Here is a 226400-nt window from a genome sequence, read left to right as displayed (position 1 = left end):
CGTCCGGGTCGACGCTGGCGCTCGGCGCGCTGCTCGACGGCCTGCCCGAGCAGGCGGCGATCGGGATCGGGCTCGCGGCGGGCGGCTCGGTGGGCGCCGCGCTCGTCGCCGCGGTGTTCCTCTCCAACGTCCCCGAGTCGCTCGCCTCCGCCGACGCGATGAAGAAGGCGGGCCGCCCCGCCTCGCACGTCCTGCGGCTGTGGGCGCTCGTCGTCCTCGTCACGACGCTGGCCTCCGGCGTCGGGTACCTCGCGCTGGGCGACGCCTCCGGGGACGTCAACGCGCTCATCCTCGGCATCGCGGCGGGCGCGGTGCTCGTGATGCTGACCGACGCGATGATCCCCGAGGCCGTCCAGCACGGCGGGCGCACCGTCGGGCTCGTGACGTGCCTCGGCTTCGCGCTGGCCGTCCTGATCTCGCAAGCGGAGTGACCGCACCGCCCGGTCTGCGAACCTCCGCGGCGTGCAGAACGGCCTCGAACGACGCGACCTCGTGCGCCTCGGCGTGCTCGTCCTCGTGCTGCTCGTGGTGTCCGGCGCGGTCGCGCTCAGCTCGGGCGGCGGTGGCAGCAACAGCAGCAGCGCGTCGGGTCCCGATCGCGGCGAGTCGACCGGCGTGCTGACGTCGGTCACGCAGGACGGGCTCGTCCTCAAGCCCGTCGACGGAGGGCCGGAGGAGCGCTTCGTCGTCCGCGCGGTCGACGTCCGAAGGCTCGACCTGTTCCACCTGACGCAGCACGCCGAGCAGGGCCTGCCCACCAGGATCTCGTGGGCGATGGACCAGGGGAGGAAGATCGCGCTGACCGCGATCGACGCCCCCGTCACGAGCTGACCGATGGCCGAGCTGCCGACGCAGCTGTGCGTGCTCCTGCTCCCCGCCCGAGTCGAGGAGCTGGGCGAGCGCCGCGCCGAGGTCGAGGCGCTCCTGCGCTGGCCGCGCGTCATCGCGATCGAGCCGGGCAAGCTGCCCCAGCTCGACGACCGCCGCTTCCTGCGCGGCCAGGGCCGCCGGCTGCTGAAGCGCCTGCCGGGGCGACCCGCCGTGATCGTCGTCTTCGACCGCCGCCAGCGCCCGCTGGCCGAGGAGCTGCAGCGGCGCACCGAGCGCAGCGAGGTGTGGGAGGCCGGCCACGAGCTGCCGCTCGCCGAGCGGCTGCCCGGCCGCGGCTTCACGCCCGAGGACTAGCCGGCGCGCAGCAGGGTCCAGATGCGGCCGAGCAGCTCGGCGCTCGACCGGTCGCCCGAGACGCGCGTGGCGAAGCCGGGGATGCCCGGCCGGATCACGATGCCGCGGCCGAAGCGCGTCGCGACGATGACCTTGCGCCCGTCGGGCGTGACCGCCGACGACAGCTCGCGCGCCTCGCCGCCGATGCGCTCCGTCGGCTCCCACTCCTTGACCTGCGGGAACTGGCCGGGGCCGCCGGCGAAGAGCTGGAGGCGCTCGTCGTCCTCGAAGATCGTGAGGTCGACCGCGCGCTTCTGGACCGGCTCGAGCCGCGCGCCGAAGAGGTCGTCGCGCGCCGCCGGGGTGGGGTCGAACAGCCGCGTGGCGTCCTGGCGGACCTTGCGCCGCAGCGAGCCGGTTCCGAAGGACGCCACCACGCCGCCGCGCGCGACGAACGAGCGCAGCGCGCTCCGCACGTCCTCGGGCAGCCAGACGGTGTCGCCCGCGAGCAGCACGCCCTTGTGCCCCTCGAGCTTCGGGCCGCGCCCGGCCGCGAGCGCCGCGTCGGTCGTGAGGTCGTACCGATGCCCCTCGCGGTCCAGCGCGGCGAGCAGCGGGCCCTCGTTCTGCGTCACGCCCTGCGGGAGGCCGCTGCCGGCGTAGACGCGCTCGAGGCGCACCGGCGCGCCGAGGTCGAGCAGGTTCGGCAGCCCGTCGCCGTCGTCGTCGACCGCGTTGCGCCCCTGCCACGTCGAGGCGGGCAGGACGACGAGGACGCGCTCGTCGCCCTTGCCGTCGACGGCGATGGGAACGGTGGTCTTGCGCAGCGCGGTGTTCGCCTCGAACAGGAACAGGCCGCTCTTGCCGTTCGGCGCCTGCACGTGGAACGGGCCGCCGCGCGTGCGCCGGCCGCGCCGGGCGGGCGCGCCGCCGACGCGCCGCAGGACCCAGCGCCACGGCTGCGTCCGCGCGTCGACGCCGACCTCGATGTCCTTGCCAGCCGCCACCGGGTACACGGGCGGCTGCGCGGCGAGGTAGCGGACGGTGATCCCGCCCGGACCGCGGGAGCGCACGCGCGGCTTGAGACCCAGCTGGAGCCCCGGCACCGAGGTCCCGATGTTCCCCGCCCGGTCGCGCGACGAGATGACCGCGACGAACGTGCCGGGCGCGACGCGCTTGCCGCGGCGCACGCCCGACCAGCGCGCGGTCCCGATGCTGTCGTCGCCGAGCTCGTCGCCGTCGATGTTGACGCCGGTCACGCGGCGCACCTGCGGGCTCGTCCGCCAGATGTCGACCTCGGGCCTCACCCCCGGCGCCTGGAAGCGGATCGTCACCGGCTTGCCGTCGGGCCGCGGCAGCAGCTCCGGGCCGGGGCCGGTCTCCGGCCCGATCTCGAGCACCTTCGGCACCGGCGGCGTCGTGTCGAGGAGCACCCCGCGCGGCGCCGTGACCGACCGGCCGGCACGGCGCAGGACGATCCGCGCGAAGTACTCGCCGTCGGCCACCCGGCGGCCGTCGTCGCCCCGGCCGTCCCACTTCAGCCGCACGCGGCCGTTGCGCGCGACCCGGCGGTCCTCGGCGAGCGTCCGCACCTCGTCGCCCTCGGCGTCGAGCATCGTGACCCGGACCTCGTCCTTGCGCTTGACGCTGAACGACAGGTAGGCCCGCTCGAACCGGCCGTCGCGGTTGGGCGAGAAGAACGTGTTCCCGCGGATGTCCGACACGACCGGCGGCGTGCTCTTCAGGTCCTGCGCGACGAAGAACGCGGCGATGGTGGCGAGCACGAGCGCGCCGAAGACCGCGCCGGCGAACCGCGTCACAGCCGGATCAGCTCGCCGTTGGGGACCGTCCACTCGTGGTAGGTGTCCAGCCCGCGGATGTGGGTGTGCGCGAGGGCGCAGCGGATGACGCCGCGGTGGCAGACGACGAGCGCCGGCAGGTCGCCCGCCTGCGTGATGTCGACGAGCGCGGCGATGACGCGCTTCTGCTGCTGCGGCAGCGACTCGCCGCCGGGGAACCGCCACTCCTCGCCGGCGCGGCCGAACGCCGCCCAGCCCTCGGGGTCCTCCCGCGCGATGTCGTCCTTGAGGCGCCCCTCCCAGTCGCCGACGTCGACCTCCTTCAGGCGGTCGTCGAGGCGCGGCTCCAGCCCCAGCTCGGCGCCGACGATCTCCGCCGTCTCGCGCGCCCGGCTGAGCGGGCTCGCGTAGAGCGCGACGAGCCCCTCGCCCTTCGCGATCTCGGCGAGGGCGCGCGCCTGCTCGCGGCCGGTGTCGTTGAGCGGGACGTCCTTCTGGCCCTGGAAGCGGCGGTCCTTGTTGTCCGCGGTCTCGCCGTGGCGAGCCAGGAGGATCACGCGTGCTTCTCCATGGTGTCGCTGCGCAGCCCGAGCCGCATCGTCTCGAGCGGCAGCACGTCGTTCGGCGGGATGTTCCCCAGGTTGACGTCGGCGCCGAAGCGCTTGATCAGCACGACCTGCTGGTCCTTCTGCGGCGCCTCGAAGATGATGTTCGCGGGGTCGACCGCGTGGGCGATCTCGTCGATGAGCCCCTGCCGCAGCTCGCCGTCGGGGCGCGCGATGCCCGCCGTGCCGGTCTCGCGGCCCTCGCAGATGACCTTCCACGCGCCGGCGGCCAGCTCGGCCTCGATCTGCTCGACCCACACGTACGGGGCCATGATCTTCGTGTCGTCCTTCGAGCCGACCTCGCTGAGGACGATGAACCCGTCGCCCGCGAGCCGCTTGATGAGCGCGCGCTTCTCGACGGGGTCGAGGTCGATCGTCCCGTCGGAGACCTCGACGTGCTGCAGGCCGAGCGAGCGGATCCACTCGACGAGCTGGTCGACGCGGCGCTGCTGGATCGCGAGCTCGGTGACCGTGCCGCCGAGGACGACCGGCACGCCGTGCTCGCGGTAGCGGGCGAGCTTCGGCTCGAGGTTGCCGGTCGCGAGCGCGGTCCCGAAGCCGAGCTTGACGATGTCGACCGACTCGCCCGCGACCTCCATGAGCGCGTCGATCTCGGCGACCGCGAGCCCGCGGTCCATCAGGTGCGTGATCCCCTGCTCCCGCGGCTTGGACGACCGCGCGGGGAGGTCGAGCGGGACCCCGGCCAAGCCGGGCTACCCCTGCGTCGACTGCGAGGACTGGTTCTGGTCCGCGCCGACCGTGACGACGACGCGGGCCGTGTCGCCCGCCTCGACGCGCGTGTTCTGGTCGATCGGCGCGACGGCGTCGGTCCCGACGCCGATGACCCGCGCGACCGTCCGCGCCTCCGCGCTGGCGCCCTCGACGTAGCTGACGACGGTCGCGGACCGGTTCTGCACGGACGCGGTCTTGACGAGCGCCTGCGGGACCGTGAAGCCGCTGGAGCGCAGCTTCTCCGCGGTGGTCGCGGCGAGGCCGTTGACCGTCGTGCCGTTCAGCACGGCGACGGTCGTGTCCTTCCGCGAGACGGGCTCCTTCTGCTTCTCGCTGCCGGCGGGCGGCGTGACGACGTTCGTGCTCGGCGTCGTGCTGCTCGCGGCGCCCTCGTCGTCGCCACCGCCGCCGAGCGCGAGCGCGAGGACGACGCCGATGACGAGCACGCCCAGGGCGATGCCCGCGATGACGAACGGGGTGCGGCTGCGCCGCCCGCCGCCGTCGGCCCCGACGCGGCCGGGCGGAAGGGTGGCGGACGCCGATCGGGCGCCGAGCGGAGCGGCGGCGCGGGGGCGGCCGGCGACGGTGCGCGGCGGCACGGTGCCGCCCGCGGCCTGCGCGCGGGACATGCCGGCGCCTGCGGTCCCACCTGCCGCCGCGGCGGCGGCCGCGGGTGCGCCGACGGGCGGCCGGGGCACGCCGGTCCTCTCGGCGTCGGGCTCCTCGGCGGCGCCGTCCGGCGCCGCGGGTGCGGCGGGTGCTGCGGCAGCGCCGTCGGGCGTCGCCGCGCCCTCCTCGGCGGGCTTCGCCTCGCCGGGCTGGGCCGTGGTGGGCTGCTCGCCGTTCGCGGGCGCCTCGACCTTCGTGGCGTCGGCGGGCGCCTGCTCGCCCTGCTGCTGCTCGCCCGGCTGGGCGGTCGTGGCGGCGGCCTGCGCGCCGGCGGCACCGGCCGCTGCGGCGGCGGCGGGCGCGACCCCGGAGGCTGCCGGGGCCGGTGTCGGTGCTCCCTGGCCGTTCGCGCCGGCGGCGCGGGCGGCGGCGGTCTGCGGCTGGCCGCCGCGCGGCGGCGGCGGGGTGCGGGGCGGCAGCGTGCCGGTCGACGCGCGGCGCGCGGCGTCGGCGCTGACGCGCTGCTCGAGCTCGGCGGCGCGCTCCGGCGCACGGCCGGCCCACTCGCGCAGGCGCTTGACCTCGCGCGCTTGCGCGAAGTACAGGAGCGACAGCACGGCGAGGCCGAGGACCGAAGCGGCACCGGCGTAGCCGCCGTAGTCCTTGATGAAGTCGAGGAGCTCAGACACGACGAGAAGGGAGCGAGTCTAGGGAGCCGTGCGTACGGCAGGCCCCTGGTGCACATCCGCCAGCTCCGCGACCCGCCGCGCCAGGGTGGCCGCATCCCCCTCCAACACGAGCAGGCCGATGTCGTCGAACATCGCGTCGACCGACCCCGGATCCAGCGCCTGGCGCTCCGCACGGAGGACGCCGCGGGCCGGCGTGGGCTGCGGCCGCTCGTACGGGTTGAACAGCTCCTCGTGCAGCTTCTCGCCCGGGCGGCGGCCGACCTCCTCGATGGCGATGTCGTCGCCCGGCCGCAGGCCCGACAGCTCGATCATGTCCTTCGCAAGCTGCTCGATCGACACCGCCTCGCCCATGTCGAGCACGAAGATCTCGCCGCCCTGGCCCAGCGAGCCCGTGCGGATGATGAGCTGCACCGCCTCCGGGATCGTCATGAAGTACCGGGTCATCCGCCGGTCGGTGATGGTCACCGGGCCGCCCTTGGCGATCTGACGGCGGAAGATCGGGACGACCGAGCCGGAGGAGCCGAGGACGTTGCCGAAGCGGACCGTCGCGAAGCGCGTCTCGGGGAACCGGCCGGACTCGGCCTCCACCGCGAACTCGGCGAGCGCCTTCGACGCGCCCATCACGGTCGCCGGCGCCACCGCCTTGTCGGTGGAGACGAGCACGAACGTCCGCACGCCGGTCTGCCCGGCCACGCGGGCCATGAGCCGCGTCGCGAGCGCGTTGTTGCGCACCGCTTCGACCGGGTTGATCTCCATCAGCCCGACGTGCTTGTAGGCAGCCGCGTGGAAGACGACGGTCGGCTTGTGCTCGAGGAACACCTCGCGGATGCGCTCCTCCTCCTTGCAGTCCGCGAGGACCGCCGCGATGACGGAGGGGTGGACGTGCCGGTCGTCCTCGAGCTCGCGCTGGATCTTGAAGAGGTTGTCCTCGGCGTGGTCCACGAGGATCAGCCGCCGCGGCGCGACGCGCGCGATCTGGCGGCAGAGCTCGGAGCCGATCGAGCCGCCCGCGCCGGTGACGAGCACGACCTCGCCGTTGAGGTAGGCGCCGACGCGGTCGACCTCCATGACCACGGGCTCGCGGCCCAGGAGGTCCTCGATCTGGACGTCGCGGACCTGGCGGACGAAGCCCTTGCTCGTCTGCAGCAGCTCGAAGACCGTCGGCAGCGTCCGGACGGGGATCTGGCGCTCGCGACAAGCGCGGGCGACGCGCGCGCGCAGGATGCCGGGCGCCGACGGGATCGCGATGATCACCTCGTCGGGCTCGGCCTCGTCGAGCACGCGTGGCAACGACGTGTCGGTGTCGCCCAGGACCTTGACGCCCTCGAGGCGCAGGCCGCGCAGGCGCGGGTCGTCGTCGACGAAGCCGACGGGCGTCAGGCCGAGGTGCGGGTTGCGGAGGATCTCGCGCAGGACGAGGCGGCCGCCGTCGCCGGCGCCGACGATCAGCACGCCGCGGGCGTTGCGGCGCGGGCGGAAGCCGCGCAGGCGACGCTCGTGGAACGCGACCGTGGACAGCCGGGCGGCCGCCGTGAGCGCCAGCGTCAGGAGGAAGAACAGGACCTGGACGCCGGTCGGGAGGCCGACGCCGACGTTGCCCTCCGCGGTCGCCCGCTGGACGGGGTTGATGACCGCGACGTACGCGTTCAGCGCGAAGGTCGAGACGACGACCGCCGAGAGCAGGGCCCCGAGATCGCGCAGGCTCGAGTAGCGCCACCACTTCTGGTAGAGCCGGAAGACCACGAAGACGGCGAGCGTGGCGACGACGGCCGGGATCCACGTCGACTCGTACAGCCGCTCGTACCGAGGCGGGAACACGTCGTCGAACCGCAGGCGGTAGGCGAGGAAGTACGCAAGGGCGACCAGGGCCCCGTCGACCGCGAGCTGGGGCAGCGAGTGGCGGTGGAGGGGCATGGCCGCGGAGCTCCTTATCCGTCGGCGCACCCGCCCCATACTACGCTGGGCGGCCGTGTTGACGGTCATCGCGTCGATCACCGATCCGCTCGTCGAGTTCGCGACGAACGTCGTCGGCGACCTCGGGTTGCCGGGCGTCTTCGTCCTCATGGTGCTCGAGAGCGCGTGCATCCCGATCCCGAGCGAGGCGACGATGCTGTTCGCCGGGTTCAACGTCTCCGAGGGCGAGTACTCGCTGATCGCGGTGACGCTGGTGGGGTCGTTCGCGAACCTCGTCGGGTCCTGGATCGCCTACGCCGTGGGCTACTACGGGCGCGTCGACGTGCTCGAGAAGCACGGCAAGAAGCTGCACATCAAGCCGAGCCACCTGCGCAGCGCGGACCGCTGGTTCGAGCGCCACGGCGACGCCACGGTCTTCTTCACGCGCATGCTGCCGATCATCCGCACGTTCATCTCGCTGCCGGCGGGCGTCGCGCGGATGCCGTTCTGGCGCTTCACGATCTTCACGTTCCTCGGCTGCCTGCCCTGGGTCTTCCTTCTGACCTTCATCGGCATGCAGGTCGGCGAGAACTGGGAGGACTGGAAGGACTCCCTGCACTACGTCGACTACGCGGTCGCGGCGATGATCGTCCTCGGCGTCGCGTGGCTCGTCATCCGGAACCGGCGCAACCGCGGCAGCGGCTCCGAGCCCGCCGCCGATGCCGTCGGCAGCTAGCGCCTTCGCCCTCGGCCTCCTCCACGGGCCGGCCGAGCTGCTGCCGGTCTCCTCGTCCGCGCACGTCGCACTCGCCCTCCGCGCCCTCGGCGAGCCGCCCTCGAAGGAGCTCGAGGTGGCGCTGCACGCGGGAACCCTCCTCGCCCTCGGCCCCGTCCGCCCGTCGCGGTTCCTCGTCGCGGCCACGATCCCGCCCGCCGTCGCCGGAGCCGTGCTGGAGAGGCCGATCGAGGAGCGCCTCGGCGGCCCGAAGACGGTCGCGGCCGGCCTCGTCGCCGGAGGGATCGCGATGGCCCTCGCCGACCGGCGGGCGGAGAGGAGACCGCGGAGCGGCCGGAGAGCGGGGCGCGGGGCAGGCGGAGAGAGGGTCTCCCCACGCGACGGCTGGCTCTTCGGCGCCGCGCAGGCGGCGGCCCTCTGGCCCGGCGTGTCGAGGCTCGGCGCGACGCTGACGGTCGCGAGAGCGATCGGTCTCGGGCGCGAAGAGGCGCGCGAGGTGTCGATCCGCGCCGGGATCCCCGTCCTGGCGGGAGCGACCGTGCTGAAGAGCGCCCGCGTCATCGCCGGCCGCCGCGCGCCGGAGACGCTGCTGTGGGGTGCGTTCGGCTCCTTCCTCTCGACTCTCGTCGTGCGGCGGAGGGTGCGCACGGGTCGTCTGTGGCCGTTCGCGCTCTACCGCGCCGCTCTGGCCGGTACGGTCCTGGCCGTGTTCCGCGACGCCGAGAACCGTGGCTGACGCCGAGGCCTACGCCGCCGCGGGCGTCTCGCTGTCGGAGTCCGATCGGGCGGTCGCCGCGATCGTCGACGCGCTGCGCGGCATCGAGGTGCCGAAGCGGACCGTCGACCTGCCGGGCCACTACGCGAGCGTCCTGAAGGTCAGCGACACGCTCGGCATCGCGTTCGCCACCGACGGGGTCGGGTCGAAGCTCGTCGTCGCCGAGGAGACCGGCCGGCTGGACACGGTCGGGATCGACTGCGTCGCGATGAACGTCAACGACGTCATCTGCGTCGGCGCAGAGCCGATCGCGCTCGTGGACTACCTCGCCGTCGAGCAGCCGGACGCCACGCGCCTCGAGGCGATCGCGCGCGGGATCGCCCGCGGCGCCCAGGACGCGAACGTCGAGGTGCCGGGCGGCGAGCTCGCGGTGCTGCCCGAGCTCATCAAGGGCCACCCGTCGCCGCACGGCTTCGACCTCTGCGCCTCGGTCATCGGGACCGTCGAGCTGGATGCGATCGTCACCGGCAAGGACGTGACGCCCGGCGACGCGCTCATCGGGATGCCATCCAGCGGGCTGCACTCCAACGGCTACACCCTCGCCCGCCGCGCGCTCGCGAGCCTGGACTACGACGACCGCCCGCCGGAGCTCGGCGGCCAGTCCGTCGCCGACGTGCTGCTCGAGCCGACCGTCATCTACGTCCGCGCGGTGCTCGAGCTGCTGCGGTCCGGCCTCGACGTGCACGGCCTGGCGCACATCACCGGCGGCGGCGTCGACAACCTCAAGCGCCTGCGCGACGACGTGGACTACGTCGTCGAGGACGCGCTCCCCGTCCCGCCCGTGTTCGGCCTCGTCCAGCGCCTCGGCGAGGTCGACGACGACGAGATGAAGCGCGTCTTCAACATGGGCTGCGGCTTCGTCTGCGTCGTCCCCGAGCGGCAGGCCGACGAGGCGACGGCCCTGCTCGCGGCGCGGCACCCCGGCTCACGCCGGATCGGGACCGTCGCCTAGCTAGGCGACGTCGTCGCCGGTCCCGTAGACGCCCAGCACCTCGGCGAGGGCGACGGGCCGCACGACGGAGCCGTCGACCGCCCGCAGCTCGGCGCGGACGCGGCCGCCGTCCTCGGGCAGGTCGAAGCGCAGCTCGTGCCCCTGGGCGAGCAGCGCGTCGTACACGCGGCTCGCGGCATCCAGCTCGGCGAGGACCTCCTCCGGGACCGGATCAGGGCGGCGGTTCGCCCGGTACTCGGCGAGGTCGATGACGTTGTCGGCGGCGGCCACGTTCGCATCATCGTCGGCCATCCCCGCCGCTTGAAACGAGAGGCCGACCCGGAGGCCGAGTGTCGTACTCCACAGAACTGGGGTCCCCAGAACTGGGGATGGACGCTCTGGACACCTGGCCGACTTCCGTCCGAACCGGATGTTGGAGCCGCCCTCCCTGCCGATAGGGCCCTCGGCGGTTCCCCCGTCGCCCTCCGGTCCCCCACCAAGGAGCATCCGTCGTGTCCCCCACGTCGTCGGCCACACGCGGCCGCATCTCGCCCGAGGAGTCGCTTGCGCTCTGGCGGGAGTACCAGGCGAGCGGCGATCGCAAGCTGCGCGACCGCATCGTGCTCACCTTCGCCCCGCTGGTGAAGTACATCGTCTACAAGAAGGTGCGCGAGATGCCGGCGCGCTGCGACGTGGAGGACTTCATGTCCTGCGGGCTCGAGGCGCTCATCCAGAGCGTGGACCGCTACGACCCGGAGAAGGGCGCGACGCTCGAGCAGTACATCTGGACCCGCGTCCACGGCGCCGTGCTCGACGAGCTGCGCCGCCAGGACTGGGCCCCGCGGTCGGTCCGCCGGTGGGAGCGCGACATGCACAAGGCCGCCGAGGAGTTCGTCGTCCTGCACAAGCGCCGCCCGACGCGCGAGGAGCTCGCCGACGCGCTCGGCGTCTCCGTCGCGGAGCTGCGCCGCCGCCAGGACGAGGTCGAGCAGTCCGACCTGACGTCGCTCAACGCGCTCGTGCTCGCCCACGACGAGACCACGATCGAGCGCGTCGACACGCTGGCGTCCGACGACGACCGCACCGACCCCGAGCAGGCCGCCGCCGTGACCGAGGCGAAGGAGAAGTTCCGCCGCGCGTTCGCGCAGCTGCCGCGCCGCGAGCGCGAGGTCGCCGTGCTGCTCTACGTCAAGAACCTGACGCTTGCCGAGATCGGCGAGATCGTCGGCGTCTCCGAGAGCCGCGTCTGCCAGATCCACAGCCAGACGAAGCGCACGCTGCGCTCGCTGCTGCAGGACGACGAGACGCTCTTCCGGCTCGTCGCCTAGCCGGTCGTCCGGCCCGTAAAGCAACGTCGCGCGTGTCCGATGACCTGAGCAGGCGAGCCTGATGTCCGACGTCCTCTCCAACGACCAGGTCGCGGCCCTCGTGCAGGCCGCGCAGTCCGGTGCCCTTCCGGAGCGCGCGGCCTCGCGTCAGCGACGGTCGCGGCGCGTGCGGACCGTCGACTTCACACGCCCGACCAAGTTCACCAAGGACCAGCAGCGCCGGCTCGAGCTCGCGCACGACACGTTCTGCCAGACGGCGTCGACGCGCCTGTCGGCCGAGCTGCGCGTGCCGATGAAGCTCGAGGTCATCGACGTCGGCCAGCTCACCTGGACCAACGCGCTGGCCGAGGTGCCGAACCCGTCCGTCTCGGCGATCATCGAGCTCGCCCCGCACGGGACGAGGATGCTGATGACCGTCGAGCTGCCGCTCGTGCTCTCGCTCGTCGAGCGCCTCCTCGGCGGCCCGGTCGGGCGCCGCGTCCCGTCGCGCAAGCTGTCGGACATCGACCGCGCGCTCGCGGGCCACGTCATCGAGCGGCTGCTCGAGCAGCTCTCGGTCACCTGGAGCGACCTGGCCGAGTCGACCCTGCACCTGCGCGACCTCGAGATGCAGCCCGAGACGGTGCAGCTCGCCCCGCTGAGCGAGCCGACGCTGTGCCTGTCGATGGAGGCGCGGCTGGACCGCGACTCGTCGACGATCTCGCTGCTCATCCCCTACCGCTCGGTCGAGCCCGTCGCCGCCCGCCTCGGCGCCGACATCTACGACGACGAGATCCACGACACCGACGCGACCGAGCGCATGCACACCGCGATCGCCGGCGTCGACGTCCAGCTGCGCGCCGAGGTCGCCGCGATCGACCTCGCCGCCGATGACGTGCTGACCCTGCAGCCCGGCGACCTGCTGCGCTTCGGGCGCCGCGCGTCGGAGGGCGTCACGGTCTACGCCGACGACACGCCGGTCTACGCCGCCCAGCCCGGCCGGCACGGCAACCGCCGCGCCGTCCAGGTGACCCACCGGCTCGGGGAGGGCCGATGAGCGAGACCGAACGCGCGCTCCACGAGCTCGCGACCTCGACCGCCGAGGCGCTGGCCGGCGTGCTCGAGACGTTCCTGCCCGGCGGCGTGGGCATCGCGCAGCCGGAGATCGTGCCCGCCGGCACCCCCGCCGCGGCCGCCGTGGAGGTGCCCGCGATCGCTGCGGAGGTGGCGTACACCGACGGCGCGAGCGGCGGCAACTGGTTCGTCGCCCCGGTCACCGCCGTTCGCAAGCTCGCGCAGGCGATGATGGGCATGGACCCGGTCGGGGGCGAGGGCCCGCTCGACGGCATGGAACGCTCGGCCTTCGTCGACGCCATGCACCAGATGATGGCCGCGGCGGCGAACGCCACCGGCCTGCTCCTGGGCGAGCCGGTCGACACCTCCAGCCCCGAGGTCCACGACCTGGCGAGCGCCGCGGACGCCGCAGGCATCGGCGACGGCGCTCCGCACGTCACGGCGGTGACCATCACCGTCGCCGGAGAGCCGTGCCGGCTCGTCCAGCTCATGCCGAAGGCCTTCGTCCTGAAGATGACGCGGGCGCTGGACGAACGCGCCGCCCAGGAGCTCGGAAGCCCCACCGAAGGCGACGGCGCCGGCTACGACGACGTGGAGGCCGGCCCGGACGAGATCCTGCGGGGCGTGCCTCTGCGGGTCTGCGCCGAGATCGGCCGGGCCACCATGCCCGTCGCCGACGCGGTGCAGCTGCCGCCCGGCGGGCTCGTGGAGCTCGACCGCGGAGCCGAGGAGCCGGTGGACGTCCTCGTGAACGGACGCCGCTTCGCGACGGGCCGGCTCGTCCTCGTCGACGACGAATGGGCCGTCCGGATCGAGCAGGTGCTCCTCGGAGCCGAGGACCTGCAGCCGGCGACGCCGGTCACGATCGAGCGAAGCTGAGGCGCGGCGCTCACCGAACGTCCGGACTTGGCGCGGCAGCGTCAAGTCCGGCGAAGATGGTCCCGATCTCCCTGACAAGAAGAGGAGATCGATGAGCCGACCGCAGAACGCACGGAAGCAGCAAGCGGCCGACCGAGGACAACCGCTCCTGGTCGAGGTGTCCATCCCTGTCGCCCTGGGACTGCTCGTCCTGGTGGCGTGCCTGGGGCTGGCCGTCGTCGCCGGAGCACGGACCGAGGGACCGGGGCGCTACGCCGCCATCCCGGTTGCGCTCGTCCTGACGGCCGGGCTCGGATGGTGGATCGCCTGGATCCTGCGCGACACCGCGCTCGCCCCGCTCGAGGGCGTCAAGAAGGGCCTGCGCCGCCTCGAGGAGGGCGACTTCGACGCGAAGATCGAGCCCAGCGGGGCGCGCGAGTTCCGAGACCTCGCGCAGAGCTTCAACCGCGCCGTGACGTTCCTGGGCCACCAGCGCGAGAACCTCAAGCAGCTCGCCGCCACGGACCCGACGACCGGTCTGGCCAACCACCGCAAGCTCTTCGAGCGCCTGCCGGCCGAGCTCGACCGCATCGAGAACGACGGCGGCAGCATCGTCGTCGTCGCGCTCGACCTCGACGGCTTCCGCCAGATCAACGAGGAGCGCGGCCACGCCCGCGGCGACGAGGTGCTCGCCGCCGTCGGCGCGGCGCTGAAGTCCGCGATCCCCGACGGCGGCCTCGTCGCGCGGCTCGGCAGCGACGACTTCATCCTGCTGCTGCGCGACGCCGACCAGGGCTACGCGCGGGAGCTCGTCGACCGTGCGCGCGAGAGCATCGCGCGGACGATGCCGGCCGACATCAAGCTGAGCGCGTCCGCCGGCTACGTCTGCTGCCCGTCCGACGTCCCGACCGACGCGGACCTCGTGCAGCTCGCCAGCGCCGCGCTGCGCGTGGCCAAGGACGAGGGCGGCAGCCGGACGCAGAAGTACGACGACGCCGCCGTCGAGGTCGCCCCGACCCAGCGCGCCGAGCGTCAGGAGATCGAGGACCTGCTCGCGCTCAGCGAGCCCGTCGTCCCGGCCTACCAGCCGATCGTCGACCTGCGCACCGGGCAGCTGCTCGGCTACGAGGCGCTGTCGCGCTTCCCCAACCACCCGGACCGCACGCCGGACGCGTTCTTCAACCAGGCCGCGCGCGTCGGCCTGGGCACGCAGCTCGAGTGCGTGGCGGTCGCCGCCGCGCTGCGCGCGAGCGACCGCCCGCCGGGGACGTACCTCTCGCTCAACCTCACGCCGACCGCGATCTCGTCGGCGCTCGTGCGCGCGAGCCTGCCGCAGGACCTGGCGAACATCGTCATCGAGCTCACCGAGCACGAGCTCGCCGCCGACGACGACCAGCTCGAGGTCGGCCTCGCCGACCTGCGCGGCCGCGGCGCGAAGATCGCCATCGACGACGCCGGCGCGGGCTACGCCGGGCTGCAGCAGGTCATGCGCGTGCAGCCCGACATCATCAAGCTCGACCGCAGCCTCGTCTCGGGCGTCGACAACGACCACGCCCGCGCGGCGCTCATCGAGTTCTTCGTCGTCTTCGCGCGCCGCATCGGCGCCGAGGTGTGCTGCGAGGGCATCGAGACGCCGAAGGAGCTCGTCGCGCTGTCGGCGCTCGGCGTCAAGCTCGGCCAGGGCTACCTGCTGGGCCGCCCCGCCTCGCCGTGGGCGCCCGTCGCCGAGCAGGCCGTCGCCGCCTTCAACGCGATCCGCCAGGTGCGGGCCGACGCGGTCGCGCGTCCGCCCGGCCCGGTCAACCGCCGCGTGAACCGCCCGGCCGTCGCACGCCGCTGAGGCCCGGCGGCAGCTCCGACGCGCCGGCGGCCGCCGCGTTCTCCTCGCGGACGGCGTCCCAGATCTCCTCGCGGTAGATCGTCACCGAGCGCGGCGCGTCGATCCCGAGGCGCACCGCGCCGCCGGCGATCTGGATCACCTGCACGCGGATGTCGTCGCCGATGACGATGGTCTCGCCGGGCTTGCGCGTCAGCTGGAGCACTCAGCCGGTCCCCTCGGGCATGAGCGGCGCGCGCAGCGGCGCGTCCGCCTCGTTGAGCACCTGATGCCCCTGGCCTCCGGCGATGAGCAGCGGCGCCTTGAGGTTCGCGAAGCACTCCTGCGGCGTCGGGCCGGCGACCACCACGACGAGCACCTCTGCCTGCGCGGGATCGGTGACGCCGATGCGCTCGGCGTCGTCGTCGCCGAGGTCGAGGGCGTAGTCGGGGAAGAACGTCCACGGGTGCGCGACGGGCACCGCGAGCGCGGGGTCGTCGACCGAGTGCAGCCACACGATCGCGTCGTCGGCCTCGCCGACGAGGGCGTACCGCGTGCCGCCGAGGCCGATGAGGCCCTGCGGGAACGTGATGACCGCTTCCTCGGCGACTTCGAGCGTGCCGAAGCGCGAGCTGTCGAAGGAGACGGCGGCCATGCGTCGCTGCACGATAGCCACTGCCCCGGCGCCGCCGCGGCTAGCGGAGGAAGTCGAGCAGCGAGTTCTGGACGATGTTGGCGCCGGCCCTCAGGCCCGCCTGCATCGCGTTCTGCTGGATCGTGAAGTCGATCATCGTCTTCGCGAAGTCCGCGTCCTCGGTCTCGGACAGCAGCTGCAGCGTCGTGCCCTCGTACTGCGAGAGCCGGTCGGCCGCGATCTCGAGCCGGTTCGCCGTGGCGCCCACCGTCGCGCGGACGGCGTTGAGGTCGTCGAGCGAGCCGTCGAGCAGGCCGAGGTCGTTGCGCAGCGCGGGGCCGTCGTCGCTCTCGAGGTGCGCGACCACGCCGCGCAGCACCGACAGGAGGCCCTCGTCGTCGTCGCCGATGGCCTCGCGTCCGTGGACGTTGATGTCCACCGTGACGCCCGGGCCGATCTGGCGGCCGATGCGCTCCTCGTCGCCGAAGTACGTGTCGTCGGCGCCCACCTTGTAGGGCGGCGTGTCGGTGGTCGTGCCACCGAAGACGTAGCGCCCGCCGTAGCTCGCGTTCGCCGCCGTCTTGATCGAGTCGATGATGCCGCGCAGCTCCTCCGCGATCGCCTCGCGGCCGGCGCCGGCGGAGTTGTCGTCGGCGCCCTGCACGACGAGCTCGCGGGCGCGCTGCAGCGCCGCGCTGATCGTCGACATGGCGGAGTCGGTGACGTCGGCCCAGCCCTGGCCCTCCGAGACGGTGCGCTGGTACTGCTGCGCGCCCTCCATCTCGGTGCGCAGCTGCAGCGCGCGGCCGACGGCGGCCGGGTCGTCGGACGGGCGGGTCAGCTCCTTGCCGGACGAGAGCTTCGCCTGCGTCCGGGCCAGGCGGGCGTTCGCGAGCGTGATGTCGCTGAGCATGTTGCGCGCCAGCGTCATGCTGGTGATGCGAGTGCCCATCTAGAGCCCCACCCTTCCGGTCCGGTTGATCAGGACGTCGAGCATCTCGTCGAGCGTCGACATCGTCCGCGCCGACGCCTGGTAGCCGCGCTGGAAGCGGATGAGGTTCGTCATCTCCTCGTCGAGCGAGACGCCCGCGGCCGACTGGCGGCGGTCCTCGACGGCGTCGACGAGCACCTGCGCGTTCGCCTGCTTGCGCTCGTTCTGCTTGACCTCGGCGCCCACGCGGGCGACGAACGCGTTGTACGCGCCATCGGCGGCACCGCCGCGCAGCGCGGCGATCTCGCGCGCGAGGTCGTTGGCGCCCGCCGTGCCGGCGCGGCTGGTCTGCACCGTCGCGACGGTGGCGATGACCGACAGGCCGGCCGCGCCCTTCGTCGCGTCGTACGCGAAGAACTCGGTGCCGCTCGGGCCCTGGGCGTGGATCGCGTTGACGCTGTCGGCGACCGACTTCGCGATCGTCGCCAGCTCGTTGCGGTACGAGTCGATGACGCCGCCCGGCGCCGAGAGGTTCATCAGCGCGCCGAGGCGGCCGCCGGGACTGACGAGCTCGTCCGGCTTCCACACGATGCGCGAGCCGGCGGGCGCGCCGTCGTCGACGAGCGGCTCGCCCTGGCCCCCGAACATCACGCGGATGCCGCCGTCGCCGAGGTCGACCGTCGAGACGTTGCCGTACTGCGACAGCCGGTCGAGCAGCGTGTCGCGCTGGTCCATCAGGTCGTTCGGCGTCTGGCCGGTGAGCACCGCGTCGCGGATCGCCGCGCCGACCTGCTCGAGCTCGACCGCGATCTGCGCGATGTCGCCGTACGTGCCCGCCACCGGGTCGTAGGCGGTCAGCGAGCTGAGCTCCGCGGACGCCTGCTGCTGCAGCATCGTGAGCTGGGAGTCGAGCTCGCCGAAGCCGGAGGCCAGCGTCTTGGCCTGCTCGATGAGGGCCTGGCGGGCCGGGACGCTGCTCGGGTCGTTCGCGACGTTCGACCACGCGCTCCAGAACTTGCCGAGCTGCGCGGCGAGGCCGCTGTCGCTCGGCTCGGCCAGCGCGAGGTCGACGCCCTCGAGGGAGCGGGCCATCGAGTCGGCGTCGCCGAGCACCGAGTTCTGCGCGCGGTACTGGACGTCGAGGAAGACGTCGCGCACGCGGCGGTAGTCCTCGACGTCGACGCCGGAGCCGAGCTGGGCGCCCGAGCCGTCCCAGCGCGCGCCGGCCGCGATGAACAACGGTGACGAGGCGGTGAGGACCGCCTCCTGGCGCGAGTAGCCCTGCGTGCTCGCGTTGGCCACGTTGTGGCCGGTGACGTCGAGCGAGCGCTGGTGGGCGAGGAGCCCGCGCAGCGAGGTCTGGAGCCCGAAGAAGGTGGAGACGGCCATGGCCTAGGCGGTGAGGTCGAGGAGACGGTGGGCGGTGGCGGCGCGCGGCGCGGTCCGGGAGGGAGTCGGTCCCACCCGCCCGGCCGGCGGGCGGTAGCCCGTGTCGGGCTCGCCGCCGACGAGACGGGTCAGATGCGAGAGGAACGAGAGCTCCTGACGCATCAGGGCGCGGTTGACGCCGTGCTCGCGCGCGACTTCGTTCAGCAGGCCGGTGAGCTCCGCCGAGCGGGCCGTCGCGGCCTGCGCCTCGGCCGGCGCCATGAGCGTCGTCAGGCGCTGGAGGGTCACCGCGCTCGCCGGCTGGCCGAGCGCCTGGCCGGCGCGGGTCAGCAGGTCGGTGCGCGCGGCCTCGAGCTGCGAGCGGCGGTCGACCTCGGCCTGGATGGCCGTGAGGATCGCCAGGACGGCGTCCACGTCCCGCGCGCGGATGGCGCGGCCCTGCTGCAGGATCAGGTCGAGCAGGTGACGCGCGGAGCCGAGCTGCGCGTCGAGGTGCGCGAGGACCGCGCGACCGAGGCCGTCGATCACTTGAGGCCCTCCTCGAGCTGCTTGGCGAGGCCGATGCCGCCGCCGGACATGAGCGCCTCGGTGAGCGCGTCCGGCAGCATCTGGCGGTACGTGCTCGTCGCGGCGGAGCTCGTCTCCGAGGCGGGCAGCGCGCTGTCGACGAGCTGCTTGGTCAGCTGGCCGAGCATCATCCGCTCGAAGCCCTCCGCCGCCTTCTGCGCGTCCTTCGACGGCTCGCTCTTCGCGGTGGAGGTCGCGGCGAGCGCGCCGGTGCCGATCGGGGCGACGCTCATCGCTTCACCTGGTTGGCGATCTCCATGAGCTGGTCCTGCGTCTGCAGGACCTTGGAGAGCATCGAGTAGTTGCGCTGCGCGTCCATGAGGTCGACCATCGCGTCGCTCATGTCGACGTTCGACATCTCCAGCGCGCCCTGCTGGAGCTTGGCCGTCGGCGCGTCCTGCAGCCCGCCGCTGGCGGTGGTCGGCAGCATCACGCTGTCGCCCGCGTCGAGCAGGCCGGCGGGCGCCGGGACGGTCTGCAGCTGGATCCGGCCGAGCGTGCGGCCGCCGCCCGAGACGGTGCCGTCGGGCGCGATCTCGAGGTTGGCGATCTCGACGTCGGCCGGGAGGGTGATCGGCGGCTCGAGGAGGTCGCCGGTCGCGGAGGTGAGCTGGCGGTTGCCGTTGACCTGCAGCGCACCCTGGCGGGTGAGGCCGATCTGGCCGTCCGCGCGGCGGACCGCGAGGTAGCCGTCGCCCTCGATGGCGACGTCGGTCGGCTGCTGCGTGATCTGGATGCTGCCCGCGACCTGCGAGCGGCCGGCCGAGGCGACCGCGGCGCCGGCGCCGGCGCGCACGCCGTTCCCGGTCACCTCGTTCTGGTAGGCCAGGTCGCGGAACGACAGGCGCTCGCGCTTGTAGCCCGCCGTGGAGACGTTCGCGACGTCGTTGGAGACAGCGTCGATGCGCTGCTGCTGCGCCGCCATGCCGGCGGCCGCCGAGTACAAGCCTTGGAGCACGTGGAAGATGGGGTTGTCGGGTGGAGCCAGGCCCCCGCTTCCTTGCGGTCCAGCCGTCGGGCTCCGGTGTCCCCCGGAAGATCGGCCGCGAGGGCGGCGACTTGAGGCCGGGCGGACGAGGAGTGGACGGACGTCGGCGGCGGCGTCAGCCGCGCAGCTGGCCGACGTCGTTCGACGCCTTCTGCAGCGTCTCGTCGATCGTGCGGATGACCCGCTGGCCCGCCTCGAAGGCGCGCATAGACACGATCATGTCGACCATCGCGCGGGCCGGGTCGGTGCCCGAGCCCTCGAGCACGCCGCTGCGGACGAGCCCCGGCGCGACCTGCCCGGTCGGCGTGCCGGTGAAGAAGCCCTCGCCCGCCTTCTGCGGGTTGGCGAGCTGGACGACCTGGAGGACGGAGGCCGGGATCGTCCCGTCGGGGCCGACCTGCACGGGGCCGCCCTCGCGGCCGAGCACCTGCTCGCCGGTGGCGGTGACGAGCGTGCCGTTCGCGTCGGCGGCGAAGCGGCCGTTGCGCGTGTACTGCACGCCGTTCGGGCCCTGCACCGCGAAGAAGCCCTCGCCGGCGATGCCGAAGTCGAGCGGCTCGTCGGTCGGCCGCAGCGCCTCGGGCGTCCAGTCGGTGACCTGGCGGTCGATCGCGGTGCCCATGCCGAGCGAGCCGATCGTCTGACCGGTCTTCGTGTTCTTGAGGAGCATCTCGTCGAACGTGCGCTGCGTCGCGCGGTCCGACTTGTAGCCCGGCGTCGAGGCGTTCGCGAGGTCGTTGGCCAGGAGGTCCTGGCGCACCTGCTCCGCGAGCATCCCGGAGGCGGCGATGTAGAGACCGCGGTCCATGCTCTGCCAGTCATCGGCTCCGCTGCGGCATCCTTGAACCATGGAGCCCATCCAGGTCAACGCAGTGCTGCTGCGCGGGCTGCTGCCCGACCTGGCGCTGACGACCGGGACGCGGCTGCTCGGCCGCGTGCTCGAGCGCCACGGCGACCACGGGCTGCTGAACCTCGCCGGCGCGGTGCTCGTCGCCGAGCTGCCGCCCGACGTCGAGGCGGGCGCGCGCCTGCGCCTCGCCGTGGCCGACGTCGGCGACAAGGTCGTGCTGCGGGTGCTCGGCGACGCGCCGCAGGCCGCGGCGGCGATGCCGCAGGCCGCGCCGCAGGCGCCGCCCGGCGTGTCGCTGCCGCTGCCCGGTGCGGTGGACGCGCAGGTGCGGATCGACGCCGAGGAGGAGGGCGGCGGGCCGCTCGGCGGCGCGACCAAGGCGGTCACGGTCCGCTACGAGTCGCCGGCGCTGGGCCGCGTGGACGTCCGGCTGGTGCTCGGGCCGCACGGGCTCGTCGCGGGCGTGGGCGCGCCGGCGGGCGTCGCGCTCGAGCTCGCGGGCGAGCACGCCGGCGAGCTGCGCAGCGCGCTGGCGGCCGCGATGGGGACCGCGGTCGACGTCCACGTCGGCCGGCGCGCTGACCGGGTGGACGTGCGTGCCTGACGAGCCCGCGCGCAAGGCGACCGCGCTGCGCTACGACGCCGCGGCGGGCGGCGCGCCGAAGGTGGCGGCGACGGGCCGAGGGCTGATCGCCGACCGGATCGTCGAGGAGGCCGAGAAGGCCGGCGTGCCGGTCCGGCGCGACGCCGCGCTGGCCGAGGCGCTCAACGCGATGCCCGTCGGGCACGAGGTCCCCGAGGAGCTCTGGGCAGCGGTCGCCGAGGCCCTCGCGTGGGCCTACCGGCTGGACGTGCGCGCGCGAGAGCGCGGGATCTGAACCCTCCCCTCCGCGCGCGGAGGGTCGGAAGATCGCGCGTTCTACGCCGGCACGGCCGCGAGCGCCTCGCGCACGCGGGTCCACGCGAACTGCTCGACGCTGACGTCGCCGTCGGGGCTGTAGGCCTCGACCGCGTCGACGAGCGCCTCGAGGCCCCTGGCCGCCGCGGCGTCGTCGGCCGCGCCGGCGTGGCGCACGAGGGGAGCGAGCGTGAACACCAGCCGGTCGCGCAGGCGGACGTCGCCGGTGCGCCGGTACGCCCGCACGAGCACGGCGGGCGACGCGAAGGGAAGCGTGGGATGGGGATCGAGCGAGGACATGAGGGGACGCGACCCGCATCGGCGCCCCTTCGGCCGCACCTCAACTTCCGTCCATCCACATCGAACGAACGTCGAGTCCTGTTTCGGCCGGCCGGCGCCTCAAGGAGGGGCGGGCGGCGCCGACGAACGGGATCGTGGCCCTCCGCTTCATCACCTCCCCCACCGTCGGCGACCCCGCGGCGACGACGAAGGCCGACCCCCTCGATCTCGCGCGGACCGCGCTCGGCGGCAACGACCTCGCCGGCTACCGCGCCGCCGCGGCCGCCACCGACGACCTCCCGGACGCCCACGCGCGCTACGTCGCCCGCCGCACGCTCGTCGAGCTCGGCCTCGCCCACCAGGCCTCCGGCGCGCAGGCCGCCGCCGCGCTGCACGCCGCCGCCGCGGTCGCGGTCGACGCGCTCGCCGACACGCCCGCCGAGCCGGTCCTCCTCAACTACGCCGGCGTCGCCCTCTACGAGCTCGGCGCGCTCAAGGGCGCCGAGGTGCTCTTCCGCGCCAGCCGCGACCTGCGCCCGCAGGACACGCAGGCCGCGACGAACCTGCGCCAGGCCAAGCGCGCTCGCAAGGCCGGCCGCCGCGTCCAGCTGCCGCCGGCGATCGCCCGCGACGTCGCCGCGCTCGAGGGCCGCGCGAAGGCGCTCGCCGCCCGCGCGCGTCCCGCCGCGCCCGGCACGATCTCGCTGTGCATGATCGTCAGGGACGAGGAGCACGTCCTCGAGCGCTGCCTCGCTTCCGCCGCGCCCGTCGTCGACGAGATCGTCGTCGTCGACACCGGCTCGACCGACGGCACCGTCGCGATCGCCGAGCACTTCGGCGCGACGGTCCTGACGCACGAGTGGAACGACGACTTCTCCGAGGCCCGCAACGTCGGCCTCGACGCGGCCACCAGCGACTGGATCCTGTTCCTCGACGCCGACGAGTGGCTCGAGGAGGACGCCGGGCGCAAGCTCGCCGACCTCACCTCGCGCACCTGGGTCGAGGCGTACCGCCTGCCGATCCACAACCGCCACGGGCACGAGGGCGACCAGCGGATCGCCGTCCACGAGGCGATGCGCCTCTTCCGCCGCCGCCCGGAGCGCCGCTTCCTCGGCCGCGTCCACGAGGGCGTCGAGCGCACGATCCCGACCGATGCCCCCGAGCGCGTCGACGTCGGCGACGTCCGCATCGACCACGACGGCTACCTCGAGCGCACGAAGGTCGCCAAGAACAAGGGCGACCGCAACCTCGCGCTGCTGCTGCGCCAGGTCGAGGAGGAGCCGGCGAGCGGCTTCGTCCGCTTCAACCTCGCGACCGAGCACGCCGCGCGCGGCGACCTGCGCGCCGCGGCCGACGAGTTCGAGCACGCGTGGAAGCTCGTCCGCGCCGGCGGCGACCCGCGCCGGCACCCGTTCACCCCGCCGCTGCTGGCGCGCCACGCCGACACGCTGCGCGGGCTCGAGCGCTTCGACGACGCCATCCGGATCGCCGAGGAGGGCCTCAAGCTCTTCCCGGACTTCACCGACCTCGTCTTCGTCCAGGCGCACGTCGCGCAGACGCGCGGGCAGGCCGAGCAGGCCGAGGCGCTGCTGCGCCGCTGCCTCGAGCTCGGCGACGCCCCCGCGCACTACGTCCGCGCCGTCGGCGCCGGCACGTACAGGGCGGCCATCCACCTCGCCGAGCTGCTGCGCCGCCGCGGCGAGGTCGCGACCGCAGAGCAGCTGCTGCGCCAGACCCTGGCCGACCACCCGCAGATCGTCGACGTCGCCGCCGCGCTGGCCGACACGATGCTCACCCGCGGCGCGGCCGCCGAGCAGGTCGTCAACGCCGTCGGCGAGCGCACCGGCGCGCTCGGCGCCGACGTCCGCTTCGCGCTCGCCGGGGCGTTCGACGGCGCCGGCCTCGCCGAGGCGGCCGAGGAGCAGCTGCGCGCCGTGCTCGCCGCCGACGCCGGGAACGACGCCGCGCGCGCCGCGCTGGCCGAGACGCTGCTCGCCCAGTCGCGCTTCGCCGAGGCCGCCGAGGCCGCCGCCGCGGTCGCCGACGACTCCGTCCTGGCGCCGCTGGCCGCCGTCACGCAGGCGTTCGCCGCGATCGTCGAGGCAGACGCCGGCGCCACCGCCGCGGCGATCGACCGCGCCGGCCGCACCGGCGCCCCCGAAGGCGAGGTCGCGCTGCTGCGCGCCTGGGCCGGCCGCGCCGGCCTGACCGATCCGGTCGCCGGCCTTGCGCTCGACACGCGCACGCTGCCGCGGCTGCTGACCTGCATCGAGGCGCTCCTGCGCGTCCAGGCGTTCGACGCGTTCGCCGCGCTGCTGCCGCTCGCCGGCGAGGTCGACGGGCTGCCCGCCCGCGAGCGCCACGAGCTGCTCGCCCGCATCTACCTGCGCCGCGGGTTCCTCGACTCGGCCGCCGAGGAGTGGGCCGCCGCCTGCGACGAGCAGGGCGCGCCCGACGCCCGCGCGCTCACGGGCCTCGCCCGGGTCGCCGCGGCCGGCGGGAACGCCGAGGACGCGCGCGTCTTCGCCGAGGGCGCGCTCGAGCTCGACCCGGGCGCCGAGCAGGCCGCGCAGCTCCTCGCGGCGCTGGCGGCGTAGACGGACGAACGTCGGATGGGCGAGCCCCCGCGCATCACCTTCGAGGTCCCACGTCCGAACAACGGACGTAGGACCATGCCCATCGAGCCCGTTCACAGCTCGCCCGCCGCACCGCCGGCGGCCCCGCCGACGCCCGACACGCTCCCGGTCAAGCGACCCGGGCCGGTCGACGTCGCGCCCACCGAGCAGAAGAGGAAGCCCGACGGGCACGAGCTCACCAACGAGGCACTGCGCGCCGTGCAGACCGCTGCGCGCGCCTACGAGGAGCTACGGCAGATCGACCGCGAGCTGCACTTCGACAAGACCGAGGTCGGAACGCTCAGCATCGAGGTCTACGACGGCAGCGGCCGGCTCATCCGCCGGATCCCGCCGACCGAGGCGCTCGGTCTCGCGATGAAGGAGACGTCGACGTGGCTGGCATGAGCCTCACCGGCATGGCGTCCGGGCTCGACACCGAGTCGATCATCACGCAGCTGATGGCCCTCGAGGCCAAGCCGAAGACGCTGATGCAGACCCAGCAGAAGCAGCTGACGGGTCGCAAGACGGCGTTCGAGGACGTCGCGCGCCAGCTCCGGGCGCTGACGACGGCGGTCCAGGACCTCAAGTCGACGCTCACCTGGGGCTCGGCGCAGAAGGTCACCTCCTCGGACGACACGAAGGTCTCCGCACGGGTCAGCGGCTCGGCCCCGGCCGGCACCGTGACGGTGAACGTCACGCAGCTCGCCCGCTCCGCGCAGAGCACCTACGCCTTCACGCCGAAGGACGGCGTCATGCACATCGAGACCGCCGACATCGACGGGGTCGACCCCGTCAAGGCGGTCGACGTCGACCTCACCGGCGTCACGACCCTGCAGGGCGTCGTCGACAAGATCAACGGCACGTCGAACGTCCCGGTGTTCGCCGGCATCGTCAACGGCAACCTCGTCCTCACCGGCAAGACCGCGGGCGAGGCGATCACGACGAAGTTCAAGAACGCGCCGCTGAACCCGGTCTCGACGGTCACCGCGCAGAACACGGCGTACACGATCAACGGCATCGCGCAGGAGCAGACGACCAAGAGCGTCGTCACCCCCGGCGGCCTGCCCGGCATCGAGCTGACGCTCAAGAGCGTCGGCACCTCGACGCTGACGATCACGCCGCCGAGCGCCGACACGGACAAGGTCAAGGAGAAGCTCAAGGCCTTCGTCACGGCGTACAACGCGTCGATCGACATCGTCCGGACGAAGCTGTCCGAGACGCCGGTCAAGTCGCCGACGACCGACGCGCAGTTCGCGACCGGCCAGCTGCGCAACGACTTCACCCTCTCGAAGCTCCAGTCCGACCTCCGCTCCGCCGTCGGTGGCGCCGACCTCACACCCGGCGTCCTCGACACCCTGGCCGAGCTCGGGATCGCGGTGCCGAAGGCGGCGTCCGACGGCAAGCCGACCGCCGATGCGCTCGCGGGCCACCTCGTCATCGACGACGCGAAGCTCACGGCCGCGCTGGCCAACCCCGATGCCGTCAAGAAGATGCTGGGCGGCAGCGGCGTCGACGGCCTGTCCCAGAAGCTCTCGGCGATCATCGATCCCGTCGGCAAGGCGTCGACCGGCTACCTCGCGCGCAGCCAGGCGGCGGCGGACGCGCAGAGCAAGGACTACGACGACCGCATCGCGGACCTCGACCGCCGGCTGGCCATCCGCGAGACGCGACTCCGGGCCCAGTTCACCGCGCTCGAGACCGCGCTCTCGCAGTCGCAGTCGCAGTCGTCGTGGGTCTCGTCCCAGCTCGGCACGCTGCCGAGCTGGTCGTGATCGACGGACGTCCGATCGGGCTAAGGCGAAACGCCGCAGACCCGATCACCTGAACGCAGTCGCCCTTGCTCCCCGGAGGTCCCCCCTTGGCCACGTACGCCGCTCCGCAGTCCTACCAAGCGAACGACGTCCTCACCGCCCCGCCCGGGCGGCTCGTCGTCCTGCTCTACGACGGGGCCACCCGGTTCCTCCGGCAGGCGGCGGTGGCGATGCGCCACAAGCAGATCGAGCGCAGCAACGGCTCGCTGCAGCGCGGCGAGGCGATCATCGCGGAGCTGCTGTCCACGCTGGACTACGAGAAGGGCGGCGAGATCGCGACGAGCCTGCGCGACCTCTACCACTTCTGCCAGCGCTACCTCAACGAGGCGCGCATCGAGCGCGACGCCGACAAGATCGACCGCGTCGTCGACCTGCTCAGCGAGCTGCGCGACGCATGGGCCCAGATCGACCCGTCGACCGCCGCCGCATGACGCCGGGCGACCCGTACGCGGCGCTCGTCGTCCTCGCCGAGCGCGAGCACGCGATGGTGCTCGACGAGCGCTACGACGAGCTCGCCGCGCTGGCCGCCGAGCGCGACTCCCTCGTGGCCTCGCTGCCCGCCCGGCCGGCGCCCTCGGCCCGCCCCGCGCTGGAGCGTGCGGCGGCGCTGCAGATGGCCACGACGGCCGCTCTCCACGCCGCGCTGCACCAGACGCGCGCCGAGCTCGGCTCCATGGGGAACCGCAGCCGCGCCGTGAAGGCCTACGCCGCCTTCTAGCTCGCTCTCAAGTTCGGCGTAGCGACGCCGATCTACCCGAGCGTCGCCCAGGGATCGGGCGGCGTGAACGGACATGGAGGTCCGGTCAACGACTTCACGTACCTCCATGCCCCTGTTCGACATCACGCACGTCGCCCTCGAGCGGGCCCTCAGCGGCGCATCGCTGCGCCAGAAGGCCCTCGCCGAGAACCTGGCGAACGCGAACGTCCCCGGCTACCAGCGCAAGGACGTCGACTTCCACGGGACGCTCGCGCGGGCCATGGGCGGCGGCGCCGACGCGCTGAAGCGCACCGGCTTCAGCGTCGAGCAGAGCTCCGACGGCGCCGTCCGCACCGACGGCGGGACCGTCGACACCGACCGCGAGGCCACCGCGCTCGCCCAGAACGGGCTCGAGTACGAGGCGCTCGTCTCGATCATGAAGACCCGCGACGCGATCCTGCGCTCCGCGATCGGCGGCCGGTGATGGGCCTCTTCGACGCGATCAACGCCTCGGGCTCGGGCCTCACCGCCGAGCGCCTCCGCATGGACGTCACGGCGGAGAACCTCGCCAACGCGAACTCGACGCGCGGCGCCGACGGCAACCCGTACCGCCGCAAGGAGGTCGTCCTCCAGCAGAGCGACTCCTCGAGCTTCGGCAACGTCCTCAACGCCGCGATGGGCGGCTCCTCGAACCGCCCGGACGGCGGCGTCCAGGTCGCCGGCATCGTCGAGGACCAGAGCGACTTCCGCCTCGTCTACGACCCGGGCCACCCCGACGCCGATGCGCAGGGCTACGTCCGGATGCCGAACGTCAACCCGGTCACGGAGATGGTCGACCTCATCTCGGCCCAGCGCGGCTACGAGGCGAACGTCACCGCCATCCAGGCGGCGAAGTCCATGTTCGGCAAGACCCTGGACATCCTCCGCTGATGCCGGTCGACGCGATCCTCGCGGCCGCCACCGGCCCGGAGTGGAACATCGCCGCGCCGCAGGTCGGCGCGCCCGACGGCGGCATCCCCATCGACGGCGGCGCCGGCGTCGACGGCGCCTCGGGCGTCAGCGGCGGCGGCGGCTTCGGCGGCGTCCTCTCCGACCAGCTCCAGAGCCTCCAGGGCCTCCAGGACGAGGCCGCGGCGCAGAGCCAGGCGCTCGCCACCGGCAAGGCCGAGGACGTCTCGCAGGTCGTGATGTCCGTCGAGCGCGCGCAGCTCGCGATGCAGCTCGCCGCCCAGCTCCGCGACAAGGGCGTCGAGTCCTTCCAGGAGATCTTCCGTACGCAGGTGTAGTCCCCCGCCAGGTTCCCGTTCCCCCGCCCTCCCCCGCAAGTGAGCCAACTCGTCCCCCTCCTCCGCGATTCCTCGCCCCGCGCGAAGATCGGTCTCGTCGCCGGCCTCGTCGGCACGCTCGTCGTGTTCGCCCTGCTCTTCAAGCTCGCCACCGCCCCGAGCTACGAGACGCTGCTGACCGGCGTCGATCCCGCGCAGGCGGGCAAGGTCACGTCCGCGCTCGACGAGCAGGGCGTCAAGTACGAGCTGCAGAACAACGGCACCGCCGTCGCCGTCCTGCCGGCCGACAGCGCGCGCGCCCGCATCGCGCTCGCCGAGCAGGGCCTGCCCGGGAAGGGCCAGCCCGGCTTCGAGCTCTTCGACAAGCAGAAGATGGGCACGAGCGACTTCCAGCAGCAGGTCAACTACCAGCGAGCGCTCGAGGGCGAGATCGCCTCCACGGTCGAGCAGGTCCAGGGCGTCTCCGGCGCCAAGGTCCAGCTCGTCCTGCCCGACGACCAGCTCTTCGCCGAGGACCGCAAGCCCGCCACCGCGGCCGTCCTGCTCAGCGGCGACTCGTCCGCGCTCGACCCCGGCTCGATCCGGGGCATGGCGCAGCTCGTCTCGTCGAGCGTCGAGGGCCTCGCGCTCGACAAGGTCACGATCACCGACGGCAGCGGCCAGCTGCTGTGGCCGAAGGACGGCCAGGACGGCACGAGCGTCGGCGCGACCACGAAGCTCGCGGCCGAGGGCAAGTACAACCAGGACCTCGAGGCGCGCCTCACCGCGCTGCTCGCCGGCACCGTCGGGGCCGACAAGGCCCGCGTGCAGGTCGCCTCGACGCTCAACGTCGACAAGGCGAGCGAGCGCAAGCTGACCTACGACCGCAAGGGCGTGGCGCTCAAGACCACGAAGGAGACCGAGAAGCTGCGCGGCGGCAGCGCCGGCGCGGCCGGCGGCGCCGCCGGCACCGCCTCGAACGTCCCCGGCTACACCGGCGGCGCGAGCGGCTCGGGCAACTCGAACTACAACCGCAAGTCGGGCTCCACCGAGTTCGGCGTCGGCCGCACCGTGCGCGACACGGAGTTCGCGCCGGGCTCGGTCGAGAAGCAGACCGTGGCCGTCGTGCTCGACCAGTCGGTCCCGCCGGCCGTCGCGACGCAGGTGCAGCAGGCCGTCGCCAGCGCGGCCGGCATCGACACGGCGCGCGGCGACAAGATCACCGTCTCGCGCGTGGCGTTCGCCAAGGCGCCGGTGGCGCCGAAGGCCTCCCCGGTCGACACGTTCGCCGGCCCGGCGAAGTACGTCGGCCTCGGGCTCGCGTCGCTGCTCTTCCTCTTCTTCGTGACCCGCGCCATCCGCAAGCGCGAGCGCGAGGCGCTCGGCGAGCCGGTGTGGCTGCGCGAGATCACGGCGCCGCAGCCGCTGGCCGCCCTCGAGGCCGCCGAGGCGAGCACCGCGGTGCTCGCGGCCCGCAAGCAGAACGACGTCAAGCGCCGCGCCGAGGAGCTCGCCTCGCGCGAGCCGCACAAGGTCGCCCAGCAGGTCCGCAGCTGGATGCAGGAGGAGGCGTGAGCGCGCTTCCCGCCGTCATCGGGCAGCAGCCCGGCGCCGAGCTCGTGCAGGTCGAGGAGCTCGACCCGCTCGCGGCGGCCGCCAGCCTGAACGGCCGGCAGAAGGCCGCGACGCTGCTCATCTCGCTCGGCCCCGAGGCCGCCGCCGACATCCTGCAGACGCTGCCGTCCGACGACATCGAGGCGATCTCGCTGGAGATGGCGAAGCTGCGCAGCGTCGACCCGGCGGAGAGCACCGCGGTGCTGACCGAGCTGGTCGCCACCGCGGACGCGATGGAGATGTACGCCGAGGGCGGCGTCGCCTTCGCGCGCGAAGCGCTGGAGCGCGCGCTCGGCCCCGAGGGCGCCGCGGAGATCATCGCCCGCCTGTCGGCGACGATGGAGCGCCGCCCGTTCGAGTTCCTGCGCAAGACGCCGCCGGAGCAGATCATCGCCTTCCTCTCGAACGAGTCGCCGCAGACCGTCGCGCTCGTCATCGCGAACTTGCACACGACGCTCGCGGCGCAGGTGCTGTCCGAGCTCGAGCCCGAGACCCAGGCCGACGTCGCCGCGCGCGTCGCGGGCATGGCGGAGCTGAGCCCGGAGGTCGTCGCCGTCGTCGAGCGCGTCATCAAGGCGAAGGTCTCGAGCGTCATGACGCAGGAGTACGCGGCGTCGGGCGGCGTGAAGTCGCTGGCCGAGATCCTCAACCACACGGATCGCCCGACCGAGCGCAACATCCTCGACCGGCTCGCCGAGACGAACGCCGATCTCGCCGAGCAGATCCGCCTCCTGCTCTTCACGTTCGAGGACATCGTCAAGCTCGACGACCGCCACGTGCAGCTCGTGCTCCGCGAGGTCGACCAGAAGGACCTCGCGCTCGCGCTGCGCGGCGTCCCGGGCGACGTCAAGGAGAAGGTGCTCCAGAACATGTCCCAGCGCGGCGCGGAGATGCTGCGCGAGGAGATGGAGTACCAGCCACCGCAGCGCCGCGTCGTCGTCGAGGAGGCGCAGGGCCGCATCGTGTCGATCATCCGTCGCCTCGAGGAGAGCGGGGAGCTCGTGCTCGGCCGCGCCGCGGGCGAGGACGAGGTCGTCTAGTGGCGAGCGCGACGTTCGAGTTCACGCCCCTCACGCCGGATCCGGACGCGTTGCCGGCCGCGCCGGGCGTGCGCCTGCAGCAGGCGGCCGACGTGCTCGAGACCGCACGCCGCGAGGCCGACGGGATCCGCGACGCCGCGCGGCAGGAGGGCTACACCGCCGGCTTCAACGCGGGCATGGCCGCGGCCGACGAGCGCGTCGCGCCGGCGATGGCCGCGCTGGAGGCCGCCGCGGCGGCGCTGGGCGAGGAGCGGCTGAAGGCCGCCGAGGTCGTCGAGCGCAGCGCGGTCGAGCTGGCGCTGGCGATCGCCGAGAAGGCGCTGGGCGCCGCGATCGAGGCGCGTCCCGAGCTGGTCATCGACGTCGTCCGCGGAGGGCTGCGGCGGCTCATCGAGCGCGACCGCGTCCTCGTGCTCGTCCACCCCGAGGACCTCGAGGTCGTCCGCTCCGCGGCACCCTCCCTGCAGGCGCAGCTCGGCGGCATCGGCGAGCTCGACGTGCAGGCCGAGCGGCGCGTCGGCCGCGGCGGCGCGATCGTGCACACCGCTGCCGGCGAGGTCGACGGGCGGCTGGAGACGCAGCTCGAGCGTGCCCGCGAGACGCTGCTGGAGGCGCTGAGCGAGGGCGACGCGTGAGCCTTGCGACGCTCGAGCACGCCACCGCCGCGCTGGAGAGCGCGGACCTGCACCAGCGCCACGGGCGCGTCCGCAACCTGATCGGCCTCGTCGTCGAGGCCACCGGCCTGCAGGCGCAGATCGGCGAGCTCTGCCACATCGAGGTCGGATCCCCCACCGGCCGCCGCGGCTCGCGCGAGCCCATCCCCGCCGAGGTCGTCGGCTTCCGCGACGGCGCGACGCTGCTCATGCCGCTCGGCGCCTTGGAGGGCATCGGGCCGGGGTCGTCGGTGACCGCCACCGGGCGCGAGCTGCGCGTCGAGGTCGGCGACGCCGCTCTCGGCCGCGTGCTGGACGGGCTCGGCCGGCCGATGGACGGCAAGGGCCCGCTGGAGAACACCGAGCGCCGCCCGACGACCGCCTCGCCGCCGGACCCGCTGTCGCGCCCGCGGATCACGGAGCGCATCACGCTCGGCGTCCGCGCGCTGGATGCGCTCGTCCCCTGCGGCCGCGGCCAGCGCCTCGGCATCTTCGCCGGCTCCGGCGTCGGCAAGTCGTCGCTGCTGGGCATGATCGCCCGCTCGACGTCGGCGACCGTCAACGTCATCGCCCTGGTCGGCGAGCGCGGCCGCGAGGTCCTCGAGTTCCTCGAGCGCGACCTCGGCGACGCGCTGCAGCACTCGGTCGTCATCTGCGCGACGTCCGACCAGCCGGCGCTCGTGCGCCTGAAGGCGGCGTTCACCGCGACCGCCGTCGCCGAGCACTTCCGCGACAGCGGCCACGACGTCGTCCTGATGATGGACTCGGTCACGCGCTTCGCGATGGCGCAGCGCGAGGTCGGCCTCGCGGTCGGCGAGCCGCCGACGACCCGCGGCTACACGCCGTCGGTGTTCGCGAAGCTCCCGGAGCTGCTCGAGCGCTCGGGTACCTCGCCGAACGGGTCGATCACCGCGCTCTACACCGTGCTCGTCGACGGCGACGACATGAACGAGCCGGTCGCCGACGCCGTCCGCTCCATCCTCGACGGCCACGTCGTCCTCACGCGCGAGCTCGCGCACAAGGCGCACTACCCGGCCATCGACGTGCTCCAGTCGATCTCGCGCCTGCAGTCGGAGATCCTCACGCCGGAGCTGCAGCGTGCCGGCCAGATCGTCCGCGAGCTCATGTCCGCGTACCGCGACAAGGAGGACCTGATCGCGATCGGCGCCTACCAGCACGGCACCGACCCGGTCGTCGACCAGGCGATCGCCCTCCGCGACGCGATCCAGTCCTTCCTCCGCCAGCGCGCCGAGGACGGCTCCTCCACCGGAGAGGCCGACCAGCTCCTCCTCCAGCTCGCCGGCGTCGCGGCCCCGCCCGCAACAACGGGTTCAGGCACCGTGCGTGCATCGGAGGGGTCTGACCCCATGCATGCGTCCGGTGACGGGCCCGAGCTCGCCGCGGTCCTCGAGCCCGACATGCCGTCCACGCCGAGCGCGATCCCGCCGCTCGGCCTGTCCCTGCCGAGCTGATGGCGCGCGACTTCAAGTTCCGCCTCGAGCCCGTCCGCCAGCTGCGCGAGCGCGCGGAGGACGGCGCGAAGGAGGACCTCGCCGCCGCGATGGCCGAGCGCCAGCGCGTCTCGTCGGCGCGCGCGGCCGCCGAGGACCGCCTGCTCGGGGCGCGCGACGCGAAGCGCGGTGCGGCCGGAGCGGCGATGAACGCCGCCGCGATGCTCGCGCACCAGGCCTTCCTCGAGCGCACCGAGCGCGAGGCGCAGGCCGCCGAGCTCGACCTCCAGCGCCAGGACGCCGAGGTCGGCGCCCGCCGCGCCGCGCTCGAGCACGCCGCCCGCGAGCGGCAGGTCCTCGAGAAGCTGCGCGACAAGCAGCAGCGCGCCCACCGCGACGCCGCCCAGCGCGCCGAGGCCGCGATGCTCGACGACCTCGCGACGAGCGGCCACCGCCGGAGGCAGCGCCCGTGAGCGTCGAGGCCATCGGCACGCGGATCGCGGAGATCCAGGCGAAGATGGACGCGCTGCTCGGCACGCCGGTAGCCGCGCCGCAGGGCTTCGACACGGCGCTCGCCTCCGCGTCCGCCGGCTCCGGCCTGACCGCCGGCGTCTCGGCGCCCGTCGCGACCGCGGCGTCGACGGGCGGCCCGTCCGGCTCCGTCCCCTTCAACGCCGAGATCGAGGCCGCCGCCGCGAGACACGGGCTCGACCCCGCGCTGCTCAAGGCGCTCATCAAGCAGGAGTCCGGCTTCAACCCGAACGCCCGCAGCAGCGCCGGCGCCATGGGCCTCACGCAGCTCATGCCCGCGACGGCCGCGTCGCTCGGCGTCACCAACCCGCTCGATCCCGCCCGGGCGATCGAGGGCGGCGCGAAGTACCTCAAGCAGCAGCTCGACCGCTTCGGCGGCGATCCGGCGAAGGCGCTGGCCGCGTACAACGCCGGCCCCGGCGCCGTCGAGCGCTTCGGCGGCGTCCCGCCCTACGGCGAGACGCAGGAGTACGTCCGCAAGGTCATGGGCTATGCGGAACAGCTGCGGGCGCAGGGCTCGACCGGAGCCGCGACCCTCTCGTCGCCGCTCGCGACGAGCCCGGCCCAGTTCGGGATCGTCTAGCCGGCCCACCAGTCGCGCTTGCCCTCGACGTCCTCACGCGGGGACTCGCCGAGGTTGGGCGCGCCGATGACGAGCATCTCGAGGCCCTCCGGCCCGGCCTCGTAGCCGCGCCACGTCCCGGGCGGGACGCGCACCGCGTCCCACGCCTTCAGCTCGACGATCTCGTCGTCGAGCTTCATCCGCCCGCTGCCGCCCAAGACCACGTACACCTCCTCCTGCTCACGGTGCGTGTGGCCGTAGGGGAAGCGGTAGCCGGGCGGGATGCGCTGGTAGCCGAGGCCGGATCGCTCGAGCCCGAGCGCCACGGTCGCCAACCGGAACTCGAGGTCCGGCGCGCCGTCGAAGTTGTGTCCGACGTCCTCCAGGTCCGCCTTGAGGTTCCTGAGCGTGAACGGCACGCCCGCGATCCTACGGTGCGCTAGCGGCGGCGAGTCGTCGACGAAGTCCGCTTCTTCGTCGACCGCTTCTTCTTCTTCGACGTCCTCTTCTTCTTCTTCGACGTCGCCTTCTTCTTCGTCGACGTCTTCTTCTTGGTGGACGAGGTCGTCTTCTTCGCGGACGAGGACGTCTTCTTCTTCGCCGTCGCCTTGACCACGCCGCCGAAGGCCTTCGGGATCGGCAGGCCGACCCTGACGACGCGGGCGTACGTGGGAGCGGCGGGCGCGGCGACCCGGAAGACGAGGACGAGCCGGGACTTGCCCTTCAGGGACCTCTTCTCGGCCTCGTCGAGGACGATCGGGAAGACGAGCGTCTTGCCCTTCTTGACGCGGGCGACGTTGACGCCGTGGCGGAGCTTGCCGCCGCGGAAGGAGCCGATGACGCCGCAGGCGCCCTTCGACTTCTTCGAGCAGCTGAAGGAGATGTTGAGCAGTCCGGCGGCGGAGATGCGCGCCTTGCTGATGCGGGCGGCGTACCGCGTCTTCGTGCTCGTCTTCGGCTTGGCGGTGCCGGGCTTCGGGGGCTCGGGGGCGCCGAAGGCGGCGCTCGGGGCCTCGGTCGCGCCGGCGATGTTCGAGGCGCGGACGATGACGCGCAGCGGCACCTTCAGCTTGCCGTTGGACACGTCCTCGGGCTTCAGGACGTAGCTGGACTTCTCGGCGTCCGGGATGTCCTCGCACTTGAGGCCCTTCTCGTCGCACGACTGCCAGCGCGTCTCGTACTTCAGCGGCGTCGAGCCGGACCACTTGCCGGGCGTCGAGAGCATCGTCACGCCCGCGCGCAGCGTCCCCTTGGCGGAGACCGTTGGCGGTGCGGTGCTCACGGGCGCGGCCGCGTCGATCGCCTCGGTCGTCGCGCTGACGGCGGTCGCCTTGCCGCCCGCGTTCGCCGCGGTGACGGAGATGCGGATGAACTTGCCGACGTCGGTCGTGGTCAGCGTGTACTTGTCGCGGCTGGCGCCGGTGATGCGCGTGCAGCTCGTCGCTCCGGGCTGCGTGCAGCGCTCCCACTGGTACGTGTAGGCGATCGGCGCGCTGCCGGTCCACGACCCGAGGCTGGCCTGCAGCGTCGCGCCGTCGCGTGCCGGGCCGCCCGTCACGACGGGGAGCGCCGTGCTCTCCGGCGTGACCGCGGGAACGGCCGTCGTCGGGGTGCTGTCGCTCGTGACCGTGCCGCCGACGTTCGCGGCGGTGACGAGCACGCGCACGCGCTTGCCCACGTCGCCCTCGGTCAGCCGGTACTCCTGGCCGTTCGCGCCCGGCACGTCGACGCACGCCGACGTGGTGGAGCCGACGCAGCGCTGCCACTGCGTCGTGACCTGCATCGGGGTACTGCCGCTGAAGGCGGGCGGAACCGACTTCAGCCGCGCGCCGACCTTCGCGGCGCCGTCGAGCATGGCGATCGTCGTGCGCGCACTCGAGCTCGGCGCCAGCGGCGCGACGACCGCCGTCGGCTCGGAGTCGGCGAAGATGGTCGTCGCCGAGTTGCGCGCGGTCACGCGGGCGCGGACGCGCTTGCCGACGTCGGCCGAGGAGAGCGTGTACGAGGTGGTCGTCGCATCCGGGATGACCGCGCAGTTCGCGCCGGCCGTGTCGCAGCGGACCCACGTCGTCGACAGCTGGATCGGCTGCGCGCCCTTCCACGTGCCCTGCAGCGCGGTGAGCTTCGAGCCGTCGCGCACGGCGCCCGTCACGGTGACGGTCGGCTGGGCGACGACGGACGGCGGCTCGGGCAGCACCGCGGGTGTCGGCTCGGAGGTCGCGACGCGGACGTCGACGGCGTTCGTCGCGGTGACCTTCACGACGACGCGCTTGCCGACGTCGTCCTTCGTCAGCCGGTACGCCGGGTAGTTCGCGCCGCTGATGTCGGTGCAGCTCAGCATGAGCTGATCGCAGCGCTGCCAGCGGTACGCGTAGTCGATCGGCATCGCGCCGGTCCACGTCCCGGAGCTCGCGGTCAGCAGCGTCGTGTCGGCGATCAGGCCGCCCGCGGTTATCTCCGGCGGCGCCCCCACCGTCGGCGGGTCGTCGGAGACGATCGGCGTCTGCGCCGACAGCACGGCGACCGACCCGACGGCGTTCTCCATCGTCACGCGCACACGCACGGTCCAGCCGTCGTCGTCCATCGTGAGCCGGTAGGAGACCTGCGTCGCGTCGGGGATGTCGATGCAGTTGTCGCCCGCGGTGTCGCAGCGCAGCCACTGGTAGGTCGCGTACAGGTCGGGCGTGCCGGCCCAGGTGCCCCTCGTCGCGGTGATGAGCTTCGTCACGGCGACCGGCCCGGTGATCTCCGGCGGCGTCAAGTTCACCGGCGCGCCGGCGCGGATCGGGTCGGTCGGCGCCGAGGTCACCGAGGAGGTGCCGCCGATGTTCGTCTGGAACACCTGGATGCGCAGCGTGAGGCCGACGTCCTCCGGGGCGAGCTGGTAGGTCGACGAGGTCTGGCCGTCGATCGCGCCGCAGTTCTCGCCCGCGGCGTCGCAGCGCCACCATTGGTACGCCGTCACGAACGGCACCAGGCCGATCCACTCGCCGTCGAGCGCGCGCAGCTCCGACCCGTCCTTCGTGTCGCCGAGGATCGACGGCGCCACGGTGTTCGCGGGCGGGTTCGTCAGAACGGTGCCGGTCGCCAGCGACGTCGCCGCCGTCGCGCCGGCGCCGTTGACGGCGGTGACGGTCGCGCGCACGGTGAAGCCGACCTGGTCGGTGGTGAGGCGGAAGGTCGACTCGGTCGCGCCGGGGATCGCGATGCACTGCGAGCCCGAGGTCTCGCAGCGCAGCCACTGGTACGCGAACGTCATCGGCGTCGAGCCAGTCCACGCGCCGTCGGTGACGGTCAGCACGCGGCCGTCCTTGAGGCCGGTGTTCGGCGAGACGGACGGCAGGATCGTGTTGACCGGCAGCGCCTCCTTGACGACGCCGGTCGCAGCGGAGGTCTTCGTGACGGTCCCGGAGCTGTTCGTCGCCGTGACGACGACGCGCATCGTGAAGCCGCGGTCGGCCCCGGAGAGGACGCGGGTGGCGCCGGTCGCGCCCGCGACCGCGGCGCAGCTGTTGCCGCCCGAGTCGCAGTGCTGCCACTGGTAGGTGAAGGCGAGCGGCCGCGTGCCGCCGAACCCGGAGGTGTCGGGCGCCAGCGTCTGGCCTTCGACCGCGGCGCCGGTGATCGTCAGCGAGCCCGGAGCGGTCGGCGGCGTCACGCCGATGATCGCCGTCGGATCGCTCGTCGCCGCACCGCCGCCCGCGACGTTGGTCGCGCCCACGCGCACGCGCACGCGTGAGCCCACGTCGAGCGAGGTCAGCGCGTACGACGCGCTCGTCGCGCCGGCGATCGAGACGCAGGTCAGCGTGACCGCGTCGCAACGCTCCCACTGGTAGGTGAGCGTGATCGGCGCGGTGCCCGACCACGTGCCGACCGCGGCCAGCGGCTGACCGTCGACCGCGTTGCCCGAGACGGTGATCCCGTTGTCGGCGCTCGGCGGCGCCGCGGCGACGGTCGCGGACGGGAGGCTCTGGACCTTCGTCGTGCCCTGGCCGTTCGCGGCGGTCAGCTCGAGCCGCACGGTGCGCCCCACGTCGGCGCTCGTCAGCTGGTAGGTCGGGTCGACGGCGCCGCTGATCGGCGAGCACTGCATGCCGTTCGTCCCGCAGCGAACCCACTGGCGGTTGTAGGTCAGCGGCGCGGTGCCGGCCCACGTGCCGAGGTTCGACGAGTAGACCTGCCCGTCGCGCACGAGCGGCGCGGTGATGTCGGGCAGGACGAGGTTGACGGGCGCGCCCGCGGTGATCGTCGCGGTCGGGTTCGACCAGGAGGACGTGTCGCCGCCGGCGTTCGTCGCCGTCACCGCGAGGCGGATCGTCATGCCGACGTCCTCGGGCTGGAGGCGGTAGCTCGTCTGCGTCGCGCCGTCGATCGTGGTGCAGGTGCTGCCGCTGCAGCGGTTCCACTGGTACGCGTACGTGATGACGGGCGTGCCCTTCCACGTGCCCGTGGTGCCCGAGAGGACCTGGCCCTCGCGGGTCGTGCCGCTCACCGCCGGGATGACCGTCGCACTCGGGAGCGCGGGCTGGATCACGGCGGTCTGCGGCGTGGTGAGGACGGTGCTGCCGTCGGGGTTCGTCGCCGTCGTCTCGACGCGGAAGGTGGAGCCGACGTCCGCCGCGGTGAGCACCAGCGTGGTCCCGGCGCTCGTCGTCGCGGCGCAGCTCGCGCCGGCCGAGTCGCACTTGTACCAGCGGCGCGTGTAGGAGATCGTCGGCGTGCCGGTCCAGGTGCCGGCCGAGACGACCAGCGTGCCGCCGTCGACGTTCGACCCGCTGATCGCCGGAGCGACGGTCGCGGTTGGCGGCGCCTTCGGGGCGATGACCGCCGTGACGACCGAGGTGCCGGTGGCCGAGCCCTTCTGGTTCGTGCCGGTGACGACGACGCGGATCGTGCCGCCGACGTCGGCCGCCTGCAGCGTGTAGGTCAGGTTGGTCGCGGCGGGGATGAGCGAGCAGTTCGCGCCGGAGCTGTCGCAGCGCTCCCACTGTCGCGTGTACGTGATGGGCGTCGTCCCGGTCCACGAGCCGACGACCGCGTTCGTGAGCGTCTGGCCCTCGCGCACCGTGCCCGTGATCGTGGGAGGGGACGAGTTCGCGGGCGCGACCGCGTCGACCACCGCCGTCGGCGCGCTCAGCACCGTCGTGGAGCCGTCCGTGTTCGACGCAGTCGTCGAGACGCGGATCGTCGAGCCGACGTCGGCGCTGGTCAGCGTGTACGCGGGCGAGGTGGCGGTGAGCGGGACGCAGTTCACCCCGTCGGCGTCGCAGCGCTGCCAGCGGCGGGTGTAGGCGATCGGCGTGACGCCCGTCCACGTGCCGTTGTCGACGGAGAGCGCCTGGGCGTCGCGGGCGAGGCCCGTGATCGCGGGCAGGACGGCGTTGACCGGCGGCGACTTCGGCGCCACGACCGGCGACGCCGCGGAGGTCGAGCTGGCGCTGCCGTCGACGTTCGTCGCGGTGACGATCACCCTGACCGTCCCACCGACCTCGGCATCGGTCAGCGTGTAGGTCGACCCGCTGGCGCCGAGGATCGTCGTGCAGTTCGAGACGCCGTCGACGTCGCAGCGCTCCCAGCGGCGGGTGTAGCCGATCGGCGCGGTGCCCGTCCAGGTGCCGTTCGTCGTGGTCAGCGTCTGCCCGGACCGGGCCGTGCCGCTGATCGCCGGCACCGCCGTCGCGGACGGCACGACGGCATGGGCGGTCGCCGCCGGCACCAGCAGGGCGGCGAGCGTGACGAGCAGCAGGATGGATCGCGGGGGCGCGAGGCGCATCGCATCCGTCATCGACCGGGATCCGGAGAACCTGCGCGCTCGCGTACGTGAGGCAGCCGAACATCGGACGAACGGCGGATCTCCGTCGAACGGACGTCCAGACGTGGACGGCTTCGCGTTCAAGCCGGCGGCCCGGGACCCGATCACTGGAGCCGAACCGCCATGACCACACGCATCGCTGCACCCACAGCGCCGACGGCCGCCACGGACTGGCCGCCCGGAGGCGCCCGCGGAGCTGCTCCACCCGGAGCATCCGCGTTCGCTCTGCTTCTCCAGAGCGATCGGGCCCGGACCGCCACTGCGGAAGGCCCTCGCAACGACTCGCCGCGCGACACGCACGGCGCCGACGTCCGCGACGTCGCTCGCCAGCGGGCGAACGACGGCAACGACCACGGCGCGCAGGTCCGCGAGGTCGCCCGCAAGGACCGCGGCGACGACGCCGTGCAGCAGCCGGCGGACGACGCCCCGGCGACGCCCGGGGCCGACGCCCCGGCGACCGAGCCGGCCGCGCCGGCCGAGCAGCCGCAGGCTCCCGCGGTCGACCCGGCGCTCTCGTCGCCCGTCGCCGCGACACCCGAGAACCTGACGCCGGCGCCGCTCAGCGACGCCGTGCCGCCCGTCGTGCCCGCGCAGGCCCCGGCCGAGGCGACCGCCGCGGCCACCGAGGTGCCCGCGCAGGCGCCGGCCGTCACCGCGACCGACGTCCCGGCGACGACCGCGACGGACGAGCAGCCGGCCACGCCGGCGCAGCCCGCCGCCGACGGCACCGACGTGCCCGCCGATCAGAACGCCGGCGCCGACGACGCCGCGACGCACACCAACAACGGCCGCCGCAGCGACGCCTGGGCCGACCGGCACGGCGACCGCCGCAACGACGTGACGCCCGCCACCCCGGCCACGCCGGGCAAGGACGGCACGCCCGCGACGCCCGCCACCCCGGCGAGCCCGGCGCTCGAGCATCGCGCCGAGCGCGCCGCCGCGCCGACCCCGGCCACCGCGCCGGCCGATGCGACCGCGTCCGCTCCGGCGGCGTCCGCCCCGGCGGCTCCGGCCACTCCGGCCGGCCCCGCCACCCCGGCGCACGCCGCCAACGGCACGACGCCGGCCACGCCCGCCGCTCCGGCCACTCCGGCCGCCGCTGCGCGCGCCGCGGTGCCGACGCAGCACGTGGTCCGCACCGTCGAGGCCGGCCTGCACGTCGCCGTCCGCGAGGGCGTCACGCGTGCGCGCCTGCACCTCAACCCCGCCGAGCTCGGCGCGGTCGAGCTGCACCTGCGCCATCACGCGGGCGGCCTGTCGGCCCGCCTGGTCGCCGAGTCCCCCGAGGCGCTCCAGGCCCTGCACACCCGGCTGGACGACCTGCGCAAGTCGCTCGAGGACGCGGGCATCAGCCTGCTCGGCCTCGACGTCGGGACGCGCGGCGAGGAGCAGCGCTCCTTCGCCCAGTCGGCGAACGGGTTCGGCGCGAGCCGCTCCAACCGCGGCAACGGCCGCTCGAACGGCTCCGGCGACGCCGACGAGGTGGTCGTCGAGGCCCCGGCCGTGCGCAGCCGTGTCCCGCTGCCGAACGGCGGCGGCGTCCTGGACGTGATCGCCTGATGTCGGCGATCAACCCCACGGACCTGCTGAACGCCACGGCGATCGGCAACGCCACGAGCCCGAAGAAGGCCTCGCCGGACCTCGGCAAGGACGACTTCCTCAAGCTCATGGTCGGCCAGCTCAAGAACCAGGACCCGCTCAACCCCATGGAGGACAAGGACTTCATGGGCCAGATGGCGCAGATGTCCTCGCTCGAGCAGCTGACCAACATGGCGAAGACGATGGAGTCCGAGCGGGCGTTCCAGCTCATCGGGCGCGACGTCACCTTCACGGATCCGAAGACCGGCGCCGTCGGCACCGGCACGGTGGCGAAGGTCGTCATCGAGGCCGGCAAGCCGACGCTCGTCGTCGGTGAGACCGAGGGGATCGACCCCTCGACCGTCACGGAGGTCAAGTAGTGACCCATCTCGTCGACCCGCTGCTCGTCCCCGGCGCCAAGGCGCCCGGAGCAGTCGAGCGTCCCGTCGCGCCGGCGTCCGCGCCGCGCACGCCGGGAGCGCCGGGGTTCGGCGACGTCCTCGCCGAGCGCACCGCCGGCGTCCAGTTCTCCGGTCACGCGTTGCAGCGCATCCAGCGCCGCAACATCGACCTCGGCCCCCAGACGCTCCTCCGCCTCCAGGAGGGCGTCAGCCGGGCCGCTGCCAAGGGCGGCCGCGAGTCCGTCGTCTTCGTCGACGGCACCGCGTTCGTCGTGTCAGTCCGCAACAAGACCGTCATCACGGCGGTCGATCCCGCGCACATGCGCGACCACGTCTTCACCAACATCGACAGCGCCGTCATCGCCTAGGGCGAGCGCGCGTAACCCGTCCCGACTTAAGGAGAGAACCCCCGTGCTCCGAGGCATGTACTCCGCGATCAGCGGTCTGAAGATGCACCAGGCGATGCTCGACGTCACCGCGAACGACATCGCCAACGTGAACACCATCGGCTACAAGGGCAGCCGCACGACGTTCACGGACCAGCTCGCCCAGCTCCAGAGCGCCCCCTCGGCGCCGGGCGTCGGCGGCGGCGGCCGCAACCCGGGCCAGATCGGCCTCGGCGTGCAGTTCGGCTCGATCGACAACCTCATGAGCGGCGGCGCGCTGCAGGCGACGAGCAACACGCTCGACCTCGCCGTGCAGGGCGACGGCTGGTTCCGCGTGACCACGACCGGCCCGGCCGACCTGACGTCGCCCGCGGGCGCGCCGGCGACGGCCGAGGGCTTCACCCGCGCGGGCAACTTCACCCGCAACTCGGCCGGCTTCCTGGTGACGCAGAGCGGCGCCTACCTGCTCGGCAAGGAGACCTCCGACGCCGGTGCGCCGGACGTCTACCTGATGATCCCGGACGGCGCGTCGAACATGACGATCGGCTCGAACGGCCAGGTCACCTACATCCCGGCGGGCGGCGGCGACCGCGTCACGGCCGGCTTCCTCACGCTGGCGAAGTTCGCCAACGAGGGCGGCCTCGAGCGCGCGTCGACGAACCTCTGGCGCGTCTCGCCGGCGTCGGGTCCCGAGACCCCCGTCGGCGGCGGCGTCCCCGGCACGGTCGGCCTCGGCGCCGTCGTCTCCGGCGTCGTCGAGATGTCGAACGTGGACCTCGCCACGGAGTTCACCGAGCTCATCTCCGCGCAGCGCGGCTTCCAGGCCAACTCGCGAGTGATCTCGACCGCGGACGAGATGCTCCAGGACCTGGTCAACCTGAAGCGGTAATCGTCCGATGATCGAGCTGCATCGCCTCGGGCGCGATCAGGCGCCGTTCCTCCTGAACCCCGACCTCATCGTGACCGTCGAGGCGACCCCCGACACCGTCGTGCACCTCACGACAGGCACGAACCTCGTCGTGGCCGAGCGTCCCGACGAGGTCATGGCCGAGGTCCGCCACTGGCGGCGCAGCCTGTTCCCCATCCACGCAACGTCCATCCCCACGTGATCACATGAAGGCCGTCTCAGCAGTCGGCATCGGGCTCGGCGTCGGAGCCATCATCCTGGCCATCTTCATGGAGGGCGGTTCCCCTGCATCCATGATCAACGTCCCGGCCGCGCTCATCGTGCTCGGTGGCACGCTCGGGGCCACGATGGCCTCCACGTCCATGGAGCAGATGAAGGCCATCCCGACGCTCTACAAGACCGCGATGAGCACCGAGCCGCCCGACTACCGGGCGGAGCTCGATCGCATCGTCTCGTTCGCCGAGAAGGCACGCCGCGAGGGCCTCCTCGCGCTCGACGCCGAGGTCGGCGAGATCGACGACGACTTCGTCCGCAAGGGCATGCAGCTCGTCGTCGACGGCACCGACCCGGATCTCGTCCGCGAGATCCTGGAGGCCGAGCTCGAGGGCATGTCGGAGCGGCACAGGAAGTCGGTCGCCCCGTTCGTGCAGGCCGGCGGCTTCGGCCCCACCCTCGGCGTGCTCGGCACCGTCGCGTCGCTCGTGCACGTGCTCGAGAACCTCGACAAGCCCGAGACGCTGGGCCACTCCATCGCGGGCGCGTTCATCGCGACGCTGTACGGCGTCGGCTCCGCCAACCTCTTCTACTACCCCGTCGCCAACCGGCTGAAGTTGCTCTCCCAGCAGGAGGAGCAGGTCAAGACGATGGTCCTCGAGGGCATCCTCGCCGTCCAGGCGGGCGAGAACCCGCGGCTCATCTCCGACCGCCTCATGACGTTCATCCCGCCCGCGGAGCGCGGCGGCTCGAGCGACGGCGCCGGCGCGGCCGCCGCCGAGGACGGCCCGGCGCTGGCGGAGGCCGCGTAGCGCCATGGCCTCGACCAAGGGAGGCAAGCCGAGCCGCCGTCGCAAGAAGGGCGGCCACGAGGAGGAGCACGTCGACGAGCGCTGGCTTCTGACCTACGCCGACATGATCACGCTGCTGATGGCCCTGTTCATCGTCATGTGGTCGATGTCCGTGGTCAACAGCGGCAAGTTCGACGCGCTCGCCGTCTCCCTGCGCGAGGCCTTCTCGGGCAAGATCCTTCCTGGCGGGGAGCAGATCATGCATCCCGGCCCGGCGCAGTCCAGCGCCGCCCGTCCGGCGGCCGAGCCGCCGATCCCGCAGATCAAGCCCGCGCAGGACACCGCGCAGGGCGACGGGACGCGGTCGGACGCCGCCGACAAGGAGGTCGAGGACCTCGAGAAGCTGAAGAAGGAGATCGACGCCTGGGCGGAGCAGCACGGGCTGTCGAAGGAGGTCCAGAGCGAGGTCGAGCGCCGCGGCCTGGTCGTGCGCGTGCTCACGGACCGCGTGCTGTTCGACTCGGGCAGCGCGGACCTCAAGTCATCGGCTGGACCTTTGCTGGACGCAGTGGCGAGGTTGCTCAAGACCCAGGTCCGGAACCCGATCACTGTCGAAGGCAACACCGACAACGTCCCGGTCAGCGGACGGTTCCCGACGAACTGGGAGCTCTCCACGGCCCGCGCCACCGCCGTCGTCCGAGATCTGATCGGGCGTGGCGTGTGGGCCGGCCGGCTGGCAGCCACGGGATACGCCGCCGAGCATCCGATCGCGACGAACGCGACGGACGCAGGCCGCCGGCGCAACCGGCGGGTCGAGCTCGTCGTACTGAGACAGCACCAGAACTGATGGCCATGGAGGCCGAGGCAGTGCCCCAGGAAGGGACCGACAAGTGAAGGGCAAGATGAAGTTCATCCTGCCTCTCGTGGCGCTCATCGTGCTGGGAGGGGTCTACAAGACCGTGCTCGCCAAGCCGCCGGCGAAGGTCAAGGCGAAGGTGGAGGGCCAGGTCTACGTCCTGCCCAAGGAGTTCCTCCTCAACCTGGCCGAGAACCGGTACGCCAAGCTCACGGTCGCCCTGGTCCTGCCCGAGCACGAGCCGATCGTGGCCGAGGCCGGCCACGCGGGCGCCGAGCCGCCCGAGGGCTTCGGCACCCTGCCCCAGGAGGCCATCGTCCGCGGGCTCGTCACCGACACCCTCACCGGCGTCAAGGCCGAGAAGCTCGTCGAGCCCGAGGGGCGCGAGCAGCTGAAGGAGAAGCTGCTCAGGAAGATCCAGAAGTACAGCGACGTCCACGCCGAGCACGTCCTCTTCACGGACGTGGCCGTTCAGTGACACGAGGAACCGACCATGCATGAGCACGAGGAGATCGAGCTGGCCCCGCTGGACGGCACCGTCGCCGGTGCCGGCATCGCGGACGCCGCCACCGACCTGACGCGGCTGCACGACGTCCCCGTCGAGCTGACCGTAGAGATCGGCCGGACGCGGATGACGATCGGGGAGACGCTGGCCCTCGGGCCCGGCGCGATCGTGTCGCTGAACCGGCTGGCCGGCGAGCCCGTCGACCTCCTCGTCAACGGCACGCCGATCGCTCGCGGCGAGGTCGTCGTCATCGACGAGGAGTTCGGCCTCCGCATCACCGAGGTCGGCGCGGGCATCGCCCGCGGGCTGGGCGATGCGATGGCTGCCTGAGCGGGCGGCCTAAAGAACCTCGAACACCCGTCGAACAACGGGGGGACTCCACGGAGTCGTCCCCCGCAATGAAGTGGTCCCCCGCCCACATCCTGCGCGCCGTCTCGGCGTGCCTGTTCGCGCTGCTCCTCGCCGCGCCGGTCGCGCTCGCCGCCTCGGGCACGACGACGGTGCCCGAGGACAAGACGCCGCTGAACCTCGACACGAGCGCGCCGGCCGAGCGCGCCGCCACGAGCGGCGGCGGTGGCGGCATCGCGCGGATGATCGTCGGCCTCGCCGTCGTCCTCGGCGTGATCTACGGCCTCTCGTGGGTGCTCAAGCAGGTGAAGGCCGCGAAGGAGGGCTCGTCGAGCGGGGCCGGCCTCGCGTCGATGGCCTCCCTGCCGCTCGGTCCCAACCGCTCCGTCCACCTCGTCCGGGTCGGCCACGAGCTCGTGCTGCTCGGCGTCGGCGAGAAGGGCGTCACGCCCATCCGCCGCTACGACGAGGTTGAGGCGCGCGCCGCCGGCCTCCTGGCGGACGACGATGACTCCCATGTGACGTCGACCGGAGGTCCGAGCTTGCGAGGACCGAAGGGCGAAACCAAGAGCGGAGCGGTCTCCTCAGGCCAGGGCCTCAATGCGATCGTCGATCACTTCCGCAAGCTGACGGTGCGGCGATGAACGGCGTCGACGGCGGCAACGCGGTCCAGATCCTCGTCCTGCTGGCGGGCGTCACGCTCGTCCCGGCGCTGCTCTTCACGGTCACCGGCTTCACCCGCATCCTCATCGTCCTGGGCTTCATCCGGTCGGGCCTCGGCACGCCGGCCGCGCCGCCGAACCAGGTGCTGGTCGGCATCGCGCTCTTCCTGACGATCTTCGTCATGGCGCCGACGTTCAACCAGATCAAGACCGACGCGTTCGAGCCCCTGCAGGACGGCAAGATCTCGCAGACCGTCGCGCTCAAGCGGGCCGAGGCGCCGCTGCGGACGTTCATGTTCAAGCAGACCGACCAGAAGGACCTCGCGCTCTTCGTCAAGCTCGGCAAGCTCGAGGACCCGAAGACGCGGGCGGACGTCCCGACCTACGTCCTCATCCCCGCGTTCATCATCAGCGAGCTGAAGACGGCGTTCCAGATCGGCTTCCTGATCTTCCTGCCGTTCCTGATCATCGACTTGGTCGTGTCGAGCGTCCTCATGTCCATGGGCATGATGATGCTCCCACCGGTCTTCATTTCGCTTCCGTTCAAGATCCTCCTGTTCGTCCTCGTGGACGGCTGGGCGCTCATCACGCAGTCCCTCGTCCAGTCCTTCGGGTCATGACGCGCGACACCGTCATCAGCCTCGTGGTGGGCGCGCTCGAGCTGGCGCTGAAGATCGGCCTGCCGATGCTCGCCGCCGGCCTCGTCGTCGGTCTCGCCGTGTCGATCTTCCAGGCCGTCACGCAGATCCAGGAGCAGACGCTCACCTTCATCCCGAAGATCCTCGCGACGGTCGCCGTGATCGTCGTCGCCGGGCCGTGGATGCTCGACCAGCTCGTCGTCTACGCGCACGACCTGTACGCGTCGATCCCGGAGCTGGCGGCGCCGTGAACCAGCTGAGCGGCGATCTGCTCGGCGACTTCGGCGCGCCGAACCTCGTGGGGTTCATCCTCGTGCTCGCGCGGCTCTCGCCGCTCTTCATCTTCGCGCCGCTGTTCTCGTCGCGGATGCTGTCGATGCGCGTGCGCGGCATCGTCCTCGTCGCGCTCGCCGTCGGCCTCACGCCGCTCGCGCTGGCGGACGGCAAGCCGCCGCTCGACGCGCTCGGCATCGGCCAGCTCGTCACGAAGGAGCTGCTCGTCGGCCTCGCCTTCGCGTTCACGATCGGGATGCTCATCTTCGCGCTGCAGGTCGCCGGCGGCATCCTCGACACGCTCATCGGCTTCTCGTTCGGCGCGTCGGTCGACCCGATCACCGGCAACCAGGGCGCCGCGGTCCTCAGCCAGCTCTACACGCTCGCGGGCGTGATGATCTTCATCGCGATCGGCGGCGACCAGCTCGTCATCCGCGGCGTCGCGGAGACCTACCAGCTCGTGCCGATGCTGGCCATGCCGGACATGAACCAGATGGTCGACGGCGTGCTCGGAGCGTTCGTCGCGCTCTTCGGCGCCGCGCTCGCCGTCGCCGCGCCGGTCGTGCTCGCGCTGATCCTCACCGACGCGGCGTTCGGCCTCGTCACGAAGGTGGTCCCGCAGCTCAACGTCTTCTCCGTCGGCCTGCCCGCCAAGGTGCTCGTCGGCACGTTCGTCATCACGGCCTCGCTGCCGTTCGTCGCCGGCTGGGTCGGCAACGAGCTCGAGAGCTCGGTCCGCACGGCGCTCGGGTCGCTGGGGGTGAGCTCGTGAGCCAGAGCAGCGGGGAGCGCACCGAGAAGGCGACACCCAAGCGCCGGGACGAGGCCCGCAAGAAGGGCCAGGTCGCGAAGTCGATGGACCTCAACGGGTCGATCGTGCTGTTCGCCGGCCTCGCCACGCTCGCCGCCACCGCACCGCTCTCGATGCGTCAGCTGCAGGCCTCGATGCAGGACGTCTTCGGCCTGATCGCCAACCCGAGCATCGTCGACGAGAACGGCCTCGCCGTGCTCTTCGGATCGCTCGGCAAGACGCTCGCCGTCGTCGCCGGGCCGGTCGCCGCCGCGTCGCTGTTCGCCGGCGTCGCCACGAGCCTCCTGCAGGTCAAGTGGAAGCCGTCCGCCCAGGCGATCAAGCCCGACCCCAAGAAGCTCAACCCGATCACCGGCGCGAAGAACCTCTTCGGCAAGCGCGCGCTGTTCGAGACGGGCAAGAGCGTCGCGAAGATGCTCGCGATCGCGGGCGTGCTCGCCATCGCGATCCTGCCCGACATGGACGAGCTCGCCGGGCTCGTCGGCATGCCGCCGGACGTGCTGCTGTCCGAGCTGGCCCACCGCGTCCTCGCGATCGGCTTCCGCGCCGCCGCCGCCTACTTCGTCATCGCCATCGCCGACTACGCGTACCAGCGCTGGTCGACCGAGAAGGAGCTGAAGATGACGAAGGAGGACGTCAAGCAGGAGTTCAAGAACCAGGAGCTGTCGCCCGAGGTCAAGGGCGCGATGAAGCGCCGCCAGATGGCCGCCGCCCGTGCCCGCATGATGGCCGACATCCCCGAGGCCGACGTCGTCGTCACCAACCCGACGCACTACTCGGTCGCCCTGCGCTACTCGTCCGACCACGCCGCGCCGATCGTCGTCGCCAAGGGCAAGGACCTCATCGCCTTCAAGATCCGCGAGATCGCCGCCGCCAACGGCGTGCCGGTCGTCCCGGACCCGCCGCTCGCCCGGTCGCTGCACGCGTCGGTCGAGGTCGGCCAGATGATCCCCGAGGAGCTCTACCAGGCCGTCGCCCAGCTTCTCGCCTACGTCTACCGCGTGGCCGGCCGCCGCCGCGCGCTCACCGCCGGAGCTCTCGCCGCATGAACGGGTTCGCGAACAAGCTGACGAAGCACACCGACCTGCTCGCCGCGGGCGGCGTCGTGCTGCTCGTCGTGATGATGGTCGTGCCGCTGCCGTCGGCGCTGCTCGACCTGTTCATCGCCATGAACATCGCCGCCGGCCTGGCGATCCTCACGACGACGCTCTACCTCCCGCGCGCGCTGGACTTCGCGGCGTTCCCGAGCCTCCTGCTCCTGACGACGCTCTTCCGCCTCGCGATCAACATCTCGGTCACGCGCCTGATCCTGCTCCACGGCGACGCCGGCCACATGGTCAAGTCGTTCGGCGAGTTCGTCGTCGGCGGCAACGTCGTCGTCGGCCTGATCATCTTCCTGATCCTCGTCGTCATCCAGTTCGTCGTCGTGACGAACGGCGCCGGCCGCGTGGCCGAGGTCGCCGCGCGCTTCACCCTCGACGCGATGCCGGGCAAGCAGATGGCGATCGACGCCGACCTGAACGCCGGGCAGATCAGCGACGAGGAGGCCCGCAAGCGCCGCGAGGAGATCGCGCGCGAGGCGGAGTTCTACGGCGCGATGGACGGTGCCTCGAAGTTCGTCAAGGGCGACGCGATCGCCGCCGTCGTCATCACGCTCATCAACCTCATCGGCGGCATCATCGTCGGCGTCGCCCAGCAGGGCATGTCGATGGGCGACGCGGCGCACACCTTCTCGCTGCTGACCGTCGGCGACGGCCTCGCCGCGCAGATCCCGGCGCTGCTGGTGTCCGTCGCGACCGGCATCATCGTCACGCGCTCGGCCTCCGAGCGCGACCTCGGCAACGACATCGCCGGACAGATCGCCAAGAACCGCAAGGCACCGATGATCGCGGGCGTCGTGCTCATCGCGTTCGCGCTCGTGCCGGGCCTCCCGAAGGTCCCGTTCCTGCTCGTCGGCGCGGGTCTCGTCGCGATCGCCTGGCAGCTGCGCAAGCGCGAGCAGGACCAGGCGGCCGCGGACCTCCAGCAGGCGGCCGATGCGAAGGCGCAGGCGGCCCGCGAGATGCCCGCTCCGCGCGACGCGGCGATCGACGCGCTGACCGTCGACCCGCTCGAGCTGGCGATCGGCTTCGGCCTCGTGCCGCTCGTCGACGCCTCGGCCGGCGGCTCCCTCCTGACCCGCGTCAGCGCCGTGCGCCGCCAGCTGGCCGGCGACCTCGGCGTCGTCGTCCCGCCCGTGCGCATCCACGACGAGCTGTCGCTGGAGTCGCACGAGTACGTCGTCCGCGTGCGCGGCACCGACGTCGCGTCCTCGCGCATCACGCCCGGCCACCAGCTCGCGATGGATCCCGGCGACGCGTTCGGCGACCTTCCCGGCGTCCCGACGATCGAGCCGGCCTTCGGCCTCCCCGCCGTGTGGATCCCGGAGAGCGGCCGGGCCGAGGCCGAGGCGCTCGGGTACACGGTGGTCGACGCCGAGTCGGTGATCGTGACCCACCTCACCGAGACGATCCGCCAGCACGCCGCCGATCTGCTCACCCGCCAGGAGACCCGACAGCTTCTCGACCAGCTCAAGGAGCACAATGCAGCCGTGGTCGAGGAGGTCGTCCCCGACGTGCTCACCGTGGGCGAGATCCAGCGCGTCCTCCAGGCGCTGCTGCGCGAGGGCGTCTCCGTCCGCGATCTCGGCCCGATCGTCGAGGCCGTCGGCGACAAGGCGCGTCTGACCCGCGACCCCGCCGTGCTCGCCGAGTACGCGCGCCAGGCGCTGTCGCGCCGGATCGTCGCCCCGTTCATCGACGCCGAGGGCACGCTGCGAGTGATCGCCATGGATCCGGGCATCGAGCGGGAGGTCGCCGACGCGATCGCCCAGACGCCGGACGGCGAGGTGCTCGCGCTCGATCCCTCGCGTGCCCACGCGCTCGTCGAGTCGCTGCAGGCGCAGGCCGAGAACGCCGCCGGCATGCGGCCGGTGGTCCTGTGCTCGAGCCGCGTGCGCCGCCACATTCGCCGTCTGATCGAGCAGGCGCTGCCGCAGCTGCCGGTGCTCGCCTACCAGGAGGCGCCGCCCGGGCTGCGCGTTGAGACCGTCGGCATCGTCGGCGCCGCGGAGGCGATGGCCGCGTGAGCGCCGACCGTCCCGAGGGAACCACCACGTACCGCGGGCGCAGCCTCGAGGAGGTCCTGCCGAAGATCCGCGAGGAGCTCGGCCGCGACGCCGTCATCGAGCGGCAGCGCACGGGCCTGGTCGGCGGCGTCGCCGGCTTCTTCCAGCGCGAGATGATCGAGGTCGACGCGCGTCCCGCCCGTCCCGGCGAGGCCGGCGTCTTCAGCGCTCTGGCCGAGGACGACGAGGCCGCGCTGCGCGCCGCCACCGCTCCGCTGCCGCCGGATCCCGACCGCGACGAGGGCTTCGCCGCGCCGGCGATGCGCCGGATCGCCGCGCAGAGCGAGCCGTTCGCCACGTTCCTGCAGGACGCCGAGCACGACGTCGCCGAGCAGGCGCCCGACGACGACTGGAACGCGTGGGCGTCCGACCTCGCCGAGGTGCCGCCGCCCGCCGCTTCCCAGCCGCCGGCCGCTCCCCAGCCCCCGTTCGTTCCCCAGTCCCCCTCCGCGCGTGCGGCCGCCGCCTACGGGCAGGCCGGTTCCCCCACGCCGCCGGAGGCCTACGAGCCGCCCGCCGCGCCCCCGGCTCCCGCCGTGCCGCAGCCGCCGGCCGCTCCCCTGCCGGCGCTCCGCGAGCCGCGCTTCACGCAGGACCCGAACTTCACCCGCCAGCCGCAGCTCGATGAGGCCGCCGAGGACCTGGTCCGCGCGCGCCCCGCGGCCGCTGCGGCGCTCGAGGCCAAGCTCGTCGCGCACGGGCTCTCGGGCGAGCTGGCGTCATCTTGCGTCGCCGAGGCGATCGCTCATGGCCTTCCGGTCGCTCCGCGGGGGAGCGGCCTGAAGCGCCAGATCCGAGCGGCACTCGCGCGGCGCATACCCGTCCAGAGCGGCTTCGGCGGCGCCGGCCGCACGATCGCGCTGATCGGCCCCGGCGGCTCGGGCAAGACCCGTGCCGCCGCCGGCCTCGCCGCGGCGTACGCGCACCGCTCCGACCTCCCGGTCGTGTGCCTGTCGCTGCGCCCGCGCGACGTCGGCGCCGAGCTCGCCGAGCTGCTCGACCCGCACGGCGTCGCGGTGCGGCCCGTCGACGGCGGCGCCGACGCGCGCACGATCGTCGGCACCCGCGCCGGCCAGGCTCTCGTGGTCATCGACACCCCGGCCGTCTCGGCGCGCAGCGCCGACGACGTCGCCTGGCTCGCGCGCGAGCTGCAGGCCGCCGGCGTGACGGAGACCCATCTCGTCCTCCCGGCGACGGTCGCGGGGGCCGTCGCCCGGGAGGCGCTTTCGGCGTTCGCGCCGCTCGCGCCGTCGGCGTTGCTCGTCACGCACGCCGACGACACCGACCACATCGGCGCCCTCGTCGATCTCGCCGTCACCGACGGCACGCCGCTGTCCTACGTCGTCGCGGGGACCGCGATCGGCGAGGGCATGACGTTCGCCGATCCGACCGCCCTCGCCGGGCGCATGCTGCCGTGATCCAGCACGTCGTCAAGGGCCAGCCCGCGCGCGTCGTGCTGATGCACCACGGCGACTGGGCCGGCCAGGTCTCCGCCGCTCTGGAGGACCGGCTCATCGTCGACACGCTGGTCCCGCTCCCGCCCGAGCTCGCGGGCGCTGCCGGCGACGTGACGATCACGACGCCGCGCGGGGTCCTCTGCGCGCCGTGCATCGTCCTCGGCGCCGACCGCTCCGGCACCATCGAGCTGTCCCTGGCCGGCGAGCATCACCTCGACCAGCGCCGCGCGCACGTCCGCGTGTCCGCGCGCGTCCCCGGGCTCGTCTCCACGCCCGGCCACGTCCTCCGGCCGCTGCACACCTACACGCTCGACGTCAGCGCGGGCGGCATCCTCGTCGCGGGCGCGGGGCCCGTCGAGGAGGGCACCGAGGCCGAGGTGACGATCAAGCTCCCCGACCGCGAGCCTCTGCGCGTGCTGGCGCACGTCAGGCGCCGCACGGCCGAGGGCCACGTCGCGCTCGCGTTCGACCGGATCGACCCGGTCGACCAAGAGGAGCTCGTGCGGTGGATCTTCGAGCGCCAGCGCATCGAGCTGCGCGAGGCGAAGGGCCGCGCGTGATGAGGAGGAACCGCTGATGGGCAAGGGCAAGAAGAACGCGGTCGAGCAGCCCCACAGCGCCTGGCCCCACGTCTCCGTGTCCGAGCACCCGCGTGCGCGGCAGTCGCTGCGCGCGCTCCGCGGGTGGGCCGGCCTCGCCACGTTCGTCCTCGTCGCGTTCCTCTCGCACCGCGCCGGCGTCGACGCCTTCGAGACCGGCGTCCGCGCGCTCGTGGCCGGCATCGTCATCTACGTCGCGGCCTGGGCGCTCGGCGTGTCGTTCTGGCGCCAGCTCGTGCTGGCCGAGGCGAAAGCCGAGGCGCAGCGCCGCCGTGCGGAGCGCGAGGCCCTGCTGCGCGCGCACCACGAGGAGGACGAGCGGCGGACTGAGGTCACCGCATGACCGACCCGATCCGCCCCCTCGACGTGAACCGCAAGACGATCGCCCCGATCGTCCCGGTCCGCCGGCGCCGTCACACCGACGACCGCGAGCCCGCGCCGTCGAGCGCGACCCCGAGCGCCGCGAGCGCCGGCCCGGCCCCACCGACGGCGACGAGCCGCTCGGCGACGGGCACATCGACGTCGTCGCCTGAGCGGTTCGGCTAGGCCGCGAGGGCGGTGATCGGCGAAGCGGTGGCCGCGTCGAGCGGCGTCAGCGTCGCGAGAGACGTCGCGTGGGCGCGGCGGGTGAGGAGGCCTCGGGCGGTCTCGGCGAGGTGGCGCTCGACGGCGCGGGCGCCGGGGGTCGCGAGGACCGCGACGTCGATGCCGGCGGCGGCGACGCCCGAGGCGTCGACCGCGTGCTCGAGGCGCGCGACCTCGTCGTCGGAGAGCGGGTCGGGCGCGTAGATCACGAGCGGCGCGTCGCCGAACGCGTCGGCGTAGCCCGCGACGAGGTCGGGCGTCCCGGCGAGCTCGTCGGCGAGGACGATGAGCGGGCGCGCGGCAACGGCGCCGAGCGCTCCCTTGGCCGTCTGCTCGGACGGCAGCTCGGGCAGCGGGCCGTCGGGCACGTCGGAGCGGCGGCGCAGCAGCCGCGCGACGACGGCGTCGAGCCAGCGCAGCGCCTCCTGGCGCGCGGGATCGGCCGCGATCGCGTGCGCGAAGTGCACGGCGGCCGCGTCGAGCGCCCCCGCGGCGGCGGCGGCGCGGCCGGCCTCGTGGTGGGAGATCGCCCGGTCGAGCGTCGCGGCGTCGCGATCGAGCAGCTCGTGCACCGGCTTGCCGGTCGCGTTGGCGAGCTGCAGCAGGTTCATGCAGAGCAGGTGCGATGCGTCGCGCAGGTCGATCGGCTCGACCTCGCCCGCCTGCAGCGACTCGATCGTCGCGCGCCGGAAGCGCAGGTCCTTCGCCAGCGCCCGCGCGTTGGCCTCCGGGTCCTCGCTCGCCCAGGCGTTCGCGCCGTGGATGCGATAGCGGAAGAGCGGCACGGCGACGTGGTCGATCGGCGCGACGCGTGCGGCGGCGACGGCGACCGCCCAGTCCTGCCACGGCGCGTCCTTCGGCATCGGGCAGATCGCGTCGAGCAGCGACGCCCGGACGACGAGCGTCCCGGTCTGAACGAAGTTCGCCGCGACGAGCCGGCCGAACGCCGACGTCGTGCGCGTCGGGAACAACCCGGTGCGGTTCCAGAGCGAGCCGTGGATCGGGCGGCCGTCGCCGTCCATCACCTCGAAGTCGCCGAACACGAGGCCGACCTCGGGGCGCTCGCGGAAGCGCTCGGCCTGCAGGCGCGTCTTGTGCGGCAGCCACTCGTCGTCGGCGTCGAGGAAGGCGAGCAGCTCGCCCGTCGCCTCGCGCATGCCGCGCTCGACCGCGACGACGACGCCCTGGTTCTCCTGGCGGATCGCCCGGATGCGATCGCCGTAGCGGGCGCAGACCTCCGGGGTCGCATCGGTCGAGCCGTCGTCGATGACGATGACCTCGAGCTTGCCGGCCGGGTAGTCCTGGGCGAGCGCGCTGTCGATCGCCGCGCCGAGGTAGGCAGCCATGTTGTACGCCGGGATGATGCAGCTGACCTTCGGAAGGTCGCCGTCGAGCTCGCCCGCCGGAACGGGGCGGGCGCCGGGGTCGCCGACCGGGTGCGCGGCGGCGACGAAGCCGTTGGCGTGGCGCTCGTCGACGGTCAGCACCGTGCCGCTCGGCAGGCGCACCTCGGAGAGGCCGAGCAGGTGCGTGCACACCGCCACCTCGCCGAGCGCCTTGAGCGCGAAGATCCGCCGCGGCATCTCGTCGGGCGCCTCGGCGATCAGCCGGAACGCGGCGTCGCAGTCCAGCCGCCCGGGCCACGTCACGGAGACGTCGAGCAGCTCGTTGATCGCCGCGAGATGCGTGCGCAGACCGGCCTCGGTCGTGCCCTTCAGCGCCTCCTCGTGCCAGATCGTCTCCGCGCCCCAGCGGTACGCGCGGATGAGCGCGTAGCCCGCGTCGGCCGCGCGCTCCTGCGGGATGCGGTGGCCGATCGCGGCGCCGGCGACGTAGCGGACGCGGCCGAGGCGGCGGCTCTGGATCTGCTGGCTGACGAGCGTCTCCTCGCCGCCGAGCCGGCGGCCGGCGCTCGCGCCGAAGCGGTCGTCGAAGCCGCCGACGGCCTCGAGCGCGCTGCGGCGGATCGCGTAGTTCGCGCCGTACGGGCTGTTCGGAGCGTCGAGGTCGAAGTCGGTGTCGACGAGCTGCAGCACGCTGAAGAAGCCGAGCGCGACGTGCGGGAACGCCGCGTGCTCGCTGCCCTGCGGCCAGAGACCGCTGATCGGGCCGCCCGCGACGGCGACGCCCGCGTCGCCGAACGCGTGCATGAGGTGGTCGAACCAGCCCGGCGCCGGGCGCGCGTCGTCGTCGAAGTAGACGAGGACGTCGTACCGGGCCTCCGCGGCGCCGGTGCGGCGGGCGCGCGACAGGCCGGGGACCGGCTCGCTGATCACGCGGACGCCGTCGCCATGACGCTCGCGCGCGGCGTGCGCGGCGGCGGCGGTGCCGTCGGTCGAGGCGTTGTCGACGACGAGGATCTCGCCGCCCGAGGCGAGCGCGCCGTCGGCGACGAGCGCGTCGATGCACGGCCCGATCTCGTCCTCGCGGTTCTGCGTGCAGAGCACGATCGACGCCGGCAGCGCGGCGGCCGGCCGACGCACGCGCGCCTCGGGCGCGACGGCGACGGGGCCCCAGCTGGCTGCCCGCTCGGCGAGCGTGACCTCCCAGAGGTCCTGCCCGCGGTCGTGCCACTCGGGGAGGAAGCGGAAGAGCTCGCGCGGCGCGGCGATGCAGTCGAGCGGCAGCGCGTCGGTGCCGCCCGGCGCGACCGAGCGGTCGCCGAGCAGGCGCAGCCCGGCGTGCGCGCCGGCGGACGTGACGACGGTCGGGCCGGCGATGCCCGCGCCGGCGCGGACGGCGGCGACGAGCGGGGCGACGAAGCCGGGCTCGGGAAGGGTGAGCGGGCCGAGGGCGATCGCCACGTCGGCGGTCGCGGCGGTCGCGGCCTCGGCGAGGGCGGCACGGCGGCCGACGCGAGCGGGGAGCGCGCGGACGACCACGTCGCCCTCGAGCCGGGCGAGAAGGGAACGCACCGGTGCGGAGGCGCAGTCGGCGGTGATGACGACCTCGGCGTCGTCGGGGAGGTCGGCGGCGACGAGCGCCTCGAGCTGGGCGCCGAGCGCTTCGACGTCGTCCTCGGCCACGAGGAGCAGCGCGACCGACGGGGTCACGGCGGGGGACACGTCCCCGCAATCGGCCGGGAGACGCCGCGCTTGAGGCGTCAGCCGGCGAGGCGCGGGTCGTCCGGCTCGTACACGGGCGTCGCGAGCGCGCGCGCGAGGCGGACGTCTCCGGGGCAGCCCGGGTGGAGCGGGACGTAGGCGGCGACTCCGTCGAGGAGGGGCGCGACCCCGCGCGCGTCCGTCTCGTGGAGGAGCACCTCGAGGTCGGCGCAGGCTTCGAGGTCCGCGCCGGCGCGCCCGGCGGCGGCCATGACGTGGGCCTCCATCTCCGCGCCGTCGCCGTCGAAGCGCGGGTCGGCGAGCAGCACGAGCGTCTTGTCCTCGCCCGCGCGCGTCGACGCCGCCCACGTGGCGAGCAGCTCGGCGAGCCGGTCGTCCCCGCGCCACGCCGGCACCGTGAGCACGCGGTGCGCGACCTTCCGCTCCCACGCGTACGGCGCGGCACCAGGCGCCGCCCAGCGCGGCTCGCGCCGCGCGAGCGCTTGGAGCCGCTCGGCGTACCGGTCCGCGATCGCCGGCCACGACAGCGCCAGCGCGGCCTCCCGTCCGACCGCTCCCCGCCGCGCGCGCTCCTCCGCGCCGGCCGCATCCGCCACGCGCAGCAGCTCGACGAGATGGACGGGATCGGGCTCGAGCATCCACGGCCGGTCGACCGTCTCGAGGCTGCCCGCCGCGCGCACGTCGAAGACGCGCCGCCCGCTGCGGATCCGCCACCCCGCGTCCTCGGGGCAGAACTCGTCGGTCGGCCCGCCCGCCGTCGTGATCACCGGCAGGCCGGACGCCATGGCCTCGAGCACCGGCATCGCGAAGCCCTCGCCGCGGTACGGGTGCACGAGGACGTCGCACGAGCGGAAGAGCGCGGCGTGCTCCTCCTCGTCGAGCTCGTCGGTGAGGTGCACGACGTGCGGGCCGGCTGGGTCGTCGACGGCGGCGCGCACGAGCTCACGGTCGACGTCGCTGTACTCCTTGACCACGACGTCCTTGATCACGAGCGTGACGTCGTCGCGGCCGGCGAACGCGGCGCGCGCGGCGGCGAGCAGCACGTCGATCCCCTTGCGCGGGATCGCGCCGCCGACGAAGAGCAGCCGCAACCCGTCCGGACCCGGCAGCTCCAGCCGCGGCCCGTCCGGCGTGAACCGCTCGGGGTCCACGCCGTTCGGGACGACGTGCACGCGGTCCTCGTCCACCCCTGCGGCCACGTACATCCGCGCGACGAACGCGCTGGGCACCCACACCTCGTCGAGGTCGTCACGCAGCGCGTCCGCCCACGCGACCGGGATCGCTCCGAACTCCCACGGAGCGATCAGCGCGACGCGCCCCTCCTCCGGCCGGCGCAGCACCGGCGGCCAGCTGTGGCGCACCTCGACGTCGACCGCCGAGGACGGAGCGGGATCGACCGCGGCGCCGTCGCGCTCCACCCGCTGCACCGCGATCGCCGACGGCAGCGCGGCGATGACGTGCTGGTTGATGATCGAGAGCGACGAGCGCCGCCCGTGGTCGCCGACCCAGCGCGCGGTCAGCTCACCATCGTCCTCGGGTACCGGCTCGAGCAGCTCGGCCGGCAGCCCCAGCGCGCACGCCTCCCGCCATGCCCGGGCGGACGCGACGCGACACGACGACGCGGTCCGCGCGATCGCGCCGCGCACCACCGGATCGCGCAGGGCCGAGACGTCGGAGCCGAGATCGACGACGGTCGGCAGCCCGCGCGCGCGGCGCGAGCCGAGGTCGTGCTGATCCGGCACCGCCACCGGCCGGATCATGGCGGATGGCCACGACTGGACGTTCGATCGAACCCTGGCGCGTAGGCCTCACCCGAACGCGGTCCCGGCCGACAACGGGCTTGTGAGGTGACAAGGAGTCGCCTCAGAGCCACCACACCCCCGACCGTCAAGGAGACGATCTCGTGGCCCTTCGCATCCAGAACAACGTCGAGGCGTTCAACTCGCACCGCAACCTGACGGCCACGTCGGCCAAGGCTGCGAAGGCGATGGAGAAGCTCTCGTCGGGCTACCGCATCAACCGCGCTGCGGACGACGCGGCCGGCCTTGCCATCTCGGAGAAGATGCGCGCGCAGATCTCGGGCATCGCCCAGAGCCAGCGCAACGCGCAGGACGGCGTCTCGCTCGTCCAGACCGCCGAGGGCGCGCTGACCGAGGTCCACTCGATGCTGAACCGCATCCGTGAGCTGAAGGTCCAGTACGACAACGGCACCCTCAACGCCGATGACAAGAGCGCCATCGCGTCCGAGGTCACCGAGCTCAACAACGAGATCTCCTCGGTGGGCACCAGCACGAAGTTCAACGGCAACGTCCTCCTGGGCGGCTCGACGTTCGACTTCGTCGTCGGCGCCGACGGCGAGACGATCGGCACGAGCGCGGTCACGCTCTCGACCGACGTCCCGACGATCTCGCTCGGCAGCGACTCGCTGACGACGATCGACGGCTACATCAAGAACGTCAGCACCGCTCGCGCGGGCCTCGGCGCGGTCCAGAACCGCCTCGAGCACCGCCTGGCGAACCTGGCGACCTACCAGGAGAACCTCACCGCCTCCGAGAGCCGCATCCGCGACGTGGACATGGCTGCCGAGATGGTCAACTTCTCCAAGCTGCAGATCCTGCAGCAGGCCGGCACGGCGATGCTCGCGCAGGCCAACCAGTCCTCGCAGGGCGTGCTGTCGCTGCTCCGCTAAGGACCAAGCTCAACCGCCGGAACGAGGGGGCGGCCCGAGTGGCCGCCCCTTCGCCGTTCTCTGGACGTTCGTCCGACCTCTCCGCGCCGGCCATAAACCGCCGGCGCGCCGGGTCGATGACGGGAGGCGAGGCGACAGGGAGTTGCCTCGATGGGAAACCAGTCCCCCCCGTAACCGTCAAGGAGACGAACCGCAATGGCCCTTCGTATTCAGAACAACGTCGAGGCGTTCAACTCGCACCGCAACCTGACCGCTACGTCGGCCAAGGCTGCGAAGGCGATGGAGAAGCTCTCGTCGGGCTACCGCATCAACCGCGCGGCGGACGACGCCGCGGGGCTGGCGATCTCGGAGAAGATGCGTGCGCAGATCTCGGGCCTCGGCCAGAGCCAGCGCAACGCGCAGGACGGCATCTCGCTCGTCCAGACCGCCGAGGGCGCCCTGACCGAGGTTCACTCGATGCTCAACCGCATCCGTGAGCTGAAGGTGCAGTACGACAACGGCACGCTCAACGCCGACGACAAGAGCGCGATCGCCTCCGAGGTGACCGAGCTCAACAACGAGATCACGTCGGTGGGCTCCTCGACCAAGTTCAACGGGAACGTCCTCCTGGGCGGCTCCACGTTCGACTTCGTCGTCGGGGCCGATGGCGAGACGATCGGGACGACGGCGTTCACGCTGTCCACCGACGTCCCGACCATCAGCGTCGGCAGCGACTCGCTGGCGACGATCGATGGCTACATCAAGAACGTGTCGACGGCTCGCGCGGGTCTCGGTGCGGTGCAGAACCGCCTCGAGCACCGGCTCGCCAACCTGGCCACCTACCAGGAGAACCTGACCGCTTCGGAGAGCCGCATCCGCGACGTGGACATGGCTGCCGAGATGGTCAACTTCTCCAAGCTGCAGATCCTGCAGCAGGCGGGCACGGCCATGCTGGCGCAGGCGAACCAGTCCTCGCAGGGCGTGCTCTCGCTGCTCCGGTAGCAGGCACCCTCCAGCGTTGGTTGCTTGAAGGGGCGGCTTCCGGGCCGCCCCTTCTTCGTTCTCAAGGCCGGCTGACGACGTCCGATGACCGGGTTGATGTCCGTCGAGTCCGTCATGGCCCGGGTCGCCGAGCTGCACAGCGCGTTCTCGCCCGCGCCGGCGAAGCCCGCGACGGCTCCGCAGACCGGCTGGGGAGCGACGTCGTCGACGGGCACGGTCCCGTCCTCGTTCGCCTCGATGCTCCAGGGCGCGAGCCCGATGGGCGCCACGGCGATGCCGTCCGGCAACGGCGCCGGCGCGCGCATCCTCCAGGCGGTCGCGCCCGAGGTCGGGGTCGCCGAGCAGCCGCCCGGCTCGAACGACTCGCCGCGCATCGCCGAGTACCGCTCGGCGACGGCGGGAGCGCCCGGTCCCGGCCCGTGGTGCGCGTACTTCGTCTCGTGGGCGGCGCGCCAGGCCGGCGTCCCGCTCGGCAACGCCGGGCAGGGCTTCGGGTCGGTCGACGCGGTCTACGCGTGGGCGCAGAGCGCCGGCAAGGCGATCCCCGCGGGAACCCAGCCGCCGCAGCCCGGCGACCTCATCGTCTGGGACGAGCACATCGGCGTCGTCCAGTCCGTCGGCCCCGACGGCTCGATCAACACGATCGAGGGCAACTCCTCCGACGCGGTCTCCCGCCGCACCTACGGTCCCGACGGCGGCGGCGCCATCGGGTTCGTGCGGCTCGGCTGATCTCAAGCGACGGCGCGCCCGTCCGACCACCGGGGCATGGCGTCCCCCATCACGGCGTCGCCGGCTTCCCCCGCCGGGCGCCTGCTCATCCCGCGCGTCATCCACCGGCTCTGGCTCGGCGACGCGCCGATGCCCGACGAGTACCGGCGCTTCGGCGAGACGTGGGCCGAGCAGCACCCCGGGTGGGAGATCAAGCTCTGGCGCGAGGAGGACCTCCCGCCGCTACGCAACCAGGCGCTCGTCGACGCCGCGACGACCCTGGCCGCCAAGGCGGACATCGTCCGCTACGAGCTGCTGCTCGCCCACGGCGGGCTGTACGTCGACACGGACTTCGAGTGCCTGCGCCCGATCGACTCGCTGCTCGCCGGCCACACCGCCGTCGTCGCCAGCGAGGACGGCGAGCTGCTGAGCATCGGCCTGATGGCCGCGATCCCCGGCCACCCGCTGTTCGAGGCGGTCGTCGAGGCCCTGCCGGCCAGCGTCGCCGGCGGCGGCGACGCCCCGCCGAACGAGGTCACCGGCCCCGTCTTCCTCACCTCGGTCGCGAGCGACCCCGCGCTGCGCGAGACGTTCGCGGTCCTCGGCCCGGACCTGGTCTACCCGTACCTGTGGAACGAGCCGTACCGGCGCGACGAGGCCTTCCCCGGCGCGTACGCCGTCCACCACTGGGCCGCGAGCTGGTCGGACGAGCGCCCCCGCGTCGCCCCGACGGCCTGGCGGCTCGTGCTGGCCACCGACTGGGAGGACCCGGCGACGGCGATGGCGCTGCTGAAGCCGTTCTCCGCGCTGTTCGGCGCCGGCGCACCGATCGAGCTCGTCTTCGCCGTCCCCCACGAGCCGTCCGCCGCGGACCTCGAGCACGTCCAGCGCCTGCTCGCCGCGCTGCAGCTCGACGCCGACGCGTGCGCCGAGATGGCGATCATGTCGTTCGCCGAGGTGCTCGAGGCGCCGTTCGACCACGCCGTCGTGCCGGTCGGCAGCCAGGAGCACCTGCTGCTCGAGGTCGGCGCCGCGGTCACGTGGCTGCACGACACGCAGCGCCTGCACGAGACGTACGGCCGGCCCGCCGTCGCCGACGCGCGCGGCTTCCTCGCCGGCACCGGCGACCACGGCGCGCTCGAGAGCCGGCTGCGCGCCTTCGCCTCCGTCACCGCCGAGCAGCCGCAGCCCCAGCCGGCCCCCGCGCCGGCCTCCGCGCCGGCTCCCGCTCCGGTCGCGCAGCACCGCGCCACCTACCTCGGCAACGACCGCCTGCTCGTCTCGACGAACTGGGGCGGCAAGCTCTTCATGGCCGCGTCCGATCTCAGCCTCACGCCCGAGGTCGTCCACCACGGGACGTACGAGGAGGGCTTCACGCGCTTCGTCGCCCGGACGCTGAAACCCGGCGACGTCGCCTTCGACGTCGGCGCGAACGTCGGCCTCTTCACGCTGCTGATGGGCACGGTGGTCGGGCCGTCCGGCCGCGTCGTGGCCTACGAGGCGGCCCCCGCGAACCTCGCCCTGCTGCGCGACACGATCGCGATGAACTACCAGGCCGGCTGGGTCGACGTGGTGCCCAAGGCGGCGGCGGCCGAGCAGGGCTCGCTGCCCTTCTTCCTCTCCACGCGCTTCCGCGGCAACGGGTCGCTGCTCGCTCATGACGCCGCCTACGAGGAGGCGTTCCTCGTCGACGGGGAAGAGCGGGTCGTCGTTCCCGCCGAGCCGCTCGACGTCCACCTGGGCCGCTTCGAGCGCATCGCCCTCGTGAAGATCGACGTCGAGGGCGGCGAGGAGCAGGTCCTGGCCGGCATGAGCGGCCTGCTGGCCTCCGGCACCGTCGATCGCGTCTGCTTCGAGCTCCTCCGCGACCGGATGGGCGACGACTACGCCGCGCTCGGCGATCGCCTGGCCCGTCTCGTGGCCGCCGGCTGGCGCGTCGGGTACCTCTCCGACGAGGGCGAAGCCGAGCCCATCGCCCTCGAGCCGCTGCTGGCGCACGGCAACTGGCCGCACGTGCTGCTCGAGCGGCCCGGCCTGCACGGCTGAGCCGACCGGACCGGGGCGTACCCTCGCCCCGGTGAACGGTCTGACGGCGGCGAAGGGGCTGCGCCGCTCGGTCGAGCAGGCGGGCGGGATGATGCGCATCAGCGTCACCGCGCTCGGCGACGCCTTCGGCCGCGGCAAGCTCACCGCGCGCGCGAAGACGGGGATCGAGCAGGTCCTCCTGCGCGCCGGCGTCTCGGTCGAACCCTCGCTCCCCCTGGCCCAACCGGGAGATTGGGTCACCCTCCGGGTGGCCGAAGACGTGGAGGGGGCGAGCCCCCTCGGTCCACGCGGAGGCCGCGGCGTGGGGGCGCAGCCCCCCGCTCAGCCGGCGCGGGGCGTCGACGGCCTCGGCTTCGCCCGTCTTCCGACCGCGGTCGCCGCGGCGCTGACCTTCGCGCTGCTCGCGCTGCCGGTCGCGGCGTTCCTCCTGCCCTCCGACGACCCGGCGCCCCAGCCCTCGATCACGCGCGCTGCGGCCACGATCACCGCGCCCGCGCCGAAGCCGCGGCCCTCGAAGATCGAGCGCGCTCGCGAGGCGCTCGCCGACGGCGAGTACTACGACGCCGTGCAGCTCGCCGCCTCCGTCGACCGCTCGCTCGCGCGGCCGATGCACCGCCGCGCGGCGGCCGCGTTGATGTTCGACGCCCAGCTCTCGATGGCCCGCGGGGACGCCGCCGAGGCCCTGCATCTCGCCCGCCGCGCCGCCCGCTACGGCCGCGCCGAGGGCATGCGGAAGCTGGTCGCGACGGCCAAGGCGCAGCTCGCTCGCCGCTCGCGCGCGGGTTGACCGATCGCAACCGCGCCGGGGGAGCAACAATAGGTCCGGTGAGCACGCCCGTCGGGACCAGCCTCAGCGGCCGCTACCGGCTCGACGAGTCGATCGGCCACGGCGGCATGTCGACGGTCTACCGCGCCTTCGACACGACCCTGGAGCGGCAGGTCGCGGTGAAGGTCATGCATCGCGAGATCGCGGGCAACCCCGACCAGCTCGAGCGCTTCCGCCGCGAGGCCCGCGCCGTCGCGCAGCTCAACCACCCCCACATCGTCCAGGTCATCGACGCCGGCGAGGAGAACGACCTCCCGTACATCGTCTTCGAGTACGTCGAGGGCGAGACGCTGAAGGAGCGCATCCGGCGCTTCGGCCGGCTCCCGATCCCCGAGGCGCTGGCGTACGCGATCGAGATCGCTCGCGCGCTGAGCGCAGCCCACGACCGCGGCATCGTCCACCGCGACGTCAAGCCGCAGAACGTCCTCGTCGACGAGGAGGGCTCGGCGAAGGTCACGGACTTCGGGATCGCCCGGACGCTCGACCAGGCGGGGCTGACCGCGGACGGCCGCGTCCTCGGCACGACCGACTACGTCTCGCCCGAGCAGGCCCTCGGCCACGCGGTCACCGGCCAGTCCGACATCTACTCGCTCGGCGTCGTGCTCTTCGAGATGCTCACCGGCGACGTCCCGTTCCACGGCGAGAACCAGGTCGCCGTCGCGATGAAGCACGTCCGCGACGAGCTGCCCGACATCGCGCTGCGCCGCCCCGAGGTCTCGAGCGCGCTGGCCGCCGTGCTCGACGCCGCGACCGCGAAGGACCTCGCCCGCCGCTACGACGACGCCCACGAGCTCATCCGCGACCTCGAGGACGTCCTCGCGATCGAGACCGCCCGCTCGGGCCACGTCACGGGCGAGGCGACGACGGTCCTCAGGACGCTTCCCTCCCCCACGCGCAAGCGGCTGCCGCTGCGCTTCCGCACCTCGACCCGCGCGCTCGTCGCGGCGCTCATCGTCGCCGCGGTGGTCGCCGTCGTCCTCGTCGCCGGCGCCGCCGACCGCGCGGAGAAGGGGACCGGGGGCGGGCGCAACGTCGGGCCGCCGCCGACGCCGCAGCTCGTGTCGCAGAGCCTGCGCGCGAACGCCGGCCACGACTACGACCCGCTCGGCGACAACGGCAGCGAGCACCCCGACGAGACGATCGCGCTCGTCGACAAGGACACCGGCACGACGTGGTCGACCGAGACCTACGCGGCCGGCGACCTCGGCAAGGCGGGCGTCGGCGTCTACATCGACGCGAAGCCGAGCCTCGCCGCCAAGGCGATCGAGGTCACCTCACGGACGAAGGACTACCGCGCCGTCATCTACGGCGCGACCGAGGGCCCGCCGAAGACGGTGCCGGACCCCGGCTGGAAGGAGCTCGCCGCCGAGCGGACCTTCGCCCGCAAGGAGAAGGTGACCCTGCCCGGCGACTCCTACCGCTACTTCCTCGTCTGGATCACGCAGCTGCCGCCCGACGAGCAGCAGGTCGAGATCAGCGAGATCCGGCTGTTCCATCAGAAGCGGTAGGAGCGCTCGCGCTCGAACCGCTCGACGGCGATCGCGCACAGGCGGTCGATCACCTCGGCGTACGGCCGCCCCGTCGCCTCCCACAGCTTCGCGTAGACGCTCGTCGCGGTGAAGCCGGGCATCGTGTTGACCTCGTTGAGCAGCACCTCGTCGCCGTCGACGAAGAAGTCGACGCGCGCCAGGCCGCTGCAGCCGGCCCGGTCGAACGCCTCGACGGCCAGCGTGCGGACGCGGTCGCGGGCGGCCGGGGAGATGCGCGCGGGCACCTCGAGCTCCATCCCGCCCGGCGTGTACTTCGCCTCGTAGTCGTACCAGCCGCCGCCGACCACGACGATCTCGCCGGGCTCCGACGCCTCGTCGCCGAGCACCGAGCACTCGACCTCCAGCCCGCTCGAATGCGCCTCGACGATGACGCGCGGGTCGTGCTCGCGGGCGACGCGGACCGCCTCGTCGAAGTCGTCCGCCGAGTCGACGCGGACGATCCCGACCGACGAGCCGAGCCGCGCCGGCTTGACCCAGCACGGGAAGCCGCGCGGGCCGTCCTCGGGGCGGCCGTAGTCGACCTGCGGGACACCGGCGCGCGCCATCAGGTCCTTCAGCAGCAGCTTGTCCATGCACACCGCGCTCGCCGCCACGCCCGATCCGACGTACGGGACGTCGATCAGCTCGAGCAGGCCCTGCACCGTGCCGTCCTCGCCGAACGGGCCGTGCAGCGCAGGGAACACGACGTCGGAGCCGAGCAGCCCGCGACCCGGGTGCAGCACGAGCTCCTCGCCCTCGTGCCACCAGGTCCCGTCGCGCTCGAGGCGCACGTCGAGGACGTCGTGGCCCGCTTCCGCGAGTCCCTCGCGCACCGACGCGCCGGAGGCGAGCGAGACGTCGTGCTCCGACGACCGCCCGCCCGAGAGTACGGCGATCCTCATGCGCCGGTCCCGTCCGTGGTCGTCCCGCCGGTCTCGCCGTCGTCGGGCGTCGTCGGCGTCGTGGGCGTGGTCGGCGTCGTGTCGGTGTCCGGCTCCGGGTTCAGCTGCGAGTCGTCGAAGCGCCCGACGGAGACGACGACGCGCTTGCCGCGCTCGAGCTTCGACCCGCCGCGCGGCGTCTGCGACAGGACCTTGCCGTCGTCGCTCGGCTTGTCGGTCGGCTCGTCCTGCACGTCGATCTCGAGGCCGGCGGACGACAGGGCGGCGACAGCCTCGGACTCGTCGCGGCCGGTGACGTCCGGCACCGTGACGGTCTTCGGCTCCTTCGCGACGGTCAGCGCGACGGCGGAGCCCTTGTCCACCTGCTCCCCGGGCGCCGGGTCCTGCGACAGCACGGTGCCGGGATCCTCGTCCTCGTTCTCCTCGCGCGTGACGTCCGCGGTCAGCCCTGCCTTCTCGAGCACGTCGCGGGCGTCTTCGATGTCCATGCCGGTGAGGTCGGGCACCTCGACCTGCTCGGGCCCGCTCGAGACGACGAGCTGGACGACGGCGCCGACGCGCGCCTCTGATCCGATCGACGGCGACGTGCGGATGACCTTGTCCTCCGGGACGTTCTGGCTGGCCTGCTCGCGTTCGGTGACGCGGAACCCGGCCTTGCGCAATCGCGCACGCGCGTCGCGGCGGTCCTGGCCGGCCACGTCGGGCACGGTCCGCGTCCCCGGCCCATCGGAGACGGTGAGCGACACCTCGTCGCCCTCCTCCAGCCGTGTGCCGGGGTCCGGGTCCTGGCCGACGACCCGGTCGCGCGGCGCCGAGTTCTGGATCCGCTCGACGACCGGCTTGAACCCGTCGTCGCGCAGGCGGCGTGCCGCGGCGGCGACGTCCGCGCCGACGACGTTCGGCACGGGCTTCGTCTGGTTGCTCGCGAGCAGCAGCACCGCGGCGACCGCGGCGCCGGCCACGAGCACGGCGAGCAGCGCCCACAGCCACCAGCGCGACCCGCGCTCGAGCGGCACCGGCTCCTCGGCGATCGGCACGAAGGCGGTCGTCGCCGAGCCCTCGGGCAGCACGCCCATCCGGGCGGCCTCGAGGTCGGCGATCATCTCGTCGGCGTCGGCGTAGCGGTGCTCGGGCTCCTTCGCGAGCGCGCGCAGCACGACCGCCTCGAGCTCCGGCGTGACGGCCGGGTTGAGCGAGCCGGGCGGCACCGGCGGCTCGGACACCTGCTTGAGCGCGATCGTCACCGCGCTGTCGCCGTCGAACGGCACCTGTCCGGTGAGCAGCTCGTAGAGGACGATGCCGACCGAGTAGATGTCGGACTGCGCGCTGACCGGGTAGCCCTGCGCCTGCTCGGGCGAGAGGTAGTGCGCGGTGCCCATGATCGAGCCGGTCTCCGTCATGTCCGACGCGCCCGCGCGGGCGATCCCGAAGTCGGCGACCTTCGCCCGCGCCTCGGCGTCGAGCATGACGTTGTGCGGCTTGATGTCGCGGTGCACGATGCCGCGGCGGTGCGCGTAGCGCGCTGCGCGCAGGATCTGGATCGTGAGGTCGATCGCGCGGTCGGCGGCCAGCGGCGCCTCGCGGTCGATGAGGTCCTTGAGCGACTCGCCCTCGAGGAACTCCATCGCGATGTAGTACGTCCCGTCCCACTCGCCGCGGTCGTAGACCTGCACGACGTTCGGGTGCTGCAGGCCGGCGGCGGCCGACGCCTCGCGGCGGAAGCGCTCGACGAAGTCGGCGTCCTCGGCGAAGCGCTCGTGCAGCAGCTTGAGCGCGACCTTGCGGCCGAGCTGGAGGTCCTCCGCGCACCACACGTCGGCCATCGCGCCCGAGCCGAGGCGCGAGACGAGCTTGTAGCGGCCGTCGACGACGGTGTCGGCGGCGATCATCCGAGCAGCTCCTCGAGCACGCGCTTGGCGATCGGCGCGGCGACCTCGCCGCCCGTCCCGGTCGAGCGCTCGATGTTCACGGCGATGGCGTACTTCGGGTTCTCGCGCGGCGCGAAGCCGATGAACCACGGCGTGTTGATGCCGCGCGCGATGTCGATCTCGGCGGTGCCCGTCTTGCCCGCGACGGAGACGCCCGACAGCGCTGCCGCGGTGCCCGTGCCTTCCTTGACGACGTTGGCCATCATGTCGCCCACCTGCTTCGCCGTCTCGGGCTTCATCACCTCCGAGAGCTCCTCCGGTTCGGACGAGTCGACGGTGCGGCCGTCGCGGTCGACGACGCGGGTGGTGAGCCGCGGCTTCATGAGCGTGCCGTCGTTCGCGACCGCCGAGGCGACCATCGCCATCTGCAGCGGCGTGGCCAGCAGACCGCCCTGGCCGATCGCCACGCGGCCGAGGTCGACCAGGTCGCTCGTCACCTTCGTGAAGCCGCGCCGGCCGCGGACGAGGACGCCGCTGCGCGCCCGCTCGCCCGACGGCAGGTCGATCTCGACCCGGTCGAAGAACCCGAAGCGCTCCATGTACTGCTCCATCGTGTCGCGCCCGACCTTGACGCCGACCTGCGCCCACACGGTGTTCACGGAGTTCGTCAGGGCGGTCGTCAAGGGGATGGTCCCGAACTGCTCGTTGCCGAAGTTGGACAGCGGCGCGCCCGAGATCGTCTGCGGCGACTTGCCGTCGACCGTCGAGTCCGGCGTGAACTTCCCGCTGTCGATCGCCGCCGTCGCGGTCACCACCTTGAACGTCGAGCCCGGCGGGTACTGCCCGAGCGTCACGCGGTTGAGCGCCGAGCCGTTGGAGAGCACCTTCGTGTCACGCGCGTCGCGCAGCTGGTTCGGGTCGAACGACGGGTTGCTGGCGAGGACCTTGACGCGCCCGGTCGACGGGTCGAGCGCGACGACCGACCCGCGCTGGCCGCCGAGCGCCTCGTAGGCGACGCGCTGGGCGTCGGGATCGAGCGACGTCCGCACGTCGTCGCCGACGGGGTCCTTGCCGCTGAGCTGGTCGATGATCGACCCGACGTCGTCGCGCGCGCCGGTCAGGTCGTCGTTCTTGGACTGCTCCAGGCCCGACCGGCCGACCGTCGTGAACGAGTAGCCGATGGCGTGGGCGAAGAGGCTCCCGGTCGGGTAGCGGCGCGAGTACGTCTCGAGCTGCCCCTTCACGGAGCGGGCGAGCACCGTGCCGTCGGCCGCGCGGATCGTGCCGCGGCGGATGCGCTGCTGCTCGAGCAGCTCGCGCCGGTTGAGCGCGTTGTCGCGCAGCCCCTCCGCCTCGAAGACCGTCCAGCGCGACGTGAACGCGATGAGCAGCGTGAAGAGGACGATGACGACGGCGAAGAGCTTGAGGATCGACCCGTTCACTGCGGAGCTCTCGCGCGATTGGAGACGGTGAGGAGCAGCGCGAGCAGGATGAAGTTCGCGACGATCGACGAGCCGCCGTAGGAGACGAACGGCAGCGTCACGCCGGTGAGCGGGATCACCTTCGTCACGCCGCCGACGATCACGAAGACCTGCAGCGCGAAGACCGCGGTCAGCCCGGTCGCGAGCAGCTTGGAGAACGAGTCCTGCGCGAGCATCGCGGTCTTGAACCCGCGCTCGACGATGAAGAGGTAGATGCCGATCAGCGCGGCGGCGCCGAAGAGGCCGAGCTCGTTCGTGATGAGCGCGTAGATGAGGTCGGTCTCGGCCGCGGGCAGGATCCGCCCGCCGCCGGGCAGGTTGAGCAGCGCCTGGCCGAACCCGGTGCCGAACAACCCGCCGTCGGCCTGCGCGAAGAGCGACTGCGCGAGCTGGTAGCTGCCGCCCGACGCCTTCTCGTAGAGCTGCTGGTCGAACGGGTGCTGCCACGCGTCGATGCGGTCCGCGACGTGCCCGACGGTGCTCGAGAAGAACCACGCGCCGGCGGCGAACATCGCGAGGCCGACCGCGACGAAAGACACCCGGTTCGTCGCGACGTAGACGAGCGCGAGGAACCCGCCGAAGAACATGAGCGACGAGCCGAGGTCGCGGATGAACACGAGCAGCACCATCGACGCGCCCCACACGACGAGCAGCGGCCCGAGGTGCTTGAGGCGCACGCCCTCCATGAGCACGAGCCGCGTGTCGCGCAGGTAGCTCGCGAGGAAGACGATCATCGCGATCTTCGCCAGCTCGGCCGGCTGGAAGGTCACGGGCCCGAGCTTCACCCCCAGGTACGCGCCGTTGACCTGCGCGCCGATCCCCGGCAGGCGCGGCAGCAGCAGCAGGCCGATGCCGACGAGCGCGATCGTGTAGCGGTACTGCTCGAGCGGCCGGTAGTCGCGCAGGAAGACGATCGTCGCCGCGAAGACGACGAGCCCGACGACGAACCACGTCGCCTGGTCGCGCGCGAGGTCCTCGTCGATCCGGTAGATCATCACGATCCCGAACGAGGCGAGGATCGCCACCAGCGGGAACAGGTACGGGTCCGCGTACGGCAGCGTGAAGCGCAGGATCATGTGCGCGCCGAAGCACAGCCCGAGGAAGATGAGGCCGTACGTCAGCGAGACGTTCGACAGCAGGTCGTCCTGCTGGATGAAGATCGCCGTGAACCCGGCCGTCACCAGCAGGGCTGCGGGGATCAGCCCGAGCAGCTCCTTGTTGCGGGCGCTCATCAGGACAGCTGGCCGCGCTCGAGGCGGCTGACGAGGTCGTACGCGTCGCTCTGGGACCGCAGCTTCTGGTCCTCGAGCAGCGTCTGCCGGCGGGAGGCCGGGACCTGCTCGCGCGTCACGGGCGACGTGTAGTTGCGCTCGTAGAGGTTCAGCCCGAGCGGCAGCTCGTACGGCAGTCCGCGGTAGATCGTCACGTAGCCCTGGTCGTCCGCGGCCACGAAGTACACCGAGCGGACGGCGAGCGCGACGCCGAAGAAGACGGGCACCGCGAGGAAGAGCGTGACGCCGAGGGCGACGAGCGCCTTGCGCCAGCGCGACCGCGGCTTGCGGCGGCCGGGCGGCGTCGCGGCGGCCATCGGCTCCAGCCGGCGGGTGGCGGGCTCGGGCGTGGTCCGCTCCATCGTCGCGACCGGCGCGGTCCGGGTTCGCTTGCGCTCCTCCGCCTCGAGCGCGGCCTGCACGTCGGTGGTGCGCAGCGCGCTGTCGCCGGTGCTCGTGGCCTGCTCGGAGGTCTCGGCGGCACGTGCGCCGCTGCCGACCTCGTCGATGCGGAAGAGGACGACCGTGATGTTGTCGCGGCCGCCGGCCTCGTTGGCCGCGTCGATGAGCTTGCGCCCCGCGTCCGGCAGGGCGGTCGCGCTCCGGAGGATCTCCTGGATCTCCGGCTCGCCGATCATCGTCGTCAGCCCGTCGCTGCAGATGAGCACCACGTCGCCGGCCTTCGCCTGCCAGGACTCCGTGTCGACCTCGACGGTCGCCTCCGGCCCGACCGCGCGGGTGATGACCGAGCGCTGCGGGTGCTCCCTGGCCTCCTCCGGCGTCAGACGCCCCTGGCGCAGCAGCTCGTCGACGAGCGAGTGGTCCTGCGTGAGCTTCTCGAGCTTGCCGTCGCGGAAGAGGTACGCGCGCGAGTCGCCGACATGCGCGACGTGCAGCGCGTCCTCGCCGACGAGCACCGCGGTGACCGTCGTGCCCATGCCGGCGCGGCGGTCGTCGGACTGCGCGAGGTCGTGGATCCGGCCGTTCGCCGCGCGGATGAGGTCGGCGAGCGCGTCGACCGTGTCGACCGAGCCGCCGCCGAGCGTCTCGACCGCGATCTGCGAGGCGATCTCGCCCGCCCGGGCGCCGCCCATGCCGTCGGCGACGGCGAAGAGCGGCGCGCGCGCGTAGAGGTTGTCCTCGTTGGCGCGGCGCGCGCGGCCCGTGTGGGAGCCGTGGAACTGCTCGGCGACCCGCAGCATCAGCCGGCTCCGGGGTCGAAGCGGAACACGGAGTCGCCGATGCGCACCCGGTCGCCCGCATGCAGCGGCTGCGGCCCGCGCAGCAGCTCGTCGTTGAGGTACGTGCCGTTCGTCGAGCCGAGGTCCTCCAGCACGACGGCCGCGCCCTGGCGCTCGATGCGCGCGTGGCGCGAGGAGGCGAACGGGTCCTCGAGCACGATCTCGACGTCGCCGCGGCCGAGCGTCGCCCCGCCGCCGACGTCGTAGCGCATCCCCGCCTGGTGGCCGGGCGCGCGCTCGACGACGAGCATCGCGTTCGCCACGGGCGACTGGTGGACGCTCGTCGCCTCGCCGAGCTGCGGTCCCGTGACCGCGCTCGCGCGCCCGCCGGCGACCGCGACGTCGGTCCCGCGGCGCAGGTCCTTCAGCGCGCTGCGCGCGATCCACAGGAGGAAGAGGTAGAGGACGGCGATGAACCCGAACTTCAGGGCCACCGACACGGGTTCCAGTTCGGCGGCGAGGATCATTCGACGACGAACCGGATCTCCGCGGTCCCGAGCGCGATGCGATCGCCCGGCTCGATGCTGGTCTCGCCGTTGGCCCGGTGGCCGTTGACCTTGACGCCGTTCGTGGAGCCGAGGTCGCGGATCGTCCACTGCCCGCGGCCGCTCGGGCGAATCTCGGCGTGGTGGCGCGAGACGTTCGGGTCGCCGAGCACGACGTCGCAGTCGCGGCTGCGGCCGATCGTGCCGCCGGCGGGGCCGAGCACCATGCGCTTGCCCTCGGCGAGGACCATCGCCCTGGTCGGGCCGGCGAACTCGGGGGCGGGCCGGTCGAGCTCCTCGCGCAGGCGGTCCGACGTCGAGTAGACCATCGTGTGGCCGTGGTCGCCCTGCTCCGGCGGCTTGTCGTCCTGCGTCGTGCGGACGAGGCGCGCCTGGATGCCGAACTCGCCGAGACTGAGCGCCTCGTCGGTCGAGAACGTCACCTGCGGCCGGCTGACCAGCGCGAGCTTCTCGCGGCGGGCGTGCTCGAGCAGGTAGGCGGCCAGCTCGTCGGCGATGTCGCGCTCCACGCCGCCGAAGCGCTCGCGGTCCTGCGGCGAGAGCCAGACGACGTACTCGTTGGGGACGTAGACGCGCGAGACGGACACCGTCTTGTGCTGGTCCATCTCCTTCGCGAGCCCGCGCGCGAGCTCGACGGGACGCACTTCCGAGCGGAAGACGCGGCCGAACGTGCCCTCGACGAGGCCGGCGATCCTGTTCTCGAGGTTGCGCAGGACGGACATGGGTCAACGGGCCGGACTACCCGGCCGAGAGGGAGCCATGCTACTCGCGGCCCATGGCCGCCACGGCACGCGCGGCGACCGCGAACCCCGCGCCCAGCGCGACGGCGGCGCCCGTGTTCGCGGGCTCGGCGCCGTCGAGGGCCTCCGCGATCGCGGGCGTGGCGGCGGCCAGGGCGGCGGCCCAGAGGGCGGCGCCGAGCGCGTCGACGGCGGCGTTCGCGCCCCGGACGACGAGCGGCAGCACGGCCGCGGCGACGGCCCACAGCGCCGCGAGCGCGAGCGTCGCCGGCTCCGCGACGACCGCCAGATCGGGCTTGCGGTCGGTGATGATCGTCACGAGGCTGAGCCACCAGAAGCCGATCGCGCCGAGCGCCGCTCGCGCGGGCAGCGTCCTCGCCTGGCCGGCGAGCGCCGGGTACGCGCCCGCGAGGCCGATGGCGCCCAGCGCGGGCGCCGCGCCGGGCAGCGACCACGTGGGGCCGTGAAGCACGAGCAGGACCACGACCGGCGCGGCGGCGGCGAGCACGACGAGCGACGCGCGCTCGGGCCCGACGACGATGAGCAGCGCGGCGAGCGCCATGAGCCAGCCCAGCCGCGGCAGCAGCGCGACGAGGCCGGCGACGACCGCGGCGACGGCGAGCGGCTCGGGCGCCGCGACCGCCCCGCCGAGCGTCAAGTCCGCCGGCAGCGCCCTGATCGCCCAGTACGCGAGCGCGCCGCCCGAGAGCGCCGCGAAGATCCGGCCCGGCCCGCTCGTGCGACGGCGCAGACCGCCCCGCTCCGGCTCCATCCGGCGCGCGCGCTCGACGAGAGGTGCTTCTTCGCCCGCCCACCGAGGATCCTGGCGCCATTCGTCCTCGCGCCGCTCGGCCCGCCAGCGCCGAGTCCGCTCGAGCATCCCGCCGAGCGGCGTCATCGGCGCGGTGACCATGCCCGGCGCGTCGTCCATGAACGGCTGGGCGGCCTGCAGCGCGCGGCGGAGGTCGGCGATCGAGCCGCGCTCCTCGGGGTCGGGGTCGACGGCGGCGTCGATCGCCCAGCAGAGCTCGTGCGGGAGGTCGGGACGGAGGTCGTGCAGCGGCGGGCACTCCATGCCGACGCGGCGGGCGGTCGCGCCGGCGCCGTCGGCGCGGATCGGGTTCGTGCCGCCGAGCGCCTCGTAGAGCACGAGGCCGAGCGCGTAGAGGTCGACCGCGGGCGTGACCCGGCCGCCCTCGGCCTGCTCGGGGGCCATGTAGGCGAGCGTGCCGATGACGTCGCCGGTGCGGGTCAGCGCGCCTTCGTCGGCGAGGCGCGCGATGCCGAAGTCGGTCAGCTTCGCGAGCCCGGCGCCGTCCTCGACGTGGTCGGGGACCATGACGTTCCCCGGCTTGACGTCGCGGTGGATGACCCCGCGCGCGTGCGCGTGCTCGAGCGCCCCGCACAGCGCGACGCCGATCTGCACGACGTCGAGGTCGCTGAGCGCGCCCTCGTGCTCGAGGTCGGCGAGCGTGGCGCCGCGGACCAGCTCGGACACGAGCCACCACGCGTCCTCGTCGTGGCCGGCCTCGTACAGCGCGACGATCCCCGGATGGGCGAGCCGGGCGGCCGCGAGCGCCTCGCGCTCGGCGCGCGGGTTCTCGTCGCCGTCGAGGGGGATCCGCTTGACCGCGACCGGCCGGTCGAGGCGCTCGTCATGCGCGAGCCAGACCACGCCGAAGCCGCCGCTCCCCAGCCGGCGCACGAGCCGATAGCGGTCGAGGACCAGCGGCGCGTCCGTGGTCGCCAGTTCGAGGGTGTCCGGCTGCTGCACCACGTTCGCAGTTCAGCAGGCGATCCCTCGCTCCCTGCCCGGTCGGGAAGGGAAACGCCGCCTGGCACGGAACTTGCAAGCGCGGGTCCGCCGGGTCTCCCGGTCATACTGGGGCCCGAACACGCCCGCAGAGAGCGAAGTTCTTGTCCTTCTTCGACGACGGCGAAGAGCCACCCACCCGAGCGCAGCAACGGCCCCGCCGGCCCGCGGGCGCTGCGACGCGCGCGCGTCCGGGGTCCGGGCAGCCCGCGGACGCGGTGCGCAACCGGCGCATCGTGGCGCTGGTCATCGGCGTGCTCGTGTTCATCCTGCTGGCGGTCGTCGTCAACAGCTGCCTGGACAACCGCGCGGAGAACCGGCTCAAGGACTACAACCGCGACGTCGGCGAGGTCATCAGCGCCTCCGATCGCGAGGTCGGCGCCCCGCTCTTCGACGCGCTCTCGCAGGGCGGCCAGGCCCCCAACGAGCTCGAGCAGAACATCAACCAGCTGCGCGTCGTCGCCGAGCGGCAGGTCGAGCAGGCCGAGGGCTTCGACGTCCCGGACGAGCTGAAGACCGCCCAGCGCAACCTGCTGCTGGCGCTGGACCTGCGGTCGACGGCGGTGGGCAAGATCGCGTCCGAGGTGCGCACCGCGCTCGTGCAGGACGGCGGCGACCAGGCCAGCGCCGCGGTCGACCAGATCGCCGCGCAGATGCAGGCGTTCCTCTCCTCCGACGTGATCTACGACGCGCGCGTGCGCCCGTTCATCAGCGAGACGTTCGACGAGAAGGGCATCACGGGGCAGCGCATCGCCGACTCGCAGTTCCTGCCGAACCTCGACTGGCTGCAGCCGGGGACGGTCGCCGACCGGCTCGGCGCGCAGGGCGGGAGCGGGTCGGGCAGCGGCAGCGGGACGCCCGCGCCGGGCCTCCACGGCCACGGCATCGTCAGCACCGCCGTCGGTGACGTGACGCTGCAGCCGGGCGAGACCTCGAACCGGATCCCGGCCGGGTCGGACGTGACGTTCACCGTCACGTTCGCCAACCAGGGCGAGAACAACGAGGAGAACGTCCCGGTCCGCGTCCGCATCCGCGGCGCCGGCAAGCCGATCAGCGCCACGCGGCGCGTCGAGGAGACCACGGCGGGTCAGAACGCCGAAGCCTCCATCCCGCTCGGAACCGCGCCGCCCATCGGCGTGCCGGTGACCATCGAGGTCACCGTCGGGAAGGTCCCGGGCGAGGAGAAGACCGACAACAACACGCAGACCTACACGGCGATCTTCACGCGATAGGTTCCTCCGTCGTGGACGATCTCTCCTCCACGACGGGCATCGTCGCGCTCGCCGCGGGCGGGGTGGCCGTGCTCGCGATCATCTGGGCGCTCGTCCTGACGATCCAGCTGCGGCGGCTGCGGGCGGCGCAGAAGGTCCTGCTCGGCGACCTCGGCGCCCGCGACCTCACCGTCCACGCCTCCGAGCTCGACGCCGCGTTCCGCGCGCTGCGCGACCACGTCGAGGACGTCCACGGCCGGATCGACGAGCGGCTCGTCGAGGCCGAGGAGCGGCTGGACGGCGCGTTCGCCTTCCGCGGCCTCGTGCGCTTCGACGCCTACAACGAGATGTCCGGGCGGCAGTCCACGTCGATCGCGCTGCTCGACGCGACGCGGTCGGGGATCGTCGTCTCCTCCATCCACCACCGCGACCAGGCGCGCGTGTACGCGAAGCAGGTGCGCGACGGGAAGAGCGAGCTGCAGCTCGCGCCCGAGGAGGAGGAGGCCATCCGCCTCGCGTTCGCGGAGCCGGCGAAGCACGGGTGACGCGCGCCGCGTTCCTGGGCCCGGCGGGGACGTTCAGCGAGGAGGCGCTGCTGGCGAGCGCCTCGCGCGTGGTCGGCGACGGGGTCGAGCCCGTCCCGCTCGCCACCGTCCACGAGGTCGTGCTGGCAGTGCAGGAGGAACGGGTGTCGCACGCGATCGCGCCGATCGAGAGCGCGAGCGAGGGATCGGTCGACGCCACCCTCGACGCGCTCGCGAACGACGCGCCCGAGGTGTCGATGATCGCCGAGGTCGTCCTCCCGGTGCGCCACGCGCTGCTGGCCGCACCTTCGGTGGAGCTCGACGCCGTGCGCGTCGTCGTGTCCCATCCACAGGCGCTCGCCCAATGCGCCCGCTACTTACGCGCCTCGCTGCCGGAGGCCCGCGGGGTCGCCTGGACGTCGACGGCCGAGGCGGTCCGCGTCGCCGTCGAGCGGGCCGGCGAGGGCTGGGCCGCCATCGGCACTCACCGCGCCGCCGCTCTCTACGGCGCCGCCGTCCTCCGGGACGGCATCGAGGACATCACGGAGAACGCCACCCGCTTCGTCTGGCTCGCCCGCACCGCCGACGCCCCTTCCCCTGGCGCGGCGGCGCCCGCCGCCACGACCTCTTCGCGCGGCGCGGGCAGACCCGCCGCCACGACCTCTTCGGCCGGCCCCCACAAGACCTCGCTCCTCTTCGCCGGCGAGGGCACCGGGCAGTCCGGGTGGCTCGTCCGCTGCCTCTCCGAGTTCGCGTTCCGCGGGGTGAACCTGACCCGGATCGAGTCGCGGCCACGGCGCGACCGGCTCGGCGACTACCTCTTCTTCGTCGACCTCGACGGCTCCGTGGACGACGAGCGCGTACGCGACGCGATCGACGGGCTTCGGGCGCACTGCGACGTGCTTCGCGTCCTCGGTTCGTACCCGGCGGCGTGAGGACGCCGTGGCCCCGGGTATCCTTCGCACAGCCTCATGGGCACACTGACCCCACCAGCCGCGCCGGGGTTCGCGCCGCCAGCTGAGCACCAGCGGCGCGGACCTGATGCTGGTCGGGTGCTCGTCCTCAACGCCACGTACGAACCGATCAACGTCTGCACGGTTCGCCGCGCGACCGTCCTCCTGCTCAAGCAGAAGGCCGAGCTCGTCGAGCAGGGCGCATGGCAGCTGCGGTCCGAGCACACCCAGATGCCCCGCCCCGTCGTCATCCGCCTGATGACCTACGTGAAGGTCCCGCGCGACACGCACCGGCGCAAGATCACCCGCCGCGCCGTGTTCGCCCGCGACGGCTGGACGTGCCAGTACTGCGGCGCCCGCTCCAACCTCACGGTCGACCACGTCATCCCGCGGTCGAAGGGCGGCTCGTCGGAGTGGGACAACATCGTCGCCTCCTGCGCGCCCTGCAACCGCCGCAAGGGCGACATGCTGCCGGCGCAGGCCAACATGGTCCCCGCCCGAGTACCGCGGGCACCGAGCCCGCACGTCTTCATCCACGTCGCAAGCCCGCGCATCCCGGCGGCCTGGCGCCAGTGGCTGCCCGAGGCCACGACGGACTCGACGCCCGTCGCCTCAGCCGCCTAGCCGAACGGGGACTGCAGACCAGACGCGTCGATCGTTGCATCGTGCGTGGGTGCGCCGACCAGGGACAGTACGGACGTACGGACCTGGTCGGTGCGGCCGCGCACGCCCAACGAGAACGTGTCTGGCGTTGATCAACGACGAAGGGCGCCCTCAGGAGAAGGCGCCCTTCGAAGAACTTCACTGGACTTTCAGCCCGATCGGCACTTTTCTAAGCGGCCGGGGGGACGAGCTCCGGCGTGCCTTTCGGGGGATCCCGGTTGGATTCGCTAGGGCAGAGCCCAGCGCCGACCTAGCGGCCGGTCACCTCCAGGGTCCCGCAAGAACTGTCACTACAGATACGGACCACCTCCTTCCTCTGGTCCGGCCAGAGTAGCGCACACCGGGGACGTCGTTGCGTCCACAAGCTCAGGCGTCGGGCGTCGGCGGGCCGTCGGTCGCGTCGAGGTCCGTCTCGGCCGGCTCGTCGGTCTCGGGGGAGCTCTCGTCGAGCGCCGCCTCGGCGGCACGGGCCGCGTCCTCGGAGAGCATCGCCTCCGGCCCCGGCGCGTGCTCCTCCGGCAGCGCCGGACCGGCCTCCGCGCTGCCGCCGCTCGCGTCGAGCGACAGCGGGCCCTCGGTGGCGACGGTCTCGGCCAGCGCGGCGGGGTCCGCCTCGTCCGCCTGGGACTCCATGACGAGCGCGACCGCGGAGACGACGTCGTCCTCGCGCATGTTCATGACCCGGACGCCCTGCGCAGCGCGGCCGTACTGGTTGATGCCGCGCACGCCGGTGCGCTGCACCATCCCGCTCACCGAGATGAACACGAGCTCCTCGTGCTCGCGCACCACGAGCGCCGCGGCGAGGCCGCCGCGCTGCTCGGAGAACGTGATCGTCTTCACGCCCTTGGCGCCGCGGGAGGTCAGCCGGTACTCGGAGACCTGGGTGCGCTTGCCGTAGCCGCCCTCGGTCACGACGAGCAGGTCCTGCTCGTCGCGCGCGACGTCCATGGCGAGGACCGCGTTGCCCTTGCCCGTGATGTTCATGCCGCGCACGCCCGAGGTGTCGCGGCCCATCGCGCGGACGTCGTCCTCGTGGAAGCGGACGGCGAGGCCGGCCTTGGACACCATGAGGATCTCGTCGTCGCCCGACGTGCGGCGCACCTGGATGAGCTCGTCGTCCTCGCGCACCTTGATGGCGATGATGCCGTCGGCCTTGATCGGCGTGTTGTACGCGCCGAACTCGGTCTTCTTCACGGTGCCGTTCTTCGTGGCGAAGATCAGGTACTTGCCCTCGGCGAAGTCGCGCGTCGAGAGGACGGACTGGATCCGCTCCCCCTCGCGCAGCGGCAGCACGTTGACGAGCGCGCGCCCGCGCGCCGTGCGCGACATCTCCGGCAGCTCGTAGACCTTGGACCGGTAGACCTTGCCGCGGTTGGAGAAGAAGAGCAGGTAGTCGTGCGACGAGCACACGAAGAGGTGCTCGATGTAGTCGCCTTCCTTGAGGTCCATCCCCGTCACGCCGCGCCCGCCGCGGTGCTGCTGGCGGTACGTGGCGAGCGGCAGCGACTTGATGTAGCCCGTCGACGTGATCGTGACCACCATCTGCTGCTCGCGGATGAGGTCCTCGATGTCGATCTCGTCCTCGGAGTCGGCGATGTGCGTCCGCCGCTCGTCGCCGTAGGCGTCGGAGACCTCGCGCAGCTCGGTCTTGATGAGGTCGAGCACGTTCTGCTCGTCGCCGAGCAGCGTCCGCAGCTCCTTGATCCGCTCCTGGATCTCGGCGTACTCGGCCTTGATCTGGTCGGTCTCGAGCGCGGTCAGCTGCGACAGGCGCAGGTCGAGGATCGCGGACGCCTGGATGACCGTCAGCGAGAAGCGCTCGACGAGCTGCTCGCGCGCCGTGTTGCGGTCGGGCGAGTTGCGGATGAGGTCGATGACCGCGTCGAGGTTGTCGAGCGCGATGAGGAGGCCCTCGAGGATGTGGGCCCTGGCCTCGCGGCGCGCCAGCTCGAACTTCGCGCGGCGGACGACGACCTCGCGCTGGTGCTGGACGTAGTGGTGGATGACCTCGCGGAGCGACAGCGTGCGCGGCACGTTGTCGACGAGGGCGACCATGTTCACGCCGAACGTCGACTGCAGCGGCGTGTGCTTGTAGAGCAGGTTGAGGACGACGTTCGGGTCGGCGTCGCGCTTGACCTCGATCACGAGGCGCATGCCGCCCTTCTTCGAGGAGTGGTCCTCGAGGTTGGCGATGCCCGTGACCTTCTTGTCGTTGACGAGATCGCGGATCTTCGTCATGACGCCGCCCTCGCCGCCCTTCTTGACCATGAAGGGCAGCTCGGTGACGACGATCGCCTCGCGGCCGCGCGGCAGGTCCTCGAAGTGGGCCTTCGCGCGCACCCGGACGCGGCCGCGGCCGGTCTCGTACGCGTCGCGGATGCCCGCGCGGCCGAGGATGATGCCGCCGGTCGGGAAGTCCGGGCCCTCCATGTGCCGCATGAGCTCTTCGACGGTCACGTTCGGGTTGTCGATGTACGCGATGACCGCGTCGGTGACCTCCCGGAGGTTGTGCGGCGGGATGTTCGTCGCCATGCCGACGGCGATGCCGGACGAGCCGTTGACGAGCAGGTTGGGGAACCGCGCCGGCAGCACGAGCGGCTCGTGCGTCGAGCCGTCGTAGTTCGGCCCGAAGTTCACGGTGTCCATGTCCAGATCGCGCAGCATCTCCTGCGCGATCCGGGTGAGCCGGGCCTCCGTGTACCGCATCGCCGCGGCGGGGTCGTCGTCGATCGAGCCGAAGTTGCCCTGGCCGTCGACGAGCTCGTGGCGCAGCGAGAAGTCCTGCGCCATGCGGACGAGCGTGTCGTAGATCGCCGAGTCGCCGTGCGGGTGGTAGCGGCCCATGACCTCGCCGACGATGCGCGCCGACTTCACGTACGGGCGCGTCGGGCCAAGGCCCATCTCCCCCATGGCGTAGAGGACGCGCCGGTGGACCGGCTTGAGGCCGTCGCGGACGTCGGGAAGCGCGCGCCCCACGATCACGCTCATCGCGTAATCGAGGTACGCGGTGCGCATCTCGTCTTCGAGGGCGCGCGGCTCGATGTTGCCGCCGCCGATGATGTCCGTCGACACCGGTCAGGCCTCCCTTAGACGTCCAAGTTGGCGACCAAGCGCGCGTTGTCCTCGATGAACTCGCGCCGCGGCTCGACCTGGTCGCCCATGAGCATGGAGAAGATGCGGTCCGCCGCCGCCGCGTCCTCGACGTTCACCTGGGCGAGCGTGCGGCTGGCCGGGTTCATCGTCGTCTCCGCGAGCTGGTCGGCGTTCATCTCGCCGAGCCCCTTGAACCGCTGCACGCCGACGCCCTTGCGGGAGACGGTCAGCACAGCGGTGCGCAGCGCCTCGAACGACAGCGCCTCCTCGGCGTCCTCCTTGAGCTGCACGGTGAACGGCGGGGTGCCGGCGAGCTCGACGAGCTGCGCATGCACCCGCACGAACTGGCGGTAGTCGTTCGAGTCGAAGATCGATCGCGGGAGCCGGTGCGTCCGCGCGAGGCCGGTCTTCCGCTCGACCGCCTTCACGACGATCAGGTCCTCGCCGGCGTCGACGAGGTCGATGTCGTACGGCTCGCCCTCCTCGATCTCACGGGAGACGAGCTCGATCGCGGCCTCGGCCGTGACGACCTGCTTGTCGAGGATCGTGCTCTCCGACAGGAACGACACGAGGTCGTGCCCGTGCTCGGCCTTCAGCGACGACGCCCAGCCCTCGTACTGCTTGAGCAGCCGGGTGAAGCGCTGCCAGCGCGACTCGGTGAGCTTGAAGGCGTTGCCGTCACGGTCGGAGATCTCGAAGCGGTCGAACTTGTCGGACAGGAGGATGTCCTCGAGCTCGCCCTCCTTCTCGATGTAGCGCTCGCGGCTGCCCTGCTTGACCTTGTAGAGCGGCGGCTTCGCGATGTAGACGTAGCCCTCCTCGACGAGGTCGCGCATCTCGCGGAACAGCAGCGTCAGCACGAGCGTGCGGATGTGCGCGCCGTCCACGTCGGCGTCGGTCATGAGGATGACCTTGTGGTAACGGAGGTTCTCGAGCGAGAACTCGTCGCGGACGCCGGTGCCGAGCGCGGTGATGAGCGCCTGGATCTCGTTGTTCTGGAGGACCTTGTCGATCCGGCTCTTCTCGACGTTGAGGATCTTGCCGCGCAGCGGGAGCACCGCCTGCGTGTTGCGGTCGCGGCCCTGCTTGGCCGAGCCGCCCGCGGAGTCGCCCTCGACGATGAACAGCTCGCAGATCGCGGGGTCCTTCTCGACGCAGTCGGCGAGCTTGCCCGGCAGGCTGTTCGACGACAGCGCGCCCTTGCGCGACATCTCGCGCGCCTTGCGCGCGGCCATGCGCGCCTGCGCCGCGGAGACCGCCTTGCGGACGATCGCCTTCGCCTCCTGCGGGTTCTCCTCGAAGAACTGGTTCAGGCCGGCGTGCACGACGGACTGGACGAAGCCGGCCATGCCCGGGTTGCCGAGCTTGGTCTTCGTCTGGCCCTCGAACTGCGGATCGGAGAGCTTGGCCGAGATGACCGCCGTGAGCCCCTCGCGCACGTCGTCGCCGGAGAGCGGCTGATCCTTCTCCTTGAGGATCCCCTCCTTGCGCGCGTACGCGTTGACCACGCCGGTCAGCGCGGACTTGAAGCCCGACATGTGCGAGCCGCCCTCGTGGGTGTTGATGTTGTTGGCGAAGCTGTGGGTCGACTCCTGGTAGGTCGTGTTCCACTGCATCGCGACCTCGACGGCGCCCTCGCGCTCGTTCTCGCCCTCGAGGAAGATGACCTTGCGGCCGATCGCGTCCTTGCCCTCGTTGAGGTGCAGCACGAAGTCCTCGATGCCGCCCTCGTACTGGAACTCGACCTTCTTGCCCTCGCCGCGCTCGTCGGTGAGCGTGATGTGCAGGCCGCGGGTGAGGAACGCCGTCTCGCGGAGCCGCTGCTCGAGCGTCTCCCACTTGAACTCGGTGACCTCGAAGATCTCGGCGTCGGGCAGGAACGTGATCGTCGTCCCGTGGTCCTTCGTCGGCTCGCCCTTCTCGAGCGGGCCCTGCGGCGCGCCGCGGACGTAGCGCTGCGACCACGTGAAGCCGTCGCGGCGGACGGTGACCGTCAGGTCCTCCGACAGGGCGTTGACGACGGAGACGCCGACGCCGTGCAGGCCGCCGGAGACCTTGTAGCCGCCGCCGTCGCCGAACTTGCCGCCGGCGTGGAGCACGGTGAGCACGACCTCGACGGCCGGCTTCTGCTCCTTGGCCATGGTCGCGACCGGGATGCCGCGCCCGTTGTCGGTGCAGGTGACCGAGTTGTCCGGGTGGATCGTGACGTCCACGCGCGTGGCGTGGCCCGCGAGCGCCTCATCGACCGAGTTGTCGACGACCTCCCAGACGAGGTGGTGCAGACCGCGTTCGCCGGTCGACCCGATGTACATGCCAGGACGCTTGCGAACCGCCTCGAGTCCCTCGAGGACGGTGATGTCCTGCGCGTCGTACGTGCGCCCCTCGTTCTTGTCGTCGCCTGTGGCCAACCGGTCCTCCTACTGACACACGAACGCCCCGGGGGCGGTGGCTGCCCGGGGCGGTCTTCTGTTCACCAGAGGATAGCAAAGGGACCCCACGGGACCCCCTGTCGCGGCGTTGCGAAATGCCTGCAAATCGCGACGAAAGAGCAGCGTCACGCGCGGGGTCCCCGCCGGCCCGCCGCGGTGCACCGCAGCTCCAACACCCGGGCTTCGCCCAGCGCGGCGTTGAGCTTGCCCACGAGGTCGGGGGCCAGCAGGGTCAGCTCGTGCGCCCAGACCGACGAGCGGCACCGCACCGTGACGACCCCGGCGCGCTCCGAGACCGGCTCCGCCTCGGCCGCGACGGCGGTGCCGACGGCCTGCGGCCACGCCCGCTGGATGGCGGCGAGCGGGGTCAGCGGCTCGAGCTCGCCGGCGAGCCGCTCGACGGCCTCGGCAAGGGGAAGAGGCGCCCGGCGCCAGGTCACGCGGCCTCCACCCCGTTGACGTCCTGCAGCGCCGTGCCGGCCGTCACGGCGATGCGCACGACCCCGGCGTTTTGGGCGCCCGGGACGTGCGCGAGGTCGGTCGTCGTGATGACCGCCTGCCCGCCGGACCGCACGCGCTCCACGAGCTTCTCCCGCCGGGAGCTGTCGAGCTCGCTCATGACGTCGTCGAGCAGCAGCAGCGGTGCACCGCCGCGGGCGGCGCCCAGCGCCTCGCGCTCGGCGAGGAGCAGCGCCAGCAGGCCCATCCGCTGCTCGCCCTGCGAGCCGTAGGCGCGCAGCTCGCGGTCGTCGCGCAGGAGGGCGAGGTCGTCGCGGTGCGGTCCACGCAGCGTGTGCCCGCGGTCCAGGTCGGCGTCGAGGCCGGCGGCCAGCTCCGCTGCGAGCTCCTCCGCCGACGCGGCGCGCGCCTTCGGCCGCTCCTCCAGCCGCGCCTCTCCCGCGAGCCCGAGGTCCGCGGCTGCCGCCGCGAAGGGGTCCTTGAGCGCGGCGCTCGCCTCGGACCGATCGGCGCGCAGGGCGACGCCGTGACGCGCGACCTCGTGGTCCCACGCCGCCATCGACGCCCGCGACGCGCGGCCCTGCCGGATGCGCGCGAGCAGCGCGTTGCGCTGGGCGAGCGCGGCGCCGTACGCCTTGCGCGTCCCCGCCCGCGACGGGAACAGGGCGGCGACGACCTGGTCGAGGTGCGCGCGCCGCAGCGCCGGCGGTCCCTTCACGAGCTCGAGCCGGTCCGGCAGGAACACGCTCACCAGCGGCCGCGCGGGGTTGTCGACAAGCCTGTCGACAACGGCGCCGTCGACGCGGAAGCGCTTGCCCTCGGACGGCTGGAAGCCCACGAACAACTCGTGCACATCGCCGTCGTCGTCTCGCGTCGTCAGCTCGACGCGCGCGGCCGCGGCCTCGAACCGCGGCACCTGGCGCTCGTCGCTCGTCCGGCACGAGCGCCCGGTGCAGCCGAAGTACAGGCCCTCGAGGAGGTTCGTCTTGCCGGCCCCGTTCGGGCCGTGGATCACCGTGAGGCCCGGCCCGAGCCGCACGTCGGCCGTCGCGTACCCGCGGAAGTCCTTCAGGCGGATGCGCTCGACGACGACGCCCGGCACGGCGGCACGATCAGACGTTCAGGCGGATCGGCATGATCAGGTAGAGGAAGCCGGAGCCGTCCCCCGCCTCGATCAGGCCCGGCCGCAGCGGGCTGATGAGCTTCAGGACCAGGTCGTCGCTCTCGACCGAGTCGATGCCGTCGCGCAGGAACTCGGGGTTGAACCCGATCTCGAACGGTTCGCCCCCGAACGGCACCGGCACGGTCTCGCGCGCCTCGCCGACGTCCGGCGTCTGCGCCGACACCGTCAGCTCCCCCTCCGCGAAGCGCAGCCGCAGCGGTGCGTTCTTCTGGGCGAGCAGGGAGATGCGGCGCACGACGTCGCCGACCTCCTTGCTCTCGAGGCGCAGCTCGTGCTCGTACGTGTCGGGCAGCAGCTGGCGGTAGTTCGGGAACTGACCTTCGATGAGGCGCGAGCTGAGGACCATGCCGCCGACCTCGAAGACGATCTGGTTCGCCTGGCGGGTCGCGCGCAGCGTGTCGGCGTCGGCCTGCTGGGCGATGCGGGCCAGCTCGGCAAGCGCGCGGGCCGGCACGTTGGCCTCGAAGGCGCCGTCGAGCGGGGCGTCGAGCGGCGTCTCCTTCACCGACAGGCGGTAGGAGTCCGTCGCGACCATCCGCAGCTCCGACTCGCCGGCCGAGACGAGGATGCCGGTGAGGATCGGGCGCGTCTCGTCGCGCGAGGCGGACCGCTGGACCTTGTTGACCGTGGCGACGAACGCGCCGGCCGGGACGGTGACGACGGCGTCGCCGGTCGGCTCGGGGAACGGCGGGAAGTCCTCGCCGCGCAGCGTGCGGATGTGGAACTGGGCCGAGCCCGACAGCAGCTCGACGTCCTGCTGCGCCGCGCGCAGCTCGAGCGTCACGGTGTCGGCCGGCAGCGCGCGCACGACGTCGAGGGTGAGCCGCGCGGGGAGGACGGCGGTGCCTTCGCGCTGGACCTCCGCCTGGAGCGGGACGCGCAGGCCGACCTCCATGTCCGTCGCGCGCAGCTCGACCTTGCCGCCCTCGGCGACGACCTGGACGCCGCTCAGCGCCTGGACAGCCGAGCGGGTGGATGCGACACGGGCGACGGTCTGCAGCTGTGCGAGCAGCTCGGCCGCCGAAGCCTGAAGCTTCACGATGATCGAACTCCTCTTGGTTCTTCAGAAGTCATAGGGGCTGTGGATGTGTGGATGGCGGGTGCAGATGCCCGGTGGTTGCGGAGTCTTCACGCACAACGGGCGATCCAAGAGCGGTGCGCAGTCTGTCAGCCGCGCCTGTCGGCACGCACGACGTCACCGAGCCTGTTGACGACGTCGCGGATCTCCTCGTCGGCGGCCATGCGCTCCTCGACCTTCCGCACGGCGTGCAGCACGGTCGTGTGGTTGCGTCCTGCGAAGGCCTCGCCGATCGCCGGCAGGCTCTCCTTGGTGTGGACGCGCGCGAGGTACATGGCGACCTGGCGGGGGAACGAGAGGCGCGCGACGCGGCTGGAGGAGAGGAGCTCCTCGCGCGTGATGCCGTAGTGGTCGCAGACGGCGTCCTGGATGGCCACGATCGAAGGAGGCCGCGGCGGGCCCGGTCTCGTCCCCGGGGCATGTGCACTGCCCGGGTACAGCTCGTCGAGGACGTGCTCGGCCAGCTCCGGCGTGAGCTCGCGGCCGGTGAGCGAGGAGTAGGCGACGACGCGGATCAACGCACCCTCGAGCTCGCGGACGCTGCCCTCGATGCGGTCGGCGATGACGTCGAGGACGGCCGGCTCGGGCAGCGGGATGCCGTCGACCTGCGCACGCTTGCGGAGGATCGCCGTGCGCATCGTGCGGTCGGGCGGCGAGATGTCGGTGACGAGCCCGGACTCGAAGCGCTCGCGCAGCCGGTCCTCGAGCTCCTTCATGTCGCGCGGCATCCGGTCGCACGTGAGGACGAGCTGCGCGCCGTTCTCGATGAGCGCGTTGAAGGTGTGGAAGAACTCCTCCTCGGTCTTCGCCTTCGACTGCAGGAACTGCACGTCGTCGATGAGGAGCACGTCGTTCGCCCGCCAGGTCGCCTTGAAGCGCTCGGCGTCGCGGGTCTGCAGCGCGCGGAGGAACTCGTTGGTGAAGCGCTCGGCAGTCGTGTACCGCACGCGCAGGCTCGAGTCGTACGCCTGCAGGTAGCTGGCGATCGACTGCAGCAGGTGCGTCTTGCCGGTGCCGGGCGGCCCGTAGATGAAGAGCGGGTTGTACGCGGTGCCGGGCAGCTCGGCGACCGCGAGGGCGGCGGCGTGCGCGAGGCGGTTGCCGATGCCGATGACGAACTGGTCGAAGGTGAGCTTGGGGTTCAGCTCGGGGCGCTCCTCGAAGGACGCCGGCATGGGGACCGCGTGGTGCTGTCCCGCGTGCTGCCGGCGATCGGGCGTCGAGGCGGCGACGACCTCGACCTCGGCGCCCGGGCCGAGGACGGCGGCGGCGCAGGTCTGGACGACGCGGCCGAAGTGCGAGGCGATCCAGCCACGCCGGTCGTCGGGCGCGGCGAGCACGAGCGTCGTGCCGTCGACGTCGCGCAGGGCGAGGTCGTCGAGCCAGAGCTCGTACGTTCCGGGATCCACCGCTCGCCGCAACTGCTCCTGCACGCGCGTCCACATCTCGGCGGCGTCAGGTCTCACGGCAGGCGGAAGCTCCTCTCCAGGGCAGGCTCGAACGGCGGATCATCGGGGGTGGGAGCCCCGTCGGGGCCCCGGCAGGCGGACGGTACCACCGGGGGCGCCACGTGCTCGGAGGGAGCTCGCAAAACGCGTACGTTTCGTCTGGACCGAGTGCTATCGCGCGGTGCGTTGTATCCTCGACGGCCCCATGAAGCGGACCTACCAGCCCAAGAAGCGCAAGCGCGCTCGCACGCACGGCTTCCGCGCCCGGATGAGCACGCGCGCCGGCCGTCTGACGCTCAAGCGGCGTCGCGACAAGGGCCGCAAGCGCCTGACCGTCTGAGGCGCGTCCCCGTGCCTCCGAAGCGCGGGCGCCTGTCACGCAGTGCCGAGTTCGAGCGGGTCTACCGCCATGGCCGCTCGCACGGCAACCGGCACCTCGTCCTCTACACCTTCCCGCGCGAGGCGGATCCGGCGCACCCCGACGCCACGCCGCGGCTCGGCCTGTCCGTGTCGCGGAAGGTCGGCGGCGCCGTCGAGCGGAACAAGGTCAAGCGACTGCTGCGCGAGGCGTTCGCGACGGAGGCGGAGCGGCTGCCGGCCGGGCACGACGTGGTGGTCGTCGCTCGTCCCGAGGCCCGCGAGCTCGCGGATCGCGAGGGGCTCGAGGGCATCCGCGGCGCTCTCGTCGAGCTCGTCGACAAGGCGTCGTCATGAAGTTCCTGCGCTCGCTCGCCGTCGCGCCGATCATCGCCTACCAGCGCGTCATCTCGCCGGCGCTGCCGCGCCGCTGCAAGTACGAGCCGACCTGCTCCGCCTACGCGGTCCAGGCGATTCGCGAGTACGGCATACTGCGCGGGCTGGTCCTGGCGGGCTGGCGCCTGCTGCGGTGCAACCCGTGGAGCCACGGGGGCTTCGATCCCGTCTCCGAGCAGCGGCTCTTCACCCGCCGTCCCTCTTCTTCCGCCGCATGAGTCCGATCCTCGCCAACATCCTCCAGCCCCTCATCGATGTCTTCGAGGAGGTCCTGAAGTTCTTCCACGACAACGTGGGCCTCAGCTGGGGGATGTCGATCATCGCGCTGACGGTGACGATCCGCGCGCTGCTCCTGCCTTTGACGCTCAAGCAGGTCAAGTCGATGCAGGCGCTGCAGCGCATCGCGCCGCACATGAAGGAAGTCCAGGCGAAGTACAAGGACGACAAGCAGCGCCAGAACCAGGAGATGATGAAGCTCTACCAGGAGCACAAGGTGAACCCGTTCGCCTCGTGCCTGCCGCTCCTGGCGCAGCTTCCCGTCTTCATCTCGCTCTTCTACATGCTCCGCGCGGACCTGCGGTTCGACATCTGCCCGAGCACGCAGGCGGCCGCCGGCGCCCCGCCGGCCGACACCGTCCCGTGCGGCTCGACCGACGCCTCGCAGTTCTTCTTCATCCCCGACATCACGGACAAGGCGACCGGCGGCGTTCTGATCGCGTTGATAGTCCTCTACGTCGGGACGCAGCTGGCCTCGTCGCTGCTCATGTCGATCTCCGCGGACAAGAACCAGCGGATGATCTTCCTGGCGCTGCCGTTCATCTTCATCCCGTTCGTCACGGGCTTCCCGGCCGGCCTGCTCGTCTACTGGATCACGACGAACACCTGGACCATCGTCCAGCAGTACATCGTCCGCAAGACGGTCGGGCCCGTGCGGCCCCCCGGTGGAGCCGACGGCGGTCCACCCGACGGTGGATCGAAGGGCCCGAGCGGCCCCAACGGGTCGGACGTCAAGGACGGCGCGAAGCGCAAGACCGAGCCGGTGCCCGCCGGCGCCGTAGCCGCCGGCACGCGCCGGACGTCGGCGCCCCCGCCCCCGCCCGGCAAGCGCAAGAAGAAGCGATCGGGACGGCGGCGCTAGATGGCTGCTGATCAGAAGTCCGCCGCCGAGGCGCTGCAGAGCCTGCTCGAGCGCATCGCCGACGCGCTCGACCTGGGCGCCACCGTGCGCGTCGAGGACGACGGCGAGACGCTGACCGGCGTCGTCGAGGCGAAGGACGTCGGGCTGTTCATCGGGCATCACGGCCAGACCATCGAGGCCGTGCAGCACCTGGCCCAGCGGGTCGCCGGCGACGTCGACGGCGAGCGCCGGCGGATCATCGTCGATGCCGCCGGCTACCGCGCCCGGCGCGAGCAGGTCCTGCATCGCCAGGCCGAGGAGGCCGCGGACAGCGCGCTGCGCACCGGCCGCCCCGTCGCTCTGGACGCGATGTCCTCGAGCGAGCGCCGGATCGTCCACGAGTTCCTCCGGGACCGTGGCGACGTCGAGACGCATTCCGAGGGCCAGGAGCCGGACCGGCACCTGGTCGTCTCACCGCTGTCCTCCTGACCTGCTTCAGTTTCACGTGTTGTTCCTCCGTGAAACAACACGCGTCTGATGCTCTCCGAGGTTGACCGCGGCCTCGTCGCCGGCCTGCTCGTCGGACAGGGCTCGTTCGGCGGCGACGGCAAGCAGCCGCAGATCACGCTGCGGATGCACGTGCGGCATGAGGCGCTCTTCCAGTGGCTGATGGCGCGGTTCCCCAGGACGCGGCTGTACGGGCCGTACCACCATGGGGAGCGGTCCTACTACCAGTGGATGGCGCGCGGGCAGGCGCTGGTCGAGGACGTGCTGCCGGTGCTGGAGTCGGTGGTGTCCGAGGAGCTCGACGGGCCGGCGGCCGAGAGGTTGCGAGAGATGCGGTCGAAGTACGCGGACTTCATCGCGCGGGCCGAGCGGCGGGCCGCTCTGGCCGCTGAGTCCTCCGACGGCTGAGCTCCGTTCGAAGACCGAAAGGAACGTGCACGGGGTCCGCCCAATCGAGAGGCGGTGCACGAACCTTTCGGTATGTGCGTAGGAACGTGCACAGCGCCTGGCGGATCCGGCCGCGGTGCACGAAACGATCGCTCAAGAGCCCCAAGAGCGAAACCATCGACAGCGGACCACGCCGGGGCCCGGGACGGCCGAGGCAACGAAGCGCGCTGGGCGCGAAGACTCGGTTGGGCGCGAGACGCGGCCGGCCCGGTGTCGCACGTTGCCAACCCCTCTGGCGCGCGAAAGACGGACCGAACGACCACGAACCGCAGAACCCCTCCCTCGCCGGCCCCCGCGAAGAACCGGCCAACGGAGAGCACCAAAAGGCCGCGTCGCGCCGGGACAACCATCATCCTGTCGCGGCGAATGACCCGCCTGGAAGAGCTCGCGACGACGCACGGATTGACGCGCGAAACGCAAGACGCGTTGCAGCAGCTCCTGGACACCGTCGCGAGCGACCCGACCGCCCCGACGACGGTTACGGACCCCGACGAGGCCATCGACGTCCACATCGCCGACTCGCTGAGCGGCCTCGAGATCACTCCGATCAGAGAGGCGGAGACGATCGCCGACCTCGGCGCCGGCGCCGGGTTCCCCGGGCTCGTCCTCGCTGCGGCGCTGCCGGAGGCGCGCGTGATCGAGATCGAGAGCGTCGGCAAGAAGGTCGACTTCATGACGCGCGCGATCGAGGCGGCGAACCTCACGAACGCGACAGCCGTCCACGCCCGCGCCGAGGAATGGAAGAACGGCATCGAAACGTGCGATGTCGTCACCGCAAGGGCGCTCGCCGACCTCCCGGTCCTCCTCGAGTACGCCGCGCCGCTGCTCAAGGAGAACGGGATGTTCGTCGCCTGGAAGGGCCGCCGGGACGATGACGAGGAGGGGCGCGGGAGCGTCGCAGCGTGCGAGCTCGGCCTCGAACTCGTTGAAGTCCGCAAGGTGCGGCCATTCGAGCGCGCTGAGAGCCGTCATCTCCACCTCTACTCGAAGGTTCGACCTACACCGCCCAGGTACCCCCGTCGTCCGGGAATGGCCCGCAAACGACCGCTTGGAGCCTCAAGTCGAGCGTGAGAGCTGCCCGTTCGGGCCCGAACGGTCGCGGTCGTCCGGCCGATGGCGGGAGTACCTTGGCGGTCGATGGGGACGGTCTACGCGATCGCGAATCAGAAGGGCGGCGTCGGCAAGACGACCACGGCGGTCAACGTCGCGGCGTGCATCGCCGAGGCCGGCTACCCGACGCTGCTGGTGGACATCGATCCCCAGGCGAACGCGACGGTCGCGCTGGGGGCGCCCAAGCACGGGCGGCCGAGCGTGTACGACGTGCTCGCGGGGGAGGCCGATGCCGCGGACGCGATCCGGGACACGGAGATCGAGCGGCTCAGGCTCCTGCCGTCCCATCCGGACCTCGCCGGCGCGACGGTCGAGCTCCCGCAGCAGCCCGGCTCCGAGCACCGGCTGCGCGACGCCCTCGCCCCTGTCCGGGAGCAGTTCGCCTACACGCTGCTCGACTGCCCGCCGTCGCTGGGGCCGCTGACGGTCAACGCGCTGGTGGCCGCCGACCGCGTCATCGTCCCTGTGCAGACCGAGTACTTCGCGCTCGAGGGGCTGGCGGGCCTGCTCGACACGCTCTCGCTGATCCAGCGCGAGCTCAACCCCCGCCTCACGGTCGCCGGGATGCTGCTGACGATGCACGACGCGCGGACGCGGCTCGGCCGCGACGTCGAGCGCGAGGTGCGCGAGCACTTCCCGTCGCTCGTGTTCCGCACGGTCATCCCGCGCAACGTGCGCGTCGGCGAGGCGCCGAGCTTCGGCGTCCCGGTCATCCACCACGACCCGCACTGCGCCGGGGCGGATGCGTACTTCGAACTTGCCAAGGAGGTGGCGCAGCGTGGGTGACCCGTTGCGTCAAGTCCTCTTGACGAGGAGTCAACGCCACACGGACGAAAGGCGACTTCCATGCTCGGCCGCGACGACCTTCGCACGGAAGTGACCAGAGCGAAGTCCGCTCCGAGCCGAGGGATGGGGCGCGGGCTTTCCGCGATCCTCTCGGTGTCCGACGCGCCGGTGGAGGGCGACGACCTCCGCGAGCTGCCGGTCGACCTCATCGCCCCCGGCGTCCACCAGCCGCGCAAGGCGTTCGACGACGCCGCGCTGCAGGCGCTCGCCGACTCGATCACCGAGCGCGGCGTGCTCCAGCCGGTGCTCGTCCGGCCGGTGCCGGGCGGGACGTACGAGCTCGTCGCGGGGGAGCGGCGCTGGCGCGCGGCGAAGCTGGCCGGCCTCGAGAAGGTGCCGGCGCTCGTCCGCGACCGCGACGACGCCCACGCGCTCGAGGTCGCCCTCATCGAGAACATGGCCCGGGAGGACCTCAACCCGATCGAGGAGGCGCGCGCGTGCGCGGCCCTGGTCGAGGAGCTCGGGCTCACCCGCGAGGACGTCGGCCGCCGCGTCGGCCGCAGCCGCGTCGCCGTCTCGAACCTCCTGCGCCTGCTCGACCTCCCCGACGACGCGATCAAGCTGCTCGAGGACGGCGACCTCTCCGAGGGCCACGGCCGGGCGCTGCTGCTCGCCGAGCACCACGACGCCCGCCGCCGGCTCGCGAAGACGGCGGTCGTCGAGGGCTGGTCGGTGCGGACGCTGGAGCAGAAGGCACGCGACGCGAACGGTTCGAACGCGGCACCGCGTCGCCGTCCGGTCGCCCCCGCCGCGCTTCATCCGGACCAGGAGGCGGCCATCGCCGAGATCGCCGAGACGCTCGGCGGAGCGCTCGGAACGGAGGTCCGCGTGCGCCCCTCCGGCACCCGCTTCCGCATCGAGCTGGAGGTCGCGACGATCGAGGAAGCGCACGCCCTCGCCGCCCGGGCGCGGAGGACTGGCGGCGCTACACTGCCGCACGACTGAGGGCGATTAGCTCAGTCGGTTAGAGCGCTTCTCTGATAAGGAAGAGGTCGGTGGTTCGAGTCCACCATCGCCCACTCGCGAAGGCCCGCTGACAGCGGGTCTTCTTCGTTCCCGGGGGATGGGCGCGGACGGATGGTCGAGTCGCGTACCCACTTCCTGGACGAACATCCGACTTCCACCCGGGTCGATCGTGGAAGAACCTTGAGCGGAGCCCCGCCTCTTCAGGGGCCTCGCCACCACGTTGCTCGACACCGCTCGTCCCCCGTCGCCCGCGATCGTCGGCCGGTTGCCGCTCGTTCTCGGCACAACGGCCGGCGCCTCCGCGCTCTTCACCGTGCTCGTGGCCGGCGTGCCGGACTTCCGCTTCGCGTTCCGCAGCCCCGAGACGCACGTGGCGATCGAGACGGCCGCGACGCTCGCCCCGGCGCTCGCCGCCGTGCTCAGCATCGGCCGGCTGCGGATGCACGCCTGCGTCGCCGACCTGCTCCTCACGGCCGCGCTGATCACCTTCGCGGCGACGAACCTCCTCTTCTCGCTGCTGCCCGCGCTGATCAGCGACTCGCCCGGCGGCTCGTTCGCGACGTGGGCGCCGGTCCTGGGCCGCGGCGTGGCCGCGGTGCTGCTGTGCTGGGCGGCGTTCGGCTCGCAGCGCCGGCTCCCGGATCCGAAGCGGTCGCTCGGACGGCTCGGGCTCGCGATCGGCGCGGGTGCCCTGACGATCGCCGCCTTCGCCTGGCTGGCCGGCCCATCGCTTCCGGACGCGATCGACCCGCAGCTCTCCCCCGAGTCGAGCAACCGACCACACGTCGTCGGCGCCCTGCCCGTGCTCGTCATCCAGCTCGCGACGATGGCCGTCTACGCAGCCGCCGCAGTCGGGTTCGCACGGCGCGCGGTCGTCGAGCGCGACGAGTTCAGCGCCTGGTTCGCGACCGCCACCGTGCTCGGCGCCTTCGCGCGCCTGAACTACTTCCTCTTCCCGTCGCTGTACTCCGAGTGGGTCTACACCGGGGACTTCCTGCGCGTCGGGTTCCATCTCGTCGTCCTCATCGGCGCCGTGCGGGAGATCTGGCGGATCCAGAAGGCCCAGGCGGTCGCGGCCGTGCTCTCGGACCGCCGCCGGATGGCGCGCGAGCTGCACGACGGCCTCGCGCAGGAGCTCGCGTTCATCGCGACGCACACGCAGCGGCTCGGCCTGCGCACGGTGGGGCGCCGGACCGATCAGGCGATCCTCGTCGACCAGCTGACGGAGGCGGCGCATCGTGCGCTCGACGAGGCGCGCGCGGCCATCGAGGTCCTGGCGACGCCGCTCGGCGAGCCGCTGCGCGACGCCATCGAGCGCGCGGCGGAGCATGCGGGCGAGCGGTACGGCGTCCGCGTTCGTGCAGTCGGCACGAGCGAGGTGGAGGTGCCCGCCGGCGTCCAGGACTCGCTCGTTCGCATCGTGCGGGAGGCCGTCTCGAACGCCGCGCGGCACGGGGAGGCGAGCGCGGTCGACGTCGAGCTGAGCGGCCCGGCGCCGCTGGTCATGCGGATCCGGGACGACGGGCGCGGCTTCGACGCCGCGTCCCCCAACGGGTCCGGCTTCGGGCTCACGAGCATGCGCGAGCGCGCCGGCGCGCTGGGCGGGGAGCTCAAGGTGACCTCGCAGCCGGGCGCGGGGACGACCGTCGAGGTGCGCATCCCGTGACGCGCACCGTGGTGCTCGCCGATGACCACCCGCCGACGCGGCGCGGCGTCCGCGCAGCGCTCGAGGCCGGCGGCTTCGTCGTCTGCGCGGAGGTCGGGACGGCCGACGAGGCGGTCACGGCCGTCGTGACCCACCAGCCCGACATCGCGCTCCTCGACGTGAACATGCCGGGCAGCGGCATCCGGGCCGCCGCGCGCATCGGCAGAGAGGCCGAGCAGACCGCCGTGGTGATGCTGACGGTCTCCCGTGACGACGAGGACCTGCTCGCCGCGTTGCAGGCCGGTGCTCGGGGCTACCTGCTGAAGGACACGAGCCCGGAGCGGCTGCCGCTGGCGCTCGAGGGCGTCTTGGCGGGGGAGGCGGCGTTGCCGCGGACGCTGGTGGCCAAGGTCATCACGGCGTACCGCGGCCGGCAGCAGAACCGCCGCCTGCCGCTCCTCCGCGATCGCGGCGTCCAGCTGACCGATCGGGAGATCGAGGTGCTCGACCTGCTCGCCGAGGGGCGGACCACCAGCTCCATCGCCGCCGCGCTGAGCGTGTCCCCGGTCACCGTCCGGCGGCACATCTCGTCGCTGCTGCACAAGCTCGGCGTGGGCACGCGCGACGAAGCGGTCGACCTCCTTCGCCGGCCGCGGTAGCCGCGCTCACACGAGCCCGAGCCGCACCGCCGCCACCGCCGCCTGCACCCGGTTCTCGACGCGGAGCTTCTGCAGGATCATCGAGACGTGGCTCTTGACGGTGCTCGGGCTCAGGAAGAGCCGCTCGGCGATCGCGGCGTTGTCGAGGCCGTCGACGAGCAGCTCGAGGATCTCGCGCTCCCGGCCCGACAGCTGGACCTCGCCGACGGCGGTCGTCCGCGCGCGCTCGCTGCGCAGGCGCTGCACCAGCCGCCGGTTGAGCTGCGGCGAGACGACGACCTCGCCGTGGATCGCGCACTCGATCGCCTCGCAGACCCGCTCGATCGCCGCGTCCTTGAGCAGGTAGCCCGCGGCGCCCTCCAGCAGCGCCTCGACCACGTCGTCCTCGCTGAGCGAGGCGGTGAGCACGAGCACCGCGGGCGCCGGCTCGAGCCGCCTGACCACCGCGGTCGCCTCGATGCCGGTCATCCCTGGCAGCGAGAGGTCCATCACCAGGACGTCCGGGCGGCGGTCCCGTGCCATGCGGACGCCTTCCTCGCCGGTGCGGGCCTGGCCGATGACGTCGAAGCCGTGCTCGCGCAGCAGCTCGGCGAGGCCGGAGCGGAAGAGGTCGTGGTCGTCCACGACGACGATGGAGGTCGGCCTCCCGTTTCGTCGCTCCTGGCTTTCGTCGGAGGTCGTCACACTGCGTCCTGCTCGGCTCAGCAGGACCGTACCGGTCGGTTCCCGTCTTCGTTGCCAGTTCCGCGTTCAACGTGTGAACGCAACGCTGCCTGCCCGGCCCATGGCCCCTCGCCGTGTCGGGCGAGAGAGTCGGTTCGTCGTCATGAAGCACTCCGCATCGTCCCGTTCCAGCGCGTCTGCGGCGGCCGCGCAGCCGGCCGATGCCTCGCTTCGCGCGCTCTCGGAGGTGGGCCTCCGCCTCCGGGAGCTGACGACCCGCCGACCCGGCGACGCCGCCCCGCCAACGCGCACCGAGGTCGAAGCCGTCCTCGGAGACGCCGCGGCGGTCTCGCTCGACCTCCAGCGGATCCTCTTGCGTGCCAAGCAGGCCCGCCGCGACGCGCTGCTCGCCGGCGGCACCGACCCGGCGGCCCTGTCGCTCGCAGTCGACCTCTCCGCGCAGATCGAGGAGACCAGCGACGGCATCGCCGTCCTCGACGGCCTCGTCGCCGCCGTGCGGCGCTCCTTCACGTCGCGAGATTGACCGTCAGCAGGCGGGATGGCGGCCCCGGCGGCCATCCCCGGTAGGACGCCCCCGGCCGGGTATGCTCCGGGAAGTGCAGGAGATGGTCATCTACGGGGTCTCCTTCGACATGGTGGGCAAGCAGCCCATCGTGCTTCTGAAGACAGTGGACTCGAACAAGTTCCTCCCCATCTGGATCGGCCATCCCGAGGCGGCCGCGATCCTGATGAAGCTCCAGGGAGCGAGCACGCCGCGCCCCATGACGCACGACCTCATGTGCGACATGCTGGGCGAGCTCGACGTGAAGTGCTCCCAGGTCTCGGTGACCGAACTGCGCGAGAACACGTTCTTCGCCACGATCACCCTGTCCATGAACGGCCGCGAGATCGAGATCGACTCGCGCCCCTCCGACGCCCTCGCCCTCGCCGTCCGCTCCGGAGCCCCGATCTTCGCGGCCGAGGAGGTCATCGCGGAGTCCGCGATCGAGTTCGAGCACGAGGTCGAGGACCAGGAGGAAGTGGTCGAGAAGTTCAAGGACTTCCTCGACCGCGTCAGCCCCGAGGACTTCCTCGGCGGCGACCCCAACGGCTGACCCGCCTCCGCGCCGCCGGCCTCTTAACGACGAAGGGACGCCCGAAGGCGCCCCTCCATCGCCGGAGATGCGACTGGCCCGCTACTTCACGATGTCGAAGTAGCCGTCCACGGCCGTGAACGAGGCCGGCGTGCTGTAGACGGTGACCTTGTACTTGCCGAGCGGCAGCGCGCCCGACGGGTACAGCGAGGTCTTCTTGCTGGACAGGTTGTAGATCCACTGCCCGGCAGCGCCGTCGAAGCGCATCAGGTCAGCGGCGTCCGGCACGCTCGCCTCGGTGGTCTCGTTCGGCGCCTCGGCGCCGGCGAGGTCCTGGTAGCGCGACAGCTTCACTCGCGGCTGGATCCCCGAGCCCACAGGGGCGCCGTTGCAGTCGGTGATCTTGATCTTGATCGGGAAGACGCTGCCGAGCTTGAAGTTGCTCGACTTGTCCGCGTTGATCGGCTGCAGGATCCCGCTGCCAGTTGAGTAGAGGAACGAGACGCTCCCCGTGGTCGCGGTCTCGGTGTCGCTGCCGGTGTCCTTGTCCGTGAGCGTGACCGAGGGCGTAAACGAGCCGGCCCCGTACGTGTGCGAGTAGCCCGTCTGCAGGCCGCGCGAGTTCAGCGAGAGTGACGTCGAGTTGGTGTCACCCCAGTTGATCGCGCCGGTCCACGGCGAGTCGTTCACGCCGGCGTCGTCGAACGAGAACTGCAGCCCGACCGAATTGCCGCCGAGGCACGCCACGCCCGAGTTGCCGGATAGCGAAAGCGGATCGATCACCGGTGCGACGTTGTTGACGCCGAGGGCGAACTGCGCCTGAGATTGGGCGGTGCCATCGCTGGCGGTGATCGTCACCGTCTGGCTCTGCGACGGGCCGTCAGTCGTCGCGTAAGACCACGACCAAGTGCCGCCCGATCCGGGCGTGACTGTCCCAACGGAGGCCGAGAGGTTGACGGGGTCGCCGTCGCTATCGCCGAACGTGCCGGAGTTCGTCGCCGTCGCGCCCTCGTTGACCGTCACGCTGGAGTTGTTCGCCGAGACGGTGGGCGCGTGGTTCGTGGGCGGCGGCGGGTTGTCCGGGTCGCAGTTGACGTTGACCATGAAGAACGGGCGACCACCGGCGTCGCTCTGGGCCGAGTAACCCGACTCGGCACCGACGACGTCGACGTAGACCTTGTACTGCTTGTCGTCCTCGATGGTGTCGTCGATCGACGTCTCGATATCGATCGCGAACGAAGGCGAATCGCCGTCCCATGGGTCGGGCACGCTCGGCGTTCCACCGACGAGGGCAGCGGAGATCTTCGGATCCTCTGGCGTGAACGTCACGCCGAGGTCCTCACCGGCCGTGAAGTGCTGAGAGGGCTGGTTCTCGGCGCCGGTGTACTTCACGACGATCTCGCCGGGAGCGGTCGCCGTGCAGGCGTAGGCGCCGGTCCCCGAGCCGAACACCGCGGGGCTCTTCCCGTTGTCGGCGGTGTCGCCGTCGGGCATCACCTGGTCGGCTGTGGCCAGGCTGATCACGCCGACCGCGCAGATGAGCGCGAAGGCTGATGTTGCGACGAGTCGCCGGAGCGACCGGAATGGGTTGAGCATGCGTGCCCCTTCGTCGAGTGCGCCAGCTGGCTCGACCAGCGTGCGGAGTTCTGGTGCGAGCCTCTCGACTCATCCGGCGCCGGTGCTAGGGGCCGAGTGGGTGAATGGTGTTCACGCGTGTGAACGGGAGTTGACGCAGGGAGGTTCCTCCCCGGCGGGGGCTCAGGTGGCCGGCGCGTGGCGTGAGAGCGCGAGGTCGAGCACGCGCTCGACGAACGTCTCGAAGGCGATGCCGGCGGCGTCGGCCGCCTGGGGGAGGAGCGACGTCTCGGTGAGGCCCGGCACGGGGTTGACCTCGAGGAGCTGGAGCGCGTCGTCGTCGCGGGAGCACATGAGGTCGACGCGTGCGAAGCCCTCGCAGCCGAGGAGCTCGTAGGCCGCGAGGGCCAGCTCCTGTGCTCGGGCGGTGACGGCGTCGCCGACCTCGGCGGGGCAGACGAACTCGGTTCGGCCGATCTCGTAGCGCGCGTCGAAGTCGTAGAAGTCGCGGTCGATCGGGACCGCCTCGACGACCGGGAGCGCCTGCCCGTCGAGCACCGACACGGCGAGGTCGCGGCCGTTGACGTAGCGCTCGAGCAGGACCTTCTGGTCGTAGGAGAACGCCGCGACCAACGCGGCCGGCACATCCGAAGCGGCGCGGGCGAACTTGATGCCGAGGGCGGAACCCTGCCGGGCCGGCTTGACCACGAGCGGGAACGCCAACCGCTCCTCGATCGCCGGCAGCGCGTCGGCGGCGCCGAGGTCGCGGAACGCCGTCTCCGACCACGCGAAGAAGTCCGGCGTCGGAAGCCCGGCGTCGCGGAAGGCGTGCTTGGCGAGCACCTTGTCGGCGCAGCGGATGCACGCGGAGACGCCCGACCCGGTGTACGGGATGCCGAGCACCTCGAGCAGCTCCTGGACCGTGCCGTCCTCGCCGTCGCGGCCGTGCAGCGCGACGAAGGCGACGTCCGGCGCCACATCGCGGAGCACGCGGACGAGGTCGTGCCCGACGTCGATCCCGATGGCTTCATGGCCGAGCCGCTCGAGCGCGTCCTGCACCCGAGCACCGGACCGCATCGACACCTCGCGCTCCAGCGAGCGCCCGCCCTTGAGGACGGCGATCCGGCTCATCCGCTCGCGCGGCGCTGCAGCGGCAGGACGTTCGTCGGCCCGGCCTCCGGCTGCGGGCGCGCCGGCCGCGGCGCCGGGGCCGCGGGACGCATCCCGGTGAGCGTGCCGTACAGCTCGACCTGCTCGCGAACGACCTCGCCGATGCGCCGCACGCCCTCGCGGATCTCGTCGTCGTCGACGCCCGAGAAGTTCAGCCGCATCGACGACGCCCCGCGGCCATCCAGGAACGCCGCCCGGCCGGGAACGAACGCGACGTTCTCCTGCAGCGCCCGCGCGAGCAGGTCGGTCGTGTCGATGAAGTCCGGCAGCGTCGCCCACAGGAACAGGCCGCCCTCGGGGTACGTCCAGGTCGACTGCTCGGGGAAGTGCTCGCCCAGCGCGTCGACCATGACGTCGCGCCGCCGCCGGTAGAGCTGGATGAGCGACCCGAGGTAGTCCTTCCAGCGGCCCTGCTCGAAGTACGCGGCGACGAACGCCTGCGTCAGCGACGACGAGCAGAGATCGGCGCCCTGCTTGCCGAGGTTCATCTTCTCGAGCACCGGCCGCGGCGCCGCCGTCCAGCCGAGCCGCACGCCCGGCGACAGGATCTTCGAGAACGTCCCGAGGTAGATGACGAACTCGCCGCCGTCGAGCGAGTACAGCGTGGGGAGCGCCTCGCCGCCGTAGCGCAGCAGCCCGTACGGGTTGTCCTCGAGGACGAGCAGCTCCCGCTCGGCCGCGATCTCGACGAGCCGGCGCCGCCGGTCGAGCGCCATCGTCACGCCGCCCGGGTTCTGGAAGTTGGGGATCGTGTAGACGAACTTCGGCGTGCGGCCCTCGCGGTCGAGACGGTCCAAGGTCGCCTCGAGCTCGTCGATCCGCATCCCCTCGTCGTCCATCGCGACCTGCACGACGTCGGCCTCGTAGGCGCAGAACGCCGGCACGGCGCCGGGGTACGTCGGCGCCTCGGCGACCACGACGTCGCCCGGGTCGAGCAGCGTCTTGCACACGAGGTCGATGACCTGCTGGCCGCCGGTCGTGACGAGCACGTCGTCGGGATCGACCTTCGTGTCCTCGGCCGCCATCACCTCGACGATGCAGTCCTTGACCGCGGCCATGCCCTCGGTCGGGCCGTACTGCAGCGCCTTCGCGCAGGACTCCGCGGCGACGCCCTGCATGATGGAAGCGAACGAGTCCGGTGGGAACGTCGACGTGTCGGGTAGACCGCCGGCGAGGGAGATCACCTCGGGACGTTCGGTGATCGCCATGAGGTCCCGCATCGCCGAGGACTTCATGACCTTCGTACGGCTCGCGAAGAGCCCCGCGTAGCGCTCGAGATCGCGGGCCGCCGGACGGGAGCGTTTCGAACTGGGGCTCATCTGGCAAGGTTCGCCGGGGCCGGGCAACCGTAGCGGACCATGGACACCATCTTCGACATCTTCACGGGCATCGGGCTGGCGCTTGCCGCCGGCATCCGCCCCTTCCTGCCGGGGCTCGTCGCGGGCGCACTTGCGTCCGCCGACGCGCTCATCGACTTCGACGGCACCGACCTGTCCTTCCTGGAGGACCCGGTCTGGCTGCTCGCCCTCGTGGTCGCGCTCATCGTCGTCGTCGTTCTGCAACGACGCGGCGAGACCTCCGTGGTCGTCTCGATCGTCGCCGGATTGGGGGTCGGCGTCGGCGCGCTGCTCTTCGCGGGCGCGCTCGCCGACCACTCCGACACGTGGTGGCCGGGCATCATCGGAGGCATCTTGTGCGCTCTGCTCGCCGAGCGGGCCGCACGCGCGCTCTTCGCCCGGGTTCGAGCCCGTCTCGACGCCGACGCTCGCAGCGCGCTGCCGGTCTACGCGGACGGCGCCTCGCTGCTGCTCGCGGCGCTCGCGATCGTCATCCCGCCCATCTCGATCATCGCGCTCGGCTTCATCATCTGGCTGCAGATCGGCGGCAAGCGGCGCGAGGGCGAGAAGTACGCGGGTCTGCGGATCCTCCGCTAGCCCCCGTGGCCGCCCCGAAGAAGCTCGTTCTGGCCGTCATCGACGGCCTCAAGCCGTCGGCGCTCGAGCGCGCGGTCGAGACCGGACGCGCACCGACGCTCGCCACGCTCATGGAGCGCGGGACGTACATCAGCAGCTGCGCGGCCGCGTTCCCCTCGGTGACTCCGGTGTGCGCGGCGGCGATCGCCACCGGGACGTTCCAGGACCGCCATCACATCCCGTCGATGAACTGGTGGTGGCGGGAGGAGCGCCGCTACGTCGAGTACGGCTCGAGCTTCGGCGCGGCGCGGCGGCTCGGCATCAACCGCCAGCTGGTCGACACCGTCTACCGGATGAACATGGAGCACCTGGCCGAGGACGCGCCGACCGTGTTCGAGTCGCTCGACGACGCCGGCGTGCGCACGGCCGGGACGACGTACCTGATGTACCGCGGCCGGCACGAGCACCTCGCCTCCCGCGACAGCGCACTGACGCGGATCGCGGGCCAGACGCTCTTCCGCCGCCCGATCCTCGGCCCCCGTGAGCTCTTCTACGCCGACCTCTACGCGAGCCAGAAGACGAACTGCCGCAGCCAGCTCGGCATGCCGGGCCTGCGCGATCAGCACACCGGCTGCGTCAGCGCCCACCTCGTCGAGCACGACCTCTTCGACTTCCTGCTCATGTCGCTGCCCGACAACGACACGCACTCGCACAAGTACGGCCCCGACGCCCAGGTCACGTCGATCCACGAGGCCGACCGGCAGCTCGAGCGCGTCATGCACGCCGGCGGCGGCCCGGACCGCTTCCTCGACGAGCACGCGGTGATCGTCGTCGCCGACCACTCGCACGCGCTGGTCGAGGAGAGCATCGACCTCTTCAAGGGGCTCAGCGACTTCGAGCTGACCGGCCCCGGCGGCGCCACGCCGGACGAGGGCGAGATCGCGATCTGCCCGGCCCAGCGCTCGGCGATGCTCTACGTGCTCGTGCCCGAGGCGCGCGAGACGCTCATGCCGCGGCTGCTGGAGGCGTCGCTCGCGGTCGACGGCGTCGAGCTCGCCATGCACCGCGCGGACAGCGTCGCCGTCGTCATGTCCACCGCCGGCGCGCTGACGTTCGCGCCCGGGGAGGAGGTGAGCGACGTGCGCGGCGGCCGCTGGGTCGTGCGCGGCAACCTCGAGGTCCTCGACGCCCGCATCGAGAACGGCGTGTTCCGCAGCGAGACGTTCCCCGACGCGCTCGCCCGCGTGTGGTCGGCGCTCGACTGCCCGACGTCGGGCGACGTGCTGCTGTCCGCGGCGCCCGGCTACGAGTTCCTCGACTGGGGCGGCGGCGACCACGTCGGCGGCGGCTCGCACGGCTCGCTGCACCGCAGCGACTCCCTCGGCGCGCTCATCCTGACCGGCCTCGACGTCGATGATCAGGAGCAGTGGTCGATCCGCGACATCGCTCCCCTGATCAGGACCCACTTCCAGGTACCCTCGACCGGGTGACCTCGGAGCAGCTCGCGGTCCCGCTCCGCCAGCGCGTCCGCGTCGGCATCCGCCACTCGCGCAACTGGTTCCAGCTCGTGCGCTTCGCGCTCGTCGGCGCCAGCGGCTACGTGGTGAACCTCGCGGTGTTCACGCTGCTCGTGCACGGCGCCGACGCGAACTACCGGCTCGCCGCGCTCGGCGCGTTCCTGGTCGCCGTCGCCAACAACTTCGTGTGGAACCGGCACTGGACGTTCCGGGCGCGCGCCGGCCACGCCGGGCACCAGTCGGCCCGGTTCCTCGCCGTCAGCGTCGCCGCCTTCCTCTACAACCTCGCCGTGCTCGAGCTGCTGGTCAGCGGCGCCGGGATGGCCGAGGTGCCGGCGCAGGCGCTGGCGATCATCGCCGCGACGCCGCTCAGCTTCCTCGGCAACAAGCTGTGGTCCTTCCGCGGGTGACCGTGCGGGCGGCGGCCGCCGCCCTGCTCGCGCTCCTGCTCCTCGCCGCTCCCGCCATCGCGCAGGAGCCGGTGCGGCCGAAGTCGCTCGACGACCCGCCCCAGTTCCACCGCCTGACCGGCAACGCGGTGCTGCGGATCGCCGACCGCAACGCGAAGGTCGTCGCCGAGCGCGCCAAGTACCCCGGCTCCACCCACGAGGTCTTCACGAAGGGCCCGGCGCGCTGGCAGGTCTCGTACTTCTCGAAGGGGCGCAAGAAGGAGATCGCGCAGGTGCTCGTCGACGACGCGTCGGGCGCGGTGCTGGAGGCGTGGACCGGCTTCCGCGTGCCGTGGACGATGGCGCGCGGCTACCCCGGCGCGTTCGGCCGCAAGGTCACGGCGCCGTACGTGTGGATCCCGCTGCTCGTCGCGTTCCTCGTCCCGTTCGTCGACGTCCGCCGCCCGTTCCGGCTGCTGCACCTCGACCTGCTCGTGCTCGCGAGCCTCTCGATCTCGCTCGCCTTCTTCATCGACGGCGACATCGAGGAGTCGGTGCCGATGTCGGTGCCGCCGCTCGTCTACCTGATGGGCCGCATGCTGTGGATCGGGCTGCGGCCACGCGCGCGCCTGCCGGCCGCGATGCCGAAGCTGCTCGTCCCGCACCGGTGGCTGCTGGTCGGGCTCGTCTTCCTGCTCAGCTTCCGCATCGGGCTGAACATCACGAACTCGAACGTCATCGACGTCGGGTTCTCCGGCGTGCTCGGCGCCGACCGGATCATGGACGGCAGCCCCCTCTACGGCGGCTGGCCGAAGGTCAACGAGCACGGCGACACGTACGGCCCGCTGACGTACCTGCTCTACATCCCGTTCGAGCAGCTGCTGCCGTGGAGCGGCGACTGGGACGACCTGCCGGCGGCGCACGCGGCGGCGGTCGCGTTCGACCTCGCGACGGTCCTGATGATGTTCCTGCTCGGGCGCAAGGTCGCAGGCGCGAAGCTCGGGATCACGCTCGCGTACGCGTGGGCGGCGTTCCCGTTCACGCTCTTCGCGCTGAACTGCAACGCCAACGACGCGCTCGTCGCGTTCCTCGTCTGCCTCGCGTTGTACGTCGCGGTGCCGGGGCGCGACCGCCCCGGGTGGAGCCTCGTGCGCGGCGGCGTGACCGCGGCGGCGGGGCTCGCGAAGTTCGCGCCGCTGGCGCTGGTGCCGCTGCTGGCGCTGCACGACGGCATGCGGCCGCGCAAGCTGCTCCTCTTCGCCGCCGGCTTCGTCGCGGTCGCGGCGGCGCTGCTGCTGCCGTTCGCGACGGACGTGTCGCTGTTCTACGACCGGACGATCGGCTTCCAGGCCGACCGCAACGCGCCGTTCTCCCTGTGGGGCCTCTACGACATCGATCGCGGATCCCTGTACATGACGGCGTTCGCGGTGATGCTGGCGTGCGGGCTGCCGTTCGTGCCGCGGCGCACCGACCTGGCCGGGCTCGCGGCGCTGTGCGCGGCGGTGCTCGTCGCGTTCCAGCTGTCGCTGACGTACTGGTTCTACCTCTACGTCGTCTGGTTCTTCCCGCTGGTCATGCTGGCGCTGCTGGCCCCGGCGCCGGCTTCCACGGCCGCCGCACCGCTTCGATCGACTCCGCCCGTCGTGGAGCGCCGGCCCGAACCAGCGCTCCCATGAGCCACGGGTCGTCCTCGGACGTGTCGAACCGCTGGCGCATCTGCTCGACGAAGCCGGCGATCGCCTGCTCCTTGCGCACGCCGATGACGCCGCCGCGCGGGCCGGTCATCCCGACGTCGCTCATGTAGGCGGTCCCCTTCGGCAGCACGCGCTCGTCGGCGGTCGGGACGTGAGTGTGCGTGCCGAGCACGGCGGTCACGCGGCCGTCGAGGTACCAGCCCATCGCGACCTTCTCGCTCGTCGCTTCGGCGTGGAAGTCGACGAGGACCTGGTCGGCCTTGCCGTCGAGCGAGCCGAGCACAGACTCGACCTCGTCGAACGGCGACCGCGCGGCGCTGAGGAAGATCGAGCCGCTGAGGTTCACGACCGCCAGCCGCGTCCCGTCACGCTCGACGATCGTCACGCCCCGGCCGGGGTGGCGGCGCAGGTAGTTCGCCGGGCGCACGATGCGCGGCTCGCGGTCGAGGTAGGGCAGGATCTCGCGGCGGTGGTAGGCGTGGTTGCCGAGCGTGATCGCGTCCACGCCGGCGGCGAGCAGCTCGTCGGCGATCGCCGGCGTCACGCCCAGGCCGCCCGCGCTGTTCTCCGCGTTGACGACGACGAACGTCGGCTGCAGCTCCTCGCGCAGGGCGGGAAGAAGTCCAAGGAGGGTGCGACGACCCAACCCCCCGACGACGTCCCCCACGAAGAGGATGCTGCTCATCGGCATCCTTCCCGAGTGATGAGCGCGCCGGAGTCCCAGCCCCCGCAGGTGCCACGGCCGGTGGTCGTCCCGCGCTGGGTGCAGCTGGCGACGCTGCCGGTGCTCCTGCTGATGCTCTGGGCGCTCGCACGCGCCGCCGGCGTCGTGCTGCTCGTCTTCATGGTCGCGGCCGTCATCGCGCTCATCCTGAACCCCATGGTGTCGTGGCTGCAGCGACGCCGCCTTCCCCGTGGCCTTGCGGTCGCCCTCGTGTACGTCGGGTTCTTCCTCACCGTCGCCGCCATCGGCGTCGTCCTGGCCAACCCGATCGCCGACCAGGTGTCCGCCTTCCAGCGCGACGTCCCGAACCTCATCGACGACGCGAACGCCTCGCTGCACGACCTCCAGCGCACGTTCGACGAGAAGGGCATCGACGTCGAGATCGAGGCGCAGGGGCAGAGCGCGCTCGAGACGCTGCGCGACCGCGTGCTCGAGGGATCGGGCGAGATCGTGTCGTTCACGGGCGGGCTGCTGCGCGAGCTCGTCACCGTCTCGGTGCAGCTCATCCTCGTGCTCGTCCTCAGCATCTACATGCTCGTGTACGGGCCGAAGATCGGCGACCTCGTGCGGTCGGTGATGCCGCCGGGCGACGGGACGGCCGAGGACGACTACCCGACGCGCGTGCAGAAGGCGGTGTCCGGCTACGTCCGCGGCCAGCTGCTCTTCAGCTTCATCATGGGCACGAGCGCGGGGCTCGCGCTGTGGATCTTCGGGACGCTCGGCATCTTCCCCGCAGGCAAGACGTACGCGCTGGCGTTCGGCGCGTTCTTCGGGGTGATGGAGCTGATCCCGTTCGTCGGGCCGTTCCTCGGCGCGCTGCCCCCGATGATCGTCGCCCTGTTCGACGAGCCGATCACCGCCGTGTGGGTCGGCCTGCTGTTCCTCGCGCTGCAGCAGCTCGAGGGCCACGTCGTCGCGCCGCAGGTCTTCTCGTACGCGCTGCGGATCAACCCGCTGCTCGTCATCTTCGCGCTGCTGTTCGGAGCGGAGATCTACGGCCTCGTCGGCGCGCTCATCGCGCTGCCGATCGCGGCGACCCTGCGCGAGACCGTCGTCTACCTCAAGCGCCACCTGGTCTTCGAGCCGTGGGGGACGATGCCGCTCGCGATGGCGGGCAACGGCGGGCGGCCACCGCCGTGCCCCGAGTGCGGCACGCCGCCCACGCCGGGCGACGCGTACTGCCGGCAGTGCGGAGCGCACCTGCCGACTAGCCTGCCGACCTCGTGATCGGCGCCCAGGAGCTCACCCGTCGCTACGGCGACCGCGAGGCGCTGCGCGCGGTGAGCTTCGCGGCTCGCGAGGGCGAGCGGCTGGCGGTCATCGGGCCGAACGGCGCGGGCAAGACCACGCTGCTGTCGATCCTCGGCGGGCTGCTCGAGCCGACGTCCGGCAGCGTCGAGCTGCCGTCCGGGGAGATCGGGTGGGTGCCACAGCAGGTCGCCGTCTACCGGAAGCTGTCCGTCGCCGAGAACCTGCGCCTGTTCGCGCGGCTCGAGAAGGTCCCGGACGTCGACGCCGCCGTGGCGCGCGCGCTCGAGCAGACCGGACTGGCCGAGCGCGCCGGCGACGAGCTCGGCACGCTGTCGGGCGGCAACCGCCAGCGCGTGAACATCGCGATCGGCCTCATCGCCGACCCGCCCGTGCTCCTGCTCGACGAGCCGTCCTCGGCGCTCGACCCGCGCCATCGCCAGCGCGTGTGGTCACTGCTCGAACGGCTCGCCGAGCGCGGCCGGACGATCGTCTTCGCGACCCACGACCTCGCCGAGGCCGCGCGGCACGCCGACCGCGTCCTCGTGCTCGCGGAGGGCGAGCTGCTCTTCACCGGCACGCCGGAGGAGCTCGAGGCGGCGGTCGGGCCGGCGAAGGACTTCGAGGCGGCGTTCGTGGCGTTCCTCGCCGAGAAGGGGCACTGAGCGGTGCGCTGGCTGCTCGTGAAGGACCTGCAGATCCTCCGGCGCTCGCCGCTGCTCGTCGTGCTGCTGGTCGCCTACCCCGTGCTGGTCGCGCTGCTCATCGGCTTCGCGCTGTCGGGCGGCCCCGCCAAGCCGCGCGTCGCGTTCGCCAACGAGGTGCCGGCCGGCGAGGGGCGGTTCCAGGTCGGCGGGGAGGAGCGCGACGCCGCCGACTACGCCGAGCGCCTCTTCGACGCCGTCGACGTCATCCGCGTCAAGGACCGCGCGGCGGCGATCGAGAAGGTGAAGTCCGGCGACGCGCTGGCGGCGCTCATCGTCCCGCGCGACGCGGGCGCGAAGCTGCGCAGCGCTCTGAGCCTCACCGGCTCGGGGGAGCGGCCGTCGGTCGAGGTCATCTACAACGGCGAGGACCCGGTCAAGCGGCGCTTCGTCGAGTCGACGATCCGCTCGCGCCTGAACGACGCGAACCTCGCGCTGGGCCGCGAGATCACGAAGGTCGGCGCCCAGTACCTCGACATCATCCTGCGCGGCGGGACGTTCGACCTCTTCCTGCAGAAGTTCGATGTCCTCGGGCTGCAGCGCGCGGCCGACATCGTGCGCCGCGCGCAGGCCGAGCTGCCCGCCGGCTCGCAGGCCCGCGCGGACCTCGGCCGCGTCGAGCGGTTCGCGGATCTCGCCGTCGACAACCTGAACCTCTCGGATCAGATCCTCGCGTCGATCGGCGAGCCGGTCACCGTCAAGCAGACCGTGCTGAACGGATCGCGCACGCCGCTCGACGCGTTCGCCGTCGCGGTGGCGGTGACGATCTCGCTCATGTTCGTCACGGTGCTGCTGGCGGCGGGCATGCTCGCGCTCGAGCGCGAAGAGCACGCGTTCGGCCGCCTCGTGCGCGGGCTCGTCACCCGCACGACGCTCGTCGCCGAGAAGGTGCTGCTGAGCGCGCTGTGCGCCTTCGGCCTCTCCGTGCTCCTGGTCTGCGGCCTCGGGCTGTTCGTCGACGTCGCGTGGGGCCAGGCGCCGCTGTGGCTGCTCACGCTGGCGCTGGCGGCGGTGGCCTTCGGCGCGATGGGCGTCGCGATCGGCGGCCTGGCCCGCGAGGTCCGCGCCGCGTCGCTGCTCGCGTTCCTGCTGTCGCTGCCGATCGCGTTCCTCGCGCTCGTCCCGAGCGGGTCGGTCGCCCCGGCGGTCTACGACGTCATCCGCGTCGTGTCCGCGCTCTTCCCGTTCCGCCCGGCCCTCCACGCGCTCGACGCGACGCTCAACGACACGGGCCGGTCGGTCGCCGGCCCGCTGCTCCACCTCCTCGCGCTGGCCGCCGCCTACGGAGCGATCGCACGGCTCGCTCTGCGTCGATTCGCCTGACCAGGGCTACGCTTGGTTCCTGATGGCCTTCCCGGAAACGCGCCTGCGCCGCCTGCGCCGCACGAGCCCGCTGCGGAACCTCGTGCGCGAGACGCGGCTGGATGCCGGCGACTTCGTCTACCCGCTCTTCGTCGAGTCCGGCCTCGACGGGCGCCAGGCGATCTCGGCGATGCCGGGCGTCGACCGGCTGTCGATCTCCGAGGCGGTCCGCGATGCCGGCGAGGCGGCCGCGCTCGGGCTCGGCGGGATCATCCTCTTCGGCATCCCGGCCGACAAGGACCCCGAGGGCACCGGCGCCTACGACGACGAGGGGATCGTCCAGCTCGCGACGCGCGCGATCAAGGACGCGCACCCCGACCTGCTCGTCATGACCGACGTGTGCCTCTGCGAGTACACGAGCCACGGGCACTGCGGCCTTCTTCGCACCGATGGCACCGTCGACAACGACACGAGCGCCGAGCTCATCGCCCGCACCGCCGTCTCGCAGGCCAAGGCCGGCGCGGACATCGTGGCGCCAAGCGACATGATGGACGGGCGCGTCGGGTTCGTCCGCCGGGCGCTCGACGACGAGGGCCTCACCGACGTGCCGATCGTCGCCTACAGCGCGAAGTTCGCCTCCGCCTTCTACGGGCCGTTCCGCGAGGCGGCCGACTCGACGCCCGCGTTCGGCGACCGCCGCGGCTACCAGATGGATCCGGCCAACGGCGACGAGGCGCTGCGCGAGACGCTGCTCGACGTCCAGGAGGGCGCCGACGTCGTCATGGTCAAGCCCGCGCTGCCGTACCTCGACGTCATCCGCCGCGTGAAGGACGAGACGCGCATGCCCGTCGCCGCGTACAACGTCAGCGGCGAGTACTCGATGGTCAAGGCCGCCGTCGCGGCCGGCCACCTCGACGAGCGCGCGACGGTCCTCGAGACGCTCACCTCCATCCGGCGCGCCGGCGCCGACATCGTCATCACCTACCACGCCAAGGACGCCGCCCGATGGCTTCAGTAGCCCAGCCGAAGGTCCGCAGCCGCAAGGACGGCGCCGCCCGCCCGCTCGACGACCTCGACAAGAGGCTGCTCAACCTCATGCAGGGCCGCTTCCCGCTCGAGCAGCGCCCCTACGCCGCCGTCGCGCGCGAGGCGGGGATCAGCGAGGAGCAGGCGATCGAGCGCGTGAAGGCGCTGCTCAAGGACCGGATCATCCGCCAGGTCACGCCGATCTACGACACCCGCGCGTTCGGCTACGGCTCGATGCTCGTCGCGGCCAAGGTCGACCCGGAGCACCCGTGGCGCGCGGGGAAGGTCATCAACGCTCACCCCGGCGTCAGCCACAACTACCTACGCAACCACGACTTCAACATGTGGTTCACGATCGCGGTCGAGGAGGACTCGAAGCTCGGCCTCGACGGCACGCTCGAGGTGCTCGCGAAGGAGGCCGGCGCGGAGTCGATCCGCCAGCTGCCGACGCTGACGCTCTTCAAGATCCGCATGGACCTCGAGATGGAGGGCGGCACGCAGGACCTCGCCTCGAAGGTCGAGGCGGTCACGCCCGCGCCGACCGAGAAGGTGCCGTTCGACGAGCTCGACAAGGCCGTCGTGCGCGCGACGCAGGGCGACATGCCGATCGTCCCCGAGCCGTACGCGGACGCGGCGAAGGAGCTGGGCGTGACGCAGGACGCGCTGCTCGAGCACCTCGCCGGCATGAAGGACCGCGGCCTGCTGCGCCGCGTCGCCGCGATCCTCTTCCACCGCCGCGCCGGCTTCAGCGCGAACGGCATGGGCGTCTGGAAGGTGCCCGAGGACAAGATCGCCGAGATCGGCCCGCAGATGGCCGCCTACCGCGGGATCAGCCACTGCTACCAGCGCCCGACCTACGAGGACTGGCCGTACTCCGTCTTCACCATGGCCCACGGCCGGTCGAAGGAGGAGTGCGACGCGATCCTCGACGCGATCGCCGACGAGTTCGGCATCACCGAGCGCGCGACGCTCTACAGCTCCACCGAGTTCAAGAAGATCCGCCTCCTGTACTTCACGGAGGACTTCAAGAACTGGGAGCGCGAGCACGCCGGGGTCTAGTGGTCCCGACCATGAACACCCACGCCGTCTGGCGCCCGGTGATCACCGCCTGGCGTCGTCCTCGACCGCTCGAAATGCCGGAGGCATTCCTTCGGGTCTGCGTCCTCGCCAGCCGGCGCCACCGAACGCCAGGACGCCGCGCGTGTCCATGATCGGAACCACTCGGCCGTGACGGTCTCGCTCCGCGACACCAAGTCGTCCGCGCTGTACGGGCGGGCGCTGCAGTACCTCCCCGGCGGCGTCAACTCGCCGGTCCGGGCGATGCAGTCCATCGGCCGCGACCCGATCTTCGTCGACCGCGCCGACGGCGCCGAGCTGCAGGACGTCGACGGCAACCGCTACGTCGATTGGATGATGTCGTGGGGCCCGCTGATCCACGGGCACGCGCATCCGGAGATCCTCGAGGCCGTCCGCGGCGCGGCCGACCACGGCACGACGTTCGGCGCGCCGACCGCGGGTGAGGTCGACCTCGCCGAGGAGATCTCGCGCCGCATGCCGTCGGTCGAGATGGTCCGCATGACCTCCAGCGGCACCGAGGCGTCGATGAGCGCGATCCGCCTCGCTCGCGCCGCGACCGGCCGCGAGAAGCTCCTGAAGTTCGCGGGCGCCTACCACGGGCACGTCGACGGGCTGCTCGCCGAGGCCGGCTCCGGTCTCGCGACGCAGGGCATCCCCGCCAGCCCCGGCGTCCCGCAGGCCGCGACGGCGAACACGATCATCGTGCCGTGGAACGACCCCGAGGCGGTCGTGAAGGCCACGGAGGAGCACGAGCTCGCCGCGATCCTCGCCGAGCCGTACCCGGCCAACATGGGGCTCGTCCCGCCCACGGAGGGGTTCCTCGAGCTGCTGCGCGACCGTGCGACGGAGAGCGGCGCGCTGCTCGTCTTCGACGAGGTCATCACCGGCTTCCGCGTCGGGCCCGGCGGCGCGCAGGAGCTCACCGGCGTCACGCCCGACCTGACCGTCATGGGCAAGGTCATCGGCGGCGGCCTGCCCGCCGCGGCGTACGGCGGCAAGCGGTCGCTCATGGAGATGGTCGCCCCCGCCGGCGACGTCTACCAGGCGGGGACGTTGTCAGGGAACCCCCTTGCCGTCGCGGCGGGCCTGGCGACGCTGGCCATGCTCGACGAGCAGGCCTACCTGCGCCTCGCCCACACCACCGACGCGCTCGCGAACGGGCTGCGAGAGGCCGCGGCGAGCGCCGGCCGCACGCTGCAGGTCTCGAGCGTGGTCGGGCTCGTCACGCCGTTCTTCGCCGACGAGCCGGTCCGCACGTACGAGGACGCCAAGGCGGCCGACCGCGACGCCTACGCAGCGTGGGCGCGCGCCCTCCTGGGCCGCGGCGTCTACCCGCCGCCGTCGGCGTTCGAGGCCTGGTTCCCCTCGCTGGCCCACACGCCCGAGCACATCGAGCGCACGGTCGAGGCCGCCGCCGCGGCGTTCGCGGAGATCGCATGAGCGATCCCGCGTTCGAGGCCGTCCACGAGGGCTGGCTGCTGCACAGCGAGGGCCGCGGGCGGACGCTCGCACCCGACGACCCCGACCTCGCGCTGCTCGAGGGCGACCGCCTGTACGCCGACGGGCTCGAGCAACTGGCTGCTCGCGGCGACCTCGCCGCGATCTCCCTGCTCGCCGACGTGATCTCGATGTGTGCGCGATCTCACGCGGAGGACAGGCCCACGCTGTCGCATGATGCATGGGCGAAGACGGCGCTCGGCGGCGCCGGACGCACGTCGGCGCGTCCCTGCTCTCCCGAGCGGTAGATTCCCCGGTCCTTCAGATGCCTGACCGCCACCTCCAGTCCAAGAGCAAGTACACGGCCGACCGGCAGATCCCGGGGGCCTTCGAGGGCGAGACCGTCACCCGCCGCCGCTTCATGGTCGGCACGGTCCACGTCGCCGGAGCCGTCGCGATGTCCGCCATCGCGCTGCCCGCCCTGGGCTTCGCCCTCGGTCCGATCTTCGAAGAGAAGGAAGCGTCCTGGCAGCCCGTGGGCCGCGAGGACGAGTTCGGCGACGACGAGTACATCCCCAAGGTCATCACGGAGACCGAGGGCATCGGCGTCGTCGGCCAGACCACCGTCTACATGCGCAAGCGCAACGCGAAGATCGACACCGAGCCGGCGGACGAGTACAACGAGTACATCGCCATCTCGACCCGGTGCATGCACCTCGGGTGCCCGGTCCGCTACGTCGCGGCCGCCGAGCGCTTCGTGTGCCCGTGTCACGGCGGCGTCTACGACTTCCGCGGCGTCGTCAGCGGCGGGCCGCCGGTCCGGCCGCTGGACCGCTTCTACACGCGCGTGGTCAACGGCCAGGTCGAGCTCGGGCCGCGGTTCTCGGTGAACACCGAGATCCAGCGCTTCTCCCCGCGCCTGCCGGGCGAGGACCTCGACGGCGTGGGCCAGTACCTCTACCCGTCGCGTCCGACGATGCGGAAGCTCCCGAACACCTGAGTCCCATGCCGAAGCTCAAGCTCCCCGCTCCGCCCGTCCCCAACTCGCTCAAGCCGCCGCCGGCCAAGCCCGGCCGGAACGGCAAGACCGGCCCGCTCGACACCGCCAAGGAGGCGGGGATCAGCGCGGTCGACTGGATCGACGAGCGCACCTCGCTGTCCGGCGGCGCGCGCTGGATGATGTTCCGGAAGGTCCCGAAGGGGACCAACTGGTTCTACACCCTGGGCTCGGCGACGATGTTCGCCTTCCTCAACCAGGCGATCACCGGCGTCTTCCTGGCCATGTACTTCCGCCCGTCGGCCAACGAGGCCTACGAGTCGGCGCGCCACATCACGAACGACGTATTCCTCGGCGAGTTCGTGCGCGGCATGCACAAGTGGGGCTCGACGGTCATGGTGATCCTCGTCTTCCTGCACATGGCGAGGACGTTCTTCTTCGGCGCGTACAAGTACCCGCGCGAGCTGAACTGGGTCATCGGCGTCGTCCTGCTGATCCTCACGATGGCGATGTCCTTCACGGGCTACCTGCTCCCGTTCGACCAGCGCTCCTACTGGGCGACGATCGTGGGCGTGAACATCAACGGCACGGGCCCGCTGCTCGGGCCGTACCTCTCCGACTTCCTGCTCGGGGGCGGCGAGTTCAACGCGACGACGCTGTCGCGGTTCTACGCGATCCACATGCTGCTCATCCCGGGGTTGATCGCCGCCCTCATCGGCGCGCACCTCTACCTCGTGGCGAAGCTCGGCACCACGGCGCCGCCGTGGCTGAAGGCCGAGGACGCTCCCGAGCTGCGGACCGAGGAGCGCTAGGTGAACCGCCAGGAGAAGGAGCAGTACCTCCGCGAGTACTCGATCCTGAAGGCGCAGGGGAAGCCGTTCTTCCCCTACGCGGTCGCGAAGGACTCGATCATGGCGGCGATCGTCGTCGGTGTGATCGTCCTCATGTCGCTCATCCTCGGCGCCGAGCTCGGCCCGAAGGCGGATCCGACGACGACCACCTACGTGCCGCGCCCCGAGTGGTACTTCTTCTTCCTCTTCGAGCTGCTGCGCGTCATCAAGCCGTCGACGCTGGTGCCGCTGGCGACCATCGGGATCCCGACGATCGCGATGATCCTGCTGTTCCTGCTGCCGTTCTACGACCGCGGCCCGGAGCGGCGGCCCGAGCGGCGCCCGATCGCCACCATCGCCGGCATCTTCACGATCTGCGCGATGGGCTACCTGACCTACCTCGGCGCGAACGCCGGCTCGCCGACCGCCATCGACATGGAGACCCCCGCGTCGGTGCGGGCCGAGGGCGCGACCGCGACACGGCAGTTCGAGGAGGGCAAGCAGGTCACCGCCCAGTCCGGCTGCCTCGCGTGCCACAAGATCGGCGAGAACGGCAACGACGGCCCCGGGCCGCCGCTGACCGAGATCGGCGAGCGCCTGCCCCGCCAGGCCATCGCGCGCACGCTCGTCAACCCGACGGCGCCGATGCCCTCGTTCAAGGACCTCCCGCCGGAGCAGTTCAACAACCTCGTCGAGTTCCTCGCGCGGTTGAAGGGCTCCTCCATCAGCGAAGGCACCTGACCTCCGCCCGCCCATGACATCGAAGTCGGGCACGCTCGAAGCCGGGCAGGTTCGGGCGATGTTCGACCGCATCGCCGGCGTCTACGACCTCATGAACGGGGTCATGACCGCCGGCCTGCACCACCGCTGGCGCGCCCGGGCCGCCGACCTCGCGCAGGTCGGCCCGGGCGACCGCGTGCTCGACGTCGCGACGGGCACGGGCGACCTGGCGATCGAGCTGGCCTCGCGCGGCTGCGACGTGGTCGGCAGCGACTTCTCCGAGCAGATGCTCGAGCGCGCGCGCGTGAAGGACCCGCGGATCACGTGGGAGTGGGGCGACGCGCTGGACCTGGAGTACGAGGACGGAGCGTTCGCCGCGGCGACCGTCGGGTTCGGGGCGCGGAACTTCTCGGACCTCCCGAAGGGCGTGAGCGAGATGGCTCGCGTCGTGCGGCCGGGCGGGCGCGTGGTGATCCTCGAGATCACGACGCCGACCAAGCCGCCGCTCTCGACGTTCTTCCGCGCGTGGTTCGACACGATCGTCCCCGCCCTGGGCCGCGTCGCCGGCGATCCGCAGGCCTACGAGTACCTCCCCGCCTCGGTGCGGCGCTTCCCGGACGCCGCCGGGCTCGGCAAGGTCCTGCACGACGCCGGCCTGCGCGACGTCGGCTGGGTCCTCACCGCCGGCGGGATCATCGCCATCCACCACGGGACGGTCCCGGGCTCGTGAGCCTGGCCGTCGATCCCGCCGTCGCGCGGATCGTTGAGGCGGCGGGCGACTACGTCCCGCGACTGCTGGCGCGGGTCGAGGAGCGGTTGGCCGAGGTCGCGCGGTCGTACGGCGAGGTGCTGGCCGAGCATGCGGGCTCGACGATCGCCGCGGGCGGCAAGCGGCTGCGGCCGCTGCTGGTCCTGCTGGCGGCCGGCCCCGACGTCGACGAGGAGGCTGCGATCCGCGCCGCCGCCGCGGTCGAGCTCGTCCACTCGGCGACGCTGGTGCACGACGACGTCCTCGACCACGCGACGCTGCGCCGCGGCCGGCCGACGGTCGTCGCGGTGGCGGGCCGGGAGATGGCGACCGCGACGGGCGACCTCCTGTTCTCCCGCGCGTTCGCCCAGCTGGTGCTGAACGAGGACGTCGCCCAGATCAAGGCGCTGTCGCGGGCGTCGTCGGCGCTGGCGCGTGGCGAGCTCGTCCAGCGCGAGGACGCCTGGGACGCCTCGGTGACCGTCGAGCGCTACCTCCTGCGGTGCGAGCTCAAGACGGCGCGGCTGTTCGAGGCCGCGTGCGAGCTCGGCGACCTCCTGCGCGGCTCGGGCGGCCTGGCGGGGTTCGGCCACCGCATCGGGCTCGCGTTCCAGATCCTCGACGACGTGCTCGACGTCAGCGGGCCGGCGGAGCGCACGGGCAAGCACCGCGGCACCGACCTGCTCGACGGCACGGTCACGCTGCCGTTCATCCTCGCGCGCGAGCGCGGGCTCGACGTCGACCCCAGCTCCATCACGACGGCCGAGGCCGCGGAGGAGGTGTGCGACGCGATCGCCGCCACGGGCGCACTGGAGACTTCGCGCGAGAGGGCGCTCGGCCTGGTGGCCGAGGCGAAGGGGATGCTGCCGGACCTGCCGCAGCGACGAGCGCTGGAGCTCGTCGCCGACTCTGTAGTCGCGCGGTACTCGTAGCGGGCTAGACCGCTTCGCTCTTGGTTTCGGCCTTCGGTCCTCGCAAGCTCGGACCTTCGGACGACGTTAGGGCTAGAAGTCTTCCGGCAGGACGTGATCGTTGCTGAGCGCGTCGACGAAGCGCTCGATCTCGTCCTCCATGTTGGCGGTCATGAGCCGCTTGAGGTCGCGCACGAGCGCCTCGGTGCCGCGGTCGAGCTCCTCGTCGAAGCGCTCCACCGTCTCCTGCTCGAAGGTCCCGGTGCCGGCCCACTCGCAGTTGGGGCAGCGCAGGTGGACCTCCCAGTGCGTCGGGCCCGCCTCGGACCACTCGACCGGGTAGACGAGCTCCGAGTCGCAGGACCCGCACACGTGCAGGTCGTGGTCGACGTCGGTGACCACCGGCTTGGAGGCCGGCGTGGTGGGGGCGTCGAGGTCCTCGAAGTAGACGACCTCGATGGTCTTCCCCGAAGGGAGGACGACGCGGCGGACGTGGTGATGTTGCTCCGGGTGCTGGCTCATGACTGGCCTCTCGCATCCAGTCATCGGCCAAGTGCGTAGGGAACTTGACAACGAAGTTCACGCACGTTGCGCAACGTGCGGATGGACCGCACCGCTACGCTTGGCGAGACCCTCTCGGAGGAGCATCCATGGGCCCCATCGGCATCCCGGAACTCATCATCATCCTCGTGATCCTGCTGGTCATCTTCGGCCCCAAGCGGCTGCCCGGAGCCGGGCGTGCCCTGGGCACCGGGATGCGGGAGTTCAAGGACTCGCTGACCGGCGGCAAGGGCGACCGGGACGACGACGACGAGGACGAGCAGCCCAAGGCGCTCGAGCCCGCGCCCGTCTCGGCTCCGACCGCCGCCCCGGCCACCTCCGACGAGCGTCACGAGGCGCCGGTCTCCTCCGAGCCGCGCGCGTAGGCGCGCCGCCCCGGCGCGTAGGACCCCCCGATGGCGACGCTGGTGCGCCACCCGGTCTCCCACGAGGACCGGCTGAGCCTCACCGAGCACCTCGATGAGCTGCGCTCGCGCATCATCATCTGCGTCGTCACGCTCGTGGCCGCGTTCGGGTTCACGTTCTGGCAGAACGACGCGATCCTCGAGATCGTCAACCGGCCGCTCGAGCAGTCGCAGAACCTCGAGGGCAAGAAGGGGTCGAACGACCCGCTCGAGCAGAACGCGACGTTCCAGATCCGCACGGCGGCGAAGTTCCGCGCCGATGCCGCCTTCTACGAGAGCCAGGTGCGACTGAACCGCCGGCTGGCGGCGGCCGCCTCGAACCCGGCCACCCGGGCTGCTTACGCGGATCTCGCGACGAAGGCAGAGGCGTCCCGGAGGGCATCGCTGGCCGCGGCAGCAGCCGAGCCGACGAACAAGGAACGCCAGCCGGTGACCCTGGGCGTGGCCGAGCCCTTCACCGCCACGACGACGGTCGCGTTCTACGCGGCGCTGCTGCTCACGCTCCCGGTGCTCCTCTGGCAGCTCTACGCCTTCGTGCTGCCCGCGTTCGCGCCGGGGGAGCGGAAGATCGCGTTCCCGCTGATGGCGCTGGTGCCGGGGCTGTTCGCCGCGGGGGTGGTCTTCGGCTACTTCGTCGTCCTGCCGAGAGCCGTCGACTTCCTCCAGAACTTCAACGACGACAACTTCGACATCCTGCTCCAGGCCCGCGACTACTACAAGTTCGCGGTCGTCTTCATAGCCGGCATCGGTCTGCTCTTCGAGATCCCGATAGCCGTGCTGGCCATCACGCGGCTGGGGATCCTGACGCCGCGCCAGCTGCAGAAGAACTGGGGCTACGTGCTCCTTGCGCTGTCGATCGTCGCGGCGGTCGCGACGCCGACGCCGGACCCGGTGACGATGTCGCTGGCGCTGGTACCGCTCTTCCTGCTGTTCGAGCTGAGTATCCTGCTCGCAGCGTGGCTGAACAGGATCAGCCCGCCGGGTTCGCTGTGGGGTGAGGAGATCGACGACCCCGACGAGTACGAGCTCGCTGACCACGACGAGGACTGACCTCCCGCAACCATGCTGTTCGACCTTCGCGGCCGAGGCCGCCGCCGTACCGTCCAGGTGATCTACCTGGGCCTCGCGCTCCTGATGGGCGGAGGCCTGGTGCTCTTCGGCGTGGGCGGCAACGTCGACGGCGGCCTGCTCGACGCCTTCCGCGACGGCGGCACCAGCGCCAACGACCAGATCGAGAAGCGCGTCGAGGACGCCGAGAAGGCCGTCGCTGCCAACCCGCGCGACGCCGCCCTCTACGCACGGCTCGCCGAGGCCGAGTACCAGCTCGCCGGCGTGTCCAAGGGCTTCGACCAGAACACCGGCACGTTCAACGGCGACGCGAAGAACCAGCTCGTCAAGGCCGAGCAGGCGTGGGACAAGCACCTCGCGATCGCCGGCGACGCCAAGGCCAACGCGAACACCGCGGCGATCATGCGCAACGTCTTCTCGCAGGGCGGGCTGAACAAGCCCGACAAGGCGGTCCGCGCCCAAGAGGTCGTCATCGAGGCCAACAAGAACCCGGGCTTCGGCGACTACGCCCAGCTCGCGGTCCTGGCCTACTCCGCCAACCAGACCCGCAAGGGCGATCTCGCCTCCAAGAAGGCGCTCGAGCTCGCCCCGAAGGACCAGAAGGCATCGCTCAAGGCGTCGATCGAGCAGGCCAAGACCCAGGCCATCCAGCAGCAGGCCCAGGGCACCGTCACGCCCAACACCGGCTGACGTTCGCACCCGGTCTCGCGGCGGATGCCCGTCGCTACACTCTCCAACTCGCCAGCCCCTGTAGCTCAACTGGCAGAGCAGCGGACTCTTAATCCGAAGGTTGAAGGTTCGATTCCTTCCGGGGGCACTCCCCTGACGCCCGGTTCTGCCGGGCGTTCGTCGTTCCGGACCGTGAGCGACTGACGCCGCCGGACGCGGCGCGTGCCATGCTCATCGGGCCATGCGTCGCTCTCTGCCGCTGCTCGTCTTCGCGGTCGCCACGACCGCCTGGGCGCTGCTCGAGCTCGCCACCGGTGCCGATGCGGGGTTCCTCTACCTGGCTCCGGCGTTGCTCATGGTGCTGCCGCTGCTCTGGGGGCGGTACGTCGGGGAGGAGCGGCTCGCTGCTCTCGCCGGGCGCCGAGATGCACCTGCGACGCTCAGGCCGCAGGCGTCCGTTCCACTGCCGCGTGCGCATGCGCGGGTCCTCTTCCGGGGCGGCCGGCTCGTCGGCTCCTCGCTGGCCAAGCGCCCGCCTCCCGCGGTCGCGCCGTCCCTCGCCTAGCAAGCGGATCCGCGTTCGGTGAGGCCGGGCGGGTCCGTGTGACCCGTGCCAGCCTCCGTACGAAGGAGCCGTTCCATGAGCCGTACCCAGCGCCTCGTTCTGCTCGGGGCCGCAGTCGTCGTCATCGTCGTCGCAGCCGCCGTCGCCCTCGGATCGGGCGGGAGCGACGAGAAGTCGTCGGGGCCCGTGACGATCGACGTCAAGGACGCGAAGCCCGTCGGCGGGGTGAAGGACATCACGTACAAGAAGGGCGACGAGATCGACCTGACGATCAACAGCGACACCGCCGACGAGGTCCACTTCCACGGCTACGACGTGCACCGGGACGTCGCCGACGGCGGGACCGCGCACTTCAAGATGAAGGCGACGATCGACGGGAAGTTCGTCGTCGAGCTCGAGGAGCACAAGCAGACGCTCGCCGAGGTGTCGGTCGAGCCGTGACGCTCGTCTGGCGACTGCGCGCGTCCGTTCTGCTCCTGGCGGGCGCCATCGGCGTGCACCAAGCGCGGTTCGTGTTCGCGACCGCCGAGCACGAGCACGAGCTTGCGGCCGTCCACACGTACCTGCGGTGGCTCACGCCCGTCGCCGGCGTCCTCCTGTTCCTTGCCACCACTCATCTCGTGACGCGGCTTCGCAGGAACGACGAGGGAGCGGCGCGGCTGCCGAGCGGCCGGACGCTCTTCGTCGCTTCCGCGCTGACGCTGCTCGGCGTCTACGGCTTCCAGGAGGCGGCGGAGGCGTTCGTCGTCCACGGCCATCCGCCGGGCGTCGCCGACGTCGTCGGGAACGGCGGGTGGACGGCGATCCCGTTCGGCCTCGCGGCGGCCGCGGTGATCGCGCTGCTGCTGCGCGGAGCGGCGGAGGTCGTGCGATGGGCGCTCGCTCGGCAGCGGAACGAAGAGCGGCGCGAGGCGGAGGTGCGCGTCCCGGTTCGTGACGTCGTTCGTGTCCCGCGCACGAGCGTTCTTGCACGGCGTCTGGCAGGACGCGGGCCGCCCCGTGCGTCCGGACGGAGGACCCATCGCTCGCAGCGCAGCCGGCGCACCCGCGAAGGGCGGGTGACGCCCGCGATCGCGCACGCCTTCCCGAACTCAACGCAAGGACACACGACAACCCATGCACCGTTCCATCCGAGCCGCGACGCTCGCAGCGCTCCTGACCATGGCGGTCCCGGCGGTCGCCGGCGCTCACGTCACCCTGCAGCCGGACGAGGCGCCCGCGGGCGGCTTCGCTCGCCTGGATGTGCGCGTCCCGAACGAGCGCGACGACGCCTCGACGAAGAAGGTCGAGGTCAAGCTGCCCGACGGGTTCATCTTCGTCTCGTACGAGCCCGTCGCCGGCTGGACGACGAAGGTGAAGATGGCGAAGCTCCCCGAGCCGGTCGAGGCCTTCGGCGAGCAGCACACCGAGCAGGTCGACACCGTCACCTTCACCACGAAGGGCAAGGGCATCGGGCCGGGCCAGTTCCAGGACTTCGGCCTCTCGGTCGGCCTCCCGGACAAGCCGGACGCGACGCTGACGTTCAAGGCGATCCAGACGTACTCGAGCGGCGAGGTCGTCCGCTGGATCGGCGCGCCCGACGCCGACCAGCCGGCGCCGCAGGTCAAGCTCACCGCGGCGAGCGGAGACGGTGGTCACGCGGCCGCGAACGCGGACCAGGCCTCCGCGGCGGCGCCGGCGGACGAGGGCAGTGACGATGGCGGGAGCGACACGCTCGCGATCGTCGCGCTCATCGTCGGCGCCGGCGGGCTGCTCGCCGGGGTCGCCGGCTTGACCGCGGCACGGCGGGCACGGGCGGCCACGGCCACCGCGTGATCGCGAAGGTCGCGGTCGCCGCGTGCGTCGCGGTCGTCGTCGCCGGCGCGCTCCCCGCGAGCGCGCCGGCGCACGCCGTGCTGCAGCACACGACGCCGCATCAGAACAGCGCGGTCGACACCGCGCCGAAGTCGGTGCAGCTCGACTTCAACGAGCCCGTCGAGGTGAGCTTCGGCGCGCTGCGCGTGTACGACACGGACGGGCGGCGCGTGGACACGGGGAAGGTCGGCTACGCGCCGGGCGGGCAGACGAGCGTGACCGTTGGCCTGCGCGGTGGACTCGGCAAGGGCGTGTACACGACGACCTATCGCGTCGTGTCGGCCGACGGGCACCCGGTCTCGGGCGGGTTCGCGTTCGGGGTGGGCGAGCAGGTGAGCGCCCAGCGCGGGACGCCGCAGGTCGCCGACCTGCTCGCGCGCTCCTCGGCCGGGCCCGCGGTCGAGGGCACGTACGGCGTCGTGCGCGGGCTGCACTACGCGGCGCTGCTGCTGCTCGTCGGCGCCGTGTTCTTCCGGCTGCTGATCGGCTCGGGGCGCTGGCCGAGTCGTCTGCTGATCGGCGCGGCCGCAGTGGGCCTGCTCACCTCTCTCGCCGGCATCGCGCTGCAGGGTGCCCTCGGTGCGGGCGTCTCGCTCGGCGATGCGCTCGACGGAGCGGTGCTCGATGGCTCGCTCGACACCCGCACCGGTCACGCGTGGTTCCTGCGGAGCTTCCTGTGGGCGCTCGCGCTCGTCTTCCTGCTGCTCTACCGCGACTTCCGCAGCCGGCGGGAGGCGGTCGCTCTGGCGGTGCCCGCGGCGCTGCTCGTCGGCACGCTGCCGTACGCGGGGCACGCCGACACGCAGTCGCCGAAGGCGGTCCTGATCCCCGCCGACGTGGTGCACGTCCTCGCGGGAGGCGCATGGCTCGGCGGCCTCGTCCTGCTGCTCGTGTGCTTCTGGCCGCGCGACCGCGCAACGGTCGCTGCCGTCACGGCGACGCGGCGGTTCTCCGCGCTGGCGCTGCCGGCGATCGCCGCGCTCGTCGTCGCCGGCAGCGTGCAGGCGTGGTTCTACCTCGGCTCCGTTGGCGCGTTCTTCGACGGCACGTACGGCTGGGCGCTTCTCGCGAAGATCGCGCTCCTGGTCGTGATCGCGGCGATCGGCGCGGCGAACCGCCGGCGTCTCGCGCGCGACGGCCAGCCGGCGCTCCGCAACGCGATGCGCGTCGAGGTGCTCTGCGGCGTGCTCGTGCTCGCGGCGACCGCGACGCTCGTGCGGGCGGCGCCGCCGGCGACGGTCAACGAAGGCCCCGTGGTCCGCGAGCTCGACCTCGGCCCGATGCGCCTCCAGCTCGACATCGAGCCCGCCACCGTCGGGCCGAACGACCTCCACCTCTACCTCTTCGACCGCCGCACCGGCGCGCAGGTCGACCGGGTCGAGGAGCTGACCGTGCGGCTCGTCGAGGCGGACAAGGGCATCGGTCCGATCACGCTGCGCATCCCGCGCAAGGGACCGGCGCACTACGAGCTGCGCAACGCGACGCTCGGCGTCGCGGGCGAGTGGCAGGCGACGATCACGGCGCGCGTGTCGGAGTTCGACGAGTTCGCGGCCAAGACGACGTTCCGCGTGCGGCGATGAGCGCGACCGGCAGGTAGGTGGCGGCGAACACGACGAAGAGCGCCGCGTGCGGCAGCGCGCCGGTCGCCGCTCCGTACGTCGCGTAGGCGGCGATGCTCGCGACCTCGGTCAGCAGGCCCGCGAGCGAGGTCACCGTCGCGCGGGCCGGCCCGCTGATCGCGTGCTGCAGATCCGTCTCGACGGCGATCGCGCTCGCCTGGAACGCGCAGAACGCGAAGCCGATGAGCGCGAAGCCCCGGGGCAGCGGAGCGAGCGCGCCGGCCGCCAGCGCGAGCGCGCCGGCGGCGAGGAGCACGCCGCGCCTACGCGGTGATCGGCGGGTGACGACACCGCCGAGGAGGCCGCCCGCTGCGACGCCCGCGTAGACGAGCAGCAGGAGGAGCGGGATCTCCTCGTCCGTCGCACCGTGCTCGGAGGCGAGCAGCGGGGCGTACTCGTCGAGCGCTCCCCACACGACCCAGACGGCCGGGACCAGGAAGACGGCGAAGCGGAGACGAGCGTCGCGGCGGACGAGCGATGCGCCGATGGCCGCGGTGCGGAGGATGCCCGGCTCGTCGGCCGCCGACTCGACGGGAGCGCGGTGCTCGGGAAGTGCGGCGCCGGCGAGCGCCGCGCAGAGGCACGCGGCGATGCTGGCCAGACCGACGGCGTCGAACCCTCCGGCCGCGAGCGCCGGCGACGCGAGGCCGATGGCCACCGCGGACGCGACCGTGCCGAGCGCGCTGGCGCGGCCGGCGACGGTGGCGTACCGCGACGCCTCGCCGCGCCGGTCGAGCTCCTCGTAGACGAGCGCCTCGAACGCACCCGACTGCAGCGCGCCCTGCAGCCCCCACAGCACGAACCCGGCCGCGAACGCCGGGTACGACGGCGCGAACGTCCACAGCGCGAACCCGATGGCGCCGAGGCACGGCGCGATCGCCAGCAGCGAACGCCGCGAGACCGTGTCGGCCCACGCGCCGGACGGCAGCTCGGCGACGAGGCCGGTGAGCGACCAGACGACGAACAGCGACGAGATCTCCGCCGCGGACAGGCCGGCGTCCGCGAAGAGCACCGCGTAGAGGGGGTACAGCAGGATGAAGTCGCCCAGGAACCCGTAGGCGTAGACCGGGACGACGAGGCGGGCGCGGGATCAACGCGGAGGAGGCATCCACCCGCATGGTGCCGGGCGTTGACACGTCTGTCCACCCCGCTTGTGGGAACGCGCCAGAGGAGTAGCTTTCCGTGGCACTTCTGCCACGGAGGAGGGAGACCTTGAGAGCACGGATCGCCTTGCTGGCCACGACCGCAGCGTTCGCGGCGTTGCTCGCCACGCCGCCGGCGCACGCCGATGGCCTCTGCCCGGACATCCCGGTTCCGCCGACAGCCGCGTTCACCTTCACGCCGGATCTCCCCGAAGCCGGCCAAGTCGTCGCGTTCGACGGCTCGTCGTCGCTGCCCGGCTCGCTGCTGACGCAATTCGACGCCGGCCTCGGCCTCGGGTTCCCCCTCTGCACGCCCGGCGCGCCGCTGCCGCAGCTCATCACCGGCTGGCGGTGGGACTTCGGCGACGGCACCCCGCCGGTGACCGAGGCCGATCCGCTCATCGAGCACACGTACGCCGCGGCGGGCGGCTACACGGCGAAGCTCGAGGTGCTCACGGCGCTCCTCCCCGCATCGGTGACGAAGCCGATCACGGTCAAGGAGAAGCCCGCTGACCCGCCGCCGACCACCACGACGACGACCACACCTCCGCCGACCACCACGACGACCCCGCCGACGACGACGACGACCGTCAAGCCGACCACCACCACCACGACGACGGGCTCGACGAAGAAGAAGCTGAAGAGCAACGCGTACTACTGCCGCGCCGCGAGCAGGAAGCGCATCAAGGGCCAGAAGCAGACGCCGTACAGCCGCTGCGTCTCGGCGCTCAAGAAGCTCCGCGCGAAGCGCGTCAAGACGGCGAAGCGCGCGTGCAAGGGCACGTCGAAGAAGCGCGTGCCGGGCAAGAAGCGCACGCCGTACGCTCAGTGCGTGGTCTCGGCCAACGCTCTGCTGCGCGACATGAAGGGCTGACCTCGCAGCGGGAGGAGCTCGAGCACCGGCTGGCCGCGGCGGGCTTCGTCGCGGCCGCCGAGGAGGCCGGCGAGCTCCTCGCCGCCGCGGCGGGCGACGACGCGCGCCTGAACGCGATGCTCGACCGGCGCCTGACCGGCGAGCCGCTCGCGTGGATCACCGGCACGACGACGTTCTGCGGCCTGGCGGTCCTGGTGCACCCGGGCGTGTACGTCCCGCGCTGGATGACCGAGCTGCTCGCCGAGCGCGCGGCGCAGCGGCTGCCCGCGGACGGCGCCGCCGTCGACCTCTGCACCGGCAGCGGCGCGGTCGCGAAGGTGCTGCAGGCCCGCCGGCCTCGCGCACGGGTCGTCGCGACCGACCTCGACGAGGCGTCCGTCCGGTGCGCGCGGGCGAACGGCGTCGACGCGCGGCAGGGCGACCTGCTCGAGCCGGTGCTGGACGAGCGCTTCGACGTCGTGACGGGCGTCGTGCCGTACGTGCCGACGACCGAGCTCCGGCTGCTGCAGCGCGACACGCTCGCGTTCGAGTCCCCGTGCTCCTACGACGGCGGCGACGACGGCATGGACCTGCTGCGCCGCGCCGCCGCGCAAGCAGCCACCGTGCTGAAGCCCGCCGGCGCGCTGCTGCTCGAGCTCGGCGGCCGCCAGGCGGAGCTCCTGCAAGCCGAGCTCGAGGAAGCCTTCGACACCGTCAGGGTGCTCACGGACGAGGACGGCGACGTCCGCGGCATCGAAGCCACCCGCCGCCCCTGACACGTCGTCGAGCCGTCCACGGCGGCCTCGCCGGCTCAACCGGAAGGCGGTGCGCGTCGATCGGTTCGGACCATGCGTGCTCTTCGCCTGATCGTCTTCAGCGTCGCGATCGCGCTGCTGGGCGGCTCGTTCGCCACCGCCGCCTCCCGCGCCGCCAACCGGACGACCGGAGCGGATCGCTCCGATGAGGTGCGCCGCGACGGCGACGCCAGGGAGAACCGCGGCACCGGTGTCGGGAACGGCAGCGGCCGGGGCCTCGGCGCCGACGACGCGCCGCTCGGCGCGCCGCCCGCGGAGCTCGTCGCGCTGCCGGAGCGCCCGGTCGATCCGGACGCCGTCGCGCTGCCGGAGCCGCCGCGGCTCGGCGAGACGGCCGGCGCGGTCGCCAACCGGGGCACCGTGCGCATCAAGCGGGCCGGCGACGACGAGTTCACGAAGCTCGAGGGCGCCGAGACCGTGCCGATGGGCTCGACCGTCGACGCGACGAACGGCCTGGCGCAGATCGTCGTCGCGGCGACGCAGGACGGCATCCGCCAGAGCGCCGTGCTCACCGGCGGCGTCTTCGCGGTCACGCAGAGCACGCCGGCGGCGGACGTCGCCGCGGTCACCGACCTCACGCTCAGGGGCGGCGACTTCAGCGACTGCGGCCGCGCGCCCAAGCCCGGCAAGGCGCACGCGGCGGCCGCGAAGCGCAGGACGCGCGGCGGCGTGGTCCGCGGCCTCTGGGCGGCGGCCAAGGGCAACTTCCGCACGCGCGGGCGTCACAGCGCGGCGACCGTCCGCGGCACCCGCTGGGCGACCGTGGACCGCTGCGGGTCGACCACCGTCAAGGTCTTCGAGGGCATCGTCGACGTCATGGACTTCTCCCTCGACGAGGTCTTCACGGTCCGTGGCGGCGAGCGCCACGTCGCGCGGCCGAGCTAGTCCTCGACGAGCGGCACGAACCGCACGCCGCCGGCACGGCGCCGCTCCAGCCGGCCCTCCGCGTCGCGCCGGACGACGACGAGCTCCGTCCCGACCGGCACCACGAGCCGCCCGCCGGGCGCGAGCTGCTCCTCGAGCGCCGGCGGGACGCGCTCCCGCGCCGCCGCCGCGACGTTGATCCCGTCGTACGGCGCCGCGACCGGCCACCCGAGCGAGCCGTCGCCGACGAGCAGCTCCACGCCGCGCGTGCCGGCCGCGAAGAGCGCGCGCGCGGCGGCGGCCGAGAGCTCCGGATCGCGCTCGATGCTCCACACCCGCGCGCCCAGCTCCACCAGGATCGCGGCGTGGTAGCCGGAGCCCGTACCGACGTCGAGGACGCGGTCGCCCGGCCGGACGTCGAGCAGCTCGCACATGTGCGCGACGACGAGCGGCTGGGAGATCGTCTGGCCGTGGCTGATCGGCAGCGCCTCGTTGTCCCACGCGCGCGAGCGCAGCGCCTCGGGGACGAAGACGTCGCGCGGGACGCGCGCGATCGCGGCGAGGACGCGCTCGTCCCGCACGAACTCCCGCAGCGATGCCAGCAGACGCTCCCTAGACTCGCCCGCCATGCCCCTAGCATGCCTGGACGGCAAGATCCTCGACGCCGCGGAGGCCCGGCTGCCCGTCGAGGACGAGGGGCTGTTGCGCGGTGACGGCGTCTTCGAGGTCGTCCGGCTCTACGACGGCAGGCCGTTCGCGCTCGACGACCACCTCCGGCGCATGCAGCGCTCCGCCGACAACCTGCGGCTGCCGGTCGACATCGACGCGGTCCGCTCGGACGTCGAGCGGCTGGTCGCCGAGGCGGGCGCCGGCGACGCGAAGATCCGCATGCTCGTCACGCGCGGCGGGCGGCGCATCAGCCTCGTCGAGCCGCTGCCCGCGCCACGCGAGTCGGTGGCGCTCGCGACCGTCGAGTACGCGCCGCTGCGCACGCTGACCGGCGTGAAGTCGCTGTCGTACGCCGCGAACATGCTCGCCACGCGGCTCGCGAAGGAGGAGGGCGCGGACGAGGCGCTGCTGACGACGCCGCACGGCCGGCTGCTCGAGGGCCCGACCGCTTCGTTCTTCTGCGTGGTCGGGGACGAGCTCGTCACGCCGCCGCTGTCCGACCACGTGCTCGCTTCCATCACACGCGCGCGGCTGATCGAGATCCTCGACGTGACCGAGCGCCCGGTCAGCCGCGACGAGCTCCCGCGCATGGCCGAGGCCTTCCTGGCCGGAACGACGATCGAGGTGCTGCCCGTCCGCGCGATCGACGCGCAGGAGCTGCCGTGGCCGGGACCCCGCACTCGCGACGCCGCGACGAAGCTGCGCGAGCGGATCACCGCCGAGCTCGGCGCATGAAGGTCGTCACCGTCATCGGGAACCGGCCGCAGTTCGTCAAGGCCGCGGCGGTCTCGCGCCGCCTGCGCGAGGAGCACGACGAGGTGCTCGTCCACACCGGCCAGCACTACGACGACGAGCTGAGCACGGTCTTCGTGCAGGAGCTCGGGATCCCGCGCCCCGAGATCGAGCTCGGCATCCACGATGGGACGAACACCTCGCAGACGGCGCGGATGGTCGCGGCGCTGGAGCCGCTGCTCGCCGAGCAGGCCCCCGACGTCGTGCTCGTCTACGGCGACACGAACTCGACGCTCGCCGGCGGGCTCGTGGCCGCCCAGGCGCAGATCCCCGTCGCGCATGTGGAGGCCGGCATGCGGTCGTTCGACCGCCGCATGCCGGAGGAGCTCAACCGCGTCCTGACCGACCACCTCTCCTCGCTGCTGCTGTGCTCCACGCCCACGGCCGTGGAGAACCTCGAGGCCGAGCGCGTCGCCGGCCGGATCGAGCTGGTCGGTGACGTCATGGTCGACGTCGCGCTGACCGTGCAGCCGCGCGCGCTCGAGCGCCGGCCGCCCGACGTGGTCCCGAACGACTTCGTGCTCGCCACCGCGCACCGCGCGGGCAACGTCGACGACCCGGCGCGGCTGCGCGCGCTGGTCGACCTGCTGCTCGGCGCCCCCGAGACCGTCGTGCTGCCGCTGCACCCGCGCACGCGCGCGCGGCTCGCGGCGGCGGGGTGGCTCGAGGAGGTGGAGCGCGGGCTCGTCGTGCTGCCGCCGCTCGGCTACGTCGACTTCATGGCGCTGCTGCTGCGCGCCGACGCCGTGCTCACCGACTCCGGCGGCGTGCAGAAGGAGGCGTACCTCGCGGGCGTGCCGTGCGTGACGATGCGCGACACGACCGAGTGGGTCGAGACGGTCGACGCCGGGTGGAACGTCCTGGTGGACCTCGACGCCGAGGCGGCCCGCGCGGCGCTGGACCGCGAGCTGCCCGCGGAGCGGCCGCAGCTCTACGGCGACGGGCGCGCGGGCGAGCGCGTCGTCGCGGCGCTTACGGGCGCCCGAGCCGGCTGACGCGCACGCCCTCGAAGCGGTCGAGGTCGAGGACGCCGCGGCCGTCGACGACGTGCCGCGCGCCGGGCAGGTCGGCGGCGCCGAGCGTCCGGTACTCCGCGTGATCGGCCTGCACGATCGCGGCGTCGACGGGCCCGCCGTCCCACGGCTCGTACCCGTCGCCGCGCAGCTCCTCGTCGCTGTAGAGCGGGTCGGCGAAGACGGCCGTCGCGCCGCGCTGCGCGAGCACCTCCTGCAACGCCCGAGCCCCGCTGAAGGCGTCCTCCTTGACGCCGCCGCGGTAGGCGACGCCGAGGACGAGGACCCGCTGGCCGGCGACGTCGCCGAGCAGGCCGACCGCGTACGCGGGCATCGCGTCGTTGATGGTGCGGGCCACCCGCGGCAGCTCCGCGTCGGGGGCGCCCGCGAGCAGGAACCGCGGGTAGACCGGGATGCAGTGGCCGCCCACGTAGACGCCGGGGCGGTGGATGTGGCTGAACGGCTGGGAGTTCGCGGCGTCGATGACGCGCTGCACGTCGAGGCCGCGGCTGTCGGCGACGCGCGCGAGTTCGTTCGCGTACGCGATGTTCAGGTCGCGGTAGGTCGTCTCGGCGAGCTTCGCCAGCTCCGCCGCCTCGGCGCCGCCCATCGGCCAGACCTCGGCCTCGGTGATGAACTGGGCGTAGAGCTCCGCGGCGCGCGCCTCGCCGGCCTCGTCCAGGCCGCCGACGAGCTTCGGGTACGTCGCGAGGTCCTGGAAGACGCGGCCGCTGAAGACGCGCTCGGGGCTGAACGCGACGTGGAAGTCGACGCCGGCGCGCAGGCCGCTTGCACGTTCGAGGAGCGGAGCGACCCGCTCGCGCGTCGTCCCGACCGGCACGGTCGTCTCCACGACGACGGTGGTCCCCGCGCCGCGCCGCAGGCCCGCGCCGATCGCCTCCGTCGCCGCGTCGAGCGCGTCCCACAGCGGCTGCGCGTCCGCGTCGACGTAGAGCGGCGGGACCGCGACGACCAGGTCCGGTCCCTCGGCGACGGCCGCGGACGTGCCGGTCGTCGCGCGCAGGCGGCCCGCGGGGACGAGCTCGGCGAGCAGCTCGTCGAGGTGCGCCTCGCCGGGGAACGGCGGCGTCGCGGCGTTGACGAGCTCGACCGTGCGCTCGTCGATGTCGGTGCCGACGACGTCGTGGCCGGCGCGGGCGATCTGCACCGCCAGCGGGAGGCCCATCTTGCCGAGGGCGACGACGACGGCCTTCATGCGGGCGCCAGGCGGACCGTCTCGCCGCTGCGCGCGGACTCGAGCACGGCCTCGGCGGTGAGCACCGTCTCGAGGCCGGCGGCAAGCGGCACGACGGGCGCGTCGTCGTCGCCGGCGCAGTACGCCCAGAACGCCTCGTGCTCGACGAGCAGCGGCTCGCGCCGCTCGAGCGCGAAGCGGATCTGGTTGCCCTCCGACACGCCGCGCAGCTGCTGGGTGGCGTCCCACTCGATCGCGACGTCGGCGTTCTCGAACAGCGTGAGGTCCGCGGTCAGCGTGTCGGCGAGCAGCATCCCGCGCTCCCCGAGGATGCGCGTGCGGCGCGTCTTGGTGGGGCTGAGCCAGTCGACCTGCGTCGTCCACGTCACGCCGCTGGCGAGCCGCCCGGTGGCGAGCACGAGGTCCTCGTGCTCGCGCCCCATGCGGTGCGACGTCTGCGCGGCGAGCAGCTCGACCGGCGACTCGCCGAGCCAGCGGACGAGGTCGAGGTCGTGCGTCGCGAGGTCCTTGACGACGCCGACGTCCTTGATGCGCTGCGGGAACGGGCCGGTGCGCTCGGTGCCGATGAGGAACACCTCGCCGAGGTCGTGCTTGCGCGTGCGCGCGGCGAGCAGCGCGGGGTTGTAGCGCTCGACGTGCCCGACCGCGCCGCGGACGCCCGCCGCTTCGACGGCCGCGATGACGGCGCGCGCCTCGTCGCCCGTCGCCGCCAGCGGCTTCTCGATCAGCACGTGCACGCCCGCGGCGGCGAGCTGCTCGACGCAGGCGACGTGCTCCTCGGTGGGAACGGCGACGACCGCGAAGTCGGGCTTGCGCTCGGCGAGCAGCTCGTCGACCGAGTCGAACAGCAGTCGCGCGTCGGCGACGGAGCGGAAGCGGTCGCCGCCGGGATCCACCGCGCCCGCGAAGCGAACCTGCGCGGACGATTGGAGGATGCGGGCGTGGTGCCGGCCGATCATCCCCAGGCCGACGACTGCGCCGCTGAGCGGCTGCGAGAGGCCGTCCATGAGGCCGGTAGGGTACTTCCCGTGTCGGCCGGGCCGCTCCGCAGGACCATCGCGCGCCGAGCGGCCCGCGGGTCGTCGCTGCGCATCGATCGCAAGACGTGGGTCCTCGGTGCGGGCGCCCTCGTGACCACGGGCGTGCTCGTCGTCGGCGAGGTCGCGCGCGTGTGGACGCGCGGGTCGGCGCCGCTGCCGACGGAGACCGAGAACGTGCTCGGCGCCGCGGAGGAGGCCGCGCGCGAGACCGTCGAGGTCGCGGTGGCCGGCTACCGCGGCGGCTCGTCGCGCGAGAACGCGCTGCTCAACCTGCTCGGGTCGTTCTCGCTGACCTTCGGCCTCACGCGCGCGTCGACGGCGGTCATCCGGCGTCACGGGCGGCTCGGGCCCATTCGCAACTACCGCCTGGGCGGCCGCCACATCCACCACTTCGTGCCGGGCATCGTGCTCGCGTTCCTCGCCGGCGGGATCTCGGTCGTGACCCGCAACGAGGAGATCGACAAGTGGTTGGCGCTGCCGTTCGGCGCCGGCGTGGCGCTGACGCTCGACGAGGCGGCGCTGCTGCTCGAGCTCGACGACGTCTACTGGACCGAGCGAGGCGTCGTGAGCATCCAGATTACCCTCGGGGCGCTGGCCCTGCTGTCGTCCGTCGCGCTCGCGCTGCGCGTGCTGCGGCGCGGCGAGCGGACCGTGCTCGAGGACCCGTTCCCGGCGATGGCGTCGGCGTCATGGACAGCGGCCTGACGCCGGGCGATCCCCTGGGCGGTCGCCCGCCGCAGGCGCCCGACCCCTTCGGCCGCGAGCCCGAGCCCGTCGAACGGGCCTTCGGCTATGGCGATGGGCCGACGCCGCCGGGCGCGTTCGCTCCGCGGGCCGTCACGCCGTGGCCGCCGGCGGAGGCGGACCTCGCCGAGTGGTGGCGCCGCGTCGTCGCGACGCTCATCGACGGGATCATCGTCGGCGGCGCGACGCTCATCCTGCTCGCCGTGCTCGGGGCGGGCGTCTTCGGTGACGGCGACGCGGGCGCAGGCGAGGTCGTCGTCGCCGCGGTGGTCGGCACCCTGCTCTTCGCGGCGATCGCGCTCGTCTATGCGCCGGCGGTGATGGCGCGGACGAACGGCGCGACGCTCGGCAAGCTCGCCGTCGGCATCCGCGTCGTGCGGCCGGCCGGCAAGCGCGTCGACTTCCTCTGGGCGGCGTACCGCGAGGTGCTCATCAAGGGCCTGCTCGTCGGCATCGCGTCTTCGTTCACGGGCGGCATCGCGTTCCTCGTCGACGTGCTGTGGCCGCTGTGGGACAGCCAGAACCGCGCGCTCCACGACTGGATCGTGGACTCGCGCGTCGTGAAGAAGTAGCTGCCGGCGGCGCTCAGGCGGGGACCGCGGCGCGGTCGCGCATGCGGATGATCTGCTCGCGCCCGGGGCCGACGCCGACGAGCTCGATCGGCACGCCGGTCGCCTCCTCGATGTACGCGAGGTAGTCGCGCGCGGCGGCGGGGAGGTCGGCGGGGGTGCGGCACTCGCCGATGTCCTCGCTCCAGCCCTCGAGCTCCTCGTACTCGCCCTTCGCGTGGTGCAGCACCGACTGGTGGTACGGGAACTGGTCGAACTCCGCCTCGTCCTGCCCGCGGTAGCGCGTGCAGACCTTCACCCGGTCGAATCCGCTGAGAACGTCGAGCTTGGTGATGCAGAGCGCGGTCATCGTGTTGATGCGCGTCGCGTAGCGCAGCGCGACGAGGTCGAGCCAGCCGGTGCGGCGCGGCCGGCCGGTCGTGGTGCCGAACTCCCCGCCGCGCTGGCGGATCTGCTCGCCGACCTCGTCGTGCAGCTCGGTCGGGAACGGGCCGGCGCCGACGCGCGTGGCGTACGCCTTCGCGATGCCCCAGATCTCGTCGATGTCCTTCGGCCCGACGCCCGCGCCGATGGTCGCCGAGCCGGCGACCGGGTTCGACGAGGTGACGAACGGATACGTGCCGTGGTCGAGGTCGAGCAGCGTCGCCTGCGCGCCCTCGAAGACGACGCGCTGGCCCTTGTCGAGCGCATCCCAGACGAGGCGCGACGTGTCGGCGATGTACTGCTCGATGCGATGGCCGTACGTGAGGTACGCCTCGGTCATCGTCTGCAGGTCGAGCATCGGGTCCTTCATGAACGGCCGCAGCAGCAGCCGCTTGGGATCCATCGCCGCGACGATCTTCTTCTTGAGGATCTTCTCGTCGAGCAGGTCCTGCACGCGGATGCCGAGGCGGGCCGCCTTGTCGGCGTAGCAGGGGCCGATGCCGCGGCGCGTGGTGCCGATCTGCAGCTTGCCGAGCTTCTGCTCGCCCGCCTGATCGAGGAACAGGTGGTACGGCATGATCAGGTGCGCGTTCGCGCTGATCCGCAGCCCGGAGACGTCGATGCCGCGCGCCTTCAGCGCGTCGATCTCGCCGGTCAGCACCTTCGGGTCGATGACGACGCCGTTGCCGATGACGCACTTCTTGCCCGCGTGCAGGATCCCGGAGGGGATCAGGTGCAGCGCGAACTTCTCGCCCTCGCGGACGATCGTGTGGCCGGCGTTGTTGCCGCCCTGGAAGCGGATGACGGCGTCCGCCTCCTCCGCGAGGAGGTCGACGACCTTGCCCTTGCCCTCGTCTCCCCACTGGGCGCCGACGATCACGATGCCTGGCATGCGGTCCCCGAGTCTATGAGGCTCGTGTCACCAGGCTTCGGGCTCGTAGACCGGCTGGCGCCGGTCGGTGCCCATCATCGGCACGAGGTCGCACATCTCGACGAGCCTCGAGACGGTCCGGCGGCCGACCTGCTCGCCCAGCGCGTCGGGCAGGAGGTTCGACGTGATGACGGTCGAGCGCTCGTCCTCGTAGCGCGAGTTGACGATCGAGTAGAGCTGCTCGAGCACCCAGTCGCTCGTGTTCTCGGCGCCCAGGTCGTCGAGGTGCAGCAGGTCGACGGTGGCGAGCTCGTCGAGCAGCGACTGCGTCGATTCGCCGTTGCCGATCGTGTCGCGGACGAGGTTGAGCAGGCGCGGCGTCGAGTAGATCGCCACGGTGCGCTGGGCGCGGATCGCCTCCGCGGACACGAGCATCGCGAGCGTCGTCTTGCCGGTGCCGACGTCGCCGGCGAAGTACAGGCCGCGGCCCGCGTCGAGGCTGGCCTCGATGTCGCGCACGAAACGGCGCACCGGGCGGACGACGGGATCGGGCATCGAGGCGATCGGCTCGCGGTCGAAGCCGACGCCCTGGTAGCGCTTCGGCAGCCGCGCCTCCAGGCGCGACGCCCGGCGCAGCGCCATCCGGCGCGGCCGGCACTCGCAGTCGCGCGCGGTGTTCGTCGTCTCGTCGATGACGAACCCGCTGCCGTCGCAGTGGGGGCAGCTCATCGGGCGCGCTTGCCTGCGGTGCTCACTGGAAGCGCTCCCCGGCGTAGTTGAGGAACTTCGGGTACTCCTTCTGGAACGTCAGGACGACGTCGCCGATAGCGCCGTTGCGGTGCTTGGCGATGATGATGTCGGCCTCGCCCTCGCGCTCGGACTCGCGGTCGTAGTACTCGTCGCGGTAGATGAAGGCGACGAGGTCCGCATCCTGCTCGATCGAGCCGGACTCGCGGAGGTCCGAGAGGACGGGCCGCTTGTCGGTGCGCGATTCCACGCCGCGGTTGAGCTGGGAGAGCGCGATGACTGGGCAGCTGAGCTCGCGCGCGAGCATCTTCAGGCCGCGCGACATCTGGCCGATCTGCTCGACGCGGTTCTCGACCCGGCCGTCCGGGCGCATGAGCTGCAGATAGTCGACGATGATCAGCCCGAGGCCGTGCTGCTGGTGCAGCCGGCGCGCCTTCGCGCGGATCTCGAGCAGGCCGAGGTCGGACGAGTCGTCGACGAAGAGCGGCGCCTTGGCGAGCCGCTGGCTGGCCTCGAGGATCTTCGGCCACTTGTGCTCGGCCACCCGGCCCTTGCGCAGCTCCTCGCCCTTGATGCGCGCCTGGGACGCGACGAAGCGCTGGGCGAGCTCCGTCTCCGACATCTCGAGGCTGAACAGCGCGACGGGGGCGTTGTGCTCGATCGCGGCGTTCTCCGCGATGTTCGTCACGAGCGCGGACTTCCCCATCGACGGACGCGCGGCGATGATCACCAGGTTGCCCGGCTGGAAGCCGCCGGTCATCTCGTCGAGGTCCTTGAAGCCGGTCGGCGTGCCCGTGAGCGCGGTGCCCTCGAGGCTGAGCCGGTGGAGCTTGTCGAGCTCCTCGTCCAGGATCTCCTCGATCGAGCGGAAGTCCTTCTGGCTGTCGTCGTGGGCGACCTCGAGCATCGCCCGCTCCGCCTGCTCGACGAGCTGGCGCGGGTCGCCGATCTGGTCGCGGACGCTGGCCTGGATCTCGTAGGTCGTCTCGAGGAGGCGGCGGACGAGCGCGCGCTCGCGCACGATGCGCGCGTAGTGCCGGGCGTTGCCGGCGGCGGGGACGGAGGCCGCGAGGCTGTCGACCGAGGCGCGGCCGCCGACCTGCTCCAGCTGCCCGCGCGACTCGAGCTTGTCCGTGACGGTGATGACGTCGATCGGCTCGCTCTCGTTGTACAGGTCGACCATCGCCTCGTAGACGAGGCGGTGCCGCTCGCGGTAGAAGTCGGCCGCCTTGAGCGACTCGTCGATGACGAGCGTGTACATCACGCGCTCCGACAGCAGGATCGCGCCGAGGACCGACTGCTCCGCCTCGAGCGAGTGGGGCGGGGCCAGGCCGGCGAGGACGCTGCCGGTGTCGGCGTCGAGCATCGTCATCCGGCGGCGAGCATAGGTCGGCGGCCGGCGTCGCCGGAACGATCTTCCCGCTCCTTGCGTGGACTTGTGGCCGGACGTTCGGGCACGAACGCATGTTCGCGCTCGCGGAGGACGGAAGGCGCGGGCCGGACCGGGAACGAGAACGGCCGCGCTGGTGCGCGGCCGTTGAGGTCCTGCGGGTCTTGCGGCGGCTTACTTCTGGTCGGTGACGATCGTCTTGACCGTCGCCGTGACGCCGTCCGAGACCTCGACCTCGACCTGGAAGGTGCCGACGTGGCGGATCGGCTCGTCGAGGCGGATCTTGCGGCGGTCGACCTCGAAGCCGCGCGCCTCCTTGATGGCGTCGGCGAGGTCCTGCGTGGTGACCGAGCCGAACAGGCGCCCGTCGTCGCCGGCCTGCTGCGAGATCGTCAGGACCGTGCGGTTGAGCACCGCGGCCGACTCCTCGGCGGCGACCTGCGCCTGCTGCGCGGCGGTCGCGGCCGCGGCCTGCGCCTGCTGCGCCTGGGCGAGGAGGCCCTTCGTCGCCGGCGCGGCCAGCTTGCGCGGGATCAGGAAGTTGCGCAGGTAGCCCTTCGAGACGTCGACGACCGCGCCGCGCGACCCGACGTTCTCGACGTCCTGCAGCAGGATGGCCTGCGGCATGGCCTAGCGGTCCTCGCGGTCGCGGCGGCCGCCGCGGGGGCTGTCCTCGCGGCCGCCCTCGGCGACGTACGGCAGCAGGGCCAGCTCGCGGGCGCGCTTCACGGCGCGGGCGATCTGGTTCTGGTGCCGCCGGCACGCGCCGGTGATGCGCCGCGAGCGGATCTTCCCCTTCTCGGAGATGAAGCGCTTGAGCCCGTCGACGTCCTTGTAGTCGACCTGCTCGATCTTGTCCTTGCAGTACGGGCAGGGCTTGCGCCGGCCGCTGCCGGGACCGCCCTTCCGATCACGGCGCCGCACGGGGCGCCGGTTGCGCTGCTTTGCCACTGGGACCTCTTACGTCTCTTAGAAACTGGAAGCGCGCGCGGACCTTCGCCGCGCGCGACGCGGTCTCATTGTGACACAGAGGTCCCCGAACCCCCCGAGGGGCGCCCGGAACCGCCGGATCATCCCGCGTGGTGCGGACGGAGAAGACGAGCCTCCGGCCATCGTCCTGACGACCGGAGGCTGCGGGCGCTCTCGACGCCATCTCGCGACGGCGGGCTCGGAGCGGCCCCTCCCGGCGGTCTTCCGACGGCCGGGGACAGGAGGCGTTCCCCCGCCCGGCCATCGCATCGACGGCCGGGCAGAAGGCGTTCCCCCTAGAACGGGATGTCGTCGTCCGCGTGGGACGAGGTGCCGGCGCCGTTGGCGACCGGCTGCGGGGCGGAGAAGTCGCCGGTGTCGACGGGGACGTCGGTGCGGGGCGTGAAGCCGCCGCCGCCCATCGCGCCCTCCTCGCGCCCTCCCAGGAACTGGATGTTGTCGGCGACGATCTCGACGGCCTGGCGGTTGTTGCCTTCCTTGTCCTGCCACTCGCGCCACTCGAGGCGGCCGTCGATGGCGACCGGGCGGCCCTTGGCCAGGTACTGGGCGGCGTTCTCGCCCTGCCGGCCCCAGATGGTCACGTCGAAGTAGTTGGCCTTGTCGACCCACTCGCCGGACGAGCCGTCCTTGCGCCGCGTGTTCGACGCGATGCGGAGGCTGCAGACAGCCAGGCCGCTCGCCGTCGCGCGGAGCTCGGGGTCGCGAGTGAGGTTCCCGGTGATGATCACCCGGTTGATGTTGGTCGCCGCCATTTGCGCGGCCTCCTTTCGGCAACGAAGAAGCTTGTCGGCGAGTCTAGGGGCGGGATCGGAAGGTTCCTCCCCCGTCCCCGCAATCTCCGCGAACTCGTTGCGAAGTCGCGCCGAAGTCGTGCGGTCTGACACCCGCACGGAGCGAAGTCGCGCCGCTTGGCGCGCCGGAGCTAGGAAGCGGCGTCGACGGGCTCGGCCGCGGCGACCGGCGCCGTCGGCTTGAGGTCCGGCGGATCGGGCGTGCCGGGATCGAGCTTGATGATCCGGTAGCGGACGACGCCGTCGGTGATGCGCAGCGTGCGGTCCAGGCGCTCCAGGAGGTCACGCGGACCCTGGAACTGGATCAGGTGGTACTCGGCGTCCTTCTTGTGCTTGATCTCGTACTGCATCTGACGCCGGCCCCAGTCGTGGGCCGACACGATGCTGCCGAGATCGGCGACGAGAGCCTCGACGTCCGCGAGGATGCGCTCGCGCTGCTCGGCGTCGAAGTCGGCGTCGAGGAGGACGGTGAGGTCGTATGTCGGTGCAGGACGCGCCATGAGCCGCGGAGCATGGTAGCGAGGGGGCGACCGAACCCCCGTCAAGACCTCTCGGGAGGATGGACCTCCTCCGCCGCATCCGCTGGAACAACGTCGCCCGCGCCGTCGCCGCCCTCGCCGCGATCGGCCTCGTGATCGCGTGGCCGAGCCTCAGGTCGGAGCCGCCGGAGATCCCGGTTGCCGGCGCCGCCGAGCCGCCGCGACCGGAGATCGGCGTCGCGGGCGCCGGGGAGGCGCCGCGATCGGAGATCTCGGCGCCGGCCGTCGAGGAGTCGCCGGTGGCGAAGGCGACTCAGGGGGAAGAGCCGTCGAGGGGCGCCCGGAGGTCGAAGGTGTCGGCACGACGGGACAGCTTGCGGAGACCGGCGAGCCCGCGCCGACGGAAGGTCTCTTCGCGCGCGACGCGCGAGGCGAAGGCGCGCCGTGCCGCAGGGCGGAGAACGCGGGCGCGGGTGCGGCGGGTGGAGACGCGACGTGTGGCGTCGGCGCCGCCGGCGCCCGCCTCCTCGTCCGTCGCGAACCGCGTCACCGCGCCGCAGTCGGCGGTGCATCGACCGGCCCCGGCGCCCGGGGAGTTCGGGTTCGAGGGGTAGAGGAGCGCCGCCGAGGGACGTCCTGTCCCGCCGCGGCGAGTCGTTGGCTTCTCCTTCGTCGTTCGCGGTCGCGGGGGCCGGCGAAGGGGGAGGTTCTGCAGTTGTGGTCTTTCGGTCCGTGTTCGCCGGGGCAGTGGGGTCAGCAACGTGCGACACCGCGTCCCCCGCGTCCGCGCACGGGTTGTTCGGGTCGCGCCTCTTACGCTCGGTTGCCCCGGCCGTCCCGGGCCCCGGGCGTGTGCTCCCGGGGATGGTTTCGCGACTGGGCACGAGCAACCGCCGAAGGGAACGTGCACCGTCGGCGCCCCTGGCGGTCGCGGTGCACGAAACCTTCGCTATGCGAACGAAACGTGCACCGCACCCGTCCCGGACGCAAGGCGGTGCACGAACCTTTCGCTATGCGATAGGAACGTGCACCGCACCCGTGAAATCGGAGGGCGGTGCACGAACCTTTCGGTATGCGGAACGAACGTGCACCGGACCCGCCGGGAACGACGACGGTGCACGAATGTCACGGCGCGAAACCATCCCCGGGAGCACACGCCCGGGGCCCGGGACGGCCGGGGCAGCCGAGCGTAAGAGGCGCGACCCTAACGACCCGTGCGCGGACGCGGGGGACGCGGTGTGGCACGTTGCTAACCCCACTGGCGCAAACGACCACGGACCGAACGACCACCTCACTGGAACCGCTCCCTCGCCGGCCCCCGCGACCGCAAGCGAACAAGGACAAGGCAACGCCCCGACGCGGCGGGAGGCGAGCCCTCGCCGCGCACGCGCTTCGACGGTCTAGACCGCCGGATCCCCCGCGGAGGCCTTCTTGCGGATGTCCGCGAGCTGGTCGTCGATCCAGTCGCCCGGGTCGCGGGCGGTGACGATCTCCTGCAGCCCGTGCATCCTGCGCTCGCGCTCCTCGGAGGCCATCGTCAGCGCCGCGTGGATGGAGTCCGCCGTCTCCTGGATGTCGAAGGGGTTCACGGAGAGCGCGAACTCGCCGAGCTCCTCGTGGGCGCCGGTGTTCTCGCTCAGGATCGAGACGCCGTTGCGCTCGTTGACGAGCGGGCCCTCCTTCGCCACGAGGTTCATCCCGTCGAACATCGCGTTGACGATCAGGACGTCGTAGTGCTTGTACGACGCCATCGCCTCCTCGAGGTCGTCGCGCAGCTTCAGCTGGATCGGCATCCAGTCGGGCGTCCCGTGGCGGTGGTTGACGACGGCCACCAGCGCCTCGATCCGCTCGAGGTACTCGGCGTACTCGGGCACGTCGGTCCGGGACGGCATCAGCTGGGCGACGAACGTCACCCGCTCGGCGAACTCGGGGTGCTGCTCGAGGAAGAGGTCGAACGCGGAGAAGCCGCGCAGGACGTTCTTCGAGAGGTCGGCCCGGTCGACGCGGAGGATCTGGAACTCGCGCCGGCGCTCGAGCAGCTGCTCCTCGAACGACCGCGTCCGGTCCGACGCTGCCACCCGGCACGTCGCCGACGCATCGATCGGCAGGGGGTAGGCGCGGACCCAGACCTCGCGGTCCTCGAACCGCACGACGCCGCGCCCGAAGTCGACCTCGAGGTCCATCAAGTCACGGCAGCACTGCAGGAAGTTCCAGCGGTACGAGCGCGTGTGGAACCCGATGATGTCGTTCGAGAGCAGCCCCTCGAAGATCTCCCGGCGGATCCCGCGCGGCAACACGCGCCAGGCGTCGGGCTGCGTCCACGGGATGTGGATGAAGTGGTGCAGGAACGCGTCCGGCCGCGCCCGCCGGACGAGGCCCGGCAGCGTGTAGAGGTGGTAGTCGTGGACCATCACGACCGGCTCGTCGACGCCGTCGATCTCCTCGACGACCGCCTCGGCGAGGTCGTCGTTGACGACGTTGTAGCCGTACTCGAACGCCTCGACCTCGTTGCGCCGGATGTCCGGGGCGTTCGAGAGGTCCCAGAGGTAGTGCTGGATGAACCAGAGCATCGGGTTCGCGAACACGTTGTAGAAGCGGTCGTAGGCCATCGGCTCGGAGGCCACCAGCCGCACCTGGTACGACGCGTCCCGGCCCGGGACCGACACCTCGAACGCGCCGCCCTCGTGCTTCTCGGAGTGCTCGACGTCCTCGTCGGTCATCGCCGACGCGATCCACAGGACCTCGCGGTGCGATGCCAGGCCGGTCAGGGCCGTGACGAGCCCGCCGGTCCCGCGCTTCATCTCGCCCTCGGGGCCGAACGTGACCGGCCCGCGGTTCGAGACGAGGACGAGCGGCCGCGCGCCCCCGCTCATGAGGCCTCGGCGCGCTCGACCGCGCCGCCGGCCTCGGCGAGCGCCGCGGTCATGATCTTCAGGTAGTCCCGCAGGTAGCGCGGCGTCAGGAACTGCTTGCGCACGTGCTCCTTGCCCCGCTTGCCCAGCGCCTTGCCCAGCGCCGGGTCCTCGATGATGTCCCGCGCCCGATCGGCGCATTCCTCGATGGAGTCCACGAGGTAGCCGGAGATGCCGTTCCGCACCTGGAGGGGTATGCCCCCGACGTTGCCGCCTATGAACGGCCGGCCCTTCCAGAGCGCCTCGCTGACCGTCAGGCCGAAGCCCTCACGCGTCGACTTCTGGATCACGACGTCCGCGTGGGACTGGAACGCGTTGACCTCGATCGAGCCGACGTTGTTGAAGTTGTTGAGGATGTGGATGTCCGGATCGCCGGCACCGTGGGCGATCGTCGCGTTGAAGAAGTCCCAGCCCTCGGGGTCGTCGCTGGCCATCGACCCGACGAGCGCGAGCTGCACGCTGGGGATCGACTCCTTGACCATCCGGTAGGCGTCGATGACGCCCAGCGGGTCCTTCCACGGATCGAACCGCGACACCTGGCACATGAGCGGCCGGTCGACGTCGATGCCGAACTGCTGGCAGACGTACGAGGCGTCCTCGGGCGACAGCGCCATGTTCTTCGGAGCGAGCGGGTCGATCGCCGGCGGGACGACGTTCACGGTGCCCTTCATGCCGTCGGGCACGTAGTTCTCGACGTGGAACAGCGACTGCGGGTACTCGCTGATGTACGGCAGGAGCTTGCCGATCGTCGCCGGGTTCGGCGTCGAGACGTCGATGTGGCAGCGCCAGACCCACGCGCGCGCCTTGTCGGGGACGAGCGAGTACATCGCGGCCGGCTGCGGGTCGTGGACGATCGCGACGTCCCAGCCCGCGTTCAGCTCCCGCGAGTTCATCTCGTTGTACCGGCGCCACGTCTCCCACTGCTCGTCGGTCAGGTCGTCCGGCGCCCCCTGGAGCGCGTTGTGCATGAGCTTCGTGGCGTTGAAGAACTCCTCGCGGCCGTAGATGACCTGCCATTCGCAGTCCAGCCCGACGTCCTTCATGAGCGGGACCAGCGTGTAGAGGATCTCGGCGACGCCGCCCCCGAAGGCAGTCGCGGAGAGGTGCACGACGCGCGTGCCCTCCAGCGGGGCGGCGAGCTCCCGGATCTCCTCGATGAGGGGCCGGCCCACGATGTGCGTGTAGTCGGCGAGCGTCTTGGCGCCTACGGCAACAGGCTGGAGCATCGGCCCTTCGAACGCTACCGCGCGAGGTGGCGTAGCCGCCCGATTCCCGCGTCGACCTCGCGGAGGACCTTCGCGTGGAGCGCCGGGTTGGCCGCCGCGACGCACGCCATCTGGTGCTCGACGCCCGCGCCGAGCAGCGGCCGGTCGTCCAGCGGCCGGCCGTCCGCGTCGGTCACGACGGCGCCCGCCTCGAGCAGGCAGAGCACGGCGGCGGCGAGGTCGTACGGCGTGTTGTTGAGCACCGCGCCGCGCCCGACGCGTTCCCACGCCTCGCGCATGCCGGGGACGTCGTCGACGATGCGCGGACTGGGCTCGACGTACGCGTCGAGCTGCCCGGTGGCGATGCGCGTCATGTCGTACGTCGCCGATCCGAGGTCGAACGCGGCGCCTCCGGTCGACGAGACGTCGAGCAGCTCGGCGAGAACCTCGACGACGACCCGGGAGGGCCGGCCGCGCAGGCCGTAGACCCAGAACATCCGGTCGAGGTCCTCGTTCGCCGACAGCACGACCGGCACGTCGGCCTCCAGGCCGCCGCCGCGGCGCGCGACGAACCGCGCGCCGGACTTGATCTCGACGATCACGCCGGTCTGCACGTCGCGCATCCGCGGCACGCCGTCGTCCGGCATCCGCGCGACCGCGACCGACACGCAGGCCGCCTCGAAGCCCGCCATCGCCGGGCGCGTTCCGTCGATCGGGTCGACGACGAGCACGTACGGCGGGTCGTCCGGCCCGACGAGCCCGCGGTCCTCGGAGAAGAACGCCAGCTCGGGCGCGCGCTCGGCGAGGAACGTCTCGAGGTGCCGCTCGGCCTCCTCGTCGATCGCGAACGTGATGTCGCCGCCCCCGCCGGCCCTCTCGTGCGCGCGCCCCGCGTGGGAGCCGAGCGACGGCAGGACGGTCTCGCGCAGCGACAGCGCCAGCTCGACGGCGAGCTCGTCGACCACCGGCTCAGCCGTTCGAGACCTGCGCCGGGCGCTCGCCCAGCTTCACGCTGATCGTCCGGCGCTTGCCGTCGCGGACGACCTCAAGCGGGACCTCGTCGCCCGGCCGGTACTTCGTCAGCGCGATGCCGAGGTCGTTCTCCGTGTGGACCACCGTGTCGCCGACCTTCGTGATGACGTCGCCGCCGGTCCTGTAGGGCCGGGCCTGGAAGCGCTCCGAGCCGCCGCCGTCCTCGATCCCGGCCTCCTCCGCAGGGCCGTCCTCGACGACCTCCTGCACCCAGGCGCCGTCCTCGGTGCCGAGGTCGAACCGCTGGGACAGCTGCGGGTAGACGGGCGTCGTCGAGACGCCGAGGTACGCGTACTTGACCTCGCGGTGGTCGCGGATCTGCTCGGCCGACCGCTTGATCTGGTCGACCGGGATCGCGTAGCCGACGCCCTCGCCGCCGCCGCTGTTCGTGCGGATCTGAGCGTTGATGCCGATCACCTCGCCCTTGGCGTTGATGAGCGGGCCGCCCGAGTTGCCCTGGTTGATGGCGGCGTCGGTCTGGACCGCGCCGAGCGTGTCGAACCCGGTCAGCGACTGGATCGCGCGGTCGGTGGCCGACACGACGCCGACCGACAGCGACTGCTCCTCGCCGAACGGGCTGCCGATCGCGACCACGGGCGCGCCGACGCGGACGTCCTTGCCCTCGCCGAGCGGCAGCGGCCGCAGCGTCAGCCCCTCGAGCGTTTCCAGGCGCAGCAGCGCGACGTCGGCGTTCGGGTCGAACCCGACGATCTTCGCGGCGACCTGGTTGTCGTCGGGGAACTTGACGTAGACCTCCTCCGCGCGCTTGATGTCGCGGCCCTCGCCGCTGGTCACCACGTGCGCGTTGGTGATGATCTCGCCGTCCTCGTCGACGACGAAGCCGGACCCGATCCCGCCGCGGCCGTTGGCCGAGTCCTCGCCGAAGAGCGAGATGACCTCGACGACGCCGGGGCCGACGCGGTCGAAGATCGCCTCGGGGTCGAACCCGCCGCCCTGCGCCTGCTTGAGCACCTCGACGCGCGTGGTGCGCTCGACCGTCGCCGTCTCGGGGTTCTTCGCGGTCGTCTCGGGGTTCTTCGCGGTCGTCTTCTCGTCGTCGCCCCCGCAGCCGGCGAGCAGCGCGGCGGCGAGGAGCGCGAGGGCGGCGAGGCGCCTCACGCGGGCAGCTCGAGGGTGAAGGTGGTGCCGCGCGCGGCCGGCTCGACGCCGAGGCGGCCCTCCATGCGCTCCGCCAGCTCCCGCGCGATCGCGAGGCCGAGGCCCGAACCCTGGCCGTCGCCGGCGCTGTAGAAGGGCTCGAAGAGGCGGTCCATCGACTGCCGCTTGATGCCGCCCCCGAAGTCGCGGACCGACAGCCGAACGTGGCCGTCGTCGCGGGTCGCCGTGACGATCATGTCCGTGCCCGGCGGCGTGTGCGTGAGCGCATTGTCGATGAGGATACGCAGGATCTGGGCCACCCTCTCGCGGTCGAGTTGGGCCTCGACGGGCAGCCGGCCGAGGCGCAGCTGCAGGTTCGAGTCATGCCGTGCGAGGGCGGGCTGGAACTCGTTCGTGACGGTGCGCGCGAGCATCCCGACGTCGGTCGGCTCGGGCCGCAGCTCGAGTGACCCGGCCTCGAGCTTCGAGAGGTCGAGCAGGTCGACGGCCAGCTTCTGGAGGCGCTCGACCTGGTCGCGCACCTGGGTCAGGAACGCGTCGCGGGTCTCCTCGTCGAGGTCCTCGTCCTGCAGCAGCTCGAGGAACCCGCCGAGCGAGAAGATCGGCGTGCGCAGCTCGTGCGAGGCGGTGGCGATGAAGCGCTTGCGCGCCGTGTCGAGCTCGCCGAGCTGGCGCTGCATGTCGTCCAGCGCGACGGCGAGCTGCCCCAGCTCGTCCGGCCGGTCGATGGGGAACCGGCCCGAGAAGTCGCCAGCCGCCACGCTGCGAGCGGTGCGCTCGAGCCGCTTGATGCGCCGCGTGAGCTGCAGCGACAGCAGGAACCCGCCCGCCAGCGCCAGCCCGAGCGCGATGCCGCCCGCGACGAGGATGCGCCGCCGCACCAGCGTCACGTTGTTCTCCACGTCGCTCAGCGGGGCGGAGTAGACGATGACCTGCTCCACCCGCCCGCGGCGGACGATCGGGTACGCGGCCTGGCCCATCCGGCCCGACGAGCTCGACTCGGTCCCGGTCGTGACCTTCCGCTGGCGCGCGGCGTCGCTGGCCACCTCGAACTGGAGGTCCTGCGGGTCGGCGTCGCCGGTCGAGTCGGTGACGACCTGCGTCTCGAGGCCGAGCGCGACCCGGTTGACGCGCAGGACGGTGACGAGCGCGTTCGAGCGGTCGCCGACGCGCGCGACGACCTCCTTGAGCAGGCCGATGTCGGCGTTGCGCGAGCGGACGATCGGCGCCGAGTAGCGCCGGGCGTCGACGACGAGCGCGTCGAGCTTCTGCTCGCGCAGGTTGTCCTCCAGCGGCGGCGCGACGTAGACGTACACGAACCCCACCGCGATCAGCGTGATCGCGAAGACGAGGAGCGCGAGGCGCGTGCGGATCGAGCGCAGGCTCAACATCGCCGGATCCGATGCTGCGGGCTAGGCGTCGTCCGTGTCGCGGAACCGGTACCCGACGCCGCGGACCGTGAAGAGGTACTCCGGGTCCTTCGCCTCGAGCTCGAGCTTCTCGCGCAGGTGCCGGATGTGCACGTCGATCGTGCGCGGGTCGCGGAACGCCGAGTCGCCCCAGATCCGCGTCAGGAGCATCTCGCGGGTGAAGACGCGGCCGGGGTTGCACGCGAGCGCCTTGAGGATCTCGAACTCGACGTACGTGGCCTGGACGTCCTCGCCGCGGACCTTGACGGTGCGCTTGGCGAAGTCCATGCGCAGGTCGCGGACCTCGAGCTGCTCCTCCTCGACGTCGGCCGACGGGGCCTGCCAGGTCGACCGGCGCAGGGCGGCCTTGACGCGGGAGCGGAACTCGCGCAGCGAGAACGGCTTGGTGATGTAGTCGTCGGCGCCGAGCTCGAGCCCGACGACCTTGTCGACCTCCTCCGCCCGCGCGGTGAGCATGATGATCGGGACGGTGCTCTTCGCCCGCAGGCGGCGGCAGACCTCGAGCCCGTCCAGGCGCGGCATCATCACGTCGAGCACGACGAGGTCGTACGAGCCGTCGTCGAACCGCGCCAGCGCCTCACGCCCGTCCGAGGCGCAGACGACGTCGTAGCCGTCCTTCTGCAGGGGGTACGAGAGCAGGGTCTGGATGGCGTGCTCGTCATCGACGAGCAGGATGCGTGGGGAGCGTTCAGCCATCGTCGCTCCCCATATGGTGACGGGTCGGCGATGCTGGACAGCAGGCTCTACCGCGCGGCGTTCCTGCCGCTCTTCCTCGGGCTCCTCCTGGCGGCCTTCGCGCTGAGCGATCAGCCGAGGGCGATCGGGACGACGCTCGCCCCCGACGCGTTCGACGGGCGGGCCGCGTACGGGATCCTCGGCGACCTCGCGCGGACGTTCCCGAACCGGCGGCCGGGCTCCGCCGGGGACGAGGCGCTGGCGACCCGTGTCCAGACCGAGATGTCGAACGCGGGCTTCGCGACGCGGCGTGTCTCCGACCGGGCCGAGACGATCGACGGCGACGCCACGTTCAGCACGGTCATCGGGGAGCGGACCGGCCGCGACCCGCGGCGGCTGCTGATCATCGCCCAGCGCGACGCGCGGGAGAGCGGCTCGGCGGCGCAGCTGTCGGGGACGGCGACGCTGGTGGCGCTGACGCGGCTGTTCCGCGGGCGCTCCGTGCGGCGGACGCTGACGCTCGTGTCGACGAGCGGCGGCACCGGCGGCGCGGCCGGCGTGCGGCGCCTGATGGGCAAGCTCAGCGGTCCGACGGACGCGGCGATCGTGATCGGCGACGTGGCCGGCTCGACGGCGCGGGTGCCGCGCGTGATCCCGTGGTCGGAGCACGGCGGCACGGCGCCGATGCGGCTGCGCCGCACGGTGGAGCTGGCGGTGCGGCAGGAGACGAACCTCGGGCCGAGCTCGCCGCGGGCGCTGCTGCAGCTGGCGCGGCTGGCGGTGCCGCTGACGCTGACGCCGCAGGGCGCGCTCGGGGCCGACGGGATCTCCGCGGTGACGCTGCAGGCCAGCGGCGAGCGCGGGCCCGGCGCGGACGACGAGGTCTCCGCGGACAAGCTCGAGGACTTCGGGCGCGCGACGCTGCGGTCGATCACCGCGCTCGACAACGGGCCCAACGTCCCGTCCGGTCCGCGCGAGTACATGGTCTTCCGGAAGCGCGTGCTGGCGAAGTGGGCGGTCACCCTCGTCGCCGCGCTGCTGCTCCTGCCCGCGCTGGTCGGTGCGATCGACGGGCTGGCGCGGGTGCGGCGCCGGCGCCGCCCGGTGGCGGCGTGGTTCCCGTGGCTCGCCCTGCTGGCGACGCCGTTCGTGCTGACCGCCCTGGTCGCCCGGCTGCTCGGCCTGACCGGCGTCGCGCCGGCGCTGACGGGCGTCGTGGGCGCGGGCGCCGTGCCGGTCGGGTGGGGCGTGATCGCCGGCTTGGTGGTCGTGCTGGCTGCGGGCTTCTTCGCGCGGCGCTGGTTCGCGGTGCGCGGGCCGCGGGAGCCCGACGAGCTGGAAGGCGGTGCCGCCGCGGTCCTCGTCGTGCTCGTCGCGCTGGCCATCGGCGTCCTCGTCGTCAACCCGTACACCGCGCTGCTGCTGTCGATCACCGTCCACTGCTGGCTGCTGGCCGTCGTCCCCGAGATCCGGCTGCGGCGCCTCGGCGGCGTGCTGCTCGTGCTCGCCGGCTTCGCTCCCTGGGTCCTCGTCGGGCTGTCGTACGCGGACGCGTTCGGGCTCGACGCGGCGGAGGCGCTGTGGAGCGCCGTGCTGCTGCTGACGGGCGGGACCGTCGGACCGCTGGGCGTGCTGGTCTGGAGCGCCCTGCTCGCGTGCGGCGTGGCCGCTGGCGCGATCACGTGGCGCAAGCGCCCGCCCGCGCGCGCCGAGGAGGAGCCCCCCGGGCCGCTGACGACCCGCGGTCCGGCCAGCTACGCCGGGCCCGGGAGCCTCGGCGGCACCGAGTCGGCCTTGCGGCGCTGAGCGGTGGCTAGCCTGCGTTGCGACCGTCCCGGCGCCGTGCCGATGACGGTGAGACCTCCATGCGCCGCGCTCTCCGAGCCTTCTCGACGGTCCTCATCATCGCGGGCGCGCTGCTGCTCGTCGATGCGGGGCTGACGCTCGCCTGGCAGGAGCCGGTCTCGGCGTTCTACGCGCGGATGACGCAGGACAGGCTCGGCGGCGACCTGGAGGAGCTGGAGAAGGCGGGGCCGACGCAGCTCGAGGCGCGCGCGCTCGTGCACCTGCGCACGAGCGGCCGGCGGCTGGCGTTCCTCGCACGGTCGCTGAAGCGGCGCACGGAGGACGGCGAGGCGGCCGGGCGGATCCGCATCCCGGCCATCGGCGCGAAGTTCGTGGTCGTCGACGGCACGAACGCGGGGGACCTGCGCAAGGGCCCGGGCTTCTTCCCGCAGACGCCCTATCCCGGCGCGGGCGGGACGACGGCGATCGCGGGGCACCGCACGACGTACCTCGCGCCCTTCCGCAAGCTCGACGAGCTCGATCCCGGCGACAGCGTCGTGCTCGAGATGCCGTACGGCCGGTTCACGTACTCGGTGGAGCGCACGCGCATCGTCGACCCGGACGAGATCTCGGTCATCAAGCGCGTCGGGTACTCGCGCCTCGTGCTGTCCGCGTGCCACCCGCTCTACAGCGCGGCGCAGCGGATCATCGTCTTCGCACGCCTCGTGAAGACGGAGCCGCGGGGCGCCGCGGCCCGCGCCTGAGCCCGCACGTCAACGCGCCACGACGGAGCGTTCTCCTGCCACGCTGGACGACTGGTCGAACGCCCATCGGTCGTCGGTCCAGATCGGGTCGCGACTCGCTCGTGCCGGGAACTCCGTAACCGATGTCGAGCCCGAGCATGATGGTGAACGACCTGAAGCGCCGCGTCTCCCGGCGTGACTACGACGTCGACTGCGAGGCAGTGGCCGAGGCCTTCCTCGCGGTTCACAGCCGGTGCTGGTACCCCTCGAACGAGCGCTCGCCGTTCACGCCTCCGGGCGAGAACGAGACGCCCGGTAACCCGTCCGTCACCGCGCCGATCACGGTGAAGCGCGGCGACGGGGATGCCGGCAAGCACGCGCACAGCTCGTAGTCCTCGCCGCCGGTGACGGCGAGCTCGGCGGCGTCGGCGCCGAGCTGCTCCGCGACCTCCGCGACGCCCGGTGCGATCGGCAGCGCCGTGAGGTCCACCTCGACGCGCACCCCGCTCGCCTCGGCGACGTGCCGCAGGTCGGTCGCGAGCCCGTCGGAGAGGTCGATCATGGCGTGCGCGCCCGCGGCGACCAGCTCGCGCGCCGCGTCGAACCGTGGCTCGGGCCGGAGGTACGCGGCGACGAGCGCCGCGCCCGGAGAGGGCTCGCCGTCGCCGGCCGAGGCCCGCGGGGCGGTGGCTCTTCCCTCGAGGATCGCCAGGCCCGCGGCGGAGGCGCCGAGCGGGCCGGAGACCACGACGACGTCGCCGGGCCGTGCGCCGGCGCGGCGGACGAGGTCCTCCTCCCTGTCGGCCCAGCCGACGACCGTCACGGTGATCGTGAGCGCGGGCGCGCGGACGACGTCGCCGCCGGCGATCGCCGTGCCGGTGCGGGTCGCGAGGGCGGCCATCGCCCCGGCGAGCTCCTCGGCGGCCGCGGCGGTGAAGCCCTTGGGCAGCCCGAGCGAGACGTACGCCTCGCCGGGGTCGGCGCCCATGGCCGCGAGGTCGGAGAGCGCGCCCGCCAGCGCGCGATGGCCGGCGTCGGCGGGCGAGGCGTCGCCCAGGCGGAAGTGGACGCCGTCGACCATCGTGTCGATCGACGTCACCGCCAGCGGCCGCGCGCGGACCACCGCGGCGTCGTCGCCGGACGGCACGACGACGCGCTCGGGCGACGCGCCGATGATCCGCCGGAAGGCGTCGATCAGCGCGAGCTCGCCGGGCTGCTCGCCCACGGCGGCCGCCTAGCGCCGGCCGTTGCCGTTGCCGTTGCCGTTCCCGTTGTTGCCCGGCGCGGCGGGCGCGCCCTGGGGCGGCGTCTCGTACAGGTCCGGGTCGTAGCCGGTGCCGCCGGCGTTGTCGCCGTTGCCGTTCGTGCCGTTGTCCTGCGGCGCCGGCGGCGTCGTCGCGTCCGGCGTCGCGCCGCCGGTCGCCGGCGGCGCGGTCGTGCCGGAGGTCGTCCCCGAAGTCGTCCCGTCGGTCGTGCCGTAGCCGGTGGTCGACCCCGGCGCGCCCGTCGTCGAGTAGCGACCGAAGAACGGTGCGGCCTGGAACGGCTCCTTCGGGGCGGGGAAGCTGCCGCAGCCGCGCTTGACCGACTTCATGTACCGGCCCCAGATCTGCGCGGGGTACGTGCCGCCCGCGACGGAGATCGGCGTGACGGGCGGGTACATCTCGACACGCGACTTCGGGTAGCCGACCCAGACCGCGGTCGCCAGGTTCGGGGTGAACCCGACGAACCACGCATCGGTGTGGTTGTCGGTCGTGCCGGTCTTCCCGCCGGCCGGGCAGCCGATGTTCGCCGAGACGCCGGTGCCGCCCTGGATGTTCTTGATGAGGATGTCCGTCGCCTTCGCCGCGACGCCGTCCTTGAAGATCCGCGTCTTCTTCGTGTCGAGCCAGTTGTCGACCTTGCCGTCGGCGAACTTCACGCGCTCGATCCCGCGCGGGATGATCCGCTCGCCCCCGTTGGCGATCGACGAGTAGGCCCTGGCCATCTCGAGCGGGGACACGCCGTCCTCGAGGCCGCCGAGGATCTCCGCGGGGTAGCCGTTGAGCTTCGAGGTGATGCCCATCTCGCGCGCCGTCTCCTTGACGGCATCGGGCCCGACGTCGAGCCCGAGCTGCATGTAGACGCTGTTGTCGGACTTGAGCGTCGCGGTGACGAGGTTCATCGAGCCGCCGTACGTGTTGTCGTACGTCTTCGTCTCGATGGGCCCGTACCTCGGGTCGTTGAACTTGAGCGGCTTGGAGACGTACGACGTCGACTCGGGCGACACGCCGCGCTTGAGCGCCGCCATCAGGCCCATGATCTTGAACGTCGAGCCGGGCTGCCGCCGCCCCTGGCTGACGAGGTTGTACTTCGTCTCCGCGTAGCTCGCCGAGGAGGCCATCGCGAGGATCCGCCCGTCGCGGGGGTCGACGGTGGCGATCGCCGACTTCGGCGGGTTCGCGAACGTCAGGACCGACGCGATCGCCGCCCGCGCCTGCTGCTGCATCTTCAGGTTGATCGTCGTGTAGACGCGGAGGCCGCCCTTGCGCACGCGGTCCACGCCGTACCGGTTGATCAGCTGCTGGCGGACGTAGTCGAAGAAGAAGCTCTCGCGGCGCTGCGTGTAGTACCGGCTCTTCTGGACGCCGAGCGGCCGCTCCTTCGCGCGCTCGGCGGTCTCGCGCTGGATCATCCCCAGCTCGGCCATCTTGTCGAGCACCCGGTTGCGCCGCTCGAGCGCCACCTGCTCGTCGTCGAACGGGTTGTACCGCGAGGGCGCCTGGGGGAGGCCGGCGAGCAGCGCCGCCTCGTGCAGCTTCAGGTCGCGCGCCGGCTTGTTGAAGAACACGCGCGCCGCGGCCTGGATGCCGACCGCCGTCTGCCCGCCCACGGTCCCGTACGGGGCGTTGTTGACGTACTTGTCGAGGATCCACCGCTTGTCGTGGATGTTCTCGAGCTCCTCGGCGAGCTTCGCCTCGCGCACCTTGCGCTTGAACGTCCGCTCCTTCGAGATGTAGAGCGTGCGGACGAGCTGCATCGTCAGCGTCGAGCCGCCCTCGACCGTCTTGCCCGACTCGAGGTTCTTCACGGCCGCGCGGATGACGCCCTCGAAGTCGACGCCCTTGTGGCGGTAGAAGCGCTCGTCCTCGATCGCGACCGTCGCGTCCTTGACCGTCTGCGGGATCGACGCGTCGGGGATCGGCGTGCGCAGGATCTCGGCCTGGATGAACCCGAGCGGCGTCCCGTCGGCCGCGAACACCTGCGACGAGGAGCCCTGGTCGATCGGCTTGAGCTCGCTCAGCTCCGGGGCCGAGGAGGCGATGCCGACGATGTAGCCGACCACGCCGAGCACGCCCAGCACGAGGCACGTCGCGAGGACGCCCAGGATGAGGAAGGCCGGGCCGGCGCTGTGCTTGCGGCGGCGCCGGCGCTGGCGGGCTGCGCGGGACATCTGCCCGCACATTCTGGCAGCGTGCGCCGGCTCCTCCTGCCGGTCGGTCAGCGAAGGCCCGCGGCGCGCAACGCCTTGAGCCCCTCCCGGCGCAGTTCCGCCTCCTCCGCGGGGCGCTCCAGCGGGGTGGTCGGGCGGCCGATCAGCCCGATGGTCGTGCCGTCCTGGTCGACCGCCTTGATCGTCACTGCGACGTCCTCGATCGCGTCGCCGAGCACCTCGATCGCCCGCAGCTCGTCAACGTCGGGCGACAGCCACAGCTCTATCTCCACGCCGACCGTCTCCGTCACGATGGAGTCGTTGCGCACCACCGCGTTCGCCAGGCGGCCGTTGGGCACCACGATCCGCGTGTCGGCGCCGGTCGTGAGGTACGTGTGCGTGAGGCGGATGTCCTCGACGACGCCGCGGTGCTCCTCGAAGGACACGAGGTCGCCGATGCGGATGGGCTGCGTGACCGCCAGCGACACGCCGGCGATGATGTTGCCGAGGGTCTGCTGCGCCGCGAAGCCGATGACCGCCGCTGCGATGGCGCCGGACGCCAGGATGCTCGCGGCGAACCGGTCGAGCGCGGTGAACTGGGACAGCGCGAGCGCGAGGCCCATCACGATGATGGAGGCCTCGACGAAGCGGCGGATGAACCGCAGCCGCGTGGCCAGCGTCGGATCGACGCGGCCGCCGACCACGCGCCGGGCCAGCGCGTGCCCTCGACGCTTGAACGCCTGATCGACGATGAACACCACGAGGATGACCAGCAGGAGCGTGCCCGCCGCCGTGAGCTGGTGGTCCCAACGCTGGAAGAAGTCGTCGGCGAGCACGGACGGGGACCGTAGCGAGGCCACCCGGCGTACCGCGGTCGGCGTCGCGGTGCGTGCGTTCGTGCTCTCGCGCGTCGTCGTCCTCGTCTCCGGCGTCACCGCCGTGGCGCTCGCCGGCATCCGCTGGGACAACGCGTCGCGGTACGACGCGGAGGGGCTGACGCGGCCGTTCGGGGCGATCGGGAACGCGCTCGTCGCGCCGTTCGCGCGCTGGGACAGCGTCTGGTTCCTGCGGATCGCCGACGGCGGCTACGACGACGAGCGCGCGGCGTTCTTCCCGCTCTTCCCCTTGCTGTCCCGCGGGCTCGGGCTGCTGCTCGGATCGACGCTCGTCGCGGGCATCGCGGTCTCGCTGGCGGCGCTGCTCGTCGCGCTCGTGCTGCTGCACCGGCTCGTCGCGCTCGACTTCGGCGGCGAGGCGGCGGCGCTGACGGTCCTGCTCGTCGCGGTGTCGCCGGGCGCGCTGTGGTTCGGAGCGGTCTACAGCGAGGCGCTCTTCCTCGCGCTGTCGGTCGGCGCGATCTACGCGGCGCGCACGGACCGGTGGACGGCGGCGGCGATCGCGGGCGCCTTCGCGGCCGCGACGCGCAGCGCGGGGCTCGTCCTCCTGGTGCCGCTGCTGGTGCTGTGGTGGCAGTCGCCCGAGCGGCGCACGGCCGACCTGGCACGGCTGGCCGCCGTCCCCGCGGGCCTCGCCGTCTACTGCGTCGCCCTCGCGCTCGCGGGCGAGGACGGGCTGGCGCCGTTCCGCGCGCAGGAGGCGTGGGACCGGACGTTCGCCGGGCCGTTCGGCGCGATCCCCGACGGTGTCAGCGCGGGCGTGCGCGGCATCGGCGACGTCCTCACCGGCGCACCACGGCCGCACGTCCCGTTCGATCCGGCGGCGCTCGACGCGATGCTCCTCGTCGTCCTGGTCGCGGTGCTCGTCGCGCTCGCCGGGGCGATCCGGCGGCTGCCCGCCGCGTACTGGCTCTACGCCGCCGCGGCGCTGCTGCTGCCGCTGTCGTTCCCCGCCGAGGGCCAGCCGCTCATGTCGCTGCCGCGGTTCGCCGCCGTCCTGTGGCCGCTGCACCTCTGGCTGGCGCTGTGGCTGCTGCGCCATCGCCCGGCCGTCCGGCAGGCGGTGCTCGCGGCGTCCGTCGCGCTGCTCGCCGTCACGAGCTGGCTCGTCTCGACCTGGCACTGGGTCGCGTGAGGGCGGTTCTGCTCGACGCGCTCGGCACGCTCGTCGAGCTGCCGCCGCCCGGTCCGGCGCTGGTCGAGGAGCTCGCGGCGCGCGGCGTGCCCGTGACCGAGGACGATGCGGCGGCCGCGATCCGGGCGGAGATCGCGTACTACCGCGCGCACCTCGACGACGCCGCGGACGCGGCCGGTCTCGCCGACCTGCGCGCGCGGTGCACCGAGGTGCTGCGCGACGCCCTGCCCGAGTCGGCGCGCGGCGTCGGCGACCTGCAAGCCGCGCTGCTCGGCGCGCTGCGGTTCCGGCCCTACCCGGAGGTCCCGGACGCGCTGGCCCGGCTGCGCGAAGGGGGAGCGCGCCTCGTCGTGGTCTCCAACTGGGACGTCTCGCTGCACGAGGTCCTCGAGCGGACCGGCCTGGCTCCGCTCGTCGACGGCGCGGTCAGCTCCGCCGAGTTCGGCGCCGCGAAGCCCGACCCGGCGCTCCTGCGCGAGGGGCTCCGCCTCGCCGGGCACGTCGCGCCGGGCGACGCGATCCACGTGGGCGACTCGATCGAGCACGACGTCGCCGGCGCCCGCGCCGCGGGCATCGAAGCGATCCTCGTCTCGCGGGACGCCGCGGCTCCTCCGGAGGGCGTCCGATGGGTCCCCGATCTCGGGGCGCTCGCGGCGGAGATCGCCGAGGGCGCGGCGTGAGGCGGCGGGACGGGCGTTCGCGCCCCCTACGCTGACGACCGTGTCGGCCACCACGTGGGAGCGCTCGCCGGAGCGACCGCCGGACTCCGAACCGCCCGCTCCGCAGCCGGGCGAGCAGCGCTGGCTGCCCTGGACCGCCCCGGTCGGGCTGCTCACGGCGCTTCTGGTCGCCACGGTCGGCGGGCTGATCGTCGCGATCGTCGGGACGGCGTTCGGCTACTCCTTCGAGAGCGGGGGCGACACGCCGCCGGGGATCCTCCTCGGCGCGACGTTCGTGCAGGACCTCGGCTTCATCGCGGTGGCGCTCTTCTTCGCGCGGATGGCCGGGCCGGTGTGGCCGTCGCAGTTCGGGCTGCGCCGCACGCGGCCGTGGCCGGCGCTCGGCTGGGCAGTCCTCGTCTTCGGCGCGTTCTTCGTGTTCCTCGCGGTGTGGGCGCCGCTCGTGGGCCTGGGCGAGACCGAGGACCAGCTCGACGACCTCGGGGTCCGCGACAGCGACGCCGCGCTGGCCTTCGGCATGGTGCTCGTCTGCGTCATCGCGCCCGTCGTCGAGGAGTTCTTCTTCCGCGGCTTCTTCTTCGGCGCCTTGCGCAACTGGCGCGGCTTCTGGCCCGCGGCGATCATCACCGGCGTCTGCTTCGGCGCGATCCACTTCGGGTCGGCCGATCCGGCGGCGCTCGTGCCGCTCGCCGTCCTCGGGTTCGGGCTGTGCTGGCTGTACCAGCGGACCGGCTCGCTGTACCCGTGCATCGCGCTGCACGCGATCAACAACGCGATCGCCTTCGCCGCGTCGATGGACTGGACGTGGCAGTTCCCCGTGCTGATCGTGGGATCGCTGGCCGGGTCGGCGGCGCTCGTCGTCGGTGGGTCCAGGCTGTTCCCGAGCCGCCCCGCCGTCGACTAGCGTTCAGCGCCTTCCATGCGTCGCCACCTGATTCTCACCGCCCTCGCGGCGGTGGCGTTCCCCGCCGCCGCCTCCGCCCAGACTCCCACGACGCCGGCTCCGGCTCCTGCTCCCGCGCCCGCTCCCGCCCCGCAACCGGCCGCCGCCACGCTGCGGATCGCGACGCAGGGCGTCGGCGGCGACGGCGCCGTGCTCGCCCGCGGCCGCTGGGGCGTGGTCGGCAAGCTCCTGCCCGCGACGGCCAAGCAGAACGTGGTCATCCGCATGTACCGCGGCGGGAAGAAGGTGGCGGTCAAGGAGGTCCGGACCAAGGCCAACGGCCAGTTCCGCGCCAAGTTCTCCTTCACGCGGTACGGCATGTACCTGATCACCGCGTCGCACAAGCGGTCGGCGAAGCTCGACACCGCGACCGCCAAGCAGCTGCGCGTCGAGGTGCTGCCGCGCAGCGTCGGCCCCGGCTCGAAGAGCGAGGCGATCATCGCCATGCAGCGGCGCCTCAGCGCGCTGGGCTACGTCGTCGGCGCCCGGGGCCGCTTCGACGACCGCACCGCCCGCGCCGTCACCGCGTTCCGCAAGGTCACCGGGATGGCGCGCACGACGAGCGCCAACAGCGCGTTCATGGGCCGCATCGCGAAGGGCGGCGGCGTCTTCCGGGTGAAGTACCCGAGCCACGGCAAGCACATCGAGGCCGACCTCTCGCGCCAGGTGATCGCGCTCATCTCCGGCGGCGAGGTCGAGCGGATCTACCCGACGAGCTCCGGCGCGCCCGTCACGCCGACCGTGCTGGGCCACTACCGCTTCTACCTCGCGCAGCCGGGCTACAACTCCAAGGAGATGTACTACTCCAAGTACTTCATCCGTGGCTACGCGATCCACGGCTACAAGTCGGTGCCGGTCTACAACGCGTCGCACGGCTGCCTGCGCGTCCCGATCCCGGACGCCAAGTCGATCTACGACTGGATCGAGCTCGGCGACCGCATCGACGTCTACGCCTGAGACGCGGCCGCGAGATCTGACAGCACGCTGACCATCCCGCCGCGCTCGTGGGCCGCGCGGCGGCGGTCGGCGCCGTTGCCCTCGCGGAGGATCTTCTCGACGAGCTCGAGCTCGTCCGCGTCGACGTGGCGGCGGGCGAACGCGACCGCGCGGCGGGCGACCTCCGGAACGGAGCGCAGCGCGCCGTCGGCCCAGATCGTCGCGCGCAGGCCGTCGCGGGCGGCGCGGAAGCTCGACTCCATGAGCACGCCGCTGTCGTCGGCCGGCCGCGGGCTGTCGACCTCGTGCAGCGCCAGGCCGTGGACGAGCGCGGCGAGCGCCGCGACGTGGTCGAGCTCGGCCTGGGCGTCCATCGCCCGCACCTCGACCGTGCCGAGCAGCGGGTGCGGCCGGACGTCCCACCACAGGAACGTGTAGTCCTCGAGCTCGGCGCCGTCGACGATCCGCTCGACCGTCCGCGCGTAGTCGTCGAAGCCGCGGAACGCGCGGGGGATCTCCGACCGCGGGTACGCGCGGAACATCTGCGCGCGGGCGGACGCGAACCCCGAGTCGAGGCCGTACCAGTACGGCGAGTTCGCCGACAGCGCCTGCAGGAGCGGCAGGTGCGAGCGCAGCCCGTTGTAGGCGAGGATCGCCGTCGCGGGGTCCGGCATGCCGACGTGGACGTGCGTCGCCGCCGTGGGCGTCCGCGAGATCAGCCCGCGGAGCGTCTCGACGATCGCGTGGTAGCGCGGCTGGTCGACGTGGACGACGTCGCCGAACGCCGCGGCGGGATGCAGGCCGGAGCCGATCGCGGCCGCGCCCGACTCGCGCAGCCGCCGGCGCAGCGCGCGCAGGTGCCCGATCGCCTCGCCCGCGGTGGCGCTGACCGCCGACTTCAGCTCGATCTCCGCCTCGTACGTGTCGGGCGCGAAGCGGCCGTCCAGCCGCACGTTCCCGTCGCCGGCCTCCGCGAGCCCGCGGAGCGTCGCGCTGGCGGTGTGCGACAGCGCGTGGGTGTGCGGGTCGACGAGGAGCAGCTCCTCCTCGACGCCGAGACGGAAGCTGGGGCCGCGCCCGAAGTTGACCTCGGGGATGCCGGCGGCCATGGCCCGTACAGTACGGGCCCGTGCCGGCCAGGGAACGTCTCATCGCGGAGCTGCGCGAGCACGCGCTCGTCATCGGCCGCGTCACGCTCACGAGCGGCCGCGAGGCCGAGTACTACGTCGACGCCAAGCGCGCCATCCTGCTGCCGGCCGGGTTCAAGGCGCTCGGCGAGCTGGTCGCCGAGCAGGCGCGCGCGTGGGGAGCCACCGCGGTCGGCGGCATGACGATGGGCGCCGACCCCGTCGCGTGCGCCGCCCTCGCGGGCGGGTTCGACGGCAAGGCGTTCTTCGTCCGCAAGGACGCGAAGGCCCACGGGCTGCAGCGCCGGGTCGAGGGCCCGTTCCTGGACGACGCCGACCGCTGCGTCGTCGTCGAGGACGTCGTGACCACCGGCGGCTCGACGGTCGCCGCGATCGAGGCGCTGCAGGAGGAGGGGCGCGAGATCGTGGGCGTCATCTCCGTCCTCGACCGGCTCGCGGGCGGGGGCGAGCGGATCGAGCAGGTCGCCGGCGCGCCGTACGTTCCGCTGGCGACGATCGACGACGTCTACCCGGACCGCCCCGACCGGCAGGGTTGACCGCTCTCCGCGCCCTCGTCGACGTCTCCGCCGCCGTCGGCGCGACACGGGCGCGGACCGCGAAGATCGCCGCGCTCGCGGAGCTGCTCGCGGGGCTGGCGCCCGACGAGGTCGTGCCGGTCGTCAGCTGGCTGTCGGGTGAGCTCACGCAGCGCCAGATCGGCGTCGGCTGGGCGCTCCTGAAGGACCCGCCTCCGCCCGCCGCGGCGGCGGCGCTGTCCGTCGCCGACGTCGAGCGCGCGTTCTCCGCGATCGGCGCCTTGAGCGGCGCGGGGTCGCAGAAGGCCCGGCGCGAGCAGGTGGGCGCCCTGTTCGCGCGGGCCGACGCCGACGAGCAGGCGTTCCTCGTCCGGCTGCTGCTCGGCGACCTGCGCCAGGGCGCGCTCGCCGGCGTGATGACCGACGCAGTGGCGAAGGCCGCGGGCGTGCCCGCGCCCGACGTGCGCCGCGCGCTCAGCCTGCACGGCGACCTCGCGGACGTCGCGCGGCTCGCGCTCACCGAGGGCGCCGCCGGCCTGGCGACGCTGAGGCTGCAGGTCGGCCGGCCCGTCGCGCCGATGCTCGCCGGCTCGGCGCCCGACATCGGCGCCGCGATGGAGAAGGTCGCGCCCGCCGCGGTCGAGTGGAAGCTCGACGGCGCCCGCGTCCAGGTCCACCGCGCGGGCGGCGACGTGGCGATCTTCACCCGCTCGCTCGACGACGTCACCGCGCGGCTGCCGAAGGTGGTCGAGGCGACGCTCGCGCTGCCGGCGACGGCGCTCGTCCTCGACGGGGAGGCGATCGCGCTGCGCGACGACGGCCGGCCCGAGCCGTTCCAGGTCACCGCGTCGCGCTTCGGCACCGGCAAGGGCCGCGACCACCCACTCAGCACGCTCTTCTTCGACCTGCTGCACGCCGACGGCGAGGACCTGCTCGACGAGCCGCTCAGCCGCCGCGGCGAGGTGCTCGACGGGCTGACGGGCGACGTGCACCGCATCCCGCGCGTCGTTGCCGACGACGCCGAGCAGGCGCAGGTCGCGTTCGACGCCGCGCTCGCCGCGGGCCACGAGGGCGTGATGGTCAAGGCGCTTGACGCGCCGTACGCCGCCGGCCGGCGCGGGTCGGGCTGGCTGAAGGTCAAGCCGGTCCACACGCTCGACCTCGTCGTGCTGGCCGCCGAGTGGGGCCACGGCCGCCGCCGCGGCACGCTCTCCAACCTCCACCTCGGCGCGCGCGACGCCGACGGCTGGGCGATGCTCGGCAAGACGTTCAAGGGCCTGACCGACGAGCTGCTCGCGTGGCAGACCGAGCGGCTCCTCCAGCTCGAGACCCACCGCGAGGGCATCGCCGTCTTCGTCCGCCCGGAGCTCGTCGTCGAGATCGCCTTCGACGGCGTGCAGACCTCCTCGCGCTACCCGTCGGGCGTCGCGCTGCGCTTCGCGCGCGTCAAGCGCTACCGCGAGGACAAGACCGCCGCCGAGGCGGACACGCTCGAGACGGTCAGAGCGATCCGCGACGGCCGAGCGTAGGAGACGCCCCGACCTGGATTCGAACCAGGGGCCTTCCCCTTAGGAGGGGGACGCTCTATCCAGCTGAGCTACCGGGGCCGGTGGCCGATGGTAGTCGGCCCTCGATCGGCTGCGGGAAAGCCGCACGCACCCGGCGGATCGGCGCTGATGGTGGGGGTCCGACCCGGATCTAGCGTGGTGGACATGCTCACCAAGTTCTTCAACCTCACCACCGTCGCCGGCGGGATCGCAGCCGGCCTCCTCATCGCCGGGGCGCTCGCGCTTGCCGGAGGTCTGTACGCGAAGGACGTAGTGCATGACCAGCTCACGCCGCAGAACATCGTCTTCCCGCAGAAGGGCGAGGAGCTGCCGGCCAGCCTCAACCAGTACGCCGGCCAGAAGGTCGACACGGGCAAGGAGGCCGAGGCGTACGCGAACGACTTCATCGGCCTGCACCTGAAGCAGATCGGCGGGGGCAAGTCCTACTCCGAGGTCAGCGCCGCCTACATGGCCGACCCGAAGAACGAGGAGCTCGCGCAGACGCGCCAGACCATGTTCATGGGCACGATGCTCCGCACCTCGCTCCTGAACGCGTGGGGCTGGGCGAAGGTCGGCTCCTACTCCGTGATCGCCGGCATCGCCCTCCTGGGCCTCGGCGGACTGCTGCTCATCGCCCCGGTCGCCTCCTTCGTGGGCGAGCGGCGCCGCCGCACCGCGCCGGTCAAGACGACCACCGCGCCGACCACCGCGTAGCGGCGAGTACCTCGAGACGGTCGCGACGCGCGCGTAGGCTGCCGGGCCGGATGGCCCGCTGGCTCGTCGACGGCACGAACGTGATGGGGTCGCGCCCCGACGGCTGGTGGCGCGACCGCCGCGCGGCGATGCAGCGGATCGTCACCGCGCTCGACGACCTCGCGCAGGAGACCGGCGACGAGGTGCTCGTCGTCTTCGACGGCCGCGACCGCGACCTCCAAGCCCTCCGCGTCACCGTCGGCTACGCGCCGCACGCCGACGACGCGATCACCGAAGCGGCCGGACCCGCCACGACCGTCGTCACCTCCGACCGCGAGCTCCGCGGCCGCGTCGAGGCGCGCGGCGCGACGGTCATCGGCTCCGGCGGCTTCCGCGACCGCCTCGGGATCTAAAGCGCGCGGGCGAGCGCGTCGAGCTCGTCGGAGCGCTCGGCGACCAGGTCGCGGGCCTGGTCCTGCAGCGCCGCGAGGTTGCCCTGGCTCGCGTCGTCGAGCGCGTCGGACGCCGTCGTGAGCGTCGGCTGGAAGCGGTGGTGGCGGTCGCCGAGGAGGTGGTCCAGCTGGTAGGTCACCGCCGACGCCACGCCGTCGAAGACGACGTCGATCACCGGCCGGACCCACTCGAGCCGGCCCCAGCCGCGGGCGTCCTCGTAGGCGATCGGGCGCGTCAGCGATCCGGTGCCCAACGAGACCAGCACGAGCTCGTTCGTGACATCGACCCCCGACCGCCTGGCGACCTCGGCGTAGGCGCTCATCGCGGGGTTCGTGGCGAAGACGCCGCCGTCGATGAGCGGGCGGCCGTCGACGAGCCACGGCTCGAAGTAGGTCGGCGCGGCGGAGGTCGCGCGCGCGACGTCGGTCATCCGCACGCCGCGCCACTCATCGCGCCACGACTTGAAGAACACGTTCGACCGCGCCTGGAGGTCGTAGGCGGTGACGAGCACGTCGAGCCGCGCGTCGCCGAGCAGCGCCGCGCCCAGCTCCTGCTCCAGCGCCGCGTTCAGCGCCGCGTCGTCGTACTTCTCGTCGAGGATCCCGTCGGCGCTCGTCACGCGCTTGAGCAGCGACCGATGGAAGATCCTCGGCCCCTCGTCGAGGTAGAGCGGCACGACCTCGGCGGCCGGCCGCCCCGTGCCCAGCGCGCACGCGATGATCCCGCCGGTGGACGTCCCGGCGACGACGTCGAACAGCTCGTACGCCGGCCGGCCCGCGCGCCGCTCGAGGTCCGCGAGCACCATCGCGGGGATGAGCCCCCGGATGCCGCCGCCGTCGATCGAGAGGACGCGCACCGCGCGTCGCCGCCTACGAGTCGGCGGGCGCCGCCGCGGCCTGCTGCTGCGGCGATGCGGAGTCGTCGAGGAACTCGGGCTTGCCTTCGCCGGCGTTCAGCGGGCTCAGGTCGGAGCGCTCCGCGCCCGCGATCTCCTCGCGCGTGACGTTGAGCGGGTAGTGGCAGGCGGCGACGTGGCCGTTCGCGTACTGGTAGAGCGGCGGGACCTCGGCCTTGCAGCGCTCCTGCGCGCGCGGGCAGCGCGTGTGGAACACGCAGCCCGACGGCGGGTTGACGGGCGACGGCGGCTCGCCGCCGACCACGATCCGCTCGCGCTGGCGGTTGAGCTTCGGATCCGGCACCGGGATCGCCGACAGCAGCGCCGACGTGTACGGGTGGATCGGCTTGACGTAGAGCTCCTCGGACGGCGAGAGCTCCATGATCTTGCCGAGGTACATGACCGCGATCCGGTCCGAGACGTGGCGGACGACGGAGAGGTCGTGGGCGACGAACAGGTACGTCAGCTTGAACTCGTCCTGCAGGTCCTCGAGCAGGTTGACGATCTGCGCCTGGATCGAGACGTCGAGCGCGGAGACCGGCTCGTCCAGCACGATCAGCTTCGGCTCCAGAGCCAGAGCGCGCGCGATGCCGATGCGCTGGCGCTGACCGCCGGAGAACTCGTGCGGGAAGCGGTTGACGTGCTCGCGCGCGAGGCCGACGCGGTCGAGCAGGTCCGCCGTCCGCTGCGCGATCTCCTTCTTGTCGACGCCGTGCAGCCGCAGCGGCGCGCCGATGATCTGCGCGATCCGCTTGCGCGGGTTCAGCGACGCGAACGGGTCCTGGAAGACCATCTGCATGTCGCGCCGCATCGGCCGCAGGTCGCCGCGGCCGGCGTGCGAGATGTCGTTGCCCTTGAAGGTGATCGTGCCGTCCGTCGGCTCGATGAGCCGCATGAGCGTGCGCGACAGCGTCGTCTTGCCGCAGCCCGACTCGCCGACGAGGCCGAGCGTCTCGCCCTCCTCGAGGCGGAACGTCACGTCGTCGACCGCATGGACGTACGCGGCGATCCGGTTCAGCAGGCCCTCGCGGACGGGGAAGTGCTGCTTGACGTGCGACGCCTCGAGCAGCGCGTGGCCGTTGGTCGTGGCGGCGGCGCTCACGCGACCGCCCCCTCGACCTCGAGGCCGATCTGACCGTCCTCGCTGATGACGCGCTTGGCGCGCTTCTCGGCGAGCGGCAGCCAGCAGCGGTCGTCGTGGCCGGGCGCGTCCGGGATGCGTCCCTCGAGCGCCGGCGTCTTCTTGCACTCGGCGAACTCGTGCCGGCAGCGCGGGCGGAAGTGGCAGCCCTCCGGCCGGTTGATGAGCGACGGCGGAGCGCCCGGGATCGACGGCAGGCGCTCGGGGCGCGGGCGGTCGATCCGGGTGATCGACCCGAGCAGCCCCCACGTGTACGGGTGCTGCGGGTCGTAGAAGATCTCGTCCAGCGTGCCGGTCTCGACGATCCGCCCGCCGTACATGACGGCGATGCGGTCGGCGATGTCGGCGACGACGCCGAGGTCGTGCGTGACGAGGATGATCGCGGTGCCCGTGCGGTCGCGCAGGGCGCTCATCTCGCGCAGGATCTGCGCCTGGATCGTGACGTCGAGCGCGGTGGTCGGCTCGTCGGCGATGAGCACCGACGGGTCGTTCGCAAGCGCCATCGCGATCATCACGCGCTGGCGCATGCCGCCCGAGAACTCATGCGGGTAGCTGTCGACGCGCTCGCGGGCCCGCGGGATCCCGACGCGCTCGAGCAGGGCGACCGTCCGGTCGCGCGCCTCGGCGTCCGAGACGTCTTCGTGCGCCTGGATCTGCTCGACGATCTGCGCCCCGATGCGGTGCACGGGGTTCAGCGACGTCATCGGGTCCTGGAAGATCATCGCGATCTCCCGTCCGCGGACCTTGCGCAGGGTGTCGTCGTTCGCGGAGATGAGCTCGGTGCCCTTGAGCGTCGCGTTGCCGCCGAACCTCGCGTTCGGCGAGCGCGTGAGGCCCATGAGGGTCATCGCGGTGACGGACTTGCCGGAGCCGGACTCGCCGACGACGGCGAGGACCTCACCGGGGCGCAGGTCGAAGGACACGTCGTCCACCGCATGGACGACGCCGTCCTCGGTGCGGAAGCTGACCTGGAGGTTGTTGACGCTGAGAAGCGGTTCGGTGCTGCTCACTGAAGGCGGATCCGTGGGTCGAGAGCGGCGTAGACGATGTCCACGATGCCGTTGACGAGGACGATGAAGAACGCGCCGAACATGGTCACGGCGAGGACGGGCGGCACGTCGAGGCGGCCGATGGCCTCCGCGAAGTACTGCCCGACGCCCTGCAGGTCGAACACGGTCTCGGTGAGGATGGCTCCGCCGCCGAGGACGTAGCCGAGATCCAGGCCCCACAGGGTGATGACCGGGATGAGCGCGTTGCGCAGCACGTGCCGCATGAGCACGCGGCGCTCGCTGAGGCCCTTGGCGCGGGCGGTGCGGACGTAGTCGTCGTTGATCGTGTCGAGCACGTTCGAGCGCACGACGCGCGAGTAGACGCCGATGAAGAGGATCGCCAGCACGACCCAGGGCATGAGCAGGTGCTTCGCCCACTCGACCGGGCCGTCCGCGGCGATCTCGGAGTAGCCGCCCGCCGGGAGGATCCCCCACTTCGACCCGATGTAGTACGAGGCGAGCGCGCCCAGCCAGAACACCGGCATCGAGATGCCGATGAGGGCCAGGATGGTGACCAATCGGTCCGACCACCTCCCCGCTCTCACCGCGGTCCACAGGCCGAGAGCGACGCCGATGACGAACCAGATGATCGCTGCGCCGATCGCCAGCGCGAACGTGCGCGGCGCGCCGTCCTTGATCTGGTCGATGACGTTGACGCGATCCGAGTACGAGACGAGGTCGCCGCTGAACAGCTTCTCCATCGTCTTGCCGTACTGGACGAAGATGTTCTCGTCGAAGCCCCACTCCTTGCGGATCGCCTCGACGACCTCCGGGCGCACCTGCTTGCCGGCCATGCGGTCGGCGGGGTCGCCGTTCGGGATGACGTTGAAGATCAGGAACGTCACGATCGACACGGCGAACATGACGAACGCCATCCCGATCAGGCGGCGGATGATGAACCGGCCCATGCCTACTGCTCCAGCTTGATCTTGGCCCGCGGGTCGAGCGCGTCACGCACGCCGTCGCCGAAGACGTTGAGCGAGAGCACCGTCAGCGCCAGCATCGCGCCCGGCACGATCGTGAGGTGCGGCGCGCTGATCAGCAGGTCGAGGCCGTCGCTGATCATCGTGCCCCACGACGGCTTCGGCGGCTGCACGCCCGCGCCGAGGAACGAGAGCGCCGACTCGAGCAGGATCGCGTTCGCGAACAGCAGCGGGAAGAAGACGAGGATCGTCGAGCTGATGTTCGGGAGCAGCTCGCCGAACATGATCCGCCAGTCACTGGCGCCCTGGGCGCGCGCGGCCTCGACGAACTCCTTCTCGCGCAGCGACAGGATCTGACCGCGGATCGGGCGCGCGAGGTAGACGACGCCCACGGTGCCGATGATCAGCGTCGGGATCCACAGCGAGCCGCCGTGCAGCGTCGTGAACCCGAGGTTCAGGCCGCCGAGCGACAGCGACACGCCGAGCGCGATCCCGAGCAGCAGCACGGGGAACGCCCACAGGATGTCCATGCCTCTGGAGGCGATCGCGTCCACCCAGCCGCGGAAGTAGCCGGCCAGCAGGCCGATGAGCGTCGCGAGCAAGACGGTGATGATCGTGGCGACGCTGCCGATGAAGAGCGAGTTGCGGGCGCCGTAGAGCAGGCGCACCATGACGTCGCGGCCGCTGCCGTCGGCGCCGAGGAAGTACTTGCCGTCGGCCTTGAGGTACTGCGGGCCGATCGGGACGCCGTCGAACTCGACGACGTTCTTCGTCTCCCCGTCGACCGTGATGGTGTCGGAGAGGTGGTTCGTGTTGGGGTCCGTCTTGGCGACCTGGTCCGCCCACACCGGCGCCAGCAGGGCGCAGAGGACGAGCAGGAGGAAGACGAAGCCGAAGAAGAGGGAGACCTTGTTGCGGCGCAGCCGCCGGAAGGCGAGGCGCCACGGACCGGTCCCGGCTGCGATCGGAGCGCCGATCCGTTCCTCGAGGGCCAGCTCCTTGATCTGGTCGTCGGGGTCGGAGAACGCCGTCGAGCGGTCTGACTGAGTGGCCATGGTGTATCGACGAACGATAGGGCGCTGGGGAAGGGGCCGCCGGAGCGGCCCCTTCCTTCGCTCAGAGCCCTACGAGACGCAGAGCTGCGTGAGGTCCAGCTGGTAGACGGGGTGCGTCACGACGCAGTTGTCGAAGTCGACCCGCTCGGACACGAAGTTCACCAGCTTGCGGTGGCCGTAAGCGGCGACGTACGCGTTGTCGATCACGTACTTGTCGAGCTCCGCGTAGGTCCCGGCCGACTCCTCGATCGGCAGCTGGTTGGCCTTCTTCAGCTCCTGCCGGATCTTGGGATCGTCGACGTTGCCGAAGTTCTGGTTGTTCGTGTTCTGGATGGACGCCGGGTCCACGAGGAACATGAAGTTCCTCGGGTGCGGGAAGTCCTGGAACCAGTTGGCGAAGCCGGCCTGCGCCTTCGTCTTCTGGTTGCCGATCGTCTGGAAGTAGACCGAGGCCTCGACGATCTTCGGCTGCGCCTTGAACCCGATCTGGTTCAGGACGTCCGCCAGGTACTCCGCGACCGGCTTCGACGGATCCTCGTCGTTGCCGTAGACGTCGACCTTCTGGCCGGTCAGGCCCGCGTCCTTCACGAGCTGCTTGGCCTTCTCGACGTCGGGCGCCGCGTTCGGGTCGCCCCACGGGCACGGATCGATCTTCTCGTAACCCTGCATGCCGGGCGGCAGGAAGTTGCAGCCGGGCTCGAAGAGGCCACCGAAGAGACGCGCCAGGGCGCGCTTGTCGATCGCGTAGTTGACCGCCTCACGGGCCTCCTTCTTGTCGAAGGGGGCGATCCGCGTGTTGAGGAAGTAGTAGTACGTGGAGTTCGTCGTGTACTCCTCGAAGCGGTCCTTGTACTGCTGGCTCGCGACGCGGAGCTGGTCCGGCAGCGGCGGGTCGATCGCGTAGTCGATCTTGTTCCCGATGATGTCCTGCGTCTGGCGACGCTGGTTCTTGATGATCGTCGCCGTGACCTTGTCGAGCTTGGCCTCGGGGATCCCGTCGATCTTCGGGAAGTTCGGGTTGCGCTCGAGGACGTAGCCGCGGTTCTGCTTGACGTCCTTGAGGATGAACGGGCCGACGCCGGCCGGCGGGTTCTTCGTCATGTTCTCGAACGGCGTCGAGCTCGGGACGATGCCCGCGAAGTCCATCGCGAGGACGTACGGGAACGAACCATCGGCCTCGGCGAGCGTGATCGTGATCTCGCCCGTCTGGTCGTTTGTCTTGATCCCGCTGATGTCGCCCTTGGCCTTGCCCTTCTTGACGTAGTCCTCCGCCCCGACGATGCCGAGGTAGAAGGCCGAGCCACCGGACTCCAGGTTGAGCACGCGCTTGATCGTGTGCTCGAAGTCCGAGGCCTTGACGGGCGTGCCGTCAGAGAACTTCAGGCCCTGGCGCAGCTTGAGCGTGTAGGTCTTCCCGTCCTCCGACACCTCGGGGAGCGCCTCGGCGAGGCCCGGGATGAGCTTCGCGCCCTCCGCGCCCTCCTTGTGCTCGTACGAGAGCAGCGGGGTGTAGACGGTCCACAGGGCGAACCAGCCGTCCTGCGTGTAGGACAGGGCCGGATCCATGTAATCCGGGAACGACGTGTGCGCGACCTGCGCCTCGCCGCCGGTCTTGGCCGCCGGCGTACCGCCGGACGAGCCCGAGTCGCCGCCGCCGCTGTCGTTGTCGTCGCCGCCACAAGCGGCGATCGCCAGCGCAAGCGACAGCGCGAGCGCGAGGGCCAGGAGGCTCCTCAGGGTCCTTCGCATGTACATCCTCCTCTGAGTCGGCGGGGCGCCGCGTTCCCAATTCGCGGACGTGACCCCGACGTCCTCTCCCAATAAGCGTGGGGGAGCGTACTGCGGAGACGTCGCTCGCCGAGGTCCGGGGGGTGGCTCAACCGGCGCTTAACAGTCACGCCGTCAACTCCGGATGGCGGTGTGGCGGTCAGTCGAGCCAGGTTGCGACGTCGCCGAGCGGCGCCCGTTCGGGCGGCGGCTGCTCCTGGCGCTTGGGTCCGAGATGCAGCAGGCCGATGGCGTTCTCGCCGTCCTCGAGGCCGAGCGCGGCGCGGCCCGTCTCGGCCAGCAGCACCTCCGGCGTGCGCCAGTACGTGGCCAGGCCGCGGGCGTGCGCGGCGAGCAGGATCGCGTAGGCCGCAGCGGCCGTCGCGTCGCGGTCCTCCTCGTTGCCGACGTACGAGACGGCGACGAGCGTGGGGGCGCGGTCGAGCTTCGCGCCCGACCCGGCCTTGAGCTCGTCGGCGGCGGCCTTGAGCCGCTCGAGCGACGCGGGCCCGAGGACGCGGAAGCGCCACGGGTTCGTCAGATGGTGGTTGGGCGCCCAGCGCGCGAGCTCGAGCAGCTCGGTCAGCGTCTCGCGGTCGACGGGCTCCGCGCCGTACGCCTTGTGCGTGCGGCGCGTCTTGATGGCCTCTTCGACGTTCACTCGTCGTAGAGGCTCTCGTTCGCCAGCTGGTTCCCGCGAGCGTCGAAGAGCTTCACGTCGAGGGTGTCGCCGCGGTAGTCGTCGGGCGCGATGAGCGTGAAGCGGCCTTCGACGAGCTCGCACTGGTCGACGGCGAGGTCCGCCAGCTCGGCCGTGACGACCGCGCCGCCGTCGACGAGCGGGCGTCCCCACACGAGCGTCATCGCCGCGACGTTGCCCTGCTCGCCGCGCCAGCCGCCGATGACCTCCTCGCAGAGGTCGAGGCGCCAGTCCGGGTTCTCCTCCGCCGTCTCCGTCGTGAAGTCGGCGCTGGCGTGGAAGTGGTCGGGCTCGGCGTCCTCGCTGCCGGGCGCGAACGAGACGAACCCGAAGAGGTCGAGGCCGGTCGTGGTGCGCGCCGTGACGGGGACGTAGGTGCGGCCGTCCCAATGGCGGTCCGGATGCCAGAGGAGGTCGCCCGGCTCGCCGAGGTCCTCGCCGTCGGCGTCGATGCGCAGGCAGGCGGCGAGGAACTCCTCGCGCAGGCGGTCGGCCCAGCGGCCGTAGGGGACGCCGTCCTGCGGCGGCTCGGCGGCGAAGCGGACGACGAAGCGGTCGGTCGGTGGAGTCATACGTCGCCGTATGTCCGAGCTTGCGAGGACATCAAGGCGAAACCCTATTTCCTCATCTCTAGGAACACGGTCACGGGTCCGTCGTTCACCAGCTCCACGTCCATGTGCGCGCCGAAGACGCCGCCCTGCGCGCCGAGGCGGGCGCGGAAGCGCTCGTACAGCGGCTCGGCGTGCTCGGGCTTCGCGGCCGCGACGTACGACGGCCGCGTGCCCTTGCGCGCGTCGCCGTAGAGCGTGAACTGGCTGACGACGATGGCCCCGCGGTCGCCGAGCGGCTCGTTCATCCGGCCCTCGGCGTCGGGGAAGACGCGCAGCGCCCGCACCTTGTCGGCGAGCTTGTCCGCGACCGCCTCGTCGTCCGAGTGCGTCACGCCGAGCAGCACGAGCAGCCCGGCGCCGATCGCCGCGACGTCCTCGCCGTCGACGACGACGCGCGCCCGCGAGACGCGCTGGACGAGCGCGCGCACTACGCGGGCGTCTTCACGCGCCGCCAGCCGTGCGGCACGAGCGGCGCGCCGGCGCGGCACTCCTCGAGCAGCCGCGCGGCGAACGCGCTCGGCTGCTCGCCGTCCTGCAGGCCGCCGCCCGCGGGGGCGAAGAACCGCAGGGAGACGCGCGGGCGCGTGGGGAACTGCGGGATCTGCACGGTGCCGGTGATCGAGCACGCGACGATCGCCGCCTCGGGCACCGCGGTCGCGAGGCGGGCGATGCCGCTGCGTGCACGCAGCTCCTTGCCCTTGCTGCGCGTGCCCTCGGGGAAGACGCCGATGACCGCGCCGCCGCGCAGCTCCTCGATCGCGCGGTCCATCGCGTGCAGGTCGCCCGCGCCGCGGTCGATCGGGATCTGGCCCATGCCGTTGAGGACGGGGCCGAGCAGCGGGAAGCCCCACAGCTCCTTCTTGGCCAGCGCGTGGATCTGGCGGCGCTTGAGCGCGGCGACGCCGACGGCGACCGGATCCCAGTAGCTGTCGTGGTTGGCGACGATGAGCGCGGGCCCCTCGGCCGGCAGCGCCTCGAGCCCCTCGACCCGCATCCGCCCCCACCACTTGGCGATCGGCGTGCACGCCAGCATCGCGGCGCGGTAGGTCGGCGACGGCTCTCCCCGGGGTGGCATCCGCGAAAGCCTAGGGTGGAAGCGCGGTCCCGGGCTGCCGATGGGGTCGCATGCTTCGGACTCACCGTTGTTCCCTGGCCGTGCTCTGCGCGCTGCTCGTGTTCCCCGCCGCCGCCTCCGCGAGCTCCACCGTCTCGCTGGGCGGACGCGCCCTCACCGTCACCGGGTCGGCCGGCGTCGACAACGTGTCGGTCAACTACCGGGACTACTCGGCGCCGAACGGGCTCGTGATCACGGACTCGAACGGGATCACGGCCGGCGCGGGCTGCACGATGGAGAGCGCCACGTCCGTCGTGTGCGCGACCGCCAAGCCGGCCGCCGGCAACCTCGTCACCGCGACGGTCAACCTCGGCGACGGCGACGACGGGTACTCGAACTACGTCGACGGCATCGCCGACACGATCGACGGCGGCACCGGCAACGACAAGGTCAACGGCCGCGTCGCCGGCGACTCGACCGTGCCCGCGACGGACATCGTCAACGGCGGCGACGGCAACGACGAGATCAGCGCCGGCAGCGGCGCCGGCACCACGTGCAACGGCGGCAACGGCGACGACTACATCACCTGCTTCTACGTCCCGACGGGCGTGGTCGTCAACGGCGGCGCGGGCCGCGACACGATCACCGGCGGCGACGGGCCCGACCAGCTCAACGGCGACGCGGGCAACGACGTCCGCATCTCCGGCGGCAAGGGCAACGACGTCATCCACGGCGGCGACGGCGACGACGGCAACCAGGGCGTCTCGGACATGCTCAACGGCGGGGAGGGCGCCGACGAGATCTTCGGCGACGCCGGCATCGACCGCCTCGTCGAGGACCGCAACAGCGACCATAAGCAGTTCTGGTCGCTCGACGACCAGGCGAACGACGGCCAGGACTCCGACGACAACGGCGCCGCCGACGAGGGCGACAACGTCCACAGCGACGTCGAGAACGTGACCGGCGGCTACGACGACGACACGATCGTCGGCTCGGGCGCCGCGAACGTCCTGAACGGCGGAACGCTCGGCGACGACACGATCCTCGGCCTCGGCGGCGACGACCAGCTCTTCACCGGCATCACCGGCGACAAGGACAGCGCCGACGGCGGCGAGGGCAACGACAAGGTCCAGGGCAACGGCACGCTCGTCGGCGGCCCCGGCAACGACCAGATGGCCGGGCAGAGCGGCAACGACCTCATCGACGCGGGCCCCGGCATCGACACCGTCTCGGCCGGCGACGGCAACGACGTCGTGCGCGCGGCGGACGGCGAGGTCGACACCGTCGGCTGCGGCATCGGCGCCGACGTGGCGGAGGTCGACGGCAGCGACGTCATCAACCAGGATCCCGGCGACCTCTGCGAGACCAAGACGGTCAAGCAGGCCGCGGCGCCGGGCACGACGCAGAACCCGACAGGCAACCCGAACGCGTCCGCGACGCTGCTCGTGCTCGGCGCGACGGCCAAGCTGAAGGGCTCGACCGCGGCGTTCGGCCTCACCACGCCGGGCGCGGGCATCGTGTCCGCTCAGGTGCTCGTCGGCGGCGCCGGCGCGCGCGCGGCGGCCGCGAAGGCGATCGTCGTCGGCAAGGCGCTGAAGAACATCACGAAGGCCGGCAAGCTCACGCTGAAGATCAAGCTCAAGGGCAAGACGAAGGCGGTCAAGCGGCTGCTCAAGCGCAAGAAGTTCGTCGTGACCCTCAAGACGCGGTTCACGCCGGCGGGCGGCGCGGCGGGCAAGTGGCAGACGCGCAAGGTGACCGTCAAGCGCTGACCTAGGTGACGGCCGCGGCGACGATCGCCACGGCCACCATGATCGTCGTCGTCCACGCGAGGGCCGAGGCGCAGATGCGCAGGTCGAGCCCGTATGCGTGGGCGACGACGAGCGAGTTGATGCCGCTCGGCATCGCGGCCTGCAGGAGGTAGGCGTCGGGCACGCCGATGACGAGCGCCGACAGCCCGATCATCAGCGCGGGCGCGACCACGAGCCGCAGCACGATCGCGATGCCGATCGGCGCGGTGAGCGGGGGAGGGAACGCCAGCGCTCCCTCCTCGCTCTCGGCGGCGAGGTTCACGCCGAGGATGAAGAAGCCGACGGGGAGGATCGCGAAGACGAGCGCGTGCGCGACGTCGACGAGGACGTCGGGCGCGAGCGCGTCGGGAGCGAGCAGGCCGGCGGCGACCGCGATGAGCGGCGGGTTGCGGAAGACGAACGCGCGCAGCCGCTCGCGCGGCGTCCCGCCGGCGAGCGTCCCGAACGCCGCGCCGACCGCGAAGCCGAAGCCGTAGAACATCGGCCCGCTGACGACGGTGTCGAACGCGATCGCGGCGCCGACGGCGCTCGTGCCGAGGATCGCGGCGCACATCGGCACGCCCAGGTAGCCGGTGTTCGCCAGCATCGAAACGAGCATCAGCGAGCCCGTCTGGTCGCGGCGCAGCCTCAGCAGCCGGCTTCCCGCGAGGTACGCGAGCGCGGCGACGATCGCCAGCTCGAGGTACGCCAGCACGAGCCCCGCGCCGACGCCCGCGGTCAGGTGCAGGCGCGCGAGCGAGAAGAACGTGATGAACGGCAGCGCCGTCCAGAGGATCGCCGTGATCGCGTGCTTCGAGGCGGCCTGCGCGCGCTCGCCGTAGCGGCGCTCGGACAGCAGCCCGACCGCGGTCGAGAGGACGATCGCGACGGTGACGAGGAGCAGCGCCTACGCCTCGCGCAGCTCCGCCGCCGCGCGCTCCGGCGCGACGACGTTGAGGTGCACGCCCGCGCCGAGCTCGAGCCCGGCGAGATGGGTCAGCCGGGGCAGGACGTCGATCCGCCAGCAGAAGTGGTCCGCGCCGCGCGGGGCGGTGCGCACCCAGAGGTTGAGCGGCGGGGCGGCGCCGAAGAGGCGGCGCAGCCGCGACAGCGCGTCGAGCAGCAGCGCGGCGCCGGTGGGGCCGTCGTCCTCGAACCGCGCGCGGGGCGCGCGCGGCGCGAGCATGAGCTGGTACGGCAGTCGCGACCCGTAGGGCGCCATGAGCACGGCCTCCTCGTCGATCGCGACGATCCGTTCCCGCCGGCGCACCTCCTCCTGCACGAGGTCGGCGAGGAGGTTGCCTCCCATCGTCCGCGTCGCGTACGCGCCGAAGCGCTCCCGCTCGCGCGCGATGCCGGCGGGGACGAAGTCGAGCGCGTACAGCTGCGCGTGCGTGTGCGGCAGCGACGCGCCCGCCTCGCGGCGCTCGTTGACGATCACGTGCACGTACGCGGCGTTCGCGTGCGCGCGCATCCGCTCCCGCCACACGTCGACCGCCAGCGCGACCTGGTCCGGCGGGAGGTCGGTGAGCGAGCAGACGCTGTCGGGGGCGTTGACGATGACCTCGTGCGCTCCCGTGGCGGCGGTCGCGGCGAAGAGCTCGGGCCGCGCCTCGGCCTCGGGCTGCGGGCTCCCGGGGTCGAGCGCGGGGTAGAGGTTCGGGACGACGCGGACCTTCCAGCCGCGCGTGTCCGGCTCGCCCCCGTCGGGCCGGACCGCGTGGACCTCCGGCGGCGTGCGGTCCTCGTGGCCCTCGGCGAACGGGTCGCCCGACGGGTCGATGCCCTGCGCGGCGGGCACCGCGTCCTTCAGGCCGCTGCCGGGGCGCATCGCGCGCTCGGTCGCGACGATGGCCTTGAGGCCGGTGAGCGGGTCGATCCGGACCTCAGGCACCGGCGTAGCGCTTGATGTCCGCCTCGAGGTCGGCGTCGTCGCGGTACTGGCCCTGGTGCGTGAAGACGCGCTTGCCGGTCTTGTCGTAGAAGACCGTCACGGGGAGGCCGCCGATCGCGCCCTCCTTCTGCACGATCCGCGAGTTGCCGTCCTCGAAGCTCGGATACGGCACGGGCCGCTTCTTCAGGAACGCGCGGGCGTCGTCGTTGTTGTCGTTGACGTTGAGCGCGAGGAAGCCGACGCGCTTGCCCAGCTTCGTCGCCACGCGCGAGAAGATCGGCATCTCCAGCCGGCACGGCCCGCACCACGAGCCCCATGCGTTCACGACGACGGGGTACCCCTTCAGCTGCGCGAGCTCGCGCCGGTAGGCCTGCTCGCCGCCGCCGGTCTCCAGCTCCGACGCGCGCTCGTACAGCGCGGCCAGCGGAGCCGGCGCACCGCTCAGCTCCCGTTGCATCTCGGCGGTCGACGGGCCGTCGTCGGAGGACGACTCGCTGCTGCCGCCGCCGGCCTGCACGATGCCGATGGCGAGGACGGCGACGAGGGCCAGCGCGGCAAGCCATGGGAGGGCACGGCGCATGACCAGAAGAGTGGCAGACGCCATCCGGTGCGCTAGACTCCTGGTCAGCGGAGCCGCCGAGGGAGGCGTTCCGTGCCGGTCCTGCATGAGGACCGCCCCCGGGTCGCGTGGAGTGCCGCGCCGAACGGCCCCTCCCTCCGCGTCCGTACCTGTCTTCGAACACGAGCAGTAGCTCTTGGCTGAGTCCACGCCGTCGACGGCGCCCAGCGCCGCACCCCTTCCCGATGAGGCTTCCATCGCTCGCGCCGAGGCGCTCGTGCGCGAGTGCTTCGTGCTTCCCGGGGAGGACCAGGCGGAGGCGCTCGCGCCGCAGTCCCCGCGCCGGTGGGCGCTGGATGCCGCGCTGGAGGAGCTCGACGCCGGTGCGAAGGTGCCGTCGACCGAGTGGCGCCGCCGGTACTCGCTGCTGCTCGGGCTCGAGCGCGTGCTCTCCGAGGACGAGCCGAAGCTCGCCGACGGCACCTCGCTCAACCCGCACCAGGTGGACGCGCTCTCGGGCACGCTCACCGCGCTGCTCGCAGACGCCCAGCGCGGCGCGACGCTGAGCGCGAACGGTGGCAGCGGCGGGAACGGCTCCACGCTTGCCGCCGCGGTCGACGCCGCCGGCAACGGCGTTCCTTCGACGATCGACGCCGACCTCGACGAGGACGAGGAGGAGATCGACGAGGACGTCCCGGAGGACGAGGAGCCGCTCGACTACGACGCGACCGCCGAGGACCAGGCGATCGACGAGGCGCCGGAGGATCCGAACGCCCACAAGCGGTTCTGGTTCGAGCACGCGACGGGCGCCGGCAAGACGGTCGCCGCGATGGGCTTCGTCGACGCCTCGCGCACCGGCGGCATCCTGATCCTGACCCACCGCCGCAACCTCGTCGACCAGTTCAACGGCGAGCTGCGCGAGCGCGGCTACTCCGACCGCGTCTGCAAGCCGCTGCTCGCCGGCGAGGACCGCGCGAACGGCCCGGTGACCGTCGAGACGTACCAGTGGTTCGTCCGCAACGCGGGCAGCATCTCGTCGGCCTACACGGTGGTCATCTGCGACGAGGCGCACACCGCGCTCGGCGAGAAGACCGCCGCCGCGATCCGCAACTGGACCGGCCCGATCTTCATCGGCATGACGGCGACGGGCGCGCTGATCGCCCGCCACGTCACCGACCTCTTCCCGACGCAGACGTCGCGCTTCGACCTCGCGCAGGCCGCGCGGCGCGGCGTCATCGCGCCGCTGCGCTGCGTCCGCATCCCGCCGGGCCCCGGCGTCCGCACGATCGCCAAGGTGCCGCTGCGCCGCGGCGAGGTGGACACCGAGTTCGACCAGGAGATGCTGGCCGAGCTGCTGGATCAGCTGCCGTTCAACCTCGCGGCGGCGAACCTCTACAAGACGCGGTTCAACCAGCTCCCCGGCGTCGTCTACGCCGCGGGCGTGCGCCATGCCTACAACCTCGCCGAGGCCTTCCGCGAGGAGGGCATCAAGGCGATGGGCGTGTCCGGCGAGACGCCCAAGCGCGAGCTGGCCGAGATCCTCGCGCGCTACGAGCGCGGCGACATCGACGTCCTCATCAACGCGCAGCTGCTCGCCGAGGGCTGGAACTCGCCGCGCGCGACGGTCTGCTTCCACCTCGCTCCCACCGCGTCGAAGCGCATCTACCAGCAGCGCGTCGGCCGCGTCACGCGTCGCCAGCCGGGCAAGGAGGCGGGCATCGTCGTCGACTTCGTCCATCCCGGCACGAAGCACGACGACCCGGTCGTCACGCTGCACTCGCTGCTCGACCGCGACGTCTACCGCGGCGGTGCGATCGTCGTCGGCCCCGTCCGCCGCGGCCGGGGACGGCGCGTGCGCGTCGAGCGCCGCGTCCTGCCCGTCGCGTCCGACGAGAACCGGCGGATCGAGGTCTTCGAGCGCGAGCTGTGGCGCATCGCCGTCGAGCACCTCGACTGGGGCGAGCAGATCCAGTGGGCCGCTCTGGCCGGCGCGCGCGTGGCGCCGTCGGGCTGGCGCCGGGCGCGGGCGATGCTCCACTTCGACAAGTCGGGCGAGCTGAAGCGCACCTTCCTGCTGACCGCCGTGCAGCGCAACAAGAACCCGCAGCTGCGGGTGCGCGCGTTGCAGGAGATCGCCGCGTCGCGCGACGCCGAGGCGTTCGACCTCGCCCTGGACGAGGTCGGCGGCTGGCCGCGCGACGAGAAGCGCGAGGCGTGCAAGCTCATGCTCCAGGCGCTCGCCGAGAAGCGGATCGGCCGGCGCGACCAGGCCGACGCGTGGATCTGGCGGGTCGCCGGCTACACCGCCGAGCTGCACGAGGAGTACGCCGTCCAGCGCTGGCCCGAGACCAAGCGGCTGCTCGGCCTGCTCGCGAACTCGAGCGGCGGGGGGCACGCGCGCAACGCGCGTCGTCTCGTGCACGCGGCCCGCAAGCAGGACCGGCGGCTGTCCGCTGCCTTGCTGGCGGCCGCCACGCGGTACACGCACACGCCGGAGGCCGAGGAGGTCCTGCGCGGCGCGCGGACCCGGATGGCCCGCAAGCCGGCTTCGTTGTCGCGCGAGCTGCTGCGCAACTTCCCGAAGGGCCGCCGCGGCCGGTCGCGCCGCCGCAAGAAGAAGGGCGAGCCCGGAGAGGCCACCGTCGACGCGGTGAACGGAGCGGCCGCCGCCGTGTTGGCCGCGCGCGAGGGACCGCCGGAAGACGACGACGACCTCGATCTCGACGACGTCCTCGACGCCGACCCGGACGACCTCGACCCCCCGGCCGGCGACGAGATCCCCGAAGACGAGTCCGAGCGCGACGAAGCCGAGGCCGACACCGGCGAGGAAGACGCGGAGATCGACGACGAAGCGGTCGGCGCCCCGAAGCCGAAGCGCCGCCGCTCCCGCCGCAGGAAGCCCGCCACCGGCACCGGCACCGACGAAGCCTCTCCCGCCGACGCCGAGACGGACACCAACGAAGCCACTCCGGCCGACGCCGCGACGGACACCAACGAAGCCTCTCCGGCCGACGCCGAGACGGACACCGACACCTCTCCGGCGGACGTCGCGGGGAGCGCTGCCGCCGCCAACCCCGCGGAGACCTCTGCCGCCGCCACGTCGGCGGAGACCTCTTCTGCCGACGAGCCGGCGAAGCCGGCGCCGAAGAAGCGCGCCCCTCGCCGCCGCACGCCGAAGAGCGCGGTCGAGGCAGCCGCCGACGCGGTCGCCGCTGCCGCCGCGACGACCGATACGGCGACGAGCGAGACCTCTTCCGACGACGGCGCCGCCGCCGAGCGGAAGCCGGCGAAGAGGACCTCCCGCAGGACGTCATCGAAGAAGTCGTCGTCCGACGGCGCCGTGTCGACCGCGGAGACGTCGCCCGAGGGCGCGACAATCGGTGACTCTCCGGCCGAGGACGTTCCCGCGGGAACCCCCGACGACGAGAAGCCGGCGCCGAAGAAGCGCGCGACGCGCCGCCGGACTACGAAGAAGGCCGCGGGCGAAGACGCCGCCTCGACCGACTCCTCTTCCGTGGCCGCCGGCGAAGACGCCGACTCGTCTTCCGACTCCGCCGACGCCTCTGCGGCCGACGGCGCTGAGGCCGAGGCCTCTTCCTCTTCCGAGGAGAAGCCGGCGCCGAAGAAGCGCGCGCCGCGGAAGCGGAAGAAGACGGAGGACGACGGGCCAGACGCCGTCGCCTCCGAAGACGAAGCGGCCTAGCCGCTCCTCCTCGCCGCCCGTCGCGACGGCGCGGCGACGACGGGCCGGCCGCCTACGACGGAGGCGGGACGGTCCCGAGGTGGACCTCGCCGGCGTTCAGCGCGCGGCGCTCGCCGGACGGCAGCTCCACGACGAGGTTCCCGTCGTCGTCGATCCCGTCGGCGATGCCGGCGCCGTCGTGCCACGAGATCTCCCGTCCGGCCAGGGCGTCCCGCGAGCGCCAGGCCTCGAGCGTCGCCAAGACCGGCTCTTCGAGCCGGTCCTCGAACGCGCGAAGGAGCCGGCGAAGGACGCGGTCGACGTCCGATGGCTCGAGCCCCAGACCGGTGGCCCGGTCCCGCAGCTCCTCCGGGAAGTCCGAGGCGCGCACCGCGACGTTCAAGCCGATCCCGACGACCGCCCAGCGCTCCTGCGGCCGGCCCTCGACCAGGATCCCCGCGACCTTCCGCCCCTCCAGCAGCACGTCGTTCGGCCACTTGATCGTCACCGCGTCGCGGCCGACATCGGCCACGGCATCGGCGACCGCGACCGCGGCGAGCAAGGGCAGCATCGGCGGCGGGTCGCGCAGCACCAGCGACATCAGCAGTGCGCGATCGGGAGGCGCGGTCCAGACGCGGCCCTGCCGCCCCCGGCCCGCGGTCTGCGTACCCGCGGTCACCAGAGCGCCATGCGGCGCGCCCCCGATCGCGAGGTCCCGCGCCCGGAGGTTCGTCGAGTCGGTCTCCCGCAGGTGAAGCCGCGGCGTGCCGAGCCGGTTCACGCGGGGCGGATCCGCAGCTCGTCGTCCAGCCGCGCGCCGAGCCGGTCGACCGCCGACCCGCGGTTCACGGCCAGCGCGAGGGTCCGGTAGGCGTCCTCGTAGAGCAGCAGCTCACCGGCCTTGACGTCGGCGAACGTCCGCGCGTACTGCACGTCGTGCTCCTCCTCCTCGATCGCCACGACGGCCCGGTGCCCGAGCATCAACCCGGTCCCCGCGAGCTGCTGGTGGTCGACGTTCAAGGTGACGTTGCCGAAGCGGTCCACCGCCAGCACGTGGCCCACGACGGACTCGTCCTCGACCCGCGCGGTCGGCAGCTCGAGGACCGTCAGCTCACCGACGTCGATGGGCGAGCCGGCGTCGCGCAGCTCGGCCCCCGCGGCCAGCGCCGCGGCGACAGGCGCGAAGAGGTCGCGGCCGTGGAAGGTCGCCGACACGGGCCGCAGCCGGTGCGGCGACTCGCTGATCTCGACCGCCTCGACCACGCCGCCGAACCGCTCGGCGGCCGGCAGCAGCAGCCCGTTGTCGGGTCCCACGAGAACACGGTCGTCCTCGGCGCACCGCAGCGCGACGGCCCGCCGGTCCCCGCCGACCTCGGGATCGACGACCGCGAGGTGCACGCCCGGTGGCGCGTAGGGCGCCGCACGACGCAGCATCAACGCTCCGGTGCGCACGTCATGACGCGGAACGTCGTGCGTCAGGTCGATCACGCGGACCTCGGGCGCGATGCGCGCCATGACCGCGTGGCACACGCCGACGAAGTCGTCACCCCGCCCGTAGTCGCTGAGGAACGTGATCATGACCCGGGCGAAGGGTAGGCGCAGACCATGGCCGAACGCAGCGACGCACCCCTTGCCGACGAGCCCCAGCCCGGCGCGATCCCCAACGACACCCCGCCGAGCGGCCTGCCGGAGGGCGCCGACGAGGCCGATCCCCTCGGCGTCCCGGACCAGGGCGACCCCGAGGGAGAGGGCGACACCCCGCGCGGGGAGGACGCCCAGCCCGGGATCACCGAGGACGAGCCCTTCACGGGCGGCTGAGCGCCGGGGCACCGTGCACGCACGGTGCCTGACCCCGTTGTTGCGCTAGGCGGGGTGGCGGCGGAGGGCCTCGAGCCCTCCCTGGAGGAAGACGAGCGCCTCGTCGAGGACCTCGGCCGCCTCACGCTGGCCGTGGGCGTGCTCGTCGTCGTCCCAGCGGCTGAGCGCCTGCAGCGCGGCCAGCGACGCGGCGGCGACGAGCTGGGCGCGGAGTGATCCCTGCGGCACGTCGAGGTCCTCCGCGACCGCCTCGTGGAGGAGGTGCCCCAAGTCGTTGAGGTTCGTGCGCTCGTGCGCGGTGAGGGCGGGGGACGCGTCGATCAGTTGCCGGCGGCGGGCGCCTTCGTTCTCGTCGAACCGCCCCTCCGCATCGAGCGCGAGGGCCCAGGCGCGTAGGGCGTCGAAGGCGGTCTCGCCGGCCGGACGATCCCGCAGCCGCGCGGCGAAGCTCGTCACGAACTCCTCGTGGTCGTGGAAGACCACGTCCTCCTTCGAGGGGAAGTAGCCGAAGAACGTCCGCGGCGAGATGTCCGCAGCCTCGGCGATGTCGGCGACGGTGGTCCCGTCGAACCCGCGCTCCTCGAAGAGCTCGAGCGCGACGCGGACGATGCGCGCGCGCGTCTCGGCCTTCTTGCGCTCCCGCAGACCCGGACCCGACATGCACCAGGCAGTCTACCCGATCGCTTCACAAGCTGCAAAATTGCAGCGACTGCAAGCACCCCGCTACACTGCCGGCCATGTCCGCCGCCCTCGCCCGCATGGCGCGCGCTCTCACGCACCACTGGAAGCGCAGCCTCCTCGCCGCCATCGCCTCGCTCTTCGTCCTCGGCGCCCTCGCGTCCGCGGGCAGCCCCGCCGCCGACGACTTCAAGGTCCCCGGCACCGAGTCGCAGAAGGCCATCGACCTCTTCCGCGACCACACGCCCGCCCTCGCCGGCGCCGACGCGACGATCGTCTACAGCACCGCCGACGGCAAGCTGACCGACGCGGGCAAGCGCGCCGAGATCGAGAAGTCGATCGCGGCGATCAAGAAGCTGCCCGGCGTCGTCTCCGTCGGCGATCCGTTCGCGCAGGGCGGCCAGCTCTCGAAGGACGCCACGATCGGCGCCGCCGACGTCCGCTACAGCACCGATCCGGGGGACATCGAGAAGGAGGACGGCGAGAAGCTCGAGGAGGCCGCGCGGTCGGGCGAGGCCGGCGGCGTCTCCGTCGCCATGCGCGGCCAGGTCGTCGACATCGCCCAGCAGCAGGAGGCGCCGGTCGGCGAGCTCATCGGCGTCGCGCTCGCGTTCATCCTGCTGACGGTCCTCTTCCGCTCCTTCGCCGCGATGATCGCGACGCTCATCGGCGCGCTGCTCGGCGTCATGACGGGCCAGCTGCTGATCGCGATCCTGAGCGATCCGCTCGGCCTGCCGTCGTTCGCGGGCACGATCGCGGTGATGCTCGGCCTCGGCGCCGGCATCGACTACGCGCTGCTGATCATCGCGCGCTTCCGCGAGCAGGTCGCCGCCGGCGACTCGGTCCGCGACGCGTCGGCGAAGTCGGCCGCGACGTCGGGCGCGTCCGTCGTCGCCGCCGGCCTGATCGTCATGGTCGCGATCGCGGGCCTGCTCGTCGTCGGCATCCCGTTCATCGGCCGCATGGGCATCGGCGCGGCGATCGGCGTGGCCGCCGTCGTCGTCTCCGCGCTCACGTTCCTCCCCGTGCTCATCGGGGCGCTCGCGAAGTGGCTCAAGCCGAAGAAGGCCGCTCACGTCCGCCCGTCGCCGTTCTTCACGCGCTGGGGCGAGCTGGTCACGCGCCGCCCATGGGCGTCGATCGCCGCGGCGGTCGCCGTGCTGCTCGTCTTCGCCGCGCCGCTCACGCAGCTGCGCCTCGGCCAGCCCGACGACGGCAACCAGCCCGAGGGCAAGACCCAGCGGATCGCGTACGACCAGCTGAAGACGGCGTTCGGCGCCGGATCCGCCGGCCCACTGCTCATCGCCGTGGACACGCCGGACGGAGCGAGCACCAGCAAGGCGGACCTCGCGAAGCTCCAGGCCGCGATCGCCAAGACGCCGGGCGTGGCGAACGCCTTGCAGGCGGCGCCCAGCCGAGACGACGCGATGGCCACGATCGGCGCGATCCCCACGACGTCGCCGCAGGACAAGCGCACGAGCGCGCTCATCGAGCGCCTGCGCACGGACGTCATCCCGGCCGCGACCGAGGGGACGCAGCTGAAGGCCTACGTCGGCGGCCAGACCGCGATCTTCGAGGACATGTCCGACAAGGTCGCGAGCCGCCTGCCGCTCTTCATCGGCGTCGTCATCGGGCTCTCCGTCCTGCTGCTCATGGCCGCGTTCCGCTCGCTGTGGATCCCGCTCGCGTCGGCCGGGTTCAACCTGCTGTCGATCGGCGCCGCCTACGGCGTCGTCACCGCGGTGTTCCAGGAGGGCTTCGGCGCGAGCCTGCTCGGCGTCGACAGCGGCGTGCCGATCGTCTCGTTCATCCCGGTGATGATCTTCGCGATCCTCTTCGGGCTGAGCATGGACTACAACGTCTTCCTGCTCAGCCGGATGCACGAGGCCTACAACGAGGGCGACGGCCCGCGTGAGAGCGTCGTGCACGGCATGGCGCGGATCGGCAAGGTCGTGCTCTTCGCCGGCCTGATCATGGCCGCGGTGTTCACCGCGTTCGTGACGACCGACGACGTGATCTCGAAGATGATGGGCCTCGGCCTCGGCCTCGCGATCCTCATCGACGTGCTCATCGTCCGGCTCGTCATCACGCCCGCCGTCGTGACGCTGCTCGGCGACAAGGCGTGGTGGCTGCCGGGGTGGCTCGACAAGCTCCTGCCGAACGTCTCGCTCGAGGGCCACCTCGTCGAGAACGTCGACCCGCGGGAGCCGGCGATCGACGACCTGCCGCCGGACTTCGAGCCGGAGCGCGAGCGCGAGCCGGTCGGCGTCTAGCCGGCGGCCGCGTCGGCGACGAGCGCATCGAGGAGCCCGTCCGGGGTGTGGACGGGCGCCTCGACGTGGGGTTCGAGGCCGGCATCGCGGAGCGCCTCGCTCGTCGCCGGGCCGATCGAGACGACGCGCGCGTCGCCGACCCCTCCCGCGGCCGTGAGGAACGCGCGGACGGACGAGCCGCTCGTGAAGGTGACGTAGTCGGCGGCGGGGAGCGCGCCGTCGATCGGCTCGGGGACCGTCCGGTAGAGCGCGAGCACCTCGACCTCGGCGCCGCGGTCGCGCAGCGCGTTGTCGAGCACGTCGCGCGCCTCCTCGGCGCGGGCGATGAGCGCGCGCTTCACCGGGACGTCGCGCAGCGCCTCGACGAGCCCCTCGGCCACCGCGCGGTCCGGCACGACGTCGGCCTCGATGCCGCGGGCGCGCAGCGCGCGGGCGGTGCCGGGGCCGATCGCGGCGATCGTCGGCCCCGCGAGCGCGCGGGCGTCGCGCACCTCGTCGAGCAGCCGGTCGGCGCCGTTGGGCGACGTGACGCAGACGAGGTCGAACTGCCTGAGGTCGGGCACGGTGACGGCGAGCGGCTCCGTGCGGATGGCGGGCGCCTCGACGACGGAGGCGCCGAGCTCGCGCAGCCGGGCGGCGAGCGCGCTGGCCTGCGCGCGGGCGCGCGTCACGACGACGGTGCGGCCGGAGAGCGGGCGTCGCTCGAACCACTGCAGCTCGTCGCGCAGCGCCGCGACTTCGCCGATGACGGTGATCGCCGGCGCCTTGATCCCCGCTTCGGCGGCGCGCGCCGGCAGCGTCTCGAGCGTCGCGGCCAGCGAGCGCTCGTCGGCGAACGTGCCGCGCTGGACGATCGCCGCGGGTTGCGACGCGGGACGGCCGTGGGCGATGAGCTGCTCGGCGATCCGCGGCAGCTGCTTGACGCCCATGTAGAAGACAAGCGTGCCGGGGAACCGCGCGAGCGCCTCCCAGTCGATCGCCGTCTCGGGCTTCGCGGGATCCTCGTGGCCCGTGACGAACGCGACCGCCGACGCGGCGCCGCGGTACGTGACCGGGATGCCGGCGTACGCGGGCGCGGCGATCCCGGACGTGACGCCGGGGACGATCTCGAACGGGATCCCCGCGGCGCGCAGGACCTGCGCCTCCTCGCCGCCGCGGCCGAACACGAACGGGTCGCCGCCCTTCAGCCGCACGACGACCTTGCCGGACGACGCCTTCTCGACCAGCAGCCGCTCGGTCTCCTCCTGCGGCACCTGAGGCCCGCCGCCGATCTTGCCGACGTCGATGACCTCGCACGAGTCCGGCACGGCTGACAGGGCCTCGCGCGGGATGAGCTTGTCGTGCAGAAGCACCTCCGCGCGCCCCAAGACCTCCAGCGCGCGCGCCGTCATGAGGCCCGGATCCCCCGGCCCCGCCCCGACCAAGTAGACGATCCCGGGGGTCACGCCGGAGATCCTCCGTGGGGAGGCGACGACGTCTCTCGGGGCGGCACCGTGGGCGCGCGAAGGATCTCCTCGGCGCCGGCCGTGAGGAGGCGTCCCGCGAGCTCCTTGCCGGTCTCCTCCGGATCGTCGCCGATGAGCTCGTCGGTGAGCCAGGCGGAGCCGTCGGCGGCGCCGACGAACGCGCGGACGAGGAGGGACTCGTCGAAGCGCTCGGCGTGGACGCCGACGGGCGTGTCGCAGCCGGCGTCGAGCCCCGCGACGACCGCGCGCTCGCAGACGAGCGTCGCGAAGGTCGTGGTGTCGGTGATGTCCTCGAGCGCGGCGAGCGTGCGGCGGTCGCGCGAGCGCGCCTGCAGGGCGAGCGTCCCCTGCCCGGCGGCCGGCACGAGATCCAGCAGGCCTCCGGCGGCATCGGAACGACCCAGCCGCTCGAGCCCCGCGGCGGCCAGCACGATCGCGTCGGCCTCGCCGTCGGCGAGCTTGCGCAACCGCGTGTCGACGTTCCCCCGCAGCGCGACGACGTCGAGATCCGGACGGCGCGCCCGCAGCTGCGCCGCACGGCGCAGGGACGCCGTCCCGACCCGCGCGCCGGACGGCAGGGCATCCAGAGACGGCGCACCGCACAGCACGTCGCGGGCGTCGGCTCGCTTCGGCGCGCCCCCGATCACCGTGCCGCTGGCGATCCGCACCGGGACGTCCTTCGCGCTGTGCACCGCGACGTCGGCGTCGCCGCCGAGCAGCGCCTCCTCCAGCTCCAGCACCCACTCGCGCTTGTCGTCGACCGCCCGGCGGCGGTCGCCGGACGTGACGATCTCGACGATCTCGTGCTCGCCCGGAAGCAGCTCCGCGACCATCCTCGCCTGCGTGAGCGCCAGCGCGCTGCCGCGGGTCGCGATCCTCACGAAGAGCGCCGGCGCAGCGCGCGCACGTTCTCGACGTCGGGCTGCACGTCGGTGTCCGCGGTGCCCTCGTCGAGCCCGAACAGCTCGCGCGCCAGTTGCTGACGCCCGTGGCCCACGCTCTTCAGCCGGATCGTCGGTTCGTGCAGCAGCCGGTTCATGACCGCCCGCGCGATCGCCTCGACCCGCGCGAGGTCGCGCGGCGACGCGCTGTCCCAGCGGCCGGCGTTCTCGCCCAGCACGGCGTCGACGATGTCGTCGCCGTGCGCGCGCAGCGCCCGGATGGTGGGGAGCGCGTCGAGCGAGCTGAGCCACGTCGCGAACCGGCCGATCTCGTCCTCGACGATCTCGTCGGCCTTGCGCGCCTCGGCCTCGCGGCCGGACAGGTTGTCGTGCACCACCCGCTGCAGCCCGTCGACGTCGACGAGCGTCACGCCGTCGAGCGTCGCACACGCCGCCTCGACATCGCGCGGGACGGCGAGGTCGATGACGAGCAGCGGCCGGCCGTTGCGGGCGCGCATGACGAGGTCGAGCTCCTCCGCGCCGACGATCGGGTGCGGCGACGCCGTGGAGGCGAGGAGCACGTCGGCGTGCTCGAGCTGCTCGGGCAGCCGGTCGAGCGGGACGACCGAGCCGCCGAAGCGATCGGCCAGCGACCGCGCGCGGTCGGCGTGGCGGTTGGCGACGAAGATGGTGGTGACGCCCTTGGCGGCCAGCGCCTGGGCGGTCAGCTCGGCGGTCTCGCCGGCGCCGACGATCACGACCTCGCGCTGCGACAGGTCGCCCAGCACGTCCGCGGCGAGGTCGACCGCGACGGACGAGACCGATGCGCCGCCCGAGCCGATCGCGGTCTCCGACCGGACGCGGCCGCCCGTCTTCAGCGCCGCGTTGAAGAGCCGGTTGACGAGCGGGCCGTCGGTGCCGGCGGCGCCCGCCTCGTCGAGCGCGCGGCGCACCTGGCCCATGACCTCGGCCTCGCCGACGATCATCGAGTCCAGGCCGCTCGCGACGCGGAAGAGCTGGCGCGCGGCGTCGCAGTTGCGCGGCGCGTAGACGATCTCGGCGAGCTCCGTCGGCCGGATCGCGGCGCGCGCCGCGAGCTTGCCGAGCGCCGCGCTCTCGGCCTCCATCGCGTCGGAGACCACGAGGTAGAGCTCGGTCCGGTTGCAGGTCGAGATCACGACGGCCTCGCGGATCGCCGGCGACGACGTGACGTCGTGCAGGAACGGCGCGATCTGCGCCTGCGTCAGCGACAGCCGCTCGCGCACCGCGACGGGCGCAGTCTTGTGCGAGACGCCGAGGAGGAGGACCTCGCTCATCGGGTGCCGACCTCCTCGCGCTCGTCGGCCGGCGTGAGACGGTCGGCGCGGACCTCGCGTTCGGCGAGCTGCGCCTCGAGCGAGCGCCGTTCGCGCGCGGTGCGCCGGACGCGCAGCGTGATGATCCCGATGTAGATCGCCAGCAGGATCACGAACACGGCGTAGGCCGCCTCGAGGTACGGGCTGCTGTCGGGCATCAGGCGGTCACCTGCGGAGCGGCGCTGCGCCCGCCGCCGAGTCCGAGGTCGTCCCCGGTCACCTTGCGCCGCAGGCGGCGCACCTCGGCGCGCTCGCGCTTCGCCGCCAGCTCCACCCGGCAGAGGGTGACGAACAGCAGCGCCATCGCGGCCAGGCAGATGAGGAACGTCAGCATCATCTCGCCCGGCATGCCGCCGGTGGTCGTGCCGAGCGTGCGCGGGTGCGTGTAGCTCTGCGCCATCCGCACCGCCGCGAAGTTCAGCGGCACGAACGCGCCCGCGACGATCGCGAACACGCTGGCGTAGCGGGCCTGGCGCTCGGGGTCCTCGATCGAGAACCGCAGCGGCTGGTAGGTCGCGTAGAGCAGGAAGACGATCAGGAACGAGACCAGCATCGGCTCGTCCCACACCCACCAGTGGCCCCAGGAACCGCGGGCCCAGATGGAGCCGGTGATCAGCACGCCGACCGCAAGGATCAGCGACATGTGGATCACGACGTAGGAGCGGAAGTCCCACTTGGGGTCGCGCGTGCGGAGGTGCTGCACCGCGAGCAGGCCGCCGGCGACGAAGCCGCACAGCGCGACGATCGCCATCGGGACGTGGACGTAGAAGATCTTCTGGAGCAGGCCCTGGTCGGCGTCCTCCGGCGCGTAGCCGAAGATCATGAACGCCGAGAAGGCGATCGCGAGCGTGGAAGCGATGATCAGGGCCTTCAGGCCCTTGCTGGAGCGGGTCACGGCTTTCAGTCCTCTAGGAGGAAATCGAAGACCCCGTAGGCGACGAGGCCCATGAGCAGATCATAGATCGCGATGATCGCCAGCCATCGCTCCGGGAGCGTCTGCGCGCCACCGGCGGCGAAGAGCGGCGCGGAGGCCTTCGACGCGGCGAGCACGACGGGGATCAGCAGCGGCAGCGTCAGCAGGGGCCCGATGAGGTCGCGGGCGCGCGTCCGGATGGCGAGCGACGCGACGAGCGTCCCCACGATCGCCAGCCCCCCGTTGGCCAGGACGAGCAGCAGCAGCCACTCCGGCAGGGCCGGCAGCGGATCGGGCCCGAGCAGCAGGATCACGAACGCCGGGACGGCGACGACCTCCACGAGGCAGAGGAAGACGAACAGGCCGACGGCCTTCGCGACGAAGAGCGCGGTGCGGTCGACCGGGGCGAGCAGGAACCCGTCGAACCCGCCCTGCTCCTCCTCCGCGACGAACAGCCGGTTCTGACCGAGGACCGCCGCGAAGAGCAGGGTGACCCAGAAGACGCCGGCGGCCAGCGAGCCGTCGACGGTCGGGCGGTCGAGGCCGAAGTGGAAGAGCACGAACGTCGTGACCGCGAAGAGCGTCATCGCGGGGATCGACTCGAACGTCCGCAGCTCGACCCGGAGGTCCTTCCGCAGCAGGGCGGAGACCGCGCGCCTCACCGGTAGAGCCCCAGGATCTCGGCTTCGGAGATCTCTCCGGCGGCTCGCAGGAAGACCGGTCTCCCGCCTCTCAGGCCGAGCGCGAGATCCGCCTCGGCCAGACCGCCGGTCGGATCGTGGCTCGTGACCACGCGGGTCTTGCCCGAGGCCTTGCCGACGAGCGGCTCGACCAGCTCGATCGACCCGGGGTCGAGGTTCGCGCGCGGCTCGTCGAGCAGCAGCACCGGCGGGTCGTGCAGCACCGCGCGCGCGACCGCGACGCGCTGGGTGAGGCCGCGGCTCAAGACGTGGACGCGCTCGTCCGCGCGGACCCGCAGGTCGAGGACATCGAGCAGCGCGTCGACGCGCTCCTCCGCGACGCCGTGCAGCCGCGCGTGGAACAGCAGGTTCTCGCGCGCGCTGAGGTCGCGGTACAGCAGCGGGTCGTGGGCGAGGAACCCGATCTTCGACCGCACCTGCCAGCCGTCGCGCGGCAGCTCGCGGCCGAGGACGCGCGCGACGCCGCGGTGCGGGCGCAGCAGCGTCCCGAGGATCCGCAGCAGCGTCGACTTGCCGGCGCCGTTCGGCCCGAAGACGACGAGCGTCGCGCCCTCCGGGAGGGTCAGCGAGACGTCGGCCAGCGCGATCCGTTCCCCGAACGCCCGCGCCAGGCCCTCCGTCTCAATGGCGGGAGTCGCCCCGGAGGGTGGCGGAGACATGCCGCAGGGTCGGCGCGATGACGGGGAAGAGCTCGCGGACCGCCTTCGGGCTGCCGGGGAAGTTGACGATGAGCGTCTGGCCGGCGATGCCCGACACGCCGCGGGACAGGATCCCCATCGGCGTGTTGCGCTGCGCCTCGGCCCGCATCGCCTCGGCGAAGCCGGGCGCGTCGCGCTCGACCACCGCGCGCGTCGCCTCGGGGGTCACGTCGTCGGGCGTGAAGCCGGTGCCGCCGGTCGTGAAGACGAAGTCCATGTCCGAGTCGACGAAGTGGTGCAGGCGGTCCTCGATGAGCGAGAAGTCGTCGGGGACGACCTCCATCGCCTGCACGTCGGCGCCGGCGTTCTCCGCCAGCTCGGCGAGCAGCGGCCCGGACTCGTCCTCGGCCTCACGCCGCGAGACCCGCGTGCTGATGGTCAGGACCGCCGTGCGCATCGCGGCGCGCAGGCTATCCGGCGAGGAAGAGCGGGGGGTCGATCCGGTGGATGCCCTGGGCATCCAGGTACAGGCGCGGCCGCGCGTTGGCGAGCGCCAGGGCGGTCGTGGCGGCCGGCAGCGCGCGGTTGGCGGGGCGGGGGGCGCGCACCTCGGTCGGTCCCGAGCCGCCGAAACGCGGGGTCCACCAGACCCGACCGCCCGAGGTGAGGAACGCGAGGTGGTACCGCGAGAGCACGATGCTTCGGGGCGCGGTCCCGCCGCCGGACACCGAGAAGGCACGGCCGCGGCCGCTCATGCGCCGCACTCTCACGCGGCTGCCGTCCGTGTACGCGACGCGGCTGGTCGATGCGGCGGTCTCGCGCGCGACGGTCCGCGCGACCCGGCGTACGGCACCCGACGGGCTGGTGACGAAGACGCCGCGCCGAGGGCCGCTTCGGCGAACGAACGCGTATCGGCCGGTGGCCAGGCTGGGCGCCGTCTCGACCGCCGCGGTGTTGATGGCGCGGACGGGCCGCTCGCGGAGCGTCCGGACGTCGAGCTGGTGGACGTCGCCGTCATCGCGGGCGTAGACCACGGCGAGGCGGGCCTCGGCGAAGCGCAGCGACGTCGTGCCGATCGACGGATCGGGGGCGCGGGCGAACGATCGGATCGGCGGCGTCACGATCGCTCCGTCCGGGCTGCGCAGCACGAGTCGCCAGCGGTCGTTCGCCACCGGGGCGGCCCACGCGAGCCAGCCGCCGCCGGACGCGAGGTTGCGCGCGCCGGGAGCGGCGACGACCAGCGTGTCGGCCGACGCCGTCGCCGTCCCGGCGACGGACGCGAGCAGGGCGGCGACGACGATGCGCCTCACACCCCCGGAACCCGGGAAGCGATCAGGAGTCGCGGCGCCAGGTGCCCGACCGCCCGCCCGTCTTCTCGAGCAGCACGACCTCGGCGATCTCGACGCCCTTCTCGAGGCCCTTGACCATGTCGTACACGGTCAGCGCGGCGACCGAGGCGGCGGTCAGCGCCTCCATCTCGACGCCGGTCTGCGCCTGCGTGCGCGCCTCCGCGACCAGCGTGATCGTCCCCGCGTCCGCGTCGATGTCGCCCTCGACGCCCGCGTACGACAGCGGCAGCGAGTGGCACAGCGGGATCAGCTGGTCCGTGCGCTTCGCCGCGAGGATCCCCGCGATGCGCGCGGTGCCGAGGACGTCGCCCTTCGGCGCGTCGCCGCGCGCGACCGCCGCGGCGGTCTCCGGAGCCATCCGCACGGTCGCCCGGGCGACCGCGCGGCGCTCCGTCACGGCCTTCGCGCCCACATCGACCATGCGGGCGCTGCCGTGCTCGTCGAGGTGCGTCAGTCGGTTGTCGCCCACCGCCCAAGCATGACGGGTGGGGTCTCGACCCGCGGCCGCAGGTAGGCCACGACGGTGATGGCGAGGCAGACGACGTAGTAGGCGAGGAAGCCGTACAGCGCGGTCTCCGGCCCCCCGGTGTGCTCGATCGACTTCGAGAACGCCTGCGGGATGAGGAAGCTGCCGTACGCCGCGACGGCCGAGCTGATGCCGAGCACCGCGGAGGTCTCGCGCAGCGCGCGCGGCCGGTCGTGCGGGTGCATCGCGGTCAGCACCTTCGGGACGATCCGGAACGTCGACCCGTTCGCCATCCCGGACAGGACGAACAGCACGAGGAAGCAGCTGAGGAAGAGCGGGAAGCTGCCGGCGTTCAGCGCGGCGATGACGCCGGGCACGACGCAGCTCATCCCGAAGAACACCGCGACGGTCACGCGGGCGCCGCCGACGCGGTCGCTCAGCCAGCCGCCGAACGGCCGTGCGATCGACCCGACGAGCGGCCCGAGGAACGCGTACGTCAGCGGGTCGTAGCCGGAGAACTGCGTCTTGATGAGCAGCGGCATCGCGGCGGAGTAGCCGATGAAGCTGCCGAACGCGCCGATGTAGAGCAGCGTCAGCAGCCACGTCTGGCGGTGCCTGACGACGCAGACCTGGTCGGCGAACGACGACTTCATCCCGGCGATGTCGTCCATGCGGCTCCACGCGCCGTACGCGGCGAGCAGGATGAACGGCACGAACACGAGGCCGGCGTAGGCGAGATGCAGCGCGGCGCCCGCGCCGATCGCGATGACGAGCGGCACGACCTTCTGCACGACCGCGACGCCGATGTTGCCGCCCGCCGCGTTCAGCCCGAGCGCCGCGCCCTTGCGGTCCTCGGGGTAGTAGTAGGAGATGTTCGCCATCGAGCTGGCGAAGTTGCCGCCGCCGAAGCCGGCGGTCGCCGCCGCGGCGAGCAGCGCCCAGTAGGGCGTCGCCGGATCGCTCACCATCCACGCGAGCAGGCCGGCGGGGATGAGCAGCAGCAGCGCGCTCACCATCGTCCAGCGGCGACCACCGAAGCGCGCGGGCGCGAACGTGTACGGGAAGCGCATCGTCGCGCCGACGAGGCCGGGGATCGAGACGAGCCAGAAGAGCTGGCTGGTCGAGAGGTCGAAGCCGCTGTCGTTGAGCTTGACGGCGACGACGCTCCACAGCTGCCAGATCGAGAAGCCGAGGAACTCGGCGAAGATGGACCAGCGCAGGTTGCGGCGCGCGACTTGACGACCGGTCTGTTCCCAGAACTGCGGGTCGTCGGGTTCCCAGTGCGTGATGGCTCGGCTCATGCGCGTCGATGCTGAGGTGCGGCGGTGTCCCCGCCTTTGCACTCGCGTTTCGGATCTGTTTCCGGGGCGTCACCCGACGAAGGCGTCGAGCGTGGCGGCCGCCCGGCCGTCGTCGAGGACCGCCTCGGCGCGCGTCAGGGCGCCGGTCGGCGTGTCGGCGAGCCCGGCGGCCAGCAGGCGCAGCGCGGCGCTCAGGGTCACCGCGTGCCGGGCCGGGCCGTGCTCGTCGCCGCTCAGCACCGCCCGCGTGAGGCCCGCCGCGATGGCCGGGTCGCTGTCGCCGCGGACGACCATGCCGAGCCGCTCGGGCAGGTCGAGCGGGCCGTCGAGGCTCGCGGCGATCGGCCGGCCGGGACGCAGCACGTCGGAGCCCTCGATGCCGCGCAGCGCGATCGCCCGGTCGGCGCCGAGTCGCTCGAGCGCGCCGAGCAGCCGCGGCCCGTAGCCGCCGTGCGTGTGGCCGACGACGAAGCGCTTCGCGCCGAACCAGTCGACGAGCTTCTCGGCGGAGTGGAACGGGCCGCGCAATCCGACCTCGTCGCGCACGGCGGCAAGCGCCTCCCAGCCCTCGACCGCCTCGGCGGCGTGGAGGAGCGCGGCGCCCGAGCGCTCCAGCATCGCCTCGGTCTCGTCGGGGGCGGGACGCGCCGGGCCGCCGAGCTCGGCGAGCACGTCGGCGGGCGTCACCCCGTGCTTCGGGCCGAGCCGCGTCGCGCAGGCGATGACGACGGCCGCGCCCGCGGCGGCCGCGCAGACCGTCGCGGCGAGGCCGAGCGACGGGCTGTCGGCGATCCCGTCGAACGCGCCCGCCGTGACGACGATCGGGCCGCGGCCGGCGGGCACGCGCAGGTCGAGCGCGCGGTCGCGGACGGCCTGCGCGATCCCGGCGAGCTCCTCCGCTCCCTCGCCCTTGAACCGCAGGCCGATGAGGAACGCGCCTGCCTGCGCTGGACTGACGGCGCCGTCGAGCAGCGCGAGGCCGACCTCGCGCGCCTCGTCGAAGCTGAGGTTGCGCGAGCCCCTCGGACCCGTCGCGACCGCCTTGATCGTCTGGCGGAAGCCGGGGTAGGTCGTGCGAACGCTCACGGGCCGCCGCCTCCTTCGATCGAGAACCGGTAGCCGACGGACCGCACGGTCTTGATCCGCGCCGCGTGCTCGGCGAGCTTGGCCCGGACGCGCCGCACGTGGACGTCGACGGTGCGCGCGCCGCCGTAGTAGTCGAAGCCCCACACGCGGCTCAGCAGCGCCTCGCGCGTGAAGACCCGGTTCGGATGCGTCACGAGGAACTTGAGCAGCTCGTACTCCATGTACGTGAAGTCGACGGGACGGCCGGCGATCGAGACCTGGTAGGTCGCGAGGTTCACCTCGAGCGTCCCGACGCGAACGACGTCGTCGGCCGGCACGCCGCGCACGCGGCGGCGGGCGCGGGCGATGCGCGCGCGCAGCTCGGCGGGGCGCAGCGGCAGGACGATCAGCTCGTGGCCCTCGTGCACCGTGATGCCGTCGGAGAGCTCCTCGTCCTCGATCGCCAGCACGAGCGGCACGTCGCCCATCTCCTCATCGGCCTCGAGGCGCGTGCACAGCTCCGGCTCGCCGAGCACGAGCGCGACGTCGGGCGGCTTCGGCGGCCCGCCGCCGTCGCCCTCGGGGCGCAGCGTCCCGTTCACCGCGACGCGGCGCGGCGCGAACCCGAGCTCCGCCAGCAGGCGCGCGGCCTCCTTCGCCGGGGCGTCCTCGGCGCCGGACTCGAGGTAGATCCACGCCTCGCCCATCTAGAGCAACCGCAGGAAGCGGCGGTGCTCCCAGGACGTGATCGTGGCGTGGAACGCGTCCCACTCGAGGCGCTTGTTGGCGACGACGAGGTCGACGAGGCCGTCGCCGAGCGTCTCGCGGGCCAGTTCGGACCCCTCGAAGAGGTCGGTCGCCCTCTTGAGGTCGGACGGCAGCAGCTCGGTCTCCTCGTCGGAGCCGTCCTCGGGCGGCAGCTGGTAGCCGCGCTCGATCCCGCGCAGCCCGGCGGCGAGCACGAGCGCGATCGCCAGGTACGGGTTCGCGCCGGGGTCGGGGGAGCGGAGCTCGAGGCGCGTCGCGGACTCCCGCTCCGGACGCGTCGCCGGCACGCGCACGAGCCCCTCGCCGCCGGTGCGCGTCCACAGGATGTGGCTCGGCGCCTCGAAGCCGGTCGTGAGGCGCTTGTACGAGTTCACCCACTGGTTGGTGAGCAGGGTCAGCTCGGGGGCGTGGGCGAGCACGCCGGCGAGGAAGCTGCGGCCGGCGTCCGACAGCGGCTGCTCGGGATCGGGGTGATGGAAGAGGTTGCGGTCGCCGTCGAAGAGCGAGAGGTGCAGGTGCATGCCGCTGCCGGCGTGGTCCTCGAGCGGCTTCGGCATGAACGTCGCGAGCAGGCCCAGCTCGCTCGCCACCTCCTTGACCGTGAGGCGGAACGTCGTGATCGCGTCGGCCATCGACAGCGCGTCCGTGTGGGCGAGCTGGATCTCGTGCTGGCTGGGGGCGACCTCGTGGTGGCTCGCCTTGACGGGGATGCCCAGCTGCTCGAGGTGGTCGATCGTGCGGCGGCGGAAGTCGGACCCCTCGTCGAGCGGAGTCAGATCGAAGTAGGCGCCGTTGTCCAGCAGGCGAGGCTCGCCTGAGTCCGCGCTGTCGCCGGCGAAGAGGAAGAACTCGATCTCCGCGCCGACCTGCGCGGTCCAGCCGAGGTCGGCCACGGACGCGAGGACGCGCTGCAGCGCCTGCCGGCTGTCGGCGGCGAACGCGGCCCCGCCCTCGCGGCGGATCGTGCAGAACATGCGCCCGACCGGCGCGTCGCGCCAGGGGAGGAGGCCGAACGAGTCGGGGTCCGGGAACGCGAGGACGTCGCGCTCGCGCCGGCGGGCCGCCGCCTCGAGCGAGGAGCCGTCGATGCCGACGCCGTCCTGCAGCGCGCTCTCGACCTCGGAGGCCGGGATCGCGAGCGACTTGAGCACGCCGAGGACGTCGACGAACCAGAGCCGGACGAACCGGACACCGCGTTCCTCGACCGTGCGCAGCACGTACGCGTCGTGGGGACCCATGACGCTCGGCCACGCTAGGAGAGGGTTCGCGATCCTTCATCCGCCCCGCGGTCGGAACCGGTTCGCCGTCATGTCGAATCGCGTTCATCAGCCTGAAACACACGGGTCGTTCGCGGGAAACGGCTTGCGCCCATGCTCGCCGGGTGCCCGGACCGGAGCTGACCCTGTGCCCGTACTGCGGGACCGGCTGCGGTCTGCGGGTCACCGTCTCGGGCGGGCGCGTGGCGCGCGTGGAGGGCGATCCGCGTCATCCGGTCAACCGCGGGCGGACGTGCCGGAAGCCAACGGACCTGGGGTCCGCGGTCCATGCCGCGGACCGTTCCGTCGTGCCTCTGGCGCGGTCGTCGCGGGACGAGCCGTTCACCGCCGTGTCGTGGGACTCCGCGCTGGGCGGGGTCGCGTCGTCGCTGCGGCGGATCGTGGCGGAGCACGGGCCCGACGCGGTGGCGTTCTACATCTCCGGCCAGCTGCTGACGGAGGACTACTACGCGGTCAACAAGCTCGCGAAGGGGTTCCTCGGGACGAACAACGTCGACTCGAACTCGCGGCTGTGCATGTCGAGCGCCGTCGCCGGCTACACGGGTGCGTTCGGCAGCGACGGGCCGCCGCCGGCGTACGCGGATCTGGCTCTGACCGACTGCCTGCTCCTGCTCGGGTCGAACACCGCCGCGTGCCATCCGATCGTGTGGTCGCGGATCCGCGATCGGCAGGCCGAGGGGGCGACGGTGATCGTCGCCGACCCGCGCCGGACGCCGACCGCGGCGGCCGCGGACCTGCACCTGCCCGTGCGGCCGGGCACCGATCTGCCGCTGCTGAACGCGATGCTCGGCGTGCTCGCGCGGGAGGGGCTGCTGGACGAGACGTTCATCGCGCGGCACACGAGCGGCTTCGACGAGGCGTTGGCGGTGGCGTCTGCGTGGCCGGTCGAGCGGGCGGCGGCGGTCTGCGGCGTGCCGGCCGCCGACATCGAGCGGGCGGCGTCGCTGTTCGGCGCGGCGGGCGCGGCGATGGCGCTGTGGTCGATGGGCGCGAACCAGTCGACGGTCGGCACGCTGAAGAACCGCGCGCTCATCAACCTCTGCCTGGCGACCGGGAACCTCGGCCGGCCGGGCGCCGGGCCGCTGTCGCTGACGGGGCAGCCGAACGCGATGGGCGGGCGCGAGGTCGGGGGCCTCGCCCATCTGCTGCCCGGCTACCGGCGGGTCGACGTCGCGTCCGATCGCGCGGCGATCGCGGCGCACTGGGGCGTCGACCCGTCGGTCCTCTCATCCGCGCCCGGCCTGACCGCGACCGAGCTCATCGACGCGCTGCTCGACGGCCGCGTCCGCGCGGTGCTGGTCGCGGCGACGAACCCGATCGTCTCGCTGCCGGACGGCGGCCGCGTCCGCGAGGCCCTCGAGCGCGCCGAGCTCCTCGTCGTCCAGGACTGCCACCACCCGACCGAGACGTCCGCACTCGCCCATGTCGTCCTCCCGGCCGCCGCGTGGCCGGAGAAGGAGGGGACGATGACGAGCTCCGAGCGCCGCGTCGGCCTCGTCCGCAAGCTCCTCGACCCACCGGGAGAGGCCCGCCCCGACTGGCAGATCTACGCCGCCCTCGCCCGCGAGCTCGGCTTCGCCGACGCCTTCAGCTGGTCCTCGCCCGCCGAGGTCTACGACGAATGGGCCGCCTGCACCGCCGGCCGCCCCTGCGACGTCACCGGGATCTCCCACGAGCGGTTGCGGCGAGAGGGCTCCGTCCAATGGCCCGCCCCGGCGTCCCCCGACCACGAAGGGACAGCGCGTCTCTACGCGGAACGAAGGGTCCTCACGCCGGACGGCCGCTCCCGCTTCGCGCCGACCCCGCACGCGGATCCGGCGGACGCACCTGACGACGCGTTCCCGCTCGTGCTCACTACGGGCCGTCTCGCGGACCAGTGGCACACGATGTCGCGGACGGGGAAGTCGGCGCGGCTGAAGGCGGGCCGGCCGACGGTCTCGCTCCATCCGGAGGACGCGAAGGGGATCGCCGACGGCGACCGCATCCGCCTCCGGTCCCGGCGAGGAGAGGTGCTCGTCGACGCGGTGCTCGACGACACGCTCCCGCGTGGCGTCGCCTTCGCGCCGTTCCACTTCGGCGCGCTTCACGCACCCGCCGGCGCCGGCCAGCTCAACGCCCTCTCGCACGCCTCGATCGACCCCACCTCCAAGCAGCCCGAGCTGAAGGCGATCGCCGTCGCCGTCGCGCCGCTCGCCACCGCCCGAGGGGCTTCGCGCGGCGGCGCCTCTGCCGCCCCCGCGGCCTCTGCCGGCCGCCTCCGCGCGTCTTCGCCGGCGCGCCGCCACCTCGTCATCGCCGGCACCGGGATGGCGGGTCTCGCAGTGGCGGAGGAGGTGCTCGCACGGGACCCCACGTGGCGGATCACGATGTTCGGCGAGGAGACGGGACCGGTCTACAACCGGATCCTCCTGTCGAAGCTGCTCGCCGGCGAGTGCGGCCCCGGGGAGCTCGCCGTGCGGCCGCTGGGCTGGTACGCGGAGCGGGGCATCGACCTCCGCGGGGGCTGCGCGCTGACCGCGATCGACACCGCCGCGAAGACGGCCACCGACGTCTCCGGCGAGGTGCATGGCTACGACGCGCTCGTGCTCGCGACCGGGTCGCGGCCGTTCGTCCCGCCGGTGCCGGGCGCGGACCTCCCGCACGTCGGCGTCTTCCGGACGCGCGCCGACGTCGAGGCGCTCGCCGGGACGCCGCTCGCGGGGCGCCGCGCGGTGGTGCTCGGCGGCGGGCTGCTCGGCCTCGAGGCGGCCGCCGGGCTTCGCGCAAGAGGGGCGCGGGTGACCGTCGTCGAGCCGGCCCCGCAGCTCATGGGACGCCAGCTCGACGTAATCGCGGCGGGGATGGTGGAGGCCGCGCTCACCGACGGTCGCCACCCAACCGACGCGCTGTCGCATCGTGGGATGCGGGTGCACACCGGCGTCTTGCCGCGGGCGATCGGACCCGAGGAAGTCGAGCTCGAGGACGGCACCGTGCTGCCGGCCGACCTCGTCGTGATCGCGGCGGGCGTGCGGCCGGAGACGACGCTCGCGCGCGCCGCGGGGATCCCGGTCGAGCGTGGGATCGTGGTCGACGACGCGATGCGCGCGGGCGCTCCGTCGGTGTTCGCCGCGGGCGAGTGCGCCGAGCACCGCGGGACGATCTACGGGCTCTGGGCGCCGCTCGCCGAGCAGGCGCGCGTCGCCGGCGCGGGCGTCGCCGGCGATCCGGCCGCGTTCCACCCGCAGGTCACCGCGACCGTCCTCAAGGTCTCCGGCGTCGACGTCTACGCGGGCGGGGTCGCCGAGGCGGCGGACGGCCAGGACGAGGTCGTCCTCCGCGACACGCGGCGCGGCGTGTACCGGAAGCTCATCCTCGACGGCGACCGGCTCGCCGGGGCGATCCTCATCGGCGACGTCGCCGACGCGCGCCGTTGCACCACCGCCCTGCGATCGGGCGAGCCCGCCGAGGAGACGCTGCTCGCTCCGGCCGGCGCCGCCGCCGAGCCCGTCGTCCCCGAAGGCGACGCGACTGTCTGCTCCTGCAACGCCGTGACCGCCGCAGAGATCGAAGGCGCGATCACCGCCCGCGGTCTCACCACCGTCGCCCAGGTCGCCAACAGCACCCGCGCCACGACCGGCTGCGGCGGCTGCGCGAGCGACGTCCGTTCGCTGCTCGACCGCCACCGTTCATCGGCTCGAAACACAAGCGACCAGGTCGCGAAATCGCCCGCGGCCACGATGCCGGCATGAGGGAAGACGGACTTCCGGCCGCGCCCACCCGGACCTCTCCGGCCAGCGGCTCCGTCGTCGTCGTGGGCGGCGGCATCGCGGGCCTCGCGGTCTGCGAGGCGCTGCGCGAGCGCGACGCGCTGCGGCCGATCACGCTCGTCTGCGCCGAGCCGCGCCTGCCGTACGACCGGGTCCGGCTCTCCGAGATCCTCGTCTCCGGCGCCTCGTGCGAGACGCTGCAGCTGCGCCCGCCGGAGTGGTTCGACGACCACCGCGTCGAGGTCTTGACGGGTCGGCGGGTGGACGAGGTCGATGCCGTGGCGCATCTCGTGCAGCTCGACGACGGGACGGCGCTCCCGTACGGCGCGCTCGTGCTGGCGACGGGCTCGACGGCGCTCCTGCCGCCGATCCCCGGCATCGACCTCGATCACGTGCATGCGTTCCGCGGTCCGGAGGACTGCGACGCGATCCGGGCCGCCGCGCGGAGGGCGCACCGCGCGGCGGTCATCGGAGGCGGGCTGCTCGGCCTGGAGGCCGCGCGCGGCATCGCGTCGCAGGACGGGGTGGGTGGGCTCCATGTCACGGTCGTGCACCTCATGGACCGGCTGATGGAGCGCCAGCTCGACGCCGGCTCGGCGACGATGCTCAGGGCGGCGCTCGACGTCGACGTCCAGCTCATCCGGCAGACCACCGCGATCACCTCGCGCGGGCTCTCCTTCGCCGACGGCGAGACGCTCGACGCCGACCTCGTCGTGGTGTCGATCGGGATCAAGCCCGAGACCGCGCTGGCTCGCGCCGCCGGGGCAACGGTGGAGCGCGGGATCGTCGTCGACGACGCCCTGCGCACCTCGCTTCCCGACGTCTACGCGGTCGGCGAGTGCGCGCAGCACGACGGGCTCGTCCACGGGCTCGTCGCGCCGATCCTCGAGCAGGCGCGCGAGGCGGCGAAGGCGATCACCGCCGGCGACGCCGCGTACGCCGCGAGCGTCCCGGCGACGAAGCTCAAGGTCGCGGGCATCGACCTCTACACGGTCGGCGCCGCCGAGGGCGACGCCGAGGTCGTGACGGCGGACGCCACGGCGGGCGTCTACCGCAAGCTCGTCCTCAAGGACGGCGTCGCCGCGGGAGCGATCCTGCTCGGCGACCTCCGCGGGTCGGAGCAGCTGGCGACCATGGTGCGGCGCGGCGAGGCCGTTCCCGATCCCCTCGACGCCCTCGTCGCGTCGCTCGACGCCGGCCCGGCCGAGCTGCCCGGCGACGCGCAGGTCTGCAACTGCAACGGCGTCTGCAAGAGCCAGGTGATGGACGCCGTCACGGAGCAGGGCGCGACGACGCCGCGCGAGGTCATGGCGATGACGCGGGCGGGGACGGGCTGCGGCTCGTGCAAGCCGCTCGTCGTCGACCTCGTGGCGCTCGCGGCCGGCGGCGAGGTCGCGGACGAGCCGCACTACCTCTGCCCCTGCAAGCGCCAGACGCGCGAGGACCTCGCGGCGACCATCCGCGAGCACGGCTTCGACTCCGTCACCGCGGTCTCGGACGCCTGCGGCACCGGGCGCGACTGCGGCGCCTGCAAGCCCGCGCTCGCCTACCTCGTCTCCGAGATCACCGCGAACCGCCATCGCGAGGAGCGCCACGCGCGGTTCATCAACGACCGCGTCCACGGGAACATCCAGAAGGACGGCACGTTCTCGGTCGTCCCGCGCATGCGCGGCGGCGTGACCACCCCGTCCGAGCTGCGCCGCATCGCCGACGTCGCCGAGAAGTACGAGGTCCCGCTCGTCAAGGTGACCGGCGGGCAGCGGATCGACCTGCTGGGCGTCGCGAAGGAGGATCTGCCGAAGGTGTGGGCCGAGCTCGGGATGCCGAGCGGCCACGCCTACGCCAAGGCGGTCCGCACGGTGAAGACGTGCGTCGGCAGCGACTTCTGCCGGTTCGGGCTCGGCGACTCGATGGGCCTGGGGGTCGAGATGGAGCAGGCGTGGGAGGGCCTCCACACGCCGCACAAGGTCAAGGCCGGCGTGTCGGGCTGCGCGCGCAACTGCGCCGAGGCGACGATCAAGGACGTCGGGCTCGTGGCGGTCGGCGAGGACCGCTGGCAGGTGCGCGTCGGCGGCGCCGCCGGCGGCAACGTCCGCGAGGCCGACGTGCTCACGACCGCGCCCTCGCGCGCCGAGGCGCTGCGCGTCGCGACGACGTTCCTCCAGCTCTACCGCGAGCACGCGGACTTCAAGGAGCGGACCTACGACTTCGTGCCGCGCGTCGGCCTCGACTGGATCCGCGAGCAGGTCCTCGGCGAGGAGACGGGCGCCGCGCTGCGCGAGCGCTTCCGTCTCGCCAAGGCCGCCGTCACGGACCCGTGGCTCGAGCGCGACACGCCGTATCACCCGAACCAGTTCCGCGACCTCGAGGCGGTGGGCCCCGCATGATCCATGCCTGTCAGATCGACGACGTCCCCATGGGCGAGGGGCGAGCGGTGATGCTTGCCGGCCGCCGGATCGCGCTCTTCCGGACGCCCATGGGCTGGTACGCGATCGACCACGCGTGCCCGCACGCCGGAGGCCCGCTCGCCGACGGCATCGCCGGCGACTGCAGCGTCATCTGCCCCCTCCACGAACGCCGCTTCGCCCTCGACACGGGCGAGCCGATCGGCCACGAAGGCCCGCCGGTCGCGACACACCGGGTCCTCGTCACCGACGACGAGGTCCTCGTCGAGCTGACCCCGGCGCTCGTGCCCGCCGCCGCCTAGGCGGCGGGGACCGCGCTGCGCTGGGCGCGCGCGATGAGGTCGAGGACCGCCTGGTCCTCGCCGCGACGGAGCAGCTCGATCGGGTCGGGGTCGCCGTTGACGATCCCCTCGAAGAAGTCCTTGCGGTCGTTGTAGGTCGGGAGCGTGCCCTTGGCCCAGCCGCGGACGTCGTTGAGCATGACCGCAAGGCGGGCGTGCTCCTCGCCGAAGTGCTCCTGGATCTCGCGCTTCATCCGCTTCGCGAGCGCGGGCGACGCGCCGGCGGTCGAGATCGCGATGGCGAGCGGGCCGGTGCGGACGATCGCCGGGAGGATGAAGTTGCAGAGCGGCGGGACGTCGACGATGTTCACGAGCATCGCGCGGCGCTCGGCGTCGTCGTAGATGCGGATGTTCGTGTCCGTGTCGTCCGTGCAGGCGATGACGATGAACGTCTGCTCGAGGTCGTCGATGCCGGCGTACTCGCGGCGCTCCCACGCGATCGAGCCCTCGTCGGCCAGCTCCACCAGCTCGGGCACCGCGTCGGGCGCGATGAGGGTCACGTCGCCGCCGCAGGCGAGCAGCCCCTCGACCTTCTCCAGCCCGATCTCGCCGCCGCCGACGACGACGCACCGGCGGCCCTTCAGCTTCAGGCACGCGATGTAGAACGGCGTGTCGAGCATGTCCCGCACGCAGGTCTGGTCGCAGATCCCGCGGCGGAACTGGCAGACGCATTCCTTCCCGGCGTAAGCGGCAGCAGGCATGGTCCGAACCACTGTAGTCAGCCGTACCTTGGTTGGAGATGGCCCCGGAGAACGCCAGCTACTTCACCGACGACTCGATGCTGCGGCGCGTGCATCGCGAGTACGCGGTCGCGCTCAGCGGCCCGCGGGCGCTGCTCATGCAGGCGACCCACCACAAGGCGTTCAAGGGGTTCTTCGCGCACACCGGCGCGCTCGACGAGCCCTACGAGCGGCTGAGCCGGACGGCCGAGGTGATGGACACGATCGCCTTCGGGCCGCGCGAGCGCGCGGACAAGATGACCCGGCGCGTGCGGGCGATGCACGGGCGCGTCCGGTGGGAGGTCGACGGGGAGCAGTTCGGCGCCGACGACCCCGACCTGCTGCTGTGGATCCTCGCGACGCTCGTGGACAGCGCGCTGCTCGTCTACCAGCGCTACGTCCGCCCGCTGACGCGCGACGAGCGCGACGCGTACTGGCAGGACTACAAGGTCATCGGCCGGCTCTTCGGGCTGACTGACGCCGACCTCCCCGAGGAGATCGACGACTTCGACGCCTACATGGCGCAGATGCTGACCAGCGAGGACCTGCACCTCGACGACGACGCCCGCGAGCTCGCCATCGACATCGTCCTCAGACCGCCCGTCCCGCTGTGGGCGAAGCCGCTCCTCGAGACCGCGAACCAGATCACCATCGGCCTCCTGCCGCCGGAGATCCGGAGGCTCTACGGCTTCCGCTGGGATCCGGCGAGAGCGGTGGCCGTCCGAGCCGGCGCCGAGTACGCGCGCCGGCTCGTGCTGCCGTTCCTGCCCGGGTTCGTCCGGCATGTGCCGAGCGCCCGGGCCGCCGCCTAGCCGCGGCGTGTGCGCTTCTTCTTGACCGGCGTGAAGAGCGCCTTGTAGGACCACTCGGTCACGCAGGTGCCGGTGCCGAAGTACTTGGCCTCGCACTCGTCGCGGCCGCTCGCGGTGATCGAGAACGAGCCCTTCGTCTTGCGCATCTTCGACGCGGGCGCGTTGCCGATGTGGCTCGTCAACAGCGTGATGCCGGCACGCGAGACCGCGCCGTCCCAGTCGAACCCGACACCGTCGTCGCACGCCTTGACGACGTCGCGCGTGCTCTGGTCGAGGCTGTCGCTCATCACCCAGCGGTTGCGCGTGAGGAACTGCAGCGAGACGCTCGTGTCGATCCGGTGCTTGCCGAGGCAGTCGGCGAACTGCGTGGGGGTCTCCTTGCCGCACACCTGCCAGGTCATCCCGCCGCTGCGGCGCGTCTCGCCGGTCAGCTCGAAGTTCGGCTTGAGGTCCTTGCGCGTGACGCCCGGCTGCGCGCCCGGCGACGCGACGAGCTGAACGCGGACCGGCTTCGGCGACGACAGCTCGAGGATCTCCTCGCCCTTGCCGCTGTAGCCCTCCATCTTCGGCCCGCCGCACTCGACGGACACCGGCTGGAACGCGAACGAGCTCTTCATCTTCACCGAGAGGCGCACGTCGTAGTCGCGGATCACGGGGAGCCCCGCGGCGTCGGAGGCCGCCGGCACCGCGGCGCCGGCGAGGGAGAGAGCGGCGGCGCAGGCGCCGATGAGCTTGGAGCGGGTCGTCATGGGCGGCACCTTCGCCGCCGCTGACTGCCCGTCGCATCGGGGGTTCTCCTACTTCACCTCGAACGCGCCCCGCATCCAGGGGTGGATCGTGCAGAAGTACGCGTACTTGCCCTCGGGCAGGTCCTTCGGGGTCTGCGCCGTCGGGTTCGGGCTGCCGCCGTCGATCGGGTCACGGCCCATCGTCCCCGAGTTCCACCGCCCGTCGGCGAGCGGGTAGTTGCCGACGTACGTCCCGTTGCACGGCCACGCGCACGTGGTCACCGTGTGCCGGATCCCCGCCTGCTGGTCGGCGTTGACGAACGTCAGCGACTGCCCCTTCGGGACGACCGCGATCTCGCCGGGGGCGTCCGACCCCGCGGTGCGGTTGCCGGGGAGGTAGCTGAAGTTCGCGATCGTGACCGTGTTCGTCGCGACCGGCGTCGGCTCGCCCTTCGGGGGGAGGTCGCAGGGCCGGCCCCACTGCGGCCCGCAGAGCGGGTCGGGGTGGAACCGCCACGGCCGGTTCGGCACGCCCTCCTCCGGATCGGCGGGCAGCATGATCGTCTTGCGGCGGATCCGCTCGCGCACGACCTTCGTGTGGCAGCGCCGCTTCCTGGCGGATCCGCGCCGCTTGCGGTCGCACACGCGCACGCGGTGCTTGACCGTCTTCGTCGACGTCGTCACGCGGCGCTCGCCGGCCGGCCCGACGATCTCCTTGCGGCACTTGCCCTCGGGCTTCTGCTGCTCGTCGACGTACATGCCGAGGTGCTCCATCACGCGGTACCACGCGTGGTCGGCGTTCTCGTACGTCGCGGAGATCCGGATGCGGTCGCCCTTGCGGATCGGCGCGCGGAAGCCGGGGTGCGTGACCTCCATCTGGAAGTCCTCCGAGAGCGGCGTGCGCCTGAAGATCGCGTCGGAGCGGAACAGCTGCGTGCCGCCGTAGCCCCTGCCGTCGTCGGGGCACGGGTCGTCCTTGCGCCCGTAGTTCTCGACGGTGAGGCTGATGCCCCCGGGGTGCATGTGGCCGCCCATGCCGATGATCGTCCCGTCGACGGTCGAGGTCCACTCCTCGACGCGGCCGGACTCCTTCGCGTACTCATGCACGCCGTCGCCGGCCGGGTCGCGCGGGACGTCGTACGTCTCGCCGAACAGCACGCCGCTGACGTCGTGGTGCGGCCGGCCCATGACCTTCTCGAGCTCCTCCGGCGTCCCGTGCAGGAACGTCACGTCGAGTGCGATGTAGACCGCCAGCGGCGCCGCGGTCTTGTTGTGCAGCATGTAGATCATCAGCTGCGGGTTGCCGCGCTTGATGTACGCGCCGTAGACCGGCCCCTTCGGATCGGCGGCGGAGCGCTCCTGGAAGTCGCCCCGCGTCTCCTCGTCGCCGTTGCCGAAGACCCACTCGGTGTTCCCCTGCGTGTAGTTGTCCTCCTCGTTGCCGGGGTCGAGCGCGAACCAGTGCGCGTGGTGGATGTGGCCCTCCATGTGCGACGGCTCGGAGAGGTCCTCGACGCGCCGCATCGACGGCTCGACGGAGAGGAGGAACCCGCCGTTGACCGGCAGCTCGATGTCCGCGCGGTTCATGTCGTGACCCGGCGGAACGGTGTACGGGCCGAAGTAGAACGTCATCTTCTGCTTCGTCCCGGCGGGCTTCGGCACGAAGCGGTCGCCGCGCCGGCGGATGCCCTTCAGCCCGCCGCCGCCCTGCGCCGGAGCCGAGTGGCCGTGGGCGTCGTCGTGGTCGTGCGCGACGTCCTCGTAGGGCTCCGGCTGCACGTCCGGCGGCTTGACGCACGGCTTCTTCGTCACCGTGATGTACCGCGTGCCGCTGCGCCGCACCGTCGCGCGCTTGCGCTTCTTCTTCGCGGCCGGCCTCCTCTTCTTGACGACCGCCGCCGGCGGCTGCTCGTGCGCCGCGCGGGCCTTCACCCGGCGGCGCTTCTTCGGGCGGTCGGGAACGAAGCGGCTCGTGCGCTTGACCGTCTTCGGCATGCACGTGCCGGGCTCGAGGCCCTCCATGCGCGCCTCGCCGCCGTCGTTCGCGTAGCCGCCCTCCTCGAGCAGCTCCTTGCGCGGCCGGTAGGCGACGAGGTAGCCGGACGAGCTCTGCGTGCCGGTCGCGGTGAACACCGATCCGCCCGCGATCGCGACGCCCGCCCACGACGGCGAGCCGAGCGGCACCTTCGCCAGCATCGCGCCCGTCGCCGCCTCGCGGACGTTGAGGTGCCCGGTCATGTCCGTGCTGTACACGACGCCGTTGGCCGTCGAGGTGGAGCTGAAGTGGAGCGGCCCGCCGTCGGTCGAGACCCACGACTGCACGCCGGCCTTGTCGATCGCCCACTGCTCGCCGCCGATCGTGTCGGGGCCGTAGACGCGCTGGCCGTCCCACGCGGTCGAGCCGATGATCCCGCCGAGGAAGATCCCCGGCGGCGCGGTGATCGCGCTCCACACCGGGTCGAGCGTCTGGCGGTCGAGCGCCCAGTACGTCCCGGACTTCTGGCCCTCGCCGACGAGCTTGCGGCCGCCGGCGCCCTCGATGAGCTGCGGCGACGCCCCGAAGTCGTAGTCCGGCCCGGCGCCGACCATCTTCTCGGTGCCGTTCCAGACGTCGCCCGCGGTGGCCTGGAAGTGGTCGAGCAGCCTGCCCGTCGCCGCGTCGAGCGCCAGGACGGAGTCGGTCGTGGCGGCCGCCGGCTCGTGGTACGCGTTGCCGGTCCCGACGTAGAGCCGGCCGGTCGCGGTGTCGACCGCGGGCGTCGTCCAGACCGATCCGCCGTCGTGGCCCTCCGGGACCGTGTGCGTCTTCCACCGCAACGCGCCCGTGCGCGTGTCGAGCGCGACCACTGCGCCGCGCACGTTCACCGCGGGATCGCCGGTCTCGCCGAAGAGCGCCGAGACCCCGATGTAGGCGGTGTCGCCCCAGACGGTCGGGCTGCCGTAGACATCGGCGTTCTTCTGCGTGTCGATGACGGTGTCCCACAGCTGCCGGCCGCTCGCGAGGTCGAACGCGACGACGCGCGGGCTGTTCGGCTGGGCGACGGGGACCAGGACGCGGTCGCCGGCGATCGCGGCCGTGCCGTTGATGGGCGCGTCGACGTGCCTGGTCCACTTCACCTTGCCGGTCGAGGCGTTCAGCGCGTGGACCCAGCCCTGGTTGGTGCCGGCGACGAGCGTGTTCTTCGCGATGACCGGCGTCCCCGTGAAGTCGCCGCGGGGGGAGAAGTAGCTCCACACGGGCCCGAGCATCGGCGCCTCCGCGACGGACGGCCCCGTCGCGCCGCCGTTGCGCGAGTTCGCGAGGTCGCGGCCGTAGAGCGGCCACTCGTCCGGGCCGATCGGCTTCACCGCCGCCTGCGGCGTGAGGTCGATCGGGTCGGGCGCCATCGTCCCCGCGCCGGGGACGCTCTGGGTGCCGATGCCCTCCGGCGAGGGGATGGGGCTGTCGCCGCCCTTGACCGGCGCGACGTTCAGGACGCCGCGCATCCACGTATGCAGCGTGCAGTGGAAGGGGTACGCGCCGGCGGGCAGGCTCTCGACGCCCTTGACCGGGACCGTCTCGTTCATCCCGGCCAGCGCGCTGCCGAAGCGCCCCTGCTCGTCGGCGAGGTCGTGCTGGGCGAGCGGATCGAGGTTCGTGAGGTCGAGCGAGTCGCCCTGGCCGATCGCGAGCGCGGGCGTGGCGTAGTTGAGCGCCGTCGAGTACGCCGTCCACTTCGCACCTTGCGCGACCTCGTCGCCGAAACCGAAGACAACCGCGGCGAGCGCCGCCGCACGAACCCAGAGCCTCATCCCGTCCCCCCGTGGCGCGAACGCCATCGTTCAGACGCGGGATGAAAGCAGAGAAGTGGTGCGTGCGCGCCGTCGCACCGCGAAAAGGAGCGTCGGCGGCGCCGCGCACCGCCGGGGCCCGTCCCCGGTTGGTGCGCCTAGCGGCGAACGGTGCGCGAGGCGAGCTTCGCGAGCGCGACGGAGCGGCTGCGCCACGCGCGCGAGCGGTCTCGGTCGCGGACGGACCGCAGCCATGCGAGCGCCTCGCCGGCGCGGTACGACGTCGCGTCGTAGGGGAACCACCAGAGCGGCCGGAACGGCGGCGGGTCCCAGGTGACGACCTTGTCGTTGACGCACTCGAGCAGCGCGGACTCGCCCCGGACGCGGCCGAGGCCGGAGTCCTTGACGCCGCCCCACGGCAGCTGCGGCGCCATCGCGCTCACCTGGTGGTCGTTCATCCACACCATCCCGACGTGCAGCGCGCGGGCGATGCGGGCGCCCTGCGCTCGGTCGTCGGTCCAGATCGACGCGCCGAGGCCGACGTCGGTCGCGTTCGCCAGCGCGATCGCCTCGTCGATGCTGTCGACCGCGACGACGACGAGCACCGGGCCCGGCACCTCCTCGAGCATCAGCGGCGCGTCGGGCGGCACGTCGGTCACGACCGCGGGCGCCACCCACGGCCCATCGCCGTCGCCGCCGCAGTGCAGGACGGCGCCGCGCGAGACCGCGTCGGTGATGAGCTCGCGTACCCGGACGGCGCGCTCCTCCGAGGTCAGCGGCCCGATCTCGGTGGTGTCGTCGCGCGGATCGCCGACGCGCAGGGCCGACGCGCCCTCGACGGCGCCGGCGAGGAAGCGCTGGTAGAGGGAGCGGTCGACGTAGGCGCGCTCGATCGAGCCGGGCGCCTGGCCCGCGTTCGCGAACGCGCCCCACACGGCGCCGGCGACCGCCTGCTCGACCGCGGCGTCCGCGAGGACGAGCATCGGATCGCGGCCCGACAGCGCCAAGGTGCTCGGCGTCAGCTCGCGCGCGCACGCCTCGCCGACCTCGCGGCCGACGGCGGCCGAGCCCGACAGCCGGATCTGGTCGACGGGCGCCTCGACGAGCGCGCGCCCGGTCGCCGACCCGCCGTGCACGACGCGCAGCAGCCCCTCGGGCAGGCCGGCCCGCGCGAAGATCCGCAGGATCCGCTCACCGCACAGCGGCACGGTGGGCGACGGCTTCAGCACGACCGCGTTGCCGGCCAGCAGCGCGATCGCGACGTCGCCGAGCGGCTGCGCGAACGGGTCGGACGCCGACGTGATGACGCCGATGACGCCCACCGGCGTGTGGGTGATGCGGGCGCGCTTGGGCAGGAAGAACGTCGGCGACAGCCCGACGCGACGGTCCCCGATCATGCGCGGCCCCTGCTCGGCCAGCCACAGCAGCGTCTCGACGGCCGGCAGCAGCTCCATGTGCATCGTCTCGGCGCGCGGGCGGCCCTGCTCGCGGACGATGAGGTCGACCAGCTCGTCGAGCTCGTCGATCACCGCCTGGGCGGCGCGGCGCATGTAGCGCGCGCGGTCCTCGACGCGCAGCTGCGCCCACAGCGGCTGGACGGCGGCGGCGCCGGCGACGGCCCGGCCGACCTCCTCGGGCGCGGTGCGCGGAACGGTGCCGAGGAGCGTCCCGGTGGCGGGTTCGTGCGACTCGACGAGCTCGGAGACGGCGGCCACGCCGCCCGAATCTACGCGACGCGGCGCTCGTGGGCGCGCAGCTGCGACGCCAGCGCGTCATCGAGCAGGCGCCGCACGGCCGGATCGGCTGCGAGGACGGTCGCGGCCCGGGTGTCCGCCGCGATCGTGCCGAAGCCGGCGAGCTCCTCCGTCGCGCCCGTCCACCGCGTGGCGACGATCGCCCAGCAGCGGCCGAAGTCGCAGCGCAGAGCGCGCCGGACGTCGAGGTCGTCGGCGTGGAGTCCGAGATCGGCGAGCAGGCTCGTCAGCCCGTGGCGGTCCAGGGGACGCGCGAGGCGCAGGCGGACCCGCCCGCCGCTCGGGAGCCCATGGGAGCGGTCGAGCAGCACGTCCTTCACAACACCGCAGGCTGACAGCCGATGCGGTGCACCCCGTGAAGGATCCGTTGCGTCAGCGGCCCTTCGGCGGCTCGGGGGCGGGGCGATCGGGGACGCCGGCGCGCGCCCGCGCCTCCCGGATCCGCTCGAGCCGCTCGGCCAGCTCTGCCTCCGCCTCGTCGGGCAGGTAGAAGCGCGTGCCGGCGACCTCCTCGGGGAGGAGCTCCTGACCCGACAGGTGGCCGGGGCGGTCGTGCGGGTAGTCGTAGCCTCCGCCGCCGCGGAAGCGCGACCGCAGATGGGCAGGCGGCAGCTCGGCGCCGTTCTCGCGCACGTACTCGCGAGCGCGGGCGATCGCCCGGTATGCGGCGTTCGACTTCGGGGCCAGGGCGAGGTAGACCGCGCACTGAGCCAGCGCGTGCGCCGCCTCGGGCATCCCGACGTGCTCGACGGCGGCCGCCGCGGACGTCGCGACGACGAGCGCCTGCGGGTCGGCGTTGCCGACGTCCTCCGAGGCGAGGATCACCATCCGCCGCGCGATGAAGCGCGGGTCCTCGCCGCCCTCGATCATCACCGCGAGGTAGTAGAGCGACGCGTCCGGGTCGGACCCGCGCGTCGCCTTGATCCACGCCGACGCGTAGTCGTAGTGCTGGTCGGCGGCCTTGTCGTAGCGGATCGCCCGCCGCTGCAGTGCGGTCTCGGCCTCCTCGACGCCGATGCGCTTGCCGGACTCGGCCGCGATCTCCAGCGCGCCCAGCGCGACGCGGGCGTCGCCCTCGGACCGCTCGGCGAGGAACCGGATCGCGCCGTCGTCGGCGTCGATGCCGGTGCGGCGCAGCAGCGTCTCGACCTCGTCGGCGTCGAGCGGCTGGAGCTCGTAGACGCGCACGCGGCTGAGCAGCGCCGAGTTCACCTCGAAGTACGGGTTCTCCGTCGTCGCCCCGATCAGCGTGACAAGCCCCTCCTCGACCGCGGGCAGCAGCGTGTCCTGCTGCGCCTTGTTGAAGCGGTGGATCTCGTCGAGGAAGAGCACCGTCCGCTCGCCCGTCGCCTCACGCCGGTGCCGCGCGCGCTCGATCACCGCGCGCACCTCGGGGCGGCCCGCCTCGACCGCGCTCAGCTCCTCGAACGCGGCGCTCGCCGACGCGGCGACCAACCGCGCAAGCGTCGTCTTGCCCGCGCCGGGCGGGCCGTGCAGCAGCATCGAGTGCGGCCGGCCCTCCTCGATCGCGCGCCGCAGCGGCTGGCCGCGCTCGAGCACGTGCTGCTGGCCGACGACCTCCTCGAGCGCGTGCGGGCGCATGCGCACCGCGAGCGGCGCGTCGGACTCCGGCACGCCGGTCCGCGTCCGCACCGGCTCGTTCGTCTCGTCGGGGCCGAAGAGCTGGTCCATGCTCACGACCGCCAAGTCTGACCGAGCACCCGGCGCCAGTTGCCCCAGGCGATCTTGATCACCTCGTCCTCGGAGAACCCGGCCCGCCGCAGCGCATCCAGCACGCGCGGCAGCCCCGCGACGTCGCCGATCGCGTCCGGCACGTCGGCGCCGTCGAAGTCGGAGCCCAGCGCGACGGCGTCGACGCCGATCCGGTCGGCGACGTACCGGGCGTGCGCGGCGACCGTCTCGAGCGGCGTGTCCGTCTCCTCCGACCCGTCGGCGCGCAGGAACGCGACGGCGAAGACGATCCCGACCAGGCCGCCGCTCGCCCCGATGAGGTCGAGCTGCTCGTCGGTCAGGTTGCGCGACGACGGGCACAGCGCGTGGGCGCCGGAGTGCGACGCGACGAGCGGCGCCTCCGACAGCGCGGCGACGTCCCGGACGCCCGCCTCGTTGAGGTGGCTGAGGTCGACGACGATGCCGAGCTCGTTGCACCGCCGCACGAGCCGCTTGCCGGCGTCGGTCAGGCCGGGACCGGTGTCGGGCGATGAGGGGAACCGGAACGGCACGCCGTGGGCGAAGTGGTTCGGCCGGCTCCAGACGGGGCCGAGCGACCGCAGGCCGCGGTCGAACCAGACGTCGAGCAGCTCGAGGTCCTCGTCGATCGCCTCGGCGCCCTCGAAGTGCAGGACCGCGGCGAGCGCGCCCTCCTCGGCCGCGACGTCGAGCTCGACAGCCGTCTGCACGAGCCGCACCGCGCCGCGCTGGTGGAGGTCGACCAGCCGCGCGTACACGCGCTCGCAGTGCGCCAGCGCGTCGGCGTGCGGCACCGGTGGCGGCAGCGGGACGTCGTAGCCGTCGTCGCCGAAGACGATCTCCTCCTCGCCAGGCGACGGCGTGTAGATCGCGAAGATCCCGCCGCCGAACCCGCCTGCCCGCGCGCGCGGGACGTCGATGTGGCCGTCGGCTCGTCCGGCCGCGAAGGCATCCGCAGTCGTGGCGGTGAGCACGTCGTTGTGGCCGTCGAAGATCGGTTGCACGTCCCTAGGATGCCCGGACGATGGACGCGACCACCGTGCTGCAGCGCCTCATCCGGTTCAACACGGTCAACCCGCCGGGCAACGAGCGGCCCGCGCAGGAGTGGCTGGCGGGCCTGCTGCGCGATGCGGGCTTCGAGGTCGACCTCGTCGGACGGCTGGATGACCGGCCCAACCTCGTCGCCCGCCTGCGGGGTCGCGCGGACGGTCCGGTGCTCGGCCTCCTGTCCCACATGGACACCGTCCTCGCCACGCCGGGCGAGTGGCGGCACGACCCGTGGTCGGGCGACCTCGCCGACGGCTGCATCTGGGGGCGCGGCGCGCTCGACATGAAGTCGCAGACCGCGGCCGAGGCGGTCGCGGCGATCCGCCTCGCGCAGTCGGGCTGGCGCCCCGCGGCGGGCGACCTGCTCGTCATCTGCGTCGTCGACGAGGAGGTCGGCGGCGTCGAGGGCGCGCAGTGGATCTGCGCGAACCGGCCCGATCTCGTCCGCTGCGACTACCTGCTCAACGAGGGCGGCGGCACGGTGATCCCGTTCGACGGACGCCGCGTCTTCGAGGTCGGCGTCGGCGAGAAGGGCGTCTTCCGGTTCCGCCTGCGCGCGACCGGCGTCGCCGGCCACGCGTCGATGCCGCGCATCGGCGACAACGCGCTGCTCAAGCTGGCGCCCTTGCTGCAGCGGATGGCCACCAAGCGCCCCGGCTGGGACGTCACGGAGGCGCCGCGTGCGTTGCTGAACGGGCTGGGGCTCGGGCCGGTCGACGGCGATCCGACCGCGGCACTGCAGGAGCTCGACCGCCGCGATCCGCGCCTGGGCGTGATCGTCGACCCGATGCTCGCCGTCACGCTGTGCCCGACGAAGGCCGCCGCCTCGACGAAGATCAACGTCATCCCGTCGGAGGCGACGATCGACGTCGACTGCCGCGTCCCGCCCGGCCACGGCGAGGAGACCGCGCTCAAGCGGATCCGCGAGGTGCTCGGCGACGACGGCTACGAGCTCGTGTTCACCGAGCAGGTGATCGGGAACAGCTCGCCCGTGGCTTCACCGCTCATGGACGTCATCACCGGCTGGATCGGCGAGCAGGAGCCCGAGGCGATCGCGCTGCCGTCGATCCTGCCCGGCTTCACCGACTCGCGCACGTGGCGCGACACGTTCCCCGAGTGCGTCGCGTACGGGTTCTTCCCGCACCGGCACATGACGCTGTACGAGACGGCGCCGCTCGTGCACAGCGCCGACGAGCGCATCGACGTCCGCGACCTCGACCTCGCCACCGGCTTCTACGAGCACGCCGCCCGCTCCCTGCTCGGCGATGGCTGAGCGCACCGACCCGGAGGTCTTCCGGCTGCCGGTCGAGCGGCTGCGCGAGGGCTACTACTCGGACAACTACTTCAACCTCACGAAGGAGCTGCTCGAGGACGACGGCCACCACCCGCGCGTCGTCGTGCAGGTCTTCCAGAAGCAGCGGTCGGTGCTCGGCGGCATCGACGAGGCGATCGCGATCCTCAAGCACTGCGCCGGCCACGTCGACGCGGACGGCGCGTGGGTGAGCGCCTGGGACGACCTCGAGGTCCGCGCGCTGCACGAGGCCGACGCGATCGAGCCGTTCGAGCCCGTCCTGCACATCGAGGGCGACTACGCGCAGTTCGCCCACCTCGAGACGGTCTACCTCGGGACGCTCGCCCGCCGCTCGCTGATCATGCGCAACGTGCGCGCCGTCGTCGAGGCCGCAGCGCCGAAGCCCATCTGGTACTTCCCGGCGCGCCACGACCACTGGCTCGTCCAGACCGGCGACGGCTGGGCCGCGCACCTCGCGGGCGCGATCGGGGTGTCGACCCACGCGCAGGCGTCGTGGTGGGGCGGGCGCGGCATGGGGACGATCCCGCACGGCCTCATCGCGGCGTACGGCGGCGACACCGTCCGCGCGGCGAGGAAGTTCGCCGAGCGCTACGCGAGCGAGATGAACGTCACGGTGCTCGTCGACTTCAAGAACGACTCGGTGGGGACGGCGGTCGCGGTGGCCGACGCGCTCGGCGAGGACCTGTGGGGCGTGCGCCTGGACACGAGCGAGCAGCTCGTCGACCGGTCGCTGCTGGACGAGATGGGCGGCTTCAAGCCGACCGGCGTCAACCCGCGGCTCGTCGAGAAGGTCCGCGCCGGCCTGGACGCGGCGGGGCACGAGCACGTGAAGATCGTCGTCTCCGGCGGGTTCACCGTCGACCGCATCACGGAGTTCGAGGAGCTCGGCGTGCCGACCGACGCGTACGGCGTCGGCAGCTCGCTGATCAGGGGCTCGAACGACTACACGGCGGACGTCGTGCGGGTCGACGGGCAGCCCTGCGCGAAGGTCGGCCGGTGGGAGCGCGACGCCTCGCGCCTCTCGCCGGTCAACTGATCTCGACGCCCGGGACTTCAGGCCGGAGCCCCTGCTGCCGACGAAAGGGTCGTGCAGTGGCTGCAGGACTTCTCGTACCAGTGGCAGGGCCTCGCGACGATGCTCTTCATGGTCGCCATGGTCTGGCTGATCTGGCGGACGTTGAAGGCGATGCCGAAGACGAAGCCGCAGGAGCTCAAGCCGGACATCAAGCACCAGGTCCGCTGGGACGACATCGCGGGCGCCGATCCCGCGAAGGCCGAGCTCAAGGAGGTCGTCGACTTCCTCAAGGACCCCAAGTCGTTCAAGCGCCTCGGCGCGAAGGCGCCGAAGGGCGTCCTGCTGCACGGCCCGCCCGGCACCGGCAAGACGCTGCTCGCCAAGGCGGTCGCCAACGAGGCGGGCGCCACGTTCTTCAGCCAGTCGGCGTCCTCGTTCGTCGAGATGTTCGCCGGCCTCGGCGCCGCCCGCATCCGGCGCCTGTTCCGCGAGGCGCGCAAGGCGGCGCCCGCGATCATCTTCATCGACGAGCTCGACGCCGTCGGCGGCCGCCGCGGCAGCGACATCTCGGGCGAGCGGGAGCAGACGCTCAACCAGCTCCTCGTCGAGATGGACGGCTTCCCGTCGTCGGACCAGATCGTCGTCATGGCCGCGTCGAACCTGCTCGACAAGCTCGACCCGGCGCTGCTGCGCCCCGGCCGCTTCGACCGTCAGGTGCTCGTCTCGCCGCCGGACGTCGCCGGCCGCAAGGACATCCTCGAGATCCACACGCGCGACAAGCCGCTGCGCGACGTCGACCTCGACCGGATCGCCAAGCAGACGAGCGGCCTCACCGGCGCCGACCTCGCGAACCTCTGCAACGAGGCGGCGATCCACTGCGCGCGCCGCAAGGGCCACGCGATCACGCAGGAGGACTTCAACAAGGCCTTCGAGCGCGTCATCGCCGGCGTCGAGTCGTCGACCGTGATGACCGAGCAGGAGAAGCGCCTGGTCGCGTGGCACGAGGCGGGCCACGCGCTCGTCGGCGAGGTGCTTCCCGGCGTCGACTCGCCGCACAAGATCTCGATCGTCCCGCGCGGCGACGCGCTCGGCTACGCGATCTCGCTGCCCGACGAGGACCGCTACCTCTCGACGCGCGAGGAGCTCATCGACCGGATGGCCGTCCTGCTCGGCGGCCGGATGGCGGAGCAGATCGTCTTCGACGTCATCACGACCGGCGCGGCGAACGACCTCGAGAAGGTCGCGAAGATCGCCCACGCGATGGTCAACGTCTACGCGATGGGCGCCTCGGCGTCCGGCCAGCGCGCGTGGATCGACATCGAGGCCGCGTCCGAGGCGTCGCGGCGGGTCCGCGACGAGGAGCAGCGCGAGCTCGCCTTCGAGGCCGAGAGCATCGCGCGCGACATCCTCACGACGCACCGCGCCACGCTCGACGCGCTGGCCAAGGCGCTGCTCGAGCGCGAGGTGCTCGAGCGCGAGGACCTCGAGGCCATCATGGGCTCGATCCCGAAGTTCGCCCGCGCGGGCGGTACGGGACTGCGGATCGCCGCGGCCTCCAAGCCGACAGAGCCATAAGACCGAAAAACGGTCTACAGTCGGGAGATGGCCATCTCCCGCCGCGCGCTCGTCGTGCTCACGCTGCTGCTCGCGATCCCTCTGGTCGCGGCGATCGCGATGCAGAGCCGTTCCGCGACCGCGCAGACCCCGCCCATCCTGGCGAGCCCGAACGTCGAGCTCGTGGGCTCCGTGCAGGGCAAGGGGACGGTCGGGATCTCCGGGGTGTTCTCCCGGACGGCGCCGTACTTCTACACCTCGGGCGCCGACTCGGTGAGCGTGTTCGACGTCTCCGATCCCGAGGACCCGAAGCTCACCGGCAAGCTCGTCAACGCCGTGTTCGAGAACGAGGCGATGACGATGGGCGAGCGCATCGAGAACGGCAAGATCCGCCGCTTCGTCCTGATCGGCAACGACCTCGCCAACGTGACGCTCAACCGCGACGACGTGCCGCACGTCGGCCGCGCCAACGGCCAGGAGATGATCGTCGTCGACGTCACGGACCCGGCCGACCCGAAGGACGTCGGCCGCACGCCGTCGACGGGGCCGGACGCCGTGACCACGAGCACGCACACGATCGCCTGCATGAACGCGGCGTGCACGGTCGCCTACACCGCCGGCGGCCGCGAGGGCACGTTCTCCGTCCTCGACCTGACCGACCTCTCCAAGCCCAAGCAGGTCAAGGAGGTCAAGTCGGCGGCCGCGGGCCCCAACGCGGTCTTCGAGACGGGCGCCGGGCACCACTGGAACGTGGACGGCTCGGGCATCGCGTGGCACACCGGCTCGGGCGGCGCCGAGGCGTACGACGTGAGCGACCCGCTGTCGCCCACGCCGGTCAACGCGACGGACGCCAAGGGCGTCGAGACGCCCTGGAACGACTTCATCCTGCACAACTCCCAGCGCCCCAACGCGGCCGCGTTCGGGCCCGGGAAGGAGCCCTCGCTGGTCAACGGCAACGTCCTGCTCGTCACCGAGGAGGACTACGTCAACGACGGCGACGAGGTCGCCTGCGACCGGGCGGGGACGTTCCAGACCTGGGAGATCCCGGACATGGACGGCGCCGCCTACCGCGCCTCCAACCCCGACCAGAAGCCGAGCCGCGGCACGATCCGCCCGCTCGACATCATCAACGCGCCGAACGAGGCCGGTGGCGGCCTCACGACGCCGGTCGGCGGCTTCTGCTCCGCGCACTGGTTCGACTACCACCAGAGCGGGATCGTCGCGCAGGGCTACTACCAGCAGGGCATGCGCCTGATCGACGCCCGCAACCCGCGCGACCTCAAGCAGTTCGGCTACTTCACCGGTGGCGGCGGCGAGGTGTGGGACGCCTACTGGGTGCCGCAGCGCGACGCGTCGGGCGCGGTCGTGCCGGGCAAGAAGACGAACCTCATCTACACGGTCGACGCCGTGCGCGGCCTCGAGGTCCTGCGCGTCAACGACCTGCCGGCGGACCTGCCGGTCAGCGGCGACGAGGGCGCGCGCGGCGCGTTCCCGGCGCCGGTCGGCGAGGGCGGGGCCTCCTCGTCGTCGCGCACCGGTGCTCCGTGCGCGGCGCCCGGCTCGAAGTTCACGCGCGGCAACCGGATCGGCGCGAAGGGCATCCGGCTGCGCGGGCTCGCGCTCGCCCGCGGACGCTGCGCGGTGCGCCGCGTCGAGGTCGCCGTCGCACGGCGATCCGGCAAGCGCTGCCGGTTCCTGAAGGCGAGCGGCCGGCTCGGCGCACGCCGCAGCTGCGCCGCCCCGCAGTTCCTGCGCGCGACCGGCACGAGGCGCTGGAGCTACCGCCTCGCGCTGCGGTTGCCGCGCGGCCGCTACCTCGCCTACTCGCGCGCCGTCGACTCCGCGGGCACCGTGGAGACGTGGGGCAAGAGCCGGAAGATCCTGCGCGCGCGCGTCCGCTAGCGTCCGCGCCCGTGTTTTCACGGATCGACCACGTTGGCGTGGCCGTCGCGGACCTCGACGCCGCGATCGAGCTCTACGAGACCACGTTCGGGATGACGCTCGTCCACCGCGAGACGGTGACCGAGCAGGGCGTCGAGGCCGTCCTGCTCGACGTCGGCGAGAACCACGTCGAGCTTCTGCGACCGCTCGGCGACGACACCCCGGTGGGCAAGTTCCTCGCGAAGAAGGGCCCCGGCCTGCACCACGTCGCCTACCAGACGACGGACATCGAGGCGACCCTCGAGCAGCTGAAGGCGGCCGGCGTGCGGCTCATCGACGAGTCCCCGCGGACCGGGATACGCAACTCACGGGTTGCGTTCTGCCATCCTGCTGCCACACTCGGGGTGCTCACCGAGATCGTCCAACCCGCAGAGGACCACTGATGGCCAACCAGCGCATCTCCATCGGCTTCCAGGCCAGCCCGCCGATCGCCCTCCGCGTCTCGCAGGAGGAGCTCGACAAGCTCAACGGCGCGCTCGGCGGCGAGGGCTGGCACGACCTCCAGGGCGAGGACGGCACGCTGAGGCTCAGCCTCGAGCACGTGCTCTGGGTGCGCGTCGAGCGCGACGAGCAGCGCGTCGGCTTCGGCCTGACCTAGAGCTCCCGCCGCACGAGCTGCATCGCGCGCTCCTGCGTGCGCTGCCACTTCGGCCGCTGCTGCCAGCGGTCGGGGTCGATCCGGTCGCTGACCTCGAGGTCGCGCTCGAACTGCTCGGTCAGCCGCTCGGCGAAGCGGCGGCTCTGCACGCAGAGCGTCGCCTCGTCGTGCAGCTGGAACGAGCGGTTGTCGAAGTTCACGCTGCCGACGCTCGACCAGATGCCGTCGACGCACAGCGTCTTCGCGTGCAGCATCGTCGGCTGGTACTCGTAGATCTCGACGCCGCAGCCGGTCAGGTCGTCGTACTCGAGCCGGCCGGCGATGCGGACGAACTCCTTGTCGATGTGCGGGCCGGGCACGAGGATCCGGACGCGCACGCCGCGCTGCGCGGCGTCCTGCAGCGCCTCGCTGAACGCCGGCCGGGGGGCGAAGTACGCCGCCGTGAGGTCGATCGTGCGCTTCGCCGACGCGATCGCCAGGAAGTACATCGCCTCGATGTCCGTGTCGCCCACCGTGGCGCTCGAGCGGACGACCTGCATCGGGCCGCCGGTGTCGACCGGGTCGAGGTCGGGCAGGTGGCCCGGGCCGGCGATCACCTCGCCGGTGGCCTCGAGCCAGTTCTCCGCGAACGCGCCCTGCAGGCCACGGACGACCGGCCCGCGGACGCGGACGTGCGTGTCGCGCCAGTGGTCGGGGTCCTGGGCGTTGCCGGTCCACTCCTCCGCGATCCCCACGCCGCCGGTCATCCCGACCTTGCCGTCGACGACGAGCACCTTGCGGTGCGTGCGATTGGCCAGCCGGCGGATGGCGTACGGCTTGATGGGGCGGAACCGCGCGACGCGAGCGCCGGCCTCCTCCAGCTGCTTGATCACCGACCGCTGCATCTTCGCCGTGCCGACCGCGTCGAGCAGCACGTTGACCTCGACGCCCTCCTTCGCCTTCTCGCACAGCGCCTCGGCGACCTCGTCGACGATGTCGCCGCGCCAGCAGACGTACGTGACGAGGTTGATCGTGCGCTCGGCCTCGCGGATCGTCTCGATGAACGCCGGGAAGATCTCGTCGCCGTTGATGAGCAGCTCGACCTCGTCGCCGGTCGAGATCGGCGCGCCGGTCAGCGTCTCCGCGGCGCGCATGAACTCCGGCTCGCCGACGTCGAGGTCGGCGTGGCCGTGCAGCTCGTAGCCCTCGCCGCGCTCCCGGCGATGGCGCAGCGAGTCGCTCGCGTACCACGACCCCGCGAGCACGGCGACCCCGATCGGCCAGCGGGCCTCGCGCCAGTTCATCGCGGGACCACCACTTCCACGAGGCCGGCGACCGTGAAGCGGTTGCGGTCGAGGTCGAGCACCTCGCCGTCGACGTTGAACTGCGTGTCGGCGTCGATCTCGACGGTCTCGGCGCGCAGGTGGACCACCTCCTCCTCGTGGACGAGCTGCCCCTTGCGCATCGCCCACGCGCGGCGGGCGAGCTTGAGACGCGAGCCGGCGGGCACGATCGCGACGTCGAGCTGCTCGTCGGCCGGGTCGACGCCGCCGGTGCCGCTGTCGCCGCCGAACGCGCCGGTCGCCGCGACGAGCACCTGCCAGGCCTTGCCGTCCCAGGTCCGCTCGTCCGCGCGGACCGAGAGCCGCAGCGGCTTGCCGGTCACGCCGGCCCGGATCGCGCCGACCGCGTAGGCGAGCGGACCGAGCGCGCTCTTGAGCGGCCGGGCGCGCTCGGCCGCGAGCACCTGCAGCCCCGCCGCGGCGACGTTGACGAACGGCCGGCCGTCGGCGTCGGCGACCTCGGCGGTCCGGGTGGGAGCGTCGGCGCGGGCGGCGAGCGCCGTCGCGTCGTCGACGTCCAGCGGCAGGTCGAACCACCGCGCGAACGAGTTCGCCGTGCCGGTCGCCACGACCGCCAGCGGCAGCCCCTTCCGCGAGGCGAGCAGCGCGGCGGGCCCCACCGTCCCGTCCCCGCCCGCGGCGACGATCCGGTCCGCACCGGAGACGTCCACGTCTCCGCCGCCGCAGACCGCGTCGAAGTCGAGCACCGTCACGTCCACGCCGTGCGTCCGGAGGTGGTCGGCGACGTCGTCCGCCCCGCCGCTGCCCGACTTCGAGTTGGCCACCAGGGCGCAGCGGACCGTCCTATCCTGCGCGCGGTGCCCGTCGCCCCGGATCCCGGCGCTCAGCGGTCTCTGCGTGCGCGCCTCACCGGCGGGCCGCTCGCGCGTGCCGTCGGCCGCGTCGACGTGCGGATCTACCGCTTCGTCCGCGGAACGCTCCATCACGGCGCCGCCGAGCCGTGGATCCGGAGGTTCTCCATGACCGGGGAGCATGCGGCGCTCTGGTATCTGGTGGGTGCCGCGGGCCTCGCTGTCGACGCCCGCAGGAGGCCGCGCTGGCGCAGGGCGCTCGCGGGCGTCGCGCTCACGCAGCTCATCAACGTCTCGATCAAGGGCATCGTCCGCCGTCGCCGCCCGGCGCTCGAGGACCTCCCGCATCTCGTCTCCGTGCCCACGTCGCTCAGCTTCCCCAGTTCCCACGCCTCCACGTCCTTCGCCGCCGCGCGCGGGTTCGGCCGGCTGATCCCGGCCGGTCCGCTGCACCTCGTCGCGGGCGCGATGGCCCTCTCGCGTGTCTACCTCGGCGTGCACTACCCCTCCGACGTCGCTGTGGGAGCCGTCCTCGGCTCCGCGGTCTCCAACGCGGTGCGCCCGTGAAGGTTGGGATCGTCGGGATGCCCAACGCGGGCAAGTCCTCGCTGTTCAACGCGCTCACGAAGGCGGGCGCGGAGGCGGCGAACTACCCGTTCACCACGATCGAGCCGAACATCGCGATCGTGCCGGTCGAGGACGAGCGGCTCGACCGCGTGGCCGCCACGGTTGGCGCGTCGAACCTCGTCCACGACACGATCCAGTTCCACGACATCGCGGGCCTGGTCCGCGGCGCGCACGAGGGCGAGGGGCTCGGCAACCAGTTCCTCGCGAACATCCGCGAGACCGACGCGATCGTCCACGTCGTCCGCGCGCACACCGACGCGAACGTCATCCATCCCGAGGGCGACGTCGATCCGCTGCGCGACATCGAGACGATCGAGACCGAGCTGATCTTCGCCGACCTCGAGCAGGCCGAGCGCCGCCACCAGCGCGTCGTCCGCGCCGCCCGCGGGGGCGACAAGGTCGCCGTCGCGGAGGAGGCGTGGCTGCGCGCGCTCATCGAGGCGCTGCACGAGGGCAAGCCCGCCCGCACCGTCCCGGCGCCGCGCGAGGCGCCGAACGCGCTGCGCGACCTCGGCCCGATCACCGCCAAGCCCGTGCTCTTCGTCGCCAACGTCAACGAGGGCGACGACGACGTGCCCGCGGGCATCGCCGCCCACGCCGCCTCGCACGACGCGAAGGCCGTCGCCGTCTCGTCGCGCATCGAGGCCGAGCTCTCCGAGCTCGACGAGGAGGAGGCGGCGATGATGCGCGAGGAGATGGGCGTCGGCGAATCCGGCCTGCAGCGCGTCGTCCGCGGCGCGTTCGACTTGCTCGACCTGCTCGCGTTCTTCACCGCCGGCGAGGCCAAGCCCGCCCAGTCGTGGCACCTCAGGCGCGGCCTGACCGCCTGGCACGCGGCGGGCGAGATCCACTCGGACATCCAGAAGGGCTTCGTCCGCGCGGAGGTCGTCGGCTGGGAGGACCTCGTCGAGCACGGCGGGTACGCCGGGGCGCGCGACAAGGGCGTGCTGCGGCTCGAGGGCCGCGACTACGTCATGCGCGACGGTGACGTGATCACCGTCAAGTTCACCCCGTAGCGCCGGGTCAGGCGACGGCGCGCAGCCGCCGCTCGCCCGGCTCGCCGGTCTGCACGCTCGGCGGGGCGGGGCGGTCGCCCCAGAGCAGGACGTCGCGCAGGAGCCAGGCCAGGACGCCGGCGGCGAACGCGAGCAGCGTGAGGAGCGCGGCGATGAGCATGAGCGACCCGGGCGGCGTGGGCGGCGCCTTCGCCGGACGCGCCGTCGCCTCCGCGACCGCGCGCGACGCGGCGCTGCGGTACAGCGGCGTGCGGGCGAAGTCGCGCTCGGCGACCGTCCACGCCGGCTTGCGCTTGCCCGAGGCGTACTCGATGAGGCCCTTGTCGTGGATGCCGTCACGCGCGACGTCCTCGCGCTGCGCGCCGCCGTCCCAGTCGGGCTTGACGGCGAACTCGCGCAGCGTCCAGTAGATGGCCCCGCTCATGTAGCCGTGGCGGCCGACGACGTCGTAGTACCTCTGCAGGTACCGCGACTGGAAGGCGTAGGTCTCCTTCATGTCCGCCGGCCCGTCCATCGTCGACTCGGCCCCGAACTCCGTCATCACGAGCGCCTGGTCCGGGTACTTCGCGTGGAAGTCCTCGAGGAACGGCTCGAGGTCGTTGATGTCGCCGGTCGGGTGCGCCTCGTCGCCCTGGTACCAGCCGAAGTAGCTGTTCAGGCCGAGCAGGTCGAAGTTCGCGTACGTGCCCTGCCGCTCGAAGCCCGGCCACGCGAGCACGTCGACCGACACCGGCACGGTGGGGTCGAGGTCGCGCACCATCGCCGCGGCGCGGTCGAGGAAGTCGCGCGTGCCGAAGTTGTCGTCGGGGCGCGGCGACAGCTCGTTCGCCACCGAGTGCGTCAGCACGGCCGGATGGCGGCGCGCGGCGAGCACGGTCCGGCGCACGGTCGCGAGCTCGTGGTCGCGGTTGGCCGCCTCGCGCAGCTGGACGTCGCGGTGGTAGACGGGCGCCTGGCTCCAGACGAGGATCCCCGCCTCGTCGAGCTCGTCGAGCAGCCGCTCGTCGAGCAGGTAGTGCGCGCGCGTGACGTTCGCGCCGATCGCCTTGAGCTCGCGCACGATCTCGTCGATGTCCGCGTCGGTCAGCGCCGGCCCGCGGCCCGGCATGTCCTCCTGGATCGACGCGCCGCGCACGTTCAGCTCGCGCCCGTTGAGCAGCAGCTTGCCCTTGCGCACGGTGACGGTCCGCAGCCCGACGTGCTGGTGGTCGACCTGCTCGACGCGCGACCCGATCCGCGCCTCGACGGTGCCCTGGTAGAGCTGCGGGTTCTCCGGGGCCCACAGCTTCGGCTCGCCCGGCACCGGCGCGTCGAAGACGATCCGCCCGCGTTCGCCGGGGCGCAGCGTGCGCATCCGCACCGTCCGCGTGGCCGTCGGCCCGCCGCCCGGCGCCTGCAGCCGCGCGGTGACGAGCGGGCGCTGCACCCGCGGGGAGCGGTTCGTGAT

General features: G+C 72.6%; 223 protein-coding genes, 3 tRNA genes and 2 pseudogenes (2 of these 228 cut by a window edge). 127 read left to right on the top strand and 101 right to left on the bottom strand.

Features of this window, described 5'->3' with window-relative positions:
• The 3 genes in view from AC1UE4_RS21770 to AC1UE4_RS21760 are tightly spaced (at most 31 nt apart) and all read left to right on the top strand, a layout consistent with a single transcriptional unit that may run on beyond the window.
• A protein-coding gene (locus tag AC1UE4_RS21770) for a ZIP family metal transporter (RefSeq protein WP_482919433.1) crosses the window boundary here: on the top strand, nt 1–431 show its 3' portion. 301 nt of this gene lie to the left of the window's left edge; 431 of the gene's 732 nt are visible here — the last part of the coding sequence; its start codon lies off the left edge, out of view; its stop codon occupies nt 429–431.
• Between the two features lie 31 nt (nt 432–462).
• Entirely contained in the window at nt 463–831 is a 369-nt protein-coding gene (locus AC1UE4_RS21765) for a hypothetical protein (RefSeq protein WP_482919432.1), read from the top strand.
• A 3-nt stretch (nt 832–834) separates the two neighbouring features.
• The gene (locus tag AC1UE4_RS21760) at nt 835–1185 is read left to right on the top strand and encodes a hypothetical protein (protein WP_482919431.1); all 351 of its coding nucleotides are present in this window, start codon (nt 835–837) and stop codon (nt 1183–1185) included.
• Here AC1UE4_RS21760 and AC1UE4_RS21755 read toward each other — a convergent pair.
• Genes AC1UE4_RS21755 through AC1UE4_RS21735 form a run of 5 tightly spaced genes read right to left on the bottom strand, consistent with a single transcriptional unit; the run spans nt 1182 to nt 7512 of the window.
• Complete coding sequence (locus AC1UE4_RS21755; protein WP_482919430.1) at nt 1182–2984, bottom strand: N,N-dimethylformamidase beta subunit family domain-containing protein; 1803 nt, start codon at nt 2982–2984, stop codon at nt 1182–1184. The genes AC1UE4_RS21760 and AC1UE4_RS21755 overlap by 4 nt on opposite strands.
• A complete protein-coding gene (locus AC1UE4_RS21750; protein ID WP_482919429.1) occupies nt 2981–3520 on the bottom strand; it encodes a histidine phosphatase family protein in 540 nt (179 codons plus the stop codon). The genes AC1UE4_RS21755 and AC1UE4_RS21750 overlap by 4 nt, the downstream gene beginning before the upstream one ends.
• On the bottom strand, nt 3517–4275 hold the full coding sequence (locus tag AC1UE4_RS21745; protein ID WP_482919428.1) for a phosphosulfolactate synthase: 759 nt from the start codon (nt 4273–4275) through the stop codon (nt 3517–3519). The genes AC1UE4_RS21750 and AC1UE4_RS21745 overlap by 4 nt, the downstream gene beginning before the upstream one ends.
• Before the next feature lie 6 nt (nt 4276–4281).
• A complete protein-coding gene (locus tag AC1UE4_RS21740; RefSeq protein ID WP_482919427.1) occupies nt 4282–5598 on the bottom strand; it encodes a LytR C-terminal domain-containing protein in 1317 nt (438 codons plus the stop codon).
• An 18-nt stretch (nt 5599–5616) separates the two neighbouring features.
• Entirely contained in the window at nt 5617–7512 is a 1896-nt protein-coding gene (locus AC1UE4_RS21735; RefSeq protein WP_482919426.1) for a polysaccharide biosynthesis protein, read from the bottom strand.
• A gap of 55 nt (nt 7513–7567) precedes the next feature.
• Between AC1UE4_RS21735 and AC1UE4_RS21730 the strand changes: the two genes are divergently transcribed.
• From AC1UE4_RS21730 to purM, 3 genes are read left to right on the top strand one after another with little or no spacing between them, the layout of a single operon-like run.
• Nucleotides 7568–8227: a DedA family protein gene (locus tag AC1UE4_RS21730; RefSeq protein WP_482919425.1), complete on the top strand. Its 660-nt coding sequence runs from the start codon at nt 7568–7570 to the stop codon at nt 8225–8227.
• On the top strand, nt 8211–8963 hold the full coding sequence (locus tag AC1UE4_RS21725) for an undecaprenyl-diphosphate phosphatase (protein ID WP_482919424.1): 753 nt from the start codon (nt 8211–8213) through the stop codon (nt 8961–8963). Before AC1UE4_RS21730 ends, AC1UE4_RS21725 begins: the two co-directional genes overlap by 17 nt.
• On the top strand, nt 8956–9954 hold the full coding sequence (gene purM / locus AC1UE4_RS21720; RefSeq protein ID WP_482919423.1) for a phosphoribosylformylglycinamidine cyclo-ligase: 999 nt from the start codon (nt 8956–8958) through the stop codon (nt 9952–9954). Before AC1UE4_RS21725 ends, purM begins: the two co-directional genes overlap by 8 nt.
• Here the strand turns inward: purM and AC1UE4_RS21715 are convergent, their stop codons facing one another.
• Complete coding sequence (locus AC1UE4_RS21715; protein ID WP_482919422.1) at nt 9955–10224, bottom strand: hypothetical protein; 270 nt, start codon at nt 10222–10224, stop codon at nt 9955–9957.
• Nucleotides 10225–10445: 221 nt separating this feature from the next.
• On the opposite strand from AC1UE4_RS21715, the gene AC1UE4_RS21710 reads away from it, so the two are divergent.
• The 4 genes from AC1UE4_RS21710 to AC1UE4_RS21695 all read left to right on the top strand — a co-directional run bounded on the left by AC1UE4_RS21710 (nt 10446) and on the right by AC1UE4_RS21695 (nt 15012).
• Entirely contained in the window at nt 10446–11261 is an 816-nt protein-coding gene (locus AC1UE4_RS21710) for a sigma-70 family RNA polymerase sigma factor (RefSeq protein WP_482919421.1), read from the top strand.
• Between the two features lie 61 nt (nt 11262–11322).
• The gene (locus AC1UE4_RS21705) at nt 11323–12297 is read left to right on the top strand and encodes a flagellar motor switch protein FliM (RefSeq protein ID WP_482919420.1); all 975 of its coding nucleotides are present in this window, start codon (nt 11323–11325) and stop codon (nt 12295–12297) included.
• Nucleotides 12294–13193 (top strand): FliM/FliN family flagellar motor switch protein, encoded by a 900-nt coding sequence (locus AC1UE4_RS21700; protein ID WP_482919419.1) that lies wholly within the window; start codon nt 12294–12296, stop codon nt 13191–13193. The genes AC1UE4_RS21705 and AC1UE4_RS21700 overlap by 4 nt, the downstream gene beginning before the upstream one ends.
• 157 nt (nt 13194–13350) lie before the next feature.
• A complete protein-coding gene (locus AC1UE4_RS21695) occupies nt 13351–15012 on the top strand; it encodes an EAL domain-containing protein (RefSeq protein WP_482919418.1) in 1662 nt (553 codons plus the stop codon).
• On the opposite strand, the gene csrA is transcribed toward AC1UE4_RS21695, so the two are convergent.
• The 8 genes from csrA to AC1UE4_RS21655 form a co-directional block, all read right to left on the bottom strand.
• Nucleotides 14972–15214, bottom strand: a complete 243-nt coding sequence (gene csrA / locus AC1UE4_RS21690) for a carbon storage regulator CsrA (RefSeq protein ID WP_482919417.1) — start codon at nt 15212–15214, stop codon at nt 14972–14974. The two genes, AC1UE4_RS21695 and csrA, sit on opposite strands and share 41 nt — an antisense overlap.
• The gene (gene fliW, locus AC1UE4_RS21685; RefSeq protein ID WP_482919416.1) at nt 15215–15643 is read right to left on the bottom strand and encodes a flagellar assembly protein FliW; all 429 of its coding nucleotides are present in this window, start codon (nt 15641–15643) and stop codon (nt 15215–15217) included.
• 40 nt (nt 15644–15683) lie between these two features.
• Nucleotides 15684–16574 carry a flagellar hook-associated protein FlgL gene (gene flgL, locus AC1UE4_RS21680; RefSeq protein WP_482919415.1) on the bottom strand — a complete coding sequence of 297 codons (891 nt, stop codon included), beginning with the start codon at nt 16572–16574 and terminating at the stop codon, nt 15684–15686.
• The gene (gene flgK, locus AC1UE4_RS21675) at nt 16575–17942 is read right to left on the bottom strand and encodes a flagellar hook-associated protein FlgK (RefSeq protein WP_482919414.1); all 1368 of its coding nucleotides are present in this window, start codon (nt 17940–17942) and stop codon (nt 16575–16577) included.
• 3 nt (nt 17943–17945) lie between these two features.
• Nucleotides 17946–18470, bottom strand: a complete 525-nt coding sequence (gene flgN, locus AC1UE4_RS21670) for a flagellar export chaperone FlgN (protein WP_482919413.1) — start codon at nt 18468–18470, stop codon at nt 17946–17948.
• Complete coding sequence (locus AC1UE4_RS21665) at nt 18467–18742, bottom strand: hypothetical protein (RefSeq protein ID WP_482919412.1); 276 nt, start codon at nt 18740–18742, stop codon at nt 18467–18469. The genes flgN and AC1UE4_RS21665 overlap by 4 nt, the downstream gene beginning before the upstream one ends.
• The gene (locus AC1UE4_RS21660) at nt 18739–19467 is read right to left on the bottom strand and encodes a flagellar hook-basal body protein (RefSeq protein ID WP_482919411.1); all 729 of its coding nucleotides are present in this window, start codon (nt 19465–19467) and stop codon (nt 18739–18741) included. Before AC1UE4_RS21660 ends, AC1UE4_RS21665 begins: the two co-directional genes overlap by 4 nt.
• Before the next feature lie 145 nt (nt 19468–19612).
• Nucleotides 19613–20305 carry a flagellar hook-basal body protein gene (locus AC1UE4_RS21655; protein ID WP_482919410.1) on the bottom strand — a complete coding sequence of 231 codons (693 nt, stop codon included), beginning with the start codon at nt 20303–20305 and terminating at the stop codon, nt 19613–19615.
• A gap of 40 nt (nt 20306–20345) precedes the next feature.
• Here AC1UE4_RS21655 and AC1UE4_RS21650 point away from each other — a divergent pair, with 40 nt between their 5' ends.
• The gene (locus AC1UE4_RS21650) at nt 20346–20951 is read left to right on the top strand and encodes a hypothetical protein (RefSeq protein WP_482919409.1); all 606 of its coding nucleotides are present in this window, start codon (nt 20346–20348) and stop codon (nt 20949–20951) included.
• The gene (locus AC1UE4_RS21645) at nt 20944–21225 is read left to right on the top strand and encodes an EscU/YscU/HrcU family type III secretion system export apparatus switch protein (RefSeq protein WP_482919408.1); all 282 of its coding nucleotides are present in this window, start codon (nt 20944–20946) and stop codon (nt 21223–21225) included. The genes AC1UE4_RS21650 and AC1UE4_RS21645 overlap by 8 nt, the downstream gene beginning before the upstream one ends.
• 41 nt (nt 21226–21266) lie before the next feature.
• Here the strand turns inward: AC1UE4_RS21645 and AC1UE4_RS21640 are convergent, their stop codons facing one another.
• A complete protein-coding gene (locus AC1UE4_RS21640; protein WP_482919407.1) occupies nt 21267–21545 on the bottom strand; it encodes a hypothetical protein in 279 nt (92 codons plus the stop codon).
• Nucleotides 21546–21679: 134 nt separating this feature from the next.
• Here AC1UE4_RS21640 and AC1UE4_RS21635 point away from each other — a divergent pair, with 134 nt between their 5' ends.
• From AC1UE4_RS21635 to AC1UE4_RS21570, 14 genes are all read left to right on the top strand, one after another.
• The gene (locus tag AC1UE4_RS21635) at nt 21680–24121 is read left to right on the top strand and encodes a tetratricopeptide repeat-containing glycosyltransferase family 2 protein (RefSeq protein WP_482919406.1); all 2442 of its coding nucleotides are present in this window, start codon (nt 21680–21682) and stop codon (nt 24119–24121) included.
• Between the two features lie 75 nt (nt 24122–24196).
• On the top strand, nt 24197–24544 hold the full coding sequence (locus AC1UE4_RS21630) for a FlaG family protein (RefSeq protein WP_482919405.1): 348 nt from the start codon (nt 24197–24199) through the stop codon (nt 24542–24544).
• Nucleotides 24541–25911: a flagellar filament capping protein FliD gene (gene fliD, locus AC1UE4_RS21625; protein WP_482919404.1), complete on the top strand. Its 1371-nt coding sequence runs from the start codon at nt 24541–24543 to the stop codon at nt 25909–25911. Before AC1UE4_RS21630 ends, fliD begins: the two co-directional genes overlap by 4 nt.
• Nucleotides 25912–25997: 86 nt before the next feature.
• Nucleotides 25998–26381, top strand: coding sequence for a flagellar export chaperone FliS (gene fliS, locus AC1UE4_RS21620; protein ID WP_482919403.1), 384 nt, complete (start codon nt 25998–26000; stop codon nt 26379–26381).
• A complete protein-coding gene (fliT, locus tag AC1UE4_RS21615; RefSeq protein ID WP_482919402.1) occupies nt 26345–26668 on the top strand; it encodes a flagellar protein FliT in 324 nt (107 codons plus the stop codon). Before fliS ends, fliT begins: the two co-directional genes overlap by 37 nt.
• A 106-nt stretch (nt 26669–26774) precedes the next feature.
• Entirely contained in the window at nt 26775–27131 is a 357-nt protein-coding gene (flgB, locus tag AC1UE4_RS21610) for a flagellar basal body rod protein FlgB (protein WP_482919401.1), read from the top strand.
• Nucleotides 27131–27577, top strand: coding sequence for a flagellar basal body rod protein FlgC (gene flgC / locus AC1UE4_RS21605; RefSeq protein ID WP_482919400.1), 447 nt, complete (start codon nt 27131–27133; stop codon nt 27575–27577). Before flgB ends, flgC begins: the two co-directional genes overlap by 1 nt.
• Entirely contained in the window at nt 27577–27933 is a 357-nt protein-coding gene (fliE, locus tag AC1UE4_RS21600) for a flagellar hook-basal body complex protein FliE (RefSeq protein WP_482919399.1), read from the top strand. Before flgC ends, fliE begins: the two co-directional genes overlap by 1 nt.
• Nucleotides 27934–27972: 39 nt before the next feature.
• Nucleotides 27973–29487 (top strand): flagellar basal-body MS-ring/collar protein FliF, encoded by a 1515-nt coding sequence (gene fliF, locus AC1UE4_RS21595; protein ID WP_482919398.1) that lies wholly within the window; start codon nt 27973–27975, stop codon nt 29485–29487.
• The gene (fliG, locus tag AC1UE4_RS21590; protein WP_482919397.1) at nt 29484–30566 is read left to right on the top strand and encodes a flagellar motor switch protein FliG; all 1083 of its coding nucleotides are present in this window, start codon (nt 29484–29486) and stop codon (nt 30564–30566) included. Before fliF ends, fliG begins: the two co-directional genes overlap by 4 nt.
• On the top strand, nt 30566–31201 hold the full coding sequence (locus AC1UE4_RS21585) for a FliH/SctL family protein (RefSeq protein ID WP_482919396.1): 636 nt from the start codon (nt 30566–30568) through the stop codon (nt 31199–31201). Before fliG ends, AC1UE4_RS21585 begins: the two co-directional genes overlap by 1 nt.
• A complete protein-coding gene (locus AC1UE4_RS21580) occupies nt 31198–32691 on the top strand; it encodes a FliI/YscN family ATPase (protein WP_482919395.1) in 1494 nt (497 codons plus the stop codon). Before AC1UE4_RS21585 ends, AC1UE4_RS21580 begins: the two co-directional genes overlap by 4 nt.
• Nucleotides 32691–33143, top strand: a complete 453-nt coding sequence (gene fliJ, locus AC1UE4_RS21575; RefSeq protein WP_482919394.1) for a flagellar export protein FliJ — start codon at nt 32691–32693, stop codon at nt 33141–33143. Before AC1UE4_RS21580 ends, fliJ begins: the two co-directional genes overlap by 1 nt.
• Complete coding sequence (locus AC1UE4_RS21570) at nt 33140–33784, top strand: lytic transglycosylase domain-containing protein (RefSeq protein WP_482919393.1); 645 nt, start codon at nt 33140–33142, stop codon at nt 33782–33784. Before fliJ ends, AC1UE4_RS21570 begins: the two co-directional genes overlap by 4 nt.
• Here the strand turns inward: AC1UE4_RS21570 and AC1UE4_RS21565 are convergent.
• A complete protein-coding gene (locus AC1UE4_RS21565; protein ID WP_482919392.1) occupies nt 33781–34182 on the bottom strand; it encodes a cupin domain-containing protein in 402 nt (133 codons plus the stop codon). The genes AC1UE4_RS21570 and AC1UE4_RS21565 overlap by 4 nt on opposite strands.
• Before the next feature lie 20 nt (nt 34183–34202).
• Nucleotides 34203–39536, bottom strand: coding sequence for a hypothetical protein (locus AC1UE4_RS21560; RefSeq protein ID WP_482919391.1), 5334 nt, complete (start codon nt 39534–39536; stop codon nt 34203–34205).
• A gap of 162 nt (nt 39537–39698) precedes the next feature.
• On the opposite strand from AC1UE4_RS21560, the gene AC1UE4_RS21555 reads away from it, so the two are divergent.
• The 19 genes from AC1UE4_RS21555 (at nt 39699) to AC1UE4_RS21465 (ending at nt 53712) form a co-directional block, all read left to right on the top strand.
• Nucleotides 39699–41135, top strand: a complete 1437-nt coding sequence (locus AC1UE4_RS21555) for a flagellar hook-length control protein FliK (RefSeq protein ID WP_482919390.1) — start codon at nt 39699–39701, stop codon at nt 41133–41135.
• Nucleotides 41135–41533, top strand: a complete 399-nt coding sequence (locus AC1UE4_RS21550; RefSeq protein WP_482919389.1) for a flagellar hook capping FlgD N-terminal domain-containing protein — start codon at nt 41135–41137, stop codon at nt 41531–41533. Before AC1UE4_RS21555 ends, AC1UE4_RS21550 begins: the two co-directional genes overlap by 1 nt.
• The gene (locus tag AC1UE4_RS21545) at nt 41533–41922 is read left to right on the top strand and encodes a TIGR02530 family flagellar biosynthesis protein (protein ID WP_482919388.1); all 390 of its coding nucleotides are present in this window, start codon (nt 41533–41535) and stop codon (nt 41920–41922) included. Before AC1UE4_RS21550 ends, AC1UE4_RS21545 begins: the two co-directional genes overlap by 1 nt.
• 43 nt (nt 41923–41965) lie before the next feature.
• A complete protein-coding gene (locus AC1UE4_RS21540; protein ID WP_482919387.1) occupies nt 41966–42829 on the top strand; it encodes a flagellar hook-basal body complex protein in 864 nt (287 codons plus the stop codon).
• A 7-nt stretch (nt 42830–42836) separates the two neighbouring features.
• Nucleotides 42837–43049, top strand: coding sequence for a flagellar FlbD family protein (locus tag AC1UE4_RS21535; protein ID WP_482919386.1), 213 nt, complete (start codon nt 42837–42839; stop codon nt 43047–43049).
• A gap of 4 nt (nt 43050–43053) precedes the next feature.
• Complete coding sequence (locus tag AC1UE4_RS21530; protein ID WP_482919385.1) at nt 43054–43872, top strand: flagellar motor protein; 819 nt, start codon at nt 43054–43056, stop codon at nt 43870–43872.
• 4 nt (nt 43873–43876) lie between these two features.
• Nucleotides 43877–44698 carry a flagellar motor protein MotB gene (locus AC1UE4_RS21525; protein ID WP_482919384.1) on the top strand — a complete coding sequence of 274 codons (822 nt, stop codon included), beginning with the start codon at nt 43877–43879 and terminating at the stop codon, nt 44696–44698.
• Nucleotides 44699–44741: 43 nt separating this feature from the next.
• Nucleotides 44742–45185 (top strand): flagellar basal body-associated FliL family protein, encoded by a 444-nt coding sequence (locus tag AC1UE4_RS21520; protein ID WP_482919383.1) that lies wholly within the window; start codon nt 44742–44744, stop codon nt 45183–45185.
• 15 nt (nt 45186–45200) lie between these two features.
• On the top strand, nt 45201–45542 hold the full coding sequence (fliN, locus tag AC1UE4_RS21515; protein WP_482919382.1) for a flagellar motor switch protein FliN: 342 nt from the start codon (nt 45201–45203) through the stop codon (nt 45540–45542).
• A gap of 68 nt (nt 45543–45610) precedes the next feature.
• Nucleotides 45611–46204, top strand: coding sequence for a FliO/MopB family protein (locus AC1UE4_RS21510; protein WP_482919381.1), 594 nt, complete (start codon nt 45611–45613; stop codon nt 46202–46204).
• Entirely contained in the window at nt 46201–46842 is a 642-nt protein-coding gene (fliP, locus tag AC1UE4_RS21505; RefSeq protein WP_482919380.1) for a flagellar type III secretion system pore protein FliP, read from the top strand. The genes AC1UE4_RS21510 and fliP overlap by 4 nt, the downstream gene beginning before the upstream one ends.
• Nucleotides 46839–47111, top strand: a complete 273-nt coding sequence (gene fliQ / locus AC1UE4_RS21500) for a flagellar biosynthesis protein FliQ (RefSeq protein WP_482919379.1) — start codon at nt 46839–46841, stop codon at nt 47109–47111. The genes fliP and fliQ overlap by 4 nt, the downstream gene beginning before the upstream one ends.
• Nucleotides 47108–47905, top strand: coding sequence for a flagellar biosynthetic protein FliR (locus AC1UE4_RS21495; RefSeq protein WP_482919378.1), 798 nt, complete (start codon nt 47108–47110; stop codon nt 47903–47905). Before fliQ ends, AC1UE4_RS21495 begins: the two co-directional genes overlap by 4 nt.
• Nucleotides 47902–48993 carry a flagellar biosynthesis protein FlhB gene (gene flhB / locus AC1UE4_RS21490; RefSeq protein WP_482919377.1) on the top strand — a complete coding sequence of 364 codons (1092 nt, stop codon included), beginning with the start codon at nt 47902–47904 and terminating at the stop codon, nt 48991–48993. The genes AC1UE4_RS21495 and flhB overlap by 4 nt, the downstream gene beginning before the upstream one ends.
• Nucleotides 48990–51071: a flagellar biosynthesis protein FlhA gene (gene flhA, locus AC1UE4_RS21485; RefSeq protein WP_482919376.1), complete on the top strand. Its 2082-nt coding sequence runs from the start codon at nt 48990–48992 to the stop codon at nt 51069–51071. Before flhB ends, flhA begins: the two co-directional genes overlap by 4 nt.
• Entirely contained in the window at nt 51068–52528 is a 1461-nt protein-coding gene (locus AC1UE4_RS21480; RefSeq protein WP_482919375.1) for a hypothetical protein, read from the top strand. Before flhA ends, AC1UE4_RS21480 begins: the two co-directional genes overlap by 4 nt.
• Nucleotides 52525–53127 (top strand): flagellar brake protein, encoded by a 603-nt coding sequence (locus AC1UE4_RS21475; protein ID WP_482919374.1) that lies wholly within the window; start codon nt 52525–52527, stop codon nt 53125–53127. The genes AC1UE4_RS21480 and AC1UE4_RS21475 overlap by 4 nt, the downstream gene beginning before the upstream one ends.
• Before the next feature lie 16 nt (nt 53128–53143).
• The gene (locus AC1UE4_RS21470) at nt 53144–53509 is read left to right on the top strand and encodes a hypothetical protein (protein ID WP_482919373.1); all 366 of its coding nucleotides are present in this window, start codon (nt 53144–53146) and stop codon (nt 53507–53509) included.
• Entirely contained in the window at nt 53506–53712 is a 207-nt protein-coding gene (locus AC1UE4_RS21465; RefSeq protein WP_482919372.1) for a hypothetical protein, read from the top strand. Before AC1UE4_RS21470 ends, AC1UE4_RS21465 begins: the two co-directional genes overlap by 4 nt.
• On the opposite strand, the gene AC1UE4_RS21460 is transcribed toward AC1UE4_RS21465, so the two are convergent.
• The gene (locus tag AC1UE4_RS21460; RefSeq protein ID WP_482919371.1) at nt 53709–56804 is read right to left on the bottom strand and encodes a glycosyltransferase family 2 protein; all 3096 of its coding nucleotides are present in this window, start codon (nt 56802–56804) and stop codon (nt 53709–53711) included. The two genes, AC1UE4_RS21465 and AC1UE4_RS21460, sit on opposite strands and share 4 nt — an antisense overlap.
• A 50-nt stretch (nt 56805–56854) precedes the next feature.
• Nucleotides 56855–58564 carry a glycosyltransferase gene (locus AC1UE4_RS21455; protein ID WP_482919370.1) on the bottom strand — a complete coding sequence of 570 codons (1710 nt, stop codon included), beginning with the start codon at nt 58562–58564 and terminating at the stop codon, nt 56855–56857.
• A 155-nt stretch (nt 58565–58719) separates the two neighbouring features.
• Here AC1UE4_RS21455 and AC1UE4_RS21450 point away from each other — a divergent pair, with 155 nt between their 5' ends.
• From AC1UE4_RS21450 to AC1UE4_RS21425, 6 genes are all read left to right on the top strand, one after another.
• Nucleotides 58720–59505 (top strand): flagellin N-terminal helical domain-containing protein, encoded by a 786-nt coding sequence (locus AC1UE4_RS21450; protein ID WP_482919369.1) that lies wholly within the window; start codon nt 58720–58722, stop codon nt 59503–59505.
• Nucleotides 59506–59700: 195 nt separating this feature from the next.
• The gene (locus AC1UE4_RS21445) at nt 59701–60486 is read left to right on the top strand and encodes a flagellin N-terminal helical domain-containing protein (protein ID WP_482919368.1); all 786 of its coding nucleotides are present in this window, start codon (nt 59701–59703) and stop codon (nt 60484–60486) included.
• Between the two features lie 96 nt (nt 60487–60582).
• Complete coding sequence (locus AC1UE4_RS21440; protein WP_482919367.1) at nt 60583–61215, top strand: CHAP domain-containing protein; 633 nt, start codon at nt 60583–60585, stop codon at nt 61213–61215.
• A 36-nt stretch (nt 61216–61251) separates the two neighbouring features.
• The gene (locus AC1UE4_RS21435; RefSeq protein WP_482919366.1) at nt 61252–63240 is read left to right on the top strand and encodes an FkbM family methyltransferase; all 1989 of its coding nucleotides are present in this window, start codon (nt 61252–61254) and stop codon (nt 63238–63240) included.
• Between the two features lie 31 nt (nt 63241–63271).
• Entirely contained in the window at nt 63272–64027 is a 756-nt protein-coding gene (locus AC1UE4_RS21430) for a hypothetical protein (protein ID WP_482919365.1), read from the top strand.
• A gap of 38 nt (nt 64028–64065) precedes the next feature.
• Nucleotides 64066–65574: a protein kinase domain-containing protein gene (locus AC1UE4_RS21425; protein ID WP_482919364.1), complete on the top strand. Its 1509-nt coding sequence runs from the start codon at nt 64066–64068 to the stop codon at nt 65572–65574.
• On the opposite strand, the gene AC1UE4_RS21420 is transcribed toward AC1UE4_RS21425, so the two are convergent.
• Genes AC1UE4_RS21420 through AC1UE4_RS21385 form a run of 8 tightly spaced genes read right to left on the bottom strand, consistent with a single transcriptional unit; the run spans nt 65562 to nt 75378 of the window.
• Nucleotides 65562–66497, bottom strand: a complete 936-nt coding sequence (locus AC1UE4_RS21420) for a D-alanine--D-alanine ligase family protein (protein ID WP_482919363.1) — start codon at nt 66495–66497, stop codon at nt 65562–65564. The two genes, AC1UE4_RS21425 and AC1UE4_RS21420, sit on opposite strands and share 13 nt — an antisense overlap.
• Complete coding sequence (locus AC1UE4_RS21415; RefSeq protein WP_482919362.1) at nt 66494–68386, bottom strand: PASTA domain-containing protein; 1893 nt, start codon at nt 68384–68386, stop codon at nt 66494–66496. Before AC1UE4_RS21415 ends, AC1UE4_RS21420 begins: the two co-directional genes overlap by 4 nt.
• Nucleotides 68383–69807 (bottom strand): peptidoglycan D,D-transpeptidase FtsI family protein, encoded by a 1425-nt coding sequence (locus tag AC1UE4_RS21410; protein ID WP_482919361.1) that lies wholly within the window; start codon nt 69805–69807, stop codon nt 68383–68385. The genes AC1UE4_RS21415 and AC1UE4_RS21410 overlap by 4 nt, the downstream gene beginning before the upstream one ends.
• Nucleotides 69804–71078: an FtsW/RodA/SpoVE family cell cycle protein gene (locus AC1UE4_RS21405; RefSeq protein ID WP_482919360.1), complete on the bottom strand. Its 1275-nt coding sequence runs from the start codon at nt 71076–71078 to the stop codon at nt 69804–69806. The genes AC1UE4_RS21410 and AC1UE4_RS21405 overlap by 4 nt, the downstream gene beginning before the upstream one ends.
• A complete protein-coding gene (locus AC1UE4_RS21400) occupies nt 71078–72319 on the bottom strand; it encodes a Stp1/IreP family PP2C-type Ser/Thr phosphatase (RefSeq protein ID WP_482919359.1) in 1242 nt (413 codons plus the stop codon). The genes AC1UE4_RS21405 and AC1UE4_RS21400 overlap by 1 nt, the downstream gene beginning before the upstream one ends.
• A complete protein-coding gene (locus tag AC1UE4_RS21395; RefSeq protein WP_482919358.1) occupies nt 72319–72798 on the bottom strand; it encodes an FHA domain-containing protein in 480 nt (159 codons plus the stop codon). Before AC1UE4_RS21395 ends, AC1UE4_RS21400 begins: the two co-directional genes overlap by 1 nt.
• 23 nt (nt 72799–72821) lie before the next feature.
• A complete protein-coding gene (locus AC1UE4_RS21390) occupies nt 72822–73586 on the bottom strand; it encodes an FHA domain-containing protein (RefSeq protein WP_482919357.1) in 765 nt (254 codons plus the stop codon).
• 40 nt (nt 73587–73626) lie between these two features.
• The gene (locus tag AC1UE4_RS21385) at nt 73627–75378 is read right to left on the bottom strand and encodes a serine/threonine-protein kinase (protein WP_482919356.1); all 1752 of its coding nucleotides are present in this window, start codon (nt 75376–75378) and stop codon (nt 73627–73629) included.
• 275 nt (nt 75379–75653) lie between these two features.
• Between AC1UE4_RS21385 and AC1UE4_RS21380 the strand changes: the two genes are divergently transcribed.
• From AC1UE4_RS21380 to AC1UE4_RS21365, 4 genes are all read left to right on the top strand, one after another.
• The gene (locus tag AC1UE4_RS21380; protein WP_482919355.1) at nt 75654–76649 is read left to right on the top strand and encodes a hypothetical protein; all 996 of its coding nucleotides are present in this window, start codon (nt 75654–75656) and stop codon (nt 76647–76649) included.
• A gap of 11 nt (nt 76650–76660) precedes the next feature.
• Nucleotides 76661–77173, top strand: coding sequence for a DUF4446 family protein (locus AC1UE4_RS21375; RefSeq protein WP_482919354.1), 513 nt, complete (start codon nt 76661–76663; stop codon nt 77171–77173).
• Nucleotides 77170–78087 carry a prephenate dehydratase gene (gene pheA, locus AC1UE4_RS21370; protein WP_482919353.1) on the top strand — a complete coding sequence of 306 codons (918 nt, stop codon included), beginning with the start codon at nt 77170–77172 and terminating at the stop codon, nt 78085–78087. Before AC1UE4_RS21375 ends, pheA begins: the two co-directional genes overlap by 4 nt.
• Nucleotides 78088–78204: 117 nt before the next feature.
• Nucleotides 78205–78729: an HNH endonuclease gene (locus AC1UE4_RS21365; RefSeq protein ID WP_482919352.1), complete on the top strand. Its 525-nt coding sequence runs from the start codon at nt 78205–78207 to the stop codon at nt 78727–78729.
• 405 nt (nt 78730–79134) lie between these two features.
• Here the strand turns inward: AC1UE4_RS21365 and gyrA are convergent, their stop codons facing one another.
• The 6 genes from gyrA to dnaA form a co-directional block, all read right to left on the bottom strand.
• Nucleotides 79135–81840: a DNA gyrase subunit A gene (gene gyrA / locus AC1UE4_RS21360; protein ID WP_482919351.1), complete on the bottom strand. Its 2706-nt coding sequence runs from the start codon at nt 81838–81840 to the stop codon at nt 79135–79137.
• A gap of 14 nt (nt 81841–81854) precedes the next feature.
• Nucleotides 81855–84269 (bottom strand): DNA topoisomerase (ATP-hydrolyzing) subunit B, encoded by a 2415-nt coding sequence (gene gyrB / locus AC1UE4_RS21355; RefSeq protein ID WP_482919350.1) that lies wholly within the window; start codon nt 84267–84269, stop codon nt 81855–81857.
• Nucleotides 84270–84415: 146 nt separating this feature from the next.
• Nucleotides 84416–84730 carry a DciA family protein gene (locus AC1UE4_RS21350; protein ID WP_482919349.1) on the bottom strand — a complete coding sequence of 105 codons (315 nt, stop codon included), beginning with the start codon at nt 84728–84730 and terminating at the stop codon, nt 84416–84418.
• Nucleotides 84727–85851: a DNA replication/repair protein RecF gene (gene recF / locus AC1UE4_RS21345; protein WP_482919348.1), complete on the bottom strand. Its 1125-nt coding sequence runs from the start codon at nt 85849–85851 to the stop codon at nt 84727–84729. Before recF ends, AC1UE4_RS21350 begins: the two co-directional genes overlap by 4 nt.
• A 10-nt stretch (nt 85852–85861) precedes the next feature.
• A complete protein-coding gene (dnaN, locus tag AC1UE4_RS21340) occupies nt 85862–86971 on the bottom strand; it encodes a DNA polymerase III subunit beta (RefSeq protein WP_482919347.1) in 1110 nt (369 codons plus the stop codon).
• 128 nt (nt 86972–87099) lie between these two features.
• Nucleotides 87100–88476 carry a chromosomal replication initiator protein DnaA gene (dnaA, locus tag AC1UE4_RS21335; protein ID WP_482919346.1) on the bottom strand — a complete coding sequence of 459 codons (1377 nt, stop codon included), beginning with the start codon at nt 88474–88476 and terminating at the stop codon, nt 87100–87102.
• Nucleotides 88477–88663: 187 nt separating this feature from the next.
• Between dnaA and rpmH the strand changes: the two genes are divergently transcribed.
• The 12 genes from rpmH (at nt 88664) to AC1UE4_RS21275 (ending at nt 96508) form a co-directional block, all read left to right on the top strand.
• A complete protein-coding gene (rpmH, locus tag AC1UE4_RS21330) occupies nt 88664–88798 on the top strand; it encodes a 50S ribosomal protein L34 (protein WP_482919345.1) in 135 nt (44 codons plus the stop codon).
• An 11-nt stretch (nt 88799–88809) separates the two neighbouring features.
• Nucleotides 88810–89172 (top strand): ribonuclease P protein component, encoded by a 363-nt coding sequence (gene rnpA, locus AC1UE4_RS21325; RefSeq protein ID WP_482919344.1) that lies wholly within the window; start codon nt 88810–88812, stop codon nt 89170–89172.
• Nucleotides 89169–89429 (top strand): membrane protein insertion efficiency factor YidD, encoded by a 261-nt coding sequence (gene yidD, locus AC1UE4_RS21320; protein WP_482919343.1) that lies wholly within the window; start codon nt 89169–89171, stop codon nt 89427–89429. The genes rnpA and yidD overlap by 4 nt, the downstream gene beginning before the upstream one ends.
• Nucleotides 89426–90349, top strand: a complete 924-nt coding sequence (locus tag AC1UE4_RS21315) for a YidC/Oxa1 family membrane protein insertase (protein ID WP_482919342.1) — start codon at nt 89426–89428, stop codon at nt 90347–90349. The genes yidD and AC1UE4_RS21315 overlap by 4 nt, the downstream gene beginning before the upstream one ends.
• Nucleotides 90350–90817, top strand: a complete 468-nt coding sequence (locus AC1UE4_RS21310; protein WP_482919341.1) for a Jag family protein — start codon at nt 90350–90352, stop codon at nt 90815–90817.
• 48 nt (nt 90818–90865) lie between these two features.
• A complete protein-coding gene (locus AC1UE4_RS21305; protein WP_482919340.1) occupies nt 90866–91243 on the top strand; it encodes a hypothetical protein in 378 nt (125 codons plus the stop codon).
• A gap of 249 nt (nt 91244–91492) precedes the next feature.
• On the top strand, nt 91493–92353 hold the full coding sequence (rsmG, locus tag AC1UE4_RS21300) for a 16S rRNA (guanine(527)-N(7))-methyltransferase RsmG (protein WP_482919339.1): 861 nt from the start codon (nt 91493–91495) through the stop codon (nt 92351–92353).
• Nucleotides 92354–92419: 66 nt separating this feature from the next.
• Nucleotides 92420–93178, top strand: a complete 759-nt coding sequence (locus AC1UE4_RS21295; RefSeq protein WP_482919338.1) for a ParA family protein — start codon at nt 92420–92422, stop codon at nt 93176–93178.
• Between the two features lie 123 nt (nt 93179–93301).
• Nucleotides 93302–94183: a ParB/RepB/Spo0J family partition protein gene (locus tag AC1UE4_RS21290; protein ID WP_482919337.1), complete on the top strand. Its 882-nt coding sequence runs from the start codon at nt 93302–93304 to the stop codon at nt 94181–94183.
• A tRNA-Ile gene (locus AC1UE4_RS21285) sits at nt 94184–94257 on the top strand. It abuts the gene before it with no gap.
• Between the two features lie 212 nt (nt 94258–94469).
• On the top strand, nt 94470–95870 hold the full coding sequence (locus tag AC1UE4_RS21280; RefSeq protein ID WP_482919336.1) for a sensor histidine kinase: 1401 nt from the start codon (nt 94470–94472) through the stop codon (nt 95868–95870).
• Nucleotides 95867–96508: a response regulator gene (locus AC1UE4_RS21275; RefSeq protein ID WP_482919335.1), complete on the top strand. Its 642-nt coding sequence runs from the start codon at nt 95867–95869 to the stop codon at nt 96506–96508. The genes AC1UE4_RS21280 and AC1UE4_RS21275 overlap by 4 nt, the downstream gene beginning before the upstream one ends.
• 6 nt (nt 96509–96514) lie before the next feature.
• On the opposite strand, the gene AC1UE4_RS21270 is transcribed toward AC1UE4_RS21275, so the two are convergent.
• The gene (locus AC1UE4_RS21270; protein WP_482919334.1) at nt 96515–97132 is read right to left on the bottom strand and encodes a response regulator; all 618 of its coding nucleotides are present in this window, start codon (nt 97130–97132) and stop codon (nt 96515–96517) included.
• Between the two features lie 286 nt (nt 97133–97418).
• On the opposite strand from AC1UE4_RS21270, the gene AC1UE4_RS21265 reads away from it, so the two are divergent.
• Both AC1UE4_RS21265 and AC1UE4_RS21260 read left to right on the top strand, forming a co-directional pair.
• Nucleotides 97419–97715 carry a hypothetical protein gene (locus tag AC1UE4_RS21265; protein WP_482919333.1) on the top strand — a complete coding sequence of 99 codons (297 nt, stop codon included), beginning with the start codon at nt 97419–97421 and terminating at the stop codon, nt 97713–97715.
• Nucleotides 97716–97797: 82 nt separating this feature from the next.
• Nucleotides 97798–98286 (top strand): bifunctional nuclease family protein, encoded by a 489-nt coding sequence (locus AC1UE4_RS21260; RefSeq protein ID WP_482919802.1) that lies wholly within the window; start codon nt 97798–97800, stop codon nt 98284–98286.
• 81 nt (nt 98287–98367) lie between these two features.
• Here AC1UE4_RS21260 and AC1UE4_RS21255 read toward each other — a convergent pair whose 3' ends face one another.
• The 3 genes from AC1UE4_RS21255 to AC1UE4_RS21245 all read right to left on the bottom strand — a co-directional run bounded on the left by AC1UE4_RS21255 (nt 98368) and on the right by AC1UE4_RS21245 (nt 102329).
• Nucleotides 98368–99861, bottom strand: coding sequence for an Ig-like domain-containing protein (locus AC1UE4_RS21255; protein ID WP_482919332.1), 1494 nt, complete (start codon nt 99859–99861; stop codon nt 98368–98370).
• Between the two features lie 162 nt (nt 99862–100023).
• A complete protein-coding gene (locus tag AC1UE4_RS21250; protein ID WP_482919331.1) occupies nt 100024–100971 on the bottom strand; it encodes a D-alanine--D-alanine ligase family protein in 948 nt (315 codons plus the stop codon).
• Nucleotides 100968–102329 (bottom strand): aminotransferase-like domain-containing protein, encoded by a 1362-nt coding sequence (locus tag AC1UE4_RS21245; protein WP_482919330.1) that lies wholly within the window; start codon nt 102327–102329, stop codon nt 100968–100970. Before AC1UE4_RS21245 ends, AC1UE4_RS21250 begins: the two co-directional genes overlap by 4 nt.
• A gap of 39 nt (nt 102330–102368) precedes the next feature.
• Between AC1UE4_RS21245 and AC1UE4_RS21240 the strand changes: the two genes are divergently transcribed.
• Genes AC1UE4_RS21240 through AC1UE4_RS21225 form a run of 4 tightly spaced genes read left to right on the top strand, consistent with a single transcriptional unit; the run spans nt 102369 to nt 106505 of the window.
• Nucleotides 102369–102944, top strand: a complete 576-nt coding sequence (locus AC1UE4_RS21240) for a DUF4126 family protein (protein WP_482919329.1) — start codon at nt 102369–102371, stop codon at nt 102942–102944.
• A gap of 5 nt (nt 102945–102949) precedes the next feature.
• Nucleotides 102950–104413, top strand: coding sequence for an alkaline phosphatase family protein (locus AC1UE4_RS21235; protein WP_482919328.1), 1464 nt, complete (start codon nt 102950–102952; stop codon nt 104411–104413).
• Nucleotides 104410–104850: a GtrA family protein gene (locus tag AC1UE4_RS21230; RefSeq protein ID WP_482919327.1), complete on the top strand. Its 441-nt coding sequence runs from the start codon at nt 104410–104412 to the stop codon at nt 104848–104850. Before AC1UE4_RS21235 ends, AC1UE4_RS21230 begins: the two co-directional genes overlap by 4 nt.
• The gene (locus AC1UE4_RS21225; RefSeq protein WP_482919326.1) at nt 104847–106505 is read left to right on the top strand and encodes a hypothetical protein; all 1659 of its coding nucleotides are present in this window, start codon (nt 104847–104849) and stop codon (nt 106503–106505) included. Before AC1UE4_RS21230 ends, AC1UE4_RS21225 begins: the two co-directional genes overlap by 4 nt.
• Here the strand turns inward: AC1UE4_RS21225 and AC1UE4_RS21220 are convergent.
• Nucleotides 106402–107208 carry a TIGR00282 family metallophosphoesterase gene (locus tag AC1UE4_RS21220; RefSeq protein ID WP_482919325.1) on the bottom strand — a complete coding sequence of 269 codons (807 nt, stop codon included), beginning with the start codon at nt 107206–107208 and terminating at the stop codon, nt 106402–106404. The genes AC1UE4_RS21225 and AC1UE4_RS21220 overlap by 104 nt on opposite strands.
• A gap of 18 nt (nt 107209–107226) precedes the next feature.
• Between AC1UE4_RS21220 and AC1UE4_RS21215 the strand changes: the two genes are divergently transcribed.
• The 12 genes from AC1UE4_RS21215 to AC1UE4_RS21160 all read left to right on the top strand — a co-directional run bounded on the left by AC1UE4_RS21215 (nt 107227) and on the right by AC1UE4_RS21160 (nt 118268).
• A complete protein-coding gene (locus AC1UE4_RS21215) occupies nt 107227–108474 on the top strand; it encodes an AI-2E family transporter (RefSeq protein ID WP_482919324.1) in 1248 nt (415 codons plus the stop codon).
• On the top strand, nt 108471–109160 hold the full coding sequence (locus AC1UE4_RS21210; RefSeq protein WP_482919323.1) for an ABC transporter ATP-binding protein: 690 nt from the start codon (nt 108471–108473) through the stop codon (nt 109158–109160). Before AC1UE4_RS21215 ends, AC1UE4_RS21210 begins: the two co-directional genes overlap by 4 nt.
• 3 nt (nt 109161–109163) lie before the next feature.
• Entirely contained in the window at nt 109164–110522 is a 1359-nt protein-coding gene (locus tag AC1UE4_RS21205) for an ABC transporter permease (protein ID WP_482919322.1), read from the top strand.
• Between the two features lie 22 nt (nt 110523–110544).
• Nucleotides 110545–111519, top strand: coding sequence for a porphobilinogen synthase (gene hemB, locus AC1UE4_RS21200; RefSeq protein WP_482919321.1), 975 nt, complete (start codon nt 110545–110547; stop codon nt 111517–111519).
• A complete protein-coding gene (ahbA, locus tag AC1UE4_RS21195; RefSeq protein ID WP_482919320.1) occupies nt 111507–112586 on the top strand; it encodes a siroheme decarboxylase subunit alpha in 1080 nt (359 codons plus the stop codon). Before hemB ends, ahbA begins: the two co-directional genes overlap by 13 nt.
• 168 nt (nt 112587–112754) lie before the next feature.
• Nucleotides 112755–114044, top strand: coding sequence for a glutamate-1-semialdehyde 2,1-aminomutase (hemL, locus tag AC1UE4_RS21190; RefSeq protein WP_482919319.1), 1290 nt, complete (start codon nt 112755–112757; stop codon nt 114042–114044).
• Nucleotides 114041–114349, top strand: a complete 309-nt coding sequence (locus AC1UE4_RS21185) for a hypothetical protein (protein ID WP_482919318.1) — start codon at nt 114041–114043, stop codon at nt 114347–114349. Before hemL ends, AC1UE4_RS21185 begins: the two co-directional genes overlap by 4 nt.
• Nucleotides 114350–114366: 17 nt before the next feature.
• Entirely contained in the window at nt 114367–115041 is a 675-nt protein-coding gene (locus tag AC1UE4_RS21180; protein ID WP_482919317.1) for a Rieske (2Fe-2S) protein, read from the top strand.
• 5 nt (nt 115042–115046) lie between these two features.
• Nucleotides 115047–115850: a cytochrome b gene (locus tag AC1UE4_RS21175; RefSeq protein ID WP_482919316.1), complete on the top strand. Its 804-nt coding sequence runs from the start codon at nt 115047–115049 to the stop codon at nt 115848–115850.
• Nucleotides 115851–116609 carry a c-type cytochrome gene (locus tag AC1UE4_RS21170; protein ID WP_482919315.1) on the top strand — a complete coding sequence of 253 codons (759 nt, stop codon included), beginning with the start codon at nt 115851–115853 and terminating at the stop codon, nt 116607–116609.
• Nucleotides 116610–116622: 13 nt separating this feature from the next.
• Nucleotides 116623–117318, top strand: a complete 696-nt coding sequence (locus AC1UE4_RS21165; protein WP_482919314.1) for a ubiquinone/menaquinone biosynthesis methyltransferase — start codon at nt 116623–116625, stop codon at nt 117316–117318.
• Nucleotides 117315–118268, top strand: a complete 954-nt coding sequence (locus AC1UE4_RS21160) for a polyprenyl synthetase family protein (RefSeq protein ID WP_482919313.1) — start codon at nt 117315–117317, stop codon at nt 118266–118268. The genes AC1UE4_RS21165 and AC1UE4_RS21160 overlap by 4 nt, the downstream gene beginning before the upstream one ends.
• Before the next feature lie 72 nt (nt 118269–118340).
• Here the strand turns inward: AC1UE4_RS21160 and AC1UE4_RS21155 are convergent, their stop codons facing one another.
• The gene (locus tag AC1UE4_RS21155; protein ID WP_482919312.1) at nt 118341–118769 is read right to left on the bottom strand and encodes a hypothetical protein; all 429 of its coding nucleotides are present in this window, start codon (nt 118767–118769) and stop codon (nt 118341–118343) included.
• A 128-nt stretch (nt 118770–118897) separates the two neighbouring features.
• On the opposite strand from AC1UE4_RS21155, the gene AC1UE4_RS21150 reads away from it, so the two are divergent.
• From AC1UE4_RS21150 to AC1UE4_RS21115, 8 genes are all read left to right on the top strand, one after another.
• Nucleotides 118898–119173 carry a Sec-independent protein translocase subunit TatA/TatB gene (locus tag AC1UE4_RS21150; protein ID WP_482919311.1) on the top strand — a complete coding sequence of 92 codons (276 nt, stop codon included), beginning with the start codon at nt 118898–118900 and terminating at the stop codon, nt 119171–119173.
• 30 nt (nt 119174–119203) lie between these two features.
• Nucleotides 119204–120262 carry a twin-arginine translocase subunit TatC gene (gene tatC / locus AC1UE4_RS21145; protein ID WP_482919310.1) on the top strand — a complete coding sequence of 353 codons (1059 nt, stop codon included), beginning with the start codon at nt 119204–119206 and terminating at the stop codon, nt 120260–120262.
• A gap of 12 nt (nt 120263–120274) precedes the next feature.
• A complete protein-coding gene (locus AC1UE4_RS21140; protein WP_482919309.1) occupies nt 120275–120970 on the top strand; it encodes a hypothetical protein in 696 nt (231 codons plus the stop codon).
• Nucleotides 120971–121024: 54 nt separating this feature from the next.
• Nucleotides 121025–121097 (top strand) — tRNA-Lys (locus tag AC1UE4_RS21135).
• Nucleotides 121098–121190: 93 nt separating this feature from the next.
• On the top strand, nt 121191–121514 hold the full coding sequence (locus AC1UE4_RS21130) for a hypothetical protein (protein WP_482919308.1): 324 nt from the start codon (nt 121191–121193) through the stop codon (nt 121512–121514).
• A gap of 75 nt (nt 121515–121589) precedes the next feature.
• Nucleotides 121590–121955, top strand: a complete 366-nt coding sequence (locus AC1UE4_RS21125; protein ID WP_482919307.1) for a hypothetical protein — start codon at nt 121590–121592, stop codon at nt 121953–121955.
• A gap of 675 nt (nt 121956–122630) precedes the next feature.
• Nucleotides 122631–123329, top strand: coding sequence for a YcnI family copper-binding membrane protein (locus tag AC1UE4_RS21120; protein ID WP_482919306.1), 699 nt, complete (start codon nt 122631–122633; stop codon nt 123327–123329).
• The gene (locus AC1UE4_RS21115) at nt 123326–124948 is read left to right on the top strand and encodes a copper resistance CopC/CopD family protein (protein ID WP_482919305.1); all 1623 of its coding nucleotides are present in this window, start codon (nt 123326–123328) and stop codon (nt 124946–124948) included. Before AC1UE4_RS21120 ends, AC1UE4_RS21115 begins: the two co-directional genes overlap by 4 nt.
• Here AC1UE4_RS21115 and AC1UE4_RS21110 read toward each other — a convergent pair.
• Nucleotides 124884–126041, bottom strand: a pseudogene (locus AC1UE4_RS21110) (MFS transporter); the annotation flags it as partial. The gene AC1UE4_RS21115 and the pseudogene AC1UE4_RS21110 sit on opposite strands and share 65 nt — an antisense overlap.
• A gap of 158 nt (nt 126042–126199) precedes the next feature.
• Between AC1UE4_RS21110 and AC1UE4_RS21105 the strand changes: the two are divergent.
• From AC1UE4_RS21105 to AC1UE4_RS21095, 3 genes are all read left to right on the top strand, one after another.
• Nucleotides 126200–127003, top strand: coding sequence for a PKD domain-containing protein (locus AC1UE4_RS21105; protein WP_482919304.1), 804 nt, complete (start codon nt 126200–126202; stop codon nt 127001–127003).
• Nucleotides 126958–127758, top strand: coding sequence for a N5-glutamine methyltransferase family protein (locus tag AC1UE4_RS21100; protein WP_482919303.1), 801 nt, complete (start codon nt 126958–126960; stop codon nt 127756–127758). The genes AC1UE4_RS21105 and AC1UE4_RS21100 overlap by 46 nt, the downstream gene beginning before the upstream one ends.
• Nucleotides 127759–127830: 72 nt before the next feature.
• The gene (locus AC1UE4_RS21095) at nt 127831–128682 is read left to right on the top strand and encodes a hypothetical protein (RefSeq protein WP_482919302.1); all 852 of its coding nucleotides are present in this window, start codon (nt 127831–127833) and stop codon (nt 128680–128682) included.
• Here the strand turns inward: AC1UE4_RS21095 and AC1UE4_RS21090 are convergent.
• Nucleotides 128679–129290 carry a protein-L-isoaspartate(D-aspartate) O-methyltransferase gene (locus tag AC1UE4_RS21090; RefSeq protein WP_482919301.1) on the bottom strand — a complete coding sequence of 204 codons (612 nt, stop codon included), beginning with the start codon at nt 129288–129290 and terminating at the stop codon, nt 128679–128681. The two genes, AC1UE4_RS21095 and AC1UE4_RS21090, sit on opposite strands and share 4 nt — an antisense overlap.
• Here AC1UE4_RS21090 and AC1UE4_RS21085 point away from each other — a divergent pair.
• A complete protein-coding gene (locus AC1UE4_RS21085) occupies nt 129289–130065 on the top strand; it encodes an aminotransferase class IV (RefSeq protein ID WP_482919300.1) in 777 nt (258 codons plus the stop codon). The genes AC1UE4_RS21090 and AC1UE4_RS21085 overlap by 2 nt on opposite strands.
• The gene (gene wecB, locus AC1UE4_RS21080) at nt 130062–131117 is read left to right on the top strand and encodes a non-hydrolyzing UDP-N-acetylglucosamine 2-epimerase (RefSeq protein WP_482919299.1); all 1056 of its coding nucleotides are present in this window, start codon (nt 130062–130064) and stop codon (nt 131115–131117) included. Before AC1UE4_RS21085 ends, wecB begins: the two co-directional genes overlap by 4 nt.
• Here wecB and AC1UE4_RS21075 read toward each other — a convergent pair.
• Nucleotides 131095–132351, bottom strand: coding sequence for a nucleotide sugar dehydrogenase (locus AC1UE4_RS21075; RefSeq protein WP_482919298.1), 1257 nt, complete (start codon nt 132349–132351; stop codon nt 131095–131097). The two genes, wecB and AC1UE4_RS21075, sit on opposite strands and share 23 nt — an antisense overlap.
• The gene (locus AC1UE4_RS21070) at nt 132348–133358 is read right to left on the bottom strand and encodes a Gfo/Idh/MocA family protein (RefSeq protein ID WP_482919297.1); all 1011 of its coding nucleotides are present in this window, start codon (nt 133356–133358) and stop codon (nt 132348–132350) included. Before AC1UE4_RS21070 ends, AC1UE4_RS21075 begins: the two co-directional genes overlap by 4 nt.
• 21 nt (nt 133359–133379) lie before the next feature.
• Here AC1UE4_RS21070 and AC1UE4_RS21065 point away from each other — a divergent pair, with 21 nt between their 5' ends.
• Together AC1UE4_RS21065 and AC1UE4_RS21060 are read left to right on the top strand one after the other, a co-directional pair.
• Entirely contained in the window at nt 133380–134096 is a 717-nt protein-coding gene (locus AC1UE4_RS21065; RefSeq protein WP_482919296.1) for a hypothetical protein, read from the top strand.
• Entirely contained in the window at nt 134081–134707 is a 627-nt protein-coding gene (locus tag AC1UE4_RS21060) for an RDD family protein (RefSeq protein WP_482919295.1), read from the top strand. Before AC1UE4_RS21065 ends, AC1UE4_RS21060 begins: the two co-directional genes overlap by 16 nt.
• A gap of 13 nt (nt 134708–134720) precedes the next feature.
• Here the strand turns inward: AC1UE4_RS21060 and AC1UE4_RS21055 are convergent, their stop codons facing one another.
• From AC1UE4_RS21055 to AC1UE4_RS20995, 13 genes are all read right to left on the bottom strand, one after another.
• Complete coding sequence (locus AC1UE4_RS21055) at nt 134721–136019, bottom strand: adenylosuccinate synthase (RefSeq protein WP_482919294.1); 1299 nt, start codon at nt 136017–136019, stop codon at nt 134721–134723.
• A 27-nt stretch (nt 136020–136046) separates the two neighbouring features.
• Nucleotides 136047–136727, bottom strand: a complete 681-nt coding sequence (locus AC1UE4_RS21050) for an ATP-binding protein (RefSeq protein WP_482919293.1) — start codon at nt 136725–136727, stop codon at nt 136047–136049.
• 22 nt (nt 136728–136749) lie between these two features.
• A complete protein-coding gene (gene dnaB, locus AC1UE4_RS21045; RefSeq protein ID WP_482919292.1) occupies nt 136750–138117 on the bottom strand; it encodes a replicative DNA helicase in 1368 nt (455 codons plus the stop codon).
• A gap of 192 nt (nt 138118–138309) precedes the next feature.
• Entirely contained in the window at nt 138310–138762 is a 453-nt protein-coding gene (rplI, locus tag AC1UE4_RS21040; RefSeq protein WP_482919291.1) for a 50S ribosomal protein L9, read from the bottom strand.
• A 3-nt stretch (nt 138763–138765) separates the two neighbouring features.
• Nucleotides 138766–139086: a 30S ribosomal protein S18 gene (rpsR, locus tag AC1UE4_RS21035; RefSeq protein ID WP_482919290.1), complete on the bottom strand. Its 321-nt coding sequence runs from the start codon at nt 139084–139086 to the stop codon at nt 138766–138768.
• A 314-nt stretch (nt 139087–139400) separates the two neighbouring features.
• Entirely contained in the window at nt 139401–139877 is a 477-nt protein-coding gene (locus AC1UE4_RS21030) for a single-stranded DNA-binding protein (protein ID WP_482919289.1), read from the bottom strand.
• 170 nt (nt 139878–140047) lie between these two features.
• Entirely contained in the window at nt 140048–140416 is a 369-nt protein-coding gene (rpsF, locus tag AC1UE4_RS21025) for a 30S ribosomal protein S6 (RefSeq protein ID WP_482919288.1), read from the bottom strand.
• Between the two features lie 1379 nt (nt 140417–141795).
• Entirely contained in the window at nt 141796–143268 is a 1473-nt protein-coding gene (locus tag AC1UE4_RS21020) for an alpha,alpha-trehalose-phosphate synthase (UDP-forming) (RefSeq protein ID WP_482919287.1), read from the bottom strand.
• Nucleotides 143265–144533 (bottom strand): glycosyltransferase, encoded by a 1269-nt coding sequence (locus AC1UE4_RS21015; protein WP_482919286.1) that lies wholly within the window; start codon nt 144531–144533, stop codon nt 143265–143267. Before AC1UE4_RS21015 ends, AC1UE4_RS21020 begins: the two co-directional genes overlap by 4 nt.
• A gap of 14 nt (nt 144534–144547) precedes the next feature.
• Nucleotides 144548–145477, bottom strand: a complete 930-nt coding sequence (locus AC1UE4_RS21010) for an inositol monophosphatase family protein (protein ID WP_482919285.1) — start codon at nt 145475–145477, stop codon at nt 144548–144550.
• Between the two features lie 4 nt (nt 145478–145481).
• The gene (locus AC1UE4_RS21005; protein WP_482919284.1) at nt 145482–146663 is read right to left on the bottom strand and encodes a S1C family serine protease; all 1182 of its coding nucleotides are present in this window, start codon (nt 146661–146663) and stop codon (nt 145482–145484) included.
• Nucleotides 146660–148054, bottom strand: coding sequence for a sensor histidine kinase (locus AC1UE4_RS21000; protein WP_482919283.1), 1395 nt, complete (start codon nt 148052–148054; stop codon nt 146660–146662). The genes AC1UE4_RS21005 and AC1UE4_RS21000 overlap by 4 nt, the downstream gene beginning before the upstream one ends.
• A gap of 21 nt (nt 148055–148075) precedes the next feature.
• On the bottom strand, nt 148076–148789 hold the full coding sequence (locus AC1UE4_RS20995) for a response regulator transcription factor (protein WP_482919282.1): 714 nt from the start codon (nt 148787–148789) through the stop codon (nt 148076–148078).
• A gap of 30 nt (nt 148790–148819) precedes the next feature.
• Between AC1UE4_RS20995 and AC1UE4_RS20990 the strand changes: the two genes are divergently transcribed.
• Both AC1UE4_RS20990 and AC1UE4_RS20985 read left to right on the top strand, forming a co-directional pair.
• On the top strand, nt 148820–150574 hold the full coding sequence (locus tag AC1UE4_RS20990) for a zinc-binding metallopeptidase family protein (protein WP_482919281.1): 1755 nt from the start codon (nt 148820–148822) through the stop codon (nt 150572–150574).
• Between the two features lie 59 nt (nt 150575–150633).
• Nucleotides 150634–151317, top strand: a complete 684-nt coding sequence (locus tag AC1UE4_RS20985; RefSeq protein ID WP_482919280.1) for a class E sortase — start codon at nt 150634–150636, stop codon at nt 151315–151317.
• A 223-nt stretch (nt 151318–151540) separates the two neighbouring features.
• On the opposite strand, the gene thiL is transcribed toward AC1UE4_RS20985, so the two are convergent.
• From thiL to AC1UE4_RS20970, 3 genes are read right to left on the bottom strand one after another with little or no spacing between them, the layout of a single operon-like run.
• Entirely contained in the window at nt 151541–152521 is a 981-nt protein-coding gene (gene thiL / locus AC1UE4_RS20980; protein WP_482919279.1) for a thiamine-phosphate kinase, read from the bottom strand.
• Between the two features lie 9 nt (nt 152522–152530).
• A complete protein-coding gene (locus AC1UE4_RS20975; protein WP_482919278.1) occupies nt 152531–154729 on the bottom strand; it encodes a transglycosylase domain-containing protein in 2199 nt (732 codons plus the stop codon).
• Between the two features lie 47 nt (nt 154730–154776).
• Nucleotides 154777–155544, bottom strand: a complete 768-nt coding sequence (locus AC1UE4_RS20970; protein WP_482919277.1) for a mechanosensitive ion channel family protein — start codon at nt 155542–155544, stop codon at nt 154777–154779.
• A 49-nt stretch (nt 155545–155593) separates the two neighbouring features.
• Between AC1UE4_RS20970 and AC1UE4_RS20965 the strand changes: the two genes are divergently transcribed.
• Genes AC1UE4_RS20965 through AC1UE4_RS20950 form a run of 4 tightly spaced genes read left to right on the top strand, consistent with a single transcriptional unit; the run spans nt 155594 to nt 159319 of the window.
• Nucleotides 155594–156739, top strand: a complete 1146-nt coding sequence (locus AC1UE4_RS20965) for a mannosyltransferase family protein (protein WP_482919276.1) — start codon at nt 155594–155596, stop codon at nt 156737–156739.
• Entirely contained in the window at nt 156736–157419 is a 684-nt protein-coding gene (locus tag AC1UE4_RS20960; protein WP_482919275.1) for an HAD family hydrolase, read from the top strand. Before AC1UE4_RS20965 ends, AC1UE4_RS20960 begins: the two co-directional genes overlap by 4 nt.
• A 40-nt stretch (nt 157420–157459) precedes the next feature.
• Nucleotides 157460–158323 (top strand): CPBP family intramembrane glutamic endopeptidase, encoded by an 864-nt coding sequence (locus AC1UE4_RS20955; RefSeq protein ID WP_482919274.1) that lies wholly within the window; start codon nt 157460–157462, stop codon nt 158321–158323.
• A gap of 15 nt (nt 158324–158338) precedes the next feature.
• Nucleotides 158339–159319, top strand: a complete 981-nt coding sequence (locus AC1UE4_RS20950) for a L,D-transpeptidase family protein (protein WP_482919273.1) — start codon at nt 158339–158341, stop codon at nt 159317–159319.
• On the opposite strand, the gene AC1UE4_RS20945 is transcribed toward AC1UE4_RS20950, so the two are convergent.
• The gene (locus AC1UE4_RS20945) at nt 159310–160407 is read right to left on the bottom strand and encodes a carboxylate-amine ligase (protein WP_482919272.1); all 1098 of its coding nucleotides are present in this window, start codon (nt 160405–160407) and stop codon (nt 159310–159312) included. The genes AC1UE4_RS20950 and AC1UE4_RS20945 overlap by 10 nt on opposite strands.
• 20 nt (nt 160408–160427) lie before the next feature.
• Between AC1UE4_RS20945 and pyrE the strand changes: the two genes are divergently transcribed.
• Both pyrE and AC1UE4_RS20935 read left to right on the top strand, forming a co-directional pair.
• Nucleotides 160428–160982, top strand: coding sequence for an orotate phosphoribosyltransferase (gene pyrE / locus AC1UE4_RS20940; RefSeq protein WP_482919271.1), 555 nt, complete (start codon nt 160428–160430; stop codon nt 160980–160982).
• Nucleotides 160979–162490 (top strand): ATP-dependent DNA ligase, encoded by a 1512-nt coding sequence (locus AC1UE4_RS20935; RefSeq protein WP_482919270.1) that lies wholly within the window; start codon nt 160979–160981, stop codon nt 162488–162490. The genes pyrE and AC1UE4_RS20935 overlap by 4 nt, the downstream gene beginning before the upstream one ends.
• A gap of 4 nt (nt 162491–162494) precedes the next feature.
• On the opposite strand, the gene AC1UE4_RS20930 is transcribed toward AC1UE4_RS20935, so the two are convergent.
• Nucleotides 162495–162568, bottom strand: a tRNA-Arg gene (locus AC1UE4_RS20930).
• 105 nt (nt 162569–162673) lie between these two features.
• Between AC1UE4_RS20930 and AC1UE4_RS20925 the strand changes: the two genes are divergently transcribed.
• Nucleotides 162674–163222, top strand: a complete 549-nt coding sequence (locus tag AC1UE4_RS20925) for a hypothetical protein (protein ID WP_482919269.1) — start codon at nt 162674–162676, stop codon at nt 163220–163222.
• 50 nt (nt 163223–163272) lie between these two features.
• The gene (locus AC1UE4_RS20920; RefSeq protein ID WP_482919268.1) at nt 163273–163614 is read left to right on the top strand and encodes an NYN domain-containing protein; all 342 of its coding nucleotides are present in this window, start codon (nt 163273–163275) and stop codon (nt 163612–163614) included.
• Here AC1UE4_RS20920 and AC1UE4_RS20915 read toward each other — a convergent pair.
• From AC1UE4_RS20915 to AC1UE4_RS20870, 10 genes are all read right to left on the bottom strand, one after another.
• Nucleotides 163611–164510 carry a patatin-like phospholipase family protein gene (locus tag AC1UE4_RS20915; RefSeq protein WP_482919267.1) on the bottom strand — a complete coding sequence of 300 codons (900 nt, stop codon included), beginning with the start codon at nt 164508–164510 and terminating at the stop codon, nt 163611–163613. The genes AC1UE4_RS20920 and AC1UE4_RS20915 overlap by 4 nt on opposite strands.
• A gap of 13 nt (nt 164511–164523) precedes the next feature.
• On the bottom strand, nt 164524–165651 hold the full coding sequence (locus AC1UE4_RS20910) for an ABC transporter ATP-binding protein (RefSeq protein ID WP_482919266.1): 1128 nt from the start codon (nt 165649–165651) through the stop codon (nt 164524–164526).
• On the bottom strand, nt 165648–166700 hold the full coding sequence (locus AC1UE4_RS20905; protein WP_482919265.1) for an ABC transporter ATP-binding protein: 1053 nt from the start codon (nt 166698–166700) through the stop codon (nt 165648–165650). Before AC1UE4_RS20905 ends, AC1UE4_RS20910 begins: the two co-directional genes overlap by 4 nt.
• Nucleotides 166697–167647 (bottom strand): ABC transporter permease, encoded by a 951-nt coding sequence (locus AC1UE4_RS20900; protein WP_482919264.1) that lies wholly within the window; start codon nt 167645–167647, stop codon nt 166697–166699. Before AC1UE4_RS20900 ends, AC1UE4_RS20905 begins: the two co-directional genes overlap by 4 nt.
• A 2-nt stretch (nt 167648–167649) precedes the next feature.
• Entirely contained in the window at nt 167650–168717 is a 1068-nt protein-coding gene (locus AC1UE4_RS20895; RefSeq protein WP_482919263.1) for an ABC transporter permease, read from the bottom strand.
• A gap of 69 nt (nt 168718–168786) precedes the next feature.
• Nucleotides 168787–170466: an ABC transporter substrate-binding protein gene (locus AC1UE4_RS20890; protein ID WP_482919262.1), complete on the bottom strand. Its 1680-nt coding sequence runs from the start codon at nt 170464–170466 to the stop codon at nt 168787–168789.
• A gap of 178 nt (nt 170467–170644) precedes the next feature.
• Nucleotides 170645–171145, bottom strand: coding sequence for a nitroreductase family protein (locus AC1UE4_RS20885; protein ID WP_482919261.1), 501 nt, complete (start codon nt 171143–171145; stop codon nt 170645–170647).
• On the bottom strand, nt 171142–171756 hold the full coding sequence (locus AC1UE4_RS20880) for a hypothetical protein (RefSeq protein ID WP_482919260.1): 615 nt from the start codon (nt 171754–171756) through the stop codon (nt 171142–171144). Before AC1UE4_RS20880 ends, AC1UE4_RS20885 begins: the two co-directional genes overlap by 4 nt.
• Before the next feature lie 44 nt (nt 171757–171800).
• Entirely contained in the window at nt 171801–172223 is a 423-nt protein-coding gene (gene dtd / locus AC1UE4_RS20875; protein ID WP_482919259.1) for a D-aminoacyl-tRNA deacylase, read from the bottom strand.
• Nucleotides 172223–172870 carry a lysophospholipid acyltransferase family protein gene (locus AC1UE4_RS20870; RefSeq protein WP_482919258.1) on the bottom strand — a complete coding sequence of 216 codons (648 nt, stop codon included), beginning with the start codon at nt 172868–172870 and terminating at the stop codon, nt 172223–172225. The genes dtd and AC1UE4_RS20870 overlap by 1 nt, the downstream gene beginning before the upstream one ends.
• A gap of 80 nt (nt 172871–172950) precedes the next feature.
• Between AC1UE4_RS20870 and AC1UE4_RS20865 the strand changes: the two genes are divergently transcribed.
• Nucleotides 172951–174621 (top strand): calcium-binding protein, encoded by a 1671-nt coding sequence (locus AC1UE4_RS20865; protein ID WP_482919257.1) that lies wholly within the window; start codon nt 172951–172953, stop codon nt 174619–174621.
• Nucleotide 174622: 1 nt separating this feature from the next.
• Here the strand turns inward: AC1UE4_RS20865 and AC1UE4_RS20860 are convergent, their stop codons facing one another.
• The 3 genes from AC1UE4_RS20860 to AC1UE4_RS20850 form a co-directional block, all read right to left on the bottom strand.
• Nucleotides 174623–175354 (bottom strand): AEC family transporter, encoded by a 732-nt coding sequence (locus tag AC1UE4_RS20860; protein ID WP_482919256.1) that lies wholly within the window; start codon nt 175352–175354, stop codon nt 174623–174625.
• A 192-nt stretch (nt 175355–175546) separates the two neighbouring features.
• Nucleotides 175547–176533, bottom strand: coding sequence for a galactose-1-phosphate uridylyltransferase (locus AC1UE4_RS20855; protein WP_482919255.1), 987 nt, complete (start codon nt 176531–176533; stop codon nt 175547–175549).
• Nucleotides 176526–177113, bottom strand: a complete 588-nt coding sequence (locus tag AC1UE4_RS20850; RefSeq protein WP_482919254.1) for a TlpA family protein disulfide reductase — start codon at nt 177111–177113, stop codon at nt 176526–176528. Before AC1UE4_RS20850 ends, AC1UE4_RS20855 begins: the two co-directional genes overlap by 8 nt.
• Before the next feature lie 175 nt (nt 177114–177288).
• Between AC1UE4_RS20850 and AC1UE4_RS20845 the strand changes: the two genes are divergently transcribed.
• Complete coding sequence (locus AC1UE4_RS20845) at nt 177289–180795, top strand: DEAD/DEAH box helicase (RefSeq protein ID WP_482919253.1); 3507 nt, start codon at nt 177289–177291, stop codon at nt 180793–180795.
• A gap of 52 nt (nt 180796–180847) precedes the next feature.
• On the opposite strand, the gene AC1UE4_RS20840 is transcribed toward AC1UE4_RS20845, so the two are convergent.
• Complete coding sequence (locus AC1UE4_RS20840) at nt 180848–181555, bottom strand: biotin--[acetyl-CoA-carboxylase] ligase (protein WP_482919252.1); 708 nt, start codon at nt 181553–181555, stop codon at nt 180848–180850.
• Entirely contained in the window at nt 181552–182352 is an 801-nt protein-coding gene (locus tag AC1UE4_RS20835; RefSeq protein WP_482919251.1) for an SAM hydrolase/SAM-dependent halogenase family protein, read from the bottom strand. The genes AC1UE4_RS20840 and AC1UE4_RS20835 overlap by 4 nt, the downstream gene beginning before the upstream one ends.
• Before the next feature lie 27 nt (nt 182353–182379).
• On the opposite strand from AC1UE4_RS20835, the gene AC1UE4_RS20830 reads away from it, so the two are divergent.
• Complete coding sequence (locus AC1UE4_RS20830; protein ID WP_482919250.1) at nt 182380–182592, top strand: hypothetical protein; 213 nt, start codon at nt 182380–182382, stop codon at nt 182590–182592.
• Between the two features lie 45 nt (nt 182593–182637).
• On the opposite strand, the gene AC1UE4_RS20825 is transcribed toward AC1UE4_RS20830, so the two are convergent.
• Entirely contained in the window at nt 182638–183252 is a 615-nt protein-coding gene (locus tag AC1UE4_RS20825) for a TetR family transcriptional regulator (RefSeq protein WP_482919249.1), read from the bottom strand.
• Between the two features lie 77 nt (nt 183253–183329).
• Here AC1UE4_RS20825 and AC1UE4_RS20820 point away from each other — a divergent pair, with 77 nt between their 5' ends.
• Entirely contained in the window at nt 183330–185543 is a 2214-nt protein-coding gene (locus tag AC1UE4_RS20820) for an MMPL family transporter (RefSeq protein WP_482919248.1), read from the top strand.
• On the opposite strand, the gene cobA is transcribed toward AC1UE4_RS20820, so the two are convergent.
• The 14 genes from cobA to AC1UE4_RS20750 all read right to left on the bottom strand — a co-directional run bounded on the left by cobA (nt 185540) and on the right by AC1UE4_RS20750 (nt 197684).
• Nucleotides 185540–186988, bottom strand: coding sequence for a uroporphyrinogen-III C-methyltransferase (cobA, locus tag AC1UE4_RS20815; protein WP_482919247.1), 1449 nt, complete (start codon nt 186986–186988; stop codon nt 185540–185542). The genes AC1UE4_RS20820 and cobA overlap by 4 nt on opposite strands.
• The gene (gene hemC, locus AC1UE4_RS20810; protein ID WP_482919246.1) at nt 186985–187890 is read right to left on the bottom strand and encodes a hydroxymethylbilane synthase; all 906 of its coding nucleotides are present in this window, start codon (nt 187888–187890) and stop codon (nt 186985–186987) included. The genes cobA and hemC overlap by 4 nt, the downstream gene beginning before the upstream one ends.
• The gene (gene hemA / locus AC1UE4_RS20805; RefSeq protein ID WP_482919245.1) at nt 187887–189206 is read right to left on the bottom strand and encodes a glutamyl-tRNA reductase; all 1320 of its coding nucleotides are present in this window, start codon (nt 189204–189206) and stop codon (nt 187887–187889) included. Before hemA ends, hemC begins: the two co-directional genes overlap by 4 nt.
• A complete protein-coding gene (locus AC1UE4_RS20800; RefSeq protein ID WP_482919244.1) occupies nt 189203–189403 on the bottom strand; it encodes a hypothetical protein in 201 nt (66 codons plus the stop codon). The genes hemA and AC1UE4_RS20800 overlap by 4 nt, the downstream gene beginning before the upstream one ends.
• Entirely contained in the window at nt 189403–190140 is a 738-nt protein-coding gene (locus tag AC1UE4_RS20795; RefSeq protein WP_482919243.1) for a cytochrome c biogenesis protein, read from the bottom strand. The genes AC1UE4_RS20800 and AC1UE4_RS20795 overlap by 1 nt, the downstream gene beginning before the upstream one ends.
• Before the next feature lie 5 nt (nt 190141–190145).
• On the bottom strand, nt 190146–190820 hold the full coding sequence (locus tag AC1UE4_RS20790) for a heme exporter protein CcmB (protein ID WP_482919242.1): 675 nt from the start codon (nt 190818–190820) through the stop codon (nt 190146–190148).
• Nucleotides 190817–191518: an ABC transporter ATP-binding protein gene (locus tag AC1UE4_RS20785; protein WP_482919241.1), complete on the bottom strand. Its 702-nt coding sequence runs from the start codon at nt 191516–191518 to the stop codon at nt 190817–190819. Before AC1UE4_RS20785 ends, AC1UE4_RS20790 begins: the two co-directional genes overlap by 4 nt.
• Complete coding sequence (locus tag AC1UE4_RS20780) at nt 191481–191954, bottom strand: MogA/MoaB family molybdenum cofactor biosynthesis protein (protein ID WP_482919240.1); 474 nt, start codon at nt 191952–191954, stop codon at nt 191481–191483. Before AC1UE4_RS20780 ends, AC1UE4_RS20785 begins: the two co-directional genes overlap by 38 nt.
• Before the next feature lie 13 nt (nt 191955–191967).
• Nucleotides 191968–192807 carry a hypothetical protein gene (locus AC1UE4_RS20775; RefSeq protein WP_482919239.1) on the bottom strand — a complete coding sequence of 280 codons (840 nt, stop codon included), beginning with the start codon at nt 192805–192807 and terminating at the stop codon, nt 191968–191970.
• Nucleotides 192808–192829: 22 nt separating this feature from the next.
• Complete coding sequence (gene moaC, locus AC1UE4_RS20770) at nt 192830–193267, bottom strand: cyclic pyranopterin monophosphate synthase MoaC (protein ID WP_482919801.1); 438 nt, start codon at nt 193265–193267, stop codon at nt 192830–192832.
• Nucleotides 193268–193296: 29 nt separating this feature from the next.
• Nucleotides 193297–194613, bottom strand: a complete 1317-nt coding sequence (locus tag AC1UE4_RS20765; protein ID WP_482919238.1) for an MFS transporter — start codon at nt 194611–194613, stop codon at nt 193297–193299.
• Between the two features lie 69 nt (nt 194614–194682).
• Nucleotides 194683–195699, bottom strand: a complete 1017-nt coding sequence (locus tag AC1UE4_RS20760; protein ID WP_482919237.1) for a hypothetical protein — start codon at nt 195697–195699, stop codon at nt 194683–194685.
• Nucleotides 195696–196385, bottom strand: a complete 690-nt coding sequence (locus tag AC1UE4_RS20755) for a winged helix-turn-helix domain-containing protein (protein WP_482919236.1) — start codon at nt 196383–196385, stop codon at nt 195696–195698. The genes AC1UE4_RS20760 and AC1UE4_RS20755 overlap by 4 nt, the downstream gene beginning before the upstream one ends.
• Entirely contained in the window at nt 196386–197684 is a 1299-nt protein-coding gene (locus AC1UE4_RS20750; protein ID WP_482919235.1) for a glutamine synthetase family protein, read from the bottom strand.
• A gap of 143 nt (nt 197685–197827) precedes the next feature.
• On the opposite strand from AC1UE4_RS20750, the pseudogene AC1UE4_RS20745 reads away from it, so the two are divergent.
• From AC1UE4_RS20745 to nirD, 4 genes and pseudogenes are all read left to right on the top strand, one after another.
• Nucleotides 197828–197953, top strand: a pseudogene (locus AC1UE4_RS20745) (hypothetical protein); the annotation flags it as partial.
• A 57-nt stretch (nt 197954–198010) separates the two neighbouring features.
• Nucleotides 198011–201451: a molybdopterin-dependent oxidoreductase gene (locus AC1UE4_RS20740; RefSeq protein WP_482919800.1), complete on the top strand. Its 3441-nt coding sequence runs from the start codon at nt 198011–198013 to the stop codon at nt 201449–201451.
• Nucleotides 201448–203856, top strand: a complete 2409-nt coding sequence (gene nirB, locus AC1UE4_RS20735; protein WP_482919234.1) for a nitrite reductase large subunit NirB — start codon at nt 201448–201450, stop codon at nt 203854–203856. The genes AC1UE4_RS20740 and nirB overlap by 4 nt, the downstream gene beginning before the upstream one ends.
• A complete protein-coding gene (nirD, locus tag AC1UE4_RS20730; RefSeq protein WP_482919233.1) occupies nt 203853–204176 on the top strand; it encodes a nitrite reductase small subunit NirD in 324 nt (107 codons plus the stop codon). The genes nirB and nirD overlap by 4 nt, the downstream gene beginning before the upstream one ends.
• Here nirD and AC1UE4_RS20725 read toward each other — a convergent pair.
• Nucleotides 204173–204916 carry a precorrin-2 dehydrogenase/sirohydrochlorin ferrochelatase family protein gene (locus tag AC1UE4_RS20725; RefSeq protein ID WP_482919232.1) on the bottom strand — a complete coding sequence of 248 codons (744 nt, stop codon included), beginning with the start codon at nt 204914–204916 and terminating at the stop codon, nt 204173–204175. The genes nirD and AC1UE4_RS20725 overlap by 4 nt on opposite strands.
• A 38-nt stretch (nt 204917–204954) precedes the next feature.
• Between AC1UE4_RS20725 and AC1UE4_RS20720 the strand changes: the two genes are divergently transcribed.
• On the top strand, nt 204955–205746 hold the full coding sequence (locus tag AC1UE4_RS20720) for an oxygenase MpaB family protein (protein WP_482919231.1): 792 nt from the start codon (nt 204955–204957) through the stop codon (nt 205744–205746).
• Here AC1UE4_RS20720 and AC1UE4_RS20715 read toward each other — a convergent pair.
• The 6 genes from AC1UE4_RS20715 to AC1UE4_RS20690 form a co-directional block, all read right to left on the bottom strand.
• Nucleotides 205743–206495: a hypothetical protein gene (locus AC1UE4_RS20715; protein WP_482919230.1), complete on the bottom strand. Its 753-nt coding sequence runs from the start codon at nt 206493–206495 to the stop codon at nt 205743–205745. The two genes, AC1UE4_RS20720 and AC1UE4_RS20715, sit on opposite strands and share 4 nt — an antisense overlap.
• A gap of 48 nt (nt 206496–206543) precedes the next feature.
• Entirely contained in the window at nt 206544–210266 is a 3723-nt protein-coding gene (locus AC1UE4_RS20710) for an outer membrane protein assembly factor BamB family protein (protein ID WP_482919229.1), read from the bottom strand.
• A gap of 137 nt (nt 210267–210403) precedes the next feature.
• Entirely contained in the window at nt 210404–211960 is a 1557-nt protein-coding gene (locus tag AC1UE4_RS20705; RefSeq protein ID WP_482919228.1) for an aldehyde dehydrogenase family protein, read from the bottom strand.
• Nucleotides 211961–211971: 11 nt separating this feature from the next.
• On the bottom strand, nt 211972–212319 hold the full coding sequence (locus tag AC1UE4_RS20700; protein WP_482919227.1) for a hypothetical protein: 348 nt from the start codon (nt 212317–212319) through the stop codon (nt 211972–211974).
• Between the two features lie 52 nt (nt 212320–212371).
• Nucleotides 212372–213691 carry a replication-associated recombination protein A gene (locus AC1UE4_RS20695; RefSeq protein WP_482919799.1) on the bottom strand — a complete coding sequence of 440 codons (1320 nt, stop codon included), beginning with the start codon at nt 213689–213691 and terminating at the stop codon, nt 212372–212374.
• A 2-nt stretch (nt 213692–213693) separates the two neighbouring features.
• A complete protein-coding gene (locus AC1UE4_RS20690; RefSeq protein WP_482919226.1) occupies nt 213694–214713 on the bottom strand; it encodes a dipeptidase in 1020 nt (339 codons plus the stop codon).
• Between the two features lie 20 nt (nt 214714–214733).
• Here AC1UE4_RS20690 and AC1UE4_RS20685 point away from each other — a divergent pair, with 20 nt between their 5' ends.
• From AC1UE4_RS20685 to AC1UE4_RS20660, 6 genes are read left to right on the top strand one after another with little or no spacing between them, the layout of a single operon-like run.
• A complete protein-coding gene (locus tag AC1UE4_RS20685; RefSeq protein WP_482919225.1) occupies nt 214734–216029 on the top strand; it encodes a M20/M25/M40 family metallo-hydrolase in 1296 nt (431 codons plus the stop codon).
• A complete protein-coding gene (locus tag AC1UE4_RS20680; protein ID WP_482919224.1) occupies nt 216022–217104 on the top strand; it encodes a nicotinate phosphoribosyltransferase in 1083 nt (360 codons plus the stop codon). The genes AC1UE4_RS20685 and AC1UE4_RS20680 overlap by 8 nt, the downstream gene beginning before the upstream one ends.
• A gap of 51 nt (nt 217105–217155) precedes the next feature.
• On the top strand, nt 217156–218658 hold the full coding sequence (locus AC1UE4_RS20675; RefSeq protein ID WP_482919223.1) for an ATP-dependent metallopeptidase FtsH/Yme1/Tma family protein: 1503 nt from the start codon (nt 217156–217158) through the stop codon (nt 218656–218658).
• 27 nt (nt 218659–218685) lie between these two features.
• Nucleotides 218686–220539: an LVIVD repeat-containing protein gene (locus AC1UE4_RS20670; RefSeq protein ID WP_482919222.1), complete on the top strand. Its 1854-nt coding sequence runs from the start codon at nt 218686–218688 to the stop codon at nt 220537–220539.
• A complete protein-coding gene (gene mce / locus AC1UE4_RS20665; protein WP_482919221.1) occupies nt 220497–220961 on the top strand; it encodes a methylmalonyl-CoA epimerase in 465 nt (154 codons plus the stop codon). Before AC1UE4_RS20670 ends, mce begins: the two co-directional genes overlap by 43 nt.
• The gene (locus AC1UE4_RS20660; protein ID WP_482919220.1) at nt 220961–221176 is read left to right on the top strand and encodes a hypothetical protein; all 216 of its coding nucleotides are present in this window, start codon (nt 220961–220963) and stop codon (nt 221174–221176) included. The genes mce and AC1UE4_RS20660 overlap by 1 nt, the downstream gene beginning before the upstream one ends.
• On the opposite strand, the gene AC1UE4_RS20655 is transcribed toward AC1UE4_RS20660, so the two are convergent.
• The gene (locus AC1UE4_RS20655) at nt 221173–222459 is read right to left on the bottom strand and encodes a phospholipase D-like domain-containing protein (protein WP_482919219.1); all 1287 of its coding nucleotides are present in this window, start codon (nt 222457–222459) and stop codon (nt 221173–221175) included. The two genes, AC1UE4_RS20660 and AC1UE4_RS20655, sit on opposite strands and share 4 nt — an antisense overlap.
• A complete protein-coding gene (locus tag AC1UE4_RS20650; RefSeq protein WP_482919218.1) occupies nt 222456–223283 on the bottom strand; it encodes a diacylglycerol/lipid kinase family protein in 828 nt (275 codons plus the stop codon). The genes AC1UE4_RS20655 and AC1UE4_RS20650 overlap by 4 nt, the downstream gene beginning before the upstream one ends.
• Before the next feature lie 33 nt (nt 223284–223316).
• On the opposite strand from AC1UE4_RS20650, the gene AC1UE4_RS20645 reads away from it, so the two are divergent.
• Nucleotides 223317–223877 (top strand): phosphatase PAP2 family protein, encoded by a 561-nt coding sequence (locus tag AC1UE4_RS20645; protein WP_482919217.1) that lies wholly within the window; start codon nt 223317–223319, stop codon nt 223875–223877.
• Nucleotides 223874–224953, top strand: coding sequence for a redox-regulated ATPase YchF (ychF, locus tag AC1UE4_RS20640; protein ID WP_482919216.1), 1080 nt, complete (start codon nt 223874–223876; stop codon nt 224951–224953). The genes AC1UE4_RS20645 and ychF overlap by 4 nt, the downstream gene beginning before the upstream one ends.
• Nucleotides 224954–224960: 7 nt before the next feature.
• On the opposite strand, the gene AC1UE4_RS20635 is transcribed toward ychF, so the two are convergent.
• Nucleotides 224961–226400, bottom strand: partial view of a glycoside hydrolase family 2 protein gene (locus AC1UE4_RS20635; protein ID WP_482919215.1) — the 3' portion only. Its footprint extends 582 nt past the window's final position; 1440 of the gene's 2022 nt are visible here — the last part of the coding sequence; its start codon lies beyond the right edge, outside the window — the gene reads right to left on this strand; its stop codon occupies nt 224961–224963.

Source organism: Parviterribacter kavangonensis (assembly GCF_056863335.1).
The sequence above is the reverse complement of the archived record's forward strand: the minus strand, read 5'-3'. Positions and strand labels throughout refer to the sequence as shown.

Coding starts and splice junctions, on each gene's coding strand:
- AC1UE4_RS21760 (WP_482919431.1), top strand. CDS start 835: ATGGCCGAGCTGCCGACGCAGCTGTGCGTGCTCCTGCTCCCCGCCCGA.
- AC1UE4_RS21735 (WP_482919426.1), bottom strand. CDS start 7,512: ATGCCCCTCCACCGCCACTCGCTGCCCCAGCTCGCGGTCGACGGGGCC.
- AC1UE4_RS21725 (WP_482919424.1), top strand. CDS start 8,211: ATGCCGTCGGCAGCTAGCGCCTTCGCCCTCGGCCTCCTCCACGGGCCG.
- AC1UE4_RS21705 (WP_482919420.1), top strand. CDS start 11,323: ATGTCCGACGTCCTCTCCAACGACCAGGTCGCGGCCCTCGTGCAGGCC.
- AC1UE4_RS21700 (WP_482919419.1), top strand. CDS start 12,294: ATGAGCGAGACCGAACGCGCGCTCCACGAGCTCGCGACCTCGACCGCC.
- fliW (WP_482919416.1), bottom strand. CDS start 15,643: ATGGCCGCCGTCTCCTTCGACAGCTCGCGCTTCGGCACGCTCGAAGTC.
- flgL (WP_482919415.1), bottom strand. CDS start 16,574: ATGGGCACTCGCATCACCAGCATGACGCTGGCGCGCAACATGCTCAGC.
- flgK (WP_482919414.1), bottom strand. CDS start 17,942: ATGGCCGTCTCCACCTTCTTCGGGCTCCAGACCTCGCTGCGCGGGCTC.
- AC1UE4_RS21665 (WP_482919412.1), bottom strand. CDS start 18,742: ATGAGCGTCGCCCCGATCGGCACCGGCGCGCTCGCCGCGACCTCCACC.
- AC1UE4_RS21655 (WP_482919410.1), bottom strand. CDS start 20,305: ATGGACCGCGGTCTCTACATCGCCGCCTCCGGGATGCTCGCGGAGCAG.
- AC1UE4_RS21650 (WP_482919409.1), top strand. CDS start 20,346: ATGGAGCCCATCCAGGTCAACGCAGTGCTGCTGCGCGGGCTGCTGCCC.
- AC1UE4_RS21640 (WP_482919407.1), bottom strand. CDS start 21,545: ATGTCCTCGCTCGATCCCCATCCCACGCTTCCCTTCGCGTCGCCCGCC.
- AC1UE4_RS21630 (WP_482919405.1), top strand. CDS start 24,197: ATGCCCATCGAGCCCGTTCACAGCTCGCCCGCCGCACCGCCGGCGGCC.
- fliD (WP_482919404.1), top strand. CDS start 24,541: ATGAGCCTCACCGGCATGGCGTCCGGGCTCGACACCGAGTCGATCATC.
- fliT (WP_482919402.1), top strand. CDS start 26,345: ATGGGCCCAGATCGACCCGTCGACCGCCGCCGCATGACGCCGGGCGAC.
- flgB (WP_482919401.1), top strand. CDS start 26,775: ATGCCCCTGTTCGACATCACGCACGTCGCCCTCGAGCGGGCCCTCAGC.
- flgC (WP_482919400.1), top strand. CDS start 27,131: ATGGGCCTCTTCGACGCGATCAACGCCTCGGGCTCGGGCCTCACCGCC.
- fliE (WP_482919399.1), top strand. CDS start 27,577: ATGCCGGTCGACGCGATCCTCGCGGCCGCCACCGGCCCGGAGTGGAAC.
- fliJ (WP_482919394.1), top strand. CDS start 32,691: ATGGCGCGCGACTTCAAGTTCCGCCTCGAGCCCGTCCGCCAGCTGCGC.
- AC1UE4_RS21560 (WP_482919391.1), bottom strand. CDS start 39,536: ATGCGCCTCGCGCCCCCGCGATCCATCCTGCTGCTCGTCACGCTCGCC.
- AC1UE4_RS21555 (WP_482919390.1), top strand. CDS start 39,699: ATGACCACACGCATCGCTGCACCCACAGCGCCGACGGCCGCCACGGAC.
- AC1UE4_RS21550 (WP_482919389.1), top strand. CDS start 41,135: ATGTCGGCGATCAACCCCACGGACCTGCTGAACGCCACGGCGATCGGC.
- AC1UE4_RS21535 (WP_482919386.1), top strand. CDS start 42,837: ATGATCGAGCTGCATCGCCTCGGGCGCGATCAGGCGCCGTTCCTCCTG.
- AC1UE4_RS21530 (WP_482919385.1), top strand. CDS start 43,054: ATGAAGGCCGTCTCAGCAGTCGGCATCGGGCTCGGCGTCGGAGCCATC.
- AC1UE4_RS21525 (WP_482919384.1), top strand. CDS start 43,877: ATGGCCTCGACCAAGGGAGGCAAGCCGAGCCGCCGTCGCAAGAAGGGC.
- fliN (WP_482919382.1), top strand. CDS start 45,201: ATGCATGAGCACGAGGAGATCGAGCTGGCCCCGCTGGACGGCACCGTC.
- AC1UE4_RS21510 (WP_482919381.1), top strand. CDS start 45,611: ATGAAGTGGTCCCCCGCCCACATCCTGCGCGCCGTCTCGGCGTGCCTG.
- fliP (WP_482919380.1), top strand. CDS start 46,201: ATGAACGGCGTCGACGGCGGCAACGCGGTCCAGATCCTCGTCCTGCTG.
- fliQ (WP_482919379.1), top strand. CDS start 46,839: ATGACGCGCGACACCGTCATCAGCCTCGTGGTGGGCGCGCTCGAGCTG.
- flhA (WP_482919376.1), top strand. CDS start 48,990: ATGAACGGGTTCGCGAACAAGCTGACGAAGCACACCGACCTGCTCGCC.
- AC1UE4_RS21470 (WP_482919373.1), top strand. CDS start 53,144: ATGGGCAAGGGCAAGAAGAACGCGGTCGAGCAGCCCCACAGCGCCTGG.
- AC1UE4_RS21465 (WP_482919372.1), top strand. CDS start 53,506: ATGACCGACCCGATCCGCCCCCTCGACGTGAACCGCAAGACGATCGCC.
- AC1UE4_RS21445 (WP_482919368.1), top strand. CDS start 59,701: ATGGCCCTTCGTATTCAGAACAACGTCGAGGCGTTCAACTCGCACCGC.
- AC1UE4_RS21440 (WP_482919367.1), top strand. CDS start 60,583: ATGTCCGTCGAGTCCGTCATGGCCCGGGTCGCCGAGCTGCACAGCGCG.
- AC1UE4_RS21435 (WP_482919366.1), top strand. CDS start 61,252: ATGGCGTCCCCCATCACGGCGTCGCCGGCTTCCCCCGCCGGGCGCCTG.
- AC1UE4_RS21420 (WP_482919363.1), bottom strand. CDS start 66,497: ATGAGGATCGCCGTACTCTCGGGCGGGCGGTCGTCGGAGCACGACGTC.
- AC1UE4_RS21415 (WP_482919362.1), bottom strand. CDS start 68,386: ATGATCGCCGCCGACACCGTCGTCGACGGCCGCTACAAGCTCGTCTCG.
- AC1UE4_RS21405 (WP_482919360.1), bottom strand. CDS start 71,078: ATGAGCGCCCGCAACAAGGAGCTGCTCGGGCTGATCCCCGCAGCCCTG.
- AC1UE4_RS21400 (WP_482919359.1), bottom strand. CDS start 72,319: ATGCTGCGGGTCGCCGAGCAGTTCCACGGCTCCCACACGGGCCGCGCG.
- AC1UE4_RS21390 (WP_482919357.1), bottom strand. CDS start 73,586: ATGTCCGTCCTGCGCAACCTCGAGAACAGGATCGCCGGCCTCGTCGAG.
- rpmH (WP_482919345.1), top strand. CDS start 88,664: ATGAAGCGGACCTACCAGCCCAAGAAGCGCAAGCGCGCTCGCACGCAC.
- yidD (WP_482919343.1), top strand. CDS start 89,169: ATGAAGTTCCTGCGCTCGCTCGCCGTCGCGCCGATCATCGCCTACCAG.
- AC1UE4_RS21315 (WP_482919342.1), top strand. CDS start 89,426: ATGAGTCCGATCCTCGCCAACATCCTCCAGCCCCTCATCGATGTCTTC.
- AC1UE4_RS21310 (WP_482919341.1), top strand. CDS start 90,350: ATGGCTGCTGATCAGAAGTCCGCCGCCGAGGCGCTGCAGAGCCTGCTC.
- AC1UE4_RS21305 (WP_482919340.1), top strand. CDS start 90,866: ATGCTCTCCGAGGTTGACCGCGGCCTCGTCGCCGGCCTGCTCGTCGGA.
- AC1UE4_RS21295 (WP_482919338.1), top strand. CDS start 92,420: ATGGGGACGGTCTACGCGATCGCGAATCAGAAGGGCGGCGTCGGCAAG.
- AC1UE4_RS21290 (WP_482919337.1), top strand. CDS start 93,302: ATGGGGCGCGGGCTTTCCGCGATCCTCTCGGTGTCCGACGCGCCGGTG.
- AC1UE4_RS21260 (WP_482919802.1), top strand. CDS start 97,798: ATGGTCATCTACGGGGTCTCCTTCGACATGGTGGGCAAGCAGCCCATC.
- AC1UE4_RS21255 (WP_482919332.1), bottom strand. CDS start 99,861: ATGCTCAACCCATTCCGGTCGCTCCGGCGACTCGTCGCAACATCAGCC.
- AC1UE4_RS21250 (WP_482919331.1), bottom strand. CDS start 100,971: ATGAGCCGGATCGCCGTCCTCAAGGGCGGGCGCTCGCTGGAGCGCGAG.
- AC1UE4_RS21245 (WP_482919330.1), bottom strand. CDS start 102,329: ATGAGCCCCAGTTCGAAACGCTCCCGTCCGGCGGCCCGCGATCTCGAG.
- AC1UE4_RS21240 (WP_482919329.1), top strand. CDS start 102,369: ATGGACACCATCTTCGACATCTTCACGGGCATCGGGCTGGCGCTTGCC.
- AC1UE4_RS21220 (WP_482919325.1), bottom strand. CDS start 107,208: ATGAGCAGCATCCTCTTCGTGGGGGACGTCGTCGGGGGGTTGGGTCGT.
- AC1UE4_RS21215 (WP_482919324.1), top strand. CDS start 107,227: ATGAGCGCGCCGGAGTCCCAGCCCCCGCAGGTGCCACGGCCGGTGGTC.
- hemB (WP_482919321.1), top strand. CDS start 110,545: ATGGCCTTCCCGGAAACGCGCCTGCGCCGCCTGCGCCGCACGAGCCCG.
- ahbA (WP_482919320.1), top strand. CDS start 111,507: ATGGCTTCAGTAGCCCAGCCGAAGGTCCGCAGCCGCAAGGACGGCGCC.
- AC1UE4_RS21185 (WP_482919318.1), top strand. CDS start 114,041: ATGAGCGATCCCGCGTTCGAGGCCGTCCACGAGGGCTGGCTGCTGCAC.
- AC1UE4_RS21180 (WP_482919317.1), top strand. CDS start 114,367: ATGCCTGACCGCCACCTCCAGTCCAAGAGCAAGTACACGGCCGACCGG.
- AC1UE4_RS21175 (WP_482919316.1), top strand. CDS start 115,047: ATGCCGAAGCTCAAGCTCCCCGCTCCGCCCGTCCCCAACTCGCTCAAG.
- AC1UE4_RS21165 (WP_482919314.1), top strand. CDS start 116,623: ATGACATCGAAGTCGGGCACGCTCGAAGCCGGGCAGGTTCGGGCGATG.
- AC1UE4_RS21155 (WP_482919312.1), bottom strand. CDS start 118,769: ATGAGCCAGCACCCGGAGCAACATCACCACGTCCGCCGCGTCGTCCTC.
- AC1UE4_RS21150 (WP_482919311.1), top strand. CDS start 118,898: ATGGGCCCCATCGGCATCCCGGAACTCATCATCATCCTCGTGATCCTG.
- tatC (WP_482919310.1), top strand. CDS start 119,204: ATGGCGACGCTGGTGCGCCACCCGGTCTCCCACGAGGACCGGCTGAGC.
- AC1UE4_RS21140 (WP_482919309.1), top strand. CDS start 120,275: ATGCTGTTCGACCTTCGCGGCCGAGGCCGCCGCCGTACCGTCCAGGTG.
- AC1UE4_RS21130 (WP_482919308.1), top strand. CDS start 121,191: ATGCGTCGCTCTCTGCCGCTGCTCGTCTTCGCGGTCGCCACGACCGCC.
- AC1UE4_RS21125 (WP_482919307.1), top strand. CDS start 121,590: ATGAGCCGTACCCAGCGCCTCGTTCTGCTCGGGGCCGCAGTCGTCGTC.
- AC1UE4_RS21120 (WP_482919306.1), top strand. CDS start 122,631: ATGCACCGTTCCATCCGAGCCGCGACGCTCGCAGCGCTCCTGACCATG.
- AC1UE4_RS21095 (WP_482919302.1), top strand. CDS start 127,831: ATGCGTGCTCTTCGCCTGATCGTCTTCAGCGTCGCGATCGCGCTGCTG.
- AC1UE4_RS21085 (WP_482919300.1), top strand. CDS start 129,289: ATGCCCCTAGCATGCCTGGACGGCAAGATCCTCGACGCCGCGGAGGCC.
- AC1UE4_RS21090 (WP_482919301.1), bottom strand. CDS start 129,290: ATGGCGGGCGAGTCTAGGGAGCGTCTGCTGGCATCGCTGCGGGAGTTC.
- wecB (WP_482919299.1), top strand. CDS start 130,062: ATGAAGGTCGTCACCGTCATCGGGAACCGGCCGCAGTTCGTCAAGGCC.
- AC1UE4_RS21075 (WP_482919298.1), bottom strand. CDS start 132,351: ATGAAGGCCGTCGTCGTCGCCCTCGGCAAGATGGGCCTCCCGCTGGCG.
- AC1UE4_RS21070 (WP_482919297.1), bottom strand. CDS start 133,358: ATGGACGGCCTCTCGCAGCCGCTCAGCGGCGCAGTCGTCGGCCTGGGG.
- AC1UE4_RS21060 (WP_482919295.1), top strand. CDS start 134,081: ATGGACAGCGGCCTGACGCCGGGCGATCCCCTGGGCGGTCGCCCGCCG.
- AC1UE4_RS21055 (WP_482919294.1), bottom strand. CDS start 136,019: ATGCCAGGCATCGTGATCGTCGGCGCCCAGTGGGGAGACGAGGGCAAG.
- AC1UE4_RS21050 (WP_482919293.1), bottom strand. CDS start 136,727: ATGAGCTGCCCCCACTGCGACGGCAGCGGGTTCGTCATCGACGAGACG.
- dnaB (WP_482919292.1), bottom strand. CDS start 138,117: ATGACGATGCTCGACGCCGACACCGGCAGCGTCCTCGCCGGCCTGGCC.
- rplI (WP_482919291.1), bottom strand. CDS start 138,762: ATGCCGCAGGCCATCCTGCTGCAGGACGTCGAGAACGTCGGGTCGCGC.
- AC1UE4_RS21030 (WP_482919289.1), bottom strand. CDS start 139,877: ATGGCGGCGACCAACATCAACCGGGTGATCATCACCGGGAACCTCACT.
- rpsF (WP_482919288.1), bottom strand. CDS start 140,416: ATGGCGCGTCCTGCACCGACATACGACCTCACCGTCCTCCTCGACGCC.
- AC1UE4_RS21020 (WP_482919287.1), bottom strand. CDS start 143,268: ATGAGCGGGGGCGCGCGGCCGCTCGTCCTCGTCTCGAACCGCGGGCCG.
- AC1UE4_RS21015 (WP_482919286.1), bottom strand. CDS start 144,533: ATGCTCCAGCCTGTTGCCGTAGGCGCCAAGACGCTCGCCGACTACACG.
- AC1UE4_RS21000 (WP_482919283.1), bottom strand. CDS start 148,054: ATGTTGAGCCTGCGCTCGATCCGCACGCGCCTCGCGCTCCTCGTCTTC.
- AC1UE4_RS20995 (WP_482919282.1), bottom strand. CDS start 148,789: ATGGCTGAACGCTCCCCACGCATCCTGCTCGTCGATGACGAGCACGCC.
- AC1UE4_RS20990 (WP_482919281.1), top strand. CDS start 148,820: ATGCTGGACAGCAGGCTCTACCGCGCGGCGTTCCTGCCGCTCTTCCTC.
- AC1UE4_RS20985 (WP_482919280.1), top strand. CDS start 150,634: ATGCGCCGCGCTCTCCGAGCCTTCTCGACGGTCCTCATCATCGCGGGC.
- AC1UE4_RS20975 (WP_482919278.1), bottom strand. CDS start 154,729: ATGTCCCGCGCAGCCCGCCAGCGCCGGCGCCGCCGCAAGCACAGCGCC.
- AC1UE4_RS20950 (WP_482919273.1), top strand. CDS start 158,339: ATGCGTCGCCACCTGATTCTCACCGCCCTCGCGGCGGTGGCGTTCCCC.
- AC1UE4_RS20945 (WP_482919272.1), bottom strand. CDS start 160,407: ATGGCCGCCGGCATCCCCGAGGTCAACTTCGGGCGCGGCCCCAGCTTC.
- AC1UE4_RS20925 (WP_482919269.1), top strand. CDS start 162,674: ATGCTCACCAAGTTCTTCAACCTCACCACCGTCGCCGGCGGGATCGCA.
- AC1UE4_RS20920 (WP_482919268.1), top strand. CDS start 163,273: ATGGCCCGCTGGCTCGTCGACGGCACGAACGTGATGGGGTCGCGCCCC.
- AC1UE4_RS20900 (WP_482919264.1), bottom strand. CDS start 167,647: ATGGGCCGGTTCATCATCCGCCGCCTGATCGGGATGGCGTTCGTCATG.
- AC1UE4_RS20895 (WP_482919263.1), bottom strand. CDS start 168,717: ATGGCCACTCAGTCAGACCGCTCGACGGCGTTCTCCGACCCCGACGAC.
- AC1UE4_RS20890 (WP_482919262.1), bottom strand. CDS start 170,466: ATGCGAAGGACCCTGAGGAGCCTCCTGGCCCTCGCGCTCGCGCTGTCG.
- AC1UE4_RS20880 (WP_482919260.1), bottom strand. CDS start 171,756: ATGACTCCACCGACCGACCGCTTCGTCGTCCGCTTCGCCGCCGAGCCG.
- AC1UE4_RS20870 (WP_482919258.1), bottom strand. CDS start 172,870: ATGCCACCCCGGGGAGAGCCGTCGCCGACCTACCGCGCCGCGATGCTG.
- AC1UE4_RS20850 (WP_482919254.1), bottom strand. CDS start 177,113: ATGCGCCGTGCCCTCCCATGGCTTGCCGCGCTGGCCCTCGTCGCCGTC.
- AC1UE4_RS20835 (WP_482919251.1), bottom strand. CDS start 182,352: ATGATCACGTTCCTCAGCGACTACGGGCGGGGTGACGACTTCGTCGGC.
- AC1UE4_RS20830 (WP_482919250.1), top strand. CDS start 182,380: ATGGCCGAACGCAGCGACGCACCCCTTGCCGACGAGCCCCAGCCCGGC.
- AC1UE4_RS20825 (WP_482919249.1), bottom strand. CDS start 183,252: ATGTCGGGTCCGGGTCTGCGGGAGCGCAAGAAGGCCGAGACGCGCGCG.
- AC1UE4_RS20820 (WP_482919248.1), top strand. CDS start 183,330: ATGTCCGCCGCCCTCGCCCGCATGGCGCGCGCTCTCACGCACCACTGG.
- hemA (WP_482919245.1), bottom strand. CDS start 189,206: ATGAGCGAGGTCCTCCTCCTCGGCGTCTCGCACAAGACTGCGCCCGTC.
- AC1UE4_RS20800 (WP_482919244.1), bottom strand. CDS start 189,403: ATGCCCGACAGCAGCCCGTACCTCGAGGCGGCCTACGCCGTGTTCGTG.
- AC1UE4_RS20785 (WP_482919241.1), bottom strand. CDS start 191,518: ATGTCTCCGCCACCCTCCGGGGCGACTCCCGCCATTGAGACGGAGGGC.
- AC1UE4_RS20780 (WP_482919240.1), bottom strand. CDS start 191,954: ATGCGCACGGCGGTCCTGACCATCAGCACGCGGGTCTCGCGGCGTGAG.
- moaC (WP_482919801.1), bottom strand. CDS start 193,267: ATGGTCGATGTGGGCGCGAAGGCCGTGACGGAGCGCCGCGCGGTCGCC.
- AC1UE4_RS20765 (WP_482919238.1), bottom strand. CDS start 194,613: ATGAGCCGAGCCATCACGCACTGGGAACCCGACGACCCGCAGTTCTGG.
- AC1UE4_RS20755 (WP_482919236.1), bottom strand. CDS start 196,385: ATGGGCGAGGCGTGGATCTACCTCGAGTCCGGCGCCGAGGACGCCCCG.
- AC1UE4_RS20750 (WP_482919235.1), bottom strand. CDS start 197,684: ATGGGTCCCCACGACGCGTACGTGCTGCGCACGGTCGAGGAACGCGGT.
- nirB (WP_482919234.1), top strand. CDS start 201,448: ATGAGGGAAGACGGACTTCCGGCCGCGCCCACCCGGACCTCTCCGGCC.
- nirD (WP_482919233.1), top strand. CDS start 203,853: ATGATCCATGCCTGTCAGATCGACGACGTCCCCATGGGCGAGGGGCGA.
- AC1UE4_RS20725 (WP_482919232.1), bottom strand. CDS start 204,916: ATGCCTGCTGCCGCTTACGCCGGGAAGGAATGCGTCTGCCAGTTCCGC.
- AC1UE4_RS20720 (WP_482919231.1), top strand. CDS start 204,955: ATGGCCCCGGAGAACGCCAGCTACTTCACCGACGACTCGATGCTGCGG.
- AC1UE4_RS20715 (WP_482919230.1), bottom strand. CDS start 206,495: ATGACGACCCGCTCCAAGCTCATCGGCGCCTGCGCCGCCGCTCTCTCC.
- AC1UE4_RS20710 (WP_482919229.1), bottom strand. CDS start 210,266: ATGAGGCTCTGGGTTCGTGCGGCGGCGCTCGCCGCGGTTGTCTTCGGT.
- AC1UE4_RS20695 (WP_482919799.1), bottom strand. CDS start 213,691: ATGGACCAGCTCTTCGGCCCCGACGAGACGAACGAGCCGGTGCGGACG.
- AC1UE4_RS20685 (WP_482919225.1), top strand. CDS start 214,734: ATGGACGCGACCACCGTGCTGCAGCGCCTCATCCGGTTCAACACGGTC.
- AC1UE4_RS20680 (WP_482919224.1), top strand. CDS start 216,022: ATGGCTGAGCGCACCGACCCGGAGGTCTTCCGGCTGCCGGTCGAGCGG.
- AC1UE4_RS20670 (WP_482919222.1), top strand. CDS start 218,686: ATGGCCATCTCCCGCCGCGCGCTCGTCGTGCTCACGCTGCTGCTCGCG.
- AC1UE4_RS20660 (WP_482919220.1), top strand. CDS start 220,961: ATGGCCAACCAGCGCATCTCCATCGGCTTCCAGGCCAGCCCGCCGATC.
- AC1UE4_RS20655 (WP_482919219.1), bottom strand. CDS start 222,459: ATGAACTGGCGCGAGGCCCGCTGGCCGATCGGGGTCGCCGTGCTCGCG.